Annotated in this window: 194 protein-coding genes and 3 pseudogenes (2 of these 197 running past the window's edge); 120 read left to right on the top strand and 77 right to left on the bottom strand. The window is 72.5% G+C overall.

The window, feature by feature from the left end; genetic code table 11:
* Positions 1-403, bottom strand: partial view of an alpha/beta fold hydrolase gene (locus C1N81_RS14955; protein ID WP_394429312.1) — the 5' portion only. It extends 383 nt beyond the left edge of the window; only the first 403 of its 786 coding nucleotides appear in the window; it begins with the start codon at positions 401-403; its stop codon lies beyond the left edge, outside the window.
* Between the two features lie 100 nt (positions 404-503).
* Between C1N81_RS14955 and C1N81_RS14950 the strand changes: the two genes are divergently transcribed.
* From C1N81_RS14950 to C1N81_RS14935, 4 genes are all read left to right on the top strand, one after another.
* Positions 504-1364, top strand: coding sequence for a pentapeptide repeat-containing protein (locus C1N81_RS14950; RefSeq protein ID WP_394429311.1), 861 nt, complete (start codon positions 504-506; stop codon positions 1362-1364).
* Positions 1365-1565: 201 nt separating this feature from the next.
* Complete coding sequence (gene cyc2 / locus C1N81_RS14945; protein ID WP_394429310.1) at positions 1566-3797, top strand: germacradienol/geosmin synthase Cyc2; 2232 nt, start codon at positions 1566-1568, stop codon at positions 3795-3797.
* A gap of 68 nt (positions 3798-3865) precedes the next feature.
* Complete coding sequence (gene phsA, locus C1N81_RS14940; protein ID WP_394429309.1) at positions 3866-5764, top strand: O-aminophenol oxidase PhsA; 1899 nt, start codon at positions 3866-3868, stop codon at positions 5762-5764.
* A 72-nt stretch (positions 5765-5836) separates the two neighbouring features.
* Positions 5837-6490: a PDZ domain-containing protein gene (locus C1N81_RS14935; protein ID WP_394429308.1), complete on the top strand. Its 654-nt coding sequence runs from the start codon at positions 5837-5839 to the stop codon at positions 6488-6490.
* A 120-nt stretch (positions 6491-6610) separates the two neighbouring features.
* Here the strand turns inward: C1N81_RS14935 and C1N81_RS14930 are convergent, their stop codons facing one another.
* Entirely contained in the window at positions 6611-7363 is a 753-nt protein-coding gene (locus C1N81_RS14930) for a metallophosphoesterase (RefSeq protein WP_394429307.1), read from the bottom strand.
* A gap of 240 nt (positions 7364-7603) precedes the next feature.
* Between C1N81_RS14930 and C1N81_RS14925 the strand changes: the two genes are divergently transcribed.
* Both C1N81_RS14925 and C1N81_RS14920 read left to right on the top strand, forming a co-directional pair.
* A complete protein-coding gene (locus C1N81_RS14925) occupies positions 7604-8740 on the top strand; it encodes a M24 family metallopeptidase (protein ID WP_394429306.1) in 1137 nt (378 codons plus the stop codon).
* Between the two features lie 5 nt (positions 8741-8745).
* Positions 8746-9645: an aminoglycoside phosphotransferase family protein gene (locus C1N81_RS14920; RefSeq protein ID WP_394429305.1), complete on the top strand. Its 900-nt coding sequence runs from the start codon at positions 8746-8748 to the stop codon at positions 9643-9645.
* Positions 9646-9699: 54 nt separating this feature from the next.
* Here C1N81_RS14920 and treZ read toward each other — a convergent pair whose 3' ends face one another.
* Entirely contained in the window at positions 9700-11445 is a 1746-nt protein-coding gene (gene treZ, locus C1N81_RS14915; protein ID WP_394429304.1) for a malto-oligosyltrehalose trehalohydrolase, read from the bottom strand.
* A 169-nt stretch (positions 11446-11614) separates the two neighbouring features.
* On the opposite strand from treZ, the gene C1N81_RS14910 reads away from it, so the two are divergent.
* Entirely contained in the window at positions 11615-12166 is a 552-nt protein-coding gene (locus C1N81_RS14910; RefSeq protein ID WP_394429303.1) for an FHA domain-containing protein, read from the top strand.
* A gap of 16 nt (positions 12167-12182) precedes the next feature.
* On the opposite strand, the gene C1N81_RS14905 is transcribed toward C1N81_RS14910, so the two are convergent.
* The 3 genes from C1N81_RS14905 to glgX all read right to left on the bottom strand — a co-directional run bounded on the left by C1N81_RS14905 (position 12183) and on the right by glgX (position 18117).
* Positions 12183-13424, bottom strand: a complete 1242-nt coding sequence (locus tag C1N81_RS14905) for a M14 family zinc carboxypeptidase (protein WP_394429302.1) — start codon at positions 13422-13424, stop codon at positions 12183-12185.
* A 132-nt stretch (positions 13425-13556) separates the two neighbouring features.
* A complete protein-coding gene (gene treY / locus C1N81_RS14900; RefSeq protein ID WP_394429301.1) occupies positions 13557-15917 on the bottom strand; it encodes a malto-oligosyltrehalose synthase in 2361 nt (786 codons plus the stop codon).
* Positions 15918-15999: 82 nt separating this feature from the next.
* On the bottom strand, positions 16000-18117 hold the full coding sequence (gene glgX / locus C1N81_RS14895; RefSeq protein WP_394429300.1) for a glycogen debranching protein GlgX: 2118 nt from the start codon (positions 18115-18117) through the stop codon (positions 16000-16002).
* A 160-nt stretch (positions 18118-18277) separates the two neighbouring features.
* On the opposite strand from glgX, the gene C1N81_RS14890 reads away from it, so the two are divergent.
* From C1N81_RS14890 to C1N81_RS14875, 4 genes are all read left to right on the top strand, one after another.
* Complete coding sequence (locus C1N81_RS14890) at positions 18278-19069, top strand: Tat pathway signal sequence domain protein (protein WP_394429299.1); 792 nt, start codon at positions 18278-18280, stop codon at positions 19067-19069.
* A 58-nt stretch (positions 19070-19127) separates the two neighbouring features.
* The gene (locus tag C1N81_RS14885) at positions 19128-20444 is read left to right on the top strand and encodes a copper amine oxidase (RefSeq protein WP_394429298.1); all 1317 of its coding nucleotides are present in this window, start codon (positions 19128-19130) and stop codon (positions 20442-20444) included.
* 124 nt (positions 20445-20568) lie between these two features.
* Positions 20569-21837, top strand: a complete 1269-nt coding sequence (locus C1N81_RS14880; RefSeq protein ID WP_394429297.1) for an SAV2148 family HEPN domain-containing protein — start codon at positions 20569-20571, stop codon at positions 21835-21837.
* Positions 21838-21929: 92 nt separating this feature from the next.
* Entirely contained in the window at positions 21930-22685 is a 756-nt protein-coding gene (locus tag C1N81_RS14875; RefSeq protein WP_394429296.1) for a 3'-5' exonuclease, read from the top strand.
* 61 nt (positions 22686-22746) lie between these two features.
* On the opposite strand, the gene C1N81_RS14870 is transcribed toward C1N81_RS14875, so the two are convergent.
* Positions 22747-23625, bottom strand: coding sequence for a phosphotransferase enzyme family protein (locus tag C1N81_RS14870; RefSeq protein WP_394429295.1), 879 nt, complete (start codon positions 23623-23625; stop codon positions 22747-22749).
* Positions 23626-23784: 159 nt separating this feature from the next.
* Between C1N81_RS14870 and C1N81_RS14865 the strand changes: the two genes are divergently transcribed.
* Genes C1N81_RS14865 through mgt form a run of 4 tightly spaced genes read left to right on the top strand, consistent with a single transcriptional unit; the run spans position 23785 to position 28113 of the window.
* Positions 23785-24711, top strand: a complete 927-nt coding sequence (locus C1N81_RS14865; RefSeq protein WP_394429294.1) for a carbohydrate ABC transporter permease — start codon at positions 23785-23787, stop codon at positions 24709-24711.
* A complete protein-coding gene (locus tag C1N81_RS14860) occupies positions 24711-25541 on the top strand; it encodes a carbohydrate ABC transporter permease (protein ID WP_394437960.1) in 831 nt (276 codons plus the stop codon). Before C1N81_RS14865 ends, C1N81_RS14860 begins: the two co-directional genes overlap by 1 nt.
* Positions 25538-26830, top strand: a complete 1293-nt coding sequence (locus C1N81_RS14855; RefSeq protein WP_394429293.1) for an ABC transporter substrate-binding protein — start codon at positions 25538-25540, stop codon at positions 26828-26830. The genes C1N81_RS14860 and C1N81_RS14855 overlap by 4 nt, the downstream gene beginning before the upstream one ends.
* 50 nt (positions 26831-26880) lie before the next feature.
* On the top strand, positions 26881-28113 hold the full coding sequence (gene mgt / locus C1N81_RS14850; protein ID WP_394437958.1) for a macrolide-inactivating glycosyltransferase: 1233 nt from the start codon (positions 26881-26883) through the stop codon (positions 28111-28113).
* 6 nt (positions 28114-28119) lie between these two features.
* On the opposite strand, the gene C1N81_RS14845 is transcribed toward mgt, so the two are convergent.
* Positions 28120-30411, bottom strand: a complete 2292-nt coding sequence (locus C1N81_RS14845) for an MMPL family transporter (protein ID WP_394429292.1) — start codon at positions 30409-30411, stop codon at positions 28120-28122.
* Positions 30412-30756: 345 nt separating this feature from the next.
* Here C1N81_RS14845 and C1N81_RS14840 point away from each other — a divergent pair, with 345 nt between their 5' ends.
* The 3 genes from C1N81_RS14840 (at position 30757) to C1N81_RS14830 (ending at position 33612) form a co-directional block, all read left to right on the top strand.
* Positions 30757-31944, top strand: coding sequence for a S8 family peptidase (locus C1N81_RS14840; RefSeq protein WP_394429291.1), 1188 nt, complete (start codon positions 30757-30759; stop codon positions 31942-31944).
* 71 nt (positions 31945-32015) lie between these two features.
* Entirely contained in the window at positions 32016-32570 is a 555-nt protein-coding gene (locus tag C1N81_RS14835) for a DUF1697 domain-containing protein (RefSeq protein ID WP_394429290.1), read from the top strand.
* Between the two features lie 31 nt (positions 32571-32601).
* Positions 32602-33612: a ketopantoate reductase family protein gene (locus tag C1N81_RS14830; protein WP_394429289.1), complete on the top strand. Its 1011-nt coding sequence runs from the start codon at positions 32602-32604 to the stop codon at positions 33610-33612.
* A 95-nt stretch (positions 33613-33707) separates the two neighbouring features.
* Here C1N81_RS14830 and C1N81_RS14825 read toward each other — a convergent pair whose 3' ends face one another.
* Positions 33708-34994, bottom strand: a complete 1287-nt coding sequence (locus tag C1N81_RS14825; protein ID WP_394429288.1) for an MFS transporter — start codon at positions 34992-34994, stop codon at positions 33708-33710.
* Between the two features lie 90 nt (positions 34995-35084).
* Here C1N81_RS14825 and C1N81_RS14820 point away from each other — a divergent pair, with 90 nt between their 5' ends.
* Together C1N81_RS14820 and C1N81_RS14815 are read left to right on the top strand one after the other, a co-directional pair.
* The gene (locus C1N81_RS14820) at positions 35085-36065 is read left to right on the top strand and encodes an ArsR/SmtB family transcription factor (RefSeq protein ID WP_394429287.1); all 981 of its coding nucleotides are present in this window, start codon (positions 35085-35087) and stop codon (positions 36063-36065) included.
* 105 nt (positions 36066-36170) lie between these two features.
* Positions 36171-38003, top strand: coding sequence for a DUF4132 domain-containing protein (locus tag C1N81_RS14815; RefSeq protein WP_394429286.1), 1833 nt, complete (start codon positions 36171-36173; stop codon positions 38001-38003).
* A 20-nt stretch (positions 38004-38023) separates the two neighbouring features.
* Here the strand turns inward: C1N81_RS14815 and C1N81_RS14810 are convergent, their stop codons facing one another.
* The 13 genes from C1N81_RS14810 to C1N81_RS14750 all read right to left on the bottom strand — a co-directional run bounded on the left by C1N81_RS14810 (position 38024) and on the right by C1N81_RS14750 (position 51500).
* On the bottom strand, positions 38024-38767 hold the full coding sequence (locus C1N81_RS14810; protein WP_394429285.1) for a sirohydrochlorin chelatase: 744 nt from the start codon (positions 38765-38767) through the stop codon (positions 38024-38026).
* Positions 38768-38774: 7 nt separating this feature from the next.
* A complete protein-coding gene (locus C1N81_RS14805) occupies positions 38775-39698 on the bottom strand; it encodes an ABC transporter permease (protein ID WP_394429284.1) in 924 nt (307 codons plus the stop codon).
* Positions 39685-40476, bottom strand: a complete 792-nt coding sequence (locus tag C1N81_RS14800; protein WP_394429283.1) for an ABC transporter ATP-binding protein — start codon at positions 40474-40476, stop codon at positions 39685-39687. The genes C1N81_RS14805 and C1N81_RS14800 overlap by 14 nt, the downstream gene beginning before the upstream one ends.
* A 43-nt stretch (positions 40477-40519) precedes the next feature.
* On the bottom strand, positions 40520-41632 hold the full coding sequence (locus tag C1N81_RS14795; protein ID WP_394429282.1) for an aliphatic sulfonate ABC transporter substrate-binding protein: 1113 nt from the start codon (positions 41630-41632) through the stop codon (positions 40520-40522).
* A 250-nt stretch (positions 41633-41882) separates the two neighbouring features.
* Positions 41883-43235 carry a sulfate adenylyltransferase subunit 1 gene (locus C1N81_RS14790; RefSeq protein ID WP_394429281.1) on the bottom strand — a complete coding sequence of 451 codons (1353 nt, stop codon included), beginning with the start codon at positions 43233-43235 and terminating at the stop codon, positions 41883-41885.
* Between the two features lie 2 nt (positions 43236-43237).
* Positions 43238-44173, bottom strand: coding sequence for a sulfate adenylyltransferase subunit CysD (gene cysD, locus C1N81_RS14785; RefSeq protein WP_394429280.1), 936 nt, complete (start codon positions 44171-44173; stop codon positions 43238-43240).
* Positions 44170-44793, bottom strand: a complete 624-nt coding sequence (gene cysC, locus C1N81_RS14780) for an adenylyl-sulfate kinase (RefSeq protein ID WP_394429279.1) — start codon at positions 44791-44793, stop codon at positions 44170-44172. The genes cysD and cysC overlap by 4 nt, the downstream gene beginning before the upstream one ends.
* Positions 44786-45538: a phosphoadenylyl-sulfate reductase gene (locus C1N81_RS14775; protein WP_394429278.1), complete on the bottom strand. Its 753-nt coding sequence runs from the start codon at positions 45536-45538 to the stop codon at positions 44786-44788. The genes cysC and C1N81_RS14775 overlap by 8 nt, the downstream gene beginning before the upstream one ends.
* A complete protein-coding gene (locus C1N81_RS14770) occupies positions 45535-45723 on the bottom strand; it encodes a hypothetical protein (protein WP_394429277.1) in 189 nt (62 codons plus the stop codon). Before C1N81_RS14770 ends, C1N81_RS14775 begins: the two co-directional genes overlap by 4 nt.
* On the bottom strand, positions 45720-47420 hold the full coding sequence (locus C1N81_RS14765; protein ID WP_394429276.1) for a nitrite/sulfite reductase: 1701 nt from the start codon (positions 47418-47420) through the stop codon (positions 45720-45722). Before C1N81_RS14765 ends, C1N81_RS14770 begins: the two co-directional genes overlap by 4 nt.
* Positions 47421-47719: 299 nt before the next feature.
* The gene (locus C1N81_RS14760; RefSeq protein WP_394429275.1) at positions 47720-48307 is read right to left on the bottom strand and encodes a GNAT family N-acetyltransferase; all 588 of its coding nucleotides are present in this window, start codon (positions 48305-48307) and stop codon (positions 47720-47722) included.
* A gap of 24 nt (positions 48308-48331) precedes the next feature.
* Entirely contained in the window at positions 48332-49621 is a 1290-nt protein-coding gene (locus C1N81_RS14755) for a GAF domain-containing protein (RefSeq protein ID WP_394429274.1), read from the bottom strand.
* Positions 49622-49856: 235 nt separating this feature from the next.
* Positions 49857-51500: an acyl-CoA dehydrogenase family protein gene (locus C1N81_RS14750; RefSeq protein WP_394429273.1), complete on the bottom strand. Its 1644-nt coding sequence runs from the start codon at positions 51498-51500 to the stop codon at positions 49857-49859.
* Between the two features lie 162 nt (positions 51501-51662).
* On the opposite strand from C1N81_RS14750, the gene C1N81_RS14745 reads away from it, so the two are divergent.
* From C1N81_RS14745 to C1N81_RS14735, 3 genes and pseudogenes are all read left to right on the top strand, one after another.
* Positions 51663-52850, top strand: coding sequence for a YihY/virulence factor BrkB family protein (locus C1N81_RS14745; RefSeq protein WP_394429272.1), 1188 nt, complete (start codon positions 51663-51665; stop codon positions 52848-52850).
* A 388-nt stretch (positions 52851-53238) separates the two neighbouring features.
* A pseudogene (locus C1N81_RS14740) lies at positions 53239-53658 on the top strand (cupin domain-containing protein); the annotation flags it as partial.
* A gap of 41 nt (positions 53659-53699) precedes the next feature.
* Entirely contained in the window at positions 53700-54392 is a 693-nt protein-coding gene (locus tag C1N81_RS14735) for a DUF6597 domain-containing transcriptional factor (protein ID WP_394429271.1), read from the top strand.
* A gap of 9 nt (positions 54393-54401) precedes the next feature.
* Here the strand turns inward: C1N81_RS14735 and C1N81_RS14730 are convergent, their stop codons facing one another.
* On the bottom strand, positions 54402-54773 hold the full coding sequence (locus C1N81_RS14730; RefSeq protein WP_394429270.1) for a VOC family protein: 372 nt from the start codon (positions 54771-54773) through the stop codon (positions 54402-54404).
* A 97-nt stretch (positions 54774-54870) separates the two neighbouring features.
* Here C1N81_RS14730 and C1N81_RS14725 point away from each other — a divergent pair, with 97 nt between their 5' ends.
* Both C1N81_RS14725 and mmuM read left to right on the top strand, forming a co-directional pair.
* Entirely contained in the window at positions 54871-55551 is a 681-nt protein-coding gene (locus C1N81_RS14725; RefSeq protein ID WP_394429269.1) for a DUF4389 domain-containing protein, read from the top strand.
* A gap of 10 nt (positions 55552-55561) precedes the next feature.
* Positions 55562-56467 (top strand): homocysteine S-methyltransferase, encoded by a 906-nt coding sequence (mmuM, locus tag C1N81_RS14720; protein WP_394429268.1) that lies wholly within the window; start codon positions 55562-55564, stop codon positions 56465-56467.
* 10 nt (positions 56468-56477) lie between these two features.
* Here mmuM and C1N81_RS14715 read toward each other — a convergent pair whose 3' ends face one another.
* On the bottom strand, positions 56478-57356 hold the full coding sequence (locus tag C1N81_RS14715; protein WP_394429267.1) for an SAM-dependent methyltransferase: 879 nt from the start codon (positions 57354-57356) through the stop codon (positions 56478-56480).
* 75 nt (positions 57357-57431) lie between these two features.
* On the bottom strand, positions 57432-58397 hold the full coding sequence (locus C1N81_RS14710) for an NADP-dependent oxidoreductase (RefSeq protein WP_394429266.1): 966 nt from the start codon (positions 58395-58397) through the stop codon (positions 57432-57434).
* Between the two features lie 69 nt (positions 58398-58466).
* Here C1N81_RS14710 and C1N81_RS14705 point away from each other — a divergent pair, with 69 nt between their 5' ends.
* Entirely contained in the window at positions 58467-59447 is a 981-nt protein-coding gene (locus C1N81_RS14705) for a GlxA family transcriptional regulator (RefSeq protein WP_394429265.1), read from the top strand.
* Between the two features lie 10 nt (positions 59448-59457).
* On the opposite strand, the gene C1N81_RS14700 is transcribed toward C1N81_RS14705, so the two are convergent.
* The 3 genes from C1N81_RS14700 to C1N81_RS14690 form a co-directional block, all read right to left on the bottom strand.
* Positions 59458-61500 carry an NAD(+) synthase gene (locus C1N81_RS14700; protein WP_394429264.1) on the bottom strand — a complete coding sequence of 681 codons (2043 nt, stop codon included), beginning with the start codon at positions 61498-61500 and terminating at the stop codon, positions 59458-59460.
* A 57-nt stretch (positions 61501-61557) separates the two neighbouring features.
* Positions 61558-64380, bottom strand: coding sequence for a glycoside hydrolase family 2 TIM barrel-domain containing protein (locus C1N81_RS14695; RefSeq protein WP_394429263.1), 2823 nt, complete (start codon positions 64378-64380; stop codon positions 61558-61560).
* Positions 64381-64546: 166 nt separating this feature from the next.
* Entirely contained in the window at positions 64547-65806 is a 1260-nt protein-coding gene (locus C1N81_RS14690) for a D-arabinono-1,4-lactone oxidase (protein ID WP_394429262.1), read from the bottom strand.
* 161 nt (positions 65807-65967) lie between these two features.
* Between C1N81_RS14690 and C1N81_RS14685 the strand changes: the two genes are divergently transcribed.
* A complete protein-coding gene (locus C1N81_RS14685; protein WP_394429261.1) occupies positions 65968-67290 on the top strand; it encodes a radical SAM protein in 1323 nt (440 codons plus the stop codon).
* Positions 67291-67330: 40 nt separating this feature from the next.
* Here the strand turns inward: C1N81_RS14685 and C1N81_RS14680 are convergent, their stop codons facing one another.
* Positions 67331-68368, bottom strand: coding sequence for an asparaginase (locus C1N81_RS14680; RefSeq protein WP_394429260.1), 1038 nt, complete (start codon positions 68366-68368; stop codon positions 67331-67333).
* A gap of 136 nt (positions 68369-68504) precedes the next feature.
* Here C1N81_RS14680 and C1N81_RS14675 point away from each other — a divergent pair, with 136 nt between their 5' ends.
* The 4 genes from C1N81_RS14675 to C1N81_RS14660 all read left to right on the top strand — a co-directional run bounded on the left by C1N81_RS14675 (position 68505) and on the right by C1N81_RS14660 (position 72526).
* Positions 68505-68954: an Lrp/AsnC family transcriptional regulator gene (locus tag C1N81_RS14675; protein ID WP_394429259.1), complete on the top strand. Its 450-nt coding sequence runs from the start codon at positions 68505-68507 to the stop codon at positions 68952-68954.
* Positions 68955-69184: 230 nt separating this feature from the next.
* A complete protein-coding gene (rsgA, locus tag C1N81_RS14670; protein WP_394429258.1) occupies positions 69185-70315 on the top strand; it encodes a ribosome small subunit-dependent GTPase A in 1131 nt (376 codons plus the stop codon).
* Between the two features lie 283 nt (positions 70316-70598).
* On the top strand, positions 70599-72002 hold the full coding sequence (locus C1N81_RS14665) for a bifunctional transcriptional activator/DNA repair enzyme AdaA (protein WP_394437956.1): 1404 nt from the start codon (positions 70599-70601) through the stop codon (positions 72000-72002).
* Positions 71999-72526, top strand: a complete 528-nt coding sequence (locus C1N81_RS14660; RefSeq protein WP_394429257.1) for a methylated-DNA--[protein]-cysteine S-methyltransferase — start codon at positions 71999-72001, stop codon at positions 72524-72526. Before C1N81_RS14665 ends, C1N81_RS14660 begins: the two co-directional genes overlap by 4 nt.
* Here the strand turns inward: C1N81_RS14660 and C1N81_RS14655 are convergent.
* From C1N81_RS14655 to C1N81_RS14645, 3 genes are all read right to left on the bottom strand, one after another.
* Entirely contained in the window at positions 72460-73188 is a 729-nt protein-coding gene (locus C1N81_RS14655; protein ID WP_394429256.1) for a 4'-phosphopantetheinyl transferase family protein, read from the bottom strand. The two genes, C1N81_RS14660 and C1N81_RS14655, sit on opposite strands and share 67 nt — an antisense overlap.
* A gap of 63 nt (positions 73189-73251) precedes the next feature.
* Positions 73252-73734 (bottom strand): DUF456 domain-containing protein, encoded by a 483-nt coding sequence (locus tag C1N81_RS14650; protein WP_394429255.1) that lies wholly within the window; start codon positions 73732-73734, stop codon positions 73252-73254.
* A gap of 149 nt (positions 73735-73883) precedes the next feature.
* Entirely contained in the window at positions 73884-74864 is a 981-nt protein-coding gene (locus C1N81_RS14645; RefSeq protein ID WP_394429254.1) for a helix-turn-helix transcriptional regulator, read from the bottom strand.
* 274 nt (positions 74865-75138) lie between these two features.
* Between C1N81_RS14645 and C1N81_RS14640 the strand changes: the two genes are divergently transcribed.
* The 3 genes from C1N81_RS14640 (at position 75139) to C1N81_RS14630 (ending at position 79218) form a co-directional block, all read left to right on the top strand.
* Positions 75139-75540 carry a hypothetical protein gene (locus C1N81_RS14640; protein WP_394429253.1) on the top strand — a complete coding sequence of 134 codons (402 nt, stop codon included), beginning with the start codon at positions 75139-75141 and terminating at the stop codon, positions 75538-75540.
* A 119-nt stretch (positions 75541-75659) separates the two neighbouring features.
* On the top strand, positions 75660-77339 hold the full coding sequence (locus C1N81_RS14635; RefSeq protein WP_394429252.1) for a protein phosphatase 2C domain-containing protein: 1680 nt from the start codon (positions 75660-75662) through the stop codon (positions 77337-77339).
* Between the two features lie 133 nt (positions 77340-77472).
* A complete protein-coding gene (locus C1N81_RS14630; RefSeq protein ID WP_394429251.1) occupies positions 77473-79218 on the top strand; it encodes a pyruvate dehydrogenase in 1746 nt (581 codons plus the stop codon).
* 10 nt (positions 79219-79228) lie between these two features.
* On the opposite strand, the gene C1N81_RS14625 is transcribed toward C1N81_RS14630, so the two are convergent.
* Positions 79229-82294, bottom strand: a complete 3066-nt coding sequence (locus tag C1N81_RS14625; protein WP_394429250.1) for an alpha-mannosidase — start codon at positions 82292-82294, stop codon at positions 79229-79231.
* A gap of 264 nt (positions 82295-82558) precedes the next feature.
* On the opposite strand from C1N81_RS14625, the gene C1N81_RS14620 reads away from it, so the two are divergent.
* Positions 82559-82996 carry an ATP-binding protein gene (locus C1N81_RS14620; RefSeq protein ID WP_394429249.1) on the top strand — a complete coding sequence of 146 codons (438 nt, stop codon included), beginning with the start codon at positions 82559-82561 and terminating at the stop codon, positions 82994-82996.
* A gap of 39 nt (positions 82997-83035) precedes the next feature.
* Here C1N81_RS14620 and C1N81_RS14615 read toward each other — a convergent pair whose 3' ends face one another.
* Both C1N81_RS14615 and C1N81_RS14610 read right to left on the bottom strand, forming a co-directional pair.
* Entirely contained in the window at positions 83036-84145 is a 1110-nt protein-coding gene (locus tag C1N81_RS14615; protein ID WP_394429248.1) for a DUF2637 domain-containing protein, read from the bottom strand.
* A 187-nt stretch (positions 84146-84332) separates the two neighbouring features.
* Positions 84333-85187 (bottom strand): (2Fe-2S)-binding protein, encoded by an 855-nt coding sequence (locus C1N81_RS14610; RefSeq protein ID WP_394429247.1) that lies wholly within the window; start codon positions 85185-85187, stop codon positions 84333-84335.
* A 152-nt stretch (positions 85188-85339) separates the two neighbouring features.
* On the opposite strand from C1N81_RS14610, the gene C1N81_RS14605 reads away from it, so the two are divergent.
* Complete coding sequence (locus C1N81_RS14605) at positions 85340-86035, top strand: GntR family transcriptional regulator (RefSeq protein WP_394429246.1); 696 nt, start codon at positions 85340-85342, stop codon at positions 86033-86035.
* A gap of 181 nt (positions 86036-86216) precedes the next feature.
* On the opposite strand, the gene C1N81_RS14600 is transcribed toward C1N81_RS14605, so the two are convergent.
* Entirely contained in the window at positions 86217-86990 is a 774-nt protein-coding gene (locus tag C1N81_RS14600) for a hypothetical protein (protein WP_394429245.1), read from the bottom strand.
* 160 nt (positions 86991-87150) lie between these two features.
* Positions 87151-88827: a PucR family transcriptional regulator gene (locus C1N81_RS14595; RefSeq protein WP_394429244.1), complete on the bottom strand. Its 1677-nt coding sequence runs from the start codon at positions 88825-88827 to the stop codon at positions 87151-87153.
* Between the two features lie 272 nt (positions 88828-89099).
* Here C1N81_RS14595 and C1N81_RS14590 point away from each other — a divergent pair, with 272 nt between their 5' ends.
* The 6 genes from C1N81_RS14590 (at position 89100) to C1N81_RS14565 (ending at position 97567) form a co-directional block, all read left to right on the top strand.
* Complete coding sequence (locus C1N81_RS14590) at positions 89100-89990, top strand: FAD binding domain-containing protein (protein WP_394429243.1); 891 nt, start codon at positions 89100-89102, stop codon at positions 89988-89990.
* Complete coding sequence (locus C1N81_RS14585; RefSeq protein WP_394429242.1) at positions 89990-90583, top strand: (2Fe-2S)-binding protein; 594 nt, start codon at positions 89990-89992, stop codon at positions 90581-90583. Before C1N81_RS14590 ends, C1N81_RS14585 begins: the two co-directional genes overlap by 1 nt.
* A gap of 4 nt (positions 90584-90587) precedes the next feature.
* Positions 90588-92990, top strand: coding sequence for a xanthine dehydrogenase family protein molybdopterin-binding subunit (locus C1N81_RS14580; RefSeq protein WP_394429241.1), 2403 nt, complete (start codon positions 90588-90590; stop codon positions 92988-92990).
* A gap of 164 nt (positions 92991-93154) precedes the next feature.
* Entirely contained in the window at positions 93155-94612 is a 1458-nt protein-coding gene (locus tag C1N81_RS14575) for an NCS2 family permease (protein WP_394429240.1), read from the top strand.
* A 50-nt stretch (positions 94613-94662) separates the two neighbouring features.
* Positions 94663-95835 carry an XdhC family protein gene (locus C1N81_RS14570; RefSeq protein WP_394429239.1) on the top strand — a complete coding sequence of 391 codons (1173 nt, stop codon included), beginning with the start codon at positions 94663-94665 and terminating at the stop codon, positions 95833-95835.
* Between the two features lie 574 nt (positions 95836-96409).
* Complete coding sequence (locus tag C1N81_RS14565; RefSeq protein WP_394429238.1) at positions 96410-97567, top strand: glycoside hydrolase family 6 protein; 1158 nt, start codon at positions 96410-96412, stop codon at positions 97565-97567.
* A gap of 6 nt (positions 97568-97573) precedes the next feature.
* Here the strand turns inward: C1N81_RS14565 and C1N81_RS14560 are convergent, their stop codons facing one another.
* From C1N81_RS14560 to C1N81_RS14545, 4 genes are all read right to left on the bottom strand, one after another.
* Positions 97574-98617, bottom strand: a complete 1044-nt coding sequence (locus tag C1N81_RS14560; RefSeq protein ID WP_394429237.1) for a saccharopine dehydrogenase NADP-binding domain-containing protein — start codon at positions 98615-98617, stop codon at positions 97574-97576.
* 88 nt (positions 98618-98705) lie between these two features.
* Positions 98706-99134, bottom strand: a complete 429-nt coding sequence (locus tag C1N81_RS14555; RefSeq protein ID WP_394429236.1) for an SRPBCC family protein — start codon at positions 99132-99134, stop codon at positions 98706-98708.
* A gap of 73 nt (positions 99135-99207) precedes the next feature.
* Positions 99208-99999, bottom strand: coding sequence for a polysaccharide deacetylase family protein (locus C1N81_RS14550; RefSeq protein WP_394437955.1), 792 nt, complete (start codon positions 99997-99999; stop codon positions 99208-99210).
* Between the two features lie 77 nt (positions 100000-100076).
* A complete protein-coding gene (locus C1N81_RS14545; RefSeq protein ID WP_394429235.1) occupies positions 100077-103163 on the bottom strand; it encodes a glycoside hydrolase family 3 protein in 3087 nt (1028 codons plus the stop codon).
* Between the two features lie 326 nt (positions 103164-103489).
* On the opposite strand from C1N81_RS14545, the gene C1N81_RS14540 reads away from it, so the two are divergent.
* From C1N81_RS14540 to crcB, 3 genes are all read left to right on the top strand, one after another.
* Positions 103490-105016: a hypothetical protein gene (locus C1N81_RS14540; RefSeq protein WP_394429234.1), complete on the top strand. Its 1527-nt coding sequence runs from the start codon at positions 103490-103492 to the stop codon at positions 105014-105016.
* 709 nt (positions 105017-105725) lie between these two features.
* Positions 105726-106187, top strand: a complete 462-nt coding sequence (locus C1N81_RS14535; protein WP_394437953.1) for a fluoride efflux transporter FluC — start codon at positions 105726-105728, stop codon at positions 106185-106187.
* Positions 106184-106558 carry a fluoride efflux transporter CrcB gene (gene crcB / locus C1N81_RS14530; protein ID WP_394429233.1) on the top strand — a complete coding sequence of 125 codons (375 nt, stop codon included), beginning with the start codon at positions 106184-106186 and terminating at the stop codon, positions 106556-106558. Before C1N81_RS14535 ends, crcB begins: the two co-directional genes overlap by 4 nt.
* 22 nt (positions 106559-106580) lie before the next feature.
* On the opposite strand, the gene C1N81_RS14525 is transcribed toward crcB, so the two are convergent.
* Entirely contained in the window at positions 106581-107633 is a 1053-nt protein-coding gene (locus C1N81_RS14525; RefSeq protein ID WP_394429232.1) for a hypothetical protein, read from the bottom strand.
* Positions 107634-107845: 212 nt separating this feature from the next.
* Between C1N81_RS14525 and C1N81_RS14520 the strand changes: the two genes are divergently transcribed.
* From C1N81_RS14520 to C1N81_RS14490, 7 genes are all read left to right on the top strand, one after another.
* Complete coding sequence (locus C1N81_RS14520) at positions 107846-109039, top strand: spore photoproduct lyase family protein (RefSeq protein WP_394429231.1); 1194 nt, start codon at positions 107846-107848, stop codon at positions 109037-109039.
* A 154-nt stretch (positions 109040-109193) separates the two neighbouring features.
* The gene (locus C1N81_RS14515; RefSeq protein WP_394429230.1) at positions 109194-109961 is read left to right on the top strand and encodes a nucleotidyl cyclase domain-containing protein; all 768 of its coding nucleotides are present in this window, start codon (positions 109194-109196) and stop codon (positions 109959-109961) included.
* Positions 109958-112210 (top strand): hypothetical protein, encoded by a 2253-nt coding sequence (locus C1N81_RS14510; protein ID WP_394429229.1) that lies wholly within the window; start codon positions 109958-109960, stop codon positions 112208-112210. Before C1N81_RS14515 ends, C1N81_RS14510 begins: the two co-directional genes overlap by 4 nt.
* A 2-nt stretch (positions 112211-112212) precedes the next feature.
* Positions 112213-113937 carry a vWA domain-containing protein gene (locus C1N81_RS14505; RefSeq protein ID WP_394429228.1) on the top strand — a complete coding sequence of 575 codons (1725 nt, stop codon included), beginning with the start codon at positions 112213-112215 and terminating at the stop codon, positions 113935-113937.
* A 31-nt stretch (positions 113938-113968) separates the two neighbouring features.
* Positions 113969-114649 (top strand): vWA domain-containing protein, encoded by a 681-nt coding sequence (locus C1N81_RS14500; RefSeq protein WP_394429227.1) that lies wholly within the window; start codon positions 113969-113971, stop codon positions 114647-114649.
* Complete coding sequence (locus C1N81_RS14495) at positions 114649-115992, top strand: protein phosphatase 2C domain-containing protein (RefSeq protein WP_394429226.1); 1344 nt, start codon at positions 114649-114651, stop codon at positions 115990-115992. The genes C1N81_RS14500 and C1N81_RS14495 overlap by 1 nt, the downstream gene beginning before the upstream one ends.
* A complete protein-coding gene (locus tag C1N81_RS14490) occupies positions 115989-117695 on the top strand; it encodes a hypothetical protein (RefSeq protein WP_394429225.1) in 1707 nt (568 codons plus the stop codon). The genes C1N81_RS14495 and C1N81_RS14490 overlap by 4 nt, the downstream gene beginning before the upstream one ends.
* Positions 117696-117711: 16 nt before the next feature.
* On the opposite strand, the gene C1N81_RS14485 is transcribed toward C1N81_RS14490, so the two are convergent.
* The 4 genes from C1N81_RS14485 to C1N81_RS14470 form a co-directional block, all read right to left on the bottom strand.
* Complete coding sequence (locus C1N81_RS14485) at positions 117712-118371, bottom strand: Crp/Fnr family transcriptional regulator (RefSeq protein ID WP_394429224.1); 660 nt, start codon at positions 118369-118371, stop codon at positions 117712-117714.
* A 91-nt stretch (positions 118372-118462) separates the two neighbouring features.
* Positions 118463-118981: a Pycsar system effector family protein gene (locus C1N81_RS14480; protein WP_394429223.1), complete on the bottom strand. Its 519-nt coding sequence runs from the start codon at positions 118979-118981 to the stop codon at positions 118463-118465.
* Between the two features lie 129 nt (positions 118982-119110).
* Complete coding sequence (locus C1N81_RS14475; protein WP_394429222.1) at positions 119111-119755, bottom strand: LysE family translocator; 645 nt, start codon at positions 119753-119755, stop codon at positions 119111-119113.
* Between the two features lie 143 nt (positions 119756-119898).
* The gene (locus tag C1N81_RS14470) at positions 119899-120735 is read right to left on the bottom strand and encodes a response regulator transcription factor (protein ID WP_394429221.1); all 837 of its coding nucleotides are present in this window, start codon (positions 120733-120735) and stop codon (positions 119899-119901) included.
* Between the two features lie 124 nt (positions 120736-120859).
* On the opposite strand from C1N81_RS14470, the gene C1N81_RS14465 reads away from it, so the two are divergent.
* Both C1N81_RS14465 and C1N81_RS14460 read left to right on the top strand, forming a co-directional pair.
* Positions 120860-122545 carry an AMP-binding protein gene (locus tag C1N81_RS14465; RefSeq protein ID WP_394429220.1) on the top strand — a complete coding sequence of 562 codons (1686 nt, stop codon included), beginning with the start codon at positions 120860-120862 and terminating at the stop codon, positions 122543-122545.
* A complete protein-coding gene (locus C1N81_RS14460; RefSeq protein WP_394429219.1) occupies positions 122542-124155 on the top strand; it encodes an AMP-binding protein in 1614 nt (537 codons plus the stop codon). Before C1N81_RS14465 ends, C1N81_RS14460 begins: the two co-directional genes overlap by 4 nt.
* A gap of 18 nt (positions 124156-124173) precedes the next feature.
* On the opposite strand, the gene C1N81_RS14455 is transcribed toward C1N81_RS14460, so the two are convergent.
* The gene (locus C1N81_RS14455; RefSeq protein ID WP_394429218.1) at positions 124174-124680 is read right to left on the bottom strand and encodes a GNAT family N-acetyltransferase; all 507 of its coding nucleotides are present in this window, start codon (positions 124678-124680) and stop codon (positions 124174-124176) included.
* A 26-nt stretch (positions 124681-124706) separates the two neighbouring features.
* Positions 124707-125399, bottom strand: a complete 693-nt coding sequence (locus C1N81_RS14450; protein WP_394429217.1) for a hypothetical protein — start codon at positions 125397-125399, stop codon at positions 124707-124709.
* Between the two features lie 224 nt (positions 125400-125623).
* Between C1N81_RS14450 and gcl the strand changes: the two genes are divergently transcribed.
* Entirely contained in the window at positions 125624-127411 is a 1788-nt protein-coding gene (gene gcl / locus C1N81_RS14445) for a glyoxylate carboligase (protein ID WP_394429216.1), read from the top strand.
* 651 nt (positions 127412-128062) lie between these two features.
* On the opposite strand, the gene C1N81_RS14440 is transcribed toward gcl, so the two are convergent.
* The 3 genes from C1N81_RS14440 to C1N81_RS14430 all read right to left on the bottom strand — a co-directional run bounded on the left by C1N81_RS14440 (position 128063) and on the right by C1N81_RS14430 (position 131581).
* Positions 128063-129520 carry a catalase gene (locus tag C1N81_RS14440; protein ID WP_394429215.1) on the bottom strand — a complete coding sequence of 486 codons (1458 nt, stop codon included), beginning with the start codon at positions 129518-129520 and terminating at the stop codon, positions 128063-128065.
* Positions 129521-129779: 259 nt separating this feature from the next.
* Positions 129780-130679 carry a 2-hydroxy-3-oxopropionate reductase gene (locus C1N81_RS14435; protein WP_394429214.1) on the bottom strand — a complete coding sequence of 300 codons (900 nt, stop codon included), beginning with the start codon at positions 130677-130679 and terminating at the stop codon, positions 129780-129782.
* 59 nt (positions 130680-130738) lie between these two features.
* Positions 130739-131581, bottom strand: a complete 843-nt coding sequence (locus tag C1N81_RS14430; protein ID WP_394429213.1) for a TIM barrel protein — start codon at positions 131579-131581, stop codon at positions 130739-130741.
* A 174-nt stretch (positions 131582-131755) separates the two neighbouring features.
* Between C1N81_RS14430 and C1N81_RS14425 the strand changes: the two genes are divergently transcribed.
* From C1N81_RS14425 to C1N81_RS14390, 8 genes are all read left to right on the top strand, one after another.
* The gene (locus C1N81_RS14425; protein ID WP_394429212.1) at positions 131756-132028 is read left to right on the top strand and encodes a thiamine-binding protein; all 273 of its coding nucleotides are present in this window, start codon (positions 131756-131758) and stop codon (positions 132026-132028) included.
* Entirely contained in the window at positions 132025-132393 is a 369-nt protein-coding gene (locus tag C1N81_RS14420) for a helix-turn-helix domain-containing protein (RefSeq protein ID WP_394429211.1), read from the top strand. Before C1N81_RS14425 ends, C1N81_RS14420 begins: the two co-directional genes overlap by 4 nt.
* A gap of 179 nt (positions 132394-132572) precedes the next feature.
* A complete protein-coding gene (uraD, locus tag C1N81_RS14415; RefSeq protein ID WP_394429210.1) occupies positions 132573-133091 on the top strand; it encodes a 2-oxo-4-hydroxy-4-carboxy-5-ureidoimidazoline decarboxylase in 519 nt (172 codons plus the stop codon).
* The gene (gene uraH / locus C1N81_RS14410; protein WP_361071527.1) at positions 133088-133486 is read left to right on the top strand and encodes a hydroxyisourate hydrolase; all 399 of its coding nucleotides are present in this window, start codon (positions 133088-133090) and stop codon (positions 133484-133486) included. Before uraD ends, uraH begins: the two co-directional genes overlap by 4 nt.
* Positions 133487-133491: 5 nt before the next feature.
* Positions 133492-134424 (top strand): factor-independent urate hydroxylase, encoded by a 933-nt coding sequence (gene pucL, locus C1N81_RS14405; RefSeq protein ID WP_394429209.1) that lies wholly within the window; start codon positions 133492-133494, stop codon positions 134422-134424.
* A gap of 65 nt (positions 134425-134489) precedes the next feature.
* Positions 134490-135902 (top strand): nucleobase:cation symporter-2 family protein, encoded by a 1413-nt coding sequence (locus C1N81_RS14400; RefSeq protein WP_394429208.1) that lies wholly within the window; start codon positions 134490-134492, stop codon positions 135900-135902.
* Positions 135903-135951: 49 nt separating this feature from the next.
* The gene (locus tag C1N81_RS14395; RefSeq protein WP_394429207.1) at positions 135952-137346 is read left to right on the top strand and encodes an 8-oxoguanine deaminase; all 1395 of its coding nucleotides are present in this window, start codon (positions 135952-135954) and stop codon (positions 137344-137346) included.
* A gap of 354 nt (positions 137347-137700) precedes the next feature.
* Complete coding sequence (locus tag C1N81_RS14390; RefSeq protein WP_394437952.1) at positions 137701-139053, top strand: nucleobase:cation symporter-2 family protein; 1353 nt, start codon at positions 137701-137703, stop codon at positions 139051-139053.
* A 68-nt stretch (positions 139054-139121) separates the two neighbouring features.
* On the opposite strand, the gene C1N81_RS14385 is transcribed toward C1N81_RS14390, so the two are convergent.
* The 4 genes and pseudogenes from C1N81_RS14385 to C1N81_RS14370 form a co-directional block, all read right to left on the bottom strand.
* Positions 139122-139940 (bottom strand): chitosanase, encoded by an 819-nt coding sequence (locus C1N81_RS14385; RefSeq protein ID WP_394429206.1) that lies wholly within the window; start codon positions 139938-139940, stop codon positions 139122-139124.
* 161 nt (positions 139941-140101) lie between these two features.
* Positions 140102-142294 (bottom strand): alpha-N-acetylglucosaminidase, encoded by a 2193-nt coding sequence (locus C1N81_RS14380; RefSeq protein ID WP_394429205.1) that lies wholly within the window; start codon positions 142292-142294, stop codon positions 140102-140104.
* Positions 142295-142417: 123 nt separating this feature from the next.
* A pseudogene (locus tag C1N81_RS14375) lies at positions 142418-143091 on the bottom strand (hypothetical protein).
* A 105-nt stretch (positions 143092-143196) separates the two neighbouring features.
* Positions 143197-143799 carry a histidine phosphatase family protein gene (locus tag C1N81_RS14370; RefSeq protein ID WP_394437950.1) on the bottom strand — a complete coding sequence of 201 codons (603 nt, stop codon included), beginning with the start codon at positions 143797-143799 and terminating at the stop codon, positions 143197-143199.
* Between the two features lie 265 nt (positions 143800-144064).
* Between C1N81_RS14370 and C1N81_RS14365 the strand changes: the two genes are divergently transcribed.
* The gene (locus C1N81_RS14365) at positions 144065-146965 is read left to right on the top strand and encodes a DEAD/DEAH box helicase (RefSeq protein ID WP_394429204.1); all 2901 of its coding nucleotides are present in this window, start codon (positions 144065-144067) and stop codon (positions 146963-146965) included.
* Positions 146962-148275 (top strand): hypothetical protein, encoded by a 1314-nt coding sequence (locus C1N81_RS14360; protein ID WP_394429203.1) that lies wholly within the window; start codon positions 146962-146964, stop codon positions 148273-148275. Before C1N81_RS14365 ends, C1N81_RS14360 begins: the two co-directional genes overlap by 4 nt.
* 13 nt (positions 148276-148288) lie before the next feature.
* Here the strand turns inward: C1N81_RS14360 and C1N81_RS14355 are convergent, their stop codons facing one another.
* From C1N81_RS14355 to C1N81_RS14345, 3 genes are read right to left on the bottom strand one after another with little or no spacing between them, the layout of a single operon-like run.
* Complete coding sequence (locus C1N81_RS14355; protein ID WP_394429202.1) at positions 148289-148747, bottom strand: hypothetical protein; 459 nt, start codon at positions 148745-148747, stop codon at positions 148289-148291.
* A complete protein-coding gene (locus tag C1N81_RS14350) occupies positions 148748-149383 on the bottom strand; it encodes a cysteine peptidase family C39 domain-containing protein (protein WP_394429201.1) in 636 nt (211 codons plus the stop codon).
* Entirely contained in the window at positions 149380-150588 is a 1209-nt protein-coding gene (locus tag C1N81_RS14345; protein ID WP_394429200.1) for a pyridoxal phosphate-dependent aminotransferase, read from the bottom strand. Before C1N81_RS14345 ends, C1N81_RS14350 begins: the two co-directional genes overlap by 4 nt.
* A gap of 106 nt (positions 150589-150694) precedes the next feature.
* Here C1N81_RS14345 and C1N81_RS14340 point away from each other — a divergent pair, with 106 nt between their 5' ends.
* Positions 150695-151351 (top strand): winged helix-turn-helix transcriptional regulator, encoded by a 657-nt coding sequence (locus tag C1N81_RS14340; protein ID WP_394429199.1) that lies wholly within the window; start codon positions 150695-150697, stop codon positions 151349-151351.
* A gap of 192 nt (positions 151352-151543) precedes the next feature.
* On the opposite strand, the gene C1N81_RS14335 is transcribed toward C1N81_RS14340, so the two are convergent.
* Together C1N81_RS14335 and C1N81_RS14330 are read right to left on the bottom strand one after the other, a co-directional pair.
* The gene (locus C1N81_RS14335) at positions 151544-152308 is read right to left on the bottom strand and encodes a hypothetical protein (protein WP_394429198.1); all 765 of its coding nucleotides are present in this window, start codon (positions 152306-152308) and stop codon (positions 151544-151546) included.
* Entirely contained in the window at positions 152308-153588 is a 1281-nt protein-coding gene (locus C1N81_RS14330) for a VWA domain-containing protein (RefSeq protein WP_394429197.1), read from the bottom strand. The genes C1N81_RS14335 and C1N81_RS14330 overlap by 1 nt, the downstream gene beginning before the upstream one ends.
* Before the next feature lie 93 nt (positions 153589-153681).
* Between C1N81_RS14330 and C1N81_RS14325 the strand changes: the two genes are divergently transcribed.
* Positions 153682-154587, top strand: coding sequence for a HipA family kinase (locus C1N81_RS14325; protein WP_394429196.1), 906 nt, complete (start codon positions 153682-153684; stop codon positions 154585-154587).
* A 508-nt stretch (positions 154588-155095) separates the two neighbouring features.
* On the opposite strand, the gene aceB is transcribed toward C1N81_RS14325, so the two are convergent.
* The 4 genes from aceB to C1N81_RS14305 all read right to left on the bottom strand — a co-directional run bounded on the left by aceB (position 155096) and on the right by C1N81_RS14305 (position 159451).
* A complete protein-coding gene (gene aceB / locus C1N81_RS14320; protein WP_394429195.1) occupies positions 155096-156718 on the bottom strand; it encodes a malate synthase A in 1623 nt (540 codons plus the stop codon).
* A 217-nt stretch (positions 156719-156935) separates the two neighbouring features.
* Complete coding sequence (locus C1N81_RS14315) at positions 156936-157556, bottom strand: nucleotidyltransferase family protein (protein ID WP_394429194.1); 621 nt, start codon at positions 157554-157556, stop codon at positions 156936-156938.
* Positions 157557-157601: 45 nt separating this feature from the next.
* Positions 157602-158243 carry a response regulator gene (locus C1N81_RS14310; RefSeq protein WP_394429193.1) on the bottom strand — a complete coding sequence of 214 codons (642 nt, stop codon included), beginning with the start codon at positions 158241-158243 and terminating at the stop codon, positions 157602-157604.
* Positions 158240-159451 carry a sensor histidine kinase gene (locus C1N81_RS14305; protein ID WP_394429192.1) on the bottom strand — a complete coding sequence of 404 codons (1212 nt, stop codon included), beginning with the start codon at positions 159449-159451 and terminating at the stop codon, positions 158240-158242. Before C1N81_RS14305 ends, C1N81_RS14310 begins: the two co-directional genes overlap by 4 nt.
* Positions 159452-159631: 180 nt before the next feature.
* Here C1N81_RS14305 and C1N81_RS14300 point away from each other — a divergent pair, with 180 nt between their 5' ends.
* Positions 159632-160714: an FtsX-like permease family protein gene (locus C1N81_RS14300; protein ID WP_394429191.1), complete on the top strand. Its 1083-nt coding sequence runs from the start codon at positions 159632-159634 to the stop codon at positions 160712-160714.
* Complete coding sequence (locus C1N81_RS14295) at positions 160711-161394, top strand: ABC transporter ATP-binding protein (protein WP_394429190.1); 684 nt, start codon at positions 160711-160713, stop codon at positions 161392-161394. The genes C1N81_RS14300 and C1N81_RS14295 overlap by 4 nt, the downstream gene beginning before the upstream one ends.
* Positions 161395-161602: 208 nt before the next feature.
* On the opposite strand, the gene C1N81_RS14290 is transcribed toward C1N81_RS14295, so the two are convergent.
* The gene (locus C1N81_RS14290; protein WP_394429189.1) at positions 161603-162403 is read right to left on the bottom strand and encodes an IclR family transcriptional regulator; all 801 of its coding nucleotides are present in this window, start codon (positions 162401-162403) and stop codon (positions 161603-161605) included.
* A gap of 276 nt (positions 162404-162679) precedes the next feature.
* On the opposite strand from C1N81_RS14290, the gene allB reads away from it, so the two are divergent.
* Complete coding sequence (allB, locus tag C1N81_RS14285) at positions 162680-164026, top strand: allantoinase AllB (RefSeq protein WP_394429188.1); 1347 nt, start codon at positions 162680-162682, stop codon at positions 164024-164026.
* A 4-nt stretch (positions 164027-164030) separates the two neighbouring features.
* Complete coding sequence (gene alc, locus C1N81_RS14280) at positions 164031-165164, top strand: allantoicase (protein WP_394429187.1); 1134 nt, start codon at positions 164031-164033, stop codon at positions 165162-165164.
* A gap of 74 nt (positions 165165-165238) precedes the next feature.
* On the opposite strand, the gene C1N81_RS14275 is transcribed toward alc, so the two are convergent.
* Positions 165239-165970 carry an SDR family NAD(P)-dependent oxidoreductase gene (locus C1N81_RS14275; RefSeq protein ID WP_394429186.1) on the bottom strand — a complete coding sequence of 244 codons (732 nt, stop codon included), beginning with the start codon at positions 165968-165970 and terminating at the stop codon, positions 165239-165241.
* A gap of 185 nt (positions 165971-166155) precedes the next feature.
* Here C1N81_RS14275 and C1N81_RS14270 point away from each other — a divergent pair, with 185 nt between their 5' ends.
* On the top strand, positions 166156-166578 hold the full coding sequence (locus C1N81_RS14270; protein WP_394429185.1) for a ribonuclease: 423 nt from the start codon (positions 166156-166158) through the stop codon (positions 166576-166578).
* Between the two features lie 12 nt (positions 166579-166590).
* Here the strand turns inward: C1N81_RS14270 and C1N81_RS14265 are convergent, their stop codons facing one another.
* On the bottom strand, positions 166591-166836 hold the full coding sequence (locus C1N81_RS14265) for a hypothetical protein (RefSeq protein ID WP_394429184.1): 246 nt from the start codon (positions 166834-166836) through the stop codon (positions 166591-166593).
* Between the two features lie 179 nt (positions 166837-167015).
* Between C1N81_RS14265 and C1N81_RS14260 the strand changes: the two genes are divergently transcribed.
* From C1N81_RS14260 to C1N81_RS14245, 4 genes are all read left to right on the top strand, one after another.
* Positions 167016-168290 carry a sensor histidine kinase gene (locus C1N81_RS14260; protein ID WP_394429183.1) on the top strand — a complete coding sequence of 425 codons (1275 nt, stop codon included), beginning with the start codon at positions 167016-167018 and terminating at the stop codon, positions 168288-168290.
* A 198-nt stretch (positions 168291-168488) separates the two neighbouring features.
* Positions 168489-169151, top strand: a complete 663-nt coding sequence (locus C1N81_RS14255) for a response regulator (RefSeq protein ID WP_394429182.1) — start codon at positions 168489-168491, stop codon at positions 169149-169151.
* A gap of 103 nt (positions 169152-169254) precedes the next feature.
* Complete coding sequence (locus C1N81_RS14250; protein WP_394429181.1) at positions 169255-170529, top strand: ROK family transcriptional regulator; 1275 nt, start codon at positions 169255-169257, stop codon at positions 170527-170529.
* Between the two features lie 37 nt (positions 170530-170566).
* Positions 170567-171760: a cytochrome P450 family protein gene (locus C1N81_RS14245; protein WP_394429180.1), complete on the top strand. Its 1194-nt coding sequence runs from the start codon at positions 170567-170569 to the stop codon at positions 171758-171760.
* A gap of 121 nt (positions 171761-171881) precedes the next feature.
* On the opposite strand, the gene C1N81_RS14240 is transcribed toward C1N81_RS14245, so the two are convergent.
* Positions 171882-172886: a Gfo/Idh/MocA family protein gene (locus tag C1N81_RS14240; RefSeq protein WP_394429179.1), complete on the bottom strand. Its 1005-nt coding sequence runs from the start codon at positions 172884-172886 to the stop codon at positions 171882-171884.
* 138 nt (positions 172887-173024) lie between these two features.
* Between C1N81_RS14240 and C1N81_RS14235 the strand changes: the two genes are divergently transcribed.
* From C1N81_RS14235 to C1N81_RS14190, 10 genes are all read left to right on the top strand, one after another.
* Complete coding sequence (locus C1N81_RS14235) at positions 173025-173789, top strand: GntR family transcriptional regulator (protein WP_394429178.1); 765 nt, start codon at positions 173025-173027, stop codon at positions 173787-173789.
* A gap of 116 nt (positions 173790-173905) precedes the next feature.
* Complete coding sequence (locus tag C1N81_RS14230; protein WP_394429177.1) at positions 173906-174916, top strand: sugar ABC transporter substrate-binding protein; 1011 nt, start codon at positions 173906-173908, stop codon at positions 174914-174916.
* Positions 174917-175056: 140 nt separating this feature from the next.
* On the top strand, positions 175057-176061 hold the full coding sequence (locus tag C1N81_RS14225; protein WP_394429176.1) for a sugar ABC transporter substrate-binding protein: 1005 nt from the start codon (positions 175057-175059) through the stop codon (positions 176059-176061).
* Positions 176058-177125, top strand: a complete 1068-nt coding sequence (locus C1N81_RS14220) for an ABC transporter permease (protein ID WP_394429175.1) — start codon at positions 176058-176060, stop codon at positions 177123-177125. Before C1N81_RS14225 ends, C1N81_RS14220 begins: the two co-directional genes overlap by 4 nt.
* Positions 177092-177964: an ATP-binding cassette domain-containing protein gene (locus C1N81_RS14215; protein ID WP_394429174.1), complete on the top strand. Its 873-nt coding sequence runs from the start codon at positions 177092-177094 to the stop codon at positions 177962-177964. Before C1N81_RS14220 ends, C1N81_RS14215 begins: the two co-directional genes overlap by 34 nt.
* A 470-nt stretch (positions 177965-178434) precedes the next feature.
* Positions 178435-179574 carry an ROK family glucokinase gene (locus tag C1N81_RS14210; protein ID WP_394429173.1) on the top strand — a complete coding sequence of 380 codons (1140 nt, stop codon included), beginning with the start codon at positions 178435-178437 and terminating at the stop codon, positions 179572-179574.
* Between the two features lie 37 nt (positions 179575-179611).
* Positions 179612-180196 carry a sugar kinase gene (locus C1N81_RS14205; protein WP_394429172.1) on the top strand — a complete coding sequence of 195 codons (585 nt, stop codon included), beginning with the start codon at positions 179612-179614 and terminating at the stop codon, positions 180194-180196.
* Between the two features lie 112 nt (positions 180197-180308).
* Positions 180309-181637 carry a sulfite oxidase gene (locus tag C1N81_RS14200; protein ID WP_394437948.1) on the top strand — a complete coding sequence of 443 codons (1329 nt, stop codon included), beginning with the start codon at positions 180309-180311 and terminating at the stop codon, positions 181635-181637.
* Positions 181638-181856: 219 nt separating this feature from the next.
* Positions 181857-183149, top strand: coding sequence for a bifunctional 3-oxoadipate enol-lactonase/4-carboxymuconolactone decarboxylase PcaDC (locus tag C1N81_RS14195; RefSeq protein ID WP_394429171.1), 1293 nt, complete (start codon positions 181857-181859; stop codon positions 183147-183149).
* A gap of 134 nt (positions 183150-183283) precedes the next feature.
* Positions 183284-183919: an MBL fold metallo-hydrolase gene (locus tag C1N81_RS14190; RefSeq protein WP_394429170.1), complete on the top strand. Its 636-nt coding sequence runs from the start codon at positions 183284-183286 to the stop codon at positions 183917-183919.
* Positions 183920-183926: 7 nt separating this feature from the next.
* On the opposite strand, the gene C1N81_RS14185 is transcribed toward C1N81_RS14190, so the two are convergent.
* Entirely contained in the window at positions 183927-184502 is a 576-nt protein-coding gene (locus C1N81_RS14185) for an isochorismatase family protein (RefSeq protein WP_394429169.1), read from the bottom strand.
* Positions 184503-184659: 157 nt separating this feature from the next.
* On the opposite strand from C1N81_RS14185, the gene C1N81_RS14180 reads away from it, so the two are divergent.
* Positions 184660-185439, top strand: a complete 780-nt coding sequence (locus C1N81_RS14180; RefSeq protein WP_394429168.1) for an exodeoxyribonuclease III — start codon at positions 184660-184662, stop codon at positions 185437-185439.
* A 228-nt stretch (positions 185440-185667) separates the two neighbouring features.
* Here C1N81_RS14180 and C1N81_RS14175 read toward each other — a convergent pair whose 3' ends face one another.
* Positions 185668-187479, bottom strand: a complete 1812-nt coding sequence (locus C1N81_RS14175) for an SGNH/GDSL hydrolase family protein (protein ID WP_394429167.1) — start codon at positions 187477-187479, stop codon at positions 185668-185670.
* 190 nt (positions 187480-187669) lie between these two features.
* On the opposite strand from C1N81_RS14175, the gene C1N81_RS14170 reads away from it, so the two are divergent.
* From C1N81_RS14170 to C1N81_RS14150, 5 genes are all read left to right on the top strand, one after another.
* The gene (locus C1N81_RS14170; RefSeq protein ID WP_394429166.1) at positions 187670-188107 is read left to right on the top strand and encodes a DUF6278 family protein; all 438 of its coding nucleotides are present in this window, start codon (positions 187670-187672) and stop codon (positions 188105-188107) included.
* Positions 188108-188239: 132 nt separating this feature from the next.
* The gene (locus tag C1N81_RS14165; protein WP_394429165.1) at positions 188240-188983 is read left to right on the top strand and encodes an amino acid ABC transporter ATP-binding protein; all 744 of its coding nucleotides are present in this window, start codon (positions 188240-188242) and stop codon (positions 188981-188983) included.
* Between the two features lie 17 nt (positions 188984-189000).
* On the top strand, positions 189001-189912 hold the full coding sequence (locus C1N81_RS14160; protein ID WP_394429164.1) for a glutamate ABC transporter substrate-binding protein: 912 nt from the start codon (positions 189001-189003) through the stop codon (positions 189910-189912).
* An 11-nt stretch (positions 189913-189923) separates the two neighbouring features.
* Positions 189924-190568, top strand: a complete 645-nt coding sequence (locus C1N81_RS14155) for an amino acid ABC transporter permease (RefSeq protein WP_394429163.1) — start codon at positions 189924-189926, stop codon at positions 190566-190568.
* The gene (locus C1N81_RS14150) at positions 190565-191470 is read left to right on the top strand and encodes an amino acid ABC transporter permease (protein ID WP_394429162.1); all 906 of its coding nucleotides are present in this window, start codon (positions 190565-190567) and stop codon (positions 191468-191470) included. The genes C1N81_RS14155 and C1N81_RS14150 overlap by 4 nt, the downstream gene beginning before the upstream one ends.
* Positions 191471-191634: 164 nt before the next feature.
* Here C1N81_RS14150 and C1N81_RS14145 read toward each other — a convergent pair whose 3' ends face one another.
* Entirely contained in the window at positions 191635-192393 is a 759-nt protein-coding gene (locus tag C1N81_RS14145; protein ID WP_394429161.1) for a hypothetical protein, read from the bottom strand.
* Between the two features lie 103 nt (positions 192394-192496).
* Between C1N81_RS14145 and ggt the strand changes: the two genes are divergently transcribed.
* Positions 192497-194320 carry a gamma-glutamyltransferase gene (gene ggt / locus C1N81_RS14140; RefSeq protein ID WP_394429160.1) on the top strand — a complete coding sequence of 608 codons (1824 nt, stop codon included), beginning with the start codon at positions 192497-192499 and terminating at the stop codon, positions 194318-194320.
* 25 nt (positions 194321-194345) lie between these two features.
* On the opposite strand, the gene C1N81_RS14135 is transcribed toward ggt, so the two are convergent.
* Both C1N81_RS14135 and C1N81_RS14130 read right to left on the bottom strand, forming a co-directional pair.
* Positions 194346-195161 (bottom strand): ABC transporter permease, encoded by an 816-nt coding sequence (locus C1N81_RS14135; protein ID WP_394429159.1) that lies wholly within the window; start codon positions 195159-195161, stop codon positions 194346-194348.
* Positions 195158-196114, bottom strand: coding sequence for an ABC transporter ATP-binding protein (locus C1N81_RS14130; RefSeq protein ID WP_394429158.1), 957 nt, complete (start codon positions 196112-196114; stop codon positions 195158-195160). The genes C1N81_RS14135 and C1N81_RS14130 overlap by 4 nt, the downstream gene beginning before the upstream one ends.
* A gap of 101 nt (positions 196115-196215) precedes the next feature.
* Between C1N81_RS14130 and C1N81_RS14125 the strand changes: the two genes are divergently transcribed.
* The 12 genes from C1N81_RS14125 to C1N81_RS14070 all read left to right on the top strand — a co-directional run bounded on the left by C1N81_RS14125 (position 196216) and on the right by C1N81_RS14070 (position 209642).
* Positions 196216-197400: a sensor histidine kinase gene (locus C1N81_RS14125; protein WP_394429157.1), complete on the top strand. Its 1185-nt coding sequence runs from the start codon at positions 196216-196218 to the stop codon at positions 197398-197400.
* The gene (locus tag C1N81_RS14120; RefSeq protein ID WP_394429156.1) at positions 197397-198068 is read left to right on the top strand and encodes a response regulator; all 672 of its coding nucleotides are present in this window, start codon (positions 197397-197399) and stop codon (positions 198066-198068) included. The genes C1N81_RS14125 and C1N81_RS14120 overlap by 4 nt, the downstream gene beginning before the upstream one ends.
* Positions 198069-198167: 99 nt before the next feature.
* Positions 198168-198419 carry a helix-turn-helix domain-containing protein gene (locus tag C1N81_RS14115; protein WP_394429155.1) on the top strand — a complete coding sequence of 84 codons (252 nt, stop codon included), beginning with the start codon at positions 198168-198170 and terminating at the stop codon, positions 198417-198419.
* A gap of 162 nt (positions 198420-198581) precedes the next feature.
* Positions 198582-199871: an aspartate aminotransferase family protein gene (locus C1N81_RS14110; protein ID WP_394429154.1), complete on the top strand. Its 1290-nt coding sequence runs from the start codon at positions 198582-198584 to the stop codon at positions 199869-199871.
* A gap of 120 nt (positions 199872-199991) precedes the next feature.
* Positions 199992-201551, top strand: coding sequence for a PucR family transcriptional regulator (locus C1N81_RS14105; RefSeq protein ID WP_394429153.1), 1560 nt, complete (start codon positions 199992-199994; stop codon positions 201549-201551).
* A 122-nt stretch (positions 201552-201673) separates the two neighbouring features.
* Positions 201674-202516 (top strand): nitrilase-related carbon-nitrogen hydrolase, encoded by an 843-nt coding sequence (locus tag C1N81_RS14100; RefSeq protein ID WP_394429152.1) that lies wholly within the window; start codon positions 201674-201676, stop codon positions 202514-202516.
* 25 nt (positions 202517-202541) lie between these two features.
* Positions 202542-203942, top strand: a complete 1401-nt coding sequence (hydA, locus tag C1N81_RS14095; protein ID WP_394429151.1) for a dihydropyrimidinase — start codon at positions 202542-202544, stop codon at positions 203940-203942.
* Positions 203943-203953: 11 nt separating this feature from the next.
* Positions 203954-204976: a TIGR03842 family LLM class F420-dependent oxidoreductase gene (locus tag C1N81_RS14090; RefSeq protein ID WP_394429150.1), complete on the top strand. Its 1023-nt coding sequence runs from the start codon at positions 203954-203956 to the stop codon at positions 204974-204976.
* Positions 204977-205027: 51 nt separating this feature from the next.
* Positions 205028-206548, top strand: coding sequence for an NCS1 family nucleobase:cation symporter-1 (locus C1N81_RS14085; protein WP_394429149.1), 1521 nt, complete (start codon positions 205028-205030; stop codon positions 206546-206548).
* 31 nt (positions 206549-206579) lie between these two features.
* Positions 206580-207164 (top strand): dihydrofolate reductase family protein, encoded by a 585-nt coding sequence (locus C1N81_RS14080; RefSeq protein WP_394429148.1) that lies wholly within the window; start codon positions 206580-206582, stop codon positions 207162-207164.
* A gap of 201 nt (positions 207165-207365) precedes the next feature.
* Positions 207366-208856 carry an NCS1 family nucleobase:cation symporter-1 gene (locus tag C1N81_RS14075; protein WP_394429147.1) on the top strand — a complete coding sequence of 497 codons (1491 nt, stop codon included), beginning with the start codon at positions 207366-207368 and terminating at the stop codon, positions 208854-208856.
* Positions 208857-208913: 57 nt separating this feature from the next.
* Positions 208914-209642 (top strand): aspartate/glutamate racemase family protein, encoded by a 729-nt coding sequence (locus C1N81_RS14070; protein WP_394429146.1) that lies wholly within the window; start codon positions 208914-208916, stop codon positions 209640-209642.
* A 33-nt stretch (positions 209643-209675) separates the two neighbouring features.
* Here C1N81_RS14070 and C1N81_RS14065 read toward each other — a convergent pair whose 3' ends face one another.
* From C1N81_RS14065 to C1N81_RS14055, 3 genes are all read right to left on the bottom strand, one after another.
* The gene (locus tag C1N81_RS14065) at positions 209676-210353 is read right to left on the bottom strand and encodes a hypothetical protein (protein ID WP_394429145.1); all 678 of its coding nucleotides are present in this window, start codon (positions 210351-210353) and stop codon (positions 209676-209678) included.
* Positions 210354-210483: 130 nt separating this feature from the next.
* Positions 210484-211530 carry a class I SAM-dependent methyltransferase gene (locus C1N81_RS14060; protein WP_394429144.1) on the bottom strand — a complete coding sequence of 349 codons (1047 nt, stop codon included), beginning with the start codon at positions 211528-211530 and terminating at the stop codon, positions 210484-210486.
* On the bottom strand, positions 211527-212531 hold the full coding sequence (locus tag C1N81_RS14055; protein ID WP_394429143.1) for a carboxymuconolactone decarboxylase family protein: 1005 nt from the start codon (positions 212529-212531) through the stop codon (positions 211527-211529). Before C1N81_RS14055 ends, C1N81_RS14060 begins: the two co-directional genes overlap by 4 nt.
* 309 nt (positions 212532-212840) lie before the next feature.
* Here C1N81_RS14055 and C1N81_RS14050 point away from each other — a divergent pair, with 309 nt between their 5' ends.
* The 15 genes and pseudogenes from C1N81_RS14050 to C1N81_RS13980 all read left to right on the top strand — a co-directional run bounded on the left by C1N81_RS14050 (position 212841) and on the right by C1N81_RS13980 (position 228921).
* Positions 212841-214070, top strand: a complete 1230-nt coding sequence (locus tag C1N81_RS14050; RefSeq protein ID WP_394437946.1) for a sensor histidine kinase — start codon at positions 212841-212843, stop codon at positions 214068-214070.
* Between the two features lie 50 nt (positions 214071-214120).
* A complete protein-coding gene (locus C1N81_RS14045) occupies positions 214121-214768 on the top strand; it encodes a response regulator (RefSeq protein WP_394437944.1) in 648 nt (215 codons plus the stop codon).
* A gap of 9 nt (positions 214769-214777) precedes the next feature.
* Entirely contained in the window at positions 214778-215173 is a 396-nt protein-coding gene (locus C1N81_RS14040) for a DUF4232 domain-containing protein (RefSeq protein WP_394429142.1), read from the top strand.
* A 182-nt stretch (positions 215174-215355) separates the two neighbouring features.
* The gene (locus C1N81_RS14035) at positions 215356-215757 is read left to right on the top strand and encodes a cold-shock protein (RefSeq protein WP_394429141.1); all 402 of its coding nucleotides are present in this window, start codon (positions 215356-215358) and stop codon (positions 215755-215757) included.
* Between the two features lie 290 nt (positions 215758-216047).
* Positions 216048-217616: an ABC transporter substrate-binding protein gene (locus C1N81_RS14030; protein WP_394437942.1), complete on the top strand. Its 1569-nt coding sequence runs from the start codon at positions 216048-216050 to the stop codon at positions 217614-217616.
* A gap of 71 nt (positions 217617-217687) precedes the next feature.
* Positions 217688-218641, top strand: coding sequence for an ABC transporter permease (locus tag C1N81_RS14025; RefSeq protein ID WP_394437939.1), 954 nt, complete (start codon positions 217688-217690; stop codon positions 218639-218641).
* On the top strand, positions 218638-219513 hold the full coding sequence (locus tag C1N81_RS14020) for an ABC transporter permease (protein WP_394429140.1): 876 nt from the start codon (positions 218638-218640) through the stop codon (positions 219511-219513). Before C1N81_RS14025 ends, C1N81_RS14020 begins: the two co-directional genes overlap by 4 nt.
* The gene (locus C1N81_RS14015) at positions 219510-220523 is read left to right on the top strand and encodes an ABC transporter ATP-binding protein (protein ID WP_394429139.1); all 1014 of its coding nucleotides are present in this window, start codon (positions 219510-219512) and stop codon (positions 220521-220523) included. The genes C1N81_RS14020 and C1N81_RS14015 overlap by 4 nt, the downstream gene beginning before the upstream one ends.
* A complete protein-coding gene (locus C1N81_RS14010) occupies positions 220520-221545 on the top strand; it encodes an ABC transporter ATP-binding protein (RefSeq protein WP_394429138.1) in 1026 nt (341 codons plus the stop codon). The genes C1N81_RS14015 and C1N81_RS14010 overlap by 4 nt, the downstream gene beginning before the upstream one ends.
* 8 nt (positions 221546-221553) lie before the next feature.
* Positions 221554-223401 (top strand): gamma-glutamyltransferase family protein, encoded by a 1848-nt coding sequence (locus C1N81_RS14005; protein WP_394429137.1) that lies wholly within the window; start codon positions 221554-221556, stop codon positions 223399-223401.
* A gap of 120 nt (positions 223402-223521) precedes the next feature.
* Positions 223522-224385: an inositol monophosphatase family protein gene (locus C1N81_RS14000; RefSeq protein WP_394429136.1), complete on the top strand. Its 864-nt coding sequence runs from the start codon at positions 223522-223524 to the stop codon at positions 224383-224385.
* A 116-nt stretch (positions 224386-224501) separates the two neighbouring features.
* On the top strand, positions 224502-225920 hold the full coding sequence (locus tag C1N81_RS13995) for a phytoene desaturase family protein (RefSeq protein WP_394429135.1): 1419 nt from the start codon (positions 224502-224504) through the stop codon (positions 225918-225920).
* Positions 225917-226445 (top strand): annotated as a pseudogene (locus tag C1N81_RS13990) (O-acetyl-ADP-ribose deacetylase). Before C1N81_RS13995 ends, C1N81_RS13990 begins: the two are co-directional and overlap by 4 nt.
* Before the next feature lie 501 nt (positions 226446-226946).
* A complete protein-coding gene (locus C1N81_RS13985; protein WP_394437937.1) occupies positions 226947-228413 on the top strand; it encodes an AlkA N-terminal domain-containing protein in 1467 nt (488 codons plus the stop codon).
* Positions 228414-228432: 19 nt separating this feature from the next.
* Positions 228433-228921, top strand: a complete 489-nt coding sequence (locus tag C1N81_RS13980) for a methylated-DNA--[protein]-cysteine S-methyltransferase (RefSeq protein ID WP_394429134.1) — start codon at positions 228433-228435, stop codon at positions 228919-228921.
* A gap of 8 nt (positions 228922-228929) precedes the next feature.
* On the opposite strand, the gene C1N81_RS13975 is transcribed toward C1N81_RS13980, so the two are convergent.
* Positions 228930-229214 carry the end of a uridine transporter UriT gene (locus tag C1N81_RS13975; protein WP_394429133.1) on the bottom strand. 1158 nt of this gene lie beyond the right edge of the window, so 285 of the gene's 1443 nt are visible here — the last part of the coding sequence; its start codon lies off the right edge, out of view; the stop codon is at positions 228930-228932.

Raw genomic sequence — 229214 nt, 5'->3', positions numbered from 1 at the left:
CCGTCGCGAACAGCTCCCATCGCTGCGGCGGCAGCGCCAGACCCGACGCGGGGACGGGCGAGACGCCCGCGATGCGCCGCACACGCGCGCGCGTCGCCGCCACGACCCGCTGCGCCACACTCGCCCCCATCGAATGCCCGATCAGCGAGAACCGCTCCCAGCCGAGCCGGTCCGCGAGCGCGAGCAGGTCGCCCGCGCCCTCGGCCGTCGTGTACGCCCCCGGGGTGTCCTTCGCCTCCCCGTAGCCGCGCAGGTCCACCAGCGCGTACTCGAAGGAGACCCGGTCCAGGTCGGGCAGGATCGGCGCCCACGCGGAACGGTCGGCGAACCAGCCGTGCACCGCGAACACCTTGTGCGGACCGTCTCCGTGCAACTCATGGGGAAGGAGATAGGTGGAGGCCACGTCGACTCCCGGGGATGTGGCGGGTGGATCGCTCCACGGTGGCGCGGCCCCGCCCCGCCCACAAGGGGGCGTGTCGGCGCGATCGGCGACAATAGGGCGCGTGACCTCCGCCGAAACCTCCTCTGTTCCCCCTTCAGGCAACGCCCGCCCCGCGCCCGGCCGCCCGGACCTGCGCGCCGACTGCGGCGACTGTTTCGGCCTGTGCTGTGTCGCGCTCCCGTTCGCCAAGTCACAGGACTTCGCGCGGAACAAGAGCGCGGGCAGCCCCTGCCACCACCTCCGGGACGACTTCGGCTGCGGCATCCACGCGCGGCTGCGCGACGAGGGCTACCAGGGGTGCACGGTCTTCGACTGCTTCGGCGCGGGGCAGAAGGTCTCGCAGGTCACGTTCGAGGGCGTCAGCTGGCGGGAGCGGCCGGAGAGCGCGCGGGCCATGTACGAGACGTTCCCCGTCATGCGGCAGCTGCACGAACTGCTCTGGTACCTCGACGAGATCAGCCGCCTGGGCCGTGCCAAGTCCGTGCACCGCGACGCCCGGCGCGCCCACGACACCATCGAGCGCCTCACGCGCGCGGGCGCCGAGGAACTGCTCGCCGCCGACGTGCCCGCGATCCGCGGCGACGTGGACTCCCTGCTGCTCAAGGCGAGCGAACTGGTGCGCGCCCAAGTGCCGGGCCGCAAGAAGAACCACCGCGGCGCGGACCTCGTCGGGGCCCGCCTGCGCTCCGCCGACCTGCGGGGCGCCACCCTGCGCGGCGCTCTCCTCATAGCCGCCGACCTGACCGGCGCCGACCTGCGCTTCGCCGACCTGCTCGGCGCGGACCTGCGGGACACCCGGCTCGTGGGCGCCGACCTCACCGGCGCCGTCTTCCTCACGCAGGCCCAGGTGAACGCGGCCCACGGCGACGCCGCCACCAAGCTGCCGCCGGGTCTGACCCGCCCCGCGCACTGGACCTCGTAGATCCGGAGAGAGACCGCGCAGACCCGGAGAGAGACCGCGTAGACCCGGAGAGAGGTCGCAGAGACCTGGGAAGAAGATTCGAGCCGGGAAGAAAAACCGGCCGCTTCCCCGCCGTACCCCCGCCCACTCCTCGTTCACGCGATGGAGCGATCATCCGGCTCTCCGCGGATGGGCCGGGATCAGGCGGGTAGGGCCGCGCCCATGACAGAGCAGTCCACGCAGCCGTTCCACCTGCCGCGCTTCTACATGCCGTACGAGGCGCGCCTCAACCCCCACCTCGACGAGGCACGCGCGCACTCCGCCGAGTGGGCCCGCGCGATGGGGATGCTGGAGGGGAGCGGCGTGTGGGAGCGGAGCGACCTCGACGCGCACGACTACGGGCTGCTGTGCGCGTACACGCACCCCGACTGCGACGGCCCCGCGCTCTCCCTGATCACCGACTGGTACGTGTGGGTCTTCTTCTTCGACGACCACTTTCTCGACCTGTTCAAGCGCACGGGTGACCGGGAGGGCGGCAAGGCCCACCTGGAGCGGCTGCCGCTGTTCATGCCGATGGACGTCTTCGCCGCGGTGCCGGAACCGGAGAACCCCGTCGAGGCGGGCCTCGCGGACCTGTGGCGGCGCACCGTGCCCGCCATGTCCCCGGGCTGGCGCCGCCGCTTCGCCGAGGCGACCGAGCACCTGCTCAACGAGTCGATGTGGGAGCTCTCGAACATCAACGAGGGCCGCGTCTCCAACCCCGTCGAGTACATCGAGATGCGCCGCAAGGTCGGCGGCGCCCCCTGGTCGGCCGGGCTCGTGGAGTACGCGACCGCGGAGATCCCGGCGGCGGTCGCCGCGTCCCGCCCGCTGCGCGTCCTGAAGGAGACGTTCTCCGACGCCGTGCACCTGCGCAACGACCTCTTCTCCTACGAGCGCGAGGTCCGCGACGAGGGCGAACTCAGCAATGGCGTCCTCGTCCTGGAGACGTTCTTCGGCTGCACGACGCAGGAGGCGGCGGAGGCCGTCAACGACGTGCTGACCTCGCGCATGCAGCAGTTCGAACACACCGCGCTCACCGAGGTGCCCGCGCTCTGCCTGGCCGAGGGGCTCGCCCCCGACCAGGTCGCGGCCGTCGCCGCGTACGCGCGCGGGCTGCAGGACTGGCAGTCCGGCGGACACGAGTGGCACCTGCGCTCCAGCCGCTACATGAACGAGGGCGCCGTCGAGGAGCCCTCACCGCTGCGCGGCCCGACCGGCCCCGGCACCGCCTCCGCCGACATCCGCGCCCTGCTCGCGTCCGCCGGGGCCGAGCGGCTGCGGGCGTACACGCACGTCCCGTTCCAGAAGGTGGGCCCCTCGCGGCTGCCCGAGTTCCTCATGCCGTACGAGGTGCGGCTCAACCCTGCGCTCGACCACGCGCGCGTGCACCTCGCCCAGTGGGTGCGCGGCATGGGCATCCTCGGCGAGGGCGTCTGGGACGAGGACAAGCTCGCCGCCGCCGACCTCGCCCTCTGCTCGGCGGGGCTCGACCCGGACGGCACCCCGGAGGCGCTCGACCTCAGCGCGCAGTGGCTCGCCTGGGGCACGTACGGGGACGACTACTACCCGCTCGTCTTCGGGCAGCGGCGCGACCTCGCCGCCGCCGGGCTGTGCGCCGAACGCCTCTCGGCGTGCATGCCCGTGGCGGGCGAGCCCGCGCTCGAACCCGCCAACGCCATGGAGCGCGGCCTCACCGACCTGTGGGCGCGCACGACCGCCTCGATGACGCCGGAGCAGCGGACCGGGCTCAAAGCGGCGGTCGACGCCATGACGGAGGGCTGGGTGTGGGAGGTGCTCAACCAGGCGCAGGAGCGCGTCCCCGACCCCGTCGACTACCTGGAGATGCGCCGCGCCACCTTCGGCTCCGACCTCACCCTCAGCATGTGCCGCGCGGGCCACGGCCCCGCCGTGCCGCCCGAGGTGTACCGCTCGGGCCCCGTACGGGCCCTGGAGAACGCGGCCGTCGACTACGGAATGCTGGTCAACGACGTGTTCTCGTACCAGAAGGAGATCGAGTACGAGGGCGAGATCCACAACGGGATCCTCGTCGTCCAGAACTTCTTCGGCACCGACTACCCGACGGCGCTCGGCATCGTGCACGATTTGATGACGCAGCGCATGCGCCAGTTCCAGCACATCGTGGGCCACGAACTCCCGGTCCTGTACGACGACTTCAAGCTCTCCGACGAGGCCCGCGCGCTGCTCGACGGCTATGTCGGGCAGCTGCGCAACTGGATGGCGGGCATCCTCAACTGGCACCGCCACGTGGACCGTTACAAGGCCGGACATCTCGCGCGGCGCGCCCACGGCTTCGTGCCGGACCGGATCCCCGCCCTTCCGGGGCGGCGCACAACCTCCGCGTCCGGAATGCGGCCTTCAGGCAACCTGACCGATGTGCCCGGCATCTTATGAGTCGGACGGCCGCTCACCGGCCGTACCGCACGGGGAGATGACGAGAACACACGGGGGTGTTCTTTACCTTGACCGAGATCATCGAACACGTCACAGACGCGTCGCGCGCACCGCACGCACCGGCCGCGGGGGACCGGGACCAAGTCGTCGAGGGGCCGGGCGAGCTGACGCCGTACCTCGCGCCGCTGACGGTCCCGCCGGTGCTGCGGCCTCGCCCGGACGACGTCCGCACCGAGACCGAGATCGCGCTGCGCCCCACCTGGCAGCGGCTCCACCCGCAGCTCCCGCCGACCCTCATGTGGGGCTACGAGGGCTCGGTGCCGGGCCCCACCATCGAGGTGCGGCGCGGGCAGCGGGTCCGCATCGCCTGGACCAACCGCATACCCAAGGGCAGCGAGTACCCGGTGACGGCGGTGGAGGTGCCGATCGGCGCACCGAGCCCGAGCACCCGGCCCGGCCGCGAGGGGGTGCCGCCGAACGCGGACGTCGCGGCCCTGCCCGCCTGGTCCGTCACCCACCTGCACGGCGCGCAGACCGGCGGCGGCAACGACGGCTGGGCGGACAACGCGGTGGGGTACGGCGACGCCCAGCTCGCCGAGTACCCGAACGACCACCAGGCCGTCCAGTGGTGGTACCACGACCACGCCATGAACATCACCCGCTGGAACGTGCAGTCGGGCCTGTACGGCACCTACCTGGTCCGCGACGACGAGGAGGACGCGCTCGGCCTCCCCGGCGGCGAACGGGAGATCCCGCTGCTCCTCGCCGACCGCAACCTGGACACGGACGCCGACGGCACCCTGAACGGCCGGCTGCTGCACAAGACGGTGATCGTCGACCCGAAGAACGCGGAGACGGGCAAGCCCGTGTCCCTGCCGTTCACCGGCCCCTACACCACCGTCAACGGGCGCATCTGGCCGTACGCCGACGTTGACGCCGCCTGGTACCGCTTCCGTCTGGTCAACGCGTCGAACGCGCGCATCTTCGACCTGGTCCTGATCGACGAGGACGACGAGCCGGTGCCGGGCGTGCTCCACCAGATCGGCAGCGACGGCGGGCTCCTGCCGCGCCCGGTGCCGGTCGACTTCGACGAGGCGCTGCCCACGCTCACCGTCGCCCCGGCCGAGCGGATGGACCTGCTCATCGACTTCGCGGCGCTCGCCGGGCGCCGGGTGCGCCTCGTCAACAAGGGACCGAACCAGGCGCCGGGCGTGCCGGACCCGGCGGGGAACGTGCCGTATCCGCACGTCCTGGAGTTCCGGGTGGGCGAGGAGTGCGAGCCCGACCCGTTCACGCTGCCCGAGGCGGTCTCCGGCTCCTTCCGGAAGCTGACGCACGACATCAAGCACGGCCACCGCCTGGTCGTGCTGACCCCGCCCGCGACCAAGGGCGGCGGCGGACACCCGGAGATGTGGGAGATGGCGGAGGTCGAGGACGCGGAGGGGCTCCGGCTCCCTGCGGAGGGCGTCATCCAGGTCGTCGACGACAAGGGCACACTGAAGACCTACCGGCGGATCGCCCGGACCTTCAACGACGGGCTCGGCTTCACCGTCGCCGAGGGCAGCCACGAGCAGTGGAGCTTCCTGAACCTCGCGGTGAACCCGCCGGTCGTGCACCCCATGCACATCCACCTGGCCGACTTCCAGATCCTCGGCCGCGACACGTACGACGCCTCCGGCTTCGACACGGGGCTCGGCGGCACGACGGCACCGGTCAGGTACGACGCGTCCAAGCCGGTCCCGCTGCCGCCCAACGAACAGGGCCACAAGGACGTCTTCCGCGCCCTGCCCGGCCAGATGCTGCGCGTCATGGGCAAGTTCGACGGGGCGTACGGCCGGTTCATGTACCACTGCCATCTCCTTGAACACGAGGACATGGGCATGATGCGGCCGTTCGTGGTGATGCCGGAGGAGGCGATGAAGTTCGACCACGGGGCCGGGCACGGCGGCGGCCACGGCGGCCACTGATCCGGTCGCCGTGGGGCAGTCTCACCCGTTCGTGGTCCGTGGCGGCGGACCGCGACGGGTAGGGCTGTGACCATGGAACGGACAGCGTTGCGGCCGAGATCGATGCCCGGGACGGCGGGGGCGACCTCCCGCCCGCAGGTCGTACGGGGCAGGGGCCGGCGCCCGGCGGGTCTCCTCGCCGGGCTGCTGTGCGCCCTGGTCCTGGTGCTCGCCGGGGCGGGCCTCGGTGCCGTCGGCACCACGGTGATCGGCATGAGCCGGATGGCGGAGGCCCAGCAGCGGGAGGTGACGGCCGGGGGCGGTGCGAGCGGTCGCCCCGGGGGTGGCGCGAGCGTTCGCCCCGGGGGTGGCGCCGATGCCGGGGCCGCGGCCGGGATCGCGGCCGGGATCGCGGCCGGGATCGCGGAGAAACCATCCGCCCCGGCGGCCCCCTCACCCGCGTCGCGTCTCGCCACCGCCCGCACCACTCTCGGCCTGGAGGTCGCCGACGCCCCGCACGGACCCGGCGCCCTGGTCGTCGCCGTGCACGTGCCCGGGGCCGCTTACACGGCCGGACTGGTGCGGGGCGACGTCGTCACGCGCTTCGGGGCGACCGAGATCGGCTCGGCGCGCGCCCTGGTGGCCCGGGTGGCGGACGCCCGCCCGGGGCGGCAGCTGATCCTGACGGTGCTCCACCGTGACGGCTCACGCCAGGCGCTCGCGGCGACGCCCGGCCTCAGCACGTGACCCACGGCGCGGCCTGTGACGGCGTGCGGGTCGGGGTGCGGGCCGATGTTCAGAGAAACGTTCGGGCCGGCGTTCTGGTCGGGTGCGGGCCGGTGTTCAGAGAAACGTTCGGGCCGGTGTTCAGACCGTGCGGAAGTGCGTCGTCAACCGCCGCTCGTCGTCCAGCACATGGAACGCGAGCCCCACCGGCGCCTCCCGGTCCGCGACCTGCTCGCCCTCCCACGGGAGCCGCAGCGTCCACGTCACCCCGGGCCCCGAGACCAGCGGGCGCCCGGCGAACGTCGTGGCGGCCGGAGTGTGCGCGTGCCCGGTGAGCACCGCGACGATCTCCGGTCTGCGCTCCAGGAGCCGCGCGAGCGAGCGGGGCCGCGCCAGCTGGTAGCGGTCGGGCAGCGGATGGTGCAGCGCCACCGGCGGATGGTGGAAGGCGATCAGGACGGGCGTGTCCCCGTCGAGGGCGTCGAGCCGCTCCTCGATCCAGGCGTACGTCTCCTCGTCGAGCGCCCCCTCGTCCTCGCCCGGAACGCTGGAGTCGCACATGAGCACGACCGTGTCGCCGACCCGGTGGGCCCGGTTGACCGGCCCGTCGGCCGCCGGCTCGCGCAACAGGGCCGTGCGGTACGGGATCCGGCTGTCGTGGTTGCCGGGACAGGTCAGGACCGGGAACGGGGGCGTCGGACCGTGCAGCCCGAGCAGCTCGGCCGCCTCCGCGTACTCGGACTCGGCGCCATGGTCGGCGATGTCGCCGGTGACCAGGAGCGCGTCCACCGGGCCCGGCAGCGCGCGCAGGTGGTCGAGGACGCGGCGGGCGCGCTCGGTGGCGCGCGGGGTTCCGTCCAGGTGCAGATCGCTGATCTGGGCCAGCACGAGCATGGGCGTACGTCCTCCGGGAGAGCGCCAGCGGGTCGCTAACGGTGTGCGGCGATCCAATCATTAGACCTAATGCTTGGGCAATGCCTTGCCGTTAGCGAGCGGCAAGGGTGCGGCAAGGGGGCGGGAGGCGCGGCGAAGGTGCGGGGAAGGCCCGGGAACGGACTCGCGCCCGCCTCCCGGGCCGGGCAGGATGCTCCCGTGGACGACCCGTACCCCGCCGCGCCCCCAGGAGGCCCCCGCATGACGACCGGCACACCCGCCCCCTTCACCGCCGCCGACTACCGGGCCCGGATGGAGCGCGCCGTGCGCTCCGCCGCCGACGCCGGGCTCGCGGGGGTGCTCGTCGCGCCGGGGCCCGACCTGGTGTGGCTCACCGGGTACCACGTGCCGGCCGACACCGAGCGGCTCACCCTCCTGGTGCTCGCCGAGGGGCAGGAGCCGACGCTCGTCGTGCCCGCCCTGGAGGCGCCGGACGCCGCCAAGGCCGCGGGCGCCGACGCGATGGCCCTGCGCGACTGGACAGACGGCAAGGACCCGTACGCGATCGCCGCCCCGCTCCTCGGCGCGAAGGGCGGAGCGGGCCGCTTCGGCGTCAGCGACAACGCCTGGGCCATGCACCTCCTCGGTCTCCAGCGCACCCTGCCCGACACCTCGTACGTCTCCTTCACCGAGGCGCTGCCGATGCTGCGCGGGGTCAAGGACGCCGCCGAGCTGGAGCGGCTCGCCGCCGCCGGTGCGGCCGCCGACGCCGCGTACGAGGAGATCAAGAAGACGACGTTCGGCGGGCGCAGGGAGAGCGACATCGCCCGCGAACTCGCTGACCTGCTGCGGCAGTTCGGGCACGAGCAGATCGACTTCACGCTCGTCTGCTCCGGCCCCAACGGTGCCGACCCGCACCACGCGCCGGGCGAGCGCGTCATCCAGGACGGCGACATGATCGTCCTCGACTTCGGCGGCCTCAAGCACGGCTACGGCTCCGACACCTCCCGCACCGTGCACGTCGGCGAGCCCACCGACGAGGAGCGCCGCGTCCACGCCGTCGTGCGCGAGGCGCAGACCGCCGCCTGCGACGCCGTGCGGCCCGGCATCGCCTGCCAGGAGGTCGACCGGGTCGCCCGCAAGGTCATCACCGACGCCGGGTACGGCGATTACTTCATCCACCGCACCGGGCACGGTATCGGCGTCACCACGCACGAGCCGCCGTACATGGTCGAGGGCGAGGAGCGGCCGCTCGTCCCCGGCATGTGCTTCTCCGTGGAGCCCGGCATCTACCTGCCGGGGCGCTTCGGCGTCCGGATCGAGGACATCGTCACCGTCACCGAGGACGGCGGCCGGCGCCTCAACGCCACGTCCCGGGACCTGGCGATCGTGGGCTGACGACGATGGAGCCGACGCCGGAGCCGCCCACCGCCGACGCGGTGCGCCGCCTGCTCGCGACCCTGCTCCCGGACGGGGGCGGGGCCGAGGTGCGCCCGGTCGCCGAGGGCGGCGAGCACGCCACCTGGTGGGTGGGGGACCGGCACGTCCTGCGCCTCGCCCTCGATACGGCCATGTCGCAGCGCCTGCGCCGCGAGATCCGGCTGCGGGACCTGGTCCGGCCGTCCGTCGCGGTCGGCCTGCCCGTGTCCGTCGCGGCGGGCGACTGGGCGCCGGGCCTCGCCTGCACCCTGGACACCCGGCTGCCCGGCGAGTCGGCGGAGGTCCGTGACGTCACCGCGGCCGGTGAGGAGGACCTCGCCGGGCTGCTCACCGGCCTGCACGAGGTGCCGGTGGCCCGCGCGGCGGCGCTCGGCGTGCCGAGGACGGCGCCGCGCTCCCTGGAGAACCTGCGCCGTGCGGCCGGTGCCGCGGCCCGGAAGCTCGCTGCGGACGACGAGTTCGAGGCGGAGCGGCTCGACCAGCTGACACCCCGGGCCGTCGTCCAGCTCGGCCCGCCCGGCGACCCGGTGCTCGTCCACCACGACCTCAAGGGCGAGCACCTGACTGTCGACCGGGGCGGGCGCGTGCGCGGCGTCCTCGACTGGACCGACGCGGTGGTCGGCGACCCGGCCGAGGACATCGCGGGCCTGGCGATCGCGGTCGGCGCGCGGGCGGCGGTCCGCTCGGCGACCCTCGCCGGGTACGGGCCCCGGGTCTGCCTGCGCGGCCTGTGGCTGGCCCGCTGCGACACCCTGCTCCGCCTCGCCGACCGCCTCCACGGAGCCGACGCGGACAGCCCCGTACCGCTCCTCCGGGTCCAGCTGGAGCGGGCCTGGGAACCGATCCTGCTGGAGCTGGTGTGACGCCGGGGGCCGGGGCCACCGTGCACGGCGAGGCGGTGCACGCCGAGGCCGTTCTCAGGGCGCCACGGCCACCACGCACGACTCGCCCGGCACCGTCAGCAGCCCGTCCGCGCCCGGGAGTTCCACCGGCTCCCACGCCGCGAGGACCTGCGCGACCGGGCGCCCCAGCGGGATCGACACCGGGTCCGCCGACAGGTTGACCGCCACCCGCAGGTCGCCCCTGCGGTACGCGATCCAGCGGGCCCGTTCGTCGAAGGCGACCTTGACGGCCGCCAGATCCGCGTCCTGGAGGTCGGTGCGGGCGTGGCGCAGGGCGATCAGGTCGCGGTACCAGGAGAGCACGCGCGCGTGGTGGCCCGTCGCCTGCTCCGACCAGTCGAGGCAGGAACGTTCGCGCGTGGCCGGGTCCTGCGGGTCGGGGATGTCCTTCTCGGCCCAGCCGTGCGCCGCGAACTCCCGGCGCCTGCCCTTGCGGACGGCCTCCGCGAGCTCGGGGTCGGTGTGGTCGGTGAAGTACTGCCACGGCGTGCTCGCCGCCCACTCCTCGCCCATGAACAGCATCGGCGTGAAGGGGCTCGTCAGGACCAGCGTCGCCGCGCACGCGAGGAGGCCGGGGGAGACGGAGGCGGCGAGCCGGTCGCCCTGGGCGCGGTTGCCGATCTGGTCGTGGGTCTGCGTGTAGGCGAGCAGCCGGTGCGCGGGGGTGCGGGCGCGATCCAGGGGGCGGCCGTGGTGGCGGCCCCGGAACGAGGAGTACGTGCCGTCGTGGAAGAAGCCGTGTGTCAGGGTCTTGGCGACGGCGGCGAGCGGCTCGCGCGCGAAGTCGGCGTAGTAGCCGTCGCTCTCGCCCGTGACGGCCGCGTGCACGGCGTGGTGCACGTCGTCGTTCCACTGCGCGTGCACGCCGAGGCCGCCCTCCGCGCGCGGGGTGATCATGCGCGGGTCGTCGAGGTCGGACTCGGCGATCAGGAACAGCGGCCGGCCGATCCGCTGGGACAGGTCGTCCACGGCCGTCGACAGCTCCTCCAGGAAGGGCAGCGCGCGCCGGTCGTGCAGTTCGTGGACGGCGTCCAGGCGCAGGCCGTCGACGCGGTAGTCGCGCAGCCAGGCGAGGGCGCTGCCGATCAGGTAGGCGCGGACCTCGTCGGAGCCGGGCGCGTCCAGGTTCACGGCGCTGCCCCACGGCGTGTGGTAGGTGTCCGTGAAGTACGGGCCGAACGCGGGGAGGTAGTTCCCGGCCGGGCCCAGATGGTTGTGCACGACGTCGAGGACGACCCCGAGCCCCAGCTCGTGCGCGGCGTCGACGAACCGCTTCAGCGCCTCGGGGCCGCCGTACGGCTCGTGCACCGCCCACAGGCTCACCCCGTCGTACCCCCAGCCGTGCCGGCCGGGGACGGGACACAGCGGCATCAGTTCGACGTGGGTGACGCCGAGGTCGACGAGATGGGTGAGGCGCTCGGCCGCCGCGTCGAGGGTGCCCTCGGTCGTGTACGTGCCCACGTGCAGCTCGTAGAGGACCGCGCCGGTCAGGTCCCGGCCCGCCCAGCCCGCCCGCCACACGTGCCGGTCGTGGTCGACGACGGCGCTCGGCCCGTCGGGCCCGTCGGGCTGGCGGCGCGAGCGCGGGTCGGGCAGCACGGGCCCGTCGTCGAGCGCGAACCCGTACCGCGATCCGTCCCGCGCGTCGGCCTCGCCCGACCACCAGCCCGCGCGGTCCCCGTCGCGCTCCAACGCGCGCGTGGCTCCGTCGCAATGGAGCGTGACCTGCTCTGCCTTGGGTGCCCACACCTCGAACCGCACGGACGCTTCCCCCTCGTAGCCGGATGTCTGCCGACAGTGACGACGCGTCCATCCTGCGACAGGAGTGATCGTTTCGCCGGTAAATCGGCAGTACTGGCCGGTTCTTTTGCGACCGCGGGTGTCCGTTGTTTTCTGGACACTTCGGCCGTGCTGCCCGACAATCACAGGCGTGACGTCCTCTTTTGAACACCAGACGTACCCCGCGCGGCTCACCGACGCCGAGCGGGACCGTGCGCTGGCGGTGCTCAGGGACGGCGTCGCGCTGGGGCGGCTCTCGCACGACACGTTCGTGCGCCGCATGGAGCTGGCGCTCGCCGCCCGCAGGTCCGACGAACTGCACGCGCTCACCGCCGATCTGCGCGGCGAGAACCGCTGGTCCCGCGCGGTCCTCGGGGCCGTGGGCGCGGTCTCCGGGTTCACCGTGCGGCTGCGCAGGGCCTGGACCGTCGAGCGGCTGCCCAAGCTGCTGCTGCCGCTGCAGAGCAGCCCCTACCCGCTGCGCATCGGCCGCGACCCGGCCAACGGGCTGCGCCTGAGCCACGACACGGTCTCCCGGGTGCACGCCGAGCTGAGCCGCCAGGGCGGCATGTGGGTCCTGCGCGACCTCGGCTCCACCAACGGCACGTCCGTGAACGGCCGCAGGGTCACCGGCGCCGCCGTGGTCCAGGACGGCGACCAGGTCGCCTTCGGCCGCGTCTCGTTCCGGCTCTCGGCGGACTGAGAGCCTGTGCGTCCTCTCAGCCGCCCGCGAAGCGGACCGCGGCGATCGTCGTGCGGGCCTGGTGCTCTATCTGGTGGGCCACCGGCACCCAACGCGCCCCGAACCGGGCCCCGTACACCTCGCACCACCGGGTGACCAGGGCGTCGAGGCGGGGGGTCGCCGGGTCGCCGGCCTCCTCCAGGACGCGAAGCAGCATGGCCGCGGCCCGCAGGGGGAGGCGGCGGGCGAAGGCGTCGATGCTGCCGACGTAGGCCATCGTCGCGTCCGGCGGGGGCGGTTGCACCCAGTCGTCCGCGAGGCCCGGGACCAGGCTCAGCGCCCAGCGGGCCGCGCGCAGCAAGGGACCCGTGGTGTCCGGGAGCCGGGGCAGGGTCTCCATGAGGATCGCCTCGACGAGGCGGGTGTCGCGGCTGAGCCGGGCCGATATCCGGCGCAGCGCCCGCTCGGGCGCGGGGTGCGGGGCCGGGTCGTCGACCAGGTCGCTGGCCCACATCGGCACCTCGATGATCGCCGTCGAGCCGCCGTAGAGGTGCGCGTGGTGCCAGGTGGAGTGCCGGGCGTCGTCGGGCAGGCTGGGGAACGCGGCCCGCGCGTCGAGCCCCGGCATCACATGGACCCCGGGCCCGGACGCCGGCCAGCCCGCCGCGTCGCAGGCGCCCGTCTCGACCGGTATGTGCAGCTCGGCCGCCGACTTGGCGAACGCCTCCGCGAGCCCGGGTATGTCACGGGTCAACTGGACCCAGCTGCCGCCCAGTTCGGTGCCGTGCAGGGAGACCTGGAGGTAGGGGCGCAGCTCGTCGATGACCCCGGTCAGCGTCGTCGTCTCCGGCGGGAGCCGGCCCGGGGGCAGGACCGACGGCGACCACTCGGGCTGCTCGGGCCCCGCGGGGCGGAAGAAGTGGCGGTGGTAGTCGAGCAGGGTGCGCGGCGCGGGCGTACGGTGCAGCGCCGCGCCGTCCGGGTCGGCGCAGAGCAGGAAGTGCCAGGAGCGGTCGGCGCGCAACGCCGGTTCCTGCAGCGCCCGCTCGGCCAGATGCAGTGCCGTCAGTCCGCCCGTCGGCTCGTTGGCGTGCGCCCCGGCGACGACGAGGACGCTGCGGGCGTCGTGCCCGACGGACAGCAGATGCAGGGGGCGGCCCTCGCGTGACGTGCCGATCCGGCGCAGTCCGCACAGTTCGGGTCGGTGAGTCGCCAGCTCCCGCGCCGACCGCACCAGTTCGGCCGTGGTGGGGTACCGCTGCTCCGTCAGATGACTCACCCCCGCTGGTGCTCCTGGCGTCAGCATCCGCAGTACCCCACGCTCGGCCGTGCCTGTCAAGAAGGCTTGTGCTCCGCTCCGGGCCTGTACGAAGACAGGCACTGGTCGCCGGTGCAGGCTACGCCGTCCGGCTCAGGCGCGGACCAGCAACGCCACCGGTGACTGCCGGAAAAGGTCCGCCACGCGCGCGTGGCCGCTGAACTGCCGCCCCGGATCCAGCAGTTCCGTCCAGTCACCCGGCGGCAGCGCGAGCGTCGTCTCCTGCCAGCCGCCCGCATCCGCGAGCCGCAGGGAGAGCCGGGTCGCGGCTACGACCACGTGGCCCGAGCGCGCGTACGCCACGCAGTGCTGTCCGGCCGGGCCCTCGGCGGACAGCGGCTCGTAGGTGGCCGCGCCGCCGAACCACTCCGGGTGCTCCCTGCGCAGGTGCAGCGCCGCCTTGGTGAGCGCCTCCTTCTCCGCGGAGAGCGTGCCCGGCTCCCGGGCCGCCTCGAAGCGGGCGGGCGTCCGGTTGTCCGGGTCGACCAGGGCGCGGTACGCGTGCTCGGTGCCCTGGTAGACGTCCGGGACGCCCGGCATGGTGAGGTGCACCAGGGCCGCGCCCAGGACGTTGACCCGCACATGGGGCGCGAGGTCCGCCATGAAGCGCAGCACCTCGTCGCCGGGCGGGCCGCAGGGGCCGGACGCCACGAAGTCCCGCAGGGCGCTCTCGTAGGCCTCGTCCTGCTCCGTCCACGTCGTGAAGAGGCCCGCCTCACGCGCGTGCTTGAGCAGGGCGCCTTGCAGCCGCTCCGGATCGGCGGGGCCGAGCCCGGCCACCGTCTGCCAGGCCGCCCAGGCGAGCTGCTGGTCGGGGGCGCTGCCGGCGCCGCCGCGCGCGGTCAGCTCGGTGACCAGGGCGAGCAGCGCCTCCCACTGCGTGGGGCACTGGCTGAGGGCCGCGATGCCCGCCCGGACGTCCGCGCTGCGCTTGGTGTCGTGGGTCGACAGGACGGTCGAGGTGTAGGGCCAGTCCCGCTGCACGCGCGCGCAGTAGGCATGGAACGCGTCGGCGGGGACCGCTGGGCTCTGCGGGTTCCCGCCGACCTCCAGGGCCGACAGGAGCGGCGTGTACCGGTAGAAGGCGGTGTCCTCGACGGACTTGGCCCGCAGCGCCGACGACGCCTGCGCGAACCGCGCGCGGAACGCCCGGTGCCGGGGGGAGTCCCCGTGCCGCCCGAGCGCAAGATCCCGTACGGCGTCGACGGCGCGGGCCTCCTCGGCGACGGTGAACGCGGCTTTCGCGTCCGCCGCGTCGGACGCCGTCAGCACCGTCTCCGGGTCGACGCCCCCGGCGACGTACGGCCGGTACACCGGCACGCGCACCAGGAGCTCGCACAGGGCCGTGCGCAGCGCCCAGGGCGCGTGGTCGCGCAGCGCGGGCTGTTCGGCGCAGAGCGCGGCGGCCTCGCGCGTCAGCCGGTCCACCTCGGCGGCCAGCTCGTGCGTGACGACGTGGTGGGCGGCGCGGCGGGCGGTCGCCTCCCAGTCGCCGCCGCGGTCGGCCGCGGCGCCCGTGAACCGGCGGAAGAGGCTGAGCAGCTCGTCCGCGCCCGCGGGGTCGGTGAACAGGCCGTCGATGCGGCGCAGCGCGTCGTAGCCCGTGGTCCCGGCCACCGGCCAGGCCGCGGGAAGGTGTTCGTCGTCCTCCAGGATCTTCTCGACGACGGTCCACCGGCCGCCCGTCGCGCCGCCGAGGCGCTGGAGGTAGCCGCCGGGGTCGGCGAGGCCGTCGGGGTGGTCGACGCGCAGCCCGTCGACGACGCCCTCGCGCAGCAGCCGCAGGATCGTCGCATGGGTCTCCTCGAAGACCTCGGGGTCCTCCTGGCGCACGCCGATGAGGTCGGAGATGGTGAAGAAGCGCCGGTAGTTCAGCTCGGTGCGGGCTAGGCGCCACCAGGCCAGGCGGTACCACTGGGCCTCCAGGAGCTGCGGCAGCGGCAGCGTGCGCGTGCCTTCGCGCAGCGGGAAGACGTGGTCGTAGTAGCGCAGCACGTCCCCCTCGACCTTCAGGGCGGCCGACTCGTCCCCCACGGGCCCGCCGAGGACGGGCAGCAGGACCCGGCCTCCTTGCGCCTCCCAGTCGATGTCGAACCAGCGCGCGTACGGCGAGGAGGGCCCGTCGCGCAGGACCTCGTACAGCGGCCTGTTGTGCCGCACGGAGGCCGCCATGTGGTTGGGCACGATGTCGACGACCAGGCCGAGCCCGTGCTCGCGCGCCTTGGCGGCGAGCGCCCGCAGCCCTTCCTCGCCGCCCAGTTCGTCGCGCACGCGCGCGCAGTCCACCACGTCGTAGCCGTGCGTCGACCCGGGCACGGCCTCCAGGACCGGCGACAGGTGCAGATGGGAGACCCCCAGGGAGGCCAGGTACGGGACGGCGGCAGCGGCCGCGGCGAAGCCGAGATCGGGTTGCAGCTGGAGCCGGTAGGTGGCCGTCGGGGCGTGAGGCGTCATGCGAGATTACTTACCCCCAGAGGCGCCTTTCGTGCGTTCACCGCGGCGCTGCGGCGCGCCGCGGTGAACGCCCCGAAGGTGCCTACGCGGGCCGCCGGAGCACCGTGAGGCTCCGTCCGACCAGCTCCAGGCGGTCGCCCCCCTGGACCTTCGGCCCGTCGTCGGTGGGCAGCCCGGTCGGCAGCGCCGTGTCGACGACCGGCTGCCACTGGCGGCCGTGGTCCGTGGGGACCACGAACTCCTGCACCTCGGGCGAGGCGTTGACCAGGAGCAGGAACGAGTCGTCCATGATGCGCTCGCCGCGCGGCCCCGGCTCCGAGATCGCGTTGCCGTTGAGGAACACCGACAAGGAGCGGGCCTGCGCCGCGTTCCAGTCCTGCTGCGTCATCTCCTCGCCCTCGGGGGTGAACCAGGCGATGTCGGACAGCTCGTCGTGCGTGCCCTCCACCGGGCGGCCGTGGAAGAAGCGGCGCCTGCGCAGGACGGGGTGGTGGCGGCGCAGGCGCACCATCGCGCGCGTGAACTCCAGGAGCGGCTCCGGCGGATCGTCCGGGTCGGCCCAGCGCACCCAGGAGACCTCGTTGTCCTGGCAGTACGCGTTGTTGTTGCCGCCCTGGGTGCGGGCGAACTCGTCCCCGTGGCTGAGCATCGGCACGCCCTGGGACAGCATCAGCGTGGCCACGAAGTTGCGCATCTGGCGGGCCCGCAGGTCGAGCACGGCGGGATCGTCGGTCTCGCCCTCGGCGCCGCAGTTCCACGACCGGTTGTGGCTCTCGCCGTCCCGGTTGTCCTCGCCGTTGGCGTCGTTGTGCTTGTCGTTGTACGCCACCAGGTCGTGCAGGGTGAACCCGTCGTGGCAGGTCACGAAGTTTATCGAGGCGAGCGGGCGGCGCCCGTCGTCCTGGTAGAGGTCGGAGGAGCCGGTGAGCCGGCCCGCGAACTCCGCCAGGGTGCGCGGCTCGCCCCGCCACAGGTCCCGTACGGTGTCGCGGTACTTGCCGTTCCACTCGGTCCACAGGGGCGGGAAGTTGCCCACCTGGTAGCCGCCCTCGCCGACGTCCCAGGGCTCCGCGATCAGCTTCACGCGCGAGACGACCGGGTCCTGCTGCACCAGGTCGAAGAAGGACGAGAGCCGGTCCACCTCGTGGAACTGGCGCGCCAGGGTGGCCGCCAGGTCGAAGCGGAACCCGTCGACGTGCATCTCCTCGACCCAGTAGCGCAGCGAGTCCATGATCATTTGTAGGACGTGCGGGGAGCGCATCAGGAGCGAGTTGCCCGTGCCCGTCGTGTCCATGTAGTACCGGGGATCGTCGGTGAGGCGGTAGTACGACGGATTGTCGAGGCCCTTGAAGGAGAGGGTCGGACCCAGGTGGTTGCCCTCCGCCGTGTGGTTGTAGACGACGTCCAGGATGACCTCGATGCCCGCCTGGTGCAGCGCCCGCACCGCCGATTTGAACTCCAGGACCTGCTCGCCCCGGTCGCCCCACGAGGCGTAGGTGTTGTGCGGGGCGAAGAAGCCGATCGTGTTGTAGCCCCAGTAGTTGTTCAGGCCCATCTCGACCAGGCGGTGGTCGTTGACGAACTGATGGACCGGCATCAACTCAAGTGCCGTGACGCCGAGTTCGGTGAGGTGGTCGATGATCGCGGGGTGGGCGAGCGCCGCGTACGTGCCGCGCAGCTCGTCGGGGAGCGCCGGATGCCGCATCGTCAGACCCTTGACGTGGGCCTCGTAGAGCACCGTCTCGTGGTACTCGGTGCGCGGCGGGCGGTCGTCGCCCCAGTCGAAGTAGGGGTTCACCACGACCGACGCCATCATGTGCGGCGCCGAGTCGAGGTCGTTGCGCTCCTCCGGTGATCCGAACGGATATCCGTACACCGCCTCCGTCCAGTCGATGCGCCCGCTGATGGCGCGCGCGTAGGGGTCGAGGAGCAGCTTCGCGGAGTTGCAGCGCATCCCGCGCGAGGGTTCGTAGGGGCCGTGCGCCCGGTAGCCGTACCTCTGTCCCGGCATGATGCCGGGCAGGTAGGCGTGCCGGACGAACGCGTCGGACTCTCTCAGCTCGACCGCCGTCTCCGAACCGTCGTCGTGCAACAGGCACAACTCGATTCGGTCGGCGGCTTCGGAGAAGACCGCGAAATTGGTTCCGGCGCCGTCGTACGTGGCACCGAGCGGATACGCCTGTCCAGGCCAGACCTGCATGCTGACGACTCTTCCACTTCCGGCCCGGCGGTCCGGGCGACACCAGTGAGTCTGTCCCCGAAATGGACGGAACCACCTTCGAGTTGGACCCCTCTTACAGGAAGACCACGTACATCCGGTATGCCCACACGTGGGACTGCCGGGAGAGCAGGGGGAAGATGTGCGCGAGCTAGCAAGACGCCATCTCGGCAAACTGGTGGCCACGGTGGCCCTCGCCACCGCGGGGGCGGCCGTCGTGGTGGGCGTGGGCCTGCCGGACGGCTCGGGGGACGCCGGAGCGGCCACCAGGGCGGGCACGGCCCAGCGGGACGCCGTGGCGCCGGAGGGGACGGTCGAGGCCGCACCCGACGAGGGCGCGAAGGGGGTCGGCCGTGACCCGCTCACCGACGCGGAGATCGACCGGGCCGAGAAACTCGCCGTCCAGAACAACAACATGCGCCTGAGCGCCCGGGACGTGGAGGGCGACCGGGGCCCGCAGCACCTGTCCACGAACCTGACGGAGATCGACCCGGGCCTCAGTGGCGCGGCCGCCGCGCAGCGCCGGGCGGACGTCGTCTCCTACGACTACAGGAACGACACGGTCGTCACCAAGACCGTCAACCTCGACACCGGCAAGGTGGAGGACACGCGCAACGACAAGGGCGTACAGCCCCCGCCCAGCCAAGGTGAACTGGCCGAGGCCGCGGACCTGCTGATAGCGAACAAGCTCGGCGCCGGCCTCAAGGCCGACTACCGGGACGCGACCGGCAAGCAGCTCACCAAGGCGGGTCAGCTGCAGCTCAGCGGCATGATCTTCCGCAAGGCGACCGTCGCGCGCGTGCCCGCGGCCCTCACCGACTGCGGTGCGCACCGCTGCATGCGGGTCATCGCCAAGGTGACCAACGGACCGTGGATCGACACCCGCGCCCTGATCGTCGACCTGAGCGACCGCACCGTCAGCCGGCTCTCCTGAGCGCCGCCGCGGACCCGAACCCTCCACATACCTCTCCTGCACAAGGGAGCCCTTCCGTATGCACGTGAACAGAGTCCGGCGCGCCCGCACGAGGCCCGCCGCCGCCCTCACCGGCCTCGCGGTCACCGCGCTGCTCGGCACCGCCTTCGCCACCGCACCGTCCGCCACCGCCGCGCCCCAGGCGCCCGCGGCGGCCGCGCCCGCCTGCTCGGCCGCGTACAAGATCGAGCAGACCCTCGACGGCGGTACCACCTGGCGGATGTGCTGGCACTACAACACCCTCTCCGGTCTCGTCCTGGACGACGTGAGCTACCAGCCCAAGAGCGAGCCGAAGCCGATCCGTGTCCTCACCAGTGCCCGCCTCGCGCAGGTCCATGTCCCCTACGACGACGGCAAGGCCGAGTACGACGACGTCACCGGCACCGACTTCGGCCAGGCCCTGCAGCAGCTGCGCCCCGCCGAGTGCCCCGGCGGCACCATCAAGACCGTGAAGGTCCCCGACCGCGGCAATGTGGCCGGGCTGTGCGCGACCACGCGTGCGCGCGGGCACGCGTACCGCCTCAACGACGACCTCTCGACCGGCGGCAGCGGGAAGGTCTACAGCTCCCAGGGCAAGGACCTGCTCCTCTACACCGTCAACAAGGCGTCCTGGTACGAGTACATCACCGAGTGGCGCTTCTCCTCCGACGGCACCATCACCTCCAACGTCGGCGCGACCGGCAGCCTCTCCCCGTACGACTACGACGGCACCGACGGCAAGGGCTGGCCCATCGGCAAGGGCGCCACCGCCTACGCCGAGAGCCACAACCACAACTTGTTCTGGCGCGTCAACTTCGGCCTCGACGGCTCCAGCAAGAGCAAGGTCGAGCAGTACGACTCGAAGGTGAGCGCCCCGCAGGGCGGCGGCGCGCCCACCACCAAGACCACCAGGACCCCCGTCACCAAGGAGCTGGCCGGTGACGCGGCGAACATGCGCTGGTGGCGCGTGGTCTCCACCGCGGGCAAGAACAAGGACGGCCACCCCAGGTCCTACGAGTTCGTCCCCGGCCGCTCGGCCAAGTACCCCGGCCGCTCCTTCACGAAGCACGACGTGTACTTCACCGAGTACAAGAAGTGCGAGCAGTACGCGAGCGACAACCCCGCCGCGAACTGCGGAGGCGCGAGCGTGGACAAATGGGTCAACGGGGAGGCGCTGAAGAGCCCCATCGCCTGGGTCAACATAGGGTTCCACCACATCGCCCGCGACGAGGACCAGCAGCCCATGCCGGTCCACTGGCAGGGCTTCTCGCTGGCCCCGAGGGACGTCACCGCCATGAGCCCGCTCACTCCTGCCGACCTCGCGAACCAGAACGGGGTTCCCCCGGTGGGCCGTTGACAAACTCTCCTGCCCATCCGGCTGCACCGCCCGCCGCTCCCGGAGTACCCTTCCTTGATCGTTGTTGGGGGAGTGCTCAACAAGCTCGGACAAGCTCGGGGGAGCGGAAGGCGGTGCGGAGCCGGTGAGCTCGGGAGGGCTTGAGCTGCCCCCTGGTGACGACGGTCACGAGGACCAGGACGGCCCGGGGGCTGCCGCCACGGACATCCCGCCCCAAGCGGTGTCACTGGCCCGGCCCATGGACGTGGGGTCCCAGATCGGTCCCGAACTGGACTGGGGCCCCGACGCGTGGCGTGAGGTGCGTACGCGCGCACAGCGGGCCGGGCGCGCCTACATCTGGCTGAACCTGGTCGAGCAGCGGCTGCGCGCCGTCGTCGCCGCCGTGCTGCGGCCCGTCTACGAGCCCGTCCACGGCGACGACTGGGTCGTGGCCGCCGCCGGGCCCGCCGGGCAGGAGTGGGTGCAGCGGGCCGTCGCCGTGCGCGAGGTCAGCCGCCGCAAGGGCTACCTCCTCGACCCGGCCGACGACAATGTGCTGTCGTTCCTGACCCTTCCGCAGCTGCGGGAGCTGATGGTGCAGCACTGGCCCTGCTTCGAGCCGTACTTCGACGACCGGCGCGACGTGGAGCTCGCCCTGGACGAGCTGGAGGTCACCCGCAATGTGGTCTCCCGCAACCGCGCCCTCAACGAGACGGTCCTCGCCCAGGCCGAGCGCGCCTCCGCCCGCCTCCTGGAGATGCTCGGCGCCGGCTCCGACGTCCCCTCGGCCCGCCGCCTGCCCATCGACGCCGTCGAGGAGCTGGTCGGCGACCGGTTCGCGGACGTCGTCGGCGTCCACTCCGACCGGGTGCGGCTGCTGCGCCAGTTCCCCGCCGAGGACCTCTTCGGCGGCGCCCGGCGCCTGGACGCCATCGGGATCGGCCTCAACCTGCTCGTGCAGAACTTTTCGGGGCGCCGCCTCGTCCGCCTCGCCGAGTCCGGCTGCCGCATCCGGCTGCTGTTCCTCAACCCCGCCTCCAGCGCGGTCAAACGGCGCGAGCGGGAACTCGGTATCAAGCGGGGCGAACTGGGCCGCGCCGTCGAGATGAACATCCTGCACATGCGCCGGGTCAGGGCCCGGCTCCGCGACCCCGGCGCGTTCGAGATCCAGGTCTTCGACGAGACGCCGCGCGTCACCGCCTACCTCGTCGACGGCGACGGGGCGGACGGCGTCGCCGTCGTCCAGTCCTATCTGCGCCGCTCGCGCGGAATGGAGGCGCCGGTCCTCGTGCTGCGCGGCGGCGGCCGCACGGTCCGGGCGAACGCCGCGCCGGACGCCGGGGAGAACGGCCTGTTCGTGACCTACCGGGACGAGTTCGAGCAGGCGTGGGCCGACGCCCGGCCGGTGTCCTGACCGGGGCCGGGGGGCCGGCGCCGCGGGGATTGTCAGTGGCGCGTGCGAAGGTGGTGGTCACTGGGGGAACGCACCACGAGAAGGGGGCTGCCATGGGCTGGCACCGGGAGCTGATGGTCGGCTTCGACCTGGAGACGACGGGCACGGATCCGCGCGAGGCGCGCATCGTGACCGGCGCCGTCATAGAGGTCAGGGACGGTTCCGTCCTCGGCCACAAGCAGTGGCTCGCCGACCCGGGCGTGCCCATCCCGGACGAGGCGGTCGCCGTCCACGGCATCAGCAATGAGCGGGCGCGGGCGGAGGGCGCGCCGGCCGACCGGGTGGCCGACGCCATCGCCGACGTACTGGCCGGATACTGGCGCACGGGCGTCCCGGTGGTGGCGTACAACGCGGCGTTCGATCTGACCCTGCTCTCCGCCGAACTGGCCCGCCACGGCCTGCCCTCGCTGCACGAGCGGCTCGGCACGGACCCGGCGCCGGTGATCGACCCGTACACGATCGACCGCACCGCCGACCGCTACCGCCGCGGCAAGCGCAACCTGGAGGCGGTCTGCACCGAGTACGGCGTCACGCTCGACGCCGCCCACGACGCCTCGGCGGACGCCCTCGCCGCCGCGCTCCTCGCCCGCGCGATAGCCGACCGCCACCCGAAGATCGCGGGCCTCGGCCCGGCCGAGCTGCACCGCCGCCAGGTGGAGTGGTACGCGGAGTGGGCGAGGGACTTCCAGGCGTTCCTCCGGGGCAAGGGCGACGAGACGGCGGTGGTGGACCCGGCGTGGCCGATACGCCGGCTCACTTCCGACACGGCACATTCCAGCCCGGCGAAATCCAGCCCGTCCGGCGTTTGAGGACCGGAGTCCGGGGCGAGGCCCCGTGCGAACGGCGGGGCAGCCGTCAACGGGTCCGACCTCAGAACGGGTACCAGCGCACGGCAGGGTCCCCGTCCCGCAACGACCCCACCCGCCGCCGGAACTCCGCCAACGCCGCGGGATTGGCAGGCGCATGCTGGGCGACCCACGCACAGGACGCCGTCTCCCGGGCCCCGCGCAACACCCCGCACCCGTCCCACTCCCGCACATCCCACCCATAGGCCGCGACAAACCCGTCATAGGCCGCCGCAGGCAGCCCGTACCGGTCGCGTGACAACGCCATCACCACCAGGTCATGCTCGCGCAGATCGGACGAGAACGTCTCAAGGTCCACCAGAACGGGCCCGTCGGGACCGATATGCACATTGCGGGGCAGCGCGTCCCCGTGAATGGGCCCGGGAGCAAGCCGGGGCGTCAGCGCGGCGGCCGCCGCCGCGAAACCGTCCCGCCGCTCACGCAAGTACTCCGCGTCCGCCGGGTCGATCGCGTCGCCCGCGAGCCGCAGCCAGCGCTCGACGCCGCCCAGCAACTCCCGCCGGGGCAGCGTGAAGGCGGTCGGGGCGGGCAGCGCGTGCACCAGCTTCAGCAGCTCCGCGAGGTCGCGCGGTTCGGCGGGCCGCACGGAGTCGGGGATGCGGTGCCACACGGTCACCGGATGCCCGTCGACGACCAGCGGCTCGGCCTTCGCGGCCCGGACGGCGGGCACGCCGTGGCCGGCGAGGTAGGCGGCGATGTCCAGCTCGCGCCGGGCCCGGTCAAGGAGCTCGGGCGCGAGGCCGCTGTCCCGGCCGACCTTGATCACCAGGTCACCGGCGGCGAACACCGCGTTCTCGCCGAGCGCGAGCAGCTCCGCGCCGCCCGCGGGGCCGTCCACGACACCCGCCCGGGCCAGCACGTCCCGTGCCCGTACCTCGTCCATCACTCGCCTCCCGCGTGCTCCCGCCGTCTGACCGGGCCAGTCTCGCACCCGTCCGAATGTCTTGACGTCGTAGGACCGGCTCAGCACGATGACGGAGGCCGCCGGGTACGGCCGCGAACACCTGAGTGAGCGCCAACGGACCCGTCCAAGGAGCCGCCCGTGACCTCGGCGACCGCACGACCACGGACAGGGCGACACCGCCCCGTGTCCGGACCGCACCGGGAGCACGGCGCCTGGTTCCTGGTGCTCCCCGCCCTCCTGCCGATCCTGGTCCTGAGCGTCGGTCCGCTGCTCTACGGGATCGGGCTCGCCTTCACCGACTCCCAGTCGGGCCGCACGACGGCGACGCGTTGGGTCGGCACCCTCAACTTCCAGGACCTCCTGCACGACACGCTGTTCTGGGAGTCGTTCCGGATCGGCCTGCTGTGGGCGGTCGGCGTGACGGTGCCGCAGTTCCTGCTGGCCCTCGGCCTCGCGCTCCTGCTCAATCAGGAGCTGCGTTTCCGCTGGCTTGCGCGGGCCCTCGCGATCGTGCCGTGGGCGATGCCGGAGGTCGTCGTCGGCATCATGTGGCGCCTCGTCTACCACCCGGACGCGGGCATCCTCAACGAGACGCTGCGCGACCTCGGCCTCGGTGACGGCCGCGACTGGCTGACCGGCCTGGCCACCGCGCTGCCCGCCGTCATCGTCGTGGGGATCTGGGCGGGCATGCCGCAGACGACCGTCGCCCTGCTCGCCGGGTTGCAGCACACCCCGCGCGAGCTGCACGAGGCCGCCGCGATGGACGGGGCGGGGGCGTGGCGCCGGTTCCGCACGGTGACCTGGCCGGCGATCCGCCCGGTCGCCCTCGCCATCAGCGCGCTCAACTTCATCTGGAACTTCAACAGCTTCGCCCTCGTCTACGTCCTGACCAACGGCGGTCCCGGCGGACGCACCCGGCTGCCCATGCTGTTCGCCTACGAAGAGGCCTTCCGCTACGGGCAGTTCGGCTACGCGGCGGCGATGGGCTGCGTCATGGTCGCTGTCGTCTCGATCCTCCTCGCCCTCTACCTCGTGGGCCGTCTGAAGGGAGGCGACGAGCAGTGATGAAACCCTCCGGGCCCGCCCGCGCGGGCCAGTACCTCGCGCTCCTGGCCTACCTGATCTTCCTCGTCTTCCCGTTCCTGTGGCTGATCTCCACCGCGTTCAAGCCGCCGCGCGAACTGGCGAGCCTGCACCCCACCTGGCTCCCGAAGAACCCCACCCTCGACAACTTCCGGCAGGCGTTCGACGAGCAGCCGCTGCTGCGCGCGGCGGGGAACTCGCTGCTCGTGGCGGTCTGCGCGGCCGTGATCGCGCTGGTCATCGCGGTCCCGATGGCGTACGTCATGGCCCGCCACCGCTCGCTCGTGTCGCGCGGGACGACCGGCTGGGTGGTGATCAGCCAGGCGTTCCCGTTCGTCCTGATCATCATTCCGCTGTTCCTGATCCTGAAGAGCCTCCACCTGATCAACGCGCTGCCGGGTCTGATCATGGTCTACGTGGTGTGGGCGCTGCCCTTCGCGCTGTGGATGCTCGTCGGCTACGTCCGGGCGGTGCCGCGAGAGCTGGAGGAGGCGGCGGCGGTCGACGGGGCGGGCCGGCTGCGCGTCCTGGTCTCCGTGACGGCGCCGCTGCTCGTGCCCGGCATCGTCGCGACCGGCCTGTTCGCGTTCATCAGCGCCTGGAACGAGTTCTTCTTCGCCCTGGTCCTGATGAAGACGCCGGAGCGGCAGACGCTGCCGGTGATCCTGACCCACTTCCTCGGCGCCGAGGGCGTCGCCGACCTCGGTCCGCTCGCGGCGGCGGCGTTCCTGGCGACCCTGCCGTCCCTGGTGATCTTCGCCGTGATCCAGAAGCGGATCACGGGCGGCATGTTGGCGGGAGCGGTCAAATGACGGGCCGTGGGCGCGGGCTCCTGGTCACGGTCGCGGTGCTGCTCCTTCTCGCCGGCTGCACCTCGGGAACGAAGGAGACGGGCGGCCGCGTCACCCTGGAGTTTCAGTCCCTCGCCTGGCAGAAGGAGTCCGTCGACGCCAACAAACAGCTGGTCGAGGAGTGGAACGCGACCCACCCCGACGTCCACGTCACGTATGTGCAGGGCAGCTGGGACAGCGTCCACGACCAGCTGCTCACCGCGTTCGAGGGCGGCGAGGCGCCCGACATCATCCACGACGCCTCCGACGACCTGGCCGACTTCGCCTACGGCGGCTACCTCGCCGATCTGCGCGACTACCTCCCCGCCCGCCTCAAGTCGGACATCCCGCGACGCAGTTGGGAGACCGCGACGTTCGGCGACGGGATCTACGGCGTCCCCTTCCTCCAGGAGCCGCGCGTCCTGATCGCCGACGCGAAACGGCTCGCGGAGTCGGGCGTGCGCGTCCCGACGCCAAAACGGCCGTGGACCTGGGCCGAGTTCCGCGCGGCGGCGGCGCGCCTCACCGATGAGGGCAAGGGCACGTACGGGGTCGCCTGGCCGCTCAAGGAGCCCGTGTCGGTGACGCTCAACCTGTCCCTGTCCACCGGCGGGCAGATGTTCCACCGGGGCGCGGACGGCAAGGTGACGGTCCGGTTCGGCGCGGCGGACGCGGTCATGCCGCGCACCGTGCACGACCAGGTGAACGTCGACCACAGCGCCTCCGGCACGACGCTCGGCATGGGCGGCTCCGACACGCTGCCCGGCTTCTTCGCGGGCAAGTACGCGATGGTGCCGCTCGGCTTCTCCTACCGGCAGCAGATCGTGCAGCAGGCGCCCAAGGGCTTCGACTGGCAGGTGCTGCCCGCGCCGGCCGGGGCCGAGGGGCTCACCCAGGGCGTCAGCCCGCAGACCCTGTCCGTCGCCGAGGACAGTGCGCACAAGGAGGAGGCGGCCGAGTTCATCGACTTCCTGCTCCGGCCGCGCAACATGGTCCGGCTCGCCCTGGGCGACTGGATGCTGCCCACCGGGGCGCGGGCGCTGAAGGACCCCGCGCTGCACACCGCCGAGAACGACTGGGCGACCGGTACCGCCCTCGCCGCCCATCTGCGCTCGGCCCCGGCCCAGTCCGTGCGCGGCTACCCGGAGTGGAAGGACAAGGTGGCGACCCCGGCGCTGCAGGAGTACTACAGCGGCGCGATCGGCCTGGGGGAGCTGCGGCGCCGTCTGGTGAAGGACGGGAACCTGGTGCTCGCGCGGTATCAGAGATGAGCGGAAACGTGTTGCACGAGACGTATCGTCTCGGTTAGCGTGTGGGCGTGATGAATCAGGAACGCCGTACCCCCGCCCACATCGCCATGTTCTCCATCGCCGCGCACGGGCACGTGAACCCGAGCCTGGAGGTGATCCGCGAGCTGGTCGCCCGGGGCCACCGCGTCACGTACGCGATCCCGCATCTCTTCGAGGAGAAGATCGCCGAGACCGGCGCCGAGCCGGTGCTCTACCGCACCACCCTGCCCGGCCCCGACGACGACCCGGACGCCTGGGGCACGACGCTCCTCGACCATGTGGAGCCGTTCCTGAACGACGCGATCCAGGCGCTGCCGCAGCTCATCGACGCCTACGAGGGCGGCGGTGACGCAAGCGCCGGGGCCGGCGTCCCCGACCTCGTCCTGCACGACATCACCTCCTACCCGGCCGCCGTCCTCGCCCACCGCTGGGGCGTCCCCGCGATCTCCCTCTCCCCGAACCTCGTCGCCTGGCAGGGGTACGAGGAGGAGGTCGCCGAGCCGATGTGGGCGGAGCCCCGGCGGACACCGCGCGGCAAGGCGTACTTCGACACGTTCACCGCCTGGCTGCGGGAGAACGGGGTGACGAAGACGGCCGAGGAGTTCTGGGGCCGCCCGGACCGCTCCCTCGTCCTCATCCCGAAGGCGCTCCAGCCGAACGCCGACCGGGTCGACGAGAAGACGTACACCTTCGTCGGCGCCTGCCAGGGCGACCGGTCCGCGCAGGGCACCTGGGAGCGGCCCGCCGACGCCGAGCGGGTGCTGCTCGTCTCACTGGGCTCGTCGTTCACCAAGCAGCCGGACTTCTACCGTGCGTGCGTCGAGGCGTTCGGGGACCTTCCGGGCTGGCACATGGTGCTCCAGGTCGGCAAGCACGTCAGTGCCGACGATCTCGGGCCCGTACCCGCGAACGTAGAGGTGCGGAACTGGGTGCCGCAGCTGTCGGTCCTGGAGCAGGCGGACGCGTTCATCACGCACGCGGGCGCGGGCGGCAGCCAGGAGGGGCTCGCCACCGCCACGCCGATGGTCGCCGTCCCGCAGGCCGTCGACCAGTTCGGCAACGCCGACATGCTCCAGGGCCTCGGCGTCGCCCGGCACCTGCCGAAGGAGGAGGCGACAGCCGGCAACCTGCGGGCCGCCGTCCTCGCCCTCGTCGACGACCCGGAGGTGGCGCGCCGCCTCGCCGCGATCCGCGAGGAGATGGCGGGCGAGGGCGGCACCTCGCGGGCGGCCGACCTCATCGAGGCCGAACTGCCCACCAGGTAGGGCGGGTCACCGGTACAGCGTGGTGTCGGTCCGGGCCTCGGGAGTGTCCGCCCGTGCCCGCCGGGGCTCGGGCGGCGCCGCCTCGTCGTGGCTCAGGTCGGGCATCCGGCGCAGCCACGCCGGCAGGTACCAGTTGCGCTCGCCGAGCAGCGCCATGACCGCCGGGAGCAGCACGCCCCGGATGACGGTCGCGTCGATCAGGACGGCCGCCGCGAGTCCCACGCCCATCTGCTTGAAGGACTGCATGGAGAGCGTCCCGAAGATGGCGAAGACGGCGACCATGATGACGGCGGCGCTGGTGACCACACCGGCCGTCGTGACGACCCCGTGCCGGATGGCGTCCCGGTTCGAACGCCCCTGCAGACGCGCCTCCTTGATCCGCGACACCACGAACACGTGGTAGTCCATCGACAGGCCGAAGAGGATCACGAAGAGGAACAGCGGCAGCCAGGAGATGATCGCGCCGACCCCCTCCGCCCCGACGAGCCCGGCGCCCCAGCCGTTCTGGAAGACGGCGACGAGGATCCCGTACGCCGCACCGACGGAGAGCAGGTTGAGCGCGATCGACGTGAGCGCGACGGTCAGCGAGCGGAACGAGACCAGCATGAGGAGGAAGGCGAAGACGACCACGAAGACGAAGACCGGGACGACCGAGCCGACGATCTGGTCGTTGAAGTCCTTCGACCCGGCGACCTGCCCGGTGACGGGCGCCTCGACACCGTCGACCTTGCCGAGCGTGTCCGGCCGCACCTGGTCCCGTAGCAGCGCGAGGCTCTTCTCCGCCTTGTCCTGGTCGGAGCCGCCGACGAGGGGGACGTCGATCAGCGCGACGTTCTCCTTCGCGTGCACGGTGACCTCGACCGGGCCGCGCGAGGCGCCCGAACTCACCGCCTGGGCGCGGAAGTCGGCGAGAGCGTCCCGGACCGCGGGTGCCTCGATGTCGTCGGCCTTCACCACCACCTCGGCCGGTTCCGAGCCGCCCGGGAACGCCGCGTTGACGCGGTCGTACGTCGCCACGATCGGCAGCGAGTCGCCGAACTCCTGGTCCAGGGTCAGGTTCTGCGTCTTCATGCCGAGCGCGGGCGCGGCGATCGCGAGCAGCGCGCCGACCGCGACGACGACGGAGACGGCGGGCCGGGCCAGGACGACGGTGAGGACGCGCTGCCAGAACCGGCTGCCGCCCTCGGCGCCGGCGTCGCCCCGGCGCTTCGCACGGTGCAGGAACGGGATACGCCCCTTCTCGACGCGCTCACCGAGCAGCGAGAGCAGCGCCGGGAGCACGGTCACCGAGCCGACCATCGCGACCGCCACCACCATCAGCGAGGCGAGCCCCATGGCCTGGAACTCGGCGAGGCCGGTGAACATCATGCCCGCCATGGCCACGCACACCGTGACACCGGAGACGATGATCGCCCGGCCGCTGGTGGCCGCGGCGACGCGCAGCGCCGTCCGCGGGTCGTGGCCCTTCCTGCGCTCCTCGCGCTCGCGGCGCAGATAGAACAGGCAGTAGTCGACCCCGACCGCGAGCCCGACGAGCAGCATGACCGAGTTGGCGGTCTCGCTCATCGGCTGGAGGTGGCTGACGACGCCCATCAGGCCCATCGTCGCCATGATCGCCGTAATGGCGAGCGCCACCGGGAGCAGCGCGGCGACGACCGCGCCGAACGCGATCAGCAGAATGCCGAGCGCCACCGGCACCGCCGAGAACTCGGCCCGCTGGAAGTCGTCGCCGAACGCGTCGTCGAAGGTCTTGTTCATGCTGGCGCCGCCGATCTCCTCGATCCGCAGCGCGTCGTGGCCGTCGGCGACGCCCCTGACCGCGTCCAGGACCGGCTCCACCCGGTCGGCCGCCGTCTCGGGGTCGCCCCGCATGTCGAACTGGACGAGCGCGGTGCGGCCGTCCTGCGACACGGTCTGCGCCCGGGCGGCGTACGGCGAGCGCACATGGGTCACCGCGCCCGTGCCCTCGACGGCCCTGATGACGTCCGCGACGGCCGCCTTGAACTCCGGCGCGGAGGCGCGCAGTCGCCGGTCCTTGCCCTGGACGAGCACGGTCTCGCCCGCGGGCTCGTCGATGTGCGCGTCGTCGATGATGCGCGAGGCCCGACCGGTCTCGCCGCCGAGCTGGTCGCTGTCCTTGACGTCGACGCGTCCGGCCGCCGAGCCGAGCCCCATCGCCAGGACGACGAACAGCACCCAGATGCCCACCGCCGCCCAGCGGTGCCGGACGCTCCACCCGCCGGCCCGCGCGGCGAACCCCCGCACCTGCCGGTCCCGCCGCTCCCCGTTCCTCACCATGAGGTCACCTCCACCATCGAAGCTAGGGGCGCGGTCGGCGGGGTTCGTCGTGCTCTCCGGTGAAGTGCGGGGCGCTCCGCTCGCCGTCGAGGATGACGACGGCCCCCTACATCTATAGGGATCCGTCCGTTTTGTTATTACGGAACCTTGTTGAACAAGTCACAGGCGCATGAAGGTCTTGATCTGGTCGCGTCAATCGGTCAGGGTTTCGTCTCAACCCCCGGAGATCTTCCGGAGATTGCCAGGGGCCGCACGAAAATACGCGCCCCCACGCGCGTAGAACCTCACGCGCGGAAGTCGTGCGCGGAGCCATCCCCCCACATCACCACGAGGAGATCCCTCTTCATGGCATTTCACCAGCGTGCGATAGCCACGGGCGCCGTCGCGGCAGCCATCGGCCTGACCGTCTTCACCGGTGGTCTCGCGGACGCGACCCCCGCCGAGTCCACGGTCTACGGTCTCGGCGCCCAGGGCGCCGTGTCGGGCAGCTACATCGTGCTGCTCGACCAGAAGGCGGACACGGCCGCCAAGAAGGACCTGGCCAAGGAGTACGGCGGCACCTTCAGGCGGAACTACACCTCCGCCGTCAACGGCTTCTCCGTGAACGGCCTCACCGAGACCGAGGCCAGGCGGCTCGCCGCCGACACGTCGGTCGGCAAGGTCGTCCAGAACAAGAAGTTCCACATCGACGCCGTCCAGGAGAACCCGCCGTCCTGGGGCCTGGACCGCATCGACCAGACGGACACGGCGGGCGACGGCGCGTACACCTACCCCGACAGCGCGGGCGAGGGCGCGACCGCGTACGTCATCGACACCGGTGTCCGCATCAGCCACGAGGACTTCGGCGGCCGTGCCTCCTCCGGCTTCGACGCCGTCGACAACGACGACAGCGCCGACGACGGCAACGGGCACGGCACGCACGTCGCCGGCACCATCGCGGGCAGCGCGCACGGCGTCGCCAAGAAGGCGAAGATCGTCGCCGTCCGCGTCCTCGACGACTCGGGCTCCGGCACCACCGAGCAGGTCGTCGCCGGGATCGACTGGGTCACCGCGCACCACCAGGGGCCCTCGGTCGCCAACATGTCCCTCGGCGGCGGCGTCGACGAAGCCCTCGACGCGGCCGTGCAGAAGTCGATCGCGTCCGGCGTCACCTACGCGGTCGCCGCCGGGAACGAGTCGGCGGACGCCTCCACCTCCAGCCCCGCCCGCGTCCCGGAGGCCATCACGGTCGCCTCCTCCACCAAGGACGACGCGCAGTCGAGCTTCTCCAACTTCGGCTCCGCCGTGGACCTCTACGCCCCCGGCTCGGACATCACCTCCGACTGGAACACCGGCGACGACGCCACGAACACGATCTCCGGTACGTCGATGGCGACGCCGCACGTCGTCGGCGCCGCCGCCGTCTACCTCGCCGGGCACCCTGACGCGGCCCCGGCCGACGTCGCGAAGGCGCTGACCGAGGGCGCCACGCCCGACGCCGTCTCGAACGCGTCCGAGGGCACCGCGAACAAGCTCCTGAAGATCGTCGAGTAATTCCCCCCGCCCCGACCGGCGGCCGCCGCGCTCACCCCCACGGAGCACGGCGGCCGCCCTATGCTGTCCCGATGGCGATCACGAGGTACGCGGCCCTGCTGCGCGGCATCAACGTCGGCGGCAACAAGAAGGTGCCCATGGCCCGCTTGCGGAGCCTGGTCGAGGAGATGGGCTGCACCGACGTCCACACCCACCTCCAGAGCGGCAATGTCACCTTCGCCGCCGAGACCGGTGCCGGGACGACACTGGCACGGTCCCTGGAGGGCGCCCTCAGCGCCGAGTTCGGCTTCACCGTGGACGTCCTCGTACGGGACCACGCCTATCTGAGGGCCGTCATGGACGCGTGCCCGTTCCCCGCCGCCGAACTGCAGGGCAAGCAGCTCCACGTCACCTACTTCTCCGAGCAGGTGACCCCGGACCGCTTCGCGGAGATCGACCAGGCCGCGTACGCCCCCGAGGAGTTCCGGCTCGGCGACCGCGCCCTGTACCTCTACGCGCCCGACGGCCTCGGCGTCTCGAAACTGGGCGCGCAGCTCAGCCGCCCCGCGCTCAACAAGGGCATCGTCGCGACGAGCCGCAACTGGAACACCGTGGTCAAGCTCGTGGAGCTGACCAGCGAGCCGTAACCCCGCCCGACCGGCGTGAGAGGCTCGCGGGATGCGCTATCTCATCATCGGAGCGGGTGCGGTCGGCGGAGCCGTCGGCGGCCGGCTCGCACAGTCCGGCCACGACGTCGTCCTCGTCGCACGCGGCAAGCAGTACGAGGCGCTGCGCGACCGGGGCCTGACCCTGCGCACCCCGGACGGGGCGCACACCCACCGCCCGCCGGTCGTCGACGGGCCCGAACCGCTCGGCACCCTCCGCCCCGACGACGTCCTCGTCCTGGCCGTGAAGACGCAGGACAGCGCCGCCGCGCTCGCCGCCTGGGGCGCGCGGCCCGTCGAGGGCGGCGGGACCGCGGCCGGGCGGCTGCCGCTGGTCTGCGCGCAGAACGGGGTGGAGAGCGAACGGCTCGCCCTGCGCACCTTCCAGCGCGTGTACGCCATGTGCGTGTGGCTGCCCGCCACCTTCGTGGAGCCGGGCGTCGTGCGCGCCGACGGCGCCCCGCTCACCGGCATCCTGCGCCTGGGCCGCTACCCGGCCGGCAGCGACGACACGGCCCGCGCCGTCGCCGCCGACCTGGAACGCTCGCACTGCGAGGCGCCCGTCGCCGACGACGTCATGCGGTGGAAGTACGCCAAGCTCCTCGCGAACCTGGCCAACGCGATCGAGGCCGTCTCCGGCGTGATCGACGGCGAGGAGGGCGCGGCCCTCTTCCGGCGGGCCCGCGCCGAGGGCGAGGCCGTCCTCGCCGCCGCCGGGATCGCGTACGCCTCCGAGGAGGAGGAGAAGCAGGCACGGGCCGACAAGATCCGGTTCGACCCGTTCGACGGGTCGCCGCGCGGCGGCGGCTCCTCCTGGCAGTCCCTCCAACGGGGCACCGGCACCATCGAGGCGGACTACCTGAACGGCGAGATCGGCCTGCTCGGACGGGTTCACGGGGTGCCGACGCCGGTCAACGACGCACTCCAGGAGTACGCGAACGAGGCGGCGCGGGAGCGGCGCCCCGCGGGTGCCATGACCGTGGCCGAGCTGACGGCGGCGGTCGACGCGCGGCGAACCGGCTGAACGCGCCGCGTTCCGTCGAGAGCCGTACCGGGGACGGGGCGCCTCGGTGTACGCGCGGGCGCCAGCCCTGAGCGGGCGGAACCCCGGTGTCGTCGTCAGGGGCCGACGGAGTCGCCGTGCTCGCCGCGCCACGCGTCGCGGCGGGCCCTGCGCACCGCCGGGCCGACCCCGACGCCCGCGACGACGAACAGCACCCCGAGCACGGCCCACCCGGCCGCCCCGTGGTCGATCGCCGTCGCCGTCACCAGGGCGGGCGCGGCCATCGTCGCGGCAGCCTGGCCCGAGTTGAAGACGCCCTGGTAGACGCCCTGGGCGCGGGCGTCCGCCAGGCCGTAGCCGACGGTCCAGCCGCCCGCCGCCGACAGGACCTCCGCGAGCACCTGCACCACCGCGCCCACCAGCAGGACCGTGAGCGCCCACAGCGGCGAAAGCCCCGCCGTGCAGGCGAACACCGCGCACGCCAGGGCGAGCAGCAGCCCCGAGCGGCGCATCGCCCGTACCGCGCCCGGCAGGTCCTCCACGCCGCGCGTCGCCCGCACCTGGAGCACGGCCACGAGCGCGCAGTTGAGGATCATGACGAGCGCGGCCGACCAGCGCGGCGCGTCCGTGTGCCGCACGATCCACAGCGGGAGGCCGACCTCCAACAGGCTGTACTGCAGGGCCAGTACGGCGTTGAGGACCGTCACGCTCAGGTACGGCAGATCGCGCACCGCCCGCAACGGGCTCTCCACGCGCGCGTGTCTCACCGTCCGCCGCCCGCCCGCGGCGCCCGGCAACACCTGCACGAGCACACCGGAGACGACGAAGGCCGCCGCGTCGACGAGGATCAGCGCCGTGTACCCGGCGCGGCTGTCCGCCTGGAGCGCGAGGGCGCCGAACGCGCCGCCCGCGCCCATGCCCACATTGGTCACCATCCGCAGATGCGCCCGGCCCTCCACGCGCGTGCGCGCGGGCAGCACGTCGGCGTAGAGCGCGTTGCGCACGCCCATGCTCGCCTGGCAGAGCGCCGCGTACCCGATCGCCGTCGCGAGGAACGCGCCGTACGAGCCGATCACCGTGTACGCCACGAGCACGACCCCGCACCCGGCCCACAGGGCGGTCAGCACGGGCCGCCGCCCCCACCGGTCCGAGGCCCACCCGGCGGGCACCCCGGCCGCGATCCCGAACAGGCCCGCCACGGTCAGACCGACCCCGACGGAGGTGGCGCTCAGGCCGAGCACGCGCGTGAAGTACAGGACGCTGACCGGGAAGAAGAGACCGCGCCCGAACGCGTTGACGAGGGTCAGCAGGGACAGGCGAAGGAGCAGCGGGCCGGTGGGCAGCATCCCGAGGAACCGCGTGGCCCCGGGGTCCGGGCGGACGTCGGTCGGCGAAGTGGTCATGCCCACACCCAACCGGCCGCGCCCTCCCGGCGACATTCCTTTAGCCTGCGCCTAAAGGTCCGCGGGGGCGGCCGGGGAGAGGGTACGCGGGTGATCGAGTTCCGGTTCGTCGTGGGGGACCTCGCCCGTACGTCCTTCGCCTACTCACCGCTCCAGGAAGCCGTCTACTCCCTGCGCTGCTGGCGCGACCCCGCCCGCTACCCGCACCAGCGCCCCTGGCTGCGCCGCCTCGCCCCCGCCTTCCACCGCCAGGACACCGAGATCCTCACCGCGCTGATCGCCCCGAGCCTGTGGATCCCGGACTTCCTCACCCCGCGCCCCGAGCGCCCGCGACCGGTCTTCGCCCGGCAACTCGCCGCCCTGCGCGGCACACCGCCGCACCTGCTGGCCCGCGACTTCGAGGCCGCCTACGCCACCGGACCCCTGCCGCCCGTCGTCCGCGCGGGCCTCGCCGACCCCGCCGCGCTCCTCGACCGCGTCGTCGACGCCCTGGCCGCGTACTGGCGCGAGTGCCTCGCCCCCGACTGGTGGCCGCGCGTCCACACCGTCCTGGAGGCCGACCTGGCCCACCGCGGCAAGGTGCTGGCCGAAGAGGGCGCGGGCGGCCTGTTCGCGAGCCTCGACCCGCGGCTCACCTGGAACGGCGAAGTCCTCACCCTGGTGAAGAAGTTCGACCGGCACCCCTGGCCCGAGGCCGACATACGGATCGGCGGCCGGGGCCTCGTCCTCGTCCCCACGATGTTCGCCCTCGGCGCGCACACCAATATCGACCCGGCGCTGCCCCCGGTCCTCTGCTACCCGGCGCGCGGCCGCGCCACCATCTCCGAGACCCCGCCCCCGGCCACCGGCGAAGCCCTGACCCGCCTCCTCGGCGCCCCGCGCGCCCGCATCCTCCACCTCCTCCGGGACCCCGCCTCCACCACGGAACTGGCACACCGCCTCGCCGTCACCCCGGGCGCCGTCAGCCAGCACCTCTCGGTCCTGTACGACGCGGGGCTCCTCACCCGGGCCCGCAGCGGACGAAGCGTGCGGTATGCGCGGAGCGAGCTGGGGGAGCGGCTGTGCGGCTGAACGGCCGCAGCGGCTCTGCGACCGGACGGCTCCGGCGGGCGGCCCTGCGCGGGGTGACGGCTTCGGTGGGTGGCGTTGTCAGACCCCGCCGCTACGGTCGGGAGCATGAACGAACTGACGTCACCGGTACGCCGGTTGAGAGCCGTGCTGACGGAGCCGCCGCCGTCCGGCGCGGGGCGGCCCCCGTCCCGGCACGCGCTCATCGCGCAGCTCACGCCGCTGGAGCTGGGCGGGCTCCTGCCGCTCGCGCACCGGGTGCTCGCGGACGAGGCGGCGCCCGAGGACGCGCGGCGGGTGGCCCGCGAGCTCACCTGGTCCGGGACCCGGCCCGCCTACACCGCGGACGCCTGCGCCGAGCTGCTCACGGTGCTCGCGGAGCGGCCGCGGCCGACGGACGTGCGGCTCGCCGCGGCCGCCCTGGACCAGTGCGCCGAGCCGTACGCCGCCGACGCGAGGTGCGCCGGGCCCGCCGCGGTGCTCGTCCGGGCCGCCCTGGACGCGGGGCCGAACCCGGACCACCGTGCCCAGATCGTCGCCGTCGCCGCGCTCGCGGGCCCGGCGGTCGAGGCGGAGGCGACCGCGCGGCTGCGCGAGGCGCTGCGCGAAGCGCCCCTGGCTCTCCTCGCGTTCGACGCCCTGCTCGCCGCGCCCGCCCGCGACCACGCCTCCCTGCTCGCCGACGACGCCTACGCGCGGGCCGCCCGGCGCGTCATGACGGCCGCCGCCGAGCACCTCGCCGCCCTGCACCGGGGCGAGCTCCCGTACGCGGCGGACACGGCGTTCCCCGGACCCGACGGCGACGCGCTGCGCCAGGCCGTGGACATCGCGCTGGGCCGCGACGAGCCCTGGGCGGGCGAGCTGCTCGCCGCGATCCTGCCCCGGGTCGCCGTCGCGCCCACCACGGCGAAGACGCTTCCCTCGCAGAGCGTCTGCATCGGCCTCGCCCAATCCGTCGAGGAGCTGCCGACCCCGGAGGCGCTCGACGCGTTGCGGGCCGCGCGGCGCGTCGTACGGCACGCGGGTGTCGCCAAGAAGCTCGAGCGCGGCCTGCGCCGGGCGGAGAAGAACCTCGGCGGACGCCCCGAAGTCGCGCTGCGCCTGCCGGACCTCGGCATCGACGCCGCGACCGGGACCCGACGGATACCGGTCGGCGCCCACGTGGCCACGGTCGCCGTCCCCGAGGAGGGCGACCCCGTCGCCACGTGGGAGCGCGCCGACGACGGCACGGTCCTGCGCTCCGTCCCGGCCGCCGCCCGCCGCGACCACCCGGACGAGGTGGCCGCCGTCCGCGCCCTCGTCAAGCAGGTGCGGGCCCAGCGGCGCACGCTCCTCATCGCCCTGGAGAACGGCTTCGTCCACGGCACGGTCCACCGCTACGGGCGCTGGCGCGCAGCGCTGGCCGAGCATCCGGTCGCCCGGACGGTGACCCGGCGCCTCGTCTGGGAGACCGAGCACGCGCCGGGGGAGTGGCGGGCTTTCCTGCCGGCCGGCGGCGCACCCCTGCCGGACGAGGCTCCCTCCGCCGCCGTCCGCCTGTGGCACCCCGCCCGCGTGAGCGAGGAGGAGCGTGCGCTGTGGCGGGAGCGGGTGACCGCGCTCGGCGTCGAGCAGCCCCTGCGCCAGGTTTTCCGCGAGCGGTACGCGCCGCCGGAGACCGGCACGGACACCACGCTGTTCAACGGGCCCGAGCTGGAGGCGGGGACCGTGCTCGGGCTCGCCGTGCGCGAGGGCTGGACGCTCGACGACGACGTGCTCGTCCGGCGCTTCGGCCCCGTCGAGGTCCTGGTGCACCTCGGCGGCAGCCTGTACCCCGGCCGCACAGGACCGTGCTCCGTGGAGTGGGTCCGCTTCTCCGTACCCCTCGCCGAACTGGACCCGGTGCTCCGCTCGGAGGCGCTGCGCGCCGTGGACCTGCTGGTGTCGGTGGGCGGCGGCTGATCCGTGTCCAGGACGGACACTCAGGCCCCGAGCGCCGCCAACTCCCGTACGCACGCGTCCTGATACCGCCGCAGCAGCACCCGCGCCACCTCCGGCGCCGGGCCCAGCACATCCGCCAGGACGTCGGCTTGCGATGCGCCGGCCGCGATCCGGTCGGGGAGGCGGCCGGGAGCGAGGACGTACGGGGCGACGGCGACGCGTGCGCAGCCCTGGGCGCGCAGTGCGCGTAACGCGTCCTCCGTGCGGGGCAGGGAGGCGGAGGCGAACGCAGGCCGCACGGCGCACCAGCCGGTGTGCCGCCACTCCCGCGCGATATCAGCGATCACTGCGATCGCCTCCGGGTCGGAGGAGCCCGCCGAGGCCAGGACGATCCCGGTCGTGGGCTTGTCGGCCGGGGTGAGCCCGGCCTCGTACAGACGGCGTTCGAGGGCGGACACCAGCAGCGGGGAGGGGCCGAGGACATCCGCCTGGCGGATGCGGAGCGCGGGCGGGGCCTCGCGGAGCACGGAGGGGATGTCCGTCTTCGCGTGGAAGGCGCGGGTCAGCAGGAGGGGGAGGGCGACCACGTCGCGGACGCCCTCCGCCGCCAAGGACTCCAGGACCCCGCGCACCGAGGGGACGTTGAACTCCAGGAACGCCGTCTCCACCCGTACCCCCGGCCGCTGCGCCCGTACCTCGCGCACGAGGGCGTGCACGGTCGCGGCGTGCCGCGGGTCGCGGCTGCCGTGGGCGATGACCAGGAGGACGGGGGGAGTGGGCTGCATGGGCGGTTCAGTTCCTCACGAGCAGGCCGCGACCGCGCAGGACGCGGCGCTCCAGCGGGCTGAAGATCAACAGGTCGATGACGATACCGACGATCAGGATGAGCAGGATCGCCAGGAACACCATGGGCATGGAGGAGGCGTTGCGCCCGTTCTCCAGGAGCTGGCCGAGGCCGATGCCCAGGTCGGGCGAGGACGCGATGATCTCCGCCGCCATCAGCGAGCGCCAGGAGAACGCCCAGCCCTGCTTGAGCCCGGCGAGGTAGCCGGGCAGCGCCGCGGGCAGGACGATGTGCCACAGGCCGCGCACGCCCGTCGCGCCCAGGGTGCGGCCCGCCCGCAGGAACAGCGGCGGCACCTGGTCTACGCCGGAGACCAGACCGTTGGCGATCGAGGGCACGGCGCCGAGCAGGATCACCGCGTACATCATCGAGTTGTTCAGGCCGAGCCACAGCACGGCCGGCGGCACCCAGGCCACCGACGGCAGCGACTGGAGCCCGGAGAGGATCGGGCCGATCGCCGCGCGCACGAACTTCACGCGCGCCACGAGCAGCCCGAGCGGGGTGCCGATGACCAGCGCGAAGAGGAAGCCGAGGAGGCCGCGCGAGACGCTCGTCCAGATGTAGCCGAGCAGTTCGCCCTTGAGCCAGGCGTTCTGCACCTCGTCCCACACGGCGGAGGGCGAGGGCAGTTTCGTCGGATCGTCGACGATCTTGAAGGAGATCAGCGCCTGCCAGAGCACGAGCACGAACAGCACCGCCGTGACGGGCGGCAGCACCTTCTCGCGCAGCGTTCGGCCGAACGGGGTACTCCCGGTGTCCCGTGTCTCCAGGGCGTCGAGCCCGGCCTCCAGGCCCGCGAGGTCGTCCTTGCCGGTCCGCGCCTTGCCGGGCCGTTCGTCCTCGACCGCGGCCGTCGGTTCAGTCCTTGCCATGGCGGCGGATCTCCCCACGCAGTTGTTCGGTGATCTCGACGGAGAGCTCCGCGACCTCGGCGTCCTCGATCCGGCGCGGCTGCGGGATGTCCACCGTCCACTCGCGGGCGATCCGGCCGGGACGGGAGGAGAGGAGCACGACGCGCTCGGCGAGCCGCACCGCCTCGCGCACGTTGTGCGTGACGAACAGGACGGAGACGTTCGTCTCGCGCCAGATGCGGGTCAGCTCGCCGTGCAGCACGTCCCGCGTGATCGCGTCGAGCGCCGCGAACGGCTCGTCCATCAGGAGCAGCCCGGCGTCCTGGGCGAGCGCCCGCGCGAGCGCAACCCGCTGGCGCATACCGCCGGACAGCTCGTGCACCCGCTTGCCGTACGCGTCCTGGAGCCGGACCAGGTCCAGCAACTCCTCGGCGCGGGTGCGCCGTTCGTTCTTCGGCACGCCCCGCAGCTTCAGGGCGAGCTCGATGTTCTTGCCCGCGGTCAGCCACGGGAACAGGGCGTGCTCCTGGAACATCAGGGCGGGCCGCCCGTCCGTCGCGATGCTGCCCGCCGACGGCCGGTCGAGCCCGGCCACCAGGTTGAGCAGCGTCGACTTGCCGCAGCCCGAGGCCCCCAGGAGGGTGACGAACTCGCCCGGCGCGACATCGAGCGTGATGTCGTCCAGGACGAGCTGGGGGCCCGCCGGTGTGGCGAAGGACTTCGAGACGTGCTCGATCCGGGCCGCCCTGCCGCCCGTCGGGGCGGCGGGGTCACCCGCCTTGGCGAGAGTCGTCGCCATGGTCGTCACCTCCTGGGAATCTCTGCACTCGGTTGTCGGCGGGTTACTTGACGCCGAGACCGGCGTCGTCGACCTTGGCGCCGCCCTCGGCGGCGAGGATCTTGTTCAGCGGCTTCAGGTCGTAGATCCCGGCCAGGTCGGGCTTGTCGAGGAGGCCGGCCTTGACCGCGTGGTCCGCCTCGGAGTCGAGCGTCGCGGCCAGCGGGTCGTCGGTGAACTCGATCGACTTCCACGCCGGGTCGAGCACCTCGGCGGGCAGCGCCTTGCCGGTCGCCGACTCCAGCTCCTTGTTGGCGGTGGCCTTCGCCTCGTCGGGGTTGGCCTTGATCCACGCGTTGGTCTTCACCGAGCCGCGCAGCACGGCCTCGACCACGTCCGGGTGCGCCTTGAGGAACTTCTGCGACACGATGACGTTCGTGATCACGAACTTCTTGTCGGGCCACAGGTCCGCCTCGTCGAGCAGGACCTTGGCGCCCTCGGCCACCAGCTTCGACGCGGTCGGCTCGGGCACCCACGCGCCGTCGATGGAGCCGGACTTGTAGGCGTCCGGAGTGATCTTGTTGTCGGTGCGGACCACGGACACGTCGCCCTTGCCGGAGTTGGCGTCGACCTTCCAGCCCTTCTCGGCTATCCAGTTCAGGAGCGCGACGTCCTGGGTGTTGCCGAGCTGCGGGGTGGCGATCTTCTTGCCCTTGACGTCGTCCAGGGTCTTGATCTTCTTCGGGTTCACGACGAGCTTCACGCCGCCGGACGCCGAACCGCCGATGATGCGCAGCGACTTGGACTGCGACTTGGTGTAGCCGTTGATCGACGGGGAGGGGCCGATCCAGCCGATGTCGATGGAGCCGGAGTTGAGCGCCTCGATCTCGGAGGGTCCGGCGTTGAAGATCTGGTACTTCGCCTGCGTGCCCTTGAGCTCCTTCTGGAAGAAGCCCTTCTGCTTGCCCACCAGGGCGGTGCCGTGGGTCAGGTTCCCGAAGTAGCCGATCTTGACGGTGTCCGCGGAGAGGGCCTCGCCCTTTGCGGAGACGTTCTCCTTGGAGCTGTCGTCGCTGTCCGAGCCGTAGCCGCAGGCCGTCGCGGTGAGCGCGAGGAGCGGAAGCGCGGCGACGGCGACGAGGCCGCGGCGCTTGAGGGTCGATCGGTTGGCAGGCACGGGAGGTGTTCCTCTCGTTGGCCCGGCGGTCACGCGCCTAGGGCGTGGCCGGGAGGTCGGCATGGCTTCGTCTTCGCCGCACGGCATGGTGCGCGGCGTCTGCTACGGCGTGGGGGGCGAGGGCGCGCGGGCAGTGCGCGTACGTCAGCACGCACATCGCCCGACCCCGCCCTGTCCGCTGCCGAGGGCGCCGCTGCCGACACGGCCGCCTTCCTTGGCGAACGTGCCGTAGTAGTCGAAGAAGGTCATGTCAGAAGTCCCAGCCGTCCTCGTCCGCGACGGTGTCGGCGGCCGGCTGCTCGGCGGCGGCGAACGACTCGCCCGCCATGCCCGCCGCGAGCGTCGTCCCGTCCGCCGGGTCGATGAGCAGGAACGATCCGGTGCGCCGCGAGTCCGCGTAGTTGTCGAGCGCGAGCGGCTCGGCGGTGCGCACCTTGACGCGGCCGATGTCGTTGGCGACGAGCTGTCCAGGATCGGGGTGCTGGGAGAGGTCGTCGAGCGTGAGCCGCGACGGGATCTCCTTGACGATCGCCTTGACCGTGCGGGTGGTGTGCTTGAGCAGCACCCGCTGGCCGACGGTGAGCGGCGTGTCCGCGACGTGGCAGACGGTCGCCTCGATGTCCTGCGAGGTGGCGGGCGCGTCGCCGCTCGGCACGAGGAGGTCGCCGCGCGAGACGTCGATGTCGTCCTCCAGGAGGACGGTGACGGACTGCGGCGTCCACGCCACGTCGACCTTCTGCCCGAGCAGGTCGATCCCGGCGATCTTCGAGGTGCGCCCGGACGGCAGGACGGTCACGGACTCGCCGACGCGGAAGGTGCCGGCCGCGATCTGGCCCGCGTAGCCCCGGTAGTCGGGGTGCTCGGCGGTCTGCGGACGGATCACGTACTGCACGGGCAGGCGGGCGTGGCAGCTGGTCAGGTCGTGGCTGACCGGCACCGTCTCCAGGTGCTCCAGGACGGTCGGGCCGGGGTACCAGTCCATGTGCGCGGAGGGCTCCACCACGTTGTCCCCGGCGAGCGCCGAGATCGGGATGGCGGTGATCTCCGGGACGCCGAGGCCCGCCGCGTACGCGGTGAACTCCTCGGCGATCGCCGCGAAGACGCTCTCCTTGTAGTCGACGAGGTCCATCTTGTTGACCGCGAGGACGACGTGCGGGACGCGCAGCAGCGCGGCGACCGCGGCATGGCGGCGGGTCTGCTCGATGACGCCGTTGCGCGCGTCGACCAGGACCACGGCGAGGTCGGCGGTGGAGGCGCCGGTCACCATGTTCCGGGTGTACTGCACGTGGCCCGGGGTGTCGGCGAGGATGAACCGGCGCCGGGGCGTCGCGAAGTAGCGGTAGGCCACGTCGATGGTGATGCCCTGCTCGCGCTCGGCGCGCAGGCCGTCGGTGAGCAGCGCGAGGTCGGGCTCGGCGGCGCCGCGCGAGCGCGAGGCGTGCTCGACGGCCTCCAGCTGGTCGGTGAGGACCGACTTGGAGTCGTGCAGGAGACGGCCCACGAGGGTGGACTTGCCGTCGTCGACGGAGCCCGCGGTGGCGAACCGCAGCAAGGTCGTGGCGGACAGGCCGGCCAGCTCTTCGGCAGCAGTGGTCGTGCTCATGGTTAGAAGTACCCCTCGCGCTTGCGGTCTTCCATCGCGGCCTCGGACATCTTGTCGTCGGCGCGCGTCGCACCCCGCTCGGTGAGGCGGGAGACGGCGATCTCGGCGATGACCTTCTCGATGGTCGTGGCGTCCGAGTCGACGGCGCCGGTGCAGGACATGTCGCCGACGGTGCGGTAGCGCACGAGCCGCGTCTCGACGGTCTCGCTCTCCTTCGGGCCGCCCCACTCGCCGGCCGTCAGCCACATGCCGTTCCGGTTGAACACCGGGCGCTCGTGGGCGTAGTAGATCTCCGGCAGCTCGATGTTCTCGCGGGCGATGTACTGCCACACGTCCAGCTCGGTCCAGTTGGACAGCGGGAAGACGCGGACGTGCTCGCCGGGCGCGTGGCGGCCGTTGTAGAGCTGCCACAGCTCGGGGCGCTGGCGGCGCGGGTCCCACTGGGAGAACTCGTCGCGCAGGGAGAACACGCGCTCCTTGGCGCGGGCCTTCTCCTCGTCGCGGCGTCCGCCGCCGAAGACCGCGTCGAACCGCTCGGCCTGGATCTTCTCGGTCAGCGGCAGTGTCTGGAGCGGGTTGCGGGTGCCGTCCGGGCGCTCCTTGAGGACACCCCGGTCGATGTAGTCCTGCACGGAGGCGACGTGCAGGCGCAGGCCGTGCTCGGCCACGACCCGGTCGCGGTAGGCGAGGACCTCGGGGAAGTTGTGCCCGGTGTCCACGTGCAGGAGCGAGAAGGGGATCGCCGCGGGGGCGAACGCCTTCAGCGCCAGGTGCAGCATGAGGATCGAGTCCTTGCCGCCGGAGAAGAGAATCACCGGCCGCTCGAACTCGCCCGCCACCTCGCGGAAGATGTGCACCGCCTCGGACTCCAGGGCGTCCAGGTGGCTGAGCGCGTACGGGCTGTCGGTCTCCTCGGAGACGGTCACTACGGTCGTCATGCGGCGAGACCCCTTTCGGTGAGCAGTGCGCGGAGCGCGGCCGCGGACTCCTGCACGGTCTGCTGGTGCGACTCGATGCGCAGGTCGGGCGATTCGGGAGCCTCGTACGGGTCGTCGACCCCGGTGAGGCCGGAGAGCTCGCCCGCGGCCTGCTTGGCGTACAGACCCTTCACGTCCCGCTCGGAGCAGACCTCCACGGGCGTGGCGACGTGCACCTCCAGGTAGGCGGTGCCGCCCGTCTGGTGGCGCCCCCGCACCGCCTCGCGGCTGTCGGCGTAGGGGGCGATGACCGGGACGAGCGTCAGCACTCCGTTACGGGCGAGGAGTTCGGCGAGGAAACCGATGCGCTGCACATTCGTGTGCCGGTCCTCGCGGCTGAAGCCGAGGCCCGCAGAGAGGTACTCGCGGATCTCGTCCCCGTCGAGCACCTCGACCGGGCGCCCCTCGGCGCGCAGCGTCTTCGCCAGTTCGTAGGCGATGGTGGTCTTGCCGGCGCTCGGCAGACCCGTGAGCCAGATCGTGGCTCCGGTCACTTGCTTCTCCAAGGTCTCTGTGTGCTGCGGGGGTTCGGTCGCCTCGGCCGTGGAGGCCGCCTCGGACAGGGCAGCCGCCTCAGCCATGGAGGCCGCACTCGGTCTTGGCCCGGCCCGCCCAGCGTCCGGCGCGGGCGTCCTCGCCCTCCAGGAGGCGGCGGGTGCACGGGGCGCAGCCCACGGAGCCGTAGCCGTCCATGAGCAGGGGGTTGGTGAGCACGCCGTGCTCGCTCACGTAGGCGTCCACGTCGTCCTGGGTCCAGCGGGCGATCGGGGAGATCTTGACCTTCTGCCGCTTCTCGTCCCAGGCGACGACGGGGGTGTTCGCGCGGGTCGGGGACTCGTCGCGGCGCAGCCCGGTCGCCCACGCGGCGTACTTGGTCAGCCCTTCTTGCAGGGGCTTGACCTTGCGCATCGCGCAGCACAGGTCGGGGTCGCGGTCGTGCAGCCTCGGGCCGAACTCGGCGTCCTGCTCGGCGACGGTCTGCCGGGGCGTGAGCGTGATGACGTTGACGTCCATCACGGCCTCGACGGCGTCGCGGGTGCCGATGGTCTCCTCGAAGTGGTAGCCGGTGTCGAGGAAGACGACGTCGACGCCGGGCAGGGCGCGGGAGGCGAGGTGGGCGACGACCGCGTCCTCCATGGACGAGGTCACGCAGAACTTCCGGCCGAAGGTGTCGGCCGCCCACCGGAGGATCTCCAGGGCGGAGGCGTCCTCCAGGTCGCGCCCGGCCTGTTCGGCGAGCGCCTTCAACTCCTCGGCGTCCGTCGCGGAGTTGTCGGTGTGTGTAGCGGAGTTGTCGGTGTCCGTAGCGGTCCGGGTTGCCGTCATATCTGATCCCCTCCACCGTCGTTACGCGTCAGCCCGCGGGCGAGCAGCCCGAGGAACTTCAGCTGGAAGGCCCGATTGCATGCCCCGCATTCCCACGCGCCGTGTTTTCCTTCGGTGGCCTCGCTGGGGCGCAGGTCCTCGTCGCCGCAGTAGGGGCAGTAGAACGGGGCGGCGCGCTCGCTCATGACAGGGCCTCCTCGGAGGCGCGGGTGGTCCAGGCGGCGAACCGCTCGCCGTCCTCGCGCTCCGCCTGGAAGCGCTTGAGGACCCGCTCGATGTAGTCCGGCAGCTCCTCCGCGGTGACCTTCAGGCCGCGGACCTTGCGGCCGAACCCGGCCTCCAGGCCGAGCGCGCCGCCGAGGTGCACCTGGTAGCCCTCGACCTGCCGGCCGTCGGCGTCGAGCATCAGCTGGCCCTTGAGACCGATGTCCGCGACCTGGATACGGGCGCAGGCGTTCGGGCAGCCGTTGAGGTTGATGGTGAGCGGCTCGTCGAACTCCGGGAGACGGCGCTCCAGTTCGTCGATGAGGGTGGCGCCGCGCTGCTTGGTCTCGACGATGGCGAGCTTGCAGAACTCGATGCCGGTGCAGGCCATGGTGCCGCGCCGGAACGAGGAGGGGCGGGCGGTCAGATCGAGCGCCTCCAGGCCCTCCACCAGCGAGTCGACCTGGTCCTGCTCGACGTCCAGGACGATCATCTTCTGCTCGACCGTGGTGTGGACGCGGCCCGAGCCGTGCGCCTCGGCCAGGTCGGCGATCTTGGTGAGGGTCGCGCCGTCGACGCGGCCGACGCGCGGGGCGAAGCCCACGTAGAAGCGGCCGTCGTTCTGGCGGTGGACGCCGATGTGGTCGCGCCACTGCGAGGAGGGCTGCGCCGGGGCGGGCCCGTCGATGAGCTTGCGGCCACCGAGGTACTCGTCCTGGAGGACCTGGCGGAACTTCTCCGGGCCCCAGTCGGCGACGAGGAACTTCAGGCGGGCCCGGTTGCGCAGGCGGCGGTAGCCGTAGTCGCGGAAGATCGAGATGACGCCCTCGTAGACGTCGGGCACCTCGTCGATCGGCACCCAGGCGCCGAGCCGCACGCCCAGCTTGGGGTTGGTGGACAGGCCGCCGCCGACCCACAGGTCGAAGCCGGGGCCGTGCTCGGGGTGGACGACGCCGACGAAGGAGATGTCGTTGATCTCGTGCACCACGTCCAGGAGCGGCGAGCCCGAGATGGCCGTCTTGAACTTGCGGGGCAGGTTCGAGTAGGCCGGGTTGTTCAGGACGCGGCGCTTGATCTCCTCAAGGGCCGGGGTGGCGTCGATGATCTCGTCCTCGGCGATGCCCGCGACCGGCGAGCCGATCATCACGCGCGGGGTGTCGCCGCAGGCGGTGACGGTCGAAAGACCCACGCCCTCCAGGCGGTTCCAGATCTCGGGCACGTCCTCGATCCGGATCCAGTGGTACTGGATGTTCTGCCGGTCGGTGATGTCGGCGGTGCCGCGCGCGAACTCCTGCGAGATCTCGCCGATCACCCGCAGCTGCCGCGTGGTCAGGCGGCCGCCGTCCACGCGCACGCGCAGCATGAAGTACTCGTCGTCCAGCTCCTCCGGCTCCAGGACGGCGGTCTTGCCGCCGTCGATACCGGGCCGGCGCTGGGTGTAGAGGCCCCACCAGCGCATACGTCCGCGCAGATCGTTGGGGTCGATGGAGTCGAAGCCGCGCTTGGAGTAGATCGTCTCAATGCGTGTCCGCACATTGAGACCGTCGTCGTCCTTCTTGAACTGCTCGTTGCCATTGAGCGGCGTGAAGTGGCCTACGGCCCACTGGCCCTCACCGCGGTGACGGCTCACCTTGCGGCGGGGCGCGGCGGCAGCGGGCTTCTCAGGGTTGGCAGCCATGGGTGTACGTCCTTCAAGGCAGGCTCAGTGCGGCTCTGACCCGCACACTCGCGTCAAGGCGCGGCGGTGCGCAGGGGGCGTCAGGTGGAGCGGGGAAGTCGGCGGGGCTGGTTCTCTCAGCGCGCCGGACAGATGGCGCTGGACATGCGGCCGTAGTCGACGTGGCGTCGACTCACCAAGGCGGTTCCAGCTGTAGACATGACGGAAGCGTGTCATGGGACTTTGGGCCCGGTCCACCATCGTCCGCAATATGGACGCGTATGTCCCACATGCTGGACGATGGTGGTGTCGATCACATTCTAGGACGCGGCGGGGTGCGCGCCCGGCCACGGACCCGGGGCCGCCACGTCCGGCTCCTCACCGGTCTCCGTGCGGAACAGGCGGAAGCCGCGCCGCTGGTAGTTGGCCATCGCGTGCTCCCCGTCCAGGCTGCACGTGTGGAGCCAGACCCGCTTCGTCGGCGGCAGATCCGGCCACCGCCCGGCCAGATCCCAGGCGCGGGCGACGCCCTCCGACAGCAGGTGGCCGCCGATCCGCCGCCCCCGGAACGCCGGGATCAGCCCGAAATAGACGATCTCCACGACCCCGCCGTCCCGCGCCGCCAGCTCGACGTATCCCGCGGGCGTCCCCTTGTCGTAGGCGACCCACGTCTCCGTGCCGGGGCGCGCCAGCTCCTCCCGCCACCGCGCGTACGACCAGCCGAGCCGGTCGGTCCAGCGGATGTCGCCGCCCACGGACGCGTACAGGAAACGGCTGAACTCGGGCGAAGGCACCTCCGCGCGCACGATCCGGACACCGCCGCCCCCGGGCGGGGCGGCGGGCCGCAGATCGGACGACGAGGTCTGTTCGAGGGACCAGGTGGTGACGGTGACGGTGCTGCTGCTCATGCCGCCCATGCCATCACAGCGGGGTCAGCGCGCGGGGGTACGGGCCCTGCGCACCGCGGGGGCCGTCGAGTGCGGCAGCAGGTCGAGCGGGTCGGCCGGCAGCACCACCTCGACCTCCGCGTCCTCCAGGAAGCGGTAGGGGCGGTGCGCCAGGAGGCCGCCGAGGTAGCGCCGCACTCGGGACATCTCGGCGCGCACCGTCACCGTCCGCGCCGGGTCCCCGAACAGGTCCTCGGCCAGGCCCGACGCGCTGCGCCCCACCCGGTGGTGCGCGAGCAGGTACAGCAACTCGGCGTGCCGGGGGCTCAGTTCGTGCGTCCAGGAACCGGCGGGCCCCGCCACCCCGACCGTCCACCGGCGCGGCCGGCTCAGGTCCAGGACGATCCGGGTCGCGCCGAGCGGCTCCGGGACGTCGTCGACCATGAGCAGCCAGCCGCCGGGCAGCGGCGCCACCCGGCACGTGCCGAGCGCGGGGATCCAGCAGCGGCCCTCCCCGAGGGACTTGGGCAGCGCCACCCGGTCGGTCGGCGGTATCCCGGTGACGGCCGCCGTCCACCCGTTGCCGTCGACCGCGAGGGCCCGGCCGTCGAGCCGGGCGAGCACCGGCGCCGCCACGGACCGCAGCCGCGCGAGCGTGACCAGGTGCCGCTCGCGCAGCCGGGCCTCCGCGAGCTGTGCCACCGACCGCACCCAGGAGAGGGTCGCCGGGTGCATGGTCTCCAGGGGGCCGCTGACGTCCACCACGCCGAGCAGCCTGCCGTCCCGGGGGTCGGTCACCGGGGCGCCCGCGCACGTCCACGGATCGTGCGAGCCCACGAAGTGCTCGGCGGAGAACACCTGGACGGGCCGCCCGGTCACCAGGGGCGTGCCCACCCCGTTCGTCCCGACGACGTCCTCGGTCCACAGGGCGCCGACCTCGAAGCCGAGCCGGTCGCCCTTGCGCAGCACGCCCGCGTGGCCCTCGCGCCACAGGATGCGGCCGTCGCCGTCGCTGACGACCATGATGTGCCGGGCGGCGTCGGCCACCGACACCAGCGCCTCGCGCAGCACCGGCAGGACCGGCAGGAGCGGGGACGACTGGCGCCGCTCCTCCACCTCGTCGACGCTCAGCAGCCCCAGGCGGACGTCGCGGTCCGGGTCGACGCCGTCGCGCAGCATCCGCCGCCAGGACTCGCCGATCTCCGGTCTCGGCAGGACGGGAGGCCGCTCCCCGGCCAGCATCGCGTTCCGCACGCCCCTGAGCAGGCGGGACGCGAGGGCCGCGTCCATCGCGGTCAGCCGCGCCAGGTCGATCGTCGTCGCGTCCTTGTTCATGCGTGCATCCTCGGTATGCGGAGCGTTACGCCTATCGTGCACCGCCGGCCCCGGGCGGGGGGCCACCTTGGTCACAACGTTGCAACCCCCTGCAACCCTGGTGAACAGCCGTACGGTGTTTGAAACTGGCACCAACGCCGCCACGGTGGCGTTCAAGCTCCTCATGGGCTTGCGGCGGGGATGGTGCCGTGTCGGCGCAGCACCATCCCCGCGTCACCTCACGCGCCGCGGCCTCTCACTCCACCGGGCGGGCCCGCTCCACGATCTCCTCGTGCGCCAGCGTGTGCGGGAGCGTGCCGAACGCGGCGCCCCCGTCGCCGCCGAGCCGCGTCGCGCAGAACGCGTCGGCGACCTCGGGCGGCGCGTACCGCACGAGCAGCGAGCCCTGGAGCACCAGGGCGATCCGCTCCACGAGCCGGCGGGCCCGTGCCTCGATGCCGTCCAGGTCGCCCAGCTCGGTCAGCAGGTCCTTCACGGCGGCGTCCAGGCGGTGGTCGGCGCCGCGCGCCCGGCCGACCTCAAGGAGGAACGCGTTGAACGCGGCGGGTTCGCGCTGCAGCGCCCGCAGCACGTCGAGCGCCTGGATGTTGCCCGACCCCTCCCACAGCGAGTTCAGCGGCGCCTCGCGCAGCAGGCGCGGCATGACGGACTCCTCGACGTAGCCGTTGCCGCCGAGGCACTCCAGGGCCTCCGCGACCAGCGGCGTGCACCGCTTCGTCACCCAGTACTTGGCGGCGGGCACCGCGAGCCGCAGGAAGGCCCGCTCCTGTGCGTCGCCGTTCTCCGCGTGGTCGTAGGCCGCCGCTAGGCGCAGTGCGAGCGTCGTCGCGGCCTCCGACTCCAGGGCGAGATCGGCGAGGACGTTGCGCATCAGCGGCTTGTCGATCAGCCTGCCGCCGAACGCCTCGCGGTAGGCGCAGTGGTGGACGGCCTGCGCGACGGCCTGGCGCATCAGCGAGGCGGCGCTCAGGACGCAGTCGAACCGGGTCGCCGCGACCATGTCGATGATGGTGCGCACCCCGCGCCCCTCGTCCCCGACGCGCCGCGCCCACGTACCGTCGAACTCGACCTCGGCCGACGCGTTCGAGCGGTTGCCCAGCTTGTCCTTGAGGCGCTGGATCGCGAACGGGTTGCGCGCCCCGTCCGGGAGGACGCGCGGCACGAGGAAGCACGTGAGCCCCTCACCGGCTCGGGCGAGGACGAGGAACCCGTCCGACATGGGCGCGGAGCAGAACCACTTGTGCCCGGTGAGCGCGTACGTCCCGTGCTCCGCCAGCGCCTGCGCGCGCGTCGTGCCCGCCCGTACGTCGCTGCCGCCCTGCTTCTCCGTCATCGCCATGCCGAACAGGGCGCCGGGCTTCTGCCCGGCGGGCCGCAGCTCCATGTCGTAGACGGTGGAGGTCAGCCGCGGCTCCCACTCGGCGGCGAGGTCCGGCTGCGCGCGCAGGGCGGGCACCGCCGCGTGCGTCATGGACAGCGGACACAGGTGCCCTGCCTCGACCTGCGACCACACCAGGAACGCGGCGGCCCGCCGCACATGACCGCCGGGCCGGCCCCACGCCGCCGTCAGCCCGGCGGAGACGCCCTTGCCGAGCAGCCGGTGCCAGGACGGATGGAAGTCGACCTCGTCGATCCGGTGGCCGAACCGGTCATGGGTGCGCAGAACGGGCGGGTACGCGTTGGCGAGCCGCCCCCACTCCTGCGCCTGCGACGATCCGGCCGCGCGCCCGAGCACGGTGAGATCCGCGCGGGCCTCCGCCAGGACCCCGGGCGCCAGATGCCGTTCGAGCCCCTCCCCGAGCGCCCGGTCCGCGGCGAAGACGTCGTACCCCGCGAGCGGCGGGGGCTGATTGGTCACGGTATGCGTGCTGCCCGACATGCCGCTGAACTTACCCGGCGCCGCCCAGGTATGCGCCGCGCGGGCGAGTTGGGTGCCGTCGCCCCTTTCACGTAGCGGTGCCGGGAACGGCCGGCCCGGTGAACGCGCAGGCCGGAGCCCCGGGGGATGGGTACACCCGCCTGTGGCGGATACCTTTAGGACGTGCAGCCAGCAAGTGAATCCCCCCCGTCGCCGTCCGGCCGTCTCCACCGGGCCCGCGTTCTCTACGAGAACGTCTCCAAGCGCAGGACCGCCTGGCTGTTGCTGAAGGACACCGTCAACTCGTGCATGGAGTACCGCATCCTGGGCCTGGCGGCCGAGGCGGCGTTCTTCACGCTGCTCTCCGTCCCGCCGCTGCTCCTGTCCCTCGTCGGGCTCCTCGCCTACGTCGACTCCTGGACCGGCGCCGACACGATCGCGGGCGTGCGCGACAACATCCTGGAGGCGTCCCGCACGGTCCTCACCGACCAGGGCGTCAAGGAGATCGCCCAGCCGATTTTGGACGACGTCATCCAGGGCGGCCGCCCCGACGTCATCTCCATCGGCTTCCTGATCTCCCTGTGGTCGGGATCGCGCGCGGTCTCGACCTTCGTCGACACGGTCACCGTGATGTACGGCCTCGACGGCGTCCGGGGCATCGTCAAGACCCGCCTCCTGGCGTTCCTGCTCTTCCTCATCGGGCTCGTCGTCGGCTCGGTGGCGCTGCCGCTGATGATCGCGGGCCCTGACGCGGTGATCGGCCTCGTCCCCTGGTCGGAGACGGTCGTCCAGATCCTCTACTGGCCGGTCGTCCTGGTCCTGTCGGTCGCGTTCCTGACCACCCTGTATCACGTGTCAGTGCCGGTCCGTTCTCCGTGGATCGAGGACGTCCCCGGCGCGCTGACCGCCCTCGCGATGTGGATCCCCGGCAGCTTCCTGCTCCGCCTCTACCTCACCAACACCATCGAGGGCCCGACGATCTACGGCTCCCTCGCCGCGCCCGTCGCGGTCCTGCTGTGGATCGGCGTCTCGGCGTTCGCGGTCCTCGTCGGCGCCGCCGTCAACGCGGCGATTGACCGGGTCTGGCCCTCGGTCGCCACGGCCGCGGCGCGCGCCGCCAACGAGCGGGTGCGCACCGCGACCGCCGCGCACTACCTGTCCCGGGCGGCGGCCCGCTCCGGCTATCCGGACGACGCCGACGAACTGGACGACGTCGACGGGGTCGACGACGGTCTCGGCGACCCCGACATGCCCTCGGAGTTCCCCGAGCGCTGGTCGAAGTTTTTGCCCCCGGAGGACGTGACGTCCCGGCTGCGCACCCACGCCCGCCGCCACGGCGACACACCGCACGAGGCGGAGGAGGACGAGTAGCCCCGGACGACCTCGCGCGGGGGCCCTGCTTCCAGGCCCTTGCGGCGGCCTCGTCCCGCGCGAACTCCGCGAACGTCGATGAACGGTTCGCCGAGCCCGGCCGGGGCCGCGAACGTCAGCTCGGGGCCGCGCACCTGGTCGAGGAGCGGGCCCTCACTGAAGTTCTGGTCGAACCAGGCGCACCGCAGGACCGTCCACCCCGCCCCGGACGCGGCCGGCGCCTCCTCGGCGGGGCGTGCCCGGTCCTCCCCGCGCGACGAGAGGAGGACGAGCCGCCGGACGCCGAGCTCCACCGCCCGCCGGGCGATGGCTCCACTCAAGCGCGCGCCCGCCGCCCCGGACATCCGCGAGCCGCTCACCCCCATACGCGTCCGTCTACGCTGGCTCCGTGGACCTACTCGCGGGGCTCCTGGAGGGCCCGCGGGCCCGGGGGGCCTTCATGATCCGGGCCTGCTTCGAGGTGCCGTGGGCGGTGCGGATCGCCGACGAGGCGCCGCTCACCGTCATGATGGTCGAGGGCGAGGCGTGGATCCTGCCCGCGGGCGACGGGCCCGCCCGGCGGCTCCGCCCCGGTGACCTCGCCATCGCCCGCGGCCCCGCCCCGTACGTCTGCTGCGACGACCCGGCGACCGCCCCGCGCGCCGAGATCGGCCCCGGCCAGGTCTGCCGCCCGCTCGGCCCCGCGCACGCCGGCCGCTACCGGGACCTCGGGGTGCGGACCTGGGGCGAGTCGCGGGACGGGGCCGCGCAGCTGCTCATCGGCGCCTACCAGAAGCGGGGTGAACTCACCGCCCGCCTGTCCAGCGCCTTCAAGCGGGTCCACGGGGTCAGCCCGCAGGAGTACCGGCCATGAGCGGGGCGTACGCGGAGCGGGCGAGCCGCGTCCCCGGCGCGGTGCTGTGGACCCGCACCGCCGGTCCCGGGGAGGACGCCCATCCGGTGCTGCCCGACGGGTGCATGGACCTGATCTGGAGCGAGGGCCGCTTGTTCGTCGCCGGGCCCGACACGCGCGCGTACGTCTCGGCGGGCGGCGCGGGGCGCTCCTACGCGGGCATCCGGTTCGCCCCCGGCACCGCCCCGGCCTACCTCGGCGTTCCGGCCCACGAACTGACCGACACACGCGCCGAGTTGGCGGACGTGTGGCGGGGCGCCGACGCCCGCCGCCTCACCGAACGCGTCGACGCGGCGCCCGACCCGGCCGCCGCGCTGGAACGCGCCGCCGTGCGCCTCGCCGCTGCCGCCGGGCCGCCGGACCCGCTCCTCGCCGGGATCGTCGCCGCCCTGGCCGAGGGCCGCACCGTCACCGGGACGGCCGAGGCGGCGGGGCTCAACACCCGCCTGCTGCACCGCCGTTCGCTGGCCGCGTTCGGTTACGGGCCCAAGACGCTCGCCCGGGTGCTGCGGCTGCAGCGGGCGCTCGCCCTGGCCCGCGCGGGCGTCCCGTTCGCGGCGACGGCGGTCCGCGCCGGATACACGGACCAGGCCCATCTCGCGCGCGACGTACGGGACTTGACCGGCCGGACGCTCACCAGCCTCACCTGACGTCCCGCCTCAGGCGAAGAGGTGCGTCTCGTTCCCGTCCGGGTCGAGCACGACCGCGTAACGCTGCCCCCAGACCGCGTCCCACGGCTTGGCCTCGCCATGGTGCCCGGCGCCGGTGAGCAGCGCGTACGTGGCGTCGACCCCGGCCGCGTCCCCGCAGTGGAAGGCGAGCGAGATCCGCCCCCGGCCGCGCCCGGCGGCGCCCTCCTCCGGGTCGAACATGAGCCGGATGCCGCCGGGCAGCCCCGTCTCCACGTGCGGCAGTCGCTCCGCGCCCTCGGGGAAGGTGAGCCCCAGGAGGCGGTAGTAGGCGAGCGAGGCGGCCAGATCGGTGGCCGCGATTCCGATGGCGTCCATCCGGACGGCGTTGCTGTCGGTCATGCCCGCACCGTAGGCCGCCGTACGCCGCCCGGTCTTGTACGAAACGGACGCCCCGCGTCTCCTTGTGCCCCGCATCCGGCGGTCGTACAGGGAAGGCATGTCCACCGCAACCGAGACCGCCAAGAGCCCGCACCCGGCGAGCCCCGTCACCCTGGAGGCCGACTACGAGCCGGTGCTCTCGCGCTGGCTCTGGCTGGTGAAGTGGCTGCTGGCGCTCCCGCACTACCTCGTCCTCGCCCTCCTCCTCGTGGCCTTCGTCGTCGTGGAGGTGATCGCCTGGTTCGCGATCCTGTTCACGACGCGCTTCCCGAGGGCGCTGTTCGACTTCAACCTCGGCGTGCTGCGCTGGGCCTGGCGCGTGTCGTACTACGCGTACGGCAGCCTCGGCACCGACCGCTACCCGCCGTTCACGCTCGCCGCCGTGCCCACGTACCCGGCGCGCCTCGACATCGCGTATCCGGAGCAGTTGTCGCGCGGCCTGGTCCTCGTCAAGGGCTGGCTGCTCGTGGTGCCGCAGTACCTCGTGGTGTCGATGTTCGTCGGCGGTTCCACGACCGGCGGCGGCCTGGCCGCCCTCATCACCTTCTACGCGGGTGTCGCCCTGCTCTTCACGAACCTGTACCCGGGCGGCCTGTACGACCTCAACATCGGCCTGCACCGCTACGCGGCCCGGGTCCTCGCGTACGGGTCCCTGATGACGGACGTCTATCCGCCGTTCCGCCTGGACCAGGGCGGGCGGGAGCCTCAGCTGCCGCTCCGGCCCGCACGGGAGTCGTAGGCTCGGGGGCATGACCTCGTTCGCCCACGCCCTCGCCGACGGCCGGACCCTCGTCCTGGACGGCGGCCTCTCCAACCAGCTGGAGGCCGCCGGGCACGACCTGGGCGACGCGCTGTGGTCGGCGCGGCTGCTCGCGGAGGAGCCCGGGGCGATCGTCGCGGCGCACAGCGGGTACTACGAGGCGGGCGCGGACGTCGCCATCACCGCGAGCTACCAGGCCACGTTCGAGGGGTTCGCCGCGCACGGCATCGGGCCGGAGCGCGCGGCCGAACTCATGGCGCTCAGCGTCGCATTGGCCCGGCGGGCGGCGCGCGAGACCCGGGCGGACCGGCCGCTGTGGGTGGCCGCGTCGGCGGGCCCGTACGGGGCGATGCTGGCCGACGGCTCGGAGTACCGGGGCCGGTACGGGCTGAGCGTGGCCGAGCTCGAACGGTTCCACCGGCCGCGCCTGGAGGCCCTCGCGGCGGCGGAACCCGATGTGTTCGCCCTGGAGACGGTCCCCGACACGGACGAGGCGCGGGCGCTGCTGCGCGCCGTGCGCGGGCTCGGGGTTCCGGCGTGGCTCTCGTACAGCGTGGAGGGGGAGCGGACGCGCGCGGGGCAGCCCCTGGAGGAGGCGTTCGCGCTCGCCGCCGACGCCGAGGAGATCGTGGCCGTGGGCGTCAACTGCTGCGCGCCGCGGGACGCGGACCACGCGGTGGCGCTCGCCGCACGGATCACCGGGAAACCCGTGGTCGTCTACCCGAACAGCGGCGAGAGCTGGGACGCGCGGGCGCGCCGCTGGACGGGCCGCCCGACGTTCGGCCCCGGGCGGGTGGAGCGGTGGCGGTCCGGCGGCGCGCGCCTGGTCGGGGGGTGCTGCCGGATCGGCCCGGATGTGATCACCGAGGTCACCCGGGCCGTGCACGCGTCCTGAAGGAGACGGCTCAGGGCTTGAGCGCGACCGCCCCGTAGATGTTGATGTCCTCGTCGCGCACGTCGCCGATGCCCTGCCGCGCCGCCCGCTCCAGGGGGCCGAGGTCGCCCAGGCCGGTGAGGTCCTCGGGTTCGGTGTGGACCTTGTGCCAGGTGGTGTCGGGCCGCCAGCGGTGGACCGGCACCACGCCCGGGTCGACCGGCTCCATCCCGTTGTCGGTGAGGAACCGCAGGAACTCGGCGCGGGTGCGGAGCGTGAAGGGGAGCCCCGTCGCCTTCAGGCCGGGCACGATCGTCTCCGGGTTGAGGTCGGCGGTCACATGGGTGAGGAAGACGGCGCTGCCCGACGGCAGGGCGTCGAGCAGCTTCGCCAGGATGTCGTGCGCGGCCGGGTCCTCGACGAAGTGCAGGATCGCGCCGAGCCCGAGCCCCACCGGCCGGTCCAGGTCGAGCGTGGCGCGGGCCCCGTCGAGGATCGTGTCCGGGGCCCGCAGGTCCGCGTCGAGATAGGCGGTGCGCCCCTGCGGGCCGCTGGACAGCAGGGCCCGCGCGTGCGCCAGGACCACCGGGTCGTGGTCGACGTACACGACCCGGGCCTGCGGCGCGACGCTCTGGGCGATCTCGTGCACGTTCGGGCTCGTGGGCAGGCCCGTGCCGACGTCGAGGAACTGGCGCAGGCCCGCCTCACGCGTCAGGTACAGCACCGCGCGCCGCATGAAGTCCCGGTTGTGGCGCACGTCGAGGTAGCCGCGCGGGTTGCGCCGCAGGGAGTTCTCGGCGGCGTCCCGGTCGACGGAGTAGTGGTTCTTGCCGCCGAGCAGCGCGTCGTAGACCCGGGCCGGGTGCGGCCGTGAGGTGTCGATGCGTGCGCGGATCTCCCGGTCGTTCATGCGGCCCCCAGTCGTCGGTGTATGTGACGTGCGGGGCACAAGCTATCCCGGGGACCGGCGGAGACAGAGGCGGCGCTACGGGCGGATGTCGAAGACGAGCTTGCCCGTGACGCGGCCCGTCTCACCCTCCGCGTGCGCCTTGGCCGCCTCGGCGAGCGGGTACGTCTGCGCGATGTGTGCCCGCAACTGCCCCGACTCGGCGAGCGCCGCGACCGCCGCCATGCCCGCCTGGTCGTGCTCGACCAGCATGAAGGTGGCGCGCACCCCCAACTCGGCCGCCCTGGGCGGTACGTGGCTCCACTGGTCGGGCAGGATCGACACGAGGATGCCCCCGGGCCTCAGTACTTCGAGGGAGCGCAGGCAGTTCTCGCCGCCGAGGGAATCGAGCACGACGTCGATGTCGCGGGCCTCTTCCGTGAAGTCGGCGGTGCGGTAGTCGATGACCTCGTCGGCGCCGAGGCCGCGCACGAAGTCGTGCTTGGCGGCGCTGGCCGTGCCGATGACGTAGGCGCCGCGCGCCTTCGCGATCTGCACCGCGAGATGCCCGACGCCACCGGCGGCCGCGTGCACCAACACCCGCTGCCCCGGCTGTACTTGGGCGTTGTCGACGAGCGCCTGCCAGGCGGTCAGCGCGGCGAGCGGCAGTGCGCCCGCCTCGACGTGGCCGAGCCCGGCGGGCTTGGGCACGAAGGCGCGGGCGGGCCCGGCCACGTACTCGGCGTGCGAACCGGCGCCGTACGGGTAGGGCAGCATGCCCATGACCTCGTCGCCGGGGGAGAAGAGGGAGACGCCGAGACCGACCGCCTCGACGGTGCCGGAGACGTCCCAGCCGAGCGTGAACGGCGGCTCGCCGAGGAAGAGGCCGGACGCGCGGTGCTTCCAGTCGGTCGGGTTGAGCCCGGCGGCGTGCACGGCGACCAGGATCTGGCCGATACCGGGTTCGGGGCGGGGCAGCTCGGCCTCGTACAGGACGCCGGGGTCGCCGAGGGTGTCCTGGGTGAGGGCGGTCATGGTCTTGCCGGTGGTGTCGTTGCTGGTCATGGGGCCAGCCTGCCCCGGGGCGCCGACCTCGGCAATGGCAAGATTGCCATGAACCGATAACATCGTGCCATGCGCTCCGAACCGTTGACCCCCCGCCGCCCGCACCGCGTCGTCACCCTCGCGCTCGACGGCGTCTACCCCTTCGAGCTGGGCATCCCGAACCGGGTCTTCCCGCTGGTGCCGGGCGCGTACGAGGTGATGACGTGCGCGGCGTCGGAGCAGCGCACGGTCCGGACGGACGCGGATTTCACGATCACCGTCGAGCACGGCCCCGAGGCCCTGGAGAGCGCGGACACGGTGGTGGTTCCTCCCTACGACCTACGCCGTCTGAGTGCGGAGCTGCCCGAGGAGGTGCGGTCGGCGCTCGCCCGCGTCCGCCCCGGTACGCGGATCGTCTCCATCTGCACGGGCGCGTTCACCCTCGCGGCGGCCGGCCTGTTGGAGGGCCGCACCGCGACCACGCACTGGGCGCTCGCGGACCACTTCCGCGCCCTGTTCCCGCACGTCGACCTCAACCCGGACGTGCTGTTCATCGACGACGGCCCGGTCCTCACCTCGGCGGGCGCCGCGTCCGGCGTCGACGCGTGCCTGCACGTCGTCCGCTCCGACCACGGCAGCGCGGTCGCCAACCGGGTCGCCCGGCACTGTGTCGTCCCGCCGTGGCGCGACGGCGGCCAGGCCCAGTACATCGAGCACCCCGTCCCCGAGGAGGGCGACACCGGCACCGCCGCCACCCGCGCCTGGGCCCTGGAACGCCTGGACCAGCCGCTCGCCCTGCGGGAACTGGCGGCGCACGCCCGGATGAGCCAGCGCACGTTCGCCCGCCGCTTCCAGGAGGAGACGGGCACGAGCCCCGGCCGCTGGCTGATCCAGCAGCGCGTGCACCGCGCCCGCCACCTCCTGGAATCCACCGATCTGCCCGTGGACCGGATCGCGGCGGAGGTCGGCTTCGCCACGGGCACGTCGCTGCGGCAGCATCTGCAGGCGGCGATCGGGGTGTCGCCGCGCGCGTACCGCCGCACGTTCCGCAATGAGGTGGCGCCCGTCTGAGGCGGTTCTGCTATTCCGCGGGCCACTCCCACCGCTCGATGTCCCGCAGCCACGCCCGCGCGTTGCCGTCCGACGGGGCGCGCCAGTCACCGCGCGGCGAGAGCGAACCACCGGCGGAGACCTTCGGCCCGTTCGGCATCGCGGACCGCTTGAACTGCGCGAACCCGAAGAACCGCTTGCAGAAGTACTCCAGCCAGTGCCGGATCTCCGCCAGGTCGTAGGAACCGCGGTCGGACTCGGGGAAGCCGGGCGGCCACTCCCCGGCGTCCTTGTCGCGCCAGGCGTGCCACGCCAGGAACGCGATCTTCGAGGGCCGGAAGCCGTGGCGCAGCACGTAGAAGAGGGTGAAGTCGTGCAGCGCGTACGGGCCGATCTTCGATTCGGTCGACTGGAGCTCCTCACCCGGCACCAGCTCGGGGCTGATCTCCGTGTCGAGGATCGCCGTCAGGATCTTCCCGGCCTCCTCCCCGAAGAGATCACTGCTCACGACCCACCGGATGAGGTGCTGGATCAGCGTCTTCGGCACGCCGCCGTTGACGTTGTAATGGCTCATCTGGTCGCCGACGCCGTACGTGCACCAGCCGAGCGCCAGCTCGGAGAGGTCGCCGGTGCCGAGGACGATGCCGCCCCGCTGGTTGGCGAGACGGAACAGGTAGTCGGTGCGCAGACCGGCCTGCACGTTCTCGAAGGTGACGTCGTAGACGGGCTCACCGGCGCTGAAGGGGTGGTCCATCTCCTTCAGCATCAACCGCGCGGTGTCCGTGATGTCCAGCTCGGCGGCGGTGACACCGAGCGCCTTCATCAGCTTGTGCGCATTGCTCTTGGTGTGGTCACCGGTGGCGAAGCCCGGCATGGTGAAGGCGAGGATGTCGCTGCGGGGCCGGCCGGCGCGGTCCATGGCGCGGGCGGCGACGATGAGCGCGTGCGTGGAGTCGAGACCGCCCGACACCCCGATGACGACCTTCGGGTCACCGATCGCACCGAGCCGCTGCCGCAACCCGGCGACCTGGATGTTGTACGCCTCGTAGCAGTCCTGGGCGAGGCGCCGCGCGTCGGCGGGCACGAACGGGTACCGCTCGACGCGGCGGCACAGCCCGAGATCCTTCTCGACGGGCGGGTCGAGCCGGAAGGCGACCGTACGGAAATCATTCGTGCGGGCGGAGTGCGTCCGCCGGTTCTCGTCGAAGGTGCCCATCCGCTGCCGCTCCTGGCGCAGCAGATCCAGATCGACGTCGGCGACCGAGGCGCGGTCGCCGTCCGGGAACCGCTCGGTCTCGGCGAGCAGCGCCCCGTTCTCGTAGACCATCGTCTGTCCGTCCCAGGACAGATCGGTGGTGGACTCACCGAGCCCGGCGGCGGCATAGACGTAGGCGGACAGATACCGCGAGGACGCGGCGCTGCACAACATCTTGCGGTCGTCGGCGCGCCCGACGGTGATGGGGCTGCCGGAGAGGTTGAGGATCACCGTCGCTCCGGCCAGCGCCGCCTCGGCGCTCGGCGGGATCGGGATCCACATGTCCTCGCAGATCTCCACGTGCACGACGAGCCCCGGCACGTCCTCGGCCGCGAACAGCAGATCGACGCCGAACGGGACGTCCTCCCCGCCGATCCGGATCGTCGCCCCGCGGACGTCGTCACCCGGGGCGAGCTGGCGGCGCTCGTAGAACTCCCGGTAGTTCGGCAGGTACGACTTCGGCGCGACGCCGAGAACCCGCCCCTTGTGCACGACCACGGCACAGTTGTAGACGCGCCCCCGGTGCCGCAGCGGCGCCCCGACGACCAGAACGGTCAGCAGGTCCGCCGACCCCGCCACCACATCGGCGAGCGCCCGCTCCACGTCATCGAGCACGGCGTCCTGCAAGAACAGGTCCTCGATGGAGTACCCGGTCAGCCCCAACTCGGGAAAGACCGCGACGGCAACCCCCTCCTCGGCACATCTGCGCCCCTGGCGCAGGATCGCCTCGGCGTTGGCGGGCGGGTCCGCGACGAAGGTCTGGCCGGTGCATGCGGCCACACGAGCGAAACCATGAGCATAAATCGACCGGAAGTTCACCCCTCCATCATGACAACCAGCCAGAACGGGTGCGCGCGGGGCCCGGCCGGACCGGGTTCAGCACGCGCGGAACGAGAACGTGAACTCCGCAGGACCCGGCGTCAGACGGTACTGCGGCAGCACGCCCGGGCCGCACGACTGGGAGCCGATGCCCTGCTGGGCGTGGTCCAGGTTCAGCCACACCGTGTCGCCGGGGACGAGGTCCGTGAGGTGGTCGGCCGCGTCCAGGTGTTCCGTCGTCCAGCGGCGGGCGGTGAGGTAGAAGTCGGGGGAGCCCTCGATGCGCAGGCCGCCGATCTCCGCCCACCGCACGTCCGCCCGCGCCCCGTTCTCCTGCGGACGCACGTAGGGAGTCTGGAGCGCGTCGACCGTCGACTCCCACCGGCCGATACGGGACGCCGCCCGCGTGTCCGGATACGCCTCGCCGGGGCCGCCGCCGAACCAGCGCACCGCGTCCGCGCCGCCCGGAAGCCCGAGCCGTACCCCGAGCCGGGGCAGCGGGACGCGCCAGTCGCCCTCGGGGACCACGGAAACGGAAAGGTGCAGCAGATCCTCGTCGGCCGACCAGCGGAACAGGGTGCGTAGTCCGACGTCGGTCCCTGCCGGGGCCGCCCGGCCCCGCACGGTGAGCGCGTCGTCCGTCACCTCCAGCGCGTCGAGCCGGTGCCTCATGCGGTGCAGGCCGAGGCGGCGCCACAGCAGGCCGAGCCGCTCGTCGTGCTGCCAGCTCGCCCCGTCGTCGTTGTCGGTGGGCGCCCGCCACACGTCGAGGCGCGGGCCCACCACCCCGACCCCGCCGACCGAGAGCGCGGCGCCGGTCCGTGCGTCGAACACGCCGGCCCCGACCGTGATCCGGCCGGGGCCGGGCACCGGGCGCGCGACGGAGCGCCCCAGCCGTACGACGGTCGTGGCCACCTCCGGCTGGCCCCACGCCACCTCGTGGCCCTCCGCGTCCAGAGCCCGCAGCGTCCACCCGGTCGCGGAACCGGCGCCGTACGGCGGCAGCTTCAGCGTCGTCGACTCGCCTGGCCCGAGCGCGGGCACCGTCAGCGGCCCGGACGCGACGGTGCCCTCGTCCTCCTCTTCGTACGACCAGGTGAAGGTCAGGCCCGACAGGTCGCGGAAGTCGAACCGGTTGGTGACGCGCGCCGTGCCCGCCGGCCCGTCGATCTCGAACCGCACCGGCTCGATGACCTTCTTGAACTCCAGCAGGCCGGGGGAGGGGGTCCGGTCGGGGAAGAGGAGCCCGTCGCAGACGAAGTTCCCGTCGTGCAACTCCTCGCCGAAGTCACCGCCGTAGGCGAACCCGTAGCGCTCGTCGGCGATCCCGTGGTCGATCCACTCCCAGACGAAGGCGCCCTGGAGGCGGTCGTGGGCCTCGAACAGGCTCTGGTAGTCGGCGAGTCCGCCGGGGCCGTTGCCCATCGCGTGGGCGTATTCGCACAGGATGAAGGGGAGGGACCGGCGCTTGTCCGTACCGCCGTCGAGGCCCATGGCGATCCGGTGGACCTCCGCGTGATCCGCGTACATCCGTGAATAGACGTCCACGTCACGGCAGTTGGCGTCGCCTTCGTAGTGGATGAGGCGCTCCGGGTCCCGGGCGCGGATCCACTCGGCCATCGCCGTCAGGCCGCGCCCCGTGCCCGCCTCGTTGCCGAGCGACCACAGCACCACCGACGGATGGTTCTTGTCGCGTTCGACCATGCGGGCGGCGCGGTCGAGGAGGGCGGGGGTCCAGCGGTCGTCGTCGACGGGGTTGTCGCGCCAGCCCTGTTCGGTGAAGCCGTGCGTCTCCAGGTCGCATTCGTCGATGACCCAGAGGCCGTACGCGTCGCACAGGTCGAGGAAGGCGGGGTGCGGCGGGTAGTGGGAGGTGCGGACCGCGTTGATGTTGTGGGCCTTCATCAGCTCCACGTCGCGGCGCATCGTCTCCAGGTCGAGGGCGCGGCCGCGCTCGGGGTGCCATTCGTGCCGGTTCACGCCCTTGAAGAGGACCGGCACGCCGTTGACCTTGATCAGGCCGTCCTCGTCCGAGAGTTTCACCGTGCGGAATCCGATCCGCAGCGGGACGCGCTCCCCACCCGTGTCCAGCGTGCCCGCGTACAGGCGCGGCGTCTCCGCCGTCCACGGTTCGACCTGGAGCGTCACCGTCTCGCCCGTCGCGGCGTCGATCCCCAGCTCGGGCACGGCGACCCGCCCGTCCACGTCGCTGTCCACGCGGAGCGTCCCCGTCCCGGCCGTGTGGTCGTACGACGCGTGCACGAAGAAGTCGCGCGCGCAGTCCGCCGGGCGGTGCAGCAGCGTCACGTCGCGGAAGATGCCCGGCAGCCACCACTGGTCCTGGTCCTCCAGGTACGAGCCGGCCGACCACTGGTGGACCCGGACCGCGAGCACGTTCCCGGTCGGCCGCAGCAGGTGGCCGACCGCGAACTCGTGCGGGAGGCGGCTGCCCCTGAACTCGCCGATGTCCGTGCCGTTCAGCCACACCCGCGCGCAGGACTCGACCCCGTCGAAGCGGAGCGTCGCCGTTCCTTGTGCGGGCCAGTCGTCCGGCAGGTCGAACGTGCGCAGGTGGTCGCCGGTCGGGTTCTCGGTCGGCACGTGCGGCGGATCGACCGGGAACGGGTAGAGGTGGTTCGTGTAGAGGGGCGCGCCGTGCCCCTGGAGCACCCAGTGGCCCGGCACCGTCACCTGCGCCCACTCCCCGGCGTCGTAGCCCTCGGCGGCGAACGACGCGTCGTGCGCGTCGGCCGTCTCCGCGAGGCGGAACCGCCAGGTCCCGTTCAGGGAGAGGGCGGCGGCGGAGGACTCCGCGTACCAGGCGCGCGGCGGCAGCGCTCCGTTCCCGGGCAGGACATCCTCGACGTACGAGAAGGACATGGGGCTGGCTCCTTGCGGCGGGGGCCGAGAGGTCGGTCGGGGAAGCGTTACCCAGTCCTCCCGGGCGCGGCCACCCAGGGGCGGCGAAAGTCCAACAACTCACCCGAAAGTCCTGGCGGCCCGTCCAAGCCGCCCCACGAAAGTCCTGGCCCGCCCCACACCTCGCTCAGCCCGGCAGCAGCGCCCGGACGAACGCGTTGCTGAACACGCCGCGCGGGTCGAGCCGCCGCACGAGCGCCGCGAAGTCGGCGGCGTGCGGATAGCGCTCCGCCACCTGGTCCGGCGCGGCGGTGAACACCTTGCCCCAGTGCGGGCGCGGCGCGAAGTCCCGCAGCCGGTCCTCGACGAGCGAGACGACGGGCAGCACGCGCTCCGTGTCCGCCACCCACGTGAAGTGGAAGGCGACCGTGTCCCTGCCGTACGCGGGGCTCAGCCACTGCCGGTCCGCCGCGACCGTCCGCACCTCGCAGACCTGGAGCACCGGCGCGATCCGCTCGCTCACCGCGTCGAGCGCCGCGAGGGCGGCCTCGGCGTGCTCGCGGGGCATCAGGTACTCCGACTGGAGTTCGTCGCCGCTGCTGGGCATGAAACCGGCGCGGAAGTGCGGGAGGCGTTCGTGCCAGGGGCCGGGGACGCCGAACTGCTCGGTGCAGTGCACCGCGTCCATCCCCGGCACGGGGTGCTGCGCCTCCGTGGCGGGCTCGGCCCACGGGAAGTCGACCGGCTCGGGCAGCCGCCGCTTGACCCATACCTGGTCGAAGTGGGGGCCGCGCCACTTCGTGAACATGCTCACGCTGTACGCGGCCGAGGAGACGGCCGTGAAGTCCAGCCCTTCCAGCGGCAGCCGACGGAACACGTGCTGCGCCACCTCGAAGGACGCCTCCACGTCGAGCGTCAGCGACAGGACGACGCCGAGCGCGCCGAGCGAGACGACCGCCCCCTCGAACCCCTCGTCGCCGCGCGCGAGCGTCACCGTCCCGCCGTCGGCCGTCAGGATCTCCACCGCCCGCACCGCCTCCGCCAGGGACCGGTTGCCGACCCCGGAGCCGTGCGTGCCCGTCGCCACGGACCCGGCGACCGAGATGTGGGGGAGCGACGCCATGTTCGGCAGGGCGAGGCCGTGCGCGTGCAGCTCCGCCGCCAGCTCGGCGTAGCGGAGGCCGCCGCCGACCCGTACGGTCCGCCTCTCCGCGTCGATCTCGATGCCGCCGGGCAGATCCGCGAGCGAGACGAGCGCGCCCGACCGGTCGGCGTCCACGTCGGCGATCCGGTTGAAGGAGTGGCCGCTGCCGAGGACCCGTATGTGCGCGCTTCTGGTGACGAGAGCGCGCAGCTCGTCGAGGGAGCTGGGGCGGTGCAGCTCGGTGGTGGAGAAGGTGATGTTGCGGGCCCAATTGCTCACGGCGTTGGTTACGGCGTCGGACACGGTGCGCTGCCTCTCTCGAATGCTAGGGCGTTCCGCAGATTGGATCACGCGTGCCCGGGAACACCGGGACCCCGGCCGGATTGCGTGACAAGCGGGGGCATACCGTGGAAACGCGTATGACTGTCGCAGCAAGCACGTCGTCGGAAGCTAGGAGATACGGGATGCAGAGCCGCACGGCGCTGGTAGAGGACCTGATGGAGCGCTTCCCGCACGTTCCGAAAGAGGCGGTCTTCAAGGAGGACCTGCTGCGGGGCGGTCTCGCCTTCGATCCCTCGGCGCTGAGCGACAACGAGGACGGCGAGGTCAAGCCGAAGTCGTACTTCATCTTCTCCTTCGACCACGGCACCCTGCCCGAGCTGGGCGAGGCCGCGCTGCGCCGCCCGCCCGAGGAGATCGTCCTCACCGGCGGCCCCTACGACCTGCGCCGCACGGTCGTCTCCGTCCGCGTGAACCCGTCGTCCCCGTACCGTGTGGCGGCCGGCGAGGACGGCATGCTCGGCCTCTACCTCGACGGCAAGCGCATCGCCGACGTGGGCGTGCCGCCCATGCCGGAGTACTACCGGCACAAGCTCTCCAACGGGAAGTCGGTCATGGAGGTGGCCCCGACGATCCAGTGGGGCTACCTGATCTACCTGACCGCGTTCCGCGTCTGCCAGTACTTCGGCGCCAAGGAGGAGTGCCAGTACTGCGACATCAACCACAACTGGCGCCAGCACAAGGCGGCGGGCCGCCCCTACACGGGCGTCAAGGACGTCGACGAGGTCCTCGAAGCCCTCGACATCATCAACCAGTACGACACCGCGAAGGCGTCGACCGCGTACACCCTCACCGGCGGCGCGATCACCTCGAAGGTGCAGGGCCTGGACGAGGCCGACTTCTACGGGCGCTACGCCAAGGCCATCGAGGAGCACTTCCCCGGGCGCTGGATCGGCAAGGTCGTCGCCCAGGCGCTGCCCAAGGACGACGTGCAGCGCTTCAAGGACTACGGCATCCAGATCTACCACCCCAACTTCGAGGTGTGGGACGAGTACCTGTTCAAGATGTACTGCCCGGGCAAGGAGCGCTACGTCGGCCGCGACGAGTGGCACAAGCGCATCCTCGAATCGCGTGACGTGTTCGGCGCGCGCAACGTGATCCCGAACTTCGTCGCGGGCGTCGAGATGGCCGAGCCGTTCGGCTTCAAGACGGTCGACGAGGCCATCGCCTCCACCACGGAGGGCCTGCGCTTCTTCATGTCGAACGGCATCACCCCGCGCTTCACCACGTGGTGCCCGGAGCCGACGACGCCGCTCGGCAAGGAGAACCCGAACGGCGCGCCGCTGGAGTACCACATCCGGCTGCTCGACGCGTACCGCTCGACGATGGACGAGTTCGGTCTGTCGTCCCCGCCCGGCTACGGCCCGTCGGGCGCGGGCCGTGCCGTCTTCTCCGTCTCGTCCTTCATGGACAGCCTCGCACCGAACGAGGAGGCCGTGGAGGTCTGAGGACCCCCAGGCTCAATGGAGGTCTGAGGCCCCCGCCTCCTTACGCGGCCTTCTCGTCCGCCGCGTCGCTCTGCGTGAGCGGCGCGGCGATCAGCCTGCGCAGCAGGTCGGGGCGGGACGCGGGCGCGGCGTCCGCGAGCAGCGCGGACAGGACGGCGATCCGGGTCTGGCCCGCGCGGAGCGTCCCCGAGAGCACCGCTCCGGCCGCTACGAGGTCGACGGCGCCGCCGCCCGTGTAGATCTCGGCGAGCGGCCCGGCCGGGACCCGGGTGGAGACGGCGACCAGAACTCCGCGACGCACCGCCTCGGCCACCGCGTCGACGAACTCGGGGGTCGCGTTGCCCGCGCCGGTCGCGACCAGCACGATGCCCTGCGCGCCCGCGGCGAGCGCGGCCTCGAAGAGCGCGGGGTCGGCGTCGCTGTGGTGCATGACGACGTCGACGCGCGGTATCCGTGCGGGGTCGGTGTGCGGTGCGGGCAGCGGTGCCGGGCGGTGGACCTCGGTCCTGATGTCGACCCGGCCGAAGCCGAGGCGGCCGAGCGGACCGGCCGACGGGTCCGCGAACGCGTTCGCGGCGAGGGTCTGCGTCTTCACCGTGCCGCGCGCGGCGTGCACCCGCCCGTCGAAGACGACCAGGACGCCGAGGTCCCGGACGGACGCGGCGACCTGAAGCGCGTCGTACATGTTCCCCGGACCGTCGCCGTCGGCGGCGCCGAGCGGCTTCTGCGCGCCCGTGAGGACGACCGGGCGCGAGTCGTCGTGGTGCAGGTCGAGCAGGAACGCGGACTCCTCCAGGGTGTCCGTGCCGTGCGTGACGACGATGCCGTCCACGTCCGGATCGGCGAGCACCTGGCGCACCGTGCGCAGCAGGGTCAGCTGCCGCTCGCTGGTCATCCGCGAGCTGTTCACGTTGAACAGGTCGACGACCTCGACCGCCACCCCGTCCGGCACGGCCGCGCTGGCCAGGACGGTGTCCCCGCCGGCGTCGGCGGCGTAACCGGTGCCCTGCCAGCGGCTGGCGATGGTGCCGCCGGTGCTGATGAGGGTGATGCGCTTGGGGGCGCGGATGCGTTCCATGGGGGCTGCCTCGCGGGTGGGGGGTACGCGCGCGGGGTACGCACGTTCGATCACCCGCAAGGATAAATCGTGTAGGGCGCAATTGGATTGCGGATCATGGCCCGTGAGCGCCCGATCCGTGGCGCACAATTGCGTCATGGACGCGATCGACCTGAATATCTTGCGCGAGCTGCAAAGCGACGGGCGCCTCAGCAACCAGGAGCTGGCCCAGCGCGTGGGCCTCAGCCCGTCACCCTGTATGCGCCGCGTCCGCCAGCTGGAGAAGGACGGCGTGATCCGCGGCTACCGCGCGATCGTCGACCCCGAGGCCGTCGGCCGCGGCTTCGAGGTCCTCGTCTCCATCGAGGTGCGCCGTGACCGCGCGGCCGTCGAGGCGTTCGAACGCGCCCTCCAGGACATCCCCGACGTCATCGAGGCCTACCGCCTCTTCGGCAGCCCCGGTTGCCTCCTGCGCATCGCCGTCGCGGACCTCGCCGCGTACGAACGCCTGTGGATCGAGCGCCTCACGACGCTCGACGGGGTGACCGAGGTGAACTCGCAGATCATCATGAAGCGGGTGAAGGAGGCGCGGGGGCTGCCCGTCTGAGCGCCACGTAAATGGGTGGCGGGGTGGGGGAGGCGCGGCTACCGTCGTTCTCGTTCGGCGTTCGCCGTCCGGACGAACCGCGTACTGAGAGCACAAACAGGAGGTGTTGATCCGATGACTGTCGTTGCGACGGGCGCTGCCCGCATCCCGGAGTTCATCACGTCCACCTCCATGGCCACCGGCTGAGTCGCTTTCCCGCGCTGCCGGGGCCGCCCTCGAAGGGTTCCCCCTTGTCTCTCGGTTCTGCTTCCGACCACTCTGCTTCCGACCACTCGGCTTCCGGCCACTCCGTTCTCGCCCCCTACGGCTGGGACAGCCACTGGGCCGCCGAGTTCGCCCCCTACGCCGCACGCGGGCTCGTGCCCGGCCGCGTCCTGCGCGTCGACCGCGGGCGGTGCGACCTCATCACCCCCCAGGGCACCGTGCACGCCGACACCGAGTACGTCGTCCCGCGCGACCCCATGAAGGTCATCTGCACCGGTGACTGGGCCGCCGTCGACCCCGACGACCGCGACCCGCGTTACGTCCAGGCGTACCTGCCGCGCCGCACCGCGTTCGTGCGGTCCACCTCCTCCAAGCAGTCCGAGGGGCAGATCCTCGCCGCCAACGTCGACCACGCGGTCATCGCCGTGTCCCTCGCCGACGAACTCGACCTCGGCCGCATCGAACGGTTCCTCGCACTCGCCTGGGAATCCGGCGCCCAGCCGCTCGTCGTCCTCACCAAAGCGGACCTCGTCCCCGACCCCGTCACGCTCTCCTACCTCGTCCGCGACACCGAGACCAGCGCGCCCGGAGTCCAGGTACTGCCCGTCAGCGCCCACGACGGCGACGGCACCGATGTCCTGCGGGCCGTCGTCGCCGGGGGGACGTCCGTGCTGCTCGGGCAGTCCGGCGCCGGGAAATCCACCCTCGCGAACGCGCTGCTCGGCACCGACCTCATGGAGGTCAAGGCCGTCCGGGACATCGACGGCAAGGGGCGGCACACCACGACCACCCGCAACCTGTTCGCCCTGCCCGGCGGCGGCGTCCTCATCGACACGCCCGGGCTGCGCGGTGTCGGGCTCTACGACGCCGGGACCGGCGTCGGACAGGTCTTCTCCGAGATCCAGGCCCTCGCGGAGAACTGCCGCTTCCAAGACTGCGCGCACACGGTGGAACCCGGCTGTGCGGTGATCGCCGCGCTGGCCGACGGGGGGCTTCATCAGCGGCGGCTCGACAGCTACCGCAAGCTGCTGCGGGAGAACGAACGGCTCGCCGCTCGGACGGATGCGCGGTTGCGGAGTGAGATGCGGCAGGTGTGGAAGCGGAGGGGGGCCGAGGGCCGGGCGGCGCTCGAGGCCAAGCGGGGACGTCACATGTAGCCCCCGCGGGCCTGGGCCCCGCCGTCGGCCGCCCCGCCGTCGTGGCTGGTCGCGCAGTTCCCCGCGCCCCTGGAGGCTGCGGCTTCGCCGCGCCTCCCCGTCCCTGAGAGGCCGCACGAAGTGCGCCTCTCAGGGGCGCGGGGAACTGCGCGGCCAGCCCCCACCGGGCCGCAGTCGTGATGCGGCATCAACCCGGCAGACGCTCGGCCCCCCTCCCCCGGAGGGCCACGTCCGATAACCGCCAGACGGCACACGTCGCCCCCCGCACACTGGAAGCGTGCCGATCGATGCAGACACCCGTTACGAAGCAGTCCGCAGCCGGGACGCCCGGTTCGACGGGGAGTTCTTCTTCGCCGTCGAGACCACGGGCATCTATTGCCGCCCGAGCTGCCCCGCGGTGACCCCGAAACGGCAGAACGTGCGGTACTACGCCACAGCCGCCGCGGCGCAGGGCTCGGGGTTCCGGGCCTGCCGAAGGTGCAGGCCCGACGCCGTACCCGGCTCGGCCGAGTGGAACGTCCGCGCCGACGTCGTGGGCCGCGCGATGCGCCTCATCGGCGACGGCGTCGTGGACCGCGAGGGCGTCGGCGGCCTCGCCACCCGGCTCGGGTACAGCGCACGCCAGGTGCAGCGCCAGCTCACGGCGGAGGTGGGCGCGGGCCCCGTCGCGCTGGCCCGCGCACAACGCGCCCACACCGCACGGGTGCTGCTCCAGACGACCCCCCTCCCGGTCACGGAGATCGCCTTCGCGGCGGGGTTCGCGAGTGTCCGGCAGTTCAACGACACGGTCCGCGAGGTCTACGCCCGCACACCGACACAGCTGCGCGCGGACGCGCCCGCCCGCTCCGAGGACCGCCGCGCCGTCGCCGCCACCGCCGGAATCCCGCTGCGTCTGGCCCACCGGGGCCCGTATCGGGCCGGACCCGTCTTCGACCTCCTCGGGCGCCGCGCGCTCGGCGGTGTCGAGGAGCTGGCCGGAGTCCCGGGGCACCGCATGTTCCGGCGCACGCTGCGGCTCCCGTACGGCACCGGGATCGTCTCCGTCGACGAGGCGGTCCACGAGCAGTCCGGGGCGCGTGCCGAGCACCTCGGCGGCTGGCTGGACGCCCGGATCCACCTGACCGACCTGCGGGACCTGACCACGGCGGTGGGCCGCCTCCGGCGCCTGTTCGACCTGGACGCCGACCCGTACGCGATCGACGAGCGACTCGGCGCCGACCCGCGGCTCGCCCCGCTGGTCGCGGCACGCCCGGGGCTGCGTTCGCCCGGCGCCGCCGACCCGGAGGAGCTGGCGGTGCGGATCGTCGCGGGCCCGGCCGAGGCCGCGCGGCTCGTCGGGCGGTACGGGAAGCGGCTCGACGCCCCGTGCGGCACGCTGCACCGTCTCTTCCCCGCGCCGGACGCGCTCGCCGACGAACCGGGCACGCTCGGCGCCCTCGCCCGCGCGCTCACGGACGGCACCCTCGTCCTCGACCCGGGCGCCGACCGCGACGACGCCGAGCAGGCGCTGCGGTCCCTGCCGGGCATGGACGCCCGTACCGCCGCACTGATCAGGCTGCGTGCCCTCGGCGACCCGGACGTGGCCGTGCCCGGCGACGGGTTCGCCGCCGCCGATGCGTGGCGCCCCTGGCGCTCGTACGCCCGACAGCACCTCACCCTGGAAACCGCCGCAGAAGGACAGTCGTGACCTGTTACTACACCAGCCTCCGCAGCCCCCTCGGCGACCTGCTGCTGACCGCCGACGCCGACGGCGCCCTCACCTCCCTGTCGGTGCCCGGCCAGAAGGGCGGACGGACCGTTGCCGGCATTGAGGACACCCACGTGTCCGACCCGGGCCCGTTCGCCGAGACCGCCCGCCAGCTCGCCGCCTACTTCGCCGGTGACCTCAAGGAGTTCGACCTTCCGCTGCGGCCCGGGGGCACCGAGTTCCGGCGGCGTGTCTGGGACGCGCTGGACGCAGTGCCGTACGGCGCCACCACCTCCTACGGCGCTCTCGCCGCCCGCGTCGGCGCCTCGGGCGTCGGCGTGCGGGCCGTCGGCGGCGCGATCGGCGCCAATCCGCTGCTCGTCGTCCGCCCCTGCCACCGGGTGATCGGCGCGACGGGGGCCCTGACCGGCTACGCGGGCGGCCTGGAGCGCAAGGTTCAGCTCCTCACCCTGGAAGGCTCCTTGCAGGGGTCGGCGGGCGGCTCCGGGAGAGGCTCCTTGTAGGCGATCGCCGCCGCGTACCCCTCCGGCACCGGCACGTCCCGCACCGACCAGCCGTCCGGCGCGCCGGGCGCGTCCGGCAGCGTCCCGACGTAGTCGAGGTCCGTGGCGCGGGACAGGCCCGTGCCGATGCCCTTGAGGTACGCCTCTTTGCGGACCCAGGCGCGGGAGGTGGCCCGGCCGCGCTCCGACGGGTCGGACAGCGCGGCCAGTTCGGCCCGCTCGCGCGGGTGCAGGACCGCTGTCAGCTCGTCGGCGACCGTCGCGGGCGTCAGCTCCTCCACGTCCGCGCCGACCGGTGTCGCGGCGAGCGCCACCAGGGCGAGGTCGCCGCTGTGGGAGAGGGAGAAGTGCACGTCAGAGGGTGCGTCCGCGAGTGCGGGGCGGCCGTGCGGCTCACCGCATCCGGGGCAGGGTTCGCTGACGAAGCGCAGGGCGGCGGGGGTGCGGCCCAGCTGCCCGGCGAGGATGCCGCGCAGCGCCACGTGCGCGTTCACGTACCGCAGCCGGTGCCGGTCGAAGGCGAACGCGGCGGCGCGCCGCTGCTCGCCCGCGTCCAGGACGCCGGTCCCGTCGCCGTCGCCCGCGTCCGTCCGCACCAGCCACAGGCCGACGCCCCCCTGGGCCGGCAGTTCTCGTACATGGTTCAGGTCCACCCAGGTCACGTCCCCAGCTCGGCTCGGCGTGGGACGAGGGTAACCTCCGCCGCGGGCGCGGACGGGACCGGTTCAGCCCCAGATCAGCGCCCCGGCCCAGGCCCCGACGATCAGCAGGCACGTGAACAGCTCGGCGAGGACGCTGGAGCCGCCCGCGCGCATCGCCGTCCGGGTGGAGGCGACGGCGTCCCCGTGGCTGCCGAGGCGGCGGCGTTCGAAGACGTAGATGCCGCCGACGAACCCGGGGATCGCGCCGATCACCGGCACCACGCAGAAGCCGATGAGCGCGCAGACGCCCGCCCAGATCGCGAGCCCGCGCGTCGCCCCCGCCTGCCGCAGCCGTCGCGGCGGCAGCTGCCAGCGCAGCACCTGGGAGGCGAGCAGGGCGATGGTCGCGCCGACGAGGACACCCCAGGCCAGGCCGTTCGGGTCGCGCAGCGCCCAGACGGCGACGGCGGCCCACACCAGCCACGAACCGGGCACCCCCGGCACCAGCACCCCGCACAGGCCGAGCGCCAGCACAGCCCCGACCAGCAGGAGTTCCCACGCTCCCATGGGCCAAGGGTCCCTCAGACGCCGGGAACGCGCAGTTCAGACGTGCGGGCACGGGGTCGTCCGTGGCCCACCGGGCCCCGCTCGTACGCGGGGCTGTGGGGTCGTCAGCGCGACGACCCGCCCCGCTCTCACCCCGGAGTACGGGGGTGTCAGCGCGACACCCAGCCCTTCTCGTACGCGTGCCAGCCCAGCTGCAGTCGCGTCGTCACCCCGGCCAGTTCCATCAGGCGCTTCACGCGGCGCTGCACCGTCCGCAGGCCCAGATCGAGCTGCTTGGCCACGCTGACGTCCGTGAGCCCGGCGAGGAGCAGGGAGAGGATCTCCAGGTCGGTGCCGTCGGGGCCGTCGCTCTCCGCCTCCTCCACCCGGCCGCCCTCCCCGAGCCGCAGCGGCAGCGCCTGCCGCCACACCGCCTCGAAGAGGCCGGTCAGCGATTCGAGGAGCCCGCTGGCGTGCACGACGAGCGCGGCCGGTTCCGACGTCCGCGAGGTCAGCGGTACGAGGGCGAGCGTGCCGTCGGCGATCACCAGCTTCGTCGGTACCCGGTCCATGACGCGGACCTGTTCGTCCCGGCCGATCGCCGCCGACAGCTCGGTCAGCCCGAACGGCAGGGCGAGCACCTCGCGCTCGATGACGACGCGGTAGTCGACGCCGCGGCTGACGGCCTGCGGCTCCGCCTCGTTCTCCATGCCGGTCACCGCGACCGGGTTGCCGGTGACAAGGGCGCAGACCTGCGCGGTCGCGCCCAGCTGGATCTGCAGGAACCTCTGCGAGACGGCCGCCGCGCCCGTCACCACCTCGACCAGGTCGTGCACGGCCGGTTCGGCGGCCTGCGCCCGGTACTCCTCGGCGAGCAGCGCCGCCGCCAGCTCGGCCTTCTCCAGCTCGTGGCGGCGCTGGGTGAGCAGCGCGCCGAGGGCGACGCCCGGCGGGGCGGCCACCCAGCGGCCGGGCCGCGCCGACGACTGGGCCGCGAGGCCGTGCCGTTCGAGGAGGCGCAGGGTGGTCTCGGCGTCGTACTCCGCGAGCGTCAGGCGCCGGGCGAGGTCCGACACATCGGCCGCGCCCACCGACACCAGGGCGCGGTACGCCGTCTCGTGCACCTCGTCCAGACCTATCGCACCCAGCATGCGGCGATGTCCCTCCCACTCAGTTCACGGCCGGTCCACGCCTCAGCCCCGTGGTGGGGGACGTGGCGGGAACCAGCCACGGCACAAACCCGCCGTGGCCATTTTCCCTGTACCACCCGTCACTCTGCCAAGGTGGCGCCACCGCAGCAGCAACATCCGCCGGGAATATGCCCTTTGGGCGGTATTCACCTGCGCTTTTCATGGGGGACGGCTTGGGGAAGGCCACGGGGACGGCATGGGGGACGGCCATGGGGACCGCTTGGGGGGGAAGGCCATGGGACAGGGCCACACGCCCGACAGCGCGTCCGCGCATGCGGACGGCGCTGGAGGCGGCCGTCGCCGCCGTCCCGGCCGTCACCGCAGCAGCTCCGGCCGGGGCACAGGAGGGGAGCGCCCCGGCCGGCTCCGTCCGACCGCCGACCGCCGACCGCCGACCGGAACCGCCACCGCGTCGGCGGCCGTCGCCGCCAAGACGGCCGTCGCGGCGGACGGCCGGCGGATTGGCCCGACGGCGACGGGGCACGCGGGCTACAGCCTCGGCGCGCTGACGCCCCGGGCGGCGACGCCGCACCACGCGGACGCCTCCGGTGGACAGGTCACCCTCCGGGTCCGGTTGACCGACTCCCGCGGCAACTCCGTCACCCCGACAGTCGCTCGGGCGTACGACGTGCGCTAGTTCGACTGCTCACCTGAACCGGTTCGCCGGGCGTCCTTCCCGTGGGGGGTGGGGTCGCCCGGCGGACCTTTTTCCCCATGCCCCGTTTTCGCACGGGCGGTGCGGTGGACAATGAGGACATGAGCCAGCAGGGGGAGAGGCCCACCCGTCGCCCGGCCCAGGAGGACGACTGGTGGAGTCAGCTGTACGAGGACGCCGCCGCCGCCGACGACACGGGTCCGACCCCGACGCCGGATTCCCTGGACGCCCACTTCACGATGGCCGAGGCGGTAGCGGCTCCGCCGGACCCGGTGCCACCTCCCCGGGGGGTGCCGGCGCAGCCCCCGAGAGGCGGGGGCGGGGCGGACGGGCCCGGGGTGATCTTCGGCCCCGCCGAGGCGGGCAGCCCCGAGGGACCCGGTCCCACCGGCCAGGAGACCCCCTCCGACCCCGCGCAGGCCGGAAGCGGCCCTGCGGCGCCCGAGCCACCGGGTTTCAAGCCCCCGGCGCCCGAGCCACCGGGTCTCAAGCCCCCGGCGCCCGAGCCACCGGGTTTCAAGCCCCCGGCGCCCGAGCCACCGGGTTTCAAGCCCCCAGCGCCCGAACCACCGGGCTTCAAGCCCCGTGCCTACCCGGCCGAACCACCGCGCCCCACCGGGGCCGATGCGCAGGGTACGGAGCCGCGTCCCGGCTTCTCCGAGCCCCCGGGCCCACCGCCTGCGCCCCCCGCCACCTATCCGGCCGAGCCGCAGGCGCCACCCCGTGCCTATCCGGCCGAACCGCCTGCCCCACCCCGCGCCTATCCGGCCGAGCCGCCCAGCGCGCCGCCCCGGCCCCCCGACGGCGTCGTCCGGCACGTGGGGGACGGGCCCCCGACCTATGACGCCGAGCCCACCGCTCTGCCTCTCGCCGATCCCGAGGAGTTGGAGGATCTGGTCGCCGACACCGTGCTCGACGGGGCGCGGTACGGGAGCTGGGTGGTGCGGAGCGCCTCCGTGCGGGGAGACTCCGCGCGGTACCGGGGCGAGCCGCGGCGGGACAGTCTGCTGACGGCCCGGTTCGGGAGTGGGCCGGGCGCGCTCGTCCTGGTCGCCATGGCGACCGGGGCCCGCGCCACCCCCGGGGCGCACCGCGCCGCCGCCGACGCCTGTGAGTGGATCGGCCGGGCCGTGGGGCTCAGCCACGCGCGGCTCGCCGAGGACATCAGGGCGGGGCGGCGCGGGGACCTGAAGTCGGGGCTGCACCGGCTGACCGACCGCAGCCTCGGCAAGCTGCGGGCGGGCGCGGCGGAGCAGGGCCTCGACCCGGAGGAGTACGCGGCGGACCTGCGCTGCCTGTTGATGCCCGCCGACCCGGCCTGCCGCACCCGCGTGTTCTTCGGCGTCGGCAGCGGCGGCCTGTTCCGGCTCAGGGACGGGGAGTGGCAGGACCTGGAGCCCGACGTCCCGGAGCAGCGGGGCGCGCCGGTGGTCGGGTACGGGGCGCTGCCCGCATCGGCCCCGGCGCAGACGCCGGAGGGCGACCGGCTCACCATGGACCTGGGCATCACCACGCCGCCCAGCCCGTACGAGCCCGCCCCGGAACCGCCCCGCGACCCGTTCCGGTTCCGCGCCTCCGTAGCCCGGCCGGGTGACACCCTCCTGCTCTGCACGGCGGGTCTCGCCGAGCCCCTGCGCGGCGAGCCGGACCTCGGCCGGCACCTGGCGCGGCGGTGGGCGGGGCACGAACCCCCGGGCCTGGCCGCGTTCCTGGCGGACACCCAGGTCCGCGTCAAGGGCTACGCCGACGACCGCACCGCGGCGGCCGTCTGGGAGGGATAGCGCAGGCGCAACCGCCTCCCCTGTGAATTCATGGAACCGATGGGCATCAGCAACAACAGCAGCACCGGCAGCAACGAAAACAGCAGAAGCAGTCGCACCAGCCACTCCATCGGTTCGTAAGGGGCTCCTCGCCATGGCCAAGCAGAACGTCGCCGAACAGTTCGTCGACATCCTCGTCCGCGCGGGCGTCCAGCGCATGTACGGCGTCGTCGGCGACAGCCTGAACCCGGTCGTCGACGCCGTCCGCCGCAACAGCGCCATCGACTGGGTGCACGTCCGCCACGAGGAGACGGCCGCCTTCGCGGCGGGCGCCGAGGCGCAGATCACCGGCAAGATGACCGCCTGCGCGGGCTCCTGCGGCCCCGGCAACCTGCACCTGATCAACGGCCTCTACGACGCCCACCGCTCGATGGCCCCGGTCCTCGCGCTCGCCTCGCACATCCCGTCCAGCGAGATTGGCCTCGGCTACTTCCAGGAGACCCACCCCGACCGGCTCTTCCAGGAGTGTTCGCACTACTGCGAGATGATCTCCAGCTCGAAGCAGATGCCGCGCGTCCTGCACACGGCGATCCAGAACGCGGTCGGCCAGTCCGGTGTCAGTGTCGTCACGCTGCCCGGTGACATCGCGGGCGAGGAGGCCCCCGACCAGGGCACGGAGACCGCCCTGGTCACGTCCCGGCCGAGCATCCGCCCCGGCGACGCGGAGATCGACCAGCTGGTCAAGATGATCGACGCGGCCGACAAGGTCACCCTGTTCTGCGGCAGCGGCACCGCGGGCGCGCACGCGGAGGTCATGGAGTTCGCCGAGAAGCTCAAGTCCCCGGTCGGCCACGCCCTGCGCGGCAAGGAGTGGATCCAGTACGACAACCCGTACGACGTCGGCATGAGCGGCCTGCTCGGCTACGGCGCCGCCTACGAGGCCACCCACGAGTGCGACCTGCTGATCCTGCTCGGCACCGACTTCCCGTACAACGCGTTCCTGCCGCAGAAGGACGTCAAGATCGTCCAGGTCGACGTGCGCCCCGAGCACCTCGGCCGCCGCTCCAAGCTGGACCTCGCGGTTTGGGGCGACGTGCGCGAGACGCTGCGCTGCCTGACGCCGCGCGTGAAGGCGAAGAAGAGCCGCCGCTTCCTCGACAAGATGCTGAAGAAGCACGCCGACGCGCTGGAAGGCGTCGTGAAGGCGTACACGCGGAAGGTCGACAAGCACGTCCCGATCCACCCCGAGTACGTCGCCTCGGTCCTCGACGAGATCGCCGACGACGACGCCGTCTTCACCGTCGACACCGGCATGTGCAACGTGTGGGCCGCCCGCTACATCTCGCCCAACGGCCGCCGCCGCGTCATCGGCTCCTTCTCGCACGGCTCGATGGCCAACGCGCTGCCGATGGCGATCGGCGCCCAGTTCACCGACCGCCGCCGCCAGGTCATCTCGATGTCGGGCGACGGCGGCTTCTCGATGCTGATGGGCGACTTCCTGACCCTCGTCCAGTACGACCTGCCGGTGAAGATCGTCCTGTTCAACAATTCCTCCCTCGGCATGGTCGAGCTGGAGATGCTGGTCGGCGGCCTCCCCTCGTACGGGACGACGAACACCAACCCCGACTTCGCCGCCGTGGCCCGCGCGGCCGGCGCCTACGGCGTCCGCGTCGAGAAGCCCAAGCAGCTCGAAGGCGCCCTGAAGGACGCCTTCAAGCACAAGGGCCCGGCGCTCGTCGACATCGTCACCGACCCGAACGCCCTCTCCATCCCGCCGAAGATCAGCGCCGACATGGTGACCGGCTTCGCGCTCTCCGCCTCCAAGATCGTCCTCGACGGCGGGGTCGGCCGCATGGTGCAGATGGCCCGCTCGAACCTCCGCAACGTCCCGCGCCCGTAACCCGTACGGATCACACGGGACGCAACCGCAGCGTCAGGATCTGGAACGGGCGCAAGGACAGGGCGAGCCCCGTCGCCGACGTGTCCGCCGGCTTCAGCGCCCGTTCCAGGAGGTCCGTCTCGTCGGCGCCCGCCACCGGGAACGACGCCGTCAGGGTCGCCGCCGCGCGCCCGCCCCGGGACTCGTAGAGCCGCACCACCACGTCCCCGCCGCGGTCCTCGGCCAGCTTCACCGACTCGATCGTCACCGCCGGATTGTCGACGGTGACGAGCGGTGCCACCGCACCCGCCTCCGCGACCCGCAGCGGCAGGTTGAGCGCGAGCCCCTCGGCCACCGCGTCGCCCGTCGTCGCGCCGGGCAGCAGCGCGTACGTGAACCGGTGCGTGCCGAGGTCGGTCTCCGGGTCGGGGGAGTGGGGCGCGCGGAGCAGGGTCAGGCGCACGGTCGTGCCGAGCCCCTGCGCGTGCGGCGTCCGGGTCACGTCGTGCCCGTACGTCGAGTCGTTGAGCAGGGCGACGCCGTACTCCTCCTCGGCCACCCGCAGCCAGCGGTGCGCGCAGATCTCGTAACGGGCGGCGTCCCAGCCGGTGTTGGCGTGCGTCGGCCGGTGCACGTGCCCGAACTGGATCTCCGCCGCCGACCGCTCCGCGTGCACGTCGAGCGGGAACGCCGCCTTCAGCACCTTCTCCGACTCCTGCCAGTCGATGTCGGTGACGACCTCCAGACGGCGGCTGCCCGCCGCGAGCCGGTACTCCTGCGTGATCCGCGACTTCCCGAAGGCGCGGGTGACGCGGACGGAGACCCGCAGCGGCCCGTCCTCGACCAGCTCCACCGATTCGGCGTCCGTGAGGTCGGTGCGGGTGTGCCGGTAGTGCGCGTCCAGGTCCCAGGCGTCGTACTGGGTGGGGTGGTCGGGGTGCAGCTGGAGCAGGTTGCCGCGGGTCCCCGGCGCGAGGACCTCACGGCCTTCATGGGCCAGGTCCTTCACGGAGGTGAGCAGTCCGTCGCTGTCGACCGTCACGGCCAGATGCTCGTTGGCGAGCACGATGGCGTCGGACTCGCGCGTCGCGGCGGCGTGCGCGCCGGGACCGCGCGTGTGCCCGGCGGCCTCGTCGAGGCTCCGGGTGCCGAGCCCGTCGACCTGTACGTGGACCAATGCCCCGCCGTGCGCGACTACTTCACCGCGCGGGTACGGCGAGGCGTTCAGTACGGAGGGCGGCCCCTCGCCGCCCGCGCGGCGTACCGCCTCCGCCGTGATCCCGTCCAGCTCCGCGAGCACCCGCGCGTACGTGTCGCGCGCCTCCCGGTGCACCCACGCGATGGACGACCCCGGCAGGATGTCGTGGAACTGGTGCAGCAGCACCGTCTTCCACAGGCGGTCGAGCGCGTCGTAGGGGTACGCGTACGAGGGGTCGCGCAGCGCCGCCGCCGTGCACCACAACTCGGCCTCGCGCAGAGCGTGTTCGGAGCGCCGGTTGCCCCGTTTCGTCTTCGCCTGCGTCGTGTACGTCGCCCGGTGCATCTCCAGGTACAGCTCCCCGGACCACACCGGCGCCTTCGCCCCGTACTCCGCGTACGCCGCCTCGAAGAACTTCGACGGCTTCTCGATCTCCACGCGCGGGGAGCCCTCCAGGGAGCGCAGGCGGCGCGCCTTCTCCAGCATCTCGCGCGTCGGACCGCCGCCGCCGTCGCCCCAGCCGAACGGGACGAGGGAGCGCGAGGCGCCGCCCTTCTCCGCGAAGTTCCGTTCCGCGTGCGCCAGTTCACTCGCGTGGAACTGCGCGTTGTAGGTGTCCACCGGCGGGAAGTGCGTGAACACGCGCGTGCCGTCGATGCCCTCCCACCAGAACGTGTGGTGCGGCATCTTGTTCGTCTGGTTCCAGCTCAGCTTCTGCGTGAGGAACCAGCGGGCGCCCGCCAGCTTCGCCAGCTGCGGGAAGGCGGCGGTGTAGCCGAAGGAGTCCGGCAGCCAGATCTCCTCCGTCTCCACGCCCAGCTCGTCCCGGAAGAACCGCTTGCCGTGCACCAACTGCCGGGCCAGCGCCTCACCGCCCGGCATGTTCGCGTCCGACTCCACCCACATCGAGCCGACCGGCGCCCACGTGCCGTCCGCGACCGCCTTCTTGATGCGCTCCCAGATGTGCGGCTGGTGCTCCTTCACCCACGCGTACTGCTGCGCCTGCGAGCAGGCGAAGACCAGCTCCGGGTAGTCCTGGGCGAGCGCCGTGACGTTGGCGAACGTGCGGGACGCCTTGCGGACGGTCTCGCGCAGCGGCCACAGCCACGCCGAGTCGATGTGCGCGTGCCCGGCCGCCGAGACCCGGTGCGAGCTGGCGTGCGCCGGGCGGGAGAGGACGTCGGCCAGTTCGGCGCGGGCCGTCGCCGCCGTCCCGGACACGTCGTGCAGGTCCAGTACGTCGAGCATCCGCTCCAGGGCCCGCAGGATGTCGTGGCGCGCGGCCCGCTCCGCGTCCAGTTCCCGCATCAGCTCGGACAGCACCTCGACGTCGAGGACGAGGTGCCACACGTCCTCGTCGAGTACGGCCAGGTCGGCAGAGCGGAATCGGTAGACGGGGCGGTCCCCGGCGGTCAGCACGTCACCGAGAGGCGTCGGTTCGAAGTCGCGCAGGACCGCCGGGTTGGCCGCCGCCTCAAGGAGCAGGTGCACCGGTTCGCCGCCGGTCGCGGGCGCCGCGACCGTCAGATGACGGTTGCGCGGGTGGATGCCCTTGAGGGGGACGCCCTCGGCGTCGTAGAGCAGCCCCTCCGCCTGGAAACCGGGCCCGTCCCCGGTGAAGCCCGGGTCCAGCACCACTTCCACGCGCCGGCCCGCCCACTCCTCGGGTACCCGCCCCTCGATGCGGAACCAGCTGGTCGACCAGGGCGCGCCCCACGCGGTGTCGCACGCGAAGCTCTCGTACGTCCCCGCCAGAGCCTCGGCCACGGGCACGGGCTCGCCCGGCGCGTGCCAGACGCTCAGTTTCAGCGGTGTCCGCTCCGCGTACTGCGCCGGGCGTACGAACTGGCGCATCGCCCGTTCGAGTCGGCCCTCCACGAGGTGTCGGTCGTCGTGCACGGCGGCTCCTTGTCGCTACTCGTCCTGCGGGAGTCCCGTGCTTCCTTCCCCGCGCGGCCCGTGGACACCCGTGGGCCGTCGACGAATCAACAAGAGTGCGGACATGCCCAATGGGCATGCATCCCCGTGTACGCGTTCGACAGACAGGCCGAGCAGCAACGAATCCAGAGCGAGAGAGGCATCGGGATCGGCGTGTGGGCGGGGGTCATGAGACGGCAGGCAACAGGGGTGGGCCCGGCAGCGACCGGAGTCCCCAGGACACGCATGAAGAAATCAGATACCGACGGTGCGGCACAAGGGGACGGACCGACGAAACAGCTCAAGCGCATGCTGGGCAAGGCGGATCTGCGGGCCGTACCGGAGACCCGGCGGGCCCTGCGTGAGCTTCTGCGGCAGTGGGGCATCCCGGGCAGATCGGAGATCGCCGAGCTGCTCACCAGCGAGCTGGTCACCAACGCCCTCGTGCACACCGACCGCGACGCGGAACTGACGGCGACGGTGGGCCCGCGCGGCCTGCGCGTCGAGGTCCGCGACGACACCTCGCGCAAACCGCGGCTGCGCGTACCGATCGCCGACGACGGTACGAACGGCAGGGGGCTGTTCCTGGTGCAGTCCCTCGCGGACGCCTGGGGGGTCATGATGCTCGGCGCGGGCAGCGCGGGAAAGGTGGTGTGGTTCGAGCTGGACGGCGGCACCGCGTGACCCCATCGTCACGACGGCGCCACCGTGTCCTTCAGCGGCTCAGCCGTACTGCTGCTCCAGATCCCTGAGCTTGCGCTCCAGGGTGTCGAGCCGGGGCAGCGCCTGAGTGTCGTCCTCCGCCGTGAGATCGACGGTGGCGGGGGCCTGCGGCTCAGCGGCGTTCCGTACGGGCTGCAGCGAGGGCCGGCGGCGCAGGGGCAGCTGCTCCTGCGCCGCCTCCGAAGAGGTCGCGGGCGTCGTAGGCGTCGTACCGGGGGATATGGCAGGGTCCGTGGAGCCCGCCCCGGCGCCTGCCGAGGCCGTCACCGCGGGCACCTCCACCTGGCGCCCGCCGCGCCCGGCGAAGGAGCGGTGACCGCGGCTGAGCGCCCGCAGCTGCGCGCGCTCCAGCTTCCCGTGCTCGCGCCGCCGCATCCGGTCCTGCGCCTTCATCCGCTTGTCCTCGCGCACCTCGTCGACCGCCTCGTCCAGGGTGCGGACGCCCTCCAGGAGCATCAGCGACCAGGCGCAGTACGTCTCCCGGGGCGCGCGCAGCCACCGCACCATGCGGATCTGCGGCAACGGGCGCGGCACCAGGCCCTGTTCGCGCAGCGCCGCGCGGCGCGTCTGCTTCAGGGCGCGGTCGAAGAGCACCGCCGCCGACAGGGACATGCCCGCGAAGAAGTGCGGGGCGCCCGCGTGGTCCAGGCCCCTGGGCGCGTGCACCCAGTTGAACCAGGCGGCGGCGCCCGCGAACGTCCACACCAGTATCCGCGAGCCGAGCGCGGCGTCACCGTGGCTGGCCTCGCGCACGGCGAGCACCGAGCAGAACATCGCGGCGCCGTCGAGCCCGAACGGGACGAGGTACTCCCAGCCGCCGGTCAGGTTCAGGTTCTGCCGGCCGAAGCCGACGAGCCCGTGGAAGGAGAGCGCGGCGGCGACGGCGGCGCAGCAGAACAGCAGCACGTACGAGGCGGAGCCGTAGACGGCCTCCTTGCGCCTGCGCCGCTCCTCGCTGCGCTCCCACGATTCGTCGCTGGACAGGGCGCCCTTCTTCGCGTGCTCCCCGGAGCGCTTGCCGCGCGCGAGCACCGCAACCGCCGCCAGCAGGCCCAGGAGCAGCACGGCGCCCGGAAGCAGCCAGTCGAGCGATATGTCGGTCAGTCTCATCTGGGTCCCTTGCAGAGCGGTAGGGCGTTTTCGGGCGCCATATTGGCCCAGCCGCCCGACCCCGCAGGGGGATTCGGGACAAGAGAACGCCATTGGAGTGCAAGGGGGCGTGAAAAGCGGCCGTACGCTCGAACTCCCGTCGCAGAAAGGGAAGTCGAGTTCGATTTACGTCACTCGTACGGGTGGTTCAAGCCGCGCTGGACGCCGTGAGGCGGGCGATGCGGTCCGCGTCGCAGGTGCGCGGGCACGTCACGCAGGTGTCCTCGGGGCGCAGCGTGTAGAAGAGGCAGCAGCTCGCGCGGTCCCGGGTCGGCAATGACTCGCCCGCGGGGCCCGTCAGTTCACGGAATCCCGGCTTCCCGACGTACGGCTTGGTCGTGCCGGGCAGCAGCTCCTCCAGCTCGGCCATCGCCCGGCGCTCCTCGCCGAGCAGGTGGCCGACGTACCAGAGGCCCTCGACGATCTCGTCCGTGACCATGCCCCACAGCGCGCGCGGCCCGCGCCGCATCCGCGGCCCGAAGCCGGTGAGGACCGGCTGGAGGTGCTCGGCGACGGCCGCCCGCAGCTCGGCGCGGAGCGCCTCCTCGTCCGGCACGACGTGCGCGCCGGGCAGAGCGGCCACCGGGTCGTCGGGAAGACAGGCGAAATCGGTGACGCGTACGGCCATCCGGCCGAGCGCCCGCTGGAGCGAGACGTGGGCGGCGGGGAAGCGCGGCACCCGGCGGTGCAGGAACCAGGGGACGGTGATGAGCAGGCAGGCGGGCCACGCGTAGCGGTGCAGGCCGAAGCTGGCGACCACGTCGGGGCGGGCCTTCTGGCCGTAGTCCTTGAGCACCTGCTCGTCGTCCCACGCGAGGAACGCGTCGAGCGCCGCGCCGCCCTGCGCGAGCTGCTCCGCGCCGACCCAGCCGCTCTCGCCGGGCAGCGCCTGGTCCGCACCGAACTCGTCGATGCGCAGGCTGGGGAACACCTCGGTGAGGCGGTCGTACGCGGCCGAGACCGCACTCCGGGTCGCGGCAGGCGCAGGGGTGACGAGGGGCATGCGAGGACCGCCGAATCACGAGCGTTTGCAGGTAAGCCTTACCTTACCGGAAGGGCGCGGGGTTTGAACTGTCGGCTGGGCCGCCTATCGTTCTTGGTTGAGTTGGGTACAAACGGCCGAATACGGCCGGGAACGGCGAAGGGGATGACCGGGTGAACCAGGGCGGAGAGCAGGCCAGACCGCGTCCGGCACGCGGCTCCGCGTCGGCCCGCGCGGTCCCCGGGCAGCGCTCGGCGCCGCCGGCGGCCGCGGCGCGCGGCACGGTCGAGCGGACCTCGGTGCGCCGCCAGGTGCTCGACGCGTTGCGCGCCGCGCTGGTCTCCGGCGAGCTGGCGCCCGGCGAGGTCCACTCGGCGCCCGCGCTCGGCGAACGGTTCGGCGTGTCGGCGACGCCCGTGCGCGAGGCCATGCAGCAGCTCGCCCAGGAGGGCGCCGTCGAGGTCGTCCCGAACCGCGGCTTCCGGGTCGCGGAGCGCTCCGCGCGGGAGCGGGCCGAGCTGAGCGAGGTGCGCGGGCTCATCGAGGCCCCGGTCGTCCTGCGCCTCGCCCGCACGCTCCCCGCCGACCGCTGGGCGGCGCTGCGCCCCGCCGCCGTCGCCACCGTCACGGCTGCCGCCTGCGGAGACCTGGCGGTGTACGCGGACGCCGACCGCGCCTTCCACCGCGCCCTGCTGTCCCTCGCCGGGAACGAGCAGCTCGTCCGTATCGCCGATGATCTGCGGCGGCGGGTGGTGTGGTCCGGGTGCGATCTGCGGGCGGACGCGGCCGAGCATGTCGCTCTGCTGGACGCGCTGGAGGAGCGGGACCTGGCGGCGGCCGAGCTTCTGGTGCGGCGGCACCTCGGCTGATGCCACGGGGCTCCGCCCCGGACCCCGCTGCTCAATCGCCGCAGGGGCTTGATAGGCCCAACCCCGCAGGAACGCGATGGGCCCGACCCGCAGGGGCTTGGTACTTTCAGCCCCTCCGGCGATTGAGGAGCGGGGTCCGGGGCAGAGCCCCGTGGCCCGTACCGCAGCGCGGCTGGAAGGCTCAAGCGGCCGCAGGCAACGCCCCTGCCAGCCACGTAGGCACCCCGCCGAGCAACCGGAACAACCGCCCCGCCTCCGCCCGAAGCCGCGCGGAAACCTCCGGCTCCGCCTCGGCCTCCGCCAGAGACACCAGCGCCGGGGCGGTCCCCACGAGATACCCCAGCTCCTCCCGCAGTCGGAGCGACTCAGCGAACCCGTGACGGGCCTCCGCCAGCTCCCCCTCCCGCAGCGCGAGCCCGGCCAGCTGCCGCCAGGTGAAGGAGACGAGCAGCGCGTCCCCGTGGGCGGTGGCGCCCGCGTGGGCCCGTCGGTACGCGGCCCGGGCCGCCTGCGGCGAATCCGCGAGGTTCTCCGCCATCAGCCCGCGCCGGAAGTCGAGCAGCGCCCGCGCCGCCGCCCCGGGCGCGATGAGCGCCGCCGCGCGGCCGAACGCGGAGCGGGCCTCGTCGACCCGGTCCCGTACCTTCAACAGCGTGGAGGCGTACGCGAGTTGGCCCCGCTCGCAGGCGGCGGCGCCGCGCTCCTCGTCCGTGTGGGCCACGGCTTCCGCGGCGCGCAACGCGTCCTCCGCCTCGGCCCACCCCTGCTCCGTGTAGAGGCACCGCTCGCCGAGGAGCGCGGCGCGCTGGAGCGCGGCGGCGGGGTCGGCCGCGTGCCGGTCGAGCAGCGCTGCCGCGTCGGCCCAGCAGCCGCGGGAGCGCAGCCGCCATACCGCGGTCTGGAGTGGATCGTCCCCTGCGTTCGTTCCCTGACCAGACATGGCGGTATGCGCCACGTTGCCCTCCCCGAGCACGCCATCGAGCCGAGTTGTCGTGGGGCATCTCAGCACGGATCACGGCACCCGGCCAAGAGGGTGGGTGAAAGATTTCACAAAGGGAGGGGGTTCCGGATCCGCCACCGAACCGTTACTGCGCGGTGGCGGAGCGGCGATCGCGTCAGCTCATGCGCAGGGCCAGGAAGAAGTCCAACTTGTCTTCCAGGCGCGAGAGATCACGGTTCGTCAACTGCTCGATCCGCCCGACGCGGTAACGCAACGTGTTGACGTGCAGGTGGAGCCGCGCCGCGCACCGCGTCCACGAACCGTCGCAGTCGAGGAACGCCTCCAGGGTCGGGATCAGCTCCGCGCGGTGCTTGCGATCGTACTCGCGCAGCGGGTCCAGGAGGCGTGCGGTGAAGGCGCGGCGCACGTCGTCCGGGACGAAGGGCAGCAGCAGGACGTGCGAGGCCAGCTCCTGGTGGCCGGCCGCGCAGACCCGGCCCGTGCGGGCGGCGGCCACGCGCCGGGCGTGCCGGGCCTCCTCCAGGGCGCCGCGCAGCCCCTCCGCCGAGTGCACGGCCGCGCTGACGCCGATGGTCAGGCGGCCGTCGTCGGAGAGCCCCGCCGCCAGCGGGTCCCGTACGGCCGCGAGGAGCGAGTCGGCGATGAGGCCCTGCTCGGAGCCGTCGTGCTCGGCGGAGACCGCGGGCAGCGGGACGAGCGCCACGGCCTCGTCGCCGGTGTGGGCCACCGCGATCCGGTCGGACGGCTCGGAACCGGCCGCCAGCGGGTCGACCAGGATTTCTTCGAGGAGCGACTGGGCGACGGGGCCGCCCTCGATCTCCCCGCCCTCCCACTCGACACGGGCCACGACGACCTGCCAGTGCGGAGCCGCGCCGAGGCCGGGAAGGAGCACCGGGGCGGTCACGCGCAGGCGCGCGGCGATCTCGGCCGGGGCCGCGCCCGTCTGGACCAGTTCCAGGACCTCCTGGGCGAGCCGGCGGCGTACCGTACGGGCCGCGTCGCGGCGGTCGCGCTCCACGGAGATCAGCTGGGTGACGCCCTGGAGCAGGTCGAGCCGCTCCTCGGGCCAGTCGCTCGCGTCGGCCTCGACGGCGAGCAGCCAGTCCGACAGGACCGTCTCGCGCACGTCACGGGAGGCCATCACCGCGTTTCGGCCACCCGAGCGAATTCCGAAGACCGAGTACGTCGTGTGGTCGATCGTGACGCGGTGCGGTGCGCGGCGCCCCGAGCGGACGGCGGCGAGGTGCTCGGAGGCGAGCCGGGCGCACACGTCGGGGGGCAGCTCGGGCCCGGTCGCGGTCGACCCGGCGATGGCGCGGCCCGCGGGGGAGAGGACCCAGGCGCGCAGGTCCAGGTCGCTGCCGAGGAGGTCGAGGACGACGTCCGGGCCGCCGCCCGCCGGGCCGGACGTCATCAGCCGCCGGTGCCGGTCCACGACCGCCGCGAGGTCGCCCGCGCGCTCGCCGGAGACCTGCCGTACGACGTGCTCGGTGATGGTCGCGAACGCCACCGACTCGTTGACCGCGAACAGCGGCAGGCGGTGCCGGACGCACGCCTCCACCAGGTCCTCGGGGATCGCGCCCAGCTCGGCCTCGCCGGCCGCGAGCGCCGCGACGCCCGCCGTGGACAGGAGGCGCACGAACGGTTCCGAGTCGGCCTCGTTCCGGCGCCAGGCCAGGCCCGTGAGGACCAGCTCGCCCCCGGACAGATAGCGGCTGGGGTCCCGCAGGTCCGTGGTCATCACGCCGCGGACGGTGCGGTCCAGCTCGTCCTCGCCGCCGAGGAGCCTGAGGCCCAGCGCGTCCGTGTCCAGCAATGCGCGCAGCCGCATGTCTTCGTCGCCGCCGATCTGTCTCGAACTGTTTCTTGGGTTTCTGAAGGAAAACGAAGAGGTTACTGATGTCTTCCGTTCATACGAATCTACAAGACACCCGCGTTGGTCAGCCAACTCCTTCATGGTTTCCGTGACTGACCCTGGCGGAGCACAGGGCGGTGTACTGAGCCCACTCCACGTGAACAGCACATGAACGAGCCTCTGTGATCCGCACATCCGTGGCTCGAAGTGATCGAACGAACCACGAACGACGAAGAAGAGAGCCGCTCATGGACTTCCTTCGCCCCGCCAGCTGGGAGGAGGCGCTCGCCGCCAAGGCCGAGCACCCCACAGCTGTGCCGATTGCGGGTGGCACCGATGTGATGGTCGAGATCAACTTCGACCACCGGCGGCCCGAGTACCTCCTCGACCTCAACCGCATCGGCGAGCTGAGCGAGTGGGAGGCGGGCGAGGGCGACACCGTCCGGCTCGGTGCCTCCGTCCCCTACACCGCGATCATGGAGAACCTGCGCACCGAACTGCCCGGTCTCGCGCTCGCCTCCCACACCGTCGCCTCTCCGCAGATCCGCAACCGCGGCGGCGTCGGCGGCAACCTCGGCACCGCCTCGCCGGCCGGTGACGCCCACCCCGCCCTGCTCGCCGCCGACTGCGAGGTCGAGGTCGAGTCCGTACGCGGGCCCCGGCGCATCCCGATCGACGCGTTCTACACCGGCGTGAAGCGCAACGCGCTCGCCCCGGACGAGCTGATCCGCGCCGTCCACATCAAGAAGGCCGACGGGCCGCAGCAGTACTCCAAGGTCGGCACCCGCAACGCCATGGTGATCGCCGTGTGCGCCTTCGGTCTCGCCGTCCACCCGGAGACCCGGACTGTGCGCACCGGCATCGGCTCGGCCGCGCCGACCCCGATCCGCGCCAAGGAGGCCGAGCAGTTCCTCAATGCCGCGCTCGACGAGGGCGGCTTCTGGGACAACGGCAAGATCATCACCCCGTCGGTCGCCAAGCAGTTCGCGGACCTGTGCTCCGCCGCCTGCAACCCGATCGACGACGTGCGCGGCACCGCCTCGTACCGCCGCCACGCGGTGGGCATCATGGCCCGCCGCACGCTGACCTGGGCCTGGGAGTCGTACCGCGGCACCGCCCGTACGGAGGGAGTCGCGTAATGCGCGTCAATTTCACGGTCAACGGCCGGAAGCAGGAAGCCGACGACGTGTGGGAGGGCGAGTCCCTGCTGTACGTCCTGCGCGAGCGCATGGGCCTGCCCGGTTCGAAGAACGCCTGTGAGCAGGGCGAATGCGGCTCCTGCACCGTCCGCCTGGACGGCGTGCCGGTGTGTTCGTGCCTGGTCGCCGCCGGACAGGTGGAGGGCCGCGAGGTCGTCACCGTCGAGGGCCTCGCCGACTTCGCGAAGAACCGCGCCTGCGGGGGCCACGAAAGTCATGGGTTGTCCCTTCAGGACGCCCAGGGCTGGCAGGCGGGCGAGGGCACCGACTCGCAGACCGGCGAGGGCGCCGAACTCGCCCCGATCCAGCAGGCGTTCATCGACGCGGGCGCCGTCCAGTGCGGCTTCTGCACGCCGGGTCTGCTGGTCGCCGCCGACGAGATGCTGGAGCGCACCCCGAACCCGTCCGACGCGGACATCCGCGAGGCGCTGTCCGGCAACCTGTGCCGCTGCACGGGCTACGAGAAGATCATGGACGCGGTGCGGCTCGCTGCCGCGCGTCAGTCCGCACCTGTTTCCGGTCAGGGGGTCTGACGACATGGCCGACACACGTACCACGGGCATTCCCTTCAACGTCACGCAGCGCTCGCAGACCAAGGGCGGCATCGGCGAGTCCACGCTCCGCCCGGACGGCACCCTCAAGGTCACCGGCGAGTTCGCGTACTCGTCCGACATGTGGCACGAGGACATGCTGTGGGGCCAGATCCTGCGCTCCCCGGTCGCCCACGCCGAGATCGTCTCCATCGACACCGGCGAGGCGCTCGCGACGCCCGGCGTCTACGCGGTCCTCACCTACGACGACCTGCCCACCGAGATCAAGAACTACGGCCTGGAGATCCAGGACACCCCGGTCCTCGCGCACGGCAAGGTCCGCCACCACGGCGAGCCCGTCGCGATCGTCGCCGCCGACCACCCGGAGACCGCGCGCCGCGCCGCCGCCAAGATCAAGGTCGACTACCGCGAGCTGCCCGTCATCACCGACGAGGCGTCCGCGACCGCGCCGGACGCGATCCTCGTCCACGAGAACCGCGACGACCACCACATCGGCCACGTCCCGCACCCCAACATCGTGCACCGCCAGCCGATCGTGCGCGGCAATGTCGAGGAGGCCCGCAAGCGGGCCGACGTCATCGTCGAGGGCGACTACTACTTCGGCATGCAGGACCAGGCGTTCCTCGGCCCCGAGTCGGGTCTCGCCGTCCCGGCCGAGGACGGCGGCGTCGACCTCTACGTCGCGACCCAGTGGCTGCACTCGGACCTCAAGCAGATCGCCCCGGTCCTCGGCCTGCCCGAGGACAAGGTGCGGATGACGCTCTCCGGCGTCGGCGGCGCGTTCGGCGGCCGCGAGGACCTGTCGATGCAGATCCACGCCTGCCTGCTCGCGCTGCGCACCGGCAAGCCGGTCAAGATCGTCTACAACCGGTTCGAGTCGTTCTTCGGTCACGTCCACCGCCACCCCGCCAAGCTCCACTACGAGCACGGGGCGACCAAGGACGGCAAGATCACGCACATGTCGTGCCGGATCGTCCTCGACGGCGGCGCCTACGCCTCCGCCTCCCCGGCGGTCGTCGGCAACGCCTCGTCGCTCTCGGTCGGCCCGTACGTGATCGACGACGTCGACATCGAGGCCATCGCGCTCTACTCCAACAACCCGCCCTGCGGCGCCATGCGCGGCTTCGGCGCGGTCCAGGCGTGCTTCGCCTACGAGGCGCAGATGGACAAGCTCGCCGACCGGCTGGGCATGGACCGGGTCGAGTTCCGGCAGCTCAACGCCATGGAGCAGGGCACGATCATGCCCACGGGCCAGCCCGTCGACTCGCCGGCCCCGGTCGCCGAGATCCTGCGCCGCATCAAGGCGATGCCGATGCCGCCCGAGCGCCAGTGGGAGTCCAGCGAGGGCGCCGACGTGCGCCAGCTGCCCGGCGGCCTGTCCAACACCACGCACGGCGAAGGCGTCGTCCGCGGTGTCGGCTACGCGGTCGGCATCAAGAACGTCGGCTTCTCCGAGGGCTTCGACGACTACTCCACCGCCAGGGTCCGCATGGAGGTCGTGGGCGGCGAGCCCGTCGTCACCGTGCACACCGCCATGGCGGAGGTCGGCCAGGGCGGCATCACCGTCCACGCGCAGATCGCCCGCACGGAGCTGGGCGTCACGCAGGTGACGATCCAGCCCGCCGACACCCAGGTCGGCTCGGCCGGTTCGACGTCCGCCTCCCGCCAGACGTACGTCACCGGCGGCGCCGTCAAGAACGCCTGCGAGCTGGTGCGCGAGAAGGTCCTGGAGATCGGGCGCCGCAAGATGGGCACCTACCACCCGGCGTGGGCGACGGCCGAGCTGCTGCTCGAAGGCGGCAAGGTCGTCACCGACGGCGGCGAGGTCCTCGCCGACCTCGTCGACGTCCTGGAGGGCGAGGCCGTGGAGGTCGAGGAGGAGTGGCGCCACCGGCCCACCGAGCCCTTCGACCTCCGAACGGGCCAGGGCAACGGGCACGTGCAGTACTCGTTCGCCGCGCACCGCGCCGTCGTCGAGGTCGACACCGAACTCGGCCTGGTCAAGGTCATCGAACTGGCCTGCGCGCAGGATGTCGGCAAGGCGCTCAACCCGCTCTCCGTGATCGGCCAGATCCAGGGCGGCACCATCCAGGGCCTGGGCATCGCCGTCATGGAGGAGATCGTCGTCGACCCGAAGACGGCGAAGGTCAGGAACCCCTCCTTCACCGACTACCTGCTCCCCACCATCCTCGACACGCCGACCATCCCGGTCGACGTGCTCGAACTCGCCGACGAGCACGCCCCGTACGGGCTGCGCGGCATCGGCGAGGCCCCGACCCTGTCGTCCACCCCGGCCGTCCTCGCGGCGATCCGGAACGCGACGGGTCTCGCGCTCGACCGGACGCCCGTCCGGCCCGAGCACCTCACGGGCACGGCCGCGTCCGCGTAGCCGTCGCTTCCGCAGTATCCGGGGGGACGCCGTCCCGACGCCGTCCCCCCGGCCCTTAGTTGCGTCCGTCTCGGGCCGTCCCCCGGGTCGTGCAGCCATCCCAAATCCCGCACACGCAGTGGCAGTTCGCGGGTGCCCCTTTGAACCTTGGGAAACGAGGCACCATGACCCAGCAGTCCGTGGAGCCGAAGACCACCGCCGACGACGCGGGCGCGGGCTCGCGTCAGCCGGCCGGCCGGTCTTGGCTCGACAGGTACTTCCACATCTCCGACCGGGGATCCACCGTCGCGCGCGAAGTGCGCGGTGGCGTCACGACCTTCATGGCCATGGCGTACATCCTCCTGCTCAACCCCCTGATCCTGTCCGGCAAGGACGCCGCCGGTGACACCCTCGGCCAGAAGGCCCTGATCACCGCGACCGCCTTCGCCGCCGCGTTCACCACGCTCCTGATGGGCTTCGTCGGCAAGGTCCCGCTCGCCCTCGCTGCCGGCCTCTCCGTCTCCGGAGTGATCTCCTCGCAGGTCGCGCCCGAGATGACCTGGCCGCAGGCCATGGGCATGTGCGTGATGTACGGCGTCGTGATCATGCTGCTCGTCGTCACCGGGCTGCGCGAGATGATCATGAACGCGATACCGCTCGCCCTCAAGCACGGCATCACCATGGGCATCGGCCTGTTCATCGCGCTGATCGGCCTCTACAAGTCCGGCTTCGTGCACGTCGGCAAGGCGACGCCGCTGACGCTCGGCCCCGCGGGCGAACTGGCCGGCTGGCCGGTGCTGCTCTTCGCGGGCACGCTCCTCCTCATCTTCATGCTCCAGGCGCGCAACACCCCGGGCGCGATCCTGATCGGCATCATCGCCGGCACCGTCGTCGCGATGATCCTCAACGCGCTCGACGTGATCGACCCCAAGCAGTGGGCCAACGGCGCCCCGGAGCTGCCCGACAACGCGGTCTCCTCGCCCGACTTCTCGCTCTTCGGCCACGTCGAGTTCGGCGGCTGGGGCGAGGTCGGCGCGATGACCGTCGGCATGATCGTCTTCACGCTCGTGCTCGCCGGGTTCTTCGACGCGATGGCCACCATCATCGGCGTCGGCACGGAGGCCAAGCTCGCCGACGACAAGGGCCGGATGCCGGGCCTGTCCAAGGCGCTGTTCATCGACGGCGCCGGCGGTGCGATCGGCGGTGTGGCGGGCGGCTCGGGCCAGACCGTCTTCGTGGAGTCGGCGACGGGTGTGGGGGAGGGCGCCCGCACGGGCCTCGCCTCGGCTGTGACGGGCCTGTTCTTCGCGGCCTGCCTGTTCTTCACCCCCGTCACCGCGATCGTCCCGCAGGAGGTCGCGTCCGCCGCGCTCGTCGTCATCGGCGCCATGATGATGATGAACGCCCGGCACGTCGACTGGGCCGACCGCGCCACCGCGATCCCGGTCTTCCTGACCGTGGTCCTCATGCCCTTCACGTACACCATCACCACCGGTGTCGCCGCGGGCGTCATCTCCTGGGTCGCCATCAAGATCGCCCAGGGCAAGGCGCGGGAGATCGGGGCCTTCATGTGGGGCCTGACCGTGATCTTCCTCGTCTACTTCGCGCTGAACCCGATCGAGAGCTGGATGGGCGTGCACTGACCCCGGTCGGGCTTCCGTTCCCCTCCCGTAACCGTTAAGGAGACCGATCCATGCTGGACATCGCCGAAGAGCTCGACCGGTGGGTCGAGCAGGGACGCGACTTCGCCGTCGCCACCGTGGTGGCCGTCGGCGGCAGCGCGCCCCGGCAGCCCGGTGCGGCGCTCGCCGTCGACAGCGAGGGCACGGCGATCGGATCGGTCTCCGGGGGATGCGTGGAAGGAGCGGTCTACGAACTGTGCCGCGAGGCGCTCGAGGACGGCGCCTCCGTCCTCGAACGCTTCGGCTACAGCGACGACGACGCCTTCGCCGTGGGCCTCACCTGCGGCGGCGTCATCGACATCCTGGTCACCCCGGTACGGGCCTCGGACGGGGCCGTACGGAAGGTGCTCGCGGCGGCGCTGGCCGCTGCCGCGGCGGGGGAGGCGGCGGCGGTGGCCCGGGTCGTGTCGGGCCCTTCGGAACTGATGGGCCGGGCGCTGCTGGTCCGGGCGGACGGCTCGGTGGACGGCGGTTTCGGCGCCCACCCGGAGCTGGACCGCACCGTCGCGGAGGAGGCACGGGCGTACCTCGACGCCGGCCGCACCGCGACGCTGGAGATCGGTGAGCAGGGGTCGCGTTGCGGAGCACCGCTCACGCTGCTCGTGGAGTCCTCGGTGCCGGCCCCCCGGATGATCGTGTTCGGGGCGATCGACTTCGCGTCGGCGCTCGTGCGGATGGGGAAGTTCCTGGGCTACCGGGTGACGGTGTGCGACGCGCGGCCCGTCTTCGCGACAGCCGCGCGGTTTCCCGACGCGGACGAGATCGTGGTCGCGTGGCCCCACGAATACCTGGCCGGTACGGAGGTGGACGGGCGCACCGTGCTCTGCGTCCTCACCCACGACGCCAAGTTCGACGTGCCGTTGCTGCGGCTGGCGTTGCGCCTGCCTGTCGCGTACATCGGCGCGATGGGCTCCCGCCGCACCCACCTCGACCGCAACGCCCGCCTTCGCGAAGTCGGCGTGACGGAACTCGAACTGGCGCGTCTGCGGTCGCCGATCGGCCTCGACCTCGGCGCGCGGACACCGGAGGAAGTGGCGGTGTCGATCGCGTCGGAGATCGTGGCGCATCGTCGGGGCGGCAGCGGGGTCTCCCTGACCGGGGCACATACGCCGATCCACCATGAGGTGGGGCCGGGAGCGGGTTCGGGGTCTGGTCCGGCGCGGCGGATCGGGTCGGTGGCGTAGCGGTTCGTCCGCGGACCGGTGAGGGCTGGCCGCGCCTGTCCTCCGGGGGTAGGGGTTCGTCTGCCGGTCGCGTCGTGGCTGGTCGCGCAGTTCCCCGCGCCCCCGAAGGCCACGGCTTCGCCGCGCCTTCCCATCCGAGCGGGCGCTGACCGCCGCCCGTTGAGATGCCGCACGCAGTGCGCATCTCGGGGGCGCGGGGAACGGCGCGACCAGCCATGAGGCGACCGATACTTGGCCATGCTCCGTGATGCTGACGGCGTTGCCCTGTCGGCCACGGGGTGTGCGCCTGCTGAGATGGCGCACGTAGTGCGCATCTCGGGGGCGCGGGGAACGGCGCGACCAGCCACGACGAGACCGATACTTGACCACGCTCAGAACTGCGCGGGCAGTTGTGGCCAGGGTGGGGTCGCCGTAGCCCCCTCGGTCACAACTACCGCCCCGCGCAACCCCCTTGACGCCCCGCCCCGCATCCCCGACTCTCCTTTGGGAGCGCTCCCAACCCGTCGCCCCCGACCCACCCTGGAGTGAACCCGTGCGAGGTCCCCTCAGACGTGCTCGACGTGTCGGACGTGCCGTGACCACCGTCGCGGCCGCGACATTGGCCCTGTCCGCGACGGCCCTGGGCCACCCCGTCGCCGCCGTGGCCGAACAACCCGGCCCCCCACCGACCCGCCTCTACACCCCTCCCCCCAACCCCGACGCCGTCCGCCAGATCACCGGACTGGTCAAAGCGGGCCAGTACAAGGACGCGGCCGGCGTCACCGCCCTGGTCGCGACCCCGCAAGCCGTGTGGTTCGACAGTCAGGGCCCGGAGGAGGCCGAGGCGCGGGTCAGGGACGTCGTCGGGAAGGCGAGCCGGGCCCATGCCCTGCCCGTACTCGCCCTCTACAACATCCCGGGCCGCGACTGTTCCAACTATTCGGCGGGCGGCGCGGCGAACACCGCCGAGTACAAGGCGTGGATCGACGCCGTCGCCCGTGGCATCGGCGCCCGCGACGCCCTCGTCGTCCTGGAGCCCGACGCCCTCGCCCTGCTGCCCGCGGACTGCGGCCAGGACGACGCCGAGGGGACGAAGACGGCCGCCCGGTACACGGAGGTCAACTACGCCGTCGACACGTTGGAGCCGCTGCGCGGGACCCGGGTCTACCTCGACACCGGTCACCCCGCCTGGCACGCGGTCGGGTCCATCGCGCCCCGCCTCCTCAAGGGCGGCGTCCACCGCGCCTCGGGCTTCTACACCAACGCCTCCAACTACCAGACGGACGACGCCAATTCCTGGTACGGGAAGCTGATCTCGTCGTGCATCGCCCATATCGACGGGGGCGGGGCCGCCGCCGACTGCCCGAGTCAGTACACGCCCCGCGCCGAGGCCCAGGCCTGGCTCGACGCACACGTCCAGGTCCCCGCGGGGCGGATGACGCACTTCGTGACCGACTCCTCCCGCAACGGGCGGGGCCCGTGGACCCCGCCCGCGGGCAAGTACACGGACGCCCAGGACTGGTGCAATCCGCCGGACCGCGGCGCGGGCGCCCGCCCGACGCTGCGGACCGGCGACCCGTTGCAGGACGCCCGCCTGTGGATCAAGACGCCGGGCGAGTCGGACGGCCTGTGTCTGCGCGGGACCGAAGGCCCTGAGGATCCGGAGCGCGGAACCGTCGACCCCGCCGCCGGACAGTGGTTCCCGCAGCAGGCCCTCGAACTGGCCCGGTACGCCACCCCGCCCCTGCTGTAGCCCCGTTCAGTCAGCCGAAGGCAACCGCAGCGTCTCGAACGCCTCCTGTTCCGCCAGCGACCGCAGGAACGGGGCCGCCTCGAACGCCTCCGCCGGGCTGTACACCCCGGCCTTGCGGGGGCCTTCCCCGCCGGCGAGCCGGAGCACGGCCTCCACGGAGACCAGTGCTCCGGTCCGCCAGATGTCCCGGCCGCGCACGTGCGCGTTGTGCCCGCCGCCACCTGCCCGCACCACCTGCACGGCGACCGTGAACTCCGTACGGGCCCGCTCCTCGGGGCTCGCGTCGACGCTGCTGAAGACCTGCTCCTCCTCGAACGTCGACGCGGTGAGCTGCACCTCGACCGCCCGCGCCGGAACGTGCCGGGGCACCGTCACGACCTCCCCCGACGGGAACGGCACGATCGTCGTGCGCGGCCCGACCGGCGGCGGGAACGGGTACACGGCGTTGCGGATCTCGACGGGCCCGACGTGCTGCGCCCCGTCCGCGTACGAGATGCGGTCGATCTCCCCGATGAGCAGGTTCGCGGTGTCCACCGCGCCCCGTGTCATCCGCCACCCGGACACGGCGTAGCCGACGGTGACCTTCTCGATGCCCTCCCCGGCCGGCAGGCCCGCCGCGGCGGCGGAGGCGAGCAGGTCGCCGAGTCCGCCGTAGAAGCTCATCTGGGGGATGAGGACGGCTCCGGTGCGTTCGGCGGTGGACTGGCAGGTCTCGAAGAGGTGCTTGACCGGGTGCGGCTCGATGGCGTGGTCGACGTACGGGATCCCGGCCTCGGCGGCGGCTTCGGCGACCGGGGCGCCCGTCGTCGTGAACGGTCCCGCGCAGTGGTTCACGGCGTCGGCGCGCTCGGCGAGGCGGCGCAGGGCGGTGGTGTCGTCCAGGGGCGCCACATGGACGGTGACGCGGTCGGGGGTGGCGAGTTCGGCGGCGAGGGCCCGCAGGCCCGGCTCACCGCGTCCGGCGAGGATGACGTCCTGGCCGCGGGCGAGGAGTTCGGCGGTGACGAGGCGTCCGGTGTGTCCCGTGGCGCCGTAGACGGCTATGGCCATGAGGTGCTCACTTCCGTACGGAGGAGTGCGACGACCAAGTGGGACAAGATACAACTCATCCGTGTTGCCGACGAGTTGTCCGGCCCGGTCAACTCCCCTTGCGCAGCAGCCCGTTGATCGTCCGGCTGAACATCAGCCGGCCCGCCAGGGACAGGACGGGGTCGGCGAACGCCGGCACCCCGCGGACGCGCATCTCCTCGCGCCACTCGACGACCGAGGCGTCCGTGCCGAGCGGCCGTACCTCGATCTCGGCCCAGCCGGTGACGACCCGGCCGCGCTTCTCCAGGCGGCAGCGGCGCGGCGGCTGCCAGGCGACGACCTCCATCGGGTCGTCGAAGCCGATCCGGTCCGTCCCGGTCCGCGCCACGAACAGGGTGCCCGCCGCGGTCGGCGGGGGAGTGGTCACGGTGACACGGGTGAGCGGGACCACGTCGCCGTGGCGCTCCCAGTCGGTCAGGCGCTGCCAGGCCTCGGCGGCGGGCAGCTGGGTCTCTCGCACGAGATGGACATGGGCCATGCGGTGACCGTAGGCCCCGGCGGGCCGTGGCGCCGGGTGCCACGCGGCCGACAGGTGTTCGAAGGAAGACTTCTCAGGGCCGGTAGATCTTCCCCGGTTCCGCCGTGCCCGGCGCGAGGAGCTGCGGCACGGTGACGAACACGTAGCCCTTCTGCTTGAGCGTGTCGATGATGCCGGGGACGGCGGGGACCGTGCCTTTGTAGATGTCGTGCAGCAGGATGATGCTGTCGCGCTTCGTCGCCTCGACGGCGCGCTTCTGGATCAGGGCCGAGTCGGTGGTCGTGTAGTCCTTCGTGGTCACGTCCCACAGGATCTGGGCGAGGCCCTCCTCCTTGGCCAACCTGCTGACGTGGTCGTTCGTCCGGCCCTGGGGCGGGCGCATCAGCGTGGGGCGCTTGCCGGTCAGCTTCTCCACGGCGTCGTCGGTGCGTTTGAGCTCCGCCCGTATCCGCGCGTCGTCGAGGTCCGTGAGGATCTTGTGGTCCCAGGTGTGGCTGGCCAGCTCGTGGCCCTCCCTGGCCATGCGCTTGACCAGGTCCGGGTGTGTGGCGATGTGGTTCTTGCCGAGGAGGAAGAACGTCGCCGGGACCTTCTTGTCCTTGAGGATGTCCAGGAGCCTCGGGCTGTTCTCGCTGGGGCCCGCGTCGAAGGTGAGCGCGACGCACTTGGCCTTGCGGCAGTCGACGGTGCCGAACTGGCCGGCCGCTCGCGCGCCGCCCGCCTTCGCGTCGGTGGCGGGAGCGGCCTTGCGGGCGCCGCTCGGGCTCGTCGTGTCGAACTGCGTACAGCCGCTCAGGCCGAGCGAGAGGGCTCCGGCGGCCGCGAGAGCGGCGACCGCACGGAACCCTCGTCGCGTTTTCGTCATCTTCACAGGTGCAGCGGGCATGAGATCACTATACATCCGGTGTATACACCGGATGTATACCTATCTGAGCTGCGGTTTTACCGGCCTGCCTCTCGGTAAGCGATGCGCAGTTTGGCCAGTGCCCCCGCCTGGTCGCCGCTCAGGGACAGGTGCTCCGCCTCGGCGAACGGCTTGGCCCACGCCGCCGTGACCTTGTCGCCCGCCTTCTGCTGGACGGCCAGCCGCGCCTTCTCGACCAGCGTGCGCCCGGCTTTGCCGCCCGGCGTCTTCACAGGCGTCTTCGCTGACGTCGTGAGCCCGTACCCGTACGGGAACTGCGGCTCGTAGACGCGGTCGCCGACGTTGATCGGCAGCTGCGCCTCCGACTTCGGCCACGTCACCGGGAGCTGTCCGGTGAAGGGGCGCCTGCCGTAGAGCACGTCGGCGACGCCGTCGCCCTCGGTGCCCGGCAGCCAGGACGCGACGAGCCCGTCGACGGCGCCCGGCGCGTCGCCGAGCAGGTCGCCGATGAGCTGCGGACGGCCGGACACGACGAGCACGACGCACTTCATGGCGCCGCACACCTTGGTCACGGCCGCCTTGTCGGCGGCGGTCAGCTCCAGGTCGTTGCCGTTGCCGACGTCGCCGATGCCCTCCGCGTAGGGGGTCTCGCCGACGACGACCACGCCCACGTCGTACCCGGACGTCGGCGCCGAGGCGTCCTTGGAGTAGTCGATCGCGGCGCCCGGGGACGCCTTCCGCATCGCCTGGAGGATGGTGGTGCCGTCCGTGTGCGTACCGGACTGGCCCTGCCAGGTGATGGTCCAGCCACCGGTCTGGTTGCCGAGGTCGTCGGCGTTGGAACCGGCGACGTACACCTTCTGCGACTTCTTCAGCGGCAGGACGTTCCCGGCGTTGCGCAGTAGTACCTGCGACTCCGCGGCGGCCTGCCGGGCGACGGCGCGGTGCGCGGCGCCGCCGAAGTCCTTGCTGCGGGAGGTGTCGGCGTACGGCTTCTCGAACAGGCCGAGCCTGAACTTCTGGGTCAGGATGCGGGCGACCGCGTCGTCCACGCGCGCGTGGCTGATCCGGCCCGCCTCGACCTCGCCGAGCAGCGTCGACTCGAAGTCCGCGTAGGCGTTCGGCACCATGATCATGTCGAGGCCCGCGTTGATCGACGTACGGACGTCGGAGGCGTAGTCGCCCGGGATCTGGTCGATGCCCGCGTAGTCGCTGATGACGAAGCCCTCGAAGCCGAGCTTGCCCTTCAGCTCGCCGTTGATCATCGCGGCGTTCGCGTGCATCTTCACGGGGCCCTCGTCGTCGCCGATGATGTCGAGCGACGAGTACGACGGCATGACCGAGCCGACGCCCCGCTTCACGGCCTCGCCGAACGGGGCGAGGTGCACGGCCTCCAACTCCTGCCGCGTCACCTTTGTGATGCCCTGGTCGATCGTGTACGTGCCCGTCGTCGACGAGCCGTACTCGGTGCCGCCGTCGCCGACGAAGTGCTTCGCGGTGGCGAGCACCTTGTCGTTCCGGTCGAGGTCGCGGCCGTCGGCGCGGCCCTGGAAGCCCTGGATCACCGTCTCCATGGACTTCACGAGCGCCGGGTCCTCGCCGAACGACTCGTAGGAGCGGCCCCAGCGCTCGTCGCGCGTCACGCACAGGCACGGCGCGAAGTCCCAGGGGACGCCGGTGGCACGTACCTCGGAGGCGGTCACCGCGCCGGTCCTCTCGGCGAGCGCGGGGTCGCGGGTCGCGCCGATGCCGATGTTGTGCGGCATGACCGTCGCGCCGACCACGTTGTTGTGGCCGTGCACCGCGTCCACGCCGTAGATCAACGGGATCTGGAACCGGGTCGCCCGCGCCCGCAGCTGATAGCCGTCGATCATCTTCGCCCAGCCCTCGGGCGTGTTCGGGGTCGGCACCGAGCCGCCGCCGGAGAGCAGCGAGCCCAGGTGGTACCCGGCGATGTCGCTGGGGGACTTCAGCGCGGCCCGCTCGGCCTGCGTCATCTGCCCGACCTTCTCCTCCACGGACATCCGGGAGACGAGGTCGGCCACGCGCTTCTTCACGGGGAGCTTCGTGTCGAGGTACGGCAGGCCGTGGGCGTCGATGACGACCTGCGGGTTCTCGGCGGGCGCCTTGGCGCCGGTCACGGTCAGCTTCAGCGGAATCGTCTCGGCGGCCTCGGCCCGGTCCCGGTCCTTGCCGGTCGCGACGGTGACGACCTTCGAGGCGCCGGAGGCGGTGCCGGCCGGGAAGGTGACCGTGCCGCGGACCGGCTTGTAGTCCTTGCCGGGTTCGGCCGTCCCGCCCTCGCTCGCGTATGTGACGGTGACGGCGTCCTCGACGGGAACGTTGCCGGTGGTCGTGACGGAGAGCCGGACCCTGGCCGTGCCGCCCTCCTTGACCGGGTACACCCCGGCGTCGGTGGCCACCTGCGCGCGCAGGGCCTGATCGGCCTTCCCGTACAACTCGACGTCGTCGACGGCGAACCGGCCCTTCACCCCGGTCGGCAGCGTGACCGCGTAGCCCCACATCTTGTCGAGGCCGAGGACGTGGTCGATGCCGCCGACGGGCTGGTAGTCCGTGCGGTACTCGAACCGCGTGAACGGCAGCTCGACCTGGTGCCAGCCCTGCCAGTCGTCGGTGAACGACGTGGTCCACAGCTCGGACGCCTCGCCGTGCGCGCCGCCGTCCTTGATCTCGAAGCTGATCTTCTTTCCGGTGCCCGGCGGCAGCGGTTCGGCGTTCTGGCCGTACCACCAGAAACGGATGCCCCGGGACGCCGACCAGTCGTGGGCGGGCTTGTCGGCGGCGTAGTCGTGGGTGAAGCCGCCGTAGGAGCTGATGTCGTACGACCCTTCGAGCACCTTGGCGCCCTCGGGTGCGTCCGCGCGCTCCTCAAGGGTGAGCGCGGGGTGGTCGTCGGCGTCGCCGCCCCACGTGAAGAGCCCCTCGGCGGGCTGCGCGGCGAAGGGGACCTCGCCCTCGAAGCGGTCGACGGGTACGGGCGCGGGGTCGTCCGCCGACGCCTGCCCCGCGGTGGTGAGCGGCAGCAATCCGGCGGCCAGCGCGGAGACGGCGAGCAGCGCCGCCCGTCTCCGGCGGCCTGTCGTGTGAACGGGGTGACGCAAGATTCCCTCCCGATGATCCTGTGACGGACGGTGGTGGTGCATCGCGGAGTTCCTTAATTCAAGCGTTGAGTTAAAGCGGGGGCCGTGGGGGCGTCAAGGCTTCGGGACGTAAAGGCGGCCAGGGGTCGCGGACAGCGGTCGCGGGCCGATTGACAGCGCCGCCGTCGCCCCGGATCGTGTGCGGAGGTTGTGGCATCGGACGGTCGGGGGGAACCGCGATGGGGTGGCCGGGGGACGAGAGACATACTGAACACCCGCCGTGGCAAGGCCAGTTCGGGCCGCCGGCCGACATGCCCGGCCCGCCGTCGCCGGGCCATGGGTCGCCCGGCGACGGCGGGCCGCCCGCCGGGCTGCCACCCATGCCGCCCATGCCGCCGACGCCGCCCGCGCCCCCGCCCGGCCCCGCCGAACCCCTCCGCGCCCTGACCGCCGGGCTGCTCAACCTCTCCGGCCTCGGGCTCGGTTACCTGTGGCTCGGGCGGCGGGCGCTCGCCGGGCTGTGCCTGGCGGCCACCGCCGCGCTGCTCGTCGTCGCGCTGCCCGCGGAGCCGGACGGCGTGCCCCGCTGGGCGCTCGTCGGATATCCGGCGCTGCTGCTGATCGCGGCCGCGGACGGGGCGCGGCGCGGGCTGCGCTCCCCGCGACCGCCTACCCGGCCCGGATCGCGGCCCGTTCTGGTGCTCGGCCTCGCCGTGGCCCTGCTCGCCGTTCCCGCCGGAGGGGCCGTCGCCTACGGGCAGTTGCGGGACGAGGCCGTCGAGGAGATGCTGCTCGACCGGCTCGCCGCCGCCGACGCCCTCGTCAACGGGGCGGCCGGGAAGGACTTCGGGCAGGCGCGCCCCGCCTATCGCGGCGCGCTCGACCGGTACCGCTCCCTCGTCGAGGACCACCCCGACTCCCGCGCCGCACACCGCGTCCACGACAGCCTCGACACCTACTACCGGACGGTCGCCGCGCCCTACGCGAAGGGCGACCACTGCGCGGCCGTCACCCCGCTCGAACACCTGCGCACCATCCCCGACCGCATCGACCGCGCCACGCTCGGCACCCTCGCCACCTGGCCCGACAAGCCCTTCGCCGCCTCCCTCCTGGCCTGCGGCACCGGCAAACTCGGCACGGCCGAGAGCGACGGCCGCGGCGGTGAACTCGGCGAACTCCTGCGGACGTTCCCCGAGTCGGACCAGGCCGCCGAGGTGACCCCCGCCCTGCGCAAGGCCGTCGACCAGCGCGCCGCCGCCCTCTCCGGCACCGCACCGTGCCGCGCCACCGACGAGCTGCGCCGCATCGGCGACACCGCGAAGGCCCTCCCGGACCCGGCCCCCGGGCAGGTGCGGGGCGCCGTCGACCGGGCCGTGCGCGACGGCGTCTACGCCTGCGGCATCGACCAGTTCGAGGACCGCGCGTTCGGCGCCGCCCGCAAGACACTGGCCGGCTTCTCGGCCACCTACAAGGACGATCGGCGCCGCGCCCGCGCCCGGCAGATCGCCGTCGCCGCCGAGATCGCCGAGCAGCGCCCCTCCGCGGGGCTGCGGCTGCCGCCCGCCCACGCCCCCGGCGGCGCCCGGATGCGGCTGGTGATCAGCAACGACGGGCCCGACCCCGTCGAGATCCTCTACACGGGCCCCGTCACCGGCCGCGTGACCATCGGTGGCTGCGCCGCGTGCTCCACGTACGCCAGCGAGGCCGCGGGCAACAGCGGGGCCTGCAAGGCGAGCGGCAGGAACTACCCGCGGACGACGCTCCGGCTGCCGGCCGGGACGTACCACTTCCTGCACAAGCCGCACGGCGCGGACGCCTCCGCGCGCAGCCGCGCCGCCGGGAGCGACATCCAGCCCGGATACACGTACACGCAGTGCAGCTTCGTGGTGCGCAGCGGGCTCGGCGCGGACCTCTGACCGGAGCCGGGCGCCGCCGTGACGGCTTGCGCGGGGCCCATTTTTCGGGCGCCCGGTACCCGCATCGGGCCGCGCGCCTTGCCCGGCCCGGACGGCGGACCCTAGATTCGCGGGATTCCACACGGGGGCACGGGGAAGCGGGCGTGATCGGTCATGGGTCGCTGGGGCGGCGGAAGCGTGGGGCGCGGTGTGCCGGGGGCGGCGGGGGTGGCGGGGCCGGGCGGGCGGCGGCTCGGCGGCGGCTGGCAACGGCCCGACCGGGAGAGGCGCCGCCCCCGGCCCCGCAACCCCGTCCCACCGGGCGACAGGGCCGCGCCACCGCGAACCGGCACCGAAGGCGCCGCCGGAGAGGCCGCCGGGGACGCCGTCGGAGGGGTTGCCGGGGAGGCCGCCGGGGAGGCGTGGCCGGGCGCGCCGGTAAACTGATCAGTGCGTCGGCCGGTGGTCCGGCGCGCGGCGGTGGGGCCCGCCGCACCCAACCGCGGCCTGCACGCCGCCAACGGTCCCTGCTTGCGACGATGTGCACGCGCGCCGCTGTGCCGGTGCGGGTGTCCGGCGAGTAGGAGAGGTCCCGTTGAGCAAGTCGGAAGAGAACCGGTCCGCCTCGGAAGAGAACCGGTCGGCGGCGTCCGGCACGTCCGTGCGCGGCGAGCCCGCCGACCCCGACGTCGCACCCGTCGACCCTGACGTCGCACCCGTCGATCCCGACATCGCAGCCGTCGATCCCGACGTCGCACCCGTCCCGCCCCCCGAACCCGGCCCGGGGCTGTGGCGCGGCCAGGGGTCCGTTCTCGCCGCCGTCGCGTTCGGCGGAGCCCTCGGTGCCTCGGCACGCTACGGGGCCTCGCTGCTCTGGCCGACGGCGACCGGCGCGTTCCCGTGGACGACGCTCGCGGTCAACGGGGCCGGCTGCGCCCTGATGGGCGTCCTCATGGTCCTGATCACCGAGGTGTGGCGGGCGCACCGGCTCGCCCGCCCGTTCCTCGGCACCGGCGTCCTCGGCGGCTTCACCACGTTCTCGACGTACGCGGTCGACATCCGGCAGCTGACCGACCTCGGCGAGGCCCGTACCGCGCTCGGCTATCTGGCCCTGACCGTGGGCATCGCGCTCGCCGCCGTGTGGGCGGGCGCCGGGCTCACCCGCCACCTCGTCGCGGGAGGTGCCCGGTGAACTGGCTGCTCGTCATCGTCGGCGCCATGGTCGGCGCCCCCTTGCGCTACGCCACCGACCGCGCCGTCCAGGCCCGTCACGACACGGTGTTCCCCTGGGGCACGTTCACGGTGAACGTCGCGGGATCGCTCGTCCTCGGACTGATCACCGGCGCCGTCGCCGCGGGCGCCGCCTCGTCCCAGCTCCAGCTCCTGATCGGAACGGGACTGTGCGGCGCCCTCACGACGTACTCCACCTTCTCCTACGAGACCCTGCGCCTCGCCGGGACGGGCGCCCGCTTCTACGCGGTGCTCAACGTGGCCGGCAGCATCGCCGCGGGCCTCGGCGCCGCCTTCACGGGGGCGGCGCTGGCCCAGGCGTTCTGGGCCTGACCGCCCGCGCGCGGGTGCCGTCTCACGACCGGGTGGCGGTCCCGCACTCGTCGTCCTCGCGCCCGCGCATCTGCTCCTCCATCGTGGCGCCGCGGTCGTACGGGTCGACCGCCGGGCCGTCCGTCCGCCGGCCGGGGCCGAAAGCGGGCGTGAAGTATCCGGTGTAGGCGCGGTCGCAGCCGGCGTTGGTGGTGTCCAGGGTGTTCTTCACGACGGAGAACGTGCCCGGCACCGTGATGATCTTCTTCGGGTCGTCCCAGCTCACCACATTCTCGCGGCGCACGATGACCCGCACCACCTGGCCGTCGCCGCCGTCCGCGCGCACCACCGGGTACACGTACGTGACGTCGGCGGTCACCTCCAGCGCGCCCATGTCGTCCTCCTCGTAGAACAGCCGGCCGCGCACCTTCACGACGTCCCCGACGAGCCGCGCCTTCGCGGTGTCGAACCGGCTGAACAGTGTCAGCGGGTTGTTCCTCTCGCTCGGCGCGGACAGGGAGGCGTTCACCCGGGCCAGCACCTTCGGCTGCTCCGGGTTGATGTACGCGATGGCCGTCTCAGGCCGCTCACCGCGCAGCACCGCCGGGTCGAGGCTCGACGCGACGAGGAACGCCTTGGTCTTCGCCAGCGCCTCCGCGACCTGCTTCCGGTTCATCCATCCGGTGGCGCTCGCCTCGGGCACCTCGATCCCGGCGGCCCCGTCGGCCCAGTGCACGGCGGGCGAACCCTTGAACGGCTCGGCCGTCGTGGCCTCCGACTGCCCGCCCCGGTCGTCGTCCGCGCCACCGTCGCCGGGCCAGTCCGGGATCAGCCCCGGGTTGAGCGCGACGAACACCGCCGCGAGGGCGACCAGCAGCCCGACCACGTAGCGCAGCCGCTTGCGCGGCCGGGGCGGGGTGTGGGTCCGCCATCCCTCCGGCGGCCGGTCCTGCTCCTGGAGCCGCCGCGTCACCATGCGGGCGCGCGCCGACGGCTCCTTCGGCGCGTCGGGCACCCCCTCCTCGGACTCGCGCAGGAAGCGCTGCCACTCCTCGTCCGACACGGACGCACTCTCTTGATCCCCACCCGATTGCACGCTGCGCTCCCACCCGCTCTGCACGACATCGACCGGCGGCCGGTCCCTTGTGGTTCCTCCCCGGGGCCGGTCGCCGCGCAGCATGATCGCACAGGTGTTCTTGGCCGCGGGGCCGGGCGGGACGGAACGCCGTACGCCGTGGTGCGCTTTGATCAGGGAGAGGCCGCCATGCGGAGCGGCGCGGCGGCAGAGCACGGAAAGGCGGCCATCACGTGGACGAGGACGGCCCCGACAGGGCACCGGCCCCGCAGGACGGGCCCGAGCAGCAGACCCTGTTCGGCTGGCAGGAACTCGCCCCGGAGCGGCCCGAGCCCGCGCAGGGTTCCTTCCGCGACAGCCCGCGGGCGCGCCGGATGCTCGACGTGCGTGAGGTCTACGCCGAACCCGCCGCCCTCGCCTCACCGCGCGGGCAGCAGATCATGGGCCGGCTGCGCCCCGATGTGACGGTGACCGAGGTCGACAGCCACTGGCGCATCCCCGCCCTGCACGGCAACGACGGCAACATCGACCGATGGGTCCGGATCAAGACCGAGACGCTCGTCCTCGGCGTCAAACACAAGCTGACCACCCGGGTCAACGGCCGCTCCGCCGACTGGATCGCCCCCGGGCCCTCCAACGGCTGCGCGATGTCCTGCGCCTACTGCTACGTCCCGCGCCGCAAGGGGTTCGCCAACCCCATCACTCTCTTCACCAACATCGAGGCGCTGATCGCCCACGTACGGCGCCACGTCCGCGCCCAGGGCCCCAAACCGGAGCCCAACCAGTGCGACCCGGCGGCCTGGGTCTACGACATCGGCGAGAACGGTGACTGCTCCGTCGACGCGCTGGTCAGCGACAACACCGCCGACCTGATCGCCGCGTTCCGCACCATGCCGACCGCGAAGGCGTCCTTCGCGACCAAGTTCGTCAACCCCGACCTGCTCGCCCTCGACCCGCGGGGCCGCACCCGCGTCCGCTTCTCCGTCATGCCGCCGGACGACGCCCGCCTCCTCGACATCCGCACCACCCCCGTCCCCGAACGCATCGCCGCCGCCCCCGACTTCCTCGACGCGGGCTACGAGGTCCACTTCAACCTCTCACCCGTCGTCCTGCGCCCCGGCTGGCGACAGGCCTGGGCCGACCTCCTCACCCACCTCGACGACGTGCTGCCCGCCCGCGTCAAGGAGCAGGCGGCGGCCGAGATCATCATGCTCACGCACAACGAGCCGCTCCACGAGGTCAACCTCGGCTGGCACCCCCGCGCCGAGGACCTCCTGTGGCAACCGGACATCCAGGAGACCAAACGCTCCCAGAACAACGCGCTCAACGTCCGCTACGCCCTGGACGTCAAACGCGAGGCGCTGGCGCGGCTGCGGGAACTGGTGGGGGAGCGGGCGCCCTGGCTGCGGATCAGGTACGCCTTCTGAACCGGGCGGCCCGACCCCGCTCCGAACTGCTGTCTCAGCGCACTTCTGGCCATTCTCGCGAGTACGTCAAATGGCGTGGACCGGCCCTCTCCCGATGCCTTTCACTGGATCCACGTCAGCACCACCTTGCGGGGAGCACGGGGGAGGTCCGCACATGTCTGGGGAAGCCACGCATCACTGGATCATCGCGCTGGACATCGAGAACTTCAGTCCGCGCCGCGACCCGGTCCAGCGCCGGATCCGGGCCGCGATGTACCGCGTTCTCGACGGCGCGACGGAGCGTGCCGGGCTCGCGGCGACGGACATCGTGTCCGAGGACCGCGGCGATGGAGTGCTCATGCTCATCCGGTCCTCCGTCTCACCCGTGGTGATCGCCGGACCGTTCGTGCGCGAGCTGGACGAGGAACTCAGGGAATACGCGCAGCAAGCCAGTGCGGAGCACGCGATCAGGCTGCGGCTGACGCTCCATCAGGGCCTGGTGGCACGGGACGAGCACGGTTGGTCGGGTGACGCGGTCAACACCACCTGCCGCATCGTCGACGCGCAGCCACTGCGTGACGTGCTCGCCTCCGCTCCGTCGGCCCGGATGGTGTTCGCCGTGTCGGACGAGGTCCATCGCGCGGTGATCAGGCACGGCCACCGGGGGATCGACCCCGCGGCCTACCTGCCGTTCGACTTCGACACCAAGCACGGGGAGACGATCAGCACCTGGGTCACCGTGCCCGGCTACTCCGCCCCTCCGGGGCTGCCGGGCCCCGCCGCGGAGCAGCCCCACCAGCGCGGGCCGGCGCCTGCCCCGGAGCAGCGTGGCACCGTCGCCGGACAGCCTTCGGTCGTGCAGCGTGCGGGGACCGTGCAGGGTGATCAGGTCGCCGGATCCAAGAACGTCACCGTGCACACCACGGGGAAGGTGCGGCTGTGACGCCCGCCGCGCCGGGAGGAGCCCCGGCCGCCGGTGATCCGGGGGGGAGCGGACCGGCGGCCGGATCGGGGGGGCCCGGGGCGGGCGGTGCGTCCACACCGTCCGCCCCGGGCGCCGGCCACGAGCCGCACGACGGCTCGCCGCCGGCTCAGCCGAGTGGCGCGGGAGGCGAGGGCGCGACGGAGGCGCCGGCGCCCCCGCAGTCCGGGCCGGGCGCGGAGTCCTTCGAGGCGACCGGTCAGCTGGGGCAAGGGTCCCAGCGCCGTGGACTGCTGCAGAACGCCGTCGCCAACGTCGAGGGCGACATGGTCGGCGGCGACAAGTACGTGGTGGTGCTCGGCGGGCAGCGACGCAAGCTGCGGGTGCTGTCGCCGTTGATCGCCGAGCGGATCCGGTTCGCCTACTGCCCGCCCGCCGATCTGCCCGACGTCCGCGACGCGCTCAGCAGGCAGCGGCTGCTGATCCTGCGCTCGGCGGCCGGATACGGCAAGTCCGCGATGGCCGTACGGCTGCTCCTCGGCGCGTGCGACGGCGCGGTGTACCACCTGGACAGCGGGGTCGACTTCGCGTCCCTGGCCGAGCAGTTGGAGAACGACAGCGGTGTCATCGAGCCCGGGGCCGGGTTCCTCCTCGAGCGGCCCGAGGACATCGGGAACCTCGGCCGGGAGACGTACGAGAAGGTGCAGGGCGCGCTCTCCCAGGCGGGCGCCTGGATGGTCGTCACGGTGGCGTCCGGTGAACTGGCCGACGGAGAACTGCTGTCCGGAGTACGCGACCTGTCGGACGCTCCGCAACCGCTGGAGGTCGTACGCGCGCATCTGCGCTGGCGACTGGGGGAACGCGACGCCGACCGGCTGCTGGCCCGCGAGGACGTGTGCGACGTGATCGCCGAGCTGGTGGGCGGCCTCCCCGCCGGCCGACAGGCGGGAGACCTCGCCACCGCGATGGCCGAGCAGTACGACCTGCTCGGCAGCGTCGACGTCAACCGGCTGCGCGAACACCGGGCCCGCCTGGAGGCGGAGGACTTCGAGATCTGGGCCGAGAGTCTGCCCGACGCCGGAGCACGCAGCTTCGCCCTCGCACTCGCGGTGCTCAACGGACTGCCGCAGGAGGACGTGGCCCAGGCCGCCCGTTCACTGCGCGAACGGCTGGAGGACGACGGACCCTACCTCCGCGCGCCCGGTCCCGACGGACGCCCGGTCCGGTCCAAGGATCTGTTCGAAACGCCCCGCAGGCGGCGGCTGCAGCACCTGCGCGCCCAGGAGCGGGACAAGGGGAACGGCGAACCGGGCAGCATCCTGGAGTACAAGGACCCCGGGTACGCACGCCGTGTGATCCTGCACGCCTGGACGCAGTACGAGATACAGGGAGAACTCCTCGACTGGCTGGGCGAACTCGTGGTGCACCCGGCGGAACAGGTGCGTGTCTACGCGGCGGCCTCCGGGCTCGGCGTGCTGGCCGCGGAGGCCTACTCCCACATCGAGCGGCGGATCCTGCGGCCCTGGGCGCGCAGCGACAGCGCGCCGCGCCGCACCGCTGTCGCCTACGCGCTCTCCGTGGCCTGCCAGAACCCCTGGGTGCGCGAGCAGGCGACCGCGCTGGTGGGCGGCTGGTACGCCGATGAGCGGCCGCAGGTCCGGGCCGCCGCCGCGCGGGTGCACGGCCTCGGCGCGGTCACGGAACGCCCTGTGGAGGAGCTCGCGCGGCTGTTCGTGGTGGACAGTGTGACGGTCGCGGTGGCCGTCGGCTGTGCCCTGGCCGATCTGGTCGCCGGCGACCCCGACACGGCCGGTTCCGTGCTGCCCATGCTGAGGGACAGGACCGGCGAGCACCGCTCGGGCCGGGCGGCGGTGCTGGCCTTCCTGATCGTCGCCGCGCAGGTGGTCGTGGAGACGAAGGACATCGAGCCGGGCGCCACGGTGCCCGAGTGGCCGACGCTGCTGTACCTGGCGCACCGACGCCCCGAACTCAGGTCGTCCTTCGTCTGGTTGTGGCGTGCCGCGCTGAACGAGTCCTTCTTCCACGACGAGGCGGAACAGGTCGTCGGCGGCTGGGCGAAGCTGGCCGAACGGGACCCGGAACTCCGCGAGATGCTGCGGCTCCTTGTGGGCGCCATCGCCCACGGGGACCAGCGTTCGGGCCGCATCCTGCGCGCGTGCGCCGAGGACTGGGTGCGCCCGGACCGGCTCGTGGGACTACCTCTGACGGCGGCCGTCGTGCGGGCGCAGCTCGAACTGGAAGGAGCGTGACGATGACCGTCTCCCTGATCCTCAACGACCAGGTGATCTCCCGCAGCCGGGTGGGCGAACTGCCCGGCCTGCCCCCCTCCGTGGCGATCGTCTACCCGGTGGAGGGCGGCCCCTTCGAGGTCGAGACCGTCCGCACCTTCGGACAGCGCTGGTTCGGCAAGAACCGGCCCTGCTTCGTCGTCGACCTCAGCGATCACCGACGCCAGGCATCCGTCAGCAAGACCCCGCTGACGTGCAAGGACGGCGGCCATCGCTTCCAGGCCACCCTCGACATCGGCTTCAGGGTGCACGACCCGGTGGCGGTGGTGAGCCGGAACGTCCGGGACGCCCTGACGGTCGTCTACGGCTACCTCACCGACCGTATCCGGCTGCAGGCCGCGCGGTTCGAGATCTCCCAGGCCATGGCGGCACAGCTCGCCGTCAACCAGGAGCTGGACCGCGAGATCCCGCTCCCCGAGGGCATCACCATCTATTACTGCAAGGTCCAGATGGAGCCCGACGAGGCCGCGGCACGGTACATCCAGACACTGGAGGAGTCGCGGCGCCGGGCCAGACTCGGCGCGCACAGCCACGAGGCCAGACGTGCGGAGACCTACTCCGACGAGGACATCGAGGACATCAGGGCAGCAGGGCGCAGACGCCGGCAGGCGGAGGAGCGGGCCGTCCTGGAAAGCACGCGGCTCGACTTCGACAACCTGATCCGCGAGCACCTGGTCCGCCACCCCGAGGAGACCGTGCACGCCCTCGACCTGCTGGCGCGGGTCCGCGAGACCGAGGCCGCCCAGCACGAGATCCGCGACAAGCGCCACGCCGAGATGGTCAAGTACCTCATCGATCAGGGCGTCGTACGCGAGGTCGACCTGCCGGGCCTGCGTCAGGGCGTCCTCGGCCCGAGCACACCCGGCGCCGGAGTCGCGGGGGTCCTCGAGCGGCCCGACGCCGGCCGGCCGGTCTCCTTCACCTCCGGCGCGGCACCCGACGGCCCGGACTACTCCGCGTCCGCGCCCGCGGCGGTGCAGGGGGCGCCCGTGCGATGGGGCGGCAGCACACCCGCGCCCGCCGCCGCGCCGCCGAGCGGACTGATCCCGGTGTACATCGTCCTGGACACCTCGCAAGCCGCCGCCGGCTGCGTCACCGACCTGGGCAACGCGCTGCGTTCGGTCCAGTCGCTGCTGGCCAACAGCCCCGACGTGGCCGCCGCCGTACGGCTCTCGGTGATCACCTACGCCGACGGCGCCGACGTGGTGCTGCCGCTGACCGAGGTCTCCTGGCGCACCGGCGTCCCGGGACTGAACACCTCACCGGGCTGCCGCTACCGGCCGGTGCTGCGGCGGCTGCTCGACCTCGTGCCGCTCGAGACGGAACGGCTGAAGGAGCAGGTGCCCCGGGTGCTGCGGCCCGTCGTGTTCTTCCTGGCCGTCGGCCAGGCCGAGGACGAGGCCGAATGGCCGGCGGCGCACGCCGAGCTGCTGGCGCACAAGTACTTCCCGCACCTCGTGGTGTGCGGCCTCGGGGCGGACCAGGCCCGGACGGTGCAGCGCCTCGCCTCCCGGCCCGAGCTGGGCGTCGTCGCCGTCGAGGGCGCGGATCTCGCCCAGTCGGCGGTGCAGTTCTCGGTCCTGCTGCAGCAGACGCTGCTGCATCTCGGCCGGAGCGCGCTCGCGGGCGGCATGGAGCTGAGACTCGACTGCCCGCAGGGCCTCCGGCCCGTCACGCGGGAGCAGTAGTGCGGTTGAACAGCGGAAGAGGGGGATTGTGATGGCCGAGACGCTCGGACAGTTGCTGCCGGTGTACGTCCTCGCCGACGAGTCGTACTCCATGACGAGCTACGTCGGTGACCTCAACGAAGGCATGAAGTCGTTGCATGTCGCGCTTCTGGGCGAGCCGATGGCCGCCGCCAAGGTGCGTTTCTCCGTGCTTGGCTTCTCCAACAGCGTCGTGGAGCACCTGGTGCTGGCCGACCTGAGGGGCGAGAACGAATTGCCGCGGCTGTCCGCGGGCGGTGGCACGAACTACGACGCGGCGTTCGGCGCGCTGCTCACGCGCATCCCGCAGGACGTGCAGACGCTCAAGTCCCAGGGGTACAAGGTGCTGCGGCCCGCGGTCTTCTTCCTCAGCGACGGCCAGCCGACCTGCGGTGAGGAGTGGCGCGAGACGCACCGCAGGCTCACCGACCGCACGGTGACCGGCGCCGCGCCCAACGTCATCGCGTTCGGGATCGGCGGGGCGGAGGCCCGGACGATCCTGGCCGTGGCGACCCAGGAGAAGTTCGCGTTCATCTCGATCCCGGGCGCCCAGCTCGGTGAAGCGATCGCCAAGTTCTTCACCGCGCTCACCAAGAGCGTGGTCGAGTCGGCCAACGCCCTGGCCGTCGGGCAGCAGGCCGAGCTGGCGGTGGAGAAGCCGGAGGGCTTCCGGCTCGCGATCGACGAGGTCTGATGGGGGACAGCGCAGTGCCCTTCTGGCGGAACAGGAACCGGGCAGACGAGCAGCCGGCCGAGCCCGCGTCACCGGATGCCGACACGGCGGATGCCGCCGGCCGGCCGCCCCGTGACCCGCGCCAGGCCCTGACCCGGCCCACGCCCGCGCCGGACGAGGGCGGCACGGCACCCCCCTCCTCGCGCCTCCCCGAGCCCACGGTGCCCGAGTACCGGGTCGAGCCCTACGTCGTACCGGAATACGCCGGCCCGGACCTGGAGCCACCGGCCTCCACCGGACCCGTCCGGCAAGCGCCCGCTCGGCGCGTCGATCCGCCGCGGTACACCCCAACACCGCGGCACGCGCTGCCCGACGGGGCCACCGGGGTCCCGGCGCGGCACGGCTCGACGCCGCGGCACGCCGCGCCGGTCCCGCCGGAGCCCGGGACCAGTCGGTCCGCGCCGGACCGCGAGCGCGGCACCAGCCGCTTCGGGCGGGTCGTCCTGGGGACGCCCGCCGCGCACGTGGAGCCCAAGCCGCCGCCCGGCGACCCCTACCGGCCGGACACCATCTGCGACGGATGGTCGAGCCCCGAGCTGACCGTGCGGCTGGCCTCCGTACGGGGGGACCAGCACCGTTTCGACGGGCGCCCGCGCCAGGACGACGTGGTCGTCGCCTGGCACGAGCCGTCGGCCACGGTTGTCTTCGCGGTGGCCGACGGGGTGTCGGCGGCCCCGCAGTCGCATGTGGGTGCCGCGCTGGTCTGCCGCACGGCCGTCAACGACCTGCTGGTACAGCTGGACGAGGACAAGCCGGGTCCCGACTGGACCCGGGTGTTGCAGGCGGCCAGATACCAGCTGCTCATGCGCGTGGCCCGCGGCCGGGAACCGGACCAGGGTGATCTGGAGGAGGCGAGCCGGACCCTGGCGACGACGCTGGTGGCGGGGACGGTCGCCTTGGCGCGGGACGGCGCGATGCACGTCACGCTGGTGCACGCCGGGGACTCCGCCGCGTGGTGCCTGCAGCAGGGCGCGTTCAACGCGCTGCTGAGAGGCAAGGACACCGGCTCGGGCGAGATCACCAGCAATGCGGTGGCCGCGTTGCCGCGTCTCTCGACGGGCTGCCGTCCGCTGTCGTACGACCTTCCGTCCGACGGCGTCCTGCTGGTCGGCACCGACGGCTTCGGAGATCCGCTCGGCGACGGCACCGGCGTGGTGGGCGAGTTGTTCACGGAGCTGACGTCCTCTCCACCCGAACCGCGGGCACTGGCTCACATGCTGGACTTCTCCCGCGAGACCTTCGACGACGACCGCACGCTGCTCGCCGTCTGGCCGCGCCACAGGCTCTCCGCGGAGACCCCGTGACCGGGTCGGGGGCGACGCGGATCGCCCTTTCGGACCTGGTGCTCGGCGCGGAGCTGGGAGGTGGTGGACAGGGCAAGGTCCGGGCGGTCGAGAAGCGGCTGATCAACCATGCCTGGCCGGTGGTGTACAAGGAGTACCGGCCGGAGGCGCTGAGCCAACTGCGTGTCGACGCGCTCGAGCGGATGGTGGCCTTCCTGCCGGACAAGCCGCCCTCGGTCGGGCAGTGGCTGGCCGCGCACACGGCCTGGCCGGCGGCGCTGGTGACCGAGGGCCCCCAGGTCCGCGGTTTTCTGATGCGGCAGATCCCGGACGAGTACTTCATCACCATGCCGTCGGGCGAACGGAAGACGGCGGGGTTCGAGTTCCTGCTCAACTCGTTGACCTATGTGAACAAGATGGTGGGAAACCTCTCCCCCCGCCAGGTCCTCGGTCTGCTGCTCGCCTTCGCGGACACCCTGGAGCGGCTGCACGGCCTCGGGGTGGTGGCCGGTGACCTCTCCCCGAAGAACCTGCTGTTCTCCCTGTCCGGGCCGCGACCCGGCTGCTTCCTCATCGACTGCGACGCCATGGGGATCGGCGGGGACTGGGTGCTCAAGCCCGTGCAGACCCCCGGCTGGCAACTGCCCGACGGCGAGGCGCCGGAGACCTTCGAGGGCGACCGCTACAAGTTCGCGCTGCTCGCGGTGCGGCTCTTCCTGCACGAGCAGCACGGGACGGACCTCACGGAGCTGCGGCGGACGGACGAAGCCCTGGCCGACCTGGCCGAGCGCGGTCTGAGCCGGAACCCCGCCGACCGGCCCGCCCTCAGCGACTGGCTCGACCCGCTGCGCCGTGCCTTCGACAGCGCGCCCCTGACCTGGCCGAGCATGGCGCAGACCGGGACGCCGACGACGACCGTGCCCCATGCGGGCGGGTCGATGCCGCGGACCGGCGGAACGACCGCCGGCGGCACCCGCCCCGGAGGGCCCCGCCCCGCGGGCTCGCGCACGCCCCGCACTTCCGCCGTTCCGCGAAGCACGGCGCCCGCCGCGCCCCGTGGCGCGGCCGGGGGCACCTCCTCGCCGGGCCGGGCGGGGGCCGTCCTGGGCTGGATCGTGCTGGGGATCCTCGCGCTGGTCGTCTGGCAGGTGGCGGTGCACAGGGACACCGGCAGCAGTGGTGCGATCGGCAGTGGCGCGAGCAGCAGCGGTGCGACCAGCGGTGGCGCGGCCGACGGTGGCGCGACGGGCCCGCCCCGGACCGAGTCCGCCCCGGCCGACACCCGCGAGAAGCAGGCGGCGGCGTTGCACACGCTTCTGGAGCGCAATACCGACCGGCGAAGCGGGGTCTCCGACGCCGTGCAGTCGTTGCTGAGGTGCAGCAGCCTTCAGGAGGACCGGCGGGTCTTCGAGGACGCGGCCGACGCGCGAGCCGGGCTGGTCCGGGCGGTCGACGAGCTCTCCCTCGACCAGTTGTCCGGCGACCTGGCGACGTCCCTGCGCAGGGCCTGGCGGAGCTCGGAGGAGGCGGACCGGGCCTATGTCCGGGTGGTCGACGACGTGTCGGGCAACTGCTCGGCGTCCGCCGTGACCGGGACGAGCGCATGGCAGGACGCGGCCTCGGCGAGCGCCGACGCCACAGCGGCGAAGCAGGCCTTCGTCGCCGCCTGGAACCCCCTCGCGCGGGAGTTCGCCCTGTCCACGCGCGCGTGGACCGATCTGTGAACCGCCACCGTCGCCGTCATCTGTCGGCCGGCCCGCCCTCCCGCGCCCGCTTCAACGCGTCGGCGTTGTGGAGGGTCACATGGGTGCGTCCGGTCGTCACCCACCCCTTGGCCCGCCACTGCTCCAGGACCCGGCTGACGGTCCTGCGGGAGCCGAGCACCAGTCCGGCGAAGTCGTCCTGGGACAGCGGCAGGCCGATCTCCAGGTCCCCCGAGGCGGTGCGCCGGCCATGGTCGGCGGCGAGGTCGAGCAGCAGGCCGGCCAGGCGCGCGGCGAGCGGGTCGGCGCCGGCGGAGGTGCGCTGCCGGTCGGCGTCCCGCAGACGCGCGGAGAGCATCTGATGGACGGCGCCGGTGATGACGGGGTGGTCGCGGGCCGCCGCCCGGAACGATTCAGCGGGCAGCACCAGGGCCTGGACCGCTGTCAGGGCGGTGAGCGTCGCCGATCTCGGGCCACCGTCCAGTCCTGCCTGCTCGCCGAGCAGGTCGCCGGGGCCACGCAGGGCCAGTACCGCCTGGTAGCCGGCGGCGGCGAGCGTGGTGACCTTCACACAGCCGCGGCCCAGGACGAGGAGATGGTCGCTGAACTCGTACTGCCGCAGCAGGTGTTCCCGAGGACCGAACTCGCTCACCCGGCCCGCCTCGCGCAGCGCCCGCCGGGCCGATGGGTCCAGCAATGCCCAGAACGGAGTCCGGTCGGGCCCTTGTCCGAGCGGGCCGCTCCCTCGGAAATCCGCTGTCATCTCCATCCTTCACCTCACCCCACCGTCAGCCGGTGAGGCCCGCGACCGCTATCAGCGCACAACCGGCCACCGCTGTGCACAAGGACTGCCGGACGAGGCGCTGCTTGATCCATACGATGCGGCTCATGTCCACCAGCTGCCGGCTCAGCGCGGGCAGCGGAGGATGCCGGAGGAGGCGGTCGGCGAGCTCGTCCGGACGGCAGTGCCTCAAGTGCCCGTAGAAGATGTAGTCGTCGGCATGGACCGAGCGTACGCGCCCCGCACGGTGGTGACGGGGCAGAACCACAAGGACCGAAAGGACGGCTGAAAGGGAGAGCAGCGCGAGGCCGGTCCACAGGACCGTGACCGGCAGGGTCCCCGACACGTCGCCGAGCCGGTGGCCGGAGCCGGACAGCGCGGCCGCGCCGGCGAGCGCGGCGGACTCCATCGCGAGGGCGAAGGACGCCTTGGCGTCGACGGTGCGGGTCCACTCGGTGAGAACGGAGTGCACTTGCCAGGCGGTCTTGGTCGCTTCCTCGCGGGTCACCGGCTCACCGTCGGACACGGAGCGCACCCTCCTCATGGTCGGTGGATGTGTGCGCCGGGCCGACGCAGGGGGACGTTACCCGCCCCTCCGCGTCCCAACCTCCGGCACAGGCCAACTCACCTGCAAGCGGAGGGAGATGGGAAGCAATCAGTCCGCGCGGCCCGTCGCCGCCACCGTCACCCCGAGGCCGATCAGCGCGAAGCCACCCGTCCCGCCGATCAGCGACAGGCGCCGGTCCGAGCGGGCGAACCAGGAGCGTGCCGCCGATGCCGTCAGGCCCCACAGGGTGTCGGTGACCAGGCCGATGCAGATGGGCACGAGGCCCAGGAGCAGCATCTGCGCGGGCAGCCGGCCCGCGTCGTGGTTCACGAACTGCGGCAGCACCGCCGCGAAGAACACGATGCCCTTCGGGTTGGTGACGCCGACCAGGACCCCGTCCAGAACGGTGCGCAGGTCACCGCGGGCCGGACCGGCCGGCGCGCTGATGTCCGCCGCCTTCATGGCGTGCCGGTGCCGGAACGCCTGTACGCCGAGGTGGACGAGGTACGCGGCGCCCGCGAGCTTCACCGCCAGGAACAGTCCCGCCGAACGCTCCACCAGGGCGCCGATACCGAGGGCCACCGCCACCACCAGCAGGTACGAGCCCGCCAGATTGCCGAGCGCCGTCGCGATCGCCGTCCGCCTGCCGTGCGCGAGCGCCCGCCCGATCACGAACATCACGCTCGGCCCCGGAATTACGATCACCAGCAACGACATCGCCACGAACGCCAGAAACCGGTCCGTCGACACCATCCGCCTCACCACCCCGCCCTGTAGAAGACCTAGTAGTAGACCCAGAAGACCCAGAAGACCGACCCAGGCCGACCCAGACCGACCCAGTCCATTGAAGCCCCACCCACTGACAACGGGACCCGGCAGCGATCCGGGCGTCGGCGTCACGGCAACAGCCCCGCCCGCCGCGCCGCCACCACCGCCTCACCCCGCGTGTGTGCGCCCAGCTTCCGCATGGCCGCCCGGAGGTAGCCCTTGACGGTTTCGGGGCGGAGCCCGAGCCGGTCGGCCGCCGCCGCGTTCGTCGCGCCCGCGGCCACGCACACGAGGACGTCCACCTCGCGCGGCGCGAGCACCGGCACCGCCACCTCTCGTGGCGGCGGCGTCGAGGCCGATGCCAGCCGGCCGCACACGGACAGCAGTTCGGCCCGCAATGCCGGGTCGACGATCCTCGGGGCGAGCGCGCGCAGCGCCCCGTGCGCCTCGCGGACCTCCTCCCAGGCCCCAGCGCCCCCGGCGACCGGCGCGCTCGCCGCCTCGAGGAGGGCCCGCGCCTCGTCCCGTACGACCAGCGCCTGTTCCACGTCGCGGGCCGCCATCACGGCCGCGTTCAGCGCCCGGTCGCCGAGCGGCTGGGCCGAGCGCAGGGCCCCGTAGAGCACACCGCGCACCCGGCGCCGTACGACGACGGGGACCGCGAGGACCGAGCGGAGGCCCTCGGCCTCGACGGCGGCGTCGTATTCGTGGCTGATGTGGCGCGAACCCTGGTAGTCGGTGACCGCGCAGGCCCTGGCGAGGGTGAGCGCCTTGCCGCCCAGGCCGTTGCCCGCCGACACGGCGAGGCCGCGCAGCGCGTGCGTCGCCGTGCCGCTCAGCTCGGCGATCCGGACCTGGCCCGCGCTCGGGGTCAGCCCGCCGAACGCGACGGGAAGGCCCGTGCCCCGGCGCAGCCGGACCAGCGCCGCGCGCACCTCGACCGCCTCCGCGGCTTCCGCTGTCACCTTCGCTCCTCGCCGTGGACCGGACACCCCCGTTCGGGGGTGGTGAGACCCGCGTCACGCCGTACACGATGGCAGACACGGTCGCGCCGGACCAGGACAGTGCAAGGAGCCGCAAGGAGCGCATATGACGACGTCGCAGAGTTCCACGGAACAATTCCGCACCGCACGTGACTTCCTGCTGCGGCACTCCCACGACTACGGGGCGGCCTACGAGGGCTTCGCCTGGCCGCGCCCGGACCGGTTCAACTGGGCGCTCGACTGGTTCGACGTCATCGCCGACGGCAACGACAGGACGGCCCTGCACATCGTCGAGGAGGACGGCGACGACGCCCGCTTCTCGTTCGACACGCTGCGCCGCCGCTCCGACCAGGTCGCCAACTGGCTGCGTGCCCAGGGGGTGCGGCCCGGCGACCGTGTCCTGCTGATGCTCGGCAACCAGGTCGAGCTGTGGGAGGTGATGCTGGCCGTGATGAAGCTGCGCGCCGTCGTCATCCCCGCGACGCCGCTGCTCGGCCCCGCCGACCTCACCGACCGCGTGGAGCGCGGCCGCGCCCGGCACGTCGTCGTCCGCCCCGAGGATGTCGCCAAGTTCGCCGAGGTCCCGGGCGAGTACACCCGGATCGTCGTCGGCGGCGAGGCCCCGGTGGACGGATGGCTCGCGTACGAGGACGCCGCCGACGCCCCCGACACGTTCGAGCCCGACGGGGTCACCCTCGCCGACGATCCGCTGCTCCTGTACTTCACGTCGGGCACGACGGCCCGCCCCAAGCTCGTCGAGCACACCCACGTCTCGTACCCGGTGGGCCATCTGGCGACGATGTTCTGGATCGGTCTGCGCCCCGGCGACGTGCACCTGAACATCTCCTCGCCCGGCTGGGCCAAGCACGCCTGGTCGAACTTCTTCGCGCCGTGGAACGCGGAGGCGACCGTCTTCCTCTACAACTACACGCGCTTCGACGCGGGCCGGCTGATGGCCGCGATGGACCGCGCGGGCGTCACCTCGTTCTGCGCGCCGCCCACCGTGTGGCGCATGCTCATCCAGGCGGACCTCACCCAGCTGGTGACCCCGCCCCGCGAGGTCGTCGCCGCGGGGGAGCCGCTCAACCCCGAGGTCATCGAGCAGGTCAAGCGGGCCTGGGGCATCACCATCCGCGACGGTTTCGGGCAGACCGAGACGGCCGTGCAGGTCTCCAACAGCCCGGGACAGCCGCTGAAGCCGGGCTCCATGGGGCGGCCCAGCCCCGGCTTCAAGGTCGAGCTCCTCGACCCCGTCACCGGCGCACCCGGCGCCGAGGAGGGCGAGATCAGCCTCGACCTGGCCGCGCATCCGGTCGGCCTGATGGTCGGCTACCACGGCGACCCGGAGCGCACGGCGGAGGCGATGGCGGGCGGCTACTACCGCACCGGCGACATCGGCTCCCGCGACGCCGAGGGCTACCTCACTTATGTCGGCCGGTCCGACGATGTCTTCAAGGCCAGCGATTACAAGATCAGCCCCTTCGAGCTGGAGAGCGCCCTCCTCGAACACGAGGCCGTCGCCGAGGCCGCCGTCGTGCCCGCGCCCGACGATCTCCGTCTCTCCGTCCCGAAGGCGTACGTCGTCCTCGCCGAGGGCTACGAACCCGGCCCCGACACCGCCAAGCTGCTCTTCGAGCACTCCCGCGCCGTCCTCGCCCCGTACAAGCGGCTGCGCCGCATCGAGTTCGCCGAGCTGCCCAAGACCGTGTCCGGCAAGATCCGCCGCATCGAGCTGCGCGAACGCACCGCGCAGGGTTCGGCGGGCGAGTACCGCGAGGAGGACTTCCGGTGACGCATGACCTGTCGTACGCGCACGGCACCGGCACCACACCCCTCCTCGGCGACACCATCCCCCGCAACCTGCGCCGCGCCGTCGAGGCCTGGCCGGACCGGGAGGCGCTCGTCGACGTGCCGAGCGGACGGCGCTGGACCTACGCCCAGTTCGACGCGGCCGTCGCCGAGCTGGCGCGCGGGCTGCTCGGCCGGGGTGTCGCCAAGGGCGACCGCGTCGGCATCTGGGCGGTCAACTGCCCCGAGTGGGTCCTCGTCCAGTACGCGACCGCCCGCATCGGCGCGATCATGGTCAACATCAACCCGGCCTACCGGGCGCACGAGCTGGCCTACGTCCTGAAACAGTCCGGCATCTCGGTGCTGATCTCCTCCACGGGCCACAAGGGCACCGACTACCGCGCCCTCGTCCGGCAGGTCGCGCACGAGTGCCCGGAGCTGCGCGAGAAGGTCTTCATCGGCGAGGACAGCTGGGACGCGCTGATCGCGGCAGGAACTACTGTGCCGGACGAGCGGCTACGCGCGCGTGAGGCCGAGTTGTCCTGCGACGACCCCATCAACATCCAGTACACGTCCGGCACCACCGGGTTCCCCAAGGGCGCCACGCTCTCCCACCACAACATCCTCAACAACGGCTACTGGGTGGGCGAGACGGTCGGCTACACGGAACAGGACCGGGTCTGCCTGCCCGTGCCCTTCTACCACTGCTTCGGCATGGTCATGGGCAATCTCGGCGCCACCTCGCACGGCGCCTGCATCGTCATCCCCGCCCCGTCCTTCGAACCGGCCGCGACCCTGCGCGCCGTGCAGCAGGAGCGGTGCACCTCCCTGTACGGCGTCCCGACGATGTTCATCGCCGAGCTGAACCTGCCCGACTTCGCCTCCTACGACCTCTCCACCCTGCGCACCGGCATCATGGCGGGCTCCCCGTGCCCCGCCGAGGTGATGAAGCGGGTCGTCGCCGAGATGCACATGGCCGAGGTCTCCATCTGCTACGGCATGACGGAGACGTCCCCGGTCTCCCTCCAGACCCGCCGCGACGACGACCTGGAGCGCCGCACCGGCACCGTCGGCCGCGTCCTGCCGCACATCGAGGTCAAGGTGATCGACCCGGTCACCGGCGTCACCCTGCCGCGCGGCGAACCCGGCGAACTCTGCACCCGCGGCTACAGCGTCATGCTCGGCTACTGGAACGACCCCGAACGCACCGCCGAGGCCGTCGACGCAGGCCGCTGGATGCACACCGGCGACCTCGCGGTCCTGCGCGAGGACGGCTACGCGCAGATCGTCGGCCGCATCAAGGACATGATCATCCGCGGCGGCGAGAACATCTACCCGCGCGAGATCGAGGAGTTCCTGTACGGTCATCCGCGCATCGCCGACGTCCAGGTGGTCGGCGTCCCGCACGAGAAGTACGGGGAAGAGGTCCTGGCCTGCGTCATCCTGCGGGACCCGGAGGCCGGCGAGTTCACCCTCGACGCACTGCGCGCCTTCTGCCGCGACCGGCTCGCCCACTACAAGGTGCCGACGCGGCTGCGCGTCCTCGACGCGTTCCCGATGACGGTGAGCGGAAAGGTCCGGAAGATCGAACTGCGGGAGGGGTACGGGGAGTAGCGGCCCGCCGGACGGATCTCACAGCTCGCGGCGCATGCACACGCGGGGCCACCGGTCCAGGCCGTGCTCCGCCTCCGCCGCGCGGATCGCCCGCAGACCCGGCGTGAGGTCGGCGGGCGCGAGGGGGCGGAACCCGAGGCGCTCGTAGTACGGGGCGTTCCACGGCACCTCGGTGAAAGTGGTCAGCGTGAGGCCCGACAGGCGCAGGCCGCGCGCGTGGTCGGCGGCGTGCTCGATCAGCGCCCGGCCGACGCCCCGCCGGGCCGCGGCCGGGTCCACGGTGACCTGCTCGATGTGGAAGGCGCCGTCGACCGGTTCGCCGACGAGGTAGGCGACCACCGTGCCGTCCTCCGCCGCGGCGACCCAGGCGTGCCCGGCGGTCCGGTAGCGCTCCAGTTCCGCGAGGGTGGGCGGCTCGTCGTCGGCGATCGCGGCCATGCCGAGCGGGCGGAAGGCGGTGCCCGCGGCGACCTCGATGTCCTGGAGCCGGGGCAGGTCGGCCGGGACGGCGTTGCGGAGGGTCATGGGGCCATTGTCCGCGGGGGCGCGGCTCAGGCGCCGGACGCGATCAGTTCGTCCGCCGGGCTGTTCACCGGCTGCGGCATCCCGGCGAGGTCGAGGACGAAGAGCGGCACGTTCAGCTCGTCGGCGCGGGCGCGGGCCTCGTCCGCGTAGCCCGCGAGGGAGAAGAAGACGGAGGTCGCCGACTCCGTCATGGACTGCAGCCACAGGCACTCCACGTCGCGCACCGTCGCGGGCCGCACCGACGGCTCGACCTGGGCGACGACGCCGCGCGCCGCGAGCCCGATGCCGGACGCGGGGCGCTGGTCGGCGCGGCGCACGTCCCGGTAGCCGAGCCAGCGCAGATAGAGCGCGGCGGCGGTCACCGCGTCGCGTGCGGTGCGGATGGCGACGGGTTCGAACGCGGGCCGCGGCGCGGGCGCCGTCCGCGGCAGCGGTATGTGGGAGGGCGCGGGCGCCTGGTCGCTCTGGACGGGGACGCGCAGGACGGTGCCGCAGTCACAGCCCAGTTCGGGCCGTGGCCAGCGGTCGCGCCGGCCGCACACCGGGCAGCGCAGGGTGACCCAGTCGTCGGCCCAGGTCCGCTCGCTGACCGGTTCGGCGTCGGCGCCGCGCAGCAGGGGCGGGGCGACGGGGGCGCCGCACGCGCAGGGCAGCACCGCGGGGGTGTAGAGGTGCTCGCGCAGACAGGCCGGACACCGTACGCGCACTGGCCCGGCCATGGCACACCCCCTCGGTCCCGCCGATTCCGGTTCGACGTGAGTCTCATCATCCACCTTGACGGCCTCCGAAACCCCCCTCTACATTGCTTCCATATAGCAGAATCAAGTTTCCACCATACGGAAATGTATGGGGGAAGCGCAGAGAACCAGCTACGGACAATCGAAGCCAGAGCTCGCCGCGGGGCGCGACGGGAGCTCAGCCACAGCCAAACTCGGGAGCACTCATGGCTCGAATGACCGCCGCCCGCGCGGCCGTTGAGATCCTCAAGCGCGAGGGTGTAAGCAACGCGTTCGGCGTGCCCGGTGCCGCCATCAACCCCTTCTACAAGGAGCTGAAGGCGAGCGGGGGCATCGACCACACGCTCGCCCGCCACGTCGAGGGCGCCTCGCACATGGCCGAGGGCTACACCCGCGCCAACCCCGGCAACATCGGGGTCTGCATCGGTACCTCGGGCCCGGCGGGCACCGACATGATCACCGGCCTGTACTCCGCCATCGGCGACTCCATCCCGATCCTGTGCATCACCGGGCAGGCCCCGAGCCACCTGCTGCACAAGGAGGACTTCCAGGCCGTCGACATCGCCTCCATCGCCAAGCCGGTGGCGAAGATGGCCGTCACCGTCCTGGAGGCCGCGCAGGTGCCCGGCGTCTTCCAGCAGGCGTTCCACCTGATGCGCTCGGGCCGGCCCGGCCCCGTCCTCATCGACCTGCCCATCGACGTCCAGCAGACGGAGATCGAGTTCGACCCGGAGACGTACGAGCCGCTGCCGGTCTACAAGCCCGCCGCGACCCGCGCCCAGATCGAGAAGGCGATCGGCTTCCTCCTGGAGTCCGAGCGTCCGCTGATCGTCGCGGGCGGCGGCATCATCAACGCGGACGCGAGCGACCTGCTCGTCGAGTTCGCCGAGATCACCAACACCCCGGTCGTGCCCACGCTGATGGGCTGGGGCACCATCCCCGACGACCACGAGCTGAACGCGGGCATGGTCGGCCAGCAGACCGGCCACCGCTATGGCAACGCCACGTTCCTGGAGTCCGACTTCGTCCTCGGCCTCGGCAACCGCTGGGCCAACCGGCACACCGGCTACAAGCTCGACGTCTACACGCGGGGCCGCAAGTTCGTCCACGTCGACATCGAGCCGACCCAGATCGGCAAGATCTTCGCCCCGGACTACGGGATCACGTCGGACGCCAAGGCGGCGCTGGAGCTGTTCGTCGAGGTCGCGCGCGAACTCAAGGCCGCGGGCAAGCTCCCCGACCGCTCGGCATGGGTCGCCTCGCACCTGAAGCGCAAGGAGACCCTCCAGCGCCGTACGCACTTCGACGACATCCCCATGAAGCCGCAGCGCGTCTACGAGGAGATGAACAAGGCGTTCGGCAAGGACACGCGCTACGTCACCACGATCGGCCTCTCGCAGATCGCCGGCGCGCAGATGCTCCACGTCTACAAGCCGCGGCACTGGATCAACTGCGGCCAGGCCGGACCGCTCGGCTGGACCATCCCGGCCGCGCTCGGCGCCGCCAAGGCCGACCCGGGCACGCAGGTCGTCGCCCTCTCCGGGGACTACGACTTCCAGTTCATGATCGAGGAGCTGGCGGTGGGTGCGCAGCACCGCATCCCGTACGTCCACGTCCTCGTCAACAACGCCTACCTGGGCCTGATTCGCCAGGCCCAGATCGGCCTGGACATCAACTTCCAGGTCAACCTGGAATTCGAGAACCAGAACAGCCCGGAGCTCGGTGTCTACGGCGTCGACCACGTCAAGGTCGCCGAAGGTCTTGGCTGCAAGGCGATTCGCGTCACCGACCCGAACGAGCTGGGCGAGGCCCTGGAGCGGGCCAAGAAGCTTGCCCAGGACCACCAGGTGCCCGTCGTCGTCGAGGCGATCCTGGAGCGCATCACGAACATCTCGATGAGCCCCACGGCCGACATCAGCGCGGTCAAGGAGTTCGAGGAGCTGGCCACGGAGCCCGGCCACGCTCCGACGGCCATCCGTCCCCTGAAGGTCTGACCCCGAACGGGGCGTCCGCGGGGCGGGCCCGCACCGGTACTCACCGGTGCGGGCCCGCCCCTTTTCGTTGTGCGGCCGGTTGTTCGGGTGCGGGTGTCGTCGTGGCTGGTCGCGCAGTTCCCCGCGCCCCTGAGATGCGCACTGCGTGCGCCATCCAGGACGCGGCGCCCCGGGGAGGCGCAGCCTCCAGGGGCGCGGGGAACGGCGCGACCAGCCACGGCGCACTGGCACTCGCGACGGGATGAGACGTCCCCACCGCCGGATGGCGCGCAAGGCACGGCGAAGCCCCGGGTACGGGGATCCGTACCCGGGGCTTTGACGTGATGGCCGTCCGACGGTGCGCGACTGGCGAGACATGCATGCGCGCCGCCGGACGGAGACTGGGTTCCCCCGGAGGGCATTGGCTGGGACCGCGGCGGCGCCGTCTCCTACGACAGTCCCCCGGACGGCTCTCCCTCAGGTCGAGAGAGTCGCCGGGAAACCTTCACCACCGCACTGGCTCGTACGAGTACGGACCGCCGCGGTCCTCGTCCTCCCGCACCCACGTGCACGACCACCCCTCATCCGGGTCGTGCGGCAGGTGCGGGTCTGTGCGTACAGGGCTGACCTCCCGTCAGGCCCCGTACGCGGTCCGGGGGCTGGGCGCGGGGACTAGTCCTCGCGCAGCGCGCGCACCGCTTCCTCGACGCGCTTGCCGTAGTCCTGGTCGGCGGCGTGGAAGTGGGCGACGGCCCGCTCCACGATGTCGTCGCGGGAGACCTGGGAGAGGCCGCCGGCGATGTTGGCGACCAGGCGCTGCTTCTCGTCCTCGGACATGAGGCGGAACAGCTCGCCGGCCTGGAAGAAGTCGTCGTCCTTGGTGTGGGCCGGGGCCTCGTGCGTGCCCGTGTGGCCGTTGACGGCGAGGGGCGCGGCGAGCGGGCGGCCGGTCTCGACGGGGCCGTCGAAGGAGTTCGGCTCGTAGTTCTTGCGGGAGCGGGCGTAGGCGTTGGCGGCCATGAGGCCGTCGCGGCCGTAGTTGTCGGCGGTGGTCGCCTTCGGCGCGTTGACCGCGAGCTGGGTGTGGTTGACGCCCAGGCGGTAGCGGTGCGCGTCCGCGTAGGCGAACAGGCGGCCCTGGAGCATCTTGTCGGGGGAGGGGCCGATACCCGGAACGAAGTTGTTCGGGGAGAACGCGGCCTGCTCGACCTCGGCGAAGACGTTGTCCGGGTTGCGGTCGAGGACCATGCGGCCCACGCGCTGGAGCGGGTAGTCCGCGTGCGGCCACACCTTGGTGAGGTCGAACGGGTTGAAGCGGTACTCCGCCGCCTCGGCCGCCGGCATGATCTGCACGTAGAGCGTCCAGGACGGGTTCACGCCGCGCTCGATGGCCTGCAGCAGGTCCGTCTGGTGGGAGTTGGGGTCCTTGCCCGCCAGCTCCTGCGCCTGCTCGGTGGAGAGGCAGCGGATGCCCTGGTTGGTCTTGAAGTGGTACTTCACGAAGAAGGCTTCGCCCGCCTCGTTGGTCCACTGGTAGGTGTGCGAGCCGAAGCCGTTCATGTGCCGGTACGAGGCCGGGATGCCGCGGTCGCCCATCAGCCAGGTCACCTGGTGGGTGGCCTCGGGGGAGTGGGACCAGAAGTCCCAGACGTTCTCAGGCTCCTGCTTGCCCGTGAACGGGTCGCGCTTCTGGGAGTGGATGAAGTCGGGGAACTTCAGCGGGTCCTTGATGAAGAACACCGGGGTGTTGTTGCCGACGAGGTCGTAGTTGCCCTCTTCGGTGTAGAACTTCACGGCGAAGCCGCGCGGGTCACGGACGGCGTCCGCGCCACCGAGGTTGTCCGCCACGGTCGAGAAGCGCGTGAACAGCTCGGTGCGCTTGCCGACGGTGTTCAGGAAGTCCGCGCTGGTGTAGCCGGTGACGTCGTCCGTCACCTCGAAGTAGCCGTACGCGCCGGAGCCGCGGGCGTGCACGACACGCTCCGGGATGCGCTCACGGTTGAAGCGGGCGAGCTTCTCCAGGAGGTGCTGGTCCTGGAGGAGGATCGGGCCGCCGACGCCTGCGGTGGCGGAGTTCTGGTTGTCGGCGACTGGGGCGCCGGACTCGGTCGTGAGCACACGCTTCGGCATTATTCGAGGCGACCTTCCGTGCAGTGGCTGCTGACGATGCCGGGGAGCGTAGGCACCCCTGACCTGCTGCGTCAACAGTTTGTTGAAGTTATGGGCAGACGTGGGTCAGTCGGATGAGGCAAAAAGAGAGGGTTCCGGGCCGCGGCGGCGCCTGGGCGCGACAGGACAGGTGTCAGCGCCGCCACGGCCCGGAAGTCTGGGTTCCGGCGGGGAAGTCGCGCGTTCTCCGGACGGGAGTCACGGGTTCCCCGGACGGGAGTTACGCGACCTGGTCGCCCGAGAGACGCTCGACCGAGCGCAGCAGCGCCGAGTGGTCGAGGCCGCCGTCGCCCTGGGCGCGCAGCGAGGCGACGAGCTGGGCGACGACGGCGCCGACGGGCAGGGCCGCGCCCACGTTGCGGGCGGCGTCGGTGACGATGCCCATGTCCTTGTGGTGCAGGTCGATGCGGAAGCCGGGCTTGAAGTCGCGGTTCAGGAAGTTGTCCTTCTTCCGCGTCAGGACGGTCGAGCCGGCCAGGCCGCCGTTGAGGACGTCGAGCGCGGCCTTCAGGTCCACGCCGGACTTCTCCAGGAAGACCACGGCCTCGGCGCACGCCTGGATGTTGACGGCGACGATGAGCTGGTTGGCGGCCTTCACGGTCTGGCCCGAGCCGTGCGGACCGCACAGCACGATGGTCTTGCCGAGCGCCTCCAGGAGCGGCTTGGCCTCGTCGAAGTCGGCCTGCTCACCGCCGACCATGATCGAGAGCACGGCCTCGATGGCGCCCGCCTCGCCGCCGGAGACCGGGGCGTCCAGGACGCGGATGCCCTTCTCCTTGCCGGCCTTGGCCAGGTCCACCGAGGTCTGCGGGGTGATCGACGACATGTCGACGATCAGCGCGCCCGACCTGGCGTTCTCCAGGATGCCCTCGGCGCCGTAGGCGATCGCCTCGACCTGCGGGGAGGCGGGGACCATGGTGACGATCACGTCGGCGTCCTTGACCGCCTCGGCGATCGACTTCACGGCCGTGCCGCCGGCCGCGGCGAGGCGGTCCAGCTTCTCCTGCTCCAGGGTGAAGCCCGTGACGTCGTAACCGGCCTTGATCAGGTTCTCGGCCATGGGGGAGCCCATGATGCCGAGGCCGATCCAGGCGACCTTGGGAAGGGTGTTGTTGCTCATGAGGGTGACTCCAAAAGCTGGGATGAAGGCGAGGGGCGGCGCTGCGCCGCCGGGTCGGTTCAGGCGCGCGCGGCGCGGGCCTCGTGCGGCAGCCAGCCGAAGGACTCGGCGCTCGGCGCGTCACCGGGCTTGTACTCCAGGCCCACGTAGCCCTCGTACCCGGCCTTCTTGAGCTGGTCGAGCAGCTCCTCGAGCGGCAGGGTGCCGGTGCCGGGGGCGCCGCGGCCCGGGTTGTCCGCGATCTGCACGTGCGCCGTCTTGTCGGTGTAGGCGCTGATGACCTGCTGGAGGTCCTCGCCGTTCATGGACAGGTGGTAGAGGTCCATGAGGAACTTGGCATTGCCGAGGCCGGTCACCTCGTTGACCTTGTCCACGATCTCGATGGCCTGGGGGGCGCTGACGATCGGGCAGGCGGGCGACTCGGGCTTGTTGAGCGCCTCGATGAGGAGCACGGCGCCGACGCGGTCGGCGGCGCGGGCCGCGAGGACGAGGTTCTCCAGGGCGAGTTCGTCCTGGACGGCCGGGTCGACGCCGTCCACGCGGTTGCCGTACAGCGCGTTGAGCGCCTTGCAGCCGAGGGAGGCGGCGAAGTCGGCGGCGACGTCGATGTTCGCGCGGAACTTCTCGCTCTCCTCGCCGGGGATCGACAGGGCGCCCCGGTCCGGGCCCGGCAGCTGTCCCGCGTAGAAGTTCAGGCCGGTCAGCTGGGTGCCCGCGTCCTTGAGCGCGTCCCGCAGGGCGTCGAGCTCGGACTGTTCGGGGACGGGGGCGTCGACCCAGGGCCACCACAGCTCGACCGCGGTGAAGCCCGCCGCGGCGGCGGCCGCGGGGCGCTCCAGGAGCGGGAGTTCCGTGAAGAGGATCGACAGGTTGACGTTGAAGCGCTGGTCTGCGAATCCCATCGGGGGTCGGCGCTCCCTTCAGGTTCGTGTTCCGCTCGACGGGCTCTCCGTAGGTACCGGATGTGATTCCGTATTGCGGAAGTTCGTTTCTACTTGATGGAAGATTGCCTCCGGGGTCGGGGGCCTGTCAAGAGGGGCTGCCGGAAAAAGCCCGATCGGCGTTAGGTTGAGCCCGTGCGATTGAGAGTGGAGTTCACGACCGAACCCTTCGATCTCGACGAGGCGCCGCCGCACGCGGTCGTCGCCCGCGAGGTCGTGCAGGGGGCCGACCTGGACGCGGTCGACGTGGGACCGTTCGGCAACACCGCCGAGGGGGAGGCGGACCGCGTGCTCACCGCGGTGGACGCGCTCCTGCGCCAGGCCCTCGAAGCGGGTGCCACCCGGGTCTCGCTCCAGGTCAATGTGGTCGAGGGGAAGAGCGTGGCCGACGGGGAGGGTGATAGGTGACCGCCATGGGGGACGAGCCCTTCGTCCGGGCGGTCAAGCCGCTCGTCGACGCCATGGGGGCCGAGATGCTGCCGCCCGCCGAGGCCGGCAAGGACGACATCGTGCTGAGCTGGGAGGGGGCCGAGGTCGTCGCCGTCCGGCTGCCCCAGCTCGCGGACTCGCTCGATCACATCCTGGCCGCCATGGAGCGCAAGGAGGGCAAACCCCTAGCCGAGCTCGACCGCAAGGAGAAGCAGGAGGCGGTGCGTCTCCTGGAGGTCCGCGGCGCCTTCTCCGTGCGGCACGGGGTCGAGACCGTGGCCGGCGCGCTGGGTGTCTCCCGGTTCACTGTGTACAACTACCTCAACCGAGAGAAGCCGTCCTGACGTTGCCCGGCCCTCGCTGACCTGCGCTGACCTGCGGGAACTACTCGAACACCCGACCGCCGTCCGTTAACCGGACGGCGGTTTTCTTCACTCCAAGTTTTCAACAAAGTGTTGACGCCGTGTTTCCGAGGGCGTTAGCTATCCGCAGCCCGTCCAGCACAAGGCCACGGAGGCATCCCGTGACTTCAGGATCGAAGCCGGGTCTGACCCGGTTCAACACCTCGGACGAGAGCACGGCCCTGGCCGAGCTCCACGAGGTGTGTGCTTCATCGGCGTGGGGGCACAAGATCGTCGCCCAGCGCCCCTTCGCCACCGCCGAGTCCCTCTTCGAGGCCAGCGACGCCGCCATGGCCGAGCTGTCCGCGGAGGACCTCGCCGAGGCGATGGCGGGGCATCCGCCGATCGGCCGCCCGAAGCCCGGCGACCCGACCTCGTCGCGTGAACAGCGCGGCATGGCGGGAGCCTCCGAGGAGCTCAAGGCGGAGATGCTGAGCCGGAACCTGGCCTACCAGGACCGGTTCGGACATGTCTTCCTCATCTGCGCCACCGGGGCGAGCGCGGAGCAGCTGCTCGACGCGCTCAAGACGCGCGGCGGCAACACGCCCGAGCAGGAGCGGGAGATCGTCCGCACCGAGCTGGGCAAGATCAACCGCATTCGCCTCACCCGCCTCGTAGAAGAAGGGGACTCCTCCCTGTGAGTACCGAGACGACCGCGTCGGTGTCCACGCACATCCTGGACACCAGCATCGGACGCCCCGCCGAGGGTGTCGCCATCTCCCTTGCGGCGCGCGCCGGTTCGGGCGCCGCCTGGGTGGCGCTCGGCGGCTCGGCCACCGACGCGGACGGGCGCTGCAAGGACCTTCCGGCGCTGCCGGAGGGCACCACCCATGTCCGTCTCGACTTCGAGACGGAAGGGTATTTCGACAAGAAGCAAGCCGATGCGCAGCAGGACGCCCCCGCGAATCGGGACAGCGGCGCGAACGGAGCGTTCTTCCCGGAGGTGGCGATCACGTTCGCCGTCGTGCCGGGCGAGCACTACCACGTGCCGCTGCTGCTCAACCCGTTCGGCTACTCCGTTTACCGAGGGAGCTAGCAGACATGCCCACGATTCTCGGCCAGAACCAGTACGGCAAAGCAGAGAACCGCGTCGTAAAGATCACGCGGGACGGCGACACCCACCACATCAAGGACGTGAACGTCTCCGTCGCGCTCAGCGGTGACCTGGAGGACGTCCACTACAACGGGTCGAACGCGCACTGCCTGCCGACCGACACCACGAAGAACACCTGCTTCGCCTTCGCCAAGGAATACGGCATCGACTCGGTGGAGCAGTACGGCATCCACCTCGCCCGGCACTTCGTCGACAGCCAGCCCTCGATCCACCGGGCGCGCATCCGCATCGAGGAGTACGCCTGGGAGCGGATAGCCGGCTCGGACGCGGGCTCCAACTTCATCGGCGCCGACGAGGTCCAGCACTCGTTCGTCCGCAAGGGCCAGGAGACGCGCCTCGCGCAGATCACCTACGACGGCACGAAGTTCGAGGTCCTGTCCGGGCTCAAGGACCTGACCGTCATGAACTCCACGAACTCCGAGTTCTGGGGCTTCATCAAGGACAAGTACACGACGCTCAAGGAGGACTACGACCGCATCCTCGCGACGTCGCTGTCCACCTGGTGGCGGCACAACTGGACCACCGACGAGCAGCGCATGCCGCAGTGGGAGAAGTCCTACGCGCAGGCCAAGAAGCACATGCTGCAGGCGTTCGTCGAGACGTACTCGCTCTCGCTGCAGCAGACGCTGTACCAAATGGGTTCGCGGGTCATCAACAACCGCAGCGAGATCGACGAGATCCGCTTCTCCGCGCCGAACAAGCACCACTTCCGCCAGGACCTGTCGCCGTTCGGCCTGGACAACGAGGCGAAGGACGGCGCCGTGTACTACGCCGCCGACCGCCCCTACGGCCTGATCGAGGCCACCATCCTGCGGGACGGCGCCGAGCAGCGCATCCCGGTCGACATGACCAACCTCTGACGCGGGGCGCGCGCCCCCGCCCGCCACGGCCGGCGGGGGCGCGCCACACCGGAGGGAACATCGCAATGGCAGTGCAGGCAAAGGGGCCGGCTGAAGCCGAAGGCCCGTGTCCCACCCCACCTTTCACCACCTCGGCCGAGGTGCACCCGGTGGACGAGAAGCTCCATCCCTCGCGGCTCGTCCCCGCCGCTCTCCAGCACATCGCCGCCATGTACGCCGGCGTCGTCACCCCTCCGCTCATCATCGGCCAGGCCGTCGGCCTCGACACCGCGGGCCGGACCCGGCTGATCGCCGCGTCCCTGCTCATCGCGGGCGTGGCCACCCTGCTCCAGACCCTCGGCGTCAAGGGCCTCGTCGGCAACCGGCTGCCCTTCGTGAACGCCGCGTCCTCGGCCGGTATCGCGCCGATGCTCGCGATCGCCGAGACCAACGCCAAAGGCGACCAACTCCCCGCGATATACGGGGCGGTGATGGTCGCGGGCGTCTTCTGTCTCGCCATCGGCCCGTTCTTCGGCAGACTTCTGCGCTTCTTCCCGCCGCTCGTCACCGGCGTCGTCATCACCCTCATCGGCGTGACACTGATGCCCGTGCCCGTCGGCTGGGCGCAAGGCGGCGACGCGACCGCCAAGGACTACGGCGACATGCGCTATCTCGCCCTCGCCGGTTTCACCCTCGTCGTCATCCTGCTGATCCAGCGCTTCGGCCGCGGCTTCGTCAAGCAAGTCGCCCTGCTCTTCGGCCTGTTGATCGGCACCCTGGCCGCGATCCCGTTCGGCATGGCGGACTTCAGCGCGCTGGGTTCCGCACCCGTCGCCGCGCTTCCGACGCCGTTCGCCTTCGGCGCGCCCACGTTCCAGCCCGCCGCGATCGTCTCGCTCTGCCTGGTCATGCTCGTCCTGATGACGGAGTCCTCGGCCGGAATGCTCGCCATCGGCGAGATCTGCGACCGCGAGACCTCGGGCCGCACCATCACCCGCGGCCTGCGCACCGACGGCATCGCCACCTTCCTCGGCCCGGTCTTCGGCGGCTTCCCGACCTCCGCGTTCGCCCAGAACGTCGGCGTCGTCTCGCTGACCAAAGTACGCAGCCGCTACGTCGTGGCGGTCGCGGGCGGCGCCCTGCTGATCCTCGGCGTCTTCCCGATGCTCGGCGCGGTCGTCTCCCTGGTCCCCATGCCGGTCCTCGGCGGCGCGGGCATCGTCCTCTTCGGCTCGATCGCCGTCAGCGGCATCCGGACGCTCTCCGAGGCGGGCCTCGACGACAGCTCCAACATCATCCTGGTGGCCGTCTCGCTCGGCGCGGGCATCATCCCGCTCGCCGCGCCCACCTTCTACGCCGACTTCCCGGCCTGGGCGCAGACCGTGCTCGGCTCGGGCATCAGCGCCGGCGCGCTCGTCGCCGTCACGCTGAACCTCTTCTTCCACCATCTCGGCACCCGTAGCAGCGCCAACGCGGCTGCGGCACTCAAATCCACCTAGGGTCCTGCCGTGCCCACAGCTATCGCCACTCATGAATGAAGGAAGCACCATGGCAGCTTCTACGGCTACAACGGCAGACCGCATCGTCATCGAGAACGTCGCCATCGCGACGGTCGACGCCCAGGACACCGAGTACGCCTCGGGCCACATCGTCGTGGCGGGCAACAAGATCGAGTCCATCGGCGCCGGCAAGGCCCCGGAAAACCTGGAGAACGTGGTCCGCCGCATCGACGGCACCGGCCACCTCGCCACGCCCGGACTGGTCAACACCCACCACCACTTCTACCAGTGGATCACCCGGGGCCTCGCCACGGACCACAACCTGTTCAACTGGCTGAAGACGCTCTACCCGACGTGGGCGCGGATCGACGAGCAGATGACGTACGCGGCGGCGCAGGGCTCCCTCGCCATGATGGTCCGCGGCGGCGTCACCACCGCCATGGACCACCACTACGTCTTCCCGCAAGGGTCGGGCGACCTCTCCGGGTCGATCATCCGCGCCGCCTCCGAGATGGGCGTGCGCTTCACCCTGGCCCGCGGCTCCATGGACCGCAGCGAGAAGGACGGCGGCCTGCCGCCGGACTTCGCCGTCGAGACCCTGGAGGGCGCGCTCGCCGCGACCGAGGAGACCGTCAAGACCCACCACGACGCCTCCTTCGACGCGATGACGCAGGTGGCCGTGGCCCCCTGCTCCCCGTTCTCCGTCTCCACCGAACTCCTCAAGCAGGGCGCCGAACTGGCGCGCCGCCTCGGCGTACGCCTTCACACGCACGGCAGCGAGACGGTCGAGGAGGAGAAGTTCTGCCACGAGCTGTTCGGCATGGGCCCCACCGACTACTTCGAGTCGACGGGCTGGCTCGGTGAGGACGTGTGGATGGCGCACAGCGTCCACATGAACGACTCCGACATCGCCGCGTTCGGCCGGACGAGGACGGGCGTGGCGCACTGCCCGTCCTCCAACGCCCGCCTCGCCGCCGGTATCGCCCGCGTCCCCGACATGCTCGCGGCCGGCGTCCCCGTCGGCCTCGGCGTCGACGGCACCGCCTCCAACGAGTCCGGCGAACTCCACACCGAACTGCGCAACGCCCTGCTCATCAACCGCCTCGGCGCCCACCGCGAAGCGGCCCTGAACGCCCGTCAGGCGCTGCGCCTCGGCACGTACGGCGGCGCGCAGGTCCTCGGCCGCGCGGACCAGATCGGTTCGCTTGAGGCCGGGAAGCTCGCCGACCTGGTCCTGTGGAAGCTGGACACCCTGGCCCACTCGTCCATCGCCGACCCGCTCACCGCGCTCGTCTTCGGCGCGGCCGCACCGGTCACCCTCTCCCTCGTCAACGGCGCGCCGGTGGTGGAGAACAGCCGCCTCCTGCACGTCGACGAGGACGCCGTCGCCCGCTCCACGCGGGACGAGGCACAGCGCCTCGCGCGGATCGCCGCGCAGGCGTGAGCACGTGACGCGTCATACGTAACACCCTGAGAACTCCGGCCGGGGAGGACGGTCCCCGGCCGGACCCGAGCAGCCGAGCGGGCTGTTCGGGTGCCGCCCCGGAACGTGGCCCAAAGCTTCACGTGCCGGGGCGGTCAGCAGTACCTGGGCGCACGACAACCGAATAGCCCGACCTTGCACCTTGCACCACCTCCCAGAAGCGAAAAGTGCCGGTAATTCCGCCGGTACTGGAAAACAACCGGAGGAGCCTCAGTGGCGTCGAAGCCCAGGTTCACCAAGCAAGGCACCACCCCCGCGGACACGGAAGCGGGGCATACCAAACATCCGGTCGACGAGACGCTGCCGCCGCTGAAGATGGCGACGACGGGGTTGCAGCACGTGGCGGCGATGTACGCGGGTGTCGTCGCGCCCCCGCTGATAGTCGGCGCCTACATAGGCCTCTCGGCGAAGGAACTGACCTTCCTGACCGGCGCCTGCCTCTTCACGGCGGGGCTCGCCACCTTCCTCCAGACGCTCGGCATCTGGAAGATCGGCGCCAGACTGCCGTTCGTGAACGGCGTGACCTTCGCCGGTGTCGCGCCCATGCTCGCCGTCGTCGACTCGACGAAGGACAAGGACGACGCGCTGCCCATCATCTTCGGCGCGGTGATCGTCGCGGGTGTCCTCGGCTTCATCGCGGCGCCCTTCTTCTCCAAGGCGATCCGCTTCTTCCCGCCGGTCGTCACCGGCACGGTCATCACGCTCATCGGCATCTCGCTGATGCCGGTCGCGTTCGGCTGGGCGCAGGGGCCGGACACGAAGGCGTCGGACTACGGCTCGATGAAGAACCTGGCGCTCGCCGGGGCCACCCTCGTGATCGTGCTGCTGCTGCGCCGGTTCACGACCGGATTCGTCAAGCAGATCGCGGTCCTGCTCGGCCTGGTCGTCGGCACGGTCGTCGCGATCCCGTTCGGCGTCACGGACTTCTCACCGATCGGGGACGCGGACATCGTCGGCTTCCCGACGCCGTTCCACTTCGGTGCCCCGCAGTTCGCGGGTGCGGCCATCGTCTCCCTCTGCGTCGTCATGGTCGTCTCCATGACCGAGTCGACCGCCGACATGCTCGCCCTCGGCGAGATCGTCGAGCGCCCCGCCGACGAGAAGACCATCGCGGCGGGCCTGCGCGCCGACACCCTCGGCACGGCGATCAGCCCGCTCTTCAACGGCTTCATGTGCAGCGCCTTCGCCCAGAACATCGGCCTGGTGGCGATGACGAAGATCCGCAGCAGGTTCGTGGTCGCGACGGGCGGCGCGTTCCTGGTCCTGATGGGGCTCTGTCCCGTGGCCGCCTCGCTGATCGCGGTCGTGCCGCGCCCGGTGCTCGGCGGCGCGGGCGTCGTCCTGTTCGGCTCGGTCGCGGCCAGCGGCATCCAGACCCTGGTCAAGGCCAACCTGGAGCGGGACAACAACGTCCTCATCGTGGCCGTCTCGCTCGCCGTCGGCCTGATCCCGATCGCGGCGCCGGAGTTCTACCACGCCTTCCCGGACACCGCGAAGATCATCCTGGACTCGGGCATCTCCACCGGCTGCGTCGCCGCCGTCCTGCTCAACCTCGTCTTCAACCACATCGGCCGGCGCCGCGACGCGGACGACGTCACCTCGCCGATGGAGCCGGGCGGAGCCATCGCCGAGCAGCGTACGGGCGCATCGGCGGCCGGGGTGCACTGACGCGGGGCCCGTTCGGAGCACAGGAACTCCGAAGGCGCCGAACGGGCCGCAAGGGGGCGGGAGCCGCGTCAGCCGATGTGGAAGCTGTCCCCGTAGACCTTCCAGTCCAGGGGCGGGTCGAGGTTGAGGTTCCCCTTGTTCAGGAAGACCCGCTGCGCCGTGTCGACGCGGCTGGTGTCGCTGTGCGCCTCCTCCTGCCGCATGGCCCACACCCGCGCGTCGAGGAAGGCGTTCAGCCAGGCGACCTCGGAGCCGCCCTGCGCGGGCGGCTTCGCCTTGCCGAGCGCGCGCTTGCGGATGGAGCGGAAGCTCGTCGGGTCGGAGCCGTCGCCGTGCATCACGATCGCGTCGTAGTACGTGAACTGGCCGAGCGTGCCCACTCCGTCGGCCTTGCCCTGGGCGACCGCGGGGTTGAAGTAGACCCGGTCGCGCTCGTCGTTCTGCGCCTGCTGGAACGCCGAGTCCTGCGCCGCCTTCGCCCAGTCGCGCGGGAAGTTCGGGTCGAGCCCGTCGTGCGAGTCGCTGCCGTCGACCTCGCGCAGCGCGGGCAGGTACTTCGCGAGGACGTTGCCCGGCTTGCGGGCGGTGTACAGCTCGACGAGGTCGAGCATGTCGTGGGTGCCGGAGCAGAAGCCGATGATGCCCGCGGTGTAGCCGCGGCCGTCGCCGATGTCCTCGATGTACTTGTACTGCGCCTTCCAGTCGAGCGAGGAGTTCTCCGCGCTCGACACCAGCTTCATGGCGATCTCCTTCTTCGCCGGGTCGTCGAGCCCGCTCGCGGCGGTGCCGACCGCCTGGGTGGCGGAGAGCAGGGGCGCCGCCACGACCGAGGCGCCGAGGAAGGCGAGGAGGGTGCGCCGGGAGGTGCGTATGTGGGGGGTGAACACGGGGCCTCCAGTAGGGAGTTCGTTGTTCCACGGTGGTCCGCCGGCCGGGCGGCCGACTGTTAGGAAGGTTTCCTACCAGAGATTGCGGGTGACGTATACCCGTCAAGCGCACCCGGCCCATCCGGCCCACGGTCCCCGCTCTCCCGGCCCGTGGTCCCCGCTCAGCCCTCGCGCAACCGGTCCCTCACCTGACCAGCGATCCTGTACGTGTTCCCGGCCGCCCGCGTCCGCAGCGCGCCCGGGTCGCGGATCCACGCGTCCTCCAGCGCGAACCAGTCGATCGCCCGGGGCGCGCGCCGCTCGTCCAGCGCGGCACGCAGCTCCGTGAAGAACGCCGCCCAGCGCTTGCGGTAGAGACCGCCGACGAGCCCGGACCACTCCCGGTTCGCGTAGTCGCGCAGGCCTGCGTCGGCGCCCGCCCGCGTCCCCCACGTCGTCACCAGCGACAGCTGGTCGTACGCGAGCCGGTCGCGCTCCGCGTCGTCACCGCCCCACGCGCGCGCGTCCGCGACCCAGCGCCCCAGCAGATGGCGGGCATCGGTGGCGAGCAGCTTCTCCATCAGGTCCATGAGGGAGAGCCAGTCGTCGGTCAGCCGGGCGAGCCCGGCCGCGTCCCCGGCCTCGTACGCCGCCTTGATCCGCGGCAGCAGCGCGCGGCCGCGGTTCGACAGGGCCTGGCGGGCCACGTCGAGGAGGTCCGTGCGGTACGCGGACGAACGCCGCAGCCCCGGACGCACGGCCAGGAGATGGGTCAGCGCCTTCTCGAACTCCGCCGCGTCGTACCGCAGTTGCTTCGGCGACCACTTCGCCGCCGACTGGGCCGTGAGCGAGGGGCGGGCCCCGAACAGGCCGTCCGCGCCCTCGCCCCAGCCGTCCGCGCGGGTCGTGCCGTAGGCGGTGCGCCGCAGCACGTCCCACGCCGCGGCGGCCTCGGCGTCGCGCCGCCCGTACCGTGCGACGGACCAGTCCGCGAACCACTTCTCCAGGTCCAACGGGCCCTCGCGCCACGCCAGTTCGGAGAAGAGGTCGAACGCCGCCGGGTTGTTGTCCGCCGCCTCCGGCAGCAGCGCCGTGCCGCGCAGGGCGCCGCCCGGCCGCGTACGCCACTGCTCGTACAGCTCGGCCCAGTCACGCGTGTTGGCGCCGAGCGTCGTGTGGCCGCCGAAGTTCCAGATCGAGCCGAACGCGTACGGGGTGCCGTCCCAGTCCGCGTCGCGGTCGGTCACCGTCGGGTAGTGGTCGCTGATGCCGTCGACCACCAGCATGCGGCCCTTGTCGACCGCGTTGACGATCTCCTTCGGCGGGTTGTGGCGCCAGCCGAGGATCACCCAGAGCCCGTCCGGGTGCGCGGTGCGCAGCGCCTTCTCGACGCCCCGGGCCGCGTCCGGGACCGGCACGTCACCGGGTTTGCCGCCCTCGTGCAGCAGGTCCATCTTGAACAGCTCCGCCGGGCCGAACATCTCCTCCTGCGCGCGGTAGTACGCGGCGGCGACCCGCTCGAAGTGCGGGCCGCGCGGGTCCAGCCAGTCCGGTCTGCGATAGCCGTACCAGTTGCCCTGCTCGACCACGTGCGCGCCCTCGTTGCGCTCCGCGAAGCCGGGCGGCACCGTGCCGTAGTAGCCGGGCAGCACCGGCTTCATGCCCAACTCCCGGACGCGGTCGGCGATCCGGCGCCCGAGCCGGGCCCGCGCCGCGAGCAACCGCGCGGACACCGGGCCGCCGACGGGCCCCGCCATGTTCTGCAGCAGCCACCACGGCTGGTGCGCGGGCGCGGGGATCCACTCCCGCAGCTCCTGGTCGCCGTAGCCGAACCCGGAGAGGACCCGGTGGTACAGCGCGTCCGCGCCGGTGTACACCAGGACCTCGTTGAAGCCGTGCAGCGCGAGCACGTCCAGCTCGCGCTCCCAGTACGCCCAGTCGTGGTAGGCGCCCGTGTAGCCGTCGTTGGTGTCGTTGAGGACGAAACGGTGCGGGACGTTCGCCCGGCCGGTGAGCGGGCGCGGCGGCGCGGGCAGCCGGTCGGGCAGGTCGAGCTGTTCGCCCGCCCAGGAGATGTTGGCGTGCGTCACCTCCTTCAGGTAGCGGCGCAGGCCCGCGAGCTGGACGGCGGGGGAGGTCCCCGCGATACGGATGCGACCGCCCCGCCCGTCCACCTGGAAGGCGTCGTCCGCGCCGGTCAGGGCGGAGAAGGACAACTGGTCGGCATGGCGGCCGAGGAGCCGCCGCGCGGCGGCCGCCGCGGCGGAGCGCGGCGCGGGGGAGGCGCCGTCCTCCAGATCGCCTGGGGCACGGGAGCACGACACCGCCGCCGAACCGGCGACAGCGAGCAAGAACGTACGACGAGCTAAGCGCATGAAGTGTGCATACCCGTTCTCGCCGGGTGTCGCATGACGCCGCGCGAACGAAGCGGGGTGGTGTGCGTGAACGGGGCGGGGCCGGTACACGGCCAGGCCCCGGTCCCGCCGGGCGGGCGCCGCTCACGCCCGTCTCGGTGACGCCAGCAGGTACCGGCCGCCCCGCGCGCCGACGCGTGCTCGCTCACCTGCCACCCGGCCGCATCGAGCGCCGCCGTGCAGGCGGCGAGCCCCGCCGTGTCCTGATGGCCCACGGCGACCGCCTCGGGCTGCGGGGTCCCGGTCACCCGGTAGCCGGGGCCCGCGCCGCTCGCCGGGGCGCACCCCGCCGCCTCCAGGGCGAGCGCCGCCGCGTGCGTGAGCCTGCCGCGCTCCCAGGCGCAGGGCCGGTCGGTGGCGCCGTCCGGCGCGGTCATGCGGCGTATCTCCAGGAGCCCCTGCCAGGCGGTGCGGACCTCGCGGGCGCGGGCGGGCGAGGGCGTGTTGTCCGGTTCGCCGCCGAGCCGTGCCGTGAAGACGCCGCCGGACGCGGCCGGTGCGGCGGGAGGTGGGGGAGCCGGCGCGGGCTCGGCCCCCGCCGCCTCGCGTCCCGCCTCCCGGCCCGCTGCCTGCCCCGCTTCGCGGACGCGGTGGCCCTCCGGGGTGAGGAAGTGGTCGTGCGGCGGCCGGGGGTGGCGGAACGCCAGTTTCAGCACGACGAGCCGGGTCAGCTGGGCCGCGCTGCCGCTGATCCGGCCCGTCTCCGGGTCGGCGGCCTCGATGACGCGCCGCTGCGCGGCGGTCGGCGGTCGGGTCATGGCGTACCTCCTGCCGACGATGGTGCCCGACGCCACTGACAACGCGGGGCCACCAGCGGGCCCGGGAGGCGTCGGTCGCCGCCGGGCCACCGCAGGCCCGGGGCGTCAGTCGCTCGGCGGGCGCAGGTTCCAGCCCGAGACGACCGGCCGTCCGTGTTCCATGCTCAGCCGGCTCACCGTGCCGGTCGCGAGGAGGAAGTGCGAGCCGCCCGACACGGGCAGGCCGAGGCGGCGCGCGGTCAGCACGCGCAGGAAGTGACTGTGCCCGACGAGCACGACGCTGCCCTCGTTGTTGGAGAGCGCCGCGTCGACCTTGGACAACATGCGGTCCGCGCGCGTGCCGACCTGTTCCGGCGTCTCGCCCGGATGCTCGGGCGGCCCCGGCGGCACCCCGTCGTCGAACAGGTACCACTGGGGCCGGGTCCGCTGGATCTCCCGGGTGGTGACGCCCTCGTACGCGCCGTAGTCCCACTCCAGGAGGTCGGGATCGACCGTGTAGCGCTTGAGTCCGGCCAGCTCGGCGGTCTCGCGGGCGCGCTGCAAGGGGCTCACGAAGACGGCCCCGATGTGGTAGCTGCCGACGAGCGGCGCGACCCTGCGCGCTTCCTCGCGGCCGTTGTCGGTGAGCGGGATGTCGGTGAGACCGGTGTGCTGGCCGGTCAGCGCCCACTCGGTCTCGCCGTGCCGGACGAGCAGCAGATCACCCAAGGTTCTTGCCTGTTCCATCGGGGGTCGACAGTGACGGGGACATTATCGAACGAACCGTACACGGGCGCCTGAGCCGGGCTTCCGGCCGCCCCGGGCGGCGGTGGGCGGGCCCGGCGGAGGGGCGCGGATCATGGATTGTCAGAGGCGGCCCGTAAGGTCTAGAGGTCCTGGACGCGTGGTGAGCGCGGACATGAGCGCTCGATGTGAGCGCGGACCAGAGCGCTCGACGTGGGCGCGGACGTGAAGTGCGGAGGAGGTGAGGGGCATGGTGGTCGTGCCGGACACGGTCGGCGTCGCCGCCGGGGCCGCTGCCCTCTTCCTGCCCGCCGCCCTGCCGCGCGAGGGCCGCGTCGCCTTCTGGACGCCGGAGGGGGCGGGCCTGCCCGGCGCCGACGAGGAGATCACCGTCGTCCGGCCGCACGGCCCGGGGGTGCGCGGCCGCGCCGTGCCCGCGCTCGTCCTGCCCGTCGTCGACGCGCTGCCCGCGCTCCTGCGGGCCCGCCGCACCCCGGGCGCCCACCCGGCCGCGGCCGCCTGGGGCGCCGCCGCCGCGCACGCCCTGCACCTGGTGGCACGCGGCAGGCTCCTGCCCGGTCTCACCGCCTCCGACCACGACGCGTGGCGCGCGGGCCCGCTCGACGCGGACGACGTCGCGCAGCTCCAGGGCATCGCCGCCGCGCTGCCGCCCGAGGGGTACGCGACCCCGGTGCCCGGCAGCAGGCCGGTGCGGGTGCCCGCGCCCGAGGCGCTGGTCCGCGCCTTCGTCGACGCCGTGGCCGACGCGCTGCCCCGCACCCCGGCGGCGGCGCACGCGGCGGGCGCCCCGTTCGCCGCCGTCGCCGCCCAGCACATCCCGCACGCCAGGCCCTGGGCCGTGGAGGCGGCGGCCGGGCTCGACGCCGGGGTGCGGGTGTCCCTGCGGCTCGACCTCTCCCAGGAGCTGCTGTTCGACGGGGACGACGAGAGCGGGGAGGCCGGGGAGCGCGGCGAGAGCGGCGAGGGCGGCGAGGGGCCCGACGGCCCGGGCGCGCGCCGCGCCGGAGCCGCCGTCGTCCAGGTCCACAGCCTCGCCGACCCCACGCGCGTGGTCGACGCCGCGCACCTCTGGGCCGGGGACGCCTCCGACCACTTCGGGCCGCGCGCCCGCATCGACGCCGTCCTCGCCGTGCGCCGCGCCGTCGCCGCCTGGCCGCCCCTCGGCCGCCTCCTGGAGCAGGACGTGCCCGACGTGCTCGCCCTCGCCGAGAGCGAACTGGTCGACCTGCTCGGCCCCGGCGCGGCCCGGCTCGCCGAGGCCGGGGTCGCCGTGCACTGGCCGCGCGAGCTGGCCCGCTCGCTCTCCGCGACCGCCGTCGTACGGGCGCAGGCGGCGCCCGGCTCCGCCACCGACGGCACCACCTTCTTCGACAGCGACGAACTGCTCGCCTTCAACTGGCAGCTCGCACTCGACGGGGACCCGCTCACCGAGCAGGAGATGGACCGGCTCGCCGAGTCGCACCGGGCGGTGGTCCGGCTGCGCGACCAGTGGGTCGTCGTCGACCCCGACCTCGTCCGCAAGGCGCGCAAGCGGGAACTGGGCCTCCTGCAGCCCGTCGACGCGCTGGCCGTCGCCCTCACCGGCGAGGCCGAGGTCGACGGCGAGCGGGTGGCGGCCGTGCCCGCCGGCCGCCTCGCCGAACTCCGCGACCGGCTCACCCGCGGCATCGACACCGTCGAACAGCCGGCGGCCCTGCGCGCCACGCTCCGCGACTACCAGCTGCGCGGCCTCGCCTGGCTCGACCTGATGACCTCGCTCGGCCTCGGCGGCTGCCTCGCCGACGACATGGGCCTCGGCAAGACCGTCACCCTCATCGCCCTCCACCTGCGCCGCGACCGGCCCGCGCCCACCCTCGTCGTCTGCCCCGCCTCCCTGCTCGGCAACTGGCAGCGGGAGATCGCCCGGTTCGCCCCCGGCGTCCCCGTGCGCCGCTTCCACGGCACCGAGCGCACCCTCGACGGGCCGGGCGGCGGCTTCGTCCTCACCACGTACGGCACCCTGCGCAGCCGCGCCGCCGAGCTGGCCGGGCACACCTGGGGCATGGTCGTCGCCGACGAGGCGCAGCACGTGAAGAACCCGAACTCGGCCACCGCGAAGGCGCTGCGGCTCATCGACGCCCCCGCGCGCGTGGCGCTCACCGGCACCCCCGTCGAGAACAACCTCTCCGAGCTGTGGGCCCTGCTCGACTGGACGACACCCGGGCTGCTGGGCCCGCTGAAGGCGTTCCGCGCCAGGCACGCGCGCGCGGTCGAGGGCGAGGTCCCCCTTCAGGGGCAAGGAGGGGTGAACCCCGAGGCGATCGAGCGGCTCTCCCGGCTCGTCCGCCCCTTCATCCTGCGCCGCAAGAAGTCCGACCCCGGCATCGTGCCCGAGCTGCCGCCCAAGACGGAGTCCGACCACCCGGCGCCCCTCACCAGGGAACAGGCGTCGCTGTACGAGGCCGTAGTGCGCGAGTCCATGGCGAACATCGAGGCCGCCGAGGGCATCGGCAGACGCGGCCTCATCATGAAGCTGCTGACCTCCCTGAAGCAGATCTGCAACCACCCCGCGCAGTACCTGAAGGAGGGCGGGGACGGCGGTCGTGCCCGCCTTGCGGGCCGCTCGGGCAAGCTGGCGCTCCTCGACGAGCTGGTCGACACCATCGTCGCCGAGGAGGGCTCGGTCCTGGTCTTCACGCAGTACGTGTCCATGGCGCGGCTCCTCGCCACGCACCTGGCCACCCGCGCCATCCCCGCCCAGCTGCTGCACGGCGGCACCCCGGTCGCCGAGCGCGAGCGCATGGTGGACCGCTTCCAGGCCGGTGAGGTCCCCGTCTTCCTGCTGTCCCTGAAGGCGGCGGGCACCGGGCTCAACCTCACGCGCGCGGGCCACGTCGTGCACTTCGACCGCTGGTGGAACCCGGCGGTCGAGGAGCAGGCCACGGACCGCGCCTACCGCATCGGCCAGACCCAGCCCGTCCAGGTGCACCGCCTCATCACCGAGGGAACGGTCGAGGACAAGATCGCCGAGCTGCTCTCCGCCAAACGGGCGCTGGCCGACGCGGTCCTCGGCTCCGGCGAGGCGGCCCTCACGGAGCTGACGGACCGCGAACTGGCCGACCTGGTGTCGCTGAGGAGGGGACCGGCATGAGTCCAGCCGCCCGCCGCGCGGGGCACGCCGCCCACATCCCCGGCCGGGCCGGGAGCGCCGAGCAGGCGCAGGCCCGGCACACCGACACCCGCCGCACCTTCCCGCCGCTGCCGCCCCGCGCGCAGCCGGGCGGCGGTACCGCGCTGACCTGGTGGGGGAACGCGTGGGTGGACGCCCTTGAGGACACCGCCCTCGACCAGGGGCGGCTCGCGCGAGGCCGGGCCTACGCCGACCGGGGGCACGTCGACGCGATCACCGTGACACCCGGCCGCGTCGTCGCCTACGTGCACGGTTCGCGGCCCCGCCCCTACCGGGCCGAGCTGCGCCTTCGCACCCTCTCCGACGAGGAGTGGACCCGTTTCGCGGAGACCGCGGCGGCGCGCCCCGACCACATGGCGTCCCTGCTCGACAAGGACGTGCCGCACGCGCTCGCCGCCGCCGTCGACCTGCTGCCCGCCGTCGACGACCTGGTCCCGGCGTGCACCTGCCCGGACCCCGTCGAGCCCTGCAAGCACGCGGCGGCGCTCTGCTACCAGACGGCGCGGCTCGTCGACGAGGACCCGTTCGTCCTGTTCCTGCTGCGCGGACGCGGCGAGCAGGAGCTGCTCGCCGACCTCACGCGCCGCAATGCCGCGCACACCGCGCAGGAGCGGCGCACCGACGAGGCACCGGCCCTCGACGCGGTCACGGCGCGGGACGTGTTCGCCCGCGCGGACGAACTTCCGCGTCTGCCGCCGGAGTTCCCCGCCCCGGCCCACCCCGAGCGTCCGCCGTCCTACCCGCAGGCCCCGGACGCCCCCGACCCGCTCGCCCTGGACCTTCTCGCCACGGAGGCGGGCGCCCGCGCGCACACCCTGCTGACCACGGGCGCCGACCCGCTCGCCGGACTCACCCCCTGGCAGGACGCCGTCCGTCTGGCCGCCGCGCACCCCGGCTCGGGCCTCACCGCGGCCACGCGCGCGCTGTACGCCGCGCTCTCCCGCGGCACCGGCCGCACCCCGGTCGACCTCGCCCGCGCCGTCGCCGCGTGGCGCCAGGGCGGCCTCGCCGGCCTGTCCGTCCTGGAGGAGGAGTGGGACCCGCCGGCCGGCCCGTTCGACCGTGCCCGCCCGGCCCTGCTCGCCATGAACCACCCGGAGTTCCGCCCCCGCCGCAACCACCTGTCGACGGCGACGCTCCAACTCCGCCTCGGCCGCGACGGGTTGTGGTACGGCTACGAGTCCGAGCCGGACCGCGAGGACTGGTGGCCCCGGGGCGAGCCGGGCCCGGACCCGGTGTCGGCCCTGGACTCGTTGCTCGGCTTCGGCTGACCGCGCACGGCTTCTACTGCACGCTGGGCGCGGCGGCCTCGACGAAGGCGGACAGCGCGTCCGTGCAGCGTTTGGAGCGACGGTCCCGGTCCTCTTCGTCCACCGCCTCGTGCAGACAGTTCGCGAACTCGAAAGCCATGTCCGCGAGGTGCCGCAGCCTCGGTACGTCACAGACCAGATGGACCCGGGTGAGCGCCTGCCGCGCCGCGATGCGCGCCTCGTACGAGGCGAACCGCGCCGCCTCCGCCGCGGGCGCCCCGGGCTGCTCCTCGGCGCGGAACCAGCGGTCGTTCTGGCTGCGCCGGTAGTCCAGGAGGGCGGCCGCGAACCCGCTGTAACTGGCGATGCGCTCCTGGCGGAGCTGCTCCGCGCGGGCGAGTTCCGCGCCGCGCACCGTCGCGCGGCCCTGGAAGTAGTGCGTGACGACGGAGCCGAGCAGGGTGCCGAGGACCGCGATGAGCGCCGCGTCCACCTACGCCTCCCGGACGCCGCCGAGGGACATGCCCCGGCCCGCGAAGAAGTCGGCGAACCGCTCGGCCGGCAGCTCCGCCGTACGGGTCGCCGCGTCCGTGCCCGACGGGTTGTGGAAGTGGAACCCGGACCCGTCCGCCGTGCGGCCCGTGACCAGGACGAGGTGGCCGCCGCGTCCGGGGGCGGGCTCGTGCGGGCGGCGGATCGCGTAGTGCACGGAGGCGATGACGAGCCGCCCCGCGTCGAGCAGGTCGCCGATCCCGGCCGTCGTCAGCTCGCGGTGCACCTCCGCGCCGATGCCGTGCGCCTCCCGCAGGTACGTGACGGCGGGCGCGTAGATCATGCCGTGGATCTCGCCGTCGGCGTCCACCGTGTAGGCGCCGAACTTCAGGGCGCCGTCGCGCAGTTCGAAGAGCGAGGGGGCCCCGGCGCCGAGCGCCATGCGCAGGCAGGTGGCTCCGCACAGGTGGCCCGACCAGCGCGCGTATTCCTCGGCCGTCGCCGCGCCGGACTCCCGCCACGCGGGGTCCTGCGCCCGGTCGAACTCCCCGGCCACGATCGCCCCGACCAGATCGGGCGAGGCGAACTGGGTGTGGCTGGGATACGCACACGTACGGCACGAGGACGGGGAGGTCACTGACGGTATCCGCTCAGGAAGCGCCCGATCCGGCTGATCGCGGCGTCGAGGTCGTCAGCGTACGGGAGGGTGAGGATGCGGAAGTGGTCGGGCCGGGGCCAGTTGAAGCCGGTGCCCTGCACGACCTGGATCTTCTCGCGGAGCAGGAGATCGAGGACGAACTTCTCGTCGTCCACGATTCTGTGCACCTTCGGATCGAGGCGCGGGAAGGCGTAGAGGGCCCCCTTGGGCTTGACGCAGCTGACACCCGGGATCTCGTTCAGCTTCTCCCACGCCTTGTCGCGCTGCTCGTGCAACCGCCCGCCGGGAGCCACCAGTTCGCGGATCGACTGGCGGCCGCCGAGCGCCGCCTGGATGGCGTACTGGGCGGGCGCGTTCGGGCACAGCCGCATGGAGGCCAGCATCGTCAGCCCCTCCAGGTAGCTCTTCGCGTGCTGCTGCGGGCCCGTCACGACCAGCCAGCCGGAGCGGAAACCCGCGACCCGGTACGTCTTGGACAGGCCGCAGAAGGTGAGGACGACGAGGTCGGGGGCGAGGGCGGCCGCGCTGTGGTGCACCGCGTCGTCGTAGAGGATCTGGTCGTAGATCTCGTCGGCGAAGACCATCAGGCCGTGGCGGCGGGCGAGGTCGAGGATGCCCTCGACGATCTCCTTCGGATAGACGGCGCCAGTGGGGTTGTTCGGGTTGATGATGACGACGGCCTTGGTGCGGTCCGTGATCTTCGCCGCCATGTCGTCGAGGTCCGGGTACCAGTCGGACTGCTCGTCGCACAGGTAGTGCACGGCCTTGCCGCCGGAGAGCGTGGTGACGGCCGTCCAGAGCGGGAAGTCGGGGGCCGGGATCAGGACTTCGTCCCCGTCCTCGAGGAGCGCCTGCACGGCCATCGTCACCAGTTCGGAGACGCCGTTGCCGAGGAAGACGTCGTCCACGTCGACGTCGAGGCCGAGGGCCTGGTAGCGCTGGGCGACGGCGCGGCGGGCGGAGAGGATGCCGCGCGAGTCGCTGTAGCCGTGCGCCTGCGGGAGCATCCGGATCATGTCCTGGACGATCTCCTCCGGCGCCTCGAAGCCGAACAGCGCCGGGTTGCCCGTGTTCAGGCGCAGGACGCTGTGGCCCGCCTCCTCCAGCGCGTTCGCGTGCTCGATCACCGGCCCGCGGATCTCGTAGCAGACCTCGCTCAGCTTGCTCGACTGCCGGAACTCCATGCGCGTGCCCTCCAGGCGGACCGGGTGATCCTTGGTGCTGGTTGCGTTACTTGGTTTTACCAAGTGGACGCTTGGAAAGTCCAACAAGTTGCATAGACTGCGAGGTATGCCACGCCGAAGCTACGACCAGTACGACGCCGCCGCCCGCGCCCTCGACGTCGTCGGGGACCGCTGGACCCTCCTGATCGTCCGCGAACTCCTCGCCGGGCCGCGCCGCTACACCGACCTCCACGCCGACCTGCCCGGGGTCAGCACGGACATGCTGGCCGCTCGGTTGCGGGAGATGGAGCGGGACGGCATCGCCACGCGGCGGAAGCTGGAGGCTCCTGCGTCGTCCGTGTACGTGTACGAACTGTGCCCGCGCGGACGGGAGTTGCTGCCCGTTCTCCAGGCGCTGGGCGAGTGGGGGGCGCCGTTGCTCGGGGAGCGGCGGGCGACGGACGCGGTGCGGGCGCACTGGCTGGCCCTGCCCGTGCTGCGCGAGCTGAGCCGTCTCTCCGCGCCCGGGGTCGCCGAAGTGCGCCTCGACGAGGGGGAGTTCTGGGTGCGGGTCGGGTCGGAGCCCGGGTACGGGGAGGGGGCGTACGGGGGCGGGGAGCCGGATGTGCGGGTGGTGCTCGACGCGGAGGTCGGCGGGGCCGTGGCGCGGGGGGAGGTGGGGTTGGTCGAGGCGGTTGCGCGTGGCGGGGTGAAGGTGACCGGGGGTGGTGGCCCGCTGGCCGAGGCGCTGGGTGTTGCCGCGTCAGGCCCTCCCGGCGATTGAGGAGCGGGGTCTGGGCGGAGCCCCTGGGATTGGCGCCGTAGGGGTTGATGCGTGCGATCCGGGTGCGCCGCCGTCGTGGCTGAGCGCGCAGTTCCCCGCGCTCCTGGCGGGGCGGGGCGCACCCGGCGTTCCAGCTGGTTGCGCAGTTCCCCGCGCCCCTGGCGGGGCGGGGCGCACCCGGTCGCGGCCGTGTTACATGGTCGGCGGGACCCTCGATGGGCGGCCCGTGCCGCGGGTCAGGGCGTAGCCGCCGATGCCTGCCAGGGCGGCCAGTGCCGCGCCCAGCGCCGTCCAGAGCCAGCGGCTGGTCCACCAGCCGGAGGCCCAGTCGTGGTCGTCCGTCGTGCCGGCCGTGCCGGGGACCAGCGGGGCGGACAGGGAACCGTCCACCGCCGTGGCGCCGCCCATGTCCTTCGAGGTGGCCTCGACGGACGTGGCGACGGGCAGGCCGAGGTCCGCGTCGGCGAGGCCCGTGACCGTCAGGCGTACGTAGTACGTGCCGGGCAGCGGGTCGTTGGCCCACGGTTCCGACCAGGCCCGCACCGTGCGCAGCGTGCAGGCGAGGTCGACGCGGGTCGCGTCCGCCGCCGCCGCGCGGGCCTGCGTGCCGTACATGCACGACTGGCGGCGGCGCAGCCCGTCGTACACGTCGACGCGCCAGGTCTGCGCGCCGTGCCGGGCCTGCGCCTCGGGCAGCTCGACCGTGGCCCTCACCGTCGGGCGCTCGCCCTGGTCGGCGGGGAAGGACCAGTACAGGTAGTCGCCGGTGGAGGCGTTCGCCGTGGCCTTCTGGCCCTGCTCGACCGCCGTGGCCGTGCGGAAGGACGTGCCCGCCTCGGTGGGCGCCTTCTTGGCACCGCTGTCGTCGTCATCGTCGGCGAGGGCGGGCCCGGCGAACGCCGTCAGCGCCGTCAGGGCCAGTGTCGCGGCAGCGAGGAAACGTCGGGTACGTCGCATCAGTTGGTCCTCCAGACAGCGACTCGCACGCGCGAGATCCAGCCCCACAGCACACCCGCGAGGAAGCCCGCCACGACGAGCGCGGCGAGGAACCACCAGCCGCGGCCGAGGCCGAACGCCGCCACGTCGGACGCCTGGTCCGGGCCGTCCACCACGTCGACGGTCAGCTCGACCGGCAGGCCGGGCGTCGTCTTCACGGAGGCGGGCGCGGAGTAGGAGTGGGAGACCTGGAGGCAGACCGTCTCCGGCCGCGCCTCGTCGCTGTCGTCCTCCGCCTTCGGGTAGCGCAGGCCCGTCGAGATGACGTCCGTACGCCCGTCGCCGGACTCCTGGCCGCGGACGATCTCCCGGCCGTGCTGCGTCACGGCGCGCAGGAGCACCCCGTAGTCGCGGTTGACGGCGCGGTCGGCCGCGACGCTCACCGAGGCGCGCAGCTCCTTGCCGGGCTCGACGTCCACCCGGTAGAAGCGGTGCTCGCCGAACTTCTCGCGGTCCGTGTAGAGGCCGGGCTTGAGCTGCGGGGCGTCCGTGCACCGCGCGGCGCCGTCGACGGCGACCGGCGTGACCACCGGGTCGGCCGCGCGGTCCACCAACTGGCCGACCCGGTCCGTCAGTTCGTCCTTGTGCCGGACCGAGGTGTACGTGCCCCCGGTCGCGTCGGCGATGCAGGACAGCTGCGCGCGGGTCTTGGCGTCGGCGACGAGGCCGAGCGTGTCGATGGTGAGGCCGATGCCCTTCGCGGCGATCTCGCGGGCCACCTCGCACGGGTCGAGCGGCTGGCAGGTGTCCTCGCCGTCGCTGATGAGGACGATGCGGCGGGTGCCGCCCGCCTCGCCCTTGTCCAGGTCGTCTGCGGCCTTGAGCAGGGCCGGGCCGATCGGCGTCCAGCCGGTCGGGCGCAGTGTCGCGACGGCCGTCTTCGCCTCGGTGCGGTCCAGCGGGCCGACCGGGTAGAGCTGGGCGGTGTCCTTGCAGCCCGTCTTGCGGTCCTCGCCCGGGTAATTGGCGCCGAGCGTGCGTATGCCGAGCTCGACCTCCTCGGGGGTGGCGTCGAGGACCTCGTTGAACGCCTGCTTCGCCGCGGCCATCCGGGAGTCGCCGTCGATGTCGCGGGCGCGCATGGATCCGCTGACGTCCAGGACGAGTTCGACCTTGGGGGCGGGCTTGTCCCCGACGGGCTCGTCGGCGGCGGCCGCGCTGCCGACGGGGCCGAGGCCGCCCAGGGCCAGGGCGGCGAGCAGGGCGCTCGCGCCCGCCGCCAGCCGTTGTCTAGTGATCATCGGCGGATCCTATGGATCAAGGAGGGGACATGCCAAAACGAGGGCCGTGATCCCCTCCCGGCGAGGCCCGAGTTGCCCGTATAGCCTGACGGGGTGCTCAGAGAAGTCACCGCCACCCGCTACGTGAACCCGCTGCACACCGGAGGCTCCGTGCCCGGTGTGGTCGAGGCCGACGACCTGGGCACGTACGTCCTCAAGTTCACCGGCTCCGCGCAGGGTGTGAAGGCGCTCGTCGCCGAGATCGTCGTCGGGGAGCTGGCGCGCCGCCTCGGGCTCCGCTTCCCCGAACTCGTGCTCGCCCACTTCGACCCCGCCGTCGCCGCCGACGAACCGCATCAAGAAGTGCAGGACCTGCTGCGGGCCAGCGCCGGGCTCAACCTCGGGATGGACTTCCTGCCCGGCGCCGCGGACTTCACGCCGGACATCGCGGAGGTCTTCCCCGTCGATCCGGTCGAGGCCGGGCGGATCGTCTGGCTCGACGCGCTCACCGTCAACGTCGACCGGACGGTGCACAGTTCCAACCTCATGGTGTGGCCGACGTTCGGGACGGCCGCGCCCCGGCTCTGGCTCATCGACCACGGCGCGGCGCTCGTCTTCCACCACCGCTGGGACGGAGCCGACCCTGGGAAGGCGTACGACTTCCGGCACCACGCGCTCGGAGGGTACGGGCCGGACACGCGCGCCGCCGACGCGGAGCTGGTCCCCAGGGTGACGGAGGAACTGCTGCGGGAGGTGCTCGCGCTCGTCCCCGACGCGTGGCTCACGGACTTCGCGACGCCGGGGGAGGCGCGGGACGCGTACGTGAGCTACCTGCTGGCCCGCGCCCGCGCCTCTGCGGCGTGGCTGCCCACGGATTTTCCGTCCCGGGACGAGCTGGCGGCGGCGGATGCGCGGCGTGCTGCCGCGACTCAGCGGGGGCGTCCCGCCTGGTTGAAGCGGGTTCCGGATCTGCACGGCAAGCCTGCGGCGGAACAGGACTGGTCGATCCACCTGAGCTGAGGCGAGGCCCCTGCGGCGGCTTGTCCCGTGATCGGCTGCCCCGCCGCGGTGGCTGGTCGCGCCGTTCCCCGCGCCCCTGAGGGCTTGCGGCTGCGCCGCGACGCCCTTGCTGGTCGCGTGGTCGGCTGTTCCGCCGTGGTGGCTGGTCGCGCCGTTCCCCGCGCCCCTGAGGGCTTGCGGCTGCGCCGCGACGCCCTTGTTGGTTGCGTGGTCGGCTGGTCCGCCGTGGTGGCTGGTCGCGCCGTTCCTCGCGCCCCTGGAGGCCTGCGGCTTCGCCGCGCCTTCTCCGGTGGTGCGCGCCCCTGAGATGGTGCACGTAGTGCGCATCTCAGGGGCGCGGGGAACTGCGCGAGCAACCACGACGAAAGCCGCGCTCGTAGGACTGCGCATAAAAGGGGCGCGGGGAACTGTGCGAGCAGCCTTCAGCGGGCCCGCGCGTGTGATGCAGGTGAAGGCCCCTGGCACCGCCGCACGGTGCCGGGGGCCTTCATACGGGCCGGGCCGGGGGTCAGCCCAGTTGTTCGTAGGCGGGGAGGGTCAGAAAGTCCGCGTAGTCCGCGTCGAGGGAGACCTGGAGCAGCAGGTCATGGGCCTGCTGCCACTTGCCGGCCGCGAAGGCCGACTCACCGATCTCCGCGCGGATAGCGCTCAGCTCCGCCGCGGCGACCTCGCGAGCCAGCTCAGCGGTGGCCCTGCGACCGTCGTCGAAGACGACCCCCGCGTTGATCCACTGCCAGATCTGCGAGCGCGAGATCTCCGCCGTGGCCGCGTCCTCCATGAGGTTGAAGATGGCGACGGCGCCGAGCCCGCGCAGCCACGCCTCGATGTAGCGGATGCCGACCTGGACGGCGTTGACGAGCCCGTCGTAGGTGGGCTTGGCGTCGAGGGAGTCGATGGCGATGAGGTCACCGGGGGCGACGGAGACGTCCTCGCGCAGCCGGTCCTTCTGGTTCGGGTTCGCGCCGAGGACCTTGTCGAAGGACTCCATGGCGATCGGGACCAGGTCGGGGTGGGCGACCCAGGACCCGTCGAACCCGTCGCCGGCTTCGCGGTCCTTGTCGGCGCGGACCTTCTCGAAGGCGACCTTGTTGACTTCGGCGTCCTTGCGGGACGGGATGAAGGCCGCCATGCCGCCGATGGCGTGCGCGCCGCGCTTGTGGCAGGTGCGGACGAGGAGTTCGGTGTACGCCCGCATGAAGGGGGCGGTCATCGTGACGAGGTTGCGGTCCGGCAGGACGAACTTCTGGCCGCCGTCGCGGAAGTTCTTGACGATGGAGAAGAGGTAGTCCCAGCGCCCGGCGTTGAGCCCGCTCGCGTGGTCGCGCAGCTCGTAGAGGATCTCCTCCATCTCGTACGCGGCGGTGATCGTCTCGATGAGGACGGTGGCGCGGACGGTGCCCTGCGGGATGCCGACGTAGTCCTGGGCGAAGACGAAGATGTCGTTCCAGAGGCGGGCCTCCAGGTACGACTCGGTCTTCGGGAGGTAGAAGTAGGGGCCCTTGCCGAGCTCGATGAGGCGCTTGGCGTTGTGGAAGAAGTAGAGGCCGAAGTCGACGAGGGCGCCGGGGACGGGCGCGCCGTTCCCGTCCACCAGGTGGCGCTCGTCGAGGTGCCAGCCGCGCGGGCGCATGACGACCGTCGCCAGCTCGTCGGCGGGCTTGAGGGCGTACGACTTGCCGGTGCGCTCGTCGGTGAAGTCGATGGCGCGGGTGTAGGCGGCGGTGAGGTTGAGCTGGCCGCCGATCACGTTCTCCCAGGTCGGGGCCGACGCGTCCTCGAAGTCGGCGAGCCAGACCTTCGCACCCGAGTTGAGCGCGTTGATCGTCATCTTGCGGTCGGTGGGGCCGGTGATCTCGACGCGGCGGTCGTTCAGCGCGGCCGGAGCGGGGGCCACCTTCCAGGAGTCGTCCGCGCGGATCGCGGCGGTCTCCGGGCGGAAGTCGAGCGTGGAGGTGCGGGCGATCTCGGCGCGGCGCTCGGCGCGGCGGGCGAGGAGCTCGTCACGCCGGGGCGTGAACAGCCGGTGCAGCTCGCCCAGGAAGGCGAGAGCCGCGTCGGTGAGCACCTCGTCCTGCCGGGGCAGGGGCGCGGCGTCGACGATGGCCAGCGGGGACGGCGCTGGTGCGGACATGAGGCTGTCACTTCCTTCAGCGAGCGGCGGCGCGCGGCGGCACGGAGTGCCGGGGCGCCTGGGTACGGCTGCTGGCCCCGGTTCCCGGGGTCCGGCCCTTCTCGTCAGTGGATATTAGTTTCCTTATCGTGGAAGTTCAATCGTTTGTTGATGTCGAGATTCTCCGGATCGACAGAACGTGGCGCTCAGTGCCACGGCTCTCACTCAAGGTGGCGGCTCACTCCCGGTCCGCGGACGGTACGAGATGCCGGAGGTCGGCTTCCGTGTCGATGTCGTACGCCTCCGCCACGTCCGCGCACTCCACCAGCTCCACGGCCGCCGCGTGCTCCTTGAGGTAGGCGCGCGCCCCGCGGTCCCCGTGCGCGCTCGCCGTGATGCCCGCCCAGTGGTCGCGGCCGAACAGGACCGGGTGCCCGCGCTCCCCGTCGTAGGCGGCGGCCGCCAGGGTCGCGGGGGAGCGGTGGGCGGCCCGGACCCGGGCCACGGCGGCGGCGCCGATGCCCGGCTGGTCCACGAGCAGGACGAGCGCGGCACAACTGCCCGTGCCCGTGAGGGAGTCGAGGCCCGCGCGCAGTGACGATCCCATGCCCTCCTCCCATGCCGGGTTGTCCACGAGCACGCACCCGTCGAGCCGGGCACGCGCGCGTACGTCGTCGGCCGCCGCTCCGAGTACCACGTGCACGGGCCCGCATCCGCCCTCGCGCAACATCCGTACCGCGTACTCCACGAGCGGCCGCCCGTGATGGTTCAGCAGTGCTTTGGGGCGCCCGCCCAGCCGCCGTCCGCCCCCAGCGGCGAGCAGCAGCCCCGCCACCTCACCGGTTCCTGTGGTCGTCATGGACCCTGCATACCGCACGGGTCAAGGGGGCGTCGGCAGCGCGGGTCAACGCGCCCTGAGCAGGCCTCGCTCATGGGCGCGGGCCACGGCCGCCGTCCGGGAGTCGACGCCGAGCTTCGCGTAGAGGTGCACCAGATGGGACTTCACGGTGGCCTGGCTGAGGAAGAGCTGCCGGGCGATCTCGGCGTTGGACAGACCGTCCCGCACCAGGCTGAGGACCTCCAGCTCGCGCCGGGTCAGCGCCTCCGAGGGCGCCCGCAACCGGTCCATGAGGCGCAGCGCGATCGCCGGGGCGAGCGCGGAGCGGCCGGAGGCGGCCGTGCGGACGGCCGCCGCCAGCTCCTCGGGCGGCGCGTCCTTGAGGAGGTAGCCGGTGGCGCCCGCCTCGACCGCCGCCAGGATGTCCGCGTCGGTGTCGTACGTCGTGAGGATGAGGACACGGGGCGCCTTGTCGAGCGCAGCGATCCGCGCCGTGGCGTCGGCCCCGTGCATCCCCGCGCCGCCGAACTGCAGATCCATCAGAACGACATCGACCGCCTCGCCTGCCGCCAGTTCCGTCGCCTGCTCGACGGCCCGCTCCGCCGTGGCGGCCTCCGCGACGATCGTGAAGTCCGGCTCCGCGTCGAGGACGGCCCGCAGTCCGGCCCGTACGACGGGATGGTCGTCGGCGAGCAGCAGCCGGATCACGCGCCACCCCCGGCGGCCATCGGCATGGGCACCGGGACCGGCAGCGTCACCGCGACCGCCGTGCCCTGTCCCGGCGCCGACTCGACGGTGAACGTGCCGCCGAGATCGCGGACGCGGGCGCGCATCGCGGGCAGTCCGAAACCGCCGTCGGCCGCGGGGGACGGGCCCGGCGCGGTGAGGTCCGGGTCGAAGCCGTCGCCGTCGTCGACCACGTCCAGGGCCACCGAGGTCTCCATGAAGCTGAGGGTGATCTCCGCGCGGCGCGCGCCCGCGTGCCGCACCGTGTTGCCGAGCGCCGACTGCGCGATCCGCAACAGGGCCACCTCGTACGGGGTGGGGAGGGCGAGCGGGGTGCCGCTCGTGCCGAACCGGGCCCGCACGCCCGGCGCGGTGGCGCACAGCCGCTCCAGCGCCCCGGCCAGGGAGCCGTGCGCCAGGTCCGGCGGGGTGAGGGCGCGGACGAGGCGGCGGGCCTCGGCCAGATTGTCCTGGGCGGTCGCCCGCGCCTGCTCCACGTGGCCCGCGGCCGGGGACGCCGCGGGCAGGGCGCGCTGGGCCGCGCGCAGCAGCAACTGGATCGAGGAGAGCCCCTGCGCGAGGGTGTCGTGGATCTCGCGGGCCAGCCGCTCGCGCTCGGCGAGGGTGCCCGCCGCGCGCTCCGCGTCGGCGAGTTCGGCGCGGGTCGCGACGAGCTCCTCGATCAGGCGGCGCCTGCGCTCGCTCTCCCGGTACAGCGCCTGGTAGCCGAGCACGGTCGCCACGGCGACGGCGGCGCCGAGCAGCGGCCCGATGAACGCGCCCGGGTTCAGCCCCCCGCCGTGCCCCACGTACGAGGCGATGGCCGCCCCCGCCGCGCCCGCCACCCCGGGCACGCCCCAGCGCACGGGCAGCAGGTGCAGCAGCAGGAAGTAGAGCGGGAAAGCGAGCCAGAGCGCGTCGGGGGAGAGGACGAGCAGCGCCGCCCATACGGCGCCGAGCGCGGCGAGCCAGCACGCGGCGCCCGCGCGCGTGGCCCGCACGACGGGGAGCAGGGCGCCCGCCGCGTACACCGCGCCCAGGACGACGGTGACGGCCACGACGGCACCGACCGGCTCCGCGGAGCGGCCCGTCAGGCCGCGGACGACGACCAGCGCGAGCAGCCCGGCCATCAGCAGATGCAGGCAGAGGCGCAGGACGCGCGGGGCGGGGGTGAGCGAGCGGGAATCCATACCGTTGTCCAGCGTACGAAGCGGACGGCCCAATCCCCTCAACCGAACGGCCCGGACCCCTCGACCGAACGGCCCGGACCCCTCAACCGAAAGGTGGAAAGACGCCTCCTCCCTTCGCTCCGGGTGAAGCGTGCTGTGGCGCGATGCCCGCGCGGGGGGCGGGGCAGCAGGGTGGACCACATGTTCGTCGCATGGAGAGACCTACGGTTCGCCAAGGGCAGATTCGCCCTGATGGGGACCGTGATCGTACTGATCACCCTGCTCGTGGGGCTGCTGTCGGGGCTGACCGCCGGGCTCGCCCGGGACAACACGTCCGCGCTGACCGGGCTGCCCGCCGACCGCATCGCCTTCGCGCGCCCCGCCGAAGGCCAGTCGGTGTCGTTCACCGGCTCCACCGTGCGGCGCGCGCAGTGGGAGGAGCTGGCGCGGCAACCGGGCGTCACGCGCGCGTGGCCGCTCGGCATCGGCACCGTCGACGCGCGGGCCGGCGCCCACAGCGCGGCCGTCTCCGCGTTCGGCGTCGCGCAGGGGTCGGGTCTCGCGCCGGACGCGACGGCCCCCGGCACCGCGGTGCTGTCGCACGGGGCGGCCGCCGGACTCGGGGTCGGGGCCGGTGGCACCGTCCGGCTGGGCGGAGTCGCCCTGCGGGTCACCGCGGTGTCCGGTGACGCGTCCTACAGCCACACCCCGGTCGTGTGGACGGACCTGCGCGACTGGCGGTCCGCCGCGCCCAGGGCGGCCTCGGACGGTGGCGAGCCGACGGCCACCGTCGTCGCCCTCGACACCGGCCCCGGCTACGACGCGCGCGCCGCCGACCGGGCCGTCGGCACCGCGACGACCAGCGTGCAAGGCGCCCTCGAAGCCATAGGGTCCTACCAGGCCGAGAACGGCTCGCTGCAACTGATGCGCGGCTTCCTCTTCGTCATCTCGGCGCTCGTCGTCGGGGCGTTCTTCACCGTGTGGACGATCCAGCGCAGCGGTGACATCGCCGTCCTGAAGGCGCTCGGCTCCTCGACGGCGTACCTGCTGAGGGACGCGCTCGGCCAGGCCGTCGTGGTGCTCATCGGCGGGACCGCCGCGGGGACCGGGCTCGCCGCGCTGGCCGGGGCGTTCGTACCGGACGACGTCCCCTTCGTCCTCGACCCGCTGACCGGCGCCGGACCCGCCGCCGTCATGGCCGTCCTCGGCGTCGCGGGCGCCGCCCTCGCCATCCGGCGGATCACCGCCGTCGACCCCCTCACCGCCCTCGGGAGCGCGCGATGACCCTGCTGCTCGACGACATCACCCTCACCTACCCCGACGGCGACGGGCGGCTCACCGCCCTGGACCGGGTCGGCCTCGACGTGCCCGCCGGGACGACGACCGCCGTGGTCGGGCCGTCCGGCTCGGGCAAGTCCAGCCTCCTCGCCGTCGCCGCGACCCTGGTCACGCCCGACAGCGGGCGGGTCGTCATCGACGGGGTCGAGGCGACGGGGCTCGGCCGGGCGGACGCGGCGCGGCTGCGGCGCCGGGCCGTCGGCATCGTCTTCCAGCAGCCCAACCTGCTGCCCTCCCTGACCGCGGTCGAGCAACTCCAGGTGATGGCCCACCTCGACGGACGGGCAGTGCGGGGCGCCCGGGAGCGGGCGCGGGAACTGCTCGACGCGGTGGGGCTCGGCGGGCTCGGACACCGGCGGCCCCATCAGCTGTCCGGGGGGCAGCGGCAGCGGGTCAACATCGCGCGGGCGCTGATGAACGGGGCGCGGGTTCTGCTGGTCGACGAGCCCACCAGCGCGCTGGATCTTGAGCGGGGGGTGGTGGTGCTTCGGTTGCTCTCGCGGCTGACCCGGGAGCGGGGGGTCGCTACGGTGCTGGTCACGCATGACGCCGGTGCGTTGCGCTTCGCGGATCGGGTTGTGGGGATCGTGGACGGGCGGGTCCGGGTGGGCGCGGACTGTCCTTGAGCGTCTGCCATGTCCTGCCGCGTCGTCGGCCGCCGCGTGCGTCGTGGCTGGTCGCGCAGTTCCCCGCGCCCCCGGAGCATGCGGCTTCGCCGCAGCCCCATCGCCCTGAGATGGCGCACGCGGTGCGCATCTCAGGGGCGCGGGGAACTGCGCGAGCAACCACGACGAAAGCGGCAGCCGGGATACAGGTTTCCGGGATACCGGTTCCCTAGGACGCCGAGCCGGTGTTGGCCAGGGCCTCGGAGAGTTCCTGGGCCACCTGCTGGAGCACGGGGACGATCTTGTCCGTGGCCACCTCGGTGACGCGCCCCGCGGGGCCGGAGATCGAGATGGCCGCGGCGGTGGGGGAGTCGGGCACCGGCACGGCGAGGCACCGCACCCCGATCTCCTGCTCGTTGTCGTCGACGGCGTAACCGAGCCGCCGGACCTCATCGAGCGCGTCGAGGAACCCGTCGGGCGTGGTGATCGTCTTCTCGGTCGCCGCGGGCATCCCGGTCCGCGCGAGCAGCGCCCGGACCTCCGCGGCCGGCGCATGAGCGAGCAGCGCCTTGCCGACCCCGGTGGAGTGCGGCAGCACCCGCCGTCCGACCTCGGTGAACATCCGCATGGAGTGCTTGGACGGCACCTGGGCGACGTACACGATCTCGTCCCCGTCGAGCAGCGCCATGTTCGCCGTCTCGCCGGTCTCCTCGACGAGCCGCGCGAGGTACGGCCGCGCCCAGGTGCCGAGCAGCCGGGACGCGGACTCGCCGAGCCGGATCAGGCGGGGCCCGAGCGCGTACCGCCGGTTGGGCTGCTGGCGTACGTAGCCGCACGCGACGAGGGTGCGCATGAGGCGGTGGATGGTCGGGAGGGGAAGGCCGCTGCTCGCGGAGAGTTCGCTGAGGCCCACCTCACCGCCCGCGTCCGCCATCCGCTCGAGCAGGTCGAAGGCGCGCTCCAGGGACTGGACGCCACCGCTGGGCGCGGACTTGGCTCCATCAGTGGTGCTGGCGTCGGTCGTCGGCACGGCGCGTTCCTTTCGAGGACAGGCAGGCAGTGGTGCAGCCTACCGGCGGTTTCCGGACGGGTGATCCCTTGACCGTGAAGTTCGTCGGTAGCTACATTCTGCCTACCGGAAGCGTAATTCCACTTTGTGGAAACGTCCAGAGCGTCGCCGGAGAGCCGTCGGAGAGCCGTCGGAGAGCCGTCGGAGAGCCGCCGGAGGGCCGCGCGCCCTTGACGGACCGCGAAGCCGAAGTGAAAACTCCTTCAACAGAACGTTGAAAAGCCGAGGAGGTCCAGGGTGTCAGAGGCCGAAGTCGAACTGGTGCTGCGCTCGACCCGCGTGGTCACCCCCGACGGTACGCGGCCCGCGTCCGTCGCCGTAGCCGCCGGAAAGATCGTCGGGGTGCTCGCGCACGACGCGGAGGTACCGGCCGGCGCCCGGCTCGAGGACTTCGGCGACCACGCGCTGCTGCCCGGCATCGTGGACACCCACGTCCATGTCAACGACCCCGGGCGCACGGAGTGGGAGGGCTTCTGGACCGCCACCCGCGCCGCCGCGGCGGGCGGCATCACGACCCTCGTCGACATGCCGCTGAACTCCCTGCCGCCGACCACGAGCGTCGACAACCTCCGCACCAAGCAGGAGGTCGCCGCCGCGAAGGCGCACATCGACGTCGGCTTCTGGGGCGGCGCCCTGCCCGACAACGTCAAGGACCTGCGCCCCCTGCACGACGCCGGGGTCTTCGGCTTCAAGTGCTTCCTGTCGCCGTCCGGCGTCGACGAGTTCCCGCACCTGGACAGCGAGCGGCTCACCGCCTCCATGGCCGAGATAGCCGGTTTCGGCGGCCTCCTCATCGTCCACGCCGAGGACCCGCACGAGCTGGACGCCGCCCCCCACAACAGCGGCCCCAAGTACGACGACTACCTCGCGACCCGGCCCCGTATCTCCGAGGACACCGCGATCAAGGGGCTCATCGACACCGCCAAGCGGATCGGCGCCCGCGTCCACATCCTGCACCTGTCCTCCTCCGACGCGCTGCCGCTCATCGCCGCCGCGAAGGCCGAGGGCGTCCGCCTCACCGTCGAGACGTGCCCGCACTACCTCACGCTCACCGCCGAGGAAGTCCCGGACGGGGCGAGCGAGTTCAAGTGCTGCCCGCCGATCCGCGAGGCCGCCAACCAGGACCTGCTCTGGCAGGCGCTCGCCGACGGCACCATCGACTGCGTCGTCACCGACCACTCGCCGTCCACCGCCGACCTGAAGACCGACGACTTCGCCACCGCGTGGGGCGGCATCTCCGGGCTCCAGCTCAGCCTCTCCGCCATCTGGACCGCGGCACGCGCGCGGGGGTACTCCCTGGACGACGTGGTCCGCTGGATGTCGGCGCGCACCTCCGAGCTGGTCGGCCTCGACGACCGCAAGGGCGCCATCGCCGCGGGCCGCGACGCCGACTTCGCGGTGCTCGCCCCCGACGAGACCTTCACCGTCGACCCGGCCGCGCTCCAGCACCGCAACCGCGTCACCGCGTACGCGGGCAAGACGCTGCACGGTGTCGTCAAGTCGACCTGGCTGCGCGGCGAACGCATAGTCGCCGACGGCGAGTTCACCGCCCCGCAGGGCAAGCTGCTCGAAAGGACCAAGTAACCCCGTGGCCGCATCTTCCGAGAATTCTCAGATACCCCGCTTCACCGGTGACGCGAGCCCCTTCGGCGGCGGCGACCCGTACGCCGACTACCGCACCGCGGACTTCCCGTTCACCCGGTACGCCGACCTCGCCGCGCGCACGCTCGGCGCCGGGGTGATCGCCGCGAACGACGAGTTCTTCGCGCAGCGCGAGAACCTCCTCGTCGCCGGGCGCGCCGAGTTCGACCCCGAGCACTTCGGCCACAAGGGCAAGGTCATGGACGGCTGGGAGACCCGCCGCCGCCGCGGCACGGGCCCCGAGCACCCGTGGCCCACCGAGGACGACCACGACTGGGCGCTGATCCGGCTCGGCGCGCCCGGCGTGATCCGCGGCATCGTCGTCGACACCGCCCACTTCCGCGGCAACTACCCGCAGGCCGTCTCCGTCGAGGCGACCTCGGTGGCCGGCGCCCCCACCCCCGAGGAGCTGCTCGCCCCCGACGTGAAGTGGACGACGCTCGTCCCGCGCACGGCGGTCGGCGGCCACGCGGCCAACGGCTTCGAGGTCGACGTCGAGCAGCGCTTCACCCACCTGCGTCTCAACCAGCACCCCGACGGCGGCATCGCCCGCCTGCGCGTGTACGGCGAGGTCGTCCCGGACCCGGAGTGGCTCGCCACGCTCGGCACCTTCGACGTCGTCGCCCTCGCCAACGGCGGCCACGCCGAGGACGCCTCGAACCTCTTCTACTCGCCCGCCTCCAACACCATCCAGCCGGGCTACTCCCGCAAGATGGACGACGGCTGGGAGACCCGGCGCCGCCGCGACACCGGCAACGACTGGATCCGCTACCAGCTCGTCGCCCAGGCGCGGATCCGCGCCCTGGAGATCGACACGGCGTACCTGAAGGGGAACAGCGCCGGGTGGGCGTCCGTCTCCGTCAAGGACGGCGCCGACGGCGAGTGGGTCGAGGTCCTGCCCCGCACCCGCCTCCAGCCCGACACGAACCACCGCTTCGTGCTCGACACCCCGGCGGTCGGCACCCACGCCCGCGTCGACATCTACCCCGACGGCGGCATCTCGCGCCTGCGCCTGTTCGGCTCCCTGACGGAGCAGGGTGCCGCGCAACTGGCAGCGCGCCGGGCGGAGTTGGGCGCCTAGCCGTCCTTATGCCCGCGGGGCCGCACCGGCTCGACAGCACCGGTGCGGCCCCGCATTCCACTTTCGTCCCCCGGTTACGCGGCGTGCCCGCCGTCCACCGCCAGCTCGGTGCCCGTGACGTACGTGGCCGAGGGCCCCGCCAGACAGGCCACGACCCGGGCCACCTCGTCCGCCGTGCCGAACCGGCCGAGCGCCGTCGCCTCCGCCTGGCCCGCCGCGTACGGCCCGTCCGCCGGGTTCATGTCCGTGTCGATCGGCCCGGGGTGGACGATGTTGGCGGTGACGCCGCGCCCGCCCAGCTCCCGCGCGAGCGCCTTCGTCAGACCGGTCAGGGCCGACTTGCTCATCGCGTAGAGCGTGCCGCCGGGGCCCGGTACGTGCTTGGCCATGCACGAGCCGATCGTGACGATGCGCCCGCCCCCGGCGAGGACCGACGCCGCCGCCTGCGAAGCCAGGAAGACGCCGCGCACGTTCACGGCGAGGACCTGGTCCACGTCGGCGAGGGAGAGGCTCTCCAGCGGGCCGAGGACCCCGACGCCGACATTGTTGACCAGCACGTCGAGCCGCCCGAGCCGCTCCACCGTCTGCGCCACCGCCCCCGCCGCCTCGCCCGCGTCCGCGGAATCGGCGCGCAGGGCGAGCCCGCGCCGCCCGTGGGCCTCGACCCGCCGCACGACCTCGTCGGCGGCCTCCTTGCCCCGTACGTAGGTGACGGCCACGTCGAAGCCGTCCTCGGCGAGCCGCACGGCCGTCGCCGCGCCCATGCCACGGCTGCCGCCGGTCACCAGAGCCACCTTGCTGTCCATGAACGCTCCTGAAGTCATCGGATGTGACGGCTTCGAGTACAGCGGCGTACGCGGGCGGACGCTGGCGGCAATCGGACGGTACGTCCCGCGGTGTCCGGCGGCACCTGTGAATCCTGTGAACACCCGGAAAACATCGGGTAGTTCATGTTGACGTGTACCCGTCTACGCGCGTCATGCTGAACGACATGAAGACTCCCCCACGCTTCATCAGCGTCGCCGCCCTCGCCGCCGCGCTCTTCGTCGGCGGCCCCGCCACGCTCACCGCCCAGGCGGCCCCGGCCCCCGCCGTCCCGGCCTCGTCGGCCACCGCCGTCGCCGCCGCGGTCGGCGACATCTGCTACTCCGACCTGCCGTCCCAGGCGCACGACACCCTGGACCTCATCGCGCAGGGCGGCCCGTTCCCGTACGACCAGGACGGCGTCGTCTTCCAGAACCGCGAGGGCGTCCTGCCGTCGCAGTCGACCGGGTACTACCACGAGTACACGGTCATCACCCCGGGCTCCTCCGACCGCGGCGCCCGCCGCATCGTCACCGGAAAGGCGAACGAGGAGGACTACTACACGTCCGACCACTACGCGTCGTTCGACCTGGTCGACCCCGACTGCTGACGAGCCCCGCTCTCAGCTCTCGGTGCCGTCGGTGCTGTCCTTGCTGTCCTTCTGGCTCTCGGCGGCCGCGATCAGGGCGATCGCGAGCACGATCAGCGCGACGCTGCCGTAGACCTCGTGGCCGTCGAGAAAGCCGATGTGCCGGATCAGGCCCCAGCCGAGCCACCCGGTGAACTCGTGGACGAGGCCGATCACGCCCTGGAGCAGGGCGAGACCGCCGACGACCTCGAGCAACTGCCGCAACTCCTTCTTGTTCATGTCCGGAACTCTCGCCCCGCGGACCTCCCACGCACATCGGCCGCGGGGCGAGCCGCGCACGCCATGAGTAGCTGTCCGCGGGGCGGCCGGCCGACCAAAGTCGTCGGCCGTACGACTTTGGTCGGCTTCCGGCCGTTCGGGACGGTACGGGGCCCGCGGCATGCGTAGATTTGTCGACCATGGAGGCATCGCAGCAGACCGGAACCCCGGAGCAGGCGCCCGGCCCGCCGCCCGGACGGCGCCGCCGGCTGCTGCCCTCGGGCGCCGCCGGAGAACTCGACCTGGACCCCGACGGCCACCCCGGCCGCCGCAAGCGCACCGCCCGCGACTGGGTGGTCGACTTCAGCTGCTTCCTCATCGCCGTCTTCGTCGGCATGATCGCCGCCGACCAGATCGAGCAGAACCCGAACGTCCCGCACGACCTCGCCGTCGTCGACCAGCTCGTCGGCGCTCTCGCCTGCGCCGCGGTCTGGCTGCGCAGACGCTGGCCGCTCGGGCTCGCCGTCGCGATGGTGCCGATCAGCCTCGTGTCCGACAGCGCGGGCGGCGCGGTCGCGGTCTCCATCTTCACGCTCGCGGTGCACCGCCCGTTCCGCTACGTGGCATGGGTGGCGGGCGTCTCCGTCGTCCTCGTCCCGGTCTACATCGCGCTGCGCCCCGACCCGACCACGCCGTACGTCGTCGCCGTCGCGTTCACCGTGTTCATCCTGGCCACCAGCGTCGGCTGGGGCATGTTCGTCCGCTCCCGGCGCCAGCTCCTCATGTCGCTGCGGGACCGCGCCCACCGCGCCGAGACCGAGGCGGGGCTGCGCGCCGAACGCGCCCAACGGCTCGCCCGCGAGGCCATCGCCCGCGAGATGCACGACGTCCTCGCCCACCGGCTGACGCTGCTCAGCGTCCACGCGGGCGCGCTCGAATTCCGGCCCGACGCGCCCCAGGCGGAGATCGCCCGCGCCGCCGGGGTCATCCGCGAGAGCGCCCACGAAGCGCTGCAGGACCTGCGCGAGATCATCGGCGTCCTGCGCGCAGCCGACCACGGGGAGGAGTCCGGGCGGCCCCAGCCGACGCTCGCCGCGCTCGACACGCTCGTCGCCGAATCCCGCGAGGCGGGCATGAAAGTCGGCCTCGACCAGCGTGTCACCGATCCCGGGTCCGTGCCCGCCTCCGTGGGGCGCACCGCCTATCGCATCGCGCAGGAAGGGCTGACCAACGCGCGCAAGCACGCGCCCGGGGCGGAAGTCTCCGTCTCCGTGACAGGCGCGCCCGGTGACGGTCTCACCATCGAGGTCAGCAACCCGGCTCCGCCCGGGGAGGTTCCGCACGTGCCCGGGTCCGGGCAGGGGCTCATCGGTCTGACGGAGCGGGCGACGCTTGCGGGTGGCCGCCTGGAACATGGCGCGGCCCGCGCCGGGGGCTTCGAGATCAGGGCCTGGCTCCCGTGGCCCGCGCCCTGACCCCCCGCGAGACCGTCGACTCTCCCGCCGCCGTGGCCGGCCGCGCAGTTCCCCGCGCCCCTGGCGCGTGCGGCTACGCCTTGGCCCCATGCGCCCTTGAGACGACGCACGAAGTGCGCCTCTCGGGGGCGCGGGGAACGGCGCGACCCGCCCCCCACCGGCCCGCGGCCACGTCGTGGCCCCGGCTACCGTGACCCCATGAACACGATCCGGCTCCTGCTCGTCGACGACGACCCGCTCGTCCGGTCCGGGCTGACGTTGATGCTCGGCGGGGCGAAGGACGTCGAGATCGTCGGGGAGGCGGCCGACGGGGAGCAGGCGCTCGCGATAGCCGGCACGGTCCGACCCGACGTCGTCCTCATGGACATCCGGATGCCGACGATGGACGGCCTGACGGCAACCGAACGGCTGCGGTCACGCGCGTCCGCCCCGGAGGTCGTCGTCCTGACGACGTTCCACGCGGACGAGCAGGTGCTGAGGGCGCTGCGCGCGGGCGCCGCCGGTTTCGTCCTGAAGGACGCCACCCCGGCGGAGATCCTCGACGCCGTACGCAGCGTCGTGGCGGGCGACCCGGTGCTCTCACCCGCGGTGACCCGCCAGCTGATGACCCACGCCGTCGCCTCGGAACGAGACCTCCGCACGGCGTCGGCCCGCGCCCGCCTCACCGGCCTCGCCGAGCGCGAGCGCGACGTGGCCGTGGGGATCGGCCGCGGCAAGTCCAACGCGGAGATCGCCGCGACCCTCTACCTCAGCGTCGCCACCGTCAAGGCCCACGTCTCCCGCATCATGGCGAAGCTCGACCTCAACAACCGCGTCCAGATCGCCCTCCTCGTCCACGACGCGGGTCTGCTCGACGACTGAGCCGCAACGGCGGGAAGGAAGACGGCAGGACGGCAGGACGACAGGACGTCACGGTAAATTTCACACCGTGATGTAAGTGTGGGGTGAAGGGGTGGAGCGAGGGATGGCAGGACCACGCCGGCGGACGGTGCGCGACTTGCGCCGCAACAACCGGGCCACCGTACTGAGCAAGCTCTACTTCGACGGACCGCTCAGCAGACAGGAGTTGGGCCCCCTCACGGCGCTCAGTTCGGGCTCCATCAGCAACGTCGTCGCGGAGCTGATCGCCGACGGCCTCGTGGAGGAGGCGGGTTCGGTCGACTCGGACGGCGGCCGCCCGCGCACACTGCTGCGCGTCGCGCCGGGCAGCGGCCATGTCGTCGGGGTGGACGTGGGCGAGACGCGCGTACGGGTGGAACTGTTCGACCTGTCGCTGAGGGAACTCGCGCGCGTGGACGCCCCGTTGCCGGTGGCCGCGCCGGACGGCACGTACGACGCGCACGAGATCGTCCGTCTCATCGCGGGCGGCCTGACCGAGGTCCTGGCGGGCACGGACGTGGACCCCGCCTCGCTCATCGGCGTCGGAATCGGCGTGCCCGGCATCGTGGACGCCTCCGGCGCGTCCGGCGCCGTCGTGCACGGCCAGACCATCGGCTGGGAGGCCGTGCCCCTGGAGGCGATGCTGCGCGCGCCCGGCGAACTCCCGCCGGAGATCCCGCTCTTCGTCGACAACGGCGCGAAGACGCTCGGCCGCGCCGAGATGTGGTTCGGCGCGGGCCGCGGCGCCCGCAACGCGGTGATCACCCTCATCGGCTCGGGCGTCGGCGCCTGTGTCATCGCCGACGGCGTCCCCTATCAGGGCTCCTCCAGCAGTGCGGGGGAGTGGGGCCACACGGTGCTCCAGGTCGGCGGGCGGCTCTGCCGGTGCGGCGCGCGCGGCTGCCTGGAGGCGTACGTGGGCGCCGAGGCGCTGCTCGAACGGTGGCGCGAGTCGGGCGGCACCTGGACCGCGCCGGACGAGGAGGGCGCCCTCGCCGAACTCCTCGCCGCCCCGGACACCGGTGAACTCCTGGACCAGACGGCCGAGTTCCTGGGCGCGGGCATCGCCGACCTGGTGAACCTCTTCAACCCGGAGCGGATCGTCGTCGCGGGCTGGGCGGGCCTGCTGCTCGGCCCGCGCCTCATCGAACCGGTCCGCCGCGCCGCCGCCGCGTACGCGCTGCGCCACCCCCTCGCGCAGACCACCGTCGAACTGGGCCGCCTCGGCGCCGACGCGGTCACGGTCGGCGCGGCCACCTTGCCGCTCTCGCGTTTCCTGGAGACGGGCGGGGCCCGCAAGGTGCCGGGAACCGATCGCGGGCGCCGGGAGTTGAACGGGGTGAGGAGCGGCGGACGCTGAGCGCCGACGGGGACGCACGAGCGCGGGGGGCACGGCCATGGCGGACGAGGGCGGGATCGTCGACCTGGAGGAGTTCGCGGACGGCGGCGCACAGGCGTTCTACGCCGACCCGTACCCCGTGTACGACGCGCTGCGCGAGCGCGGCACCGTGCACCGCGTCCGCACGCCGGGCCCCGGTCCCCGGGAGGACCTCTACCTGATCGTCGGGCACGAGGCGGCGCGCGCCGCGTTCACCGACCCGCGCTTCGCGAAGACCCCGCCCTGGGGCTTCGAGGACGCCCTCATCGGCCGCCACCTGCTCTTCGCGGACCCGCCCGAGCACGGCAGGCTCCGTTCCCTGGTCACCCGCGAGTTCACCGCGCGCAGGGTCGCCGGGCTCGCCCCGCGCATCCAGAAGATCACGGACGAGCTCCTGGACGCCATGGTGCCGCGCGGCTCCGCGGACCTGATCGAGGCGCTCGCCTTCCCGCTCCCGCTCGTCGTCATCTGCGAACTGCTCGGCGTCCCCGACATCGACCGTGACCGCTTCCGCCGTATGTCGACGCAGGTGGTCGCGCCGACGAGCAGTGACGAGGAGGCGGACACCATCCCCGAGCTGGCGGCCTTCCTCGACGACCTGATCGAGGACAAGCGCGGCGCGGAACCCGCCGACGATCTGCTCTCGGCGCTCATCAGGACCACGGCCGAGGACGGCGACCGCCTCTCCCCGTCGGAGCTGCGCGCCATGGCCTTCCTGCTCCTCATCGCGGGCCACGAGACCACGGTGAACCTGATCGGCAACGGTGTACGGGCCCTGCTCGCCCACCCCGACCAACTGGCGGACCTGCGCGCGGACATGAGCCTCCTGGACGGCGCGGTGGAGGAGATGCTCCGCTACGACGGCCCGGTGGAGACGGCGACGCACCGTTTCGCCGCGAAACCGATCGACATCGAGGGCATCCGCATCCCGACCGGCGCCCCGGTCCTCATCGGCATCGGCTCGGCCGACCGCGACCCGGACCGATTCCCGGCCCCTGACCGCTTCGACATCCACCGCGACCCCCGCGGCCACATGGCCTTCGGCCACGGCATCCACTTCTGCCTCGGCGCCCCCTTGGCCCGCGTAGAGGCCCGCACGGCCATCCGCTCCCTACTGGAGCGCTGCCCCAACCTGACCCTGGCCGACCCCCCGACCACCTGGCTCCCAGGAATGCTGATGAGAGGCACCCGCACCCTGCAAGTGCGCTGGTGATCGGATGCGCCCCGAAGGGGCGCGGGGAACGGCGCGAGCGACCACGACGCAAGGGGCGATCGCCCACGACGAGAAACCACCCACGGTGGGGACGAAGGGGAGCGGGCCGCACCCCGCACCCTCAGACCCCGGGCACCTCATCCACCCGCACAACCCGACGTTCCGCCCGGGACATCTCACAAGCCTCCGCAACCCGCAACGCGGCCAACGCCTCGAACCCGTCACAAGGATTGACCCGCTCCCCGCGCACCACATCGACGAAGGCGACCAGCTCCGCCTCGTACGCGGCGGCGAACCTTTCCAGGAACCCCGGCCAGGGTTTCGCCGCGGCAGGCGGCCCCTCCGGCTCGGTGGAGGCGATCGGCGTCCGGTCGTCGAGGCCGACGACGACCGTGTCCCGCTCGCCGGACAGCTCCATACGGACGTCGTACCCGGCGCCGTTGCACCGCGTCGCCGTGGCCGTCGCCAGGGTCCCGTCGTCCAGTGTCAGGACGACCGCCGCCGTGTCGACGTCGCCCGCCTCCCGGAACATGGCGGGCCCCGCGTCGGACCCGGTCGCGTACACCTCGACGATCTCCCGCCCGGTGACCCAGCGCAGGATGTCGAAGTCGTGGACGAGGCAGTCCCGGTACAGCCCGCCGGAGAGCGGCAGGTACGCGGCCGGGGGCGGCGCCGGGTCGGAGGTCAGCGCCCGTACGGTGTGCAGCCGCCCGAGCGCTCCCGCCCGTACGGCCTCGCGCGCGGCCACGTATCCGGCGTCGAAGCGGCGCTGGAAGCCGAGCTGGAGGACGGTGCCCGCTCCCTCGACCTCGCGCAGCGCGGCCAGTGTGCCGGGCAGGTCGACGGCGATCGGCTTCTCGCAGAACACGGGCAGTCCGGCCCGCGCCGCCCGGCCGATCAGTTCGGCGTGCGCGGCGGTGGCGGCGGTGATGACCAGGGCGTCGACGCCCCAGGCGAAGAGTTCGTCGACGCCGGGTGCCGCGGTCGCCCCGATGCGGTCGGCGAGCGCGACGGCCCGCGCGGGCTCGGCGTCGGTGACGACGAGCGAGCCGACCTCCCGGTACCGCTCCAGCACACCCGCGTGAAAGGTTCCGATCCGGCCCGTTCCGATGAGTCCGATGCGCATGGACCCAACGTGCCGCTCCCGCCACATACTGTCAATCCTTTGTCCTGACAAAGCGACCTCTATGACGCCGTGGATTATGTCCGGACAATCTGACTTCCGGACTTCCCGTCAACAACACCCCGCCGCTACGCTCGCCCCGTGGCCAAACCCGTAGCCGACCCCACGCTCCCGCTCGAACTCAGCGTCGACCGCTCCAGCCCGGTCCCGCTGTACTTCCAGCTCGCGCAGCAGTTGGAGGCGGCGATCGAGCGCGGTGCCCTGACCCCCGGCAGCCTGCTCGGCAACGAGATCGAGCTGGCGGGCCGGCTCGGCCTGTCCCGGCCCACCGTCCGCCAGGCCATTCAGTCCCTCGTCGACAAGGGGCTGCTCGTGCGGCGGCGCGGCGTCGGCACCCAGGTCGTGCACAGCCAGGTCAAACGCCCCCTGGAGCTGTCCAGCCTCTACGACGACCTGGAGGCCGCGGGCCAGCGCCCCGAGACCCGCGTCCTGGCCAACACCCTCGTGCCCGCCTCCGCCGAGGTCGCCGCCGCGCTCGCGCTCGCCGAGGGCGAGGAGGTGCACCGCGTCGAACGGCTCCGCCTTGCCCACGGCGAACCCGTCGCGTACCTCTGCAACCACCTGCCCACCGGCCTGCTCACCCTGGAGGACGCGCGCCTGGAGGCGACCGGTCTGTACCGGCTGATGCGCGCCGCCGGGATCACGCTGCACAGCGCCCGCCAGTCGGTCGGCGCGCGCGCCGCCACCGCCGTCGAGGGCGAGCGCCTCACCGAGCCGGAGGGCGCGCCGCTCCTGACGATGCAGCGCACCACGTACGACGACAAGGGCCGCGCGGTCGAGTTCGGCTCGCACACGTACCGGGCGTCGCGCTACTCCTTCGAGTTCCAGCTGCTCGTACGGTCCTGAACCCGGTTGCGGTGAACGCGGTCCGAATGTTCTGACAAAGACGTTGACGCTGCGAGGGGACCCCGCTACAAACTCCTCCAGCCGCACCGCGCGGCCGGAGGAGAGGTGGCTCCACCATGCGCACGCCCCGTACGACAACCCGTACAGCTCGCACGGCCGCGGCGCTCGTCGCGGTGGTCGCCCTCGCCGCCGGATGCAGCGGATCGGGCGGCAAGGACTCCGAGGACAAGGCGGACGAGCCGTCCGGTGGCCAGGGGGTCTCGACGCCCCGCCTCAAGATCGCGATGGTGACGCACTCGGGCGAGGGCGACACGTTCTGGGACATCGTCCGCAGCGGCGCCAAGCAGGCCGCCGCCAAGGACAACGTCGACTTCCTCTACTCGAACGACAAGGAGGCCAAGGGCCAGGCCGAGCTGGTCCAGGCCGCGATCGACAAGAAGGTCGACGGGATCGTCGTCACGCTTGCCAAGCCCGAAGCCATGGAGGCGGTGCTCGGTAAGGCGAAGGCCGCGGGCATCCCGGTGGTGTCGATCAACTCGGGCTCGGAGTTCTCGCAGAAGTACGGCGCACTCAGCCACATCGGCCAGGAGGAGTCGGTGGCCGGTGAGGCGGTCGGCACGAGGCTGACGGAGGAGGGCCGGAAGAACGTCCTGTGCGTCATCCACGAACAGGGCAACGTCTCCCTGGAGCAGCGCTGCGCGGGCGTCAAGAAGACGTTCAAGGGCAGCGTCGAGAACCTGAACGTCGACGGCACCAACGCCCCCGGCTCCCAGTCCTCCATCGAGGCGAAGCTCCAGGCCGACAAGTCCATCGACGCGATCGTGGCGCTCGGCGCGCCCATCGCGGCGCTCGCCGTGAAGGCGAAGGACGACGCGGGCAGCAAGGCAGAGATCGCCACCTTCGACCTGAACGCCGAGGTCGTCCGGCGCCTGAAGGCGAAAGAGGTCACCTTCGCGGTCGACCAGCAGCCCTACCTCCAGGGCTATCTGGCCGTCGACGAACTGTGGCTCCACAAGACCAACGGCAACGTCCTCGGCGGCGGGAAACCCGTCTTCACCGGCCCCGCCCTCGTCACCGGGAAAGACGTGCCCCAGCTGGAGAAGTACACCGCGCGCGGCACCCGGTGAATCGTTGGATGATCCCCGTGACCCATACTTGTGCGTTTGGGACCGGGAAGCGGTCCCCACGGACCGGACGACGGTCCACCGGGACCGGCCCGTCGCCGGTTCCGGTGTATGACGCAGCAGACCAAGAAGGGCACGGCCTCGTGGCACGGTTTCGGACCTGGGTGAGCATCGCCGTTGCGGGGGCGCTCGGCCTCTCGCTGGCGGGTTGCAGCAGCACCGGCGGCAAGCGGGCGGAGGACGCCAGGAAGGCCCAGGCCGCGCAGGGCAAGGCCGCGGTGAACACCCCGCGCTGGACCTTCGCGATGATCACCCACTCGGGCGATGGCGACACCTTCTGGGACATCGTCCAGAGCGGCGCCAAGCAGGCGGCGATCAAGGACAACATCAACTTCCTGTACTCGCACAACGACGAGGCCAACCAGCAGGCGCAGCTCGTCGACGCCGCGATCGACAAGAAGGTCGACGGGATCATCGTCACCCTCGCCAAGCCCGCCGCGATGAAGGCGGCCGTGGCCCGCGCCGAGAAGGCCGGCATCCCGGTGATCACCGTGAACTCGGGCTCCGCCGAGTCCAAGGCGTTCGGCGCGCTCACCCACATCGGGCAGGACGAGAAGATCGCGGGCGAGGCCGTCGGCGAGGAGCTGAACAAGCGCGGCAAGAAGAAGGCGCTGTGCATCCTGCACGAGCAGGGCAACGTCGGCCATGAACAGCGCTGCGAAGGCGCCAAGGAGACGTTCAAGGGCACGATGACGAACCTGTACGTCGAAGGCACCAACATGCCCGACGTGCAGTCCTCCATCGAGGCGAAGCTCCAGTCCGACAAGTCCGTCGACGCGGTCGTCACCCTCGGCGCCCCGTTCGCCGCCACCGCCGTGAAGTCGGCGCAGGACGCGGGCAGCAAGGCCGAGGTCGACACGTTCGACCTGAACGAGAAGGTCGCCCAGGGACTGGAGGACGGCTCGCTCGGCTTCGCCGTCGACCAGCAGCCCTACCTCCAGGGCTACCAGGCCGTCGACCTGCTCTGGCTCTACCGGTACAACGCCAACGTGCTCGGCGGCGGGCAGCCCGTCCTCACCGGTCCGCAGATCGTCACCAAGGACCAGGCCGCCGAGCTTCAGGAGTACGCGAAGCGGGGGACACGATGACGACGACCGCTCCCGAGAAGCAGCCCGGCGCGCAGCCGGACCGGCCGGTCGACGAGCGCCTGCTGCGCACCTCACCCTGGAAGAAGCTCCTCGGCCGTCCCGAGCTGGGCTCCGTCGTCGGCGCCGTCGCCGTCTTCGTCTTCTTCTCGGTCTTCGCGGACAGCTTCCTGCGCGCGACCAGCCTCGCGACGGTCCTGTACGCGGCCTCCACGCTCGGCATCATGGCCGTCCCGGTCGCGCTGCTCATGATCGGCGGCGAGTTCGACCTGTCCGCCGGTGTCCTCGTGACGTCCTCCGCGCTGATCTCGTCGATGTTCAGCTACCAGATGACGGCGAACACCTGGGTAGGCGTAGGGGTGTCCTTGCTGGTCACCCTCGCCATCGGCGTCTTCAACGGGGTCATGCTGACCCGCACCAAACTGCCCAGCTTCATCATCACGCTGGGTACGTTCCTGATGCTGACCGGCATGAACCTCGGCTTCACCAAGCTGATCAGCGGCACCGTCTCGACGAAGTCGATCTCCGACATGGAGGGCTTCTCGTCGGCCAAGTCCGTCTTCGCCTCGACGATCACCATCGGCGGGATCGACTTCAAGATCACCATTGTGTGGTGGCTGGCGCTGATCCTGGTGGCCACGTGGATCCTCCTGCGGACCCGCGCCGGTAACTGGATCTTCGCGGTCGGCGGTGACGTGGACGCGGCCCGCGCGGTCGGCGTCCCGGTCAACAAGACCAAGATCGGCCTCTACATGGGTGTCGCGTTCGGCGCCTGGATCTCCGGCCAGCACCTGCTCTTCTCCTACGACGTCGTCCAGTCCGGCGAGGGCGTCGGCAACGAGCTGATCTATATCGTCGCCGCCGTCATCGGCGGCTGTCTGATCACCGGCGGCTACGGGTCCGCCGTCGGCGCCGCCATCGGCGCGCTGATCTTCGGCATGACCAGCAAGGGCATCGTGTTCGCCGAATGGAACTCGGACTGGTTCAAGTTCTTCCTCGGAGCGATGCTGCTCCTCGCGACCCTGCTGAACGCGTGGGTCCGCAAGCGCGCGGAGGCGATCAAGTGAGCACGCAGCACGAACCGGCGGTCCCGCTCGTCGAACTGGACGGCGTCAGTAAGTACTACGGCAACATCCGCGCGCTCGAGGACGTCTCGTTGCTCGTGAACGCGGGGGAGATCACCTGCGTCCTGGGCGACAACGGCGCGGGCAAGTCCACCCTCATCAAGATCATCGCGGGCCTTCACCGGCACGACGCGGGCACCTTCTCCATCGAGGGCGAGGAGACGAAGCTGGCGAACCCGCGGGACGCGCTGGACCGCGGGATCGCCACCGTCCACCAGAACCTCGCCGTCGTCCCCCTGATGCCGGTCTGGCGGAACTTCTTCCTCGGCTCCGAGCCGACGAAGGGGGTCGGTCCTTTCAAGCGCCTGGACGTCGACCTCATGCGCCGGACGACCCGCGAGGAACTCGCCCGCATGGGCATCGACCTGCGCGACGTCGACCAGCCCGTCGGCACGCTCTCCGGCGGCGAGCGCCAATGCGTCGCCATCGCCCGCGCGGTCTACTTCGGCGCGAAGGTCCTCGTCCTCGACGAGCCCACCGCGGCGCTCGGCGTGAAGCAGTCCGGGGTCGTCCTCAAGTACGTGGCGGCGGCGCGGGACGCGGGCCTGGGCGTGGTCCTCATCACCCACAACCCGCACCACGCGTACCTGGTCGGTGACCGGTTCGTCCTGCTCAAGCGCGGGGCGATGTTCGGCAGCCACACCCGCGACGAGATCACCCTGGACGAGCTGACCCGGCAGATGGCGGGCGGCAACGAACTGGACGACCTCCGTCACGAGCTGGAGCGGGCGCCTGTGCCTACGCATCTTGGGGGGCATGCGGCGGGCGGCGCCCAGAAATAGGACGAGCCCCCCGCGCCTCCCGGCTGCGCCGCGCCCCGTCGTGTGGTCGGCTGTCCGGCCGTCGTGGCTGGTCGCGCAGTTCCCCGCGCCCCTGAGGGCGTGCGGCTGCGCCGCGCCCCCGTTGCGTGGTCGGCTGTCCCGCCGTCGTGGCTGGTCGCGCAGTTCCCCGCGCCCCTGAAGGCCACGGCTTCGCCGCGCCTCCCCCGCCCTGAGAGGCCGCACGAAGTGCGCCTCTCAGGGGCGCGGGGAACTGCGCGAGAAGCCCCACTGACCGTTGGTCGCGATGGGGGCGCCCGCCACCCCGTCGGAGGCGTGCCTTTCAGGGGCGCGGGGAACGGCGCGACCGGCCCCCACCGACCGGTGGCCCGCGGCGCACCCGTCAGGGGCCGGGGGGCCGATCCCGCCCCCCGACCCCCCGAACCAGAAACCCGGATCGCGGCGCAGCCACCCCGTGAGGCAGAATCGCCGCAATGAGCACCTACCGCGATCTCGCCCACCGGGGCTCCGCCCGGGCCACCGTCCTGCGGACGGTCGGTACCCGGGAGCGCCGCTCGCATCTGACGGCCCCGCGCGTCCCCACCGTCGGTATCGACATCGGCGGGACGAAGGTGATGGCGGGGGTGGTCGACGCGGACGGGGTGATCCTGGAGACGCTGCGCGCGGAGACGCCGGACAAGTCGAAGAGTCCGAAGGTCGTCGAGGACACGATCACGGAGCTGGTCCTGGACCTCTCCGACCGGCACGACGTGCACGCGGTCGGCATCGGCGCGGCGGGCTGGGTCGACGCGGACCGCAACCGGGTCCTGTTCGCCCCGCACCTGTCGTGGCGCAACGAACCGCTCCGTGACCGCCTGGCGGGCCGTCTCTCCGTCCCGGTGCTGGTCGACAACGACGCGAACACGGCGGCCTGGGCGGAGTGGCGTTTCGGCGCGGGCCGCGGCGAGGAACACCTCGTCATGATCACCCTCGGTACGGGGATCGGCGGCGCGATCCTGGAGGACGGCCAGGTCAAGCGGGGCAAGTTCGGTGTGGCGGGGGAGTTCGGCCACATGCAGGTCGTCCCGGGCGGGCACCGCTGCCCGTGCGGCAACCGGGGCTGCTGGGAGCAGTACAGCTCGGGCAACGCGCTGGTGCGTGAGGCCCGTGAGCTGGCGGCCGCCGACTCCCCGGTGGCGTACAACATCATCGAGCGGGTGAAGGGCAGCGTTCCCGACATCACGGGTCCGCTGATCACGGAGCTGGCCCGTGAGGGCGACGCGATGTGTGTGGAGCTGCTCCAGGACATCGGCCAGTGGCTCGGCGTCGGCATCGCGAACCTGGCCGCCGCCCTGGATCCGTCCTGCTTCGTCATCGGCGGCGGCGTCTCGGCCGCCGACGACCTGCTCATCGGCCCCGCGCGCGACGCGTTCAAGCGCCATCTGACGGGCCGCGGCTACCGCCCGGAGGCCCGGATCGCGCGCGCCCAGCTCGGCCCGGAGGCGGGCATGGTCGGCGCCGCGGACCTGGCCCGCCTGGTGGCCCGCCGCTTCCGGCGCGCGAAGCGCCGCCGCGTCGAGCGTTACGAGCGTTACGACAGGTACGCCCGTACGGCCGGCGACGCCGAGAGCTGAGGCTCGTGGAGACACCGGGACGACAGGAATGCCAGCCATGACGACGACCGTGCCCCGCCAGCCCCCGTCCCCGGACGAGGAGCCGCCGCGGCAGGGCCCGGGCCGCCGCCGCGTGATCCGCCGCCGCGCCCTCACCCTCCTGACCATCGTGCTGCTCATCGGGATCCCCGCCGGCTATCTGGTGATCTCGGCGAACCAGAGCCGTGACAGCGGCAAGGACAAGGAGGCCAAGTACTCGGCGACGGGTCTCACCATCGGCTGGCCGTCCAAGGTGCAGCGGCGGCTCTACGAGATCCCGATCCCCGCGCATTCCCGCGCCGTCGCCTACTACGAGACGAACAACTACAAGGTCAGCCGCTTGTACGCGCAGTTCCTCACGGATGGCGACGGCCTGGAGGAGTTCCTCGGCGACATCGACAGCAGTCCGGACGATCTCACCCAGGACGATCTGGCGATCAATGAACGCGACCGGTCCGTGGCGGGCTGGGAGTTCACCGGCCCCGGCCCCTGGTACGGCCTCACGCACACCCAGAAGGACCCGTCCCCGACCCAGAGCGTCGTGGTGAACCGTTCGAACGCGGACCACGCCATGGTCTACGTCGTCTCGACCACGCACCCCTGACGCCCTCGGGCCAGCGGCTTGTGAACAGCGCGTTGCGGCACCGGAGTTGACCTGGGCCGGGGTCCCGTACCCTCCCTACACTCCGGGCGTGACGACTCAGACCGAACCACCCATGACCGCGCTGGACGAGGCCGCCTACGACCGGCGGCGGCTGCGGCAGTGGCTCGCCGGCCGGGCCAGGGCCGACCGCGTGGACCGCCGCGACCTGCTGCGCCTCCTCGCGGCGACGGGCCTCGCGACCGCCCTGCCACCGGCCCTGGCCACCCCTGCCCTGGCCGCCCCGGCGCACGCCGCCCCCGGCCACGCCGCCACCTCCGCCCGCACCGCGCCCCGATCCACCCCTTCGGCCGCCGCGGCCCCCGGCATCGTCAAGCCCCTCCCCACCGACCGCTTCACGATCCGCGGCACGAACGCGGAGACGAACTTCGCCGCGCTCGCGGACACCGGCCACTCCACGCCCGCCTCCCACTTCTTCGTCCGCAACCACACCTCGACGCCGCTCATCGACGCGGCGACCTGGGAGCTGCGGATCTGGGGCGACGGCCTCGCGGGCGGGCGGGAGCGGACCTTCACGCTCGCCGACCTCAGGCGGCTGCCCGCCGTGACCCGTTCCGCGTTCGTCGAGTGCGCGGGCAACGGCCGCAGCTTCTACAGCAGCCAGCAGGGCCAGAGCGTCGAGGGCACCGCATGGACCCTGGGCGCGATCGGCTCGGCCCGCTGGCGCGGCGCCCGCCTCGCCGACGTGCTGCGCCTCGCGGGCATCCGGCGCGACGCGGTCGACGTCCTGCCGCGCGGCCTCGACCCGGAGTACGTGACGGCGGACGGCACCGACCTGGGCAGGGTGCGCCGCCCCCTGCCCGTACCGAAGGCCCTGGACGACGTACTCCTCGCCTACGAGATGAACGGCGAACCCCTGCCGCCGGACCACGGCGCCCCGGTCCGTCTCGTCGTCCCGTCCTGGGTCGGCATCGCGTCGACCAAGTGGGTCGGCGACATCGAGGTGTCGCGCGAGCCGCTCTTCTCACCCTGGAACACGATCTTCTACCGCCTCTTCGGCGCCGCCTACCCGCCCGAGGGCAGCGCCCCGCTCACCCGCCAGACCCTGAAGTCCGCCTTCGAACTCCCCTGGAACGCGAACCTGCCCGCCCGCACCCACCACCGCCTCACGGGTCGCTCCTGGTCGGCGACGGGCACCATCGCGCGCGTGGACGTCAGTACGGACGCGGGCCGCACCTGGCACCGGGCCCGGCTGCACGACACCCCGCACCGCGCCGACTGGGTCCGCTGGTCCGTCCCCTGGCACCCGACCACCAAAGGCGCGACGGAACTCCTCGCCCGCGCCACGGACACGACGGGCCGCACCCAGCCCACCACCACGCTCCACAACACCCAGGGCTACTTGTTCGACGCGGTGGTACGCCACCCGGTCACCGTCGTCTGACACCTGCCGCTGGTGGAGGAAGCGGTGTGTCCATGTGAGGGGCGGGTGAAAGCGCGGTCGGTGGGCAGCGCTGGGTCCGGGGCGGCCTTCGCACGCTGAGAGGCTGGTCTTGACCGACGAGGCCGGTCGCCGGGTCCGATGCGTCGGGCTGTGGGTGCGCCGAGCCGTCGGCTTCACCCGGCTGTGTGAGATTTTGTGAGACGTGAGAGGGTCTGGGGCGTGAGTGAGACACCGTCGAACACCCTGCAATACCGCTTTGACGGGCCAGAAGAGGCCCCGGTCCTGATCCTCGGTCCCTCACTGGGTACCACCTGGCACATGTGGGACCGCCAGATACCCGAGCTGGCCAAGCAGTGGCGGGTGTTCCGCTTCGACCTTCCCGGGCACGGCGGCGCCCCCGCCCACCCGGTCGGGTCCGTCGCGGAGCTCGCGAACCGGCTCCTCGCCACCCTCGACGCCGTCGGCGTGCAGCGCTTCGGGTACGCGGGCTGCTCGCTCGGCGGCGCGATCGGCGCCGAGCTGGCCCTGCGCCATCCGCAGCGCGTCGCGTCCCTCGCGCTGATCGCGGCGTCCCCGCGGTTCGGCACGGCCGACGAGTTCCGCCAGCGCGGCGTCATCGTGCGCAGCAACGGCCTCGACCCCATCGCGCGGACGTCGCCCGAGCGCTGGTTCACCTCCGGCTTCGCCGCCGCGCAGCCCGCGATCACGGACTGGGCCGTCCAGATGGTCCGCACGACGGACCCGGGCTGCTACATCGCCGCCTGCGAGGCGCTCGCCGCCTTCGACATCCGTACGGAGCTGGGCGCCATCGGTGTGCCCACCCTCGTCCTGGTCGGCTCGGAGGACCAGGTCACGGGCCCGGCGCAGGCCCGTACGCTCGTCGCGGGCATCCCGGACGCGCGGCTCGCCGTCGTCCCCGGCGCCTCGCACCTGGCCCCGGTCGAGCAGCCCGCCGCCGTCACCGACCTCCTCGTACGCCACTTCTCCACGGCCTGGATCCCCGGCTACGAGACGGGGCAGCACGCGATCGTGGCCGCCCCCGTCAAGCCGGTGATCGCGCCGCCGCCCCCACCGGTCGCCCCGGTCGCCGAGATCGCCGCCGCGGCCGCGCAGCCGGAGGCGGCCGTGCGCGCGGACCCGCACGAGGCGGGCCTGAAGGTGCGCCGCGAGGTCCTCGGCGACGCGCACGTCGACCAGGCGCTCGCCACGGCCGACGACTTCTCCGGCGACTTCCAGGAGTTCCTCACCCGCTACACCTGGGGCGAGGTCTGGCACCGCGGCGGCCTGGACCGGCGGATGCGCTCCGCCGTCGCGCTGACCGCCCTGGTCGCGGGCGGGCACCTCGACGAGCTCGCCACCCACACCCGGGCCGCCCTGCGCAACGGACTCACCCCCGACGAGATCAAGGAAGTCCTGATCCAGAGCGCGGTGTACTGCGGCATGCCCGCCGCCAACGCCGCGTTCAAGGTGGCCAAGGAGGTCATCCGCGAGGAGACGACGCCGCAGGAGTAGCGACGTCGCAGGAGTAGCGACGTCGCAGGAGTAGCGATGTAGCAGGAGTAGCGATGTCGTAGGAGTGGACGACGCCGCAGGAGCAGGGGCGGCCCGTTGCCCGTTTTCCCTCCGCGCGGAGCAGGATGGGGCGTATGAAGCTCACGAAGAAGGCCCACTCCTGCGTCCGCCTGGAGAAGGACGGACAGACGCTCGTCATCGACCCGGGCGGGTTCTCCGAGGAGGACGCCGCGCTCGGCGCCGACGCGATCCTGGTGACGCACGAGCACCCCGACCACTTCGACGAGGCACGGCTGCGCGCCGGGATGGAGAACAACCCCGGCGCGCGGATCTGGACGCTGAAGTCGGTGGCGGAGCAGCTCTCGGCGGCGTTCCCGGGCCGCGTCCACACGGTCGGGCACGGCGACACGTTCACGGCGGCCGGGTTCGACGTCCAGGTCCACGGCGAACTGCACGCCGTCATCCACCCGGACATCCCGCGCATCACGAACGTCGGCTATCTCGTGGAAGGCGGTGCCGTCTTCCACCCCGGCGACGCGCTCACCGTCCCGGACCATCCGGTCGAGACGCTGATGCTGCCGGTCATGGCCCCCTGGAACAAGATCTCCGAGGTCATCGACTACGTACGCGAGGTCAAACCGAGCCGCGCCTACGACATCCACGACGCGCTCCTGACCGATCTGGCCCGGCCGATCTACGACCGGCAGATCGGCGGGCTCGGCGGCGCGGAGCACCTGCGCCTGACGCCGGGTGACTCGGCGCAGGTCTGAACTCCGCCTACTTCGCGAGGAGTTCGAGCACCTCGTCCGTTGTGCCGAGCTGCGCGATGCGCGGGAAGATCTTGCCCATCGCGTGCTCGTGGGACGCGGCGTCCGTGTCGGTCGTCGCGTCCGTGACGATCACCTGGTGGTAGCTCAGCTCGAACGCGGAGCGCGCGGTCGACTCGACGCCGATCGACGTCGAGATGCCGCCGAGCACGATCTGCGTGACGCCGCGCCGGCGCAGCTGGAGGTCCAGCTCGGTGCCGGTGAAGGCGCCCCAGTGCCGCTTGGTGATCACGATGTCGTCGCCGAGCGGGCCGAGGTCGGCAGGGAACTCGGCGAACTCGGCGGGCGGCGCCTGCTGCGGGCCGGGCGCCTCCGAGCGGCTCACCGGCAGGTCGCCGCCGTCGGGCGACCACGTCACGCGCACACGCACGACGGGCAGGCCCTTGGTGCGGAAGGCGTCGGCGAGCCGGGCGGCGTTCTTCAGCACGTCCGCCGAGGGGTGCACGGTGGGGAGGCCGAGGATGCCGTTCTGGAGGTCGATGAGAACGAGGGCGGGGCGCTCGTCCAAGGGGGTGCTGATGCTCATGATGCGCAGGCTACCTGTCTGACAGGAAAACTTGCAAGGTTGCCTGTCTATGTCCGGCTGTCGCGCGAGGTAGTTGGCGCGGGCCCCTTGTCGCGGGCCCTTGTCGCGGGCCCTTGTCGCGGGCCCGTTGTCACACCCGCCCGGTAGGTTGGAGGACATGCGCATTGCTACGTGGAACGTGAACTCGATCACCGCGCGCCTCCCGCGCCTCCTGGCCTGGCTGGAGTCCAGCGGCACGGACGTGCTCTGCCTCCAGGAGGCCAAGTGCACGGCGGAACAGTTCCCCACGGACGAACTGCGGGAGCTGGGCTACGAGTCGGCGGTCAACGCCAATGGGCGGTGGAACGGGGTGGCGGTGCTGTCCCGCGTCGGCCTGGAGGACGTCGTCCGGGGGCTGCCCGGCGACCCCGGGTACGAGGGGGTCGAGGAGCCCCGCGCCGTCTCCGCGACCTGCGGTCCCGTGCGCGTGTGGTCGGTCTATGTGCCGAACGGGCGCGAGGTCGGGCATCCGCACTACGCGTACAAGCTGCAGTGGTTCGAGGCGCTGAAGGCGGCCGTCGCGGATGACGCGGCGGGCTCCCGGCCGTTCGCCGTCCTCGGTGACTACAACGTCGCCCCGACCGACGACGACGTCTGGGACATCTCCCTCTTCGAAGGCGCCACGCACGTCACGCCCGGCGAACGCGAGGCGCTGGCCGCGCTTCGGGGGACCGGCCTCTCCGACGTCGTCCCCCGGCCCCTCAAGTACGACCGGCCCTTCACGTACTGGGACTATCGGCAGCTCGGGTTCCCCAAGAACCGGGGGATGCGGATTGATTTGGTGTACGGGAACGGGGCGTTCGCCGGGGCGGCCAAGGATGCGTATGTCGATCGGGAGGAGCGCAAGGGCAAGGGGGCTTCGGATCACGCCCCCGTGGTGGTGGATTTGGACGTGTAGCACGGCTGCGGGCCGGTGGGGCTGATCGCGCAGTTCCCCGCGCCCCTGTCATGCGCACTGCGTGCGGCATTCCTTCGGTCGTTCTCGGGTGCTCGTTTCGTCGTGGTTGCTCGCGCCGTTCCCCGCGCCTGCCCTCTGGGATGGCGCACGTAGTGCGCATCTCAGGGGCGCGGGGAACTGCGCGGCCAGCCACGACGTGACCGGTGGGTCCTCCGCCGGGGGAGCGGGCTACGGCGCGAGGATACCCAGGTCCACCGAGTCCGCCAGCGCCTTCAGGCCCGCGTCCCCTGGGTGCAGATGATCCCCCGAGTCGAACTCCGCCCGCATCCGGGCGGGCCGCTCCGGGTCGCGGAGAACCGCGTCGAAATCGAGCACCGCGTCGAACCCGGCCCCGGGCCCCCGCAGGAACCCGTTCACAGCGACCCGCTCCGCATCAGCCGCAGCCGTGCACATCGCCTCCCCCTCGCAGGGAGTGATCGTCGCCCCGATCACCCGCAGCCCCCGCGCATGTGCCCGCCGAGAGATCTCCCGCAGCCCCGCCTCGACCTGCTCCGCGCTCGCGCCCCACCGCACGTCGTTGACGCCCTGGAAGACCACGACGGTCCGCGCCGAGGTCTGCGAGAAGACGTCGCGGTCGAGCCGGTGCAGGGCGCTGACCCCGCCGGTGTCGGTGGAGACGCCGTCTCCGGGGTAGCGGTCGGCGACGACGCGGTTCGCCGAGATCCCTTCGTTGAGGACGCCGTAGCGCGGCACCTCCGACTGCCCGAGCAGCCGCGTGGCGAGCACGTTCGGCCACCGGCGATTCGCGTCCCGCGTCGAGCGGACCCCGTCGGTGATGGAGTCGCCGAGCAGCACGACGGACCCGGGCCCGCCCCCGACGTCGACGCCCGTGAGCAGCGGCCAGTAGGAGATCGTCGAGGTGTAGGCCGAGCTCCCCGCCTCCGCCGCGTGGTCGCCCGGCTCGCTCACGTACGACGTCTGGATCGCCTGGCTGTGTACGGGCGCGGTGGCGACGGGCTCCGGCAGGTGGAAGCTGACCAGCAGGTTCGTGTCGGCGGGGATGTGGAAGCCGACCGGGTCGCTGTACGCCTGGCCGCCCGCGGGCAGCGTGACACCCCGGGCGCCCCGGAACGTCAGCCGCACCGGTTTCCCCTGCGCCCCGGCCCCGGCCTCCTGCACGGCCACCGACGCGCTCCCGACCCGTACCGGCGTCGACGCGAACGTGTTGTCGAGGCGGATGCGCACCCGCGATCCGCCGGCGCTGCTGTGCACGACGAGCCGCACCGTGCGGTCGATCCAGGGCCCGACCGTCGTGTACCCGGCGGGCGACGCCGCCCAGGTCCCGGTCCAGCCGGTCGTCGCCGCGCGCACGGTCAGCGCGAAGACGTGCAGCTCCGCACCCTGACCCGTCGCACCCCCACCCGTCGCGCCACCCCTCGTCGCCCGGGGCAGGTCCACCGAGGAGATCCGGTGACCCGGCCGCACCGGCACCGTCACCACGTACAGGCGGGTCTTCTCGGTGATTTGGCCGTCGGGCGTGTTGCGGTGCGGCAGGGCCACGGCTTTCGTGGCGAGCGGCCCGGTGCGCCAGTCGGGCGCGGTGAGCGTGTACGCGGACCGGGAGCCGTCCGTGTAGCGCACGGTGCCGGTGCCGTGCGCGTCGCCGCCCGTCCCGGCGACGAGGAACGCCAGCGCGTCGCCCCGGCCGGTGACCCGGACGCGCTGGCCGTCGGCCCGTACGTTGTCGGGGCCCGCGCCCGCCGTGCGCGGCCACGCCAGCCGGGCGCCCTCGACCCCGAGCCGGGTGCCGGGCGTCCAGCCCGCGGCGGTCAGGTCCTGCGCGGAGAGCGAGCCGCCCGCGCCGTCGAAGTCGGCGGCGCCGGGCGCGGTGTCGTCGCTGACCGCGCGGTTGTCGAAGAGCCGCTCCAGGGGGAGCGGCCCGGGTCTGTGCGGGGTGGTGGCGGCGCCCGCGGTCGTGACGGGGGCGAGGCCCGCGCAGACGGCCAGGGCGAGGGCGGTGGTCCAGGTGCGTCGGCGCACGACCGGGCTCCCTTCGTGGTGCGGCTGGCGTGACGGTGGCCACCGGATGCGGCGTGCCCGTGCGCACTGAAGGTAAGGAGGAGGTGACGACGGGTCAATGAGGTGCGGCCGAAGGCGGCGTGAACTCACCGCGAACGTAGGCCAGCGCGCCTGTGGTGCGAGGGCGGGGCCGGATGCGAGGCTGGACGGTATGAAGATCCCTTTCGTGGAGCATTGGCGCAAGAGGTACGGCGCGACGGCGGTGGCCGTCGTCTCGCCGGACGGGGCCGACGCGGCCGGCCTCGCCGAACTCCTCGCCGAGTGCGAACTGTTGCGCGCGCAGGCGGAACAGTCCGGGGTCGAACTCGACGACTCCGTGCAGTCCTTGGCGGCGCTCGACCAACTGGTGCCGCGCTGGCGCGAGGACGAGGAGGCGCTGCACTGGCTGGGCAACGACGCGGGCCTCTATCTGGGCACCGTGCTTGTGCGCCGGGTGGTCGGCGCCGCCTGGGTGATCTGGCCGGACGGGCAGCCGGTGGTGCGGCTCGCGTCGGGCCGGGAGATCGACGTGGTGGAGGCCGGTCACGCCTGGGCGGCGAGCGGCGTCCCCGAGTTGTCGCAGTTCTACGCGGAGGCCGCGGAGTCGTAGCGCGGGCCGGGCCCGAACGCAGTTGAGCCGCAAATACGGTTAATGCCCCCATGCGCGTGTCGTCCGTTAAGTCCCATATCGGCGTGGATAGTTTGCGCGGACCGACACAGCTGAGAGTGGGCAGGTACTGCCATGGCCGTCGATCCGTTGATCGAGCTGCGTGACGTGAACAAGCACTACGGGGAGCTCCATGTCCTCCAGGGCATCGATCTCACCGTCGGCAAGGGGGAGGTGGTGGTGGTCATCGGCCCTTCGGGGTCGGGAAAGTCGACGCTCTGCCGGACGATCAACCGCCTGGAGACCATCGGGTCGGGGTCGATCCGGCTCGACGGTCAGTCGCTGCCCGCGGAGGGCAAGGCGCTCGCCCGGCTGCGGGCCGAAGTCGGCATGGTCTTCCAGTCCTTCAACCTCTTCGCGCACAAGACGGTCCTGCAGAACGTCTCGCTCGCCCAGGTGAAGGTCAGGAAGCGCAAGAAGGACGAGGCCGACAAGCGCTCCCGCGAACTGCTCGAGCGGGTCGGGCTCGCCGCGCACGCCGAGAAGTTCCCCGCCCAGCTCTCCGGCGGCCAGCAGCAGCGCGTGGCCATCGCCCGCGCCCTGGCCATGGACCCGAAGGTGCTCCTCTTCGACGAGCCGACCTCGGCCCTCGACCCGGAGATGATCAACGAGGTCCTGGAGGTCATGCGGCAACTGGCGCGCGAGGGCATGACGATGGTCGTCGTCACCCACGAGATGGGCTTCGCCCGCACCGCCGCCGACCGGGTCGTCTTCATGGCGGACGGCAGGATCGTCGAGGACCGCGCCCCGGAGGACTTCTTCGCCCGCCCCGAGAGCGAGCGCGCCCGGGACTTCCTCTCCAAGATCCTCAAGCACTGACGGGGAGTGCAGCACGCATGATGCGCAAGTCGCCACTGCTTCTTGCCGCCCTGGCGCTGACGGCCCTCGCCGCCACCGCCTGCGGCAAGGAGGGCAGCCCGCCCGCCAAGGGCCCGTCGGGGGACGAACTCCCCACGTACAACGTCGCGCGGGGCTTCTCCCTGCCCGACTCCCGGACATGGAGGGCGGCGAAGCGGCGCGGGCACTTCGTCGTCGGCGCCAAGGAGGACCAGCCCTACCTCGGCGAGAAGAACCCGGCCAACGGCGTCTACTCCGGCTTCGACATCGAGATCGCCAAGATGGTCTCGGCCTCGCTCGGCCTGGACCCGAAGAAGACGACGTTCAAGACGATCGCCTCCGCCAACCGCGAGACGGCCCTGCAGAACGGCCAGATCGACTACTACGTCGGCACGTACACCATCAACGACAACCGCAAGAAGCTCGTCGGCTTCGCCGGCCCCTACTACATGGCGGGCCAGTCGCTGCTCGTGCGCACCGACGAGGACGGCATCAAGGGGGCGGACGACCTCGACGGCAAGCGCGTCTGCTCGGCCTCGGGCTCGACCCCGTACCAGCGCATCCAGGCCGACCACCCGAAGGCCGACCTCGTCGCCTACGACACGTACTCGATCTGCGTCGACAACCTGCTGACCTACCAGGTCGACGCCGTCACCACCGACGACGCGATCCTGCTCGGCTTCGCCGCCAAGGCGCCCGACGAGCTGAAGCTGGCCGGCAGGCCGTTCTCGCAGGAGCCGTACGGCATCGGCCTGCCCAAGAGCGACAACGCCCTGCGCGCCGCCATGAACGACGCCCTGGAGGCCCGGCAGGGGAACGGCGACTGGAAGCGGGCGTACGAGGCGACGCTCGGCCTGTCCGGCGAGCCCGCGCCGAAGCCGCCCGCCATCGACCGCTACCCGGCGAGCTGAGGAGCGCGACCGTGAACGTCCTCACCGACAACTTCTCGCTCTACTGGAAGGGCTTCCTCGGCACCGTCGAACTCACCGTCTACGCCTCGGTCCTCGCCCTCGTGCTCGGGTTCCTCATGGCGTCCTTCCGCGTCGCGCCCGTCGGCTCCTTCCGCGCCCTCGGCACCGCCTGGGTCACCGTCCTGCGCAACACCCCGCTCACCCTGCTGTTCTTCGCGGTGCTGCTCGGCCTGCCGCGCTTCGGGCTCGTCCTGCCGTTCACGGTCTTCGCGGTGCTCGCGCTCGGCTGCTACACCTCCGCGTTCATCTGCGAGGCGGTGCGCTCCGGCATCAACACCGTGCCCAAGGGGCAGGGCGAGGCGGCGCGCAGCCTCGGCATGACCTTCGGTCAGACGCTCACCAACGTCATCCTGCCGCAGGCGTTCCGGTCCGTGATCCCGCCGATCGGCTCCACGCTCATCGCGCTCGCCAAGAACTCCGCGATCGCGGGCGCGTTCAGCGTCGTCGAGCTGCTCGGCACGTACAAGACGCTGAGCGAGCTGGGCTACAACATCATCTGGACGTTCGTCTGGATCGCGATCGGCTATCTCATCATCACGCTCGCCATCAGCGCCTTGTTCAACATCCTGGAGAAGCGCTGGGGGATTGCCCGATGAGCCACCTGCTGAGCCGTCCGAAGCGCCGCAGGCTGAAAGCGCTCGACCACGACTCCACCGCCCTCTACGACATCCCGGGCCCGAGGACCGAGCGCCGCCACCGCCTCTACGGCGTCCTCTCCACGCTCCTCGTGCTCGCGCTCGTCGGCTGGATCCTCTACCTCCTCTTCGACACCGACCAGTTCACGCACACCAAGTGGATGCCCTTCGAGTACAAGGGCATCCAGGAGCTGCTGCTGCGCGGGCTCGGCAACACGCTGAAGGCGTTCGCCCTCGCCGCCGTGCTCTCGCTCGTCCTCGGCACGCTCCTCGCCGTGGGCCGTCTCTCCGACCACAAGCCGGTGCGCTGGCTCGCCACCCTCTTCGTCGAGTTCTTCCGCGCCATGCCGGTCCTCGTGATGATCTTCTTCATCTACGTGGCCCTGAAGATGGAGCCGCTCTCGGCGCTCGTCGCCGGTCTGACGCTGTACAACGGCTCCGTGCTCGCCGAGGTCTTCCGCTCCGGCATCAACTCCGTGGAGCGCGGCCAGCGCGAGGCGGCGTACGCGCTCGGCATGCGCAAGACGCAGGTCATGACCCATGTCCTCGTACCGCAGGCGGTACGGGCGATGCTGCCCGCCATCATCAGCCAGCTGGTGGTCGCCCTGAAGGACACCTCACTCGGTTATTTGATCACGTATGAGGAGTTTCTCCATGCCGGGAAGCTGATCGCTTCGAACCTCGACTACGATTTGCCCTTCATCCCTGTGGTGATGGTGATCTCGCCGATCTACATCGGGATGTGCATGCTGCTGTCGTGGTTCGCCCAGTGGGTGTCCAAGCGGCAGCGGCGCAATCCCAAGACCGAGGCCGCGGAGGTCGCCCCGGCCGAACCAGGGACGCTGCTGCCAGGGGTGCAGTAGCCGGAGCATGGGCAGTCCTCGCCCGGCAGCCGGAGATCACTTCGCATTCCGTGCGGAGAAGGTCAGCTGCGCGCGGGACGGGACGCGCCTGCTTGCCGAGGCCGAGCGGGCCCTTGTCGCCTTCGTACGCGGCAGGGGCACCGCTCCCCTTGGCCTTGAGGAAGCTATTTCGCGCGGTGCGAGGTGCGCGGGCCCGCCGGGGCCGGCAGCGGTGTCTGCGCGGCGCGGGTGACGTCCCCGACCAGTTCGACGACGTCCGGCCCGTAGGCCCCCGAGTTGACGACCTTCAGGAGCAGGACGAACGAGGTGTTGCCGTGCTTGCGCGCCAGGCGCTCGTGGTGCCGGGCGAGGTAGCGGGTGGCGGCCTGGTGGGTGATGGGGAGCTGGCCGCAGAAGAGGAACACCGGGCGCGCCTCCTTGGCCTGGCCCGCCGTCAGCCGGGCGAGGACCACGTACTCCGTCATCCCGGGCTCCAGGCGGTAGCGCTCGGAGCCGATCTGGAAGGCGCCGCGGCCCGGGCCCGGCTCGGGGTCGTTGTTGACGCGGACGCCGGGCAGCAGGCTGACCATGTGCGCGGCCATGCGGCGGTTCGCCACCGGCCCGCCCACGCAGAACTCCGTACGTTCGCCGAAGCCCTGCTGGGCCGTGTCGTGCGCGACGACCTGGGCGTGCGCGCCGCAGTCCTTGACGATCGCGGCCAGTTCGAGGAGCGCGAAGACGTCGTGGCGCCGCACCATCAGGTCGGGGCCGCCCGCGTCCCGGTTCACCACCAGCAACGACTCGGAGTTGTCGGGCAGCCCGAAGAAGGACTGCTTCCGGCGGAGCCGGCGCTTCCACAGATGGGTGCGGACGAGCCAGCCGAGGGCGGCGCCGGCGCCGGCCGCTATCAGGCCGACGACGACATAGCGCACGTCTTCAGTCATGGGCGCGCACTCTAGCGGGCGGACACACCGGTGTTCGAGGGGGTCCTGACGTCGTCCGCGCTCCAAGTTACGCTGCGCGGACGTCTGTTGACCGGAGGTACTGATGCGACGTTCGATTGGGCGGAATCTGTCATTCTGCGCCATTGCGGCGACCATGGTGGCGGTCGGCGCGGCGGCGCCTCCCTCGGCCGCCTCGGGGAGTTCCGGCGGTTCTCCCGACGGTCCGCGGAAGGTGCCGGTGGCCGTCGGGTACGGCGGCGCCGTGTCGAGCGTCGACGCGGACGCCTCCGCGGCGGGCATCGAGGTGCTGCGCAACGGGGGCAACGCGGTGGACGCCGCCGTCGCCACCGCCGCCGCCCTCGGCGTGACCGAGCCGTACTCCTCCGGCGTCGGCGGGGGCGGCTACTTCGTCTACTACGACGCCAAGTCCCGCACGGTGCACACCGTCGACGGCCGCGAGACCGCGCCGCTGACGGCGGGCTCCGACCTGTTCCTGGAGAACGGCAAGCCGATCCCGTTCGCCGACGCGGTCACCAGCGGCCTGAGCGTCGGCACCCCCGGCACCCCGGCGACCTGGCAGTCCGCGCTCGACGCCTGGGGCAGCGAACACCTCGGTACGGTGCTGAGGCCCGCGCAGAAGCTGGCGCGCGACGGGTTCACGGTCGACGAGACCTTCCGCTCGCAGACCGCCGCGAACGAGGCCAGGTTCCGCAACTTCCCCGACACGGTGAAGCTGTTCCTGCCCGGCGGGAAGCTGCCCGCCGTCGGCTCGACGCTGAAGAACCCCGACCTGGCGCGGACGTACCAGGAGCTGGCCCGCAAGGGCGTCGGCGCCGTCTACCGGGGCGACATCGGCGCCGACATCGTGCGCACCGCCACCAAGCCGCCCGTGGACCCGGCCTCCGGGTACAACGCGCGGCCCGGCAAGCTGTCGGCGAAGGACCTGAGGGCGTACGCCGCCAAGTACCAGGCCCCGTCGAAGACCTCGTACCGCGGGCTCGGCGTCTACTCGATGGCGCCGTCGTCCTCCGGTGGCACGACCGTCGGCGAGGCGCTCAACATCCTGGAGCGGACGAACCTGTCGAAGGCGTCCGACGTGCGCTATCTGCACCGGTACATCGAGGCGAGCCGGATCGCGTTCGCCGACCGGGGCCGCTGGGTCGGCGACCCCGCCTTCGAGGACGTGCCGACCAAGCAGCTCCTGTCGCAGCGGTTCGCCGACGCGCGGGAGTGCCTGATCAAGGACGACGCGGTGCTCACCAGCCCGGTCGCGCCCGGCGACCCCAGGCACCCCGGGAAGTGCGGCAAGGCCGGTGACAAGGCGGCCCCGACGACGTACGAGGGCGAGAACACCACGCACCTCACCACCGCCGACAAGTGGGGCAACGTCGTCTCCTACACGCTCACCATCGAGCAGACCGGCGGCAGCGGCATCACCGTGCCCGGCCGCGGCTTCCTGCTCAACAACGAGCTGACGGACTTCTCCTTCGCGCCCGCGAGCCCGGACGTGCACGACCCGAACCTGCCCGGTCCCGGCAAGCGGCCGCGCTCGTCCATCTCGCCGACCATCGTGCTCGACAAGGCGGGCAAGCCGGTCGTCGCGGTCGGTTCGCCCGGCGGCGCCACCATCATCACCACCGTGCTGCAGACCCTGACCGGGTTCCTCGACCGGGGCCTGCCGCTCGTCGACGCCATCGCCGCGCCCCGCGCCAGCCAGCGCAACGCCGCGCAGACCGAGCTCGAACCCGGCCTGTACGACAGCCCGCTGCGTACGAAGCTGGAGGCCATCGGGCACTCCTTCAAGCTCAACCCGGAGATCGGCGCCGCCACGGGTGTGCAGCGGCTGCCCGGCGGCAAGTGGCTGGCCGCCGCCGAGCCCGTACGGCGTGGGGGCGGCTCTGCGATGGTGGTGACACCCGGCAAGTAGCCCCTCCGCTCCCCGGGGAGGCAGGTCATACGTCCCTGCGGCGCACCACGAACAAGGCGAGCGCGACGGCCACCAGCGGCCAGACGGCGAACACCGTCCAGGCCCCGGCGACCGTCGCGCCGCCGTACGCGTCAGGGCCCCACCCGTGCAGCGTCACGAGGCGCTGCCAGGCGCTCTGCACCATCATGTTCCGCACCCGTTCGGCCCAGGGCTCGCGCGAACCGAAGAACATCGGCAGCATCAGCAGCACGAACGCGGAGGCCACCATGGTCGTCGCGCCGTGCCGGACCAGCACGCCGAGGCCGAACCCGATCAGCGCGCTGACCGGGGCGAGGAGCGCCGACGCGGCGAGGGCGCGCAGCGAACCCGGGTCGGTGAGGGGGACGGCGACGTCGCGGCCGCTCAGTATCGCCTGCGACACCGCGAACGAGCCGAGCGCGCAGAGCAGCCCGACGCCGGTCCACAGCAGCGCGGTCACGGTCGCCTTGGCCAGCATGAGCGCGCGGCGCGCCGGCACGGCGGCGGTCGTGGTCCTGATCAGGCCGCTGCCGTACTCGCTGACGACGACGATCGCGCCGACGCTGCCCGCCGCGAGCATCAGGACGAGGTAGCCCTCGGCGGGGAACGCGTCGCCCAGCGCGAAGACGCGGTCGCGCCGGGCGGACGCGTCGAGCCCCGGAACGTCCTGGTAGTCGCTCCGGGCGGCGAGCGCGGCGGTGACGAGCACGGTCAGGGTGACGGCCCCGAGGAGCCACGGGGTGGAGCGCAGCGAGCGGACCTTGATCCATTCGGCGGCGAGCAGATCGGTGAAGCGGGCACGGTCGACGGCGGTCGTGTTCATCGGGCGGCTCCCGCGGCGGAGGTGTCGTCCGCCAGGTACTCGACCCGGTCCGCGGTCAGTTCCATGAAGGCCTCCTCCAATGAAGCGGTGCGGGTGGTCAGTTGGCTCAGCGGGAAGCGGTGCTCCAGAGCGAGAGCACCGATCCGCTCGGCGGGCAGACCGGTCACCAGCAGGCGCTCCGCGGCCACGCCGCCCTGTGCGCCCTCGCCGCTTTCGGGCACGGCCTGCGCGCCCGCCGCCGCGAGCAGCCGGGCGAACTCCGCCGCGCGCACCGTCCCCACCACCACACTCAGCCGCGCCGCCCGCGCCGCGAACACCCGCAGCGGCTCGGCCGCGACGAGCCGGCCCCGCCCGATCACCACCAGCTCGTCGGCGGTCGACTCCATCTCCGCCATCAGATGGCTCGACAGGAACACCGTGCGGCCCTCCGCGGCGAGCCGCCGGAACAGCCGCCGCAGCCACAGCACCCCCTCCGGGTCCATCCCGTTGAACGGCTCGTCGAACAGCAGCACCGGCGGGTCCCCGAGCAGCGCCGCCGCCACCCCCAGCCGCTGCTTCATGCCGAGCGAGAAACCGCCGATGCGCCGCCCCGCCGCCTCCGCGAGACCGACCTCGCCGAGGACGGCGGCGACCCGCCGCGCCGCAAGCCCGTTGGAGCGGGCGAGCGCCGCCAGATGGGCGCGGGCGGTGCGCCCGCCGTGCACCTGCTGCGCGTCGAGCAGCGCCCCGGCGTGCCGCAGCCCGCGCGGGTGCGAGGCGAACGGCACTCCGCCGACGGTCGTACCGCCCGCGTCCGGCGCGTCCAGGCCGAGAAGGACCCTGAGCGCGGTGGACTTGCCCGCCCCGTTCGGCCCGAGGAACCCGGTGACGGCACCGGGCCGTACGGCGAAGGACAGGCGGTCGACGGCCGTCCTGCGGCCGTAGCGCTTGGTGAGTTCGCTGACTTCGATCATGTACGCCACCGTCGCGCTCGGCGGCGCGGTCGCGCATCGGGCCACGGGATGCATCCCCCGGGCCGATGCCTCCGCGCACCCCGCCCTCGTAGGCTCCCGGTGTGACTCCTGGAAACGTGGGCCCGCGGCGGCGACGGGCCGTCCTCGCCTGGTGCGGGCTCGCCCTGTACCTCTTCGCCGGGGCCCTGTGTCTGTTCGGCTCCTCGCAGGTGCTGCCGTCGGTGCGTGCCCTCGGCGTCGCGCTGTCGGCGGTGCTCCTGGTGGGCGTCGCGACGCGGATGCCGCTGCTCGCGCTCGCGGTGGTGCTGCTCGGCACTCTGTGCGCGATCGCGGTGGCGCCCTCGCACGGGCCCTGGGACGACTCCCGGCAGACGACGGTGGTGGCGTTCGTCTCGGCGGACGTGGTCCTCGCCCGCCTCGTGGCGACCCGTTCATCCGCGCAGTGGATCACGGGCGTCACGCTCTCCGTCTTCGCGCAGGCGGCCGCCATCCTCTTCTTCGTCCGGCCGGAGAACCTGATCGCGTTCGGGGTCGTCGCCCTGCTGGCGCTGCTCGTCGCCTGCATGGTCGGCCTGCTCGCGGGGGAGCGGCGCCGGCACGCGGCCGCGCTGCGCGAGCAGGTCGTCGCCGAAGCCGTCACCGCCGAACGGCTGCGTATCGCCCGGGAGTTGCACGACCTCGTCTCGCACAGCATCGGCGTCGTCGCGATCCAGTCGGGTGTCGCGAGCCGCGTCATCGATACCCGCCCCGAGGAGGCCCGCGACGCGCTGCGCGCCATCGAGGCGATCAGCCGCGAGACGCTCCAGGGCCTGCGCCGCACCCTGGTCGCGCTGCGCAGGGCGGAGCCGGGCGAGGCGGCCCCGCTCGCCCCCGCCACCGGCCTCGCCGACCTCGGCCGGCTCACCGAGGCGACGGCCAGGGACACGGGCGTGCGCGTCGACCTCGCCGTGACCGGCGCACCCCGCGCGCTCCCGCCCGACATCGACCTGGCGGCGTACCGCATCGTGCAGGAGTCCCTGGCCAACGTGGTCCGCCACGCCCGCACCGACACCTGCCGGGTCCGCGTCACCCACGCCGACGACGCCCTGCGCCTGGAGATCGTGGACGCGGGGACCGGCCCGGCCGCCCCGGCTGCCGTTCCCGGCATGGGGATCACGGGGATGGCGGAGCGGGTGAGCCTGCTGCACGGCGAGTTCAGCGCGGGGCCCGCGCCGGACGGCGGCTTCCGGGTGGCGGCGCGGATACCGCTGCCGGAGCGGACACCGCTGCCGGAGGCGGCCCGATGACCGCACGGGTACGGGTGCTGCTCGTCGACGACCAGCCGCTGGTCCGCTCCGGGCTCAGGGTGCTGATCGGCGACACCGACGACCTGGAGGTGGCAGGCGAGGCGGGCGACGGCGCCGAGGCCGTCGAACTGGCCGCCCGGCTCCGCCCCGACGTCGTCGTCATGGACATCCGGATGCCCGGCACCGACGGCATCGAGGCGACGCGGCGGATCATGGCGGCGGGCACCGGCAGCCGCGTCCTCGTGCTCACCACCTTCGACGAGGACGCGTACGTGTACGGGGCGCTGCGGGCCGGCGCGGGCGGCTTCGTCGTCAAGGACATGCAGCTGGAGGACATCCTGGCGGCGATCCGTGTCGTGGCCGCCGGGGACGCGCTCATCGCGCCGGGCGTCACCCGCCGTCTGATCGCCGACTTCGTGGGGCGGCCGGAGCGTCCGGCGACGGCCCGCGCGCCGCGCGTCCTGGAGAGCGTCACGCAGCGCGAGCGTGAGGTCCTCACCCTGATCGGCCTCGGCCGCTCGAACCAGGAGATCGCCGGGGACCTGGTCATCAGCATGGCCACGGTCAAGTCCCACGTGGCCCGCCTGCTCACCAAGCTGGACGCCCGGGACCGTGTCCAGTTGGTGATCACCGCCTACGAGTCGGGCCTGGTGACAGCGGAGCGCTGAGACCGACACTGAGACCTCCCCTGGGACCGACCCTGGGACCGACCCGGGGAGCGGTATTCTTATCCGGTATAGGAATAGGGGTTCGGGTATCCTGGTCCCATGGTCCGCACCCCTTTGACCCCGCAAGAGCGAGAGCGCGGCGAGCGTCTCGGCCGGCTGCTGCGCGAGGCGCGGCTCGGGCGCAGCATGACCGAGGTCGCCGCGGCGGCGGGCGTCTCGGTGGAGACGCTGCGCAAGATCGAGACGGGCCGGGCGCCCACCCCGGCGTTCTTCACCGTCGCCGCCATCGCGCGTGAGCTGGGCCTGTCCATGGACGAGCTGATGGCGCACTGCAGCGCGGTCCCCGTCTGACGCGCCTTCCGGCACGGGCCGGAGATCACCCGCAAGGGTGTCAATCAAGATCGATCGAGCGGGTTGCCGACGATGGTCTTGGCAAGCCTGCCGCACGGGCTTACGTTCGTGCCTCTACGACCCTGGTCTACGGGCGTAGAGGAGCAGGCAAAGGAGCGGCCCATGACACCCGATCTGTACGCCCGCCACCGCGCCGCCCTGCCGGACTGGCTGGCGCTGTACTACGCGAACCCGATCGAGCTGACCCACGGCGAGGGCCGCCACGTCTGGGACGCGGCGGGCAACAAGTACCTCGACTTCTTCGGCGGCATCCTCACCACCATGACGGCGCACGCGCTGCCCGAGGTCACCAAGGCGGTGAGCGACCAGGCGGCCCGCATCATCCACTCCTCGACGCTCTACCTCAACCGCACCATGGTCGAACTCGCGGAGCGCGTAGCCCAGTTGTCGGGCATCCCCGACGCTCGGGTCTTCTTCACCACCTCCGGCACCGAGGCCAACGACGCGGCGCTGCTCCTCGCCACCTCCTACCGCCGCTCGCCGCAGATCCTGGCGATGCGCAACAGCTACCACGGCCGCTCCTTCTCGACGGTCGGCGTCACCGGCAACCGCGGCTGGTCCCCGACCAGCCTCTCCCCGCTCCAGACGCTGTACGTGCACGGAGGCGTCCGCAGCCGCGGCCCCTACGCCCACCTGTCCGACGCCGAGTTCACCGATGCCTGCGTCGCCGACCTGCGCGACATGCTCGGCCAGACGCGCGGCGACGTCGCGGCGCTCATCGCCGAGCCGGTCCAGGGTGTGGGCGGCTTCACGTCACCGCCGGACGGCCTCTACGCGCGCTTCCGCGAGGTCCTCCGTGAGCACGGCATCCTCTGGATCTCGGACGAGGTGCAGACCGGCTGGGGCCGCACCGGCGACCACTTCTGGGGCTGGCAGGCCCACGCCCAGTCGGGCCCGCCGGACATCCTGACCTTCGCCAAGGGCATCGGCAACGGCATGTCGATCGGCGGCGTCGTCGCCCGCGCCGACGTCATGAACTGCCTCGACGCCCACTCCATCTCCACCTTCGGCGGCTCCCCGATCACCATGGCCGCGGGCCTCGCCAACCTCTCCTACCTCATCGAACACGACCTCCAGGGCAACGCGCGCCGCGTCGGCGGCCTCCTCATCGAACGCCTCCGCGCCATCGCCGCGCACGCCCCCGGCGTCCGGGAGGTGCGCGGCCGCGGCCTCATGATCGGCGTCGAACTCGCCCACCCCGACACCTGCGAAGCGGCCCCGAACGCCGCCGCGGCCGTCCTGGAGTCCTGCCGCGAGAACGGCCTCCTGATCGGCAAGGGAGGCGGCCACGACACGAGCGTCCTGCGCATCGCGCCCCCGCTGTCCCTGACGGTGGCGGAGGCGGAAGAGGGCGCCGCGATCCTGGACGGGGCGCTGCGGGAGCACGCTTGAGCGGGGCCGGCCCGCGCCCCGCCAGGGGCGCGGGGAACCGCGCGACCGGTCACGACGCACCCGCGGTCGGCCGACAACAAAAGACTCACGGCGCGTTTCCGGCCCGGAGAGGACGCCCCCATGACCCTCACAGCCCCCTTCGACCACTCCCTCTCCATCCGCCAGATCCTCGCCCTGGACAGAATCGCGGCCGGTGAACCGGAGGTCGTCGCCGCCGCGGCCCACCTCGACAACCCCGTCCGCTGGGTCCACGTGGCGGAGGCGGCGGACGTCGGCGTCATGCTCACCGGCGGCGAGATGATCCTGACCACGGGCGTCCTGCTCGCGGGCGACGTCCGCAGCCAGACCGAGTACATCCGGTCGCTGCACAGGGCGGAGGCCGCGGCCCTCGTCCTGGGCCTCGGCCGCGCCTTTCCCGCACCGCCGGAGGACATGCGCCGCGAGGCGGAACGCCACGGCCTCCCGATGGTGGTCCTGCACCGCCCGTTCCCCTTCGCCGAGTTGACGGAGGAGGTCCAGTCCCGCCTGGTCCGCCGCAAGTACGCGGCCGTCAGCCTCTCCGAGGGCATCCGCACCGCGCTCACCGGCCTGATCACCGCCGGAGCGCCGTTGCAGAGCCTGCTCGACGAGATCGCCGCGCACAGCGCCTGCCCGGTCGTCGTCACCAACCTGGCCCACCGCGTCCTCGCCACGGCCGGGGAGCGCCCCGCCGTCGACGACGTGCTGCGCGACTGGGACCGTATCGCCCGCCGGCCCGGCGAGATCGACGGTCAGGGCTGGCTCCGCGCCGACCTCGGCGGCCGGGGCGAACGCTGGGGCTCGGTCGTCCTGTGCGGCTACCGCGGCGACGGCCCCTCGGGCCGCCTGCTCGCCGACCGCGCGGCCGAGGCGCTCGTCCTGCACCGCATGTTGTCCGGCTCCGCGCCGAGCTGGGAGGAACAGTCCGCCCAGTGCCTCCTCGCCGACCTGCTCTCCGGCGTGGTCCCGGCCCGGCACCTCCTGCCCCGCGCCAGGGCGGCGGGGCTCCCCGTCAACCGGCGCACCTTCGTCCCGCTGGTCGTCCGCGACGGCGAGCCCGCCGAACTCGACCGCGTCCTGCGCCTGTTGGGCCTGCCCGGACTCGTCGCCGAGGTCGCCGAAGGCGCTGTCGCCGTCCTCCTCAGCCTCGCCCGCGACCAGGCCGCCGAGGCGCTCACCGACCGCTTCGCGTCCCGCCTGCGCGCCGAGACGGGGAAGGGGCGCGCGGTCGTCGCCGCCGGGCCCGCCCGCCCCGCCTGGGAGGACGTGCCCGACGGGCTGCGCGAGGCGCTGCACGTCGCCGAGGCCGTCGCCGGGGCGCCGCCGGGCCTTCCCGCCGTCGTCCGGCTCGGTGACGTACGGCTGCGCGGACTGGTCCGGCTGCTGCGCGACGACCCGCGCGTGCAGTCGTTCGCCGAGCGGGAGCTGGACGGGCTGCTGCGCGCCGACGACGCCGAGACACTGCTGCCGGTCCTGCGCACCTACCTCGCCACCGGCCGCAACAAGTCCCGTACCGCCCATCTCCACCACATGAGCCGCCCCGCCCTCTACCGCCGTCTGGAGACCATCGAGGCGCTGCTCGGCATGGACCTCGACGACTTCGAGCAGGCCGCCTCCGTCCACATCGCGCTGCTCGCGCACGACGCCCAGCACGGCACGTGACCCGGGGAACGTGACACGGTGCAACGCCGCGCGCCCGACGACGTGACACGGTGCGACTCGGCGGTCACGGCCGGAATTCCTATCGTCGTCAGCACACCGCGTACCCCCCTCAGGAGGTTCCGATGAGCCCCGTGATCCGCGCCGCGATCTTCCAGACCGCCTGGACCGGTGAGAAGGAATCCATGATCAAGGCGCACGAGCAGGCCGTGCGCGACGCCGCCGCGCAAGGCGCCCAAGTCCTCTGCTTCCAGGAGCTGTTCTACGGCCCGTACTTCTGCCAGGTGCAGGACCCGGAGTTCTACGCGTACGCGGAGGCGATCCCGGACGGTCCGATCGTGCGCCGCTTCCAGGAACTGGCCCGCGAGCACCACATGGTCCTCGTCCTGCCGATGTACGAGGAGGAGCAGCCCGGCGTCCTCTACAACACGGCCGCCGTGATCGACGCCGACGGCTCCTACCTCGGCAAGTACCGCAAGACCCACATCCCGCAGGTCAAGGGGTTCTGGGAGAAGTTCTACTTCCGGCCCGGGAACTCCGGCTGGCCCGTCTTCGACACGGCCGTCGGCAAGATCGGCGTCTACATCTGCTACGACCGGCACTTCCCCGAGGGCTGGCGCGCGCTCGGCCTCGAAGGCGCGCAGATCGTCTTCAACCCGTCCGCCACCAGCCGGGGCCTGTCCCGCTACCTGTGGCAGCTGGAGCAGCCGGCCGCCGCCGTCGCCAACGAGTACTTCGTCGGCGCCATCAACCGCGTAGGGGTCGAGGAGTACGGCGACAACGACTTCTACGGCACCTCCTACTTCGTCGACCCCGAGGGCCAGTTCGTGGGCGAGGTCGCCGACGACAAGGCGCCCGAACTCGTCGTCCGCGACCTCGACATCGCCAAGCTGCGCGAGGTCCGCGACCGCTGGCAGTTCTACCGCGACCGCGCCCCGCAGGCGTACGAGCCGCTGACCCGCCCGTAGTTCCGTCCCGTTCCTGGAGGAGCACATGAGCGCCGTCCGTACCGTCGTCCGCGGCGGACTCGTCGTCACCGCCGCCGACGAGATGCACGCCGATGTCCTCGTCGAGGACGGCCGGGTCGTGGCCCTCGCGGCCAGTGGCAGCGACACCGCCGCGTCCTGGACGGACGCCCGCGTCATCGACGCGAGCCGGAAGTACGTCATCCCGGGCGGGGTCGACGGGCACACCCACATGGAGATGCCGTTCGGCGGCACCTTCGCCGCCGACACCTTCGAGACGGGCACCCGGGCGGCGGCCTGGGGCGGCACCACGACCATCGTCGACTTCGCCATCCAGTCCGTCGGGCACTCGCTGCGCGAGGGCCTCGACGCCTGGCACGCCAAGGCCGACGGGAAGTGCGCGATCGACTACGGCTTCCACATGATCGTCTCCGATGTGCACGACGAGACGCTCAAGGAGATGGACCTCCTGGTGGAGGAGGGCGTGACCTCCTTCAAGCAGTTCATGGCCTATCCGGGCGTCTTCTACTCCGACGACGGGCAGATCCTGCGGGCCATGCAGCGCGCCAGTGAGAACGGCGGCCTGATCATGATGCACGCCGAGAACGGCATCGCCATCGACGTCCTCGTGCGGCAGGCCCTCGCGCGCGGCGAGACCGACCCCCGCTACCACGGGGAGGTCAGGAAGGCGCTGCTCGAAGCCGAGGCCACGCACCGCGCGATCAAGCTGGCGCAGGTGGCGGGGGCACCGCTGTACGTCGTGCACGTCTCCGCGCAGGAGGCGGTCGCCGAGCTGGCACGCGCCCGCGACGAGGGCCTGCCGGTCTTCGGCGAGACCTGTCCGCAGTACCTGTTCCTGTCCACCGACAACCTCGCCGAGCCGGACTTCGAGGGCGCGAAATACGTGTGCTCGACCCCGCTGCGGCCGAGGGAGCACCAGGCGGCGCTCTGGCGCGGCCTGCGCACCAACGACCTCCAGGTCGTCTCCACCGACCACTGCCCCTTCTGCTTCACCGGCCAGAAGGAGCTGGGGCGCGGCGACTTCTCGAAGATCCCCAACGGGATGCCGGGCGTCGAGAACCGGATGGACCTCCTGCACCAGGCGGTCATCGACGGGCACATCTCGCGCCGCCGCTGGATCGAGATCGCCTGCGCGGCACCGGCCCGGATGTTCGGCCTGTACCCGAAGAAGGGCACCATCGCGCCGGGCGCTGACGCCGACATCGTCATCTACGACCCGGCCGCCGAGCAGACCATCAGCGCCGAGACCCACCACATGAACGTCGACTATTCGGCGTACGAGGGCAAGCGGCTGACCGGCCGGGTCGAGACGGTCCTGTCGCGCGGCGAACTCGTCGTTACCGAGCGGGAGTTCACCGGGCGCGCCGGGCACGGCGCGTACACCCCGCGCTCCACCTGTCAGTACTGAGAGGGGCCACCATGGATTTCGGACTCGTCCTGCAGACGGACCCGCCGGCCTCGGCGGTCGTGGAGCTGATGAAACGCGCGGAAGGGGCCGGGTTCCGTTACGGGTGGACGTTCGACTCCTGCGTGCTGTGGCAGGAGCCGTTCGTCATCTACAGCCGCATCCTCGCGGAGACCGAGCGCCTGACCGTCGGTCCGATGGTCACCAACCCGGGCACCCGCACCTGGGAGGTCACCGCCTCGACCTTCGCCACCCTCAACGACATGTACGGCAACCGCACCGTCTGCGGCATCGGGCGCGGCGACTCCGCCATGCGTGTCGCCGGCCGCACCCCGAACACCCTGGCCCGGATCAGCGGCGCGATGAAGGTGATCAGGGCGCTCGGCCGGGGCGACGAGGCGGACCTCGGGGGCGGCGCGGTCGTCCGCTTCCCCTGGGTGCGGGAGGGTGCCGAACTGCCCGTCTGGATGGCCGCGTACGGGCCGAAGGCGCTGAAGATGACCGGTGAGGAGGCCGACGGGTTCATCCTCCAGCTCGCCGATCCGTTCCTGACGGAGTGGATGGTGAAGGCGGTGCGGGACGCGGCGGTCGCGGCGGGCCGTGACCCGGCGGACGTCAAGATCTGTGTCGCGGCGCCCGCGTACGTCACCGACGACGACTCACCGGAAGCACTCGCCCACGCGCGTGAGCAGTGCCGCTGGTTCGGCGGCATGGTCGGCAACCACGTCGCCGACCTCGTCTCCAAGTACGGCGCGCACTCCGGCATGGTCCCCGACGAGCTGACCGAGTACATCAAGGCGCGCGAAGGCTACGACTACGCGCACCACGGCCGCTCGGGAAATCCGGACACGGCGTTCGTGCCGGACGAGATCGTCGACCGCTTCTGCCTGATCGGCCCGGCCTCCGCACACGTCGAAAAGCTGCGCTCGCTCCGGGAGTTGGGCGTCGACCAGTTCGCCCTGTACGCCATGCACGACGCGAAGGAGGCGGTGATCGACCGGTACGGCCGGGACGTGATCCCGGTGCTCGACGCATGAACCGTCTTCCTGGAACGAACTGAACGAACTGAACGAACTGAACGGACTGCCATGACCGACACCGCCCCGCCCGTCCGCGCGGCCGACCTGGAGGCCGACGCCTTCCCGGCGGACAGCCGCTACTTCAACGAGGATCTGCGCCCCGTCCCGCTCGCCGAGCGCCGCTGGACCACCTACAACTTCGTGTCCCTGTGGATCGGCATGGCCCACTGCATCCCGTCCTGGACGCTCGCCTCGGGCCTGGTCGCGCTCGGCATGGACTGGAAGCAGGCGGTGCTCACCATCGCCCTGGCCAACATCATCGTGCTGCTCCCGATGCTGCTCACGGGGCACGCCGGGCCGAAGTACGGCATACCCTTCCCGGTCCTGGCCCGCGCCTCGTTCGGGATACGCGGGGCGAACCTGCCCGCGATGGTGCGCGCGGCGGTGGCCTGCTGCTGGTTCGGCATCCAGACGTGGATCGGCGGCCAGGGCATCTTCGTCCTCCTGGGCAAGATCTTCGGCGGCTGGGCCGACGCGGCGAGGATCGGCGGCTACCCGTGGACGCTGTGGCTCTGCTTCGGCATCTTCTGGGTGCTCGAACTGGCCATCATCTACCGGGGGATGGACACGCTGCGCCGGTTCGAGAACTGGGCGGCGCCCTTCGTGCTCGTCGGCGCGCTGGTGCTCCTCGTCTGGATCGCGCACAAGGCGGGCGGCTTCGGTCCGCTGCTGCACGAGCCGTCGAAGGTCGGCTGGGGCGCCGACTTCTGGAAGGTCTTCTTCCCCGGCCTGATGGGCATGATCGGTTTCTGGTCGACGCTGTCGCTGAACATCCCGGACTTCACCCGGTTCGGGAAGGGACAGCGGGCGCAGGTGGTCGGCCAGACGCTGGGGCTTCCTACCACCATGACGCTGTTCGCGCTGATGTCCGTCCTCGTCACCGCCGGTTCGGAGAAGGTCTACGGGGTCGCGATCTGGGACCCGGTCGAGCTGGCCGGCAAGACGGACAGCGTTTTCGGGTTGCTGTTCGCGCTGGTCACGGTGTTCGTGGCGACGATCTCGGTCAATATCGCGGCGAACGTCGTGTCACCCGCGTACGACCTCGCGAACCTCGCCCCCAAGCTCATCACCTTCCGCACGGGCGCGATCATCACCGGCGTCGTGGGTGTCCTGGTCATGCCGTGGAAGCTGACCTCGACGCCCGAGCTGTACATCTTCACCTGGCTCGGTGTGGTGGGCGGTCTCCTCGGCACGGTCGCCGGCATTCTCATCGCCGACTACTGGCTCGTCCGGCGGACCGTGCTGCACCTCGCCGACCTGTATGTGGCCGGGGGCCGTTACTGGTACTCCGGCGGCTGGAACTGGCGGGCCGTCGTCGCCTTCGCCGTCGGCGGACTGCTCGCGGTCGGCGGCTCGTACTCCACGGTCGACGAGGACGGGAACAAGGCGGGCCCGTTCCCCACGGACGGCCTCGTCCCCCTTCTGAAACCGCTGGCCGACTACGGGTGGGCCGTGGGTCTCGCCGCGTCGCTCTGTGTGTATCTGGTGCTCATGGGCGCCGGGCGGCATCGTGGGTCGCGGCACGTATGACACGCCCTGGCCACGGTGCAGGAGGACAGAGATGCGTACGTTGATCAGCACCGCGTTCGTCTCGCTCGACGGGGTCATGGAGGCTCCGGGCGGCGAGTCCGGGTACCGCAACGCCGGATGGACCCACAAGGACCTCGAGTTCCGCCCCGAGGCATACGAGCTGAAGGGCCGCGAGCAGAAGGAAGCGTCCGCGATGATGCTCGGCCGGGTCAGCTATGAGGCGTTCAGCCCGCTCTGGCCCACGATGGAGGAGTTCGCCGAGTACGCCGTGATGCCGAAGTACGTCGTGTCGACGACGCTCGGCGAGGACGCCCTGGTGGACAACTGGGGCCCGACCACGATCCTGCGCTCGCTCGACGACGTCGCCGCCCTGAAGGAGTCCGACGGCGGGCCGGTCATCATCCACGGCAGCGCCTCGCTCAACCGGTCCCTGTCGGCGGCGGGCCTCATCGACCGCTACCACCTGCTGATCTTCCCGGTGCTGCTCGGCGCGGGAAAACGCCTGTTCAGCGATGCCGACAGGGACAAGCAGAAGCTGAAGCTCGTCGAGTACGAGGCGTACGCGAACGGGCTGCAGAAGAACGTCCTCGAGGTCGTGCGCCGACCCGCGCGCTGACGTGTACGCCGTGCGGCCGCGGCGGTGTTCCCGGTAGTTGAATGTCGGATTCCCCTGACGCGTTCCATTGACGGATGCCTTTCACACGCCGTATTGGTATACCAAAGCCGTGAGAGCGCGCCGCCGCTCTCGCGGAGGCGTGTGCCCCGATGTCCCGTTTTCGCCGGACGAGTTGGGCGCATTCAGACAGAGGAGCGCGTCATGGTCGCCGTGCACGAACAGACCTCCACAGCCGCAGCCGCCGGTCCTGACGGGACCAGCCCCGGGCTCTACAGTCCGGACCTCGCGCCCACTCGCAGGGCGGGCCGCCGCTGGGGCGCGTACAACGTCTTCACGCTGTGGGGCAACGACGTGCACAGCCTCGGCAACTACGCGTTCGCCATGGGCCTCTTCGCCCTCGGGATGAGCGTCTGGCAGATCCTCATCGCCTTCGCCATCGCCTCGGCCCTGCTGTTCGGCCTGCTCACGCTCTCCGGATACATGGGCCACAAGACCGGCGTCCCGTTCCCGGTGATGAGCCGGATCTCCTTCGGCACCAAGGGCGCGCAGCTCCCGGCGGCGGTGCGCGGCATCGTCGCCATCGCCTGGTTCGGCATCCAGACCTACCTCGCGGCCTCGGTGCTCCGCGCGGTGATCAAGAAGCTGGCGCCGGGCGCCGCCTCGCTCGACCACAACTCGGTCCTGGGCCTGTCGACGCTCGGCTGGATCACCTTCGTCGCGCTCTGGGCGGTCCAGGTCGTGATCGTCAGCTACGGCATGGAGCTGATCCGCAAGTACATGGCGTTCGCCGCGCCCGCCATCCTGATCACGATGTGCGGCCTCGCCATCTGGATACTCAGCAAGACCGACCTGTCCATCGCCGTCTCCACGGGCCACGCGCCGACCGGCCTCGACGCCTGGCGGCAGGTCTTCGAGAGCGCCGCTCTCTGGGTCGTCATCTACGGCACGTTCGTCCTGAACTTCTGCGACTTCACGCGCTCCGCCAAGAGCCGCCGCGCCATCGTCGTCGGCAACCTCGTCGGCATCCCGCTCAACATGCTCTTCTTCGCCGGGATCGTGGTCGTCCTCTCCGGCGGCCAGTTCAAGCTCGACGGGCACGTCGTCACCGGGCCCGAGGACATCGTCGCCACCATCCCCAGCACCACGCTGATGGTGCTCGCCTCGCTCGCCTTCATCACCCTGACCATCGCGGTGAACCTGCTCGCGAACTTCGTCGCCCCGATCTACGCGCTGGTCAACCTCTTCCCGCGCACGCTCGACTTCCGCAAGGCCGGCCTGGTCAGCGCCGTCATCGGCCTCGTCATCCTGCCGTGGAACCTGTACAACAGCCCCACCGTCGTCAACTACTTCCTCGGCGGCCTCGGCGCCCTCCTCGGCCCCGCCTTCGGCGTCGTCATGGCCGACTACTGGCTGGTGCGCAGGACCCGCGTCAACGTCCCCGCCCTCTACACCGACGCCGCCGACGGCGACTACCACTACCGCTCCGGCTTCCACCTGCGCGCCGTCGGCGCCTTCGGGCCCGCCGCCGCCGTGGCCGTCGTCGTCGCGCTCGTGCCCTTCTTCGAGCCCGTCTCCGGCTTCTCCTGGTTCATCGGCGCGGGCCTCGCCGCCCTGCTCTACGTGGTGTTCGCCGACCGCAGCCGCACCGCGCACGACGTGGACGGCGAGGCGCTCGCGGTCGAGTCCGCCTGAATCCGGTGTGAGGCACGGCAGTTGGGATCGACCATCATCCGCACAGAAAGCACCACCATGCGCATACTCGTCTGCAACGTCAACACCACCGGGACGATGACCGACGCCATCGGCGCCCAGGCGCGGTCCGTCGCCGCGCCCGGCACCGAGATCGTGGCCCTGACCCCGGCGTTCGGCGCCGAGTCCGTCGAGGGCAACTACGAGAGCTATCTCGCCGCGATCGCCGTGATGGAGACGGTGCGCGCCTACCCCGAGCCGTTCGACGCCGTCATCCAGGCCGGGTATGGCGAGCACGGGCGCGAGGGCCTCCAGGAAATCCTCTCCGTACCGGTCGTCGACATCACCGAGGCCGCCGCCTCCACCGCCCAGTACCTCGGCCACCGCTACTCCGTCGTCACCACCCTGGACCGGGCCGTGCCGCTCATCGAGGACCGGCTGAAGATCGCCGGGCTCACCGACCGGTGCGCCTCCGTACGGGCCAGCGGCATGGCCGTGCTCGACCTCGAACGCGACCCCGACGCCGCCGTCGAGGCCATTGTCGAGGAAGCCGCCCGCGCCGTCGAGATCGACCGCGCCGAGGTGATCTGCCTCGGCTGCGGCGGCATGGCCGAACTCACCGAGCGGGTCAAGGCGCGCACCGGCGTCCCGGTCGTCGACGGGGTCGCCGCCGCCGTCACCGTCGCCGAGTCGCTCGTACGGCTCGGACTCACCACGTCGAAGGTGCGGACGTACGCGCCGCCCCGCGAGAAGAAGATCCTCAACTGGCCGCCGTTCATCGGCGGTTGACCACCGGACCGGGCCGGACCGGGCCGGAGCGGGTCAGGAGGCGGCCGGTGCGTCCGTGCCCGTCGCGCGCAGGGCGGTGACGGCGTCCTGGGCCGCCTGGAGCGCGCCCTTGCCGATCGTCTCGGCGGACGGCGCGCCCTTGGACTCGAAGTCGCTGCCGTTGTAGGTGACGGTCACCAGGACGTTGGCGGCCCGGGCCGTCACCACGGCCTCGCGGGTCTTCTGCTTGTCCTTGGTGGTGAGGGCCGAGGTCAGGCGCGCGGCGTCGCCGATCTTCTGCGGCGTGCCGTCCCCCTTGTCGCCGGACGTGTACGACTGCTCCGCGAGCGCGTCGGAGTCCTTGACCTCGAAGGAGACGTCGAGCCAGTGGTAGTCGTACCCCTTGAGCGCGCTCCAGGAGCAGCCGCGGCGCACCGCCTCGTCGGTCGCCGTCAGCTCCTTGCCCGCCGTCTTCGCGCCCGGTACGAGCGACTTGACCGTTTTGTCGGTCACGGTGTCGCAGGGGGCGGGCGGCTTCGCGTACGTCTTGACCGCCACGCTCTCGCTCGGACCGGGCGACGCGGACGCCGTCGGCCGCGGCGCGGCGTCCTTGTGCTCCTTGCCGTCGGAGTCGGACATCGGGCCCGTGGACCAGGCCCAGCCCACACAGGCGAGCAGGGCGACCGGCAGGAGCCGGGCGGTCAGCATGACCGGCAGCGGGAGAGAACGCACGGCGTACGTCCCTTACGTCAGTGGGGCGGTGGGGGAGGCCAGTTTCACATGAGTTGCTGTGCGGCGATACCGCCACTTCCGTCACCCCCGCATCACACACCGGCACCGCGCGCCGGAGCCCGCGCCCGGCTCACCCGCCCGCGTCGTCCCGGCGCAGGGCCGTGACCACCCAGACACCCGCACGCATCCGTACGCCGCTCGCGGTCGCGTACGGGCGGAGCGTGGCCTCCAGGGCGGCGCGCGTACGAGCGGACACGCCCCGGCCGGGGGTGCGCGAGGTGTGTGAGGTGCTTGGCGTGTGCGAGGTGCGCGAGGGGTGTGAGGTGCTTGGGGTGTGCGAGGTGCGTGAGAGAAGGAAATCGACGGCGTCGGCAGGCGAGTCGCCCCACCGGGTCGTGACGTCGACCGGGGCGATGGCGATCCGGTGGAACGTGCGGTGCAGGGCGGCGTGGATCCGGTACGGCTCGGACAGCGACGCCATCGCGGTGCCCGCCGCGCGCGCCTCCGGGTCGGGCTCGGCGGGCGGCGCGTCCCGGGTGCCCTCCGCGAGACGGCGCGCGAAGCGGGCGAGCACCGCGCCCTCCTCCGTCTCCGGGCCCGTCCGGCGGGGACAGACGAAGGCGAGCCGGCCGCCCTCGCGCAGGGCGCGCGCCACGTTCGCGAACGCCGCCACGGGGTCCTCGAAGAACATCACGCCGCCCCGGCTGAGCGCGAGATCGTAGGTGCCCGGCGGGAACGGGTACGTCTGCGCGTCGCCGATCTCGTACGTCGCCCCGCGCACGCCCTGCTCGGCGGTACGCGCGCGGGCCCGCGCGACGAGCGGCGCCGACAGGTCCACGCCGACCGCGTGCCCCGGCGCCGCCAGCAGCGCGGCCGTGCGGGTGGTCGCGCCCGCGCCGCAGCCGATGTCCAGGACGCGGTCGCCGGGGGCGATCGCGGCGGCCTCGAACAGGGCGGCGTCGGCGTCGCCGAGCATGGCGTCGAAACGGCGGTCGTGGGCGGCCCAGTGCCGGCCCAGGGGGCCGTTCCAGGCGAGCTCCTGGCGGAGGTTGGCGACGGGGGCGGTGGCCGGTGTCGTGGGTGTCGCGGGCGTCGTGGGCGTCGTGGGCGTCGTCGGGGTCACCGGGGTCACTGGGGTCAGCGGAGGCAGCGGGGGCAGCGGGGGCCGCGGGGTCATCGGGTCTCCATGAGGTGGGTGACGGGCAGGGCAGACTCGATGCGGTCCACGGCGGCGAACGCCCCGTAGGCGATCAGACGCACCAGGCAGTCGTCGGAGAACGGCCGCGCGCGCCACGCCGCCACGTCCTCGTCCGTGATCCGGTACGGCGCCAGCGCGGCGAGCAGCGCGAGCCGGGCCCCGGGACGCTCGGCGCGGCCCGGAAGGTCCGGCCAGTGGGGCGCGGGATGCGAGCCGTCCCAGCGCGCCACCGTGTCCTGTACGAGGGTGAGGTCGGCGTCGTCGAGGAGGGCCGCGCCCGCCGTCGCCGCCGTGCGCAGGGCGTCGTAGGCGGGCCCGACACAGGTGCCCACCGCCCAGGCCGGCCCCGGGCCCGGGGAGTCGAGCAGGGCGAGCGAGGCGCCCGGGGCGTGGTCGGCGCGGACCACGCGGGACACGCTCCTTCCGACCAGGGATCGGACCGCCTTCACGCGCTGGGCGCCGGCGGGCAGCAGATTCTCGGTGCACAGCGCGGAGACGATCCGGTTGATGAAGTGGAAGGTCAGCGCCGTGCCCATGTGCGAGGCGAGGTCGGCGCGGGCGAACGGCGGCGGCGTCAGCGCCGGGGAGCCCGGCACGCGCGTGGCGCGCCCCCACGCGAGGAGGCGCGCCGCGCGGGCGTCGGCCGGGGCCCGGTCGCGGGCCACCGCCTCGCCGAGCGCGGGGTCGCCGGTGGCGTGCAGCAGCACGGCGTGCGCGTCGACGCAGAACGGGCAGCGGTTGGCGAGGGAGGCCCCGGCCGCGACCAGCTCGCGGTCGGTCCGTCCACCGCTGCCCGCGATCAGGGACTCGCGGAGCAACGCCCAGGCGGGCGCCAGTAGTTCGGGCGCCGAGGAGAGGACGACCAGGGTCGAGGGGCGGGCGATGCCGAAGTCGGTCGCCGTCTGCGCCCAGACGGCGGCCGCGGTGCCGGTGGCGGACTTGAGCGACGGTGGCGCGGTGTAGCGGTACGGACCGGACATACGGGCTCCTTCGGCCGTGTTCACTCGCTGCGATGCCGCCCACCCTCGCCCGGCGCCCCGTACTCGGGCGTCGTACGCCGGATCCCAACTCGGCCTACTCCCGGGGGAGTAGGAGGGCGCCCGGTGCCGTTCTCGGGACGGACGCCACTGTCAGTGCGGCGCTCTAGGGTGCGAAGCACACGGGGAACCGGCCGGAGGGGAGGGGGCTCGGGGGTGGACGAGGACACGGGCGCGGGTTCGGGTGTGAGTGGGGGCACGGGCGGCGGGGGAGCGGTGAGGGGCCGGGGTGTGGTGGCGGATGGGGGAGTGATGGCGGGCCGGGGTGTGGTGGCGGACGGGGGAGCGGTGGCGGGCCGGACGTCCGGTGCGTCGGCCCCGTCGACCGGACGGCGCGCGTATCTCGGGGACGCGGTGCTCGCCGTCGTGGCCTGTGTGGTGGTCGTGCTCGGGGCGCCGCTCGGTGGCGACGGCCGGGCGGGTGCGCTCGACTACGCGCTGATGGGGGCGGCGGCGCTGGCCCTGGCGGGACATCGCCGGGCGCCGCGCGCGGTCCTGCTGGCCACGGCGGCCCTGACCACGGCCTATGTCGTGCACGCGCACCCGGGCACCCTCGCGGCGCTCCCGGTCGTCGCGGCGGTGCACACGGCGTCCCGTGCCGGACACCGGGGGATCGGCGCCGCCGTGGCCGGGGCGTTCCTCGCCGTCTACGTCACGCGGGACGCGCTCGCCGCCGATGGTGCGACCACGCGCGGGATGCTGCTCGCGGGCTGGTTCCTGTGCGCCGTCGTGACCGGGCTCGCCGACAAGAACTGGCAGGCGTACCTCCACCAGACCGAGCAGCGCGCCCTGGAGGCCGAACGGACCCGCGAGGAGGCGGCGCTGCGCCGCGCCGGTGAGGAACGGCTGCGCATCGCGCGTGAACTGCACGACTCCCTCACCCACAGCATCTCGATCGTCAAGCTCCAGGCCGGGGTCGCCGTCCACCTCGCACGCAAGCGCGGTGAGGAGATACCGCCCGCGCTCCTCGCCATCCAGGAGGCGAGCGGCGAGGCGATGCGTGAACTGCGGGCCACGCTGGACGTCCTGCGCACCGACGAGCCCACCGGCGACCTGGCGACCCTCGTCGAACGCGCCCGCGCGGCGGGCGTCCCCGTCGACCACACCGTCACCGGGCCGGAGCGCGCGCTGCCCGCCGCGCTGGACCGGGCCGTGTACCGGATCGTCCAGGAGGCGCTGACGAACGTGGCCCGGCACGCCGGTCGCGGGGCACGGGCCGACGTACAACTGAACCACGGCGAAGCCGAGTTGACGGTCAGCGTGACCGACACCGGCACGGCGTCCCCGTCCCGGCCGGTCACCGAGGGCACGGGCCTGACGGGGATGCGGGAACGGGTCGCTGCCCTGGGCGGCACGCTGACCGTGGGGGCGCGTGCGGGCGGCGGGTTCGAGGTTCGGGTGTGTCTGCCGCTCGGCGGAGAGCCACCGGGCCCCGGCGCCCCACGAGTCCCGGTGCCCGAGCGCGAGGCGGCCACCCCGTGAACCACCCCCGCCCCGCGATCCGCGTCGTCCTCGTCGACGACCAGGCGCTCATGCGCGCCGGCTTCCGCGCGCTGCTCGACGCCGAGGACGGGATCGAGGTCGTCGGGGAGGCCGCGGGCGGGGACGAAGGGGTGCGGCTCGTCCGGGAGCGCGTGCCCGACGTCGTGCTCATGGACGTGCAGATGCCCGGTGTCAGCGGCATCGAGGCGACCCGGCGGATCGCGGGGGACCCCGCGCTCGCGGCCGTGCGCGTCGTCATGCTCACCAACTACGGCCTGGACGAGTACGTCTTCGAGGCGCTGCGCGCGGGCGCGTCCGGGTTCCTGCTGAAGGACAGCGAACCGGAGGACCTGCTCACCGGGGTCGCGGTCGTGGCGCGCGGCGACGCGCTGTTGTCGCCGTCCGTCACCCGCCGCCTCATCGGCGCCTTCGTGGCCCGCCCGCCGGACCGGGCGACCGCGCCCGGCCTGGAGTGCCTCACCCCGCGCGAGCGGGAGGTCACCGCCCTCGCCGCGCGCGGCCTCACCAACGAGGAGATCGCCGCGCACATGGTGATCAGCCCTTTCACCGCGAAGACCCACATCAGCCGCGCCATGACCAAGCTCGGCGCCCGCGACCGGGCCCAACTCGTCGTGTTCGCCTACGAGTCGGGGCTCGTCGCCGCCCGCACGCCGGACTCCGTGCGCGGCCGTGCGTAGGATCACGCCATGACGATCAAGGGGAAGGCGTCGGCCGTGCGCGCCGTGGGGCTCATGGTGACGGCGCTGCTCGTCGCGGCGGTCGCGGCGTGTGGAACGCCGACGCCGTCCGCCCCTGCCGCGACGGCGGACGCCCGCGCCCGCGTCGACGACTACCGCGTCCACGCGGACTCCCTGGACACCGCCACCCCGGCGCCCTACGGAAGCATCGACGTCGAGGAAGCCCGCCGTCCGGGCGCCTCTGCACCGGCCGCCTCCGCACCGGCCGCCCCGGCCGTGTCCGGACCCTGCCCCGACTCCGGTATGCGCGTCACGGCGGGTGACGTCGAAGCCGCGATGGGGCTGCGCGCCCTCACCGTCACGCTCACCAACTGCGGGAAGGCCACCTTCACCCTGTTCGGGTAGTCGTCGACCCCGCCCTCGGCTGCGGCACCGCGACCGTCGCCCCGGACGGCGGGCTCGACCTCGGCAGCACGGGGAGGCTCGGCACGACCGCCTGGCGCGCGGGGTGAGCGCCGCCCGCTAGGATCCGCACACGGTGCAGAGGAACGCGGACATGGGGTCCGCCGTGGTGGTTGGGGGTCGACGTGGTCGCTGGTCGTGTGGTGCGCTTCGACGGAGCGCGCGGATATGGGTTCATCGCGCCGGACGACGGCGGTGAGGACGTCTTCCTGCATGTGAACGATCTCCTCATCCCCGAGTCGTACCTGCGCACGGGGCTGAAGGTCGAGTTCGACATCGAGGAGGGCGACCGCGGCCCGAAGGCGTCGTCGGTCCAGCTCGCCGAGGGCACCCCGGCGCCGACGGCGGGACGGAACCCGGTCGACGGCGACGACGTGCTGTGCGACGTGCTGCGCGTCGACGAGTTCACCAACGAGGTCACCGAGCTGCTGCTGCGCGCCGCGCCCTCGCTGACCGGGGAGCAGATCCTGGCGGTCCGCCGCGAACTGGTGCAGAGCGGGCGCAAGCACGGCTGGGTGGACAGCTGAACCGGGCGCCGCTGAGGCGCGCCTGAGACGTTCCGGGGCCCGGACCGAGTCGACGTACTCGGTCCGGGCCCCGGTCGTTGTGCCCCTCTATGTCTCGTCCGGACATCTCTGTGTCTCGTCCGGTCATCCAAACTTCATCGATTCCGGTCCGCCATCCGGACAACCCCCTTGTCCTGCGGACTGTATGCGAAATACGTTCTGCGGTATTCCTTGATCGCCCACAGGCTCGGGAGGGTGCCCTCGTGCGCCGAACAACTGGTGCCCTCGCGGCAGTTGCGCTTGCCCTGGTGATGTCCACGACGGCGGGCTGCGGCTCCCTGCAGTCCTCGGCCACCGAGGTCGGCGGTGAGCGCATGACCGACTACCGTCCCGTCCGCGACGGCGGCACGCTCACCGTCGCCCTCAACGCCGACCCCGACAAGCTGGACCCGACCCTCGCCCAGACCCTCGTGGGCCGCACCGTCTTCGCCGGGATGTGCGAGAAGCTCTACGACGTCGACGCGGCGGGCAAGATCGTTCCGCAGCTCGCGACCGCCCTGCCGAAGGTCTCCGCCGACGGCCGCACCGTCTCCTTCGACGTCCGCGGGGACGCGACCTTCAGCGACGGTACGAAGCTCGACGCGGCCGCCGTCGTCACCTCCCTGCTGCGCCACCGCGACCTCGCCGGATCGGCCCGCGCCACCGAGCTGACCCCGCTGGAGGGCGCCGAGGCCACCGGCCCGTACCGCGTCCGCCTCACCCTCAGGCAGGCGTACGTGCCGCTGACGGCGGTGCTCGCCGACCGCGCGGGCATGGTCATGTCGCCGGCCGCGCTGAAGAAGTACGGCAAGGACTTCACCAACCACCCGTCCTGCGTCGGCCCGTTCAAGTTCGCCGAGCGCGTCGGCGGCGACCGCATCGTCCTCACGAAGGACGCCCGCTACTACGACGCGGACGCCGTCCACCTCGACAAGGTGATCTACAAGCCGATCCCGGACGGCAGCGTCCGCCTCGCCAACCTGCGCTCCGGCGACCTCCAGATCGGCGACCAGATGGCCCCCGTCGACGTGAAGAGCGCCCTGACCGACAAGAAGCTCCAGCTCTTCAACTCGCCCTCGCTCGGCTACCAGGGCATCGGCATCAACGTCGGGAACGTGGGCGGGCTCGGCGCGAAGCCCGGCCGTATCGACACCCCGATGGGCCGCGACGTCCGCGTCCGCGAGGCGTTCGAGCTGGCCATCGACCGCGACCTCATCAACAAGGTCGTCTTCCAGGGCATGTACGAGCCCGCCTGCGGCCCCGTCTCACCGGAGTCCGCGCTCGCCCCCGGCCGCAAGCCGTCCGCGTGCCCCAAGCGCGACGTCCCCGCCGCGAAGCGGCTGCTGAAGCAGGCCGGGGTCCACACCCCCGTACCCGTCGAGCTGAAGATCTCCACCACCCCCGAGTGGAGCCGCATCGGCCAGGTCGTCCAGGCCATGGCCAAGGACGCCGGGTTCGCCGTCACCCTGCGCCCCACCGAGTACGCCACCATGCTCGAAGAGACCGACGACGGGCACTACACGGCGTTCAACAGCGGCTGGTCCGGACGGCTCGACCCGGACGGCAACATCGCCAGCTTCCTGCGGACACGCGGCGCCATGAACGCCTACGGCCTCTCCGACCCGAAGATCGACGCCCTCGTCGAGCGCGGCCGCACCGAGGCCGACCCGGCCGAACGCGCCCGGATCTACGCGGAGTTGACCCGCCGCGTCAACGACGCCCACGCCCTGATCTACCTCTACCGCCAGAAGAACTACGTCGTCGCCGGGAAGGACGTCGCGGGCGTACGCGTCTACGGCGACGGCCTCGTGCGCGTGAAGGATGCGGGGTACGCCAAGTGACGACCGCCCAGGCCACACCGGGGAAAGCCGCACTGCCGCAGCGCGGCGGCAAGCCGCTCGCCGGACACCCCATGGCCGCGTACGTCCTGACCCGGCTGCGGCAGTCCGTCATCACCCTCTTCCTCGTCTCGATCGTCGTCTTCGCGGGCATCCGCGCCCTGCCCGGCGACCCCGCGCTCGCCCTCGCCGGTGAGGAGCGCAGCCCGGAGGCGCTGGCCGCGATCCGCGCCGAGTACGGGCTCGACGACAACGTCGTCATCCAGTACGCGCGGTTCATCGGCCACGCCGTTCAGGGCGACCTCGGCACCTCCTCGCGCACCGGCCTCCCGGTCGCCGACGCCATCGGCCAGGCCCTGCCCGTCACCCTCGAACTCGCCGCGCTCTCGCTCCTGCTGGCGATCGTGCTCGGCATCGGGGCCGGGATCGTCGCGGCCGTCCGGCGCGGCAAGCCCGCCGAGTGGATCGCCAACGCCCTCGCCCTGCTCGGCCTGTCCATCCCCACCTTCTGGCTCGGCATCGTGCTCGTCCTGGCCTTCGCGATCGCCCTGCCGGTCTTCGCGGCGTCCGGGTTCGTGCCCTTCGGCGCCGACCCCCTCGACAACCTGCGCCGCATGGTGCTGCCCGCGATCGTCCTCGGCTCGGGGCTCGCCGCCGTCGTCATGCGCCAGACCCGCGCCGCGATGCTCGACTCGCTCTCCGCCGACTACGTGCGCACCGCCCGCGCCAAGGGGCTGCCGCGCCGCGCGGTCATCGGCGGCCACGCGCTGAGGAACTCGCTGGTCACGGTCGTCACCGTGCTCGGGCTCCAGCTCGGCCACCTGATCTCCGGCGCGGTCGTCACCGAGCAGATCTTCGTGCTCCCCGGCTTCGGCAAGCTGACCATCGACGCCGTCTTCACCCGCGACTACGCGACCCTGCAAGGCGTGGTGCTGTGCACCTCCGCCGCCTACATCCTCATCAACCTGCTGGTCGACGTGGCGTACTCGGTCATCGACCCGCGCATCCGGCTCGGAGGTGCCCGGTGACCACGCTCACCCTCACAGGGATACGGGCCCGCGCCGCGGGCAGCGGCAGACTGCGCGCCCTGCGCAGGAACAAGCTGGCCATGACCGGCGCCGTCATCGCCGCCGTCTTCGTGCTCGCGGCGCTGCTCGCCCCGCTCGTCGCCCCGTTCGACCCCGCGCGGCCCGACTTCGACGACGTCCTCGCCGCGCCGAGCCCGAGCCACTGGCTCGGCACCGACGACCTGGGCCGCGACCAGCTCTCCCGCGTCGTCTACGGGGCGCGCGCCTCCATGCAGGTCGGGGTCCTCGCGGTGGTGTTCGCCTTCGTCATCGGCGTACCGCTCGGCCTGCTCGCGGGCTTCTACGGGCGGTTCACCGACAGCGTCGTCTCGCGGATCACCGACACGATGCTCGCCTTCCCGTTCCTGGTCCTGGCGGTCGGGCTCGCCGCCGTCCTCGGCCCGTCCCTGACCAACGCGACCCTCGCCATCGGCATCTCGCAGATCCCGGCCGTCATCCGGATCACCCGCGCCGAGACGCTCCGCCTCAAGCACGCCGACTACGTGGCCGCCGCCGTCGCCAACGGAGGCGGTGACGGCACCGTCCTCTTCCGCCACATCCTGCCGAACGCGACCTCCGCCCTCACCGTGCAGGCCACCGTCGGCATCCCCGCCGCGATCCTCGGCGAGGCGCTGCTCAGCTTCCTCGGCCTCGGGGTGCAGCCGCCCGATCCCTCGCTCGGCGTGATGCTCTCCTCCGCCCAGTCCTTCCTCGCGCCCGCGCCCTGGATGGCCGTCTTCCCCGGCCTCGCCGTGGTCGCCGCGACCCTGGCGTTCAACCTGCTCGGCGACGGCCTGCGCGACGTCCTCGACCCCCGTGGAGCCACCCGATGAGCCCCGACCCCGTACTGAGCGTGCGCGACCTGTCGGTCACCTTCCGAAACGGCCTCTCCGACACCCGCGCCGTCCACGCCGTCGACCACCTCTCCTACGACCTGCACGCGGGCGAGGTGCTCGCCGTCGTCGGCGAGTCCGGCTGCGGCAAGTCCGTCACCTCCATGGCCGTCATGGGGCTCCTCCCGCCCACCGCGCACATCACCGGCTCCGTCCGGCTCGGCGAGCGGGAACTCGCGGGCGCCGACGACAAGGCGTACGGGCGGATCCGCGGCAAGGACATCGCGATGATCTTCCAGGAGCCGATGACCAGCCTCAACCCGGTGCTCACCATCGGCCGGCAGATAGGGGAGGTGCTCCGCCGCCACCAGGGGCTGAGCAAGAAGGAGGCACGCGCGAGTGCCGTCGAACTCCTCGACCTCGTCGGCATCCCGGCACCCGCCCAGCGCGTCGACGAGTACCCGCACCAGCTGTCCGGCGGGATGCGCCAGCGCGTCATGATCGCCATCGCGGTCGCCTGCGACCCGTCCGTGCTCATCGCCGACGAACCCACCACCGCCCTCGACGTGACCGTGCAGGCGGGCATCCTCGAAGTCCTCCAGTCCCTGCGCGACCGCCTCGGCACCGCCATCGTCCTCATCACGCACGACCTCGGCGTCGTCGCCGACATCGCCGACCGCGTCCTCGTCATGTACGCGGGCCGCCCCGTCGAACAGGCGCCGGTGGACGAGTTGTTCGCCGCGCCCCGGCACCCGTACACGCGCGGGCTGCTCTCCGCCGTGCTGCGCCCCGGCGCCGCCAAGGAGCGCCTGCCGGAGATCCCCGGCCTGGTGCCGAGCCTCGACGAGCAGCCGGACGCCTGCACGTTCGCGCCCCGCTGCGCCCGCTCCGACGCCACCTGCACCGGGAGCCGTCCCGACTTCGAGGCCGTCGCCGCCGACGCCGGGGCGGGCGCCGCCCACCGTGCCGCCTGCTGGCACCCGCACACCCTTCAGGAGGCCGCCTCATGAGCACCCCGGTACTCGAACTCGTCGCTCTGGAGCGGCACTTCGCGGGCGCGGGCGGCACCGTGCGCGCCGCCGACGGCGTCACCCTGACCGTCGGGCGCGGCGAGGTCGTCGGCCTCGTCGGCGAGTCCGGCAGCGGCAAGTCGACCGTCGGACGGTGCGCCGTCCGCCTCGACGAGCCCACCGGCGGCACCGTCCGCATCAACGGCACCGACGTGACCACCATGTCGCGCCGCGCCCTGTGCCCCCTGCGCAAGGACTTCCACCTCGTCTTCCAGGACCCGTCGTCCTCGCTCGACCCGCGCATGACCGTCGGCCAGATCGTCGCCGAGCCGCTGCGCCTGCACGGCATCGCGAAGAAGGAGGCCGCCCACGCGCGCGTGGCCGAACTTCTCGCGCAAGTAGGGCTGCGCCCCGAACACGCCGACCGGCATCCGCACGAGCTGTCCGGCGGCCAGCGCCAGCGCATCTCCATCGCCCGCGCGCTCTCCGTCGACCCCGACCTCCTGGTCGCCGACGAGCCGACGTCCGCCCTCGACGTCTCCGTGCAGGCCAGCGTCCTGAACCTGCTCGCCGACCTCCAGCGCGACCGCGGCTTCGGCTGCCTGTTCATCACGCACGACCTGGCCGCCGTCGAGTACCTGGCGGACCGCATCGCCGTCATGTACCTCGGGCAGATCGTCGAGCAGGCCCCCACCAAGGAGCTGTTCGCCGACCCCAAGCACCCCTACACGCAGGCCCTGCTGTCCGCCGCGCCCGTCCCCGACCCGGTCGCCCAGCGCACCCGCGAACGCATCGTCCTCAGCGGCGAACTGCCCAGCCCGCTCGCGCCGCCGCCCGGCTGCCGCTTCCACACGCGCTGCCCGCTCGCCGTGGAGCGCTGCCGCACGGAGATCCCGGCCCTGCGCACCCTGAACGGCGGCCGCGAGGTCTCCTGCCACCTGGTGGCCGACGACGGCACGGCCCCCGATGCCGCCGGGGCCCCCTCTCGTACGATCCCGAACACCAGCACCGCCACCCGCTAGGAGCCTTCTTGTTCACCACCCGGCCGACCCTCCAGGGCACCTTCGGCATGGTGTCCTCCACGCACTACCTCGCCTCCCAGTCCGCGATGGCGGTCCTGGAGGACGGCGGCAACGCCTACGACGCCGCCGTCGCCGCGGGCTTCGTGCTGCACGTCGTCGAGCCGCACCTGAACGGGCCCGCGGGCGAGGTGCCGATCATCCTCGCCCCGGCCGGCGGCGATGTCCGGGTCCTGTGCGGCCAGGGCGTGGCGCCCGCCGGGGCCACCGTCGCCCACTACACGTCGCTCGGCCTCGACCTCGTGCCCGGCACGGGCCCCCTGGCCGCCGCTGTTCCCGGCGCTTTCGACGCCTGGATGCTCCTCCTCAAGGACTACGGCACGAAGTCCCTCGCCGACGTCCTGAAGTACGCCATCGGCTATGCGGAGGACGGCCACGCGCCCGTGGAGCGCGTCGGTGAGACCGTCGAGACGGTGCGGGAGCTCTTCGAGACCGAGTGGCCGTCGTCGGCCGAGGTCTACCTGGCCGACGGCAAGGCCCCCGCCCCCGGCGAACTCCTGCGCAACCCTCGGCTGGCCGCGACCTGGAAGCGGCTCATAGCGGAGGCCGGGCAGGTGGGTGACGGCCGCGTCGCGCAGATCGAGGAGGCGCGGCGGATCTGGCGCGAGGGCTTCATCGCCGAGGCGCTCGTCCGCCAGGCCGGGCGCCCCACCAAGGACACCAGCGGCGAGCGGCACACCGGCACCCTCACCCTCGCCGACCTCGCCGCCTGGGAAGCGACGTACGAGGCCCCGGCGACCTACGACTGGAACGGCTGGACGCTCTGCAAGGCGGGCGGCTGGAGCCAGGGCCCCGCCTTCCTCCAGCAGCTCGCCCTGCTCCCGCCCGAGCTGCCCGCCTACGGCTCCGCCGACTACGTCCACCTGCTCGTCGAGGGCTGCAAGCTCGCCATGGCCGACCGGGAGGCCTGGTACGGCGACGCCGAGGACGTGCCGGTGGACGCGCTCCTTTCGGACGACTACAACGCCGCGCGCCGCGCCCTGATCGACCCGCGGAAGGCCTCGTACGAGCTGCGGCCCGGCCGCCCGCTCGCCACTCCCGGCGAGCCGCGGCTCAGCGCGCACGCCAGCGCCGTCGCCGCCGGGGAGCCCGGATTCGACGCGATGGGGGTCGCGGGCGCCGGTGAGCCCACCGTCGCCAAGAGCCCGACGTCCCCGGTGCCCGGCGAACCCGACGTGGACAGCGACGGGCTGACCAGGGGTGACACCTGCCACCTCGACATCGTCGACCGCTGGGGCAACCTGGTCGCCGCCACCCCGTCCGGCGGCTGGCTCCAGTCCAACCCGGTCGTGCCCGAGCTGGGCTTCCCGCTCGGCACGCGGCTCCAGATGACGTGGCTGGAGGAGGGGCTGCCGAACTCGCTCACCCCGGGCCGCCGCCCCCGCACCACCCTCACCCCGTCGCTCGCCCTGAAGGACGGCGTCCCCGTGATGGCGTTCGGCACGCCCGGCGGCGACCAGCAGGACCAGTGGCAGCTGCACTTCTTCCTCTCCGTGGCGCTGCGCCCGGCGGTCCGCGGCGGCCTCGACCTGCAGGGCGCCATCGACGCCCCGAACTGGCACAACGACTCCTTCCCCGGCTCCTTCTTCCCGCGCGGGATGCGGCCGGGGTCGGTCACCGTCGAGTCGCGGATGGACGAGGAGGTCGTCGCCGAGCTGCGCCGCCGCGGCCACGACGTGACGGTCGGGGACGCCTGGTCGGAGGGGCGTCTGTGCGCCGTCGCCCGCGACCCGCGCACCGGCGTCCTGTCGGCGGCGGCGAACCCGCGCGGGATGCAGGGGTACGCGGTCGGACGCTGAGCCGTGCATGCGCCGTGGGTGGAATCACCGGCTTCACGAGGAACGCCGATTTCATGGTGATTCCACCCACAGTTCATCCGATCAGTACGCGATGTCAGTGGCGCGTGTTCTCATGGGGACATGATCGAAACAGTCACAGAAAGCATCGACGACTTTCTGACCAGCAATGTCACTGACCAGCTCGTGAGCGACGTGGAGCGGACCGTCCGCGCCGCGGCCGCCGCCGAGATCACCCCCCGCTTCCGACAGCTCGCCGCGCACGAGATCCAGCAGAAGAGCGCCCCGCACGACCTCGTGACCGTCGCCGACCGGCGCGCCGAGGAGTACCTCACGCGCGAGCTGCCCGCCCTCCTGCCCGGCTCCGTGGTGGTGGGCGAGGAAGCGGTCGCCGCCGACCCGACGACGTACGACGCGATCCGGGGCGCGGCCCCCGTCTGGATCGTCGACCCCGTCGACGGCACCCGCCAGTTCGTCCACGGCGACCCCGGCTTCTGCACGCTCGTCGCGCTCGCGCTCGACGGCGTGGTCCTCGCCTCGTGGACGTACGCGCCCGCCCTCGACGAGTTCGCGGTGGCCGTCCGCGGCCGCGGCGCCCGGCTCAACGGGCGGCTGCTGCCCGCGGGCGCCCCCGCCCCCGGCCGTGACCTGCGCGTCGCCACCTCGCACCCCGACTTCACCACCGACGCCCAGAAGCGCTCCCTGCTCGGCCTGCGCACCGAAGGGGTCGCCCCGCGCCCGTGCGGCTCGGCGGGCCTCGAATACCTGGCGATAGCCCGCGGCGACCTCGAAGCGGTCGCCTTCGGCTGGGAGCTGGCCTGGGACCACGCCGCCGGACTCCTCCTCGTCGAGGAGACGGGCGGCGCCCACCTCACCCGGGAAGGGCTCCCGTTCGTGATCACCGGTGGGAACGCGCTGCCGTTCACCGCGGCGCGCGACGCGGCGACGGCGCGCCGCGTCGCCGGTCTCCTCGCGGACGGCGTCTGACCTCGCCCCCGACCCGCCCGCCGGCCTGCGGCGGGCGGGCACCCGCGCCCGGCGGCGTCGGTGGCGCGGCATATCCTGTGCGGGCAGTGGCCGTCGGCTGACAAAGGAGTCCGAAGGTGCCGTCGATGCTCGATACCGTCGTGGTCGGTGCGGGACCCAACGGTCTGACCGCCGCGGTCGAACTCGCCAGGCGGGGCTTCTCCGTGGCCCTCTTCGAGGCCGAGTCCACCGTCGGCGGCGGCGCCCGCACCGAGGAACTCACCCTGCCCGGCTTCCGCCACGACCCGTGCTCGGCGGCGCACCCGCTGGGCATCAACTCCCCGGCGTTCAGAGCGATGCCGCTCGAACGGTACGGGCTCGACTGGGTCCAGGCCGAACTGCCCATGGCCCACCCGTTCCCCGACGGCACGGCCGCCGTCCTGGCCCGCTCCGTCGCCGAGACCGCCGCCTCCTTCGGGGCGCGGGACGCCGGCGCGTACCGGCGCCTCGTCGAGCCGCTCCTGCCGCACTGGGACGCCCTCGTACGGGACTTCATGTCCCTGCCGCTCAGCGCGCTGCCCCGCGACCCGGTCGCCCTCGCCAGGTTCGGGCTCCGCGGACTGCCGCCCGCCACCTGGCTGATGCGCCGCTTCCGCGACGAGCGGGCGCCCGCCCTCTTCTCCGGGCTCGTCGCCCACACCATCGCCCCGCTGGGCGGGTTCGCCACCTCGGCGATCGGACTCGTCTTCGCGCTCGCCGCCCACGCGCGCGGGTGGCCGCTCGCCCGGGGCGGCTCCCAGTCCCTCTCCGACGCGCTCGCCGCCTACCTCAGGGACCTCGGCGGCGTGATCCACACCGACTACACGGTCAAACGCCTCGACGACCTGCCGCCCGCCCGCGCCTACGTCTTCGACACCTCGCCGACCGCCCTCGCGCGGATCGCGGGGCTCGGCCGCCACTACGACCGGTTCCGGTACGGGGCGAGCGTCTTCAAGCTCGACTACGCGCTCGACGGGCCCGTGCCGTGGACCGCGCCCGAGGCCCGGAAGGCGGGCACGGTGCAGGTCGGCCCGTACCGGGGCGACATCGACAAGGCACTGCGCGCCGCGTCCGTCGAGGGCCGGGCCCCCGAGAACCCGTTCCTCATCACCGTGCAGCCGAGCGTCGTCGACCCGTCGCGCGCACCCGAGGGCAAGCACACGTTCTGGGCCTACGGGCATGTGCCGAACGGGTGGGACGGCGACCTCACCGACGCCGTCGAACGCCAACTGGAGCGCTTCGCACCAGGGTTCAGGGACCTGATCCTCGCCCGCGCCACCGCGGGACCGCCCGAACTCGCCGTACGCAACGCCAACTACGTGGGCGGCGACATCTCCTGCGGCTCCGTGACCGGACTCCAACTCCTGCTCCGCCCCAGGCTCTCCCTCTCCCCGTACACGACCCCGCATCCGGCCGTCTTCCTCTGCTCCTCGGCGACCCCGCCGGGGCCCGGCGTGCACGGCATGTCCGGACACAACGCGGCGAAGGCCGTCTGGCGCAGACTGCGAGCGACATGAGTACGCGACTGACCCTCGTCCAGGGCGACATCACCGAGCAGGACGTCGACGCCGTGGTCAACGCGGCCAACTCCTCCCTGCTCGGCGGCGGGGGAGTCGACGGCGCGATCCACCGGCGGGGCGGTCCCGAGATCCTCGCCGCGTGCCGTGCACTGCGGGCCTCCCACTACGGCAAGGGGCTCGCCGTCGGACAGGCCGTCGCCACCACGGCCGGGCGGCTCCCGGCCCGCCACGTCATCCACACCGTCGGGCCCCGCTGGTCCGGGAGTGAGGACCGGTCCGGGCTCCTCGCCTCCTGCTACCGGGAGTCCCTGCGGGTCGCTGCCGCGATCGGGGCGCGGACCGTGGCGTTTCCCGCGAATCTCCACGGGGGTCTATGGGTGGCCCCTGGAGGACGGGGCGCGGATCGCGGTGGAGACGGTGCGGGGGGCTGCGCCGGGCTTGGTCGAAGAGGTGCGGTTCGTTGTCTTCGACGAGCGGGCGCGGATGGCTTTCGCCGGGTATGTGGAGGAGCGGGGCCCCTGAGTCTGCCGGTTTCCGGGTGCGGGTTGCGTTGTGGCTGGTCGCGCAGTTCCCCGCGCCCCTGGGGTGTGCCCTTGCGTGTGCCGGTTTTGAGGTGTGGGGCTCGTTGTGGTTGGTCGCGCAGTTCCCCGCGCCCCTGGGGTGTGCCCTTGTGTGCGCCGGTTTTGAGGTGCGGGGCTCGTCGTGGCTGGGCGCGCCGTTCCCCGCGCCCCTGGAATGCGCACTTCGTGCGCCATTCCGAGGGCCGGCCGTGCCGCGCGGCACGGATGCGAGGACGATGTCGGATTCTCGCCAGCCAAGCCGCTCACCATGCCGGATGCTGGAACCATGCCCAGCGCCGAGAACACCTCCGGCACCAATGCCGCGCACACTGACATCCTCGCCGAGCACGCCCCCGGCACTGCTGCCGCGCACGCACCCGGCACCGTTGCCGAGCACAAGCCCGGCGGCGTCGGCGGCCCGCACATCGATGCCGCCCGCGAGAGCAACACCGGTACCGCCGCCATGCATACCGACACCGAGCGGTGTGTGCGGGCCGTGCAGGCCAAGGACACGCGGTTCGACGGGGTGTTCTTCACTGCTGTTGTGACGACTCGGATCTACTGCCGGCCGGGTTGTCCCGTCGTGCCGCCCAAGCCGCGCAACATGCGGTTCTATCCGAGCGCCGCCGCCTGTCAGCAGGCCGGGTTCCGGGCCTGTAAGCGGTGCCGGCCCGATACCAGTCCGGGGTCGCCGGAGTGGAATCGGCGGGCCGATCTCACCGCCCGCGCCATGCGGCTCGTCGCCGACGGGACCGTGGACCGGGAGGGGGTCACGGGGCTGGCCCGCCGCCTGGGGTACAGCGCGCGGCAGATCGAGCGGCAGCTCCTCGCCGAGCTGGGGGCGGGGCCGCTCGCGCTCGCCCGTGCCCAGCGGGCCCAGACCGCGCGGCTGCTCATCGAGACGACGGGGCTGCCGATGGCGGACGTCGCGTTCGCCGCCGGGTTCGCCTCGATCCGCACGTTCAACGACACGGTCCGCGAGGTCTTCGCCCTCTCCCCGAGCGAGCTGCGCACCCGCGCGCCCCGGGGCCTGCCGAGCGCGCCCGGGGCGATCGCGCTCCGGCTGCCGTTCCGCGCGCCCCTCACCCCGGACAACCTCTTCGGCCACCTTGCGGCGACCGCCGTACCGGGCGTCGAGGAGTGGCGGGACGGGGCGTACCGGCGCACGCTGCGGCTCCCGTACGGGCACGGCATCGTGGCGCTCAGGCCCGGCGCCGAACACATCGGGTGCCGGCTCACCCTCACCGACCAGCGCGATCTGACCGTCGCCATCAGCCGCTGCCGCCGGATGCTCGACCTCGACGCCGATCCGGTCGCCGTCGACGAGCGGCTGCGCGCCGATCCGTCGCTGGCGCCGCTCGTCGACAAGGCGCCGGGCCGCCGGGTGCCGCGTACGGTCGACGAGGCCGAGTTCGCGGTCCGGGCCGTGCTCGGGCAGCAGGTCTCCACCGCCGCCGCCCGCACCCACGCGGCCCGCCTCGTCCAGGCGCACGGCGAACCGGTCGACGACCCCGAGGGCGGCCTCACCCACCTCTTCCCGACGCCGGAGGCGCTCGCCTCGCTCGACCCGGAGAGCCTCGCCCTGCCCCGCGCGCGCCGGACCACCCTCACCACGCTCGTACGCCAACTCGCCGACGGCGGGCTGACGTTGGGGCCCGTGTCCGACTGGGACGAGGCGCGCGCCCGGCTCGCCGCGCTGCCGGGGTTCGGGCCCTGGACCATCGAGGCCATCGCCATGCGCGCCCTCGGCGACCCGGACGCCTTCCTCCCCACCGACCTCGGGATGCGGCGCGCCGCACAGGAGTTGGGGCTGCCGCACACTCCGGCGGCGCTCACCGCGCGGGCGGCGGCCTGGCGCCCGTGGCGCGCGTACGCCGTCCAGTACCTGTGGGCGACCGACAGCCACCCGATCAACCATCTGCCCAGCTGAACGAAAGGAACGTACGGCCATGGAAGGCAAGCGGCACACCGTCGTCGACAGCCCCTACGGCGCCCTCACCCTCGTCGCCACCGACGGCACGCTCTCCGGTCTCTACATGACCGAACAGCGCCACCGCCCCGCCGAGGAGACGTTCGGCGTGCGCGACGAACGCCCCTTCGGCGCCGTCATCGACCAGTTGGAGGCGTACTTCAACGCGGAGCTGACGACGTTCGACCTGCCGCTCCACCTGCACGGCACGCCGTTCCAGCGCGCCGTCTGGGAGCAGCTGCGGAAGATCCCGTACGGCGAGACCCGCACGTACGGGGAGCTGGCCGCCGCCCTCGGCAACCCGGCCGCCTCCCGCGCCGTGGGCCTCGCCAACGGCAAGAACCCCGTCGGTGTGATCGTCCCCTGCCACCGGGTGATCGGCGCGAGCGGCGGCCTCACCGGGTACGGCGGCGGCCTGGAGCGCAAGCGCCGCCTGCTCGACTTCGAACGCGGCACCGCGCTGTTCTGAGGACCTGCCTAGGGCTTGGCCTCCGCGTCCACCGGCTTCGGGATCAGCAGCGACGTGCACAGCGCCGCCACGATCAGCACGAGCCCGGCGACGACACCGGCGCTGTACCCGCCGACGGACGTCCCGTCGGCAGGGGCGACCGCGTCCATCACCGCGTACAGGACGACGAAGCTGAGGCCCGCGCCCAGGTTGAAGCAGCCGGCGTTCAGGCCCGGCAGGAAGCCCGGGTTCTCCGTGGGGGAGAGGAGGATGCCGAGGCCGTTGAGCATGATGTTGACCGTGCCCGCGTAGGT

The organism is Streptomyces sp. SGAir0957, assembly GCF_043523415.1.
This window is presented reverse-complemented; position numbering and strand designations above follow the sequence as displayed.

What these genes read in the sequence shown, in the direction of transcription:
- cyc2 (WP_394429310.1), top strand. Translation starts at nt 1,566, where the DNA reads ATGACAGAGCAGTCCACGCAGCCGTTCCACCTGCCGCGCTTCTACATG.
- C1N81_RS14935 (WP_394429308.1), top strand. Translation starts at nt 5,837, where the DNA reads ATGGAACGGACAGCGTTGCGGCCGAGATCGATGCCCGGGACGGCGGGG.
- C1N81_RS14930 (WP_394429307.1), bottom strand. Translation starts at nt 7,363, where the DNA reads ATGCTCGTGCTGGCCCAGATCAGCGATCTGCACCTGGACGGAACCCCG.
- C1N81_RS14925 (WP_394429306.1), top strand. Translation starts at nt 7,604, where the DNA reads ATGACGACCGGCACACCCGCCCCCTTCACCGCCGCCGACTACCGGGCC.
- C1N81_RS14920 (WP_394429305.1), top strand. Translation starts at nt 8,746, where the DNA reads ATGGAGCCGACGCCGGAGCCGCCCACCGCCGACGCGGTGCGCCGCCTG.
- treY (WP_394429301.1), bottom strand. Translation starts at nt 15,917, where the DNA reads ATGACGCCTCACGCCCCGACGGCCACCTACCGGCTCCAGCTGCAACCC.
- glgX (WP_394429300.1), bottom strand. Translation starts at nt 18,117, where the DNA reads ATGCAGGTCTGGCCTGGACAGGCGTATCCGCTCGGTGCCACGTACGAC.
- C1N81_RS14885 (WP_394429298.1), top strand. Translation starts at nt 19,128, where the DNA reads ATGCACGTGAACAGAGTCCGGCGCGCCCGCACGAGGCCCGCCGCCGCC.
- C1N81_RS14875 (WP_394429296.1), top strand. Translation starts at nt 21,930, where the DNA reads ATGGGCTGGCACCGGGAGCTGATGGTCGGCTTCGACCTGGAGACGACG.
- C1N81_RS14870 (WP_394429295.1), bottom strand. Translation starts at nt 23,625, where the DNA reads ATGGACGAGGTACGGGCACGGGACGTGCTGGCCCGGGCGGGTGTCGTG.
- C1N81_RS14860 (WP_394437960.1), top strand. Translation starts at nt 24,711, where the DNA reads ATGAAACCCTCCGGGCCCGCCCGCGCGGGCCAGTACCTCGCGCTCCTG.
- C1N81_RS14855 (WP_394429293.1), top strand. Translation starts at nt 25,538, where the DNA reads ATGACGGGCCGTGGGCGCGGGCTCCTGGTCACGGTCGCGGTGCTGCTC.
- mgt (WP_394437958.1), top strand. Translation starts at nt 26,881, where the DNA reads ATGAATCAGGAACGCCGTACCCCCGCCCACATCGCCATGTTCTCCATC.
- C1N81_RS14845 (WP_394429292.1), bottom strand. Translation starts at nt 30,411, where the DNA reads ATGGTGAGGAACGGGGAGCGGCGGGACCGGCAGGTGCGGGGGTTCGCC.
- C1N81_RS14840 (WP_394429291.1), top strand. Translation starts at nt 30,757, where the DNA reads ATGGCATTTCACCAGCGTGCGATAGCCACGGGCGCCGTCGCGGCAGCC.
- C1N81_RS14835 (WP_394429290.1), top strand. Translation starts at nt 32,016, where the DNA reads ATGGCGATCACGAGGTACGCGGCCCTGCTGCGCGGCATCAACGTCGGC.
- C1N81_RS14830 (WP_394429289.1), top strand. Translation starts at nt 32,602, where the DNA reads ATGCGCTATCTCATCATCGGAGCGGGTGCGGTCGGCGGAGCCGTCGGC.
- C1N81_RS14825 (WP_394429288.1), bottom strand. Translation starts at nt 34,994, where the DNA reads ATGACCACTTCGCCGACCGACGTCCGCCCGGACCCCGGGGCCACGCGG.
- C1N81_RS14815 (WP_394429286.1), top strand. Translation starts at nt 36,171, where the DNA reads ATGAACGAACTGACGTCACCGGTACGCCGGTTGAGAGCCGTGCTGACG.
- C1N81_RS14810 (WP_394429285.1), bottom strand. Translation starts at nt 38,767, where the DNA reads ATGCAGCCCACTCCCCCCGTCCTCCTGGTCATCGCCCACGGCAGCCGC.
- C1N81_RS14805 (WP_394429284.1), bottom strand. Translation starts at nt 39,698, where the DNA reads ATGGCAAGGACTGAACCGACGGCCGCGGTCGAGGACGAACGGCCCGGC.
- C1N81_RS14800 (WP_394429283.1), bottom strand. Translation starts at nt 40,476, where the DNA reads ATGGCGACGACTCTCGCCAAGGCGGGTGACCCCGCCGCCCCGACGGGC.
- C1N81_RS14790 (WP_394429281.1), bottom strand. Translation starts at nt 43,235, where the DNA reads ATGAGCACGACCACTGCTGCCGAAGAGCTGGCCGGCCTGTCCGCCACG.
- cysD (WP_394429280.1), bottom strand. Translation starts at nt 44,173, where the DNA reads ATGACGACCGTAGTGACCGTCTCCGAGGAGACCGACAGCCCGTACGCG.
- cysC (WP_394429279.1), bottom strand. Translation starts at nt 44,793, where the DNA reads ATGGCTGAGGCGGCTGCCCTGTCCGAGGCGGCCTCCACGGCCGAGGCG.
- C1N81_RS14775 (WP_394429278.1), bottom strand. Translation starts at nt 45,538, where the DNA reads ATGACGGCAACCCGGACCGCTACGGACACCGACAACTCCGCTACACAC.
- C1N81_RS14770 (WP_394429277.1), bottom strand. Translation starts at nt 45,723, where the DNA reads ATGAGCGAGCGCGCCGCCCCGTTCTACTGCCCCTACTGCGGCGACGAG.
- C1N81_RS14765 (WP_394429276.1), bottom strand. Translation starts at nt 47,420, where the DNA reads ATGGCTGCCAACCCTGAGAAGCCCGCTGCCGCCGCGCCCCGCCGCAAG.
- C1N81_RS14760 (WP_394429275.1), bottom strand. Translation starts at nt 48,307, where the DNA reads ATGAGCAGCAGCACCGTCACCGTCACCACCTGGTCCCTCGAACAGACC.
- C1N81_RS14755 (WP_394429274.1), bottom strand. Translation starts at nt 49,621, where the DNA reads ATGAACAAGGACGCGACGACGATCGACCTGGCGCGGCTGACCGCGATG.
- C1N81_RS14750 (WP_394429273.1), bottom strand. Translation starts at nt 51,500, where the DNA reads ATGTCGGGCAGCACGCATACCGTGACCAATCAGCCCCCGCCGCTCGCG.
- C1N81_RS14735 (WP_394429271.1), top strand. Translation starts at nt 53,700, where the DNA reads ATGAGCGGGGCGTACGCGGAGCGGGCGAGCCGCGTCCCCGGCGCGGTG.
- C1N81_RS14730 (WP_394429270.1), bottom strand. Translation starts at nt 54,773, where the DNA reads ATGACCGACAGCAACGCCGTCCGGATGGACGCCATCGGAATCGCGGCC.
- C1N81_RS14725 (WP_394429269.1), top strand. Translation starts at nt 54,871, where the DNA reads ATGTCCACCGCAACCGAGACCGCCAAGAGCCCGCACCCGGCGAGCCCC.
- mmuM (WP_394429268.1), top strand. Translation starts at nt 55,562, where the DNA reads ATGACCTCGTTCGCCCACGCCCTCGCCGACGGCCGGACCCTCGTCCTG.
- C1N81_RS14715 (WP_394429267.1), bottom strand. Translation starts at nt 57,356, where the DNA reads ATGAACGACCGGGAGATCCGCGCACGCATCGACACCTCACGGCCGCAC.
- C1N81_RS14710 (WP_394429266.1), bottom strand. Translation starts at nt 58,397, where the DNA reads ATGACCAGCAACGACACCACCGGCAAGACCATGACCGCCCTCACCCAG.
- C1N81_RS14705 (WP_394429265.1), top strand. Translation starts at nt 58,467, where the DNA reads ATGCGCTCCGAACCGTTGACCCCCCGCCGCCCGCACCGCGTCGTCACC.
- C1N81_RS14695 (WP_394429263.1), bottom strand. Translation starts at nt 64,380, where the DNA reads ATGTCCTTCTCGTACGTCGAGGATGTCCTGCCCGGGAACGGAGCGCTG.
- C1N81_RS14685 (WP_394429261.1), top strand. Translation starts at nt 65,968, where the DNA reads ATGCAGAGCCGCACGGCGCTGGTAGAGGACCTGATGGAGCGCTTCCCG.
- C1N81_RS14680 (WP_394429260.1), bottom strand. Translation starts at nt 68,368, where the DNA reads ATGGAACGCATCCGCGCCCCCAAGCGCATCACCCTCATCAGCACCGGC.
- C1N81_RS14675 (WP_394429259.1), top strand. Translation starts at nt 68,505, where the DNA reads ATGGACGCGATCGACCTGAATATCTTGCGCGAGCTGCAAAGCGACGGG.
- C1N81_RS14650 (WP_394429255.1), bottom strand. Translation starts at nt 73,734, where the DNA reads ATGGGAGCGTGGGAACTCCTGCTGGTCGGGGCTGTGCTGGCGCTCGGC.
- C1N81_RS14645 (WP_394429254.1), bottom strand. Translation starts at nt 74,864, where the DNA reads ATGCTGGGTGCGATAGGTCTGGACGAGGTGCACGAGACGGCGTACCGC.
- C1N81_RS14640 (WP_394429253.1), top strand. Translation starts at nt 75,139, where the DNA reads ATGGGACAGGGCCACACGCCCGACAGCGCGTCCGCGCATGCGGACGGC.
- C1N81_RS14635 (WP_394429252.1), top strand. Translation starts at nt 75,660, where the DNA reads ATGAGCCAGCAGGGGGAGAGGCCCACCCGTCGCCCGGCCCAGGAGGAC.
- C1N81_RS14630 (WP_394429251.1), top strand. Translation starts at nt 77,473, where the DNA reads ATGGCCAAGCAGAACGTCGCCGAACAGTTCGTCGACATCCTCGTCCGC.
- C1N81_RS14620 (WP_394429249.1), top strand. Translation starts at nt 82,559, where the DNA reads ATGAAGAAATCAGATACCGACGGTGCGGCACAAGGGGACGGACCGACG.
- C1N81_RS14615 (WP_394429248.1), bottom strand. Translation starts at nt 84,145, where the DNA reads ATGAGACTGACCGACATATCGCTCGACTGGCTGCTTCCGGGCGCCGTG.
- C1N81_RS14610 (WP_394429247.1), bottom strand. Translation starts at nt 85,187, where the DNA reads ATGCCCCTCGTCACCCCTGCGCCTGCCGCGACCCGGAGTGCGGTCTCG.
- C1N81_RS14595 (WP_394429244.1), bottom strand. Translation starts at nt 88,827, where the DNA reads ATGCGGCTGCGCGCATTGCTGGACACGGACGCGCTGGGCCTCAGGCTC.
- C1N81_RS14590 (WP_394429243.1), top strand. Translation starts at nt 89,100, where the DNA reads ATGGACTTCCTTCGCCCCGCCAGCTGGGAGGAGGCGCTCGCCGCCAAG.
- C1N81_RS14585 (WP_394429242.1), top strand. Translation starts at nt 89,990, where the DNA reads ATGCGCGTCAATTTCACGGTCAACGGCCGGAAGCAGGAAGCCGACGAC.
- C1N81_RS14580 (WP_394429241.1), top strand. Translation starts at nt 90,588, where the DNA reads ATGGCCGACACACGTACCACGGGCATTCCCTTCAACGTCACGCAGCGC.
- C1N81_RS14575 (WP_394429240.1), top strand. Translation starts at nt 93,155, where the DNA reads ATGACCCAGCAGTCCGTGGAGCCGAAGACCACCGCCGACGACGCGGGC.
- C1N81_RS14570 (WP_394429239.1), top strand. Translation starts at nt 94,663, where the DNA reads ATGCTGGACATCGCCGAAGAGCTCGACCGGTGGGTCGAGCAGGGACGC.
- C1N81_RS14560 (WP_394429237.1), bottom strand. Translation starts at nt 98,617, where the DNA reads ATGGCCATAGCCGTCTACGGCGCCACGGGACACACCGGACGCCTCGTC.
- C1N81_RS14555 (WP_394429236.1), bottom strand. Translation starts at nt 99,134, where the DNA reads ATGGCCCATGTCCATCTCGTGCGAGAGACCCAGCTGCCCGCCGCCGAG.
- C1N81_RS14550 (WP_394437955.1), bottom strand. Translation starts at nt 99,999, where the DNA reads ATGACGAAAACGCGACGAGGGTTCCGTGCGGTCGCCGCTCTCGCGGCC.
- C1N81_RS14545 (WP_394429235.1), bottom strand. Translation starts at nt 103,163, where the DNA reads ATGCACCACCACCGTCCGTCACAGGATCATCGGGAGGGAATCTTGCGT.
- C1N81_RS14540 (WP_394429234.1), top strand. Translation starts at nt 103,490, where the DNA reads ATGCCGCCGACGCCGCCCGCGCCCCCGCCCGGCCCCGCCGAACCCCTC.
- C1N81_RS14515 (WP_394429230.1), top strand. Translation starts at nt 109,194, where the DNA reads ATGTCTGGGGAAGCCACGCATCACTGGATCATCGCGCTGGACATCGAG.
- C1N81_RS14505 (WP_394429228.1), top strand. Translation starts at nt 112,213, where the DNA reads ATGACCGTCTCCCTGATCCTCAACGACCAGGTGATCTCCCGCAGCCGG.
- C1N81_RS14500 (WP_394429227.1), top strand. Translation starts at nt 113,969, where the DNA reads ATGGCCGAGACGCTCGGACAGTTGCTGCCGGTGTACGTCCTCGCCGAC.
- C1N81_RS14495 (WP_394429226.1), top strand. Translation starts at nt 114,649, where the DNA reads ATGGGGGACAGCGCAGTGCCCTTCTGGCGGAACAGGAACCGGGCAGAC.
- C1N81_RS14475 (WP_394429222.1), bottom strand. Translation starts at nt 119,755, where the DNA reads ATGGTGTCGACGGACCGGTTTCTGGCGTTCGTGGCGATGTCGTTGCTG.
- C1N81_RS14465 (WP_394429220.1), top strand. Translation starts at nt 120,860, where the DNA reads ATGACGACGTCGCAGAGTTCCACGGAACAATTCCGCACCGCACGTGAC.
- C1N81_RS14455 (WP_394429218.1), bottom strand. Translation starts at nt 124,680, where the DNA reads ATGACCCTCCGCAACGCCGTCCCGGCCGACCTGCCCCGGCTCCAGGAC.
- C1N81_RS14450 (WP_394429217.1), bottom strand. Translation starts at nt 125,399, where the DNA reads ATGGCCGGGCCAGTGCGCGTACGGTGTCCGGCCTGTCTGCGCGAGCAC.
- gcl (WP_394429216.1), top strand. Translation starts at nt 125,624, where the DNA reads ATGGCTCGAATGACCGCCGCCCGCGCGGCCGTTGAGATCCTCAAGCGC.
- C1N81_RS14440 (WP_394429215.1), bottom strand. Translation starts at nt 129,520, where the DNA reads ATGCCGAAGCGTGTGCTCACGACCGAGTCCGGCGCCCCAGTCGCCGAC.
- C1N81_RS14435 (WP_394429214.1), bottom strand. Translation starts at nt 130,679, where the DNA reads ATGAGCAACAACACCCTTCCCAAGGTCGCCTGGATCGGCCTCGGCATC.
- C1N81_RS14430 (WP_394429213.1), bottom strand. Translation starts at nt 131,581, where the DNA reads ATGGGATTCGCAGACCAGCGCTTCAACGTCAACCTGTCGATCCTCTTC.
- pucL (WP_394429209.1), top strand. Translation starts at nt 133,492, where the DNA reads ATGCCCACGATTCTCGGCCAGAACCAGTACGGCAAAGCAGAGAACCGC.
- C1N81_RS14400 (WP_394429208.1), top strand. Translation starts at nt 134,490, where the DNA reads ATGGCAGTGCAGGCAAAGGGGCCGGCTGAAGCCGAAGGCCCGTGTCCC.
- C1N81_RS14395 (WP_394429207.1), top strand. Translation starts at nt 135,952, where the DNA reads ATGGCAGCTTCTACGGCTACAACGGCAGACCGCATCGTCATCGAGAAC.
- C1N81_RS14390 (WP_394437952.1), top strand. Translation starts at nt 137,701, where the DNA reads ATGGCGACGACGGGGTTGCAGCACGTGGCGGCGATGTACGCGGGTGTC.
- C1N81_RS14380 (WP_394429205.1), bottom strand. Translation starts at nt 142,294, where the DNA reads ATGCGCTTAGCTCGTCGTACGTTCTTGCTCGCTGTCGCCGGTTCGGCG.
- C1N81_RS14365 (WP_394429204.1), top strand. Translation starts at nt 144,065, where the DNA reads ATGGTGGTCGTGCCGGACACGGTCGGCGTCGCCGCCGGGGCCGCTGCC.
- C1N81_RS14360 (WP_394429203.1), top strand. Translation starts at nt 146,962, where the DNA reads ATGAGTCCAGCCGCCCGCCGCGCGGGGCACGCCGCCCACATCCCCGGC.
- C1N81_RS14345 (WP_394429200.1), bottom strand. Translation starts at nt 150,588, where the DNA reads ATGGAGTTCCGGCAGTCGAGCAAGCTGAGCGAGGTCTGCTACGAGATC.
- C1N81_RS14340 (WP_394429199.1), top strand. Translation starts at nt 150,695, where the DNA reads ATGCCACGCCGAAGCTACGACCAGTACGACGCCGCCGCCCGCGCCCTC.
- C1N81_RS14335 (WP_394429198.1), bottom strand. Translation starts at nt 152,308, where the DNA reads ATGCGACGTACCCGACGTTTCCTCGCTGCCGCGACACTGGCCCTGACG.
- C1N81_RS14330 (WP_394429197.1), bottom strand. Translation starts at nt 153,588, where the DNA reads ATGATCACTAGACAACGGCTGGCGGCGGGCGCGAGCGCCCTGCTCGCC.
- aceB (WP_394429195.1), bottom strand. Translation starts at nt 156,718, where the DNA reads ATGTCCGCACCAGCGCCGTCCCCGCTGGCCATCGTCGACGCCGCGCCC.
- C1N81_RS14315 (WP_394429194.1), bottom strand. Translation starts at nt 157,556, where the DNA reads ATGACGACCACAGGAACCGGTGAGGTGGCGGGGCTGCTGCTCGCCGCT.
- C1N81_RS14305 (WP_394429192.1), bottom strand. Translation starts at nt 159,451, where the DNA reads ATGGATTCCCGCTCGCTCACCCCCGCCCCGCGCGTCCTGCGCCTCTGC.
- C1N81_RS14300 (WP_394429191.1), top strand. Translation starts at nt 159,632, where the DNA reads ATGTTCGTCGCATGGAGAGACCTACGGTTCGCCAAGGGCAGATTCGCC.
- C1N81_RS14295 (WP_394429190.1), top strand. Translation starts at nt 160,711, where the DNA reads ATGACCCTGCTGCTCGACGACATCACCCTCACCTACCCCGACGGCGAC.
- C1N81_RS14275 (WP_394429186.1), bottom strand. Translation starts at nt 165,970, where the DNA reads ATGGACAGCAAGGTGGCTCTGGTGACCGGCGGCAGCCGTGGCATGGGC.
- C1N81_RS14270 (WP_394429185.1), top strand. Translation starts at nt 166,156, where the DNA reads ATGAAGACTCCCCCACGCTTCATCAGCGTCGCCGCCCTCGCCGCCGCG.
- C1N81_RS14265 (WP_394429184.1), bottom strand. Translation starts at nt 166,836, where the DNA reads ATGAACAAGAAGGAGTTGCGGCAGTTGCTCGAGGTCGTCGGCGGTCTC.
- C1N81_RS14260 (WP_394429183.1), top strand. Translation starts at nt 167,016, where the DNA reads ATGGAGGCATCGCAGCAGACCGGAACCCCGGAGCAGGCGCCCGGCCCG.
- C1N81_RS14255 (WP_394429182.1), top strand. Translation starts at nt 168,489, where the DNA reads ATGAACACGATCCGGCTCCTGCTCGTCGACGACGACCCGCTCGTCCGG.
- C1N81_RS14250 (WP_394429181.1), top strand. Translation starts at nt 169,255, where the DNA reads ATGGCAGGACCACGCCGGCGGACGGTGCGCGACTTGCGCCGCAACAAC.
- C1N81_RS14245 (WP_394429180.1), top strand. Translation starts at nt 170,567, where the DNA reads ATGGCGGACGAGGGCGGGATCGTCGACCTGGAGGAGTTCGCGGACGGC.
- C1N81_RS14240 (WP_394429179.1), bottom strand. Translation starts at nt 172,886, where the DNA reads ATGCGCATCGGACTCATCGGAACGGGCCGGATCGGAACCTTTCACGCG.
- C1N81_RS14230 (WP_394429177.1), top strand. Translation starts at nt 173,906, where the DNA reads ATGCGCACGCCCCGTACGACAACCCGTACAGCTCGCACGGCCGCGGCG.
- C1N81_RS14220 (WP_394429175.1), top strand. Translation starts at nt 176,058, where the DNA reads ATGACGACGACCGCTCCCGAGAAGCAGCCCGGCGCGCAGCCGGACCGG.
- C1N81_RS14210 (WP_394429173.1), top strand. Translation starts at nt 178,435, where the DNA reads ATGAGCACCTACCGCGATCTCGCCCACCGGGGCTCCGCCCGGGCCACC.
- C1N81_RS14205 (WP_394429172.1), top strand. Translation starts at nt 179,612, where the DNA reads ATGACGACGACCGTGCCCCGCCAGCCCCCGTCCCCGGACGAGGAGCCG.
- C1N81_RS14200 (WP_394437948.1), top strand. Translation starts at nt 180,309, where the DNA reads ATGACCGCGCTGGACGAGGCCGCCTACGACCGGCGGCGGCTGCGGCAG.
- C1N81_RS14190 (WP_394429170.1), top strand. Translation starts at nt 183,284, where the DNA reads ATGAAGCTCACGAAGAAGGCCCACTCCTGCGTCCGCCTGGAGAAGGAC.
- C1N81_RS14185 (WP_394429169.1), bottom strand. Translation starts at nt 184,502, where the DNA reads ATGAGCATCAGCACCCCCTTGGACGAGCGCCCCGCCCTCGTTCTCATC.
- C1N81_RS14180 (WP_394429168.1), top strand. Translation starts at nt 184,660, where the DNA reads ATGCGCATTGCTACGTGGAACGTGAACTCGATCACCGCGCGCCTCCCG.
- C1N81_RS14170 (WP_394429166.1), top strand. Translation starts at nt 187,670, where the DNA reads ATGAAGATCCCTTTCGTGGAGCATTGGCGCAAGAGGTACGGCGCGACG.
- C1N81_RS14165 (WP_394429165.1), top strand. Translation starts at nt 188,240, where the DNA reads ATGGCCGTCGATCCGTTGATCGAGCTGCGTGACGTGAACAAGCACTAC.
- C1N81_RS14160 (WP_394429164.1), top strand. Translation starts at nt 189,001, where the DNA reads ATGATGCGCAAGTCGCCACTGCTTCTTGCCGCCCTGGCGCTGACGGCC.
- C1N81_RS14150 (WP_394429162.1), top strand. Translation starts at nt 190,565, where the DNA reads ATGAGCCACCTGCTGAGCCGTCCGAAGCGCCGCAGGCTGAAAGCGCTC.
- C1N81_RS14145 (WP_394429161.1), bottom strand. Translation starts at nt 192,393, where the DNA reads ATGACTGAAGACGTGCGCTATGTCGTCGTCGGCCTGATAGCGGCCGGC.
- ggt (WP_394429160.1), top strand. Translation starts at nt 192,497, where the DNA reads ATGCGACGTTCGATTGGGCGGAATCTGTCATTCTGCGCCATTGCGGCG.
- C1N81_RS14135 (WP_394429159.1), bottom strand. Translation starts at nt 195,161, where the DNA reads ATGAACACGACCGCCGTCGACCGTGCCCGCTTCACCGATCTGCTCGCC.
- C1N81_RS14130 (WP_394429158.1), bottom strand. Translation starts at nt 196,114, where the DNA reads ATGATCGAAGTCAGCGAACTCACCAAGCGCTACGGCCGCAGGACGGCC.
- C1N81_RS14120 (WP_394429156.1), top strand. Translation starts at nt 197,397, where the DNA reads ATGACCGCACGGGTACGGGTGCTGCTCGTCGACGACCAGCCGCTGGTC.
- C1N81_RS14115 (WP_394429155.1), top strand. Translation starts at nt 198,168, where the DNA reads ATGGTCCGCACCCCTTTGACCCCGCAAGAGCGAGAGCGCGGCGAGCGT.
- C1N81_RS14110 (WP_394429154.1), top strand. Translation starts at nt 198,582, where the DNA reads ATGACACCCGATCTGTACGCCCGCCACCGCGCCGCCCTGCCGGACTGG.
- C1N81_RS14105 (WP_394429153.1), top strand. Translation starts at nt 199,992, where the DNA reads ATGACCCTCACAGCCCCCTTCGACCACTCCCTCTCCATCCGCCAGATC.
- C1N81_RS14100 (WP_394429152.1), top strand. Translation starts at nt 201,674, where the DNA reads ATGAGCCCCGTGATCCGCGCCGCGATCTTCCAGACCGCCTGGACCGGT.
- hydA (WP_394429151.1), top strand. Translation starts at nt 202,542, where the DNA reads ATGAGCGCCGTCCGTACCGTCGTCCGCGGCGGACTCGTCGTCACCGCC.
- C1N81_RS14090 (WP_394429150.1), top strand. Translation starts at nt 203,954, where the DNA reads ATGGATTTCGGACTCGTCCTGCAGACGGACCCGCCGGCCTCGGCGGTC.
- C1N81_RS14085 (WP_394429149.1), top strand. Translation starts at nt 205,028, where the DNA reads ATGACCGACACCGCCCCGCCCGTCCGCGCGGCCGACCTGGAGGCCGAC.
- C1N81_RS14080 (WP_394429148.1), top strand. Translation starts at nt 206,580, where the DNA reads ATGCGTACGTTGATCAGCACCGCGTTCGTCTCGCTCGACGGGGTCATG.
- C1N81_RS14075 (WP_394429147.1), top strand. Translation starts at nt 207,366, where the DNA reads ATGGTCGCCGTGCACGAACAGACCTCCACAGCCGCAGCCGCCGGTCCT.
- C1N81_RS14070 (WP_394429146.1), top strand. Translation starts at nt 208,914, where the DNA reads ATGCGCATACTCGTCTGCAACGTCAACACCACCGGGACGATGACCGAC.
- C1N81_RS14060 (WP_394429144.1), bottom strand. Translation starts at nt 211,530, where the DNA reads ATGACCCCGCGGCCCCCGCTGCCCCCGCTGCCTCCGCTGACCCCAGTG.
- C1N81_RS14055 (WP_394429143.1), bottom strand. Translation starts at nt 212,531, where the DNA reads ATGTCCGGTCCGTACCGCTACACCGCGCCACCGTCGCTCAAGTCCGCC.
- C1N81_RS14050 (WP_394437946.1), top strand. Translation starts at nt 212,841, where the DNA reads ATGGCGGGCCGGGGTGTGGTGGCGGACGGGGGAGCGGTGGCGGGCCGG.
- C1N81_RS14045 (WP_394437944.1), top strand. Translation starts at nt 214,121, where the DNA reads ATGCGCGCCGGCTTCCGCGCGCTGCTCGACGCCGAGGACGGGATCGAG.
- C1N81_RS14040 (WP_394429142.1), top strand. Translation starts at nt 214,778, where the DNA reads ATGACGATCAAGGGGAAGGCGTCGGCCGTGCGCGCCGTGGGGCTCATG.
- C1N81_RS14030 (WP_394437942.1), top strand. Translation starts at nt 216,048, where the DNA reads ATGTCCACGACGGCGGGCTGCGGCTCCCTGCAGTCCTCGGCCACCGAG.
- C1N81_RS14025 (WP_394437939.1), top strand. Translation starts at nt 217,688, where the DNA reads ATGGCCGCGTACGTCCTGACCCGGCTGCGGCAGTCCGTCATCACCCTC.
- C1N81_RS14015 (WP_394429139.1), top strand. Translation starts at nt 219,510, where the DNA reads ATGAGCCCCGACCCCGTACTGAGCGTGCGCGACCTGTCGGTCACCTTC.
- C1N81_RS14010 (WP_394429138.1), top strand. Translation starts at nt 220,520, where the DNA reads ATGAGCACCCCGGTACTCGAACTCGTCGCTCTGGAGCGGCACTTCGCG.
- C1N81_RS14000 (WP_394429136.1), top strand. Translation starts at nt 223,522, where the DNA reads ATGATCGAAACAGTCACAGAAAGCATCGACGACTTTCTGACCAGCAAT.
- C1N81_RS13985 (WP_394437937.1), top strand. Translation starts at nt 226,947, where the DNA reads ATGCATACCGACACCGAGCGGTGTGTGCGGGCCGTGCAGGCCAAGGAC.
- C1N81_RS13980 (WP_394429134.1), top strand. Translation starts at nt 228,433, where the DNA reads ATGGAAGGCAAGCGGCACACCGTCGTCGACAGCCCCTACGGCGCCCTC.